Here is a 230,686-nt window from a genome sequence, read left to right as displayed (position 1 = left end):
CCTTGGCAAAGCTCAAATACATCTTCGAATCGCTCTGGATGTCGTGGAACAAGGATTAAAAGTGCATTTGGATGGGATTCTAAGATTTTTTTGTGAGCTTCTAATGCCTGCTCATCTTCGCCTTTATGAGTGCTGGCAGCTATCCAAATCGGGCGCTCTAATCCAAGGGCATCCCTTAGCGCTTTAGCTTTTTCTTTTACGTCGTCCGATATATGGATATCAAACTTTATTGAGCCAGTAACAAAAAGTTTGTTTTTCTCGATACCTAAACGTTCGAAACGCCCAGCATCTGACTCCGCCTGGCAAAGGACCTTATCTATGCATGGATGTAAGAGGTCAAACAGTGGCTGTACTTTTGCGTAGTTCCTACACGACTTCTCAGAGAGGCGAGCGTTGACCACTATGATAGGGATTCCGGCATTATGGACAGTATTAAGCGTGTTTGGCCAAAGCTCGGTTTCGATTATCAACATTTGCTTTGGCCGTATTGCCTTTAGAAAGCCTTTCACGGCAAAACCGAAATCGATAGGCATATAGCGGTGTTCAACTAAGTCGCCCAACTTAGCAATTTGTTCCGCACCAGTGCTGGTTGTGGTGGTGACTAAAATAGGTTGGGTTGGTTTTTGCTTTTTCAATTCTTTAATGAGTGGGATAGCAGCGATGCTTTCGCCTACCGAAACCGCATGAATCCAAATAGGGTGCTCAGTTGTCTCTAGCTTTGGGGTTATACCAAAATGCTCTTTCCATCGTTGGCCAAATTTGGGCTTGTTCGGTTTACTTTTGTATAAACCAAATAAGAGGAAAGGGGACGCAAGGGCAAGTAGCAATGTGTAAAAAATGCGGATTAGCATGAACTTACCGTTATCGCTTCAAGTTTTTGGATGCTATCTAGCACCTGTTTTGGTGATAATTCAGTTAAACACTTAAGGTGCTTAAACTCACACTCACGCTTAAAGCACGGACGGCAGTCAATGTCGGTGTGAACAATCTCTACCTTTTCCGCAAGCGGTGGAGTGTACTTTGGAGATGTTGAACCATAGACCGCAACGACGTTACAACCAACGGCAGCTGCCACGTGCATAAGACCTGAGTCATTTGCTACAACAGTCTGACATGCCGCCAGCAGATCAACTGCCTCAATCAGGCTAGTTTGTCCTGCCAAAACATGAATCTGGTGCTGATGTTCTTGAGGTGCTAATTGTTTGATTTTGTTACAGGTTTCTAGGTCTTTTTGAGAGCCAAATAGCCAGATTTGCTTTCCTGCATTTGCCATTGCTGATGCAACTTCTGCGTAATGTGTTTCGGGCCATTTTTTCGCAGGGCCAAACTCTGCTCCTGGGCACAGGCCAACAACAGGCGCTTCTTGATTGAGATTAAACTTAGCAATCGCTTCAGCTTGTTCTTTTTTATCAATAAACAGGCTAGGTCGAGGTAATGTTTCTAGACCACCTAGAGAAGAAGAGTCGATCATCTCCTCTTGTGGGTAAGCTAATGCCACATAGCGCTCAACCATGAATTGGAAAGACTTCATGTTTGGTCGCAAGTCATTAAGTAAACCGTAACGCATCTCGCCTTTCCAACCTGTTCGAAGCGGAATATTTGCAAACCAAGGGATAAGAGCTGATTTTGCAGACTTCGGCAGGATGTATGCATGGTCGTACTGTTTTTCTCGTAATGATTTACCGATTTCGCGACGACCAAGTAAGTTGAATTCACCATGACCAATAGGCATTTCAATTGCTTGGTGGATTTCTGGCATGCGCTCAAGGATTGGTTTACACCAACCTGGTGCAATCACATCAATTTGGCTTTCTGGATGAAGTTGCTTTAAGACAATGTAGAGAGACTGCGACATCACCATATCGCCAACCCAAGAAGGGCCAATAATTAAGATTTTTTTCATTTGCTTATTTGCCAGTCAGTGTTGTATCTCGGTTTGAATAGGTTGTAATAGTTATTGCCGTCTTCTTGAGAGTGCAGAAGTTGTAGCACCCACATGTATTGTTCTGGTTTATTTGCAACAAAGTACTCGATCGCTTGATTACAAGTGCGAGCGTCTTGTTCTTCGCCTTTATCTAGCTCAAACGCCGGTAAGATTTCGATATCAAACGTGCCATCTTCTGTGTTCATAGAAGCAAACATAGGTAACACTTTAGCGCGTGATAGTTTGGCAATTTTACCTAAGCCTGGAAGCGTTGCTTTTTTGGTCGCAAAGAAATCGACAAAAACGCTGTGTTCAGGACCATGATCCTGATCGGGTAAGTAATAACCAATGTAACCGTCGCGAACTGATTTCAAAAACGGCTTAACACCACCAGAGCGTTCATAAACGCGACCGCCATATTGCACACGTTGTTCGTGCATTAGCCAATCTGCCACTTCATTTTTCTGCTTTTTTGCCATCGCAGAGACGGGCATTCCCATCGAAGCAAGCAACACCGCGGGAATATCAATTGCCCATGAGTGTGGAACCATCAAAATGACTTTCTCATCATTGTCGATGTGTTTTTGAAGGATGTCTAAACCGCGGATCTGGCAACGCTGCTGTAACCATTTCGAAGAACGTAAGCTAAGTAAGCTGAAGCGGAAAAAGAACAATGCAGCGGTATAAAGCGTTTTTTTCAATCAGTGCTTCGCGCTCTTCAAATGATTTCTCTGGGAAGCACAGCTCAAAGTTGACCCGAGCTCGGTGAGCTGGACCTTTGTGCGATTTAGCCAGTTTCTTTGCGATAGTTTTTGCTAGCCATTTTTGAACCGCTAAAGGTAATAAAGCAAGCGGCAAAGAAAGGACAACGCCTATCCACGTACCCCAATACTTCGGCGCTAAAAAGTGGCGCTCAAATTCAGGGTTATAAGCTTTAGGATCGAAATCATCACGTTGATTAGTCATGAAGTTTTAAGTACCTATATTTTTGGAGAGAGGCGAGTGGAGGTATGTAGAAATGATACTAGTAATAATATCAGAGTAAAGGTGGTAGAGAGTTAACTACCACCTTTGTGGGGCATTAACGGTTTTGAATCGCTAGGTATTCAGCAACACCTTCTGCTACCGTTTTGAATTCTACATCACAGCCGGCAGCACGAAGCTTAGTTAGGTCCGCTTGCGTGAATTCTTGGTAAGCGCCTTTTAGGTGCTCAGGGAACGGAATATTCTCAACCTCACCTTTACCGTGGTGTTTGATAGCTGCCTGTGCGACTTCGTTGAAAGACTCCGCGCGGCCAGTACCACAGTTGAAGATGCCAGAAACACCATTTTCAAGGAACCAAAGGTTTACTTTGCATACATCGCCAACGTAAACGAAATCACGTTTAAAGTGACCACTACCTTCAAATAACTTAGGGTTTTCACCGGCGTTGATTTGGTTGTTTAGGTGGAAGGCTACCGATGCCATGCTGCCTTTGTGATCCTCACGTGGGCCATATACATTGAAGTAACGGAAACCAGTGATTTGAGAAAGCTGCTCACCATGATCCTCTGCGTCTTTCCACAGACGGCGTACATAGTTATCAAACTGTTGTTTTGAATAACCGTATACGTTAAGTGCACCTTCGTATTCACGCTCTTCAACAAACGTTTCTGTCTCGCCGTATGTCGCCGCTGATGATGCGTATAAGAACGGAATCTCACGATCTAAACAGTAATGTAGGAGTTCTTTTGAGTACTCATAGTTGTTTAGCATCATGTACTTGCCATCCCACTCAGTCGTAGCAGAACAAGCACCTTCATGGAAGACCGCTTCGATAGGGCCGAAGTCGTCGCCTGCCATGATTTGGGTAAGGAAGTCATCACGATCCATGTAATCTGTGATATCAAGATCAACTAAGTTTATAAACTTCTTGCCATTTTTTAGGTTGTCGACAACTAAAATATCGTTAATACCTGCTTCATTCAGTGCTTTAACAATGTTGCTGCCGATCATGCCAGCACCACCAGTTACGATGATCATAAGACTTCCACCATAGATTAAAATTTTCTCAGGAAGTTTAGCAGAGTTAAGCCTTTAGGTGCTAGTACTAGGGGGAGTCGTTGTCGTTAGACAAACAAAAAGGAAGCCGAAGCTTCCTTTGTATTAGATATATAACCTATTAATGGTTAGATCACTTTTCATCTGACGTGTTTGGACGTTGATACCAAGGGTTACGCTCATCCGTCAGCTCAATTAGGCTGTACTTACGACCGAGCTTCTGACCACCATCGCGAGTCAATGGCTGCCAGCTAAAGTTCGCACGGTTGTTACTTGGCTTCACCGTCATGATGTCGAATGGTATCGAAATATAGAAGCCTTTAGTAAAGCTACCTTCGCCAAATTCCTCAGACGATAAATCGGTAAATGATGCGAAAGCACCTGCGATCACGCCACTTTTGAACTGCTTAGATACATTCACTTGAGTACCCATATCACCCGCTAGGAACTGTCCCACATCGACTTGAATCATCAAATCTTGTAAGAAATCCCATTGTGGGTAGTAGTAGCCAGATACAAAGCCTGTAAAGCCTTTGTCAATCACTCGGAAAGGACGACCATATTCTGGAACGTTCTGCCATTCTTCATCATAAACACCAAAATAGCTTTGTGGGTCACGTTGCGTAATCAAGTTAACATCAGCCCCTACAGCCCAGTTAGCGCCATTAGGACGATACAGGAACTCAGTACCTACACCAGCAAACATACTCTCCAAGTAACCAGCATAGAACTGCTGATCCATGGTATCCGAGTACTCCTGGAACCAAGTTAACTGAAGGTTTGACATAGTTACCGCGTGTTCGTTTTGATACGCTCGGAACATTGTACGAACCCGAGGGACAGTCGTTGCATCAGGAGGCGTGACGTAAACAAACTTGTCGTAGTTGTTGTACCAATCCCAGTATAGCGAGCCACCAATTTCTAGGTTATCTGTTAGCCAGTAAGAGGCACTACCGCTCAGCCCTACGCTAAATAAGTAAAAGTCTTCCGCACTTCCCAAAGTTTGAGTCAGTTTAGGGGCAAAACCCCAATCAAAGCGTTCAAATCCATCATATGCTAGGTCACCTTGCGGCTTCATTCCTGACGTTGAAGTTGCATCTGAAATTACTGGATCTACATAGTTCACCTCAGCGAAATCACGGTACTTATCTTTAGAGATAACCGTTTGTTCACCAATCAACCCACGACTGCGCTCATTGATAGTAAAAGTATCAATGTTTTCTGGCATCTCGTTGTATAGAACTGCTGATGCTTTTTCATGAGCTTCGGTGCGATCACGATACTTCTTTTGCTCTCCGACTACTGAGACCGTGTTTTCACTAACATAGAGTTGGGCATTTTGGTAACCAGCAACTTTATCTAACTCTTTAGTTACTCGTTCCCAATCTACATCAGACAGTTGCTCCGGTTGCTCGTCATTCATTTCAGGAGTTGGCGTGTCTCGCCAGAAAGACGGCATTTCATTGAAGTTAGTGTAAAGGCTAACACCAGCAACGAGTGTATCACCACGCTCATAACTTAGGCGCAAATCAGCCATATGTCCTAAACGATAGAGAACACCAAAGTTCCAAGGAGTATGGGGCGTCATATCGACTTCTGATCTGACGACAGCATAATCTTCACTGTAGTCATTGCTATCATATTCGATTTTGAACCGCAGTGGTTCGTGTAGAGTCTGGAACTCAACACCACCAAACAGAGCTGCAGGGCCTTTAAATGCTCTTTCAAAGTTAGTTGTGCCGCCTGAATCAAGAAACTCGTCAGAACGCTCGCAGAACTTATCTCCTAACTTACAGAATGGGTTTGTTACATTATCTCGGGTACCTAAGTATCCCCAGCCCATACCAAGTGTAAAATCAAAAGTACCTAAGTTAGGGTTGGAGTAACGTTTTGTTGCAGCGATAAATTCAGCATCGAAAAGGCCTGTACCTGCGAAGTCTCGAATACCAACAGACAGTTCAGGTAGATACTGAGACTCTTGCATCAAGCGAATCTTAAAATCGATTCCTTTATCTGTGTAGTCGTTGTCTACTCCAGGAAAAGACGATGAGTATGGCAGATCCCTTACCTTTGTGTAGCGTATGGTGCTTTCTAACCAAGGTAGTACTTGTAGGGTGACGTTGTAAAACAAATACTCATCACTACCGGTAACTGAAAAATTAAATTCGCCTTCATCAGACATCCTTGCGGTGGGCATCTGCATTAAACCAACACCACCGAAATCCATCTGAGAGGGGGTTAAATCTGGTGCTTCAAAAGGCACTGATTGAGCCAACACTGCTACAGGGCTCATTAGTACAATGGGTAGAAAATTTGTAATGAGCTTCATAAGGCTGTATTCATGTTTATCAAAAGTTCAACGATGGCTTTATCTAAAGGTGACTTCTCAAATTTGTAAAATGGAATGTAGATAATAGTGCCAGGTGGAAGAGAGTAACTTTTTGTCTTCCAGTTTCCAATGTGAGATTGTGTTAGTTTGCCGTCAGGGTAAATAAGTACAGGAGCGTGTTCGAGATTTTTAAATAATGATGTTTCATCATTGAGTAAACTACTCAGGCTCATATTTTCTTCAGTAGGGATAGTTGCGACTTTAGGAGTGTTACCCAATACAAGTAAAGGTATTCCTCGTTCACCAACTGAGAGAATATACTTTCCTTTTAGAAGAGGATTGTTTTTTTTATTTAAACGAACAGTATCTAAATCAATATTTGAAATAACTCTTTTAGAAGTACCAGAACGTTGAATGAAATTAAAAAGTTCCGTCTTGTTGAGTTTATATTCTTTCATCAAATCAAGGACACGCTCTTTGCTGAGTCGAGCTTGCTCTACATCAGAAGGGTTCAGAGAGAAAAGCGTAGTTGATAAGGGGTAAGTTATATAGACATTATGCTTTTCGAGATCCGTTAAAGCTTGGTGCAGTCGTGTTGATGATGAAAACTTGAACTCTTGGCTTGAGTTGGAAAGTTTAAGAGTAAGATAATCGTCTTTTACTTGTTCTGAAGCATATAAAGGCAAGTTCACAAGTATAAAGAAAAATGCAATAGTAAGCCTAAACATTATTTGCTCTCCGCATACCTTTTAAGGAAAGTCATTTCAATTGGTTCCATATCAGGACCAATATATTGTCTTGTTTTTAGAACATTTCCTGAAGTATCAACCCAGTACTTATTCGTAATTTTAGAGTCTAAAGCTTTAAAATAAATGCTTTCTTCAAATATTTGTGTTGGAGAGCTATAGAGTGCGGTTTTTACCGTTGAAGTAATACTTTTAGATAATTGTGCTGTCGCAGAATAGTTGTAGTGATACTTAGGCATCCAATCATAAGTTAATGAATAATTATGAGTAGTATTTACATCATTAAATTCAGGATAAGTGCCAGATAGAGCAACTAGGTTGTTTTCTTGTAAACCTATTGTTTTAACAATACGTCCGTTCTCTGTCACAATCATAGACTTATCAGCGCTAACCCATTTTAGTTGTTTGGCTCCTGTGACTTTGTCTTCTTCAGCAAAAGCCAGCACAACGAAGACTTGCTTTTGGGAGCCTATTCTCAGGTATGCACTAGCATAAGGTACTTGTTTTATCTCGTCGGATGTTAACTCAACATCAATATAGTTTGAGTATGCTTCTTCTATGGTTGCGGAAACATCATTAAACTTTTGCGTACAGCCCGCCATCAATAAAATTGATGTAATGATCAAGAGTTTTGCTTGAGTTTTACCCTCATTACCTCTCATTTTACCCATGCCGTCCTCACCTTGGGTTGAATACAAATAAAATCGCCCTGAAAAGATCAGGGCGATTAACTTCTTTGTCAGACAGTTAAGATTAGTTAGAAACTGAAGCTGAAGTAGAAGTTGAAGTAGAAGTAGAAGAGCTGTCTGAGTCAGACGCTGCTACTGCAACTACAGTTACAGCTGCTGCTGCACCAACAGCTACAGCTGTTGTACCTGTTGCAGATGCAGATGCTGCGCCAGCGCTGCCTGCTTCTGTACCTGTTTCAGCGAAAGCAGAAGTAGAAGCACCTAGTGCCACTAACATTGCCAATGCGATATTTTTCATAATTATTCCTTGCAAGGTTCAATAACATCGATGTGAGGGGAAACCTCAAACTGCATTTTAGGATATATATGCATATGTTGTAAACAGTTGCTTTAAATCAGAACAAACAAAAAAAGCAGGCCGAAGCCTGCTTTTTAACGAGTTATACAAAAGTACTTAATTACTTTTTGTATTGGTCGTTGATAGATTGAACGCGAGAATCGCCTTGACGGTAGTAAGGTACGATGCTTACGTTTTCTTCATCAGCGTCAGAGATGAACGTGATGTTTAGTTTAGTCGCTTCAGTGATACCTAGAGCACCCATGATGTCATCTTCAGAGTACTTAGTTACAGTCTTAGGAGCTGCGTTAGCTAGAGAACCAGTGTACTCGTTGCCGTTGTTGTCGAAAGCAGAGATGCTTACTTCAGCAGCAGAAGAACCGTGGTTAGAGTATTCAACGTTTGAAGATAGGTTCTCGTAACCTACTGGTAGGTAAGGAACGTTAACTACAGACGCGTCTAGTTCCCACTGACCAAGATCAGCAGCTTGTGCTAGAGTCTTAGTACCAGTTGCAGAAGCACCATCGTTGTATTCCACAGCTGCGTCAATTGCGAAGTTTGTAAGCGCAATAGGAGTGTTAGCTGGGTTAGTAAACGTAATTACAGTTGCTTTAGTTGCATCTAGACCTGTTAGAGCAGAAGTAAAGCCAACTAGTTTACCAGCTTCTTCTACTTTAGTTACTGTACCTGTAGTACCAGTGATAGCAAATGCAGCTTCAGTAGCACCACCTAGGTGAAGATCTGCAGAAACTTTGATGTCTGAATCTACAGTAGTTGCAGCAACGTCAAACTCGCTTGCTTTATCAAGAATGTTTACGCGAGCGATATCAGTTAGATCTGATTCGTCAGATGCGAAAGTTGCAAATGTCTCTTGGTTAACACGCTCAACACGGTTGTTGTACTCAGTTTGAACTGAGAATGCGTACTGAGATGCTTCAGTTGCAATTACAGCTGAGCCAGTTTCGATTTCTACGCCACCAAGGTTTGATGCGTAATCGATGTTAGAAGCACCGCCAATGATTAGGTTGCTAACTGTTGTACGGAATGCAGAGTTCGCAACAAGAGGGTTACCTAGGTTAACGTTGAAGCTAATTGACTTAGCAACATCATCAACAGATACAGCGTCAAATGTAAAAGAACCAGTACCAACGTTGAAAGTTAGATCGCCACAGCTAAACGTACCAGTTGTTGGAGCACCACATGCGCCACCAGTTACTGTTGAAAGGTCAACTTTGTCGCTGAAAGAAAGAACAATTTCAGCACCAGCAGAGTGATCTTTAGAAACGATAGTATCGAAAACTAGATCACCTGTAGAATTTAGGCCAACTTCTACAGCTTCAGTAGAAAGTTTGATAACGTCCGCTTGACCTGTAGCAGCATCAACAGGTGTAAGAGTTGCAGCGTTAACGCTTAGTGAGCCAGCAACAGCTAGAGCAACTAGCGAAGCATTAAATAGCTTAGTCATTTTAAATATTTCTCCAATTTCATGAAATTGGTGTCATGAAACCCTAACCAAAAGTTATTGTTTTCCATAACTGCCAACTTAAAAAAGATTTTGCCATTACCGACGAGGCAGCATTGCCACCCGGGTTGGAATTAATGATGCCCCGTGACACCGATTAGGACAAAATCTAATCAATATTGTAGCCACCCCCTCCAAAGGTTTAGCTACAAGCGGAAATATAAAGGAATTAAATGTCAACATCAACTGGTGAGGAGTAGTTATTGTCAAAAAAAATCGCTCTAACTCACACTTATGTCAGCAAAGTGTCCAAAGATTGGTTTTAATTTATAGAACTGTCAGTAATGAGGTTAAATAATGCTCAAATATAACATTTTTATTACGCATTCTGTTGGTTTTGTAATTAAGGGCTTTATTATTGATGCTGTTAATAATATTTGGTTGGCAGATCTGTATATTACTTTGTTAACAGATTTGTGATGTTGTTTTGAGCAACTGATTCTATATGGAGAAGTGGTATGGATTTAAAAATGGCTATGATAGTATCGCCTTCCAATTGGTCTATCTGGGAGCAAAATTTTGGTTGTTAATTCTGTACGTTCTCGCACACGTGGCTTCACGTTAATGGAACTTTTAATTGTTATTGTCATCATGGGCTTATTGATGTCGCTCGTCGCTCCGACCATGTTTTCGAAGGTTGGTGCCTCTAAAGCTAAGACAGCAGAAGCACAAATGCAGATGATGGCGACAGCCTTAGACGTATATCGCTTAGACGTTGGTAACTATCCTTCAGCTCTGGAACAGCTTCGTCAAGATGATAAAGTTGGTTGGGATGGTCCTTATCTTCCAAAAGCGATTCCGTTAGACCCGTGGAACCGAGCATACATTTACAAAGTACCGGGTGAAAACAGCGCGCCATACAATCTAAAAAGTCTTGGCTCTGATGGTGTAGAAGGTGGAGAAGGTGAAGCGGCGGATGTGGTTTATCAATGAGTCAAATTGAAGCCATCTTCAGGTCGCACTTCGATGTCTCTAGTGAAGATTTAGTGAAAGCTCGTCATTTCCAATCGCGGAATGGCGGGCAACTAGAGCAGATTTTAGTCAATATAGGCGCGTTGACAGAAGAGAATCTTCCTGAATTTTACGCGACTTACTTAAAGCTACCGCTTATCACTGAATTCGAACTGCCACCAGGTTTGCTTTTTGAAAACGGTGAAAAGTATTCTGCTTTGCAGAACATGGGCTGGTTGGTTGCCAAGACCGGTGAAGGTGAAATCGTTGTTTTTGCACAAAACCCCCTTCACCCAGAAGCTATTGAGCTTTTATCAAGCTTGGTTCCAACCGAAAATGTCCAGTTTGTTGTTACAAGTGAGTCTCAGTTTGACGAGCTAATACAATCTCATGTTTCTGATGGCGAGGACTCTGATGAAAATGACTTCAACAACCTCAGTTCATTAGAAGAGGACAAGCTTAGAGAGCTTGCTTCTGAAGCTCCAGTAGTAAACCTTCTTAACGGCCTGATCACTAAAGGTTTAAAACTAGGTGCATCCGATATGCACTTAGAACCGAGTGAGAATACCTATCGAGTGCGAATGCGTGTTGACGGCGTACTTCATGAAGTGGAAAAAGTTCCAGCTCGCTTGAGTGTGCCGATAATCTCACGATTGAAAATTCTCTCTGGTATGGATATCGCGGAGAAACGACGACCTCAAGATGGCAAGATCGCAATTAAGATCGCGAATGAAAAACTAGACATCCGTGTCTCTGCCCTTCCTCTTGCAGATGGCGAAAGCATGGTTTTGCGTTTCTTACGACAACAGTCGATTCGTTACGATATTGGTAGTTTGGGTTTATCCAGTGATATTCAAAGCGCTATTCTAGGCGATATAAAAAAAAACAGCAGGCGTAGTATTGCTTACTGGTCCTACAGGCTCAGGTAAAACGACCAGCTTATATACCTTTCTGAGTTTATTGAACGACGAATCTCGTAAAATCATTACTTTGGAAGACCCTGTAGAATACCGTTTAGACGGTATTAACCAAGTACAAGTTCAATCGGATATTGGGTTTGGCTTTGCTGAGGGCTTGCGTTCTATTGTTCGACAGGACCCTGATGTCATTATGCTGGGTGAGATTCGTGATGCAGAAACGGCGCGTATTGCAATGCAATCTGCATTAACCGGACACTTGGTGTTTAGTACAGTACATACCAATGATGCTCCTTCAGCGTTTACTCGTTTACTCGACCTTGGGGCTGAAGAGTATTTGCTGAATGCGGCGTTGGTATCTATCGTAGCTCAGCGACTGGTTAGGAAGTTATGCATTCATTGTGCGGAGCCGAACGACCCTTCAGAAACATTGAAAAGGCACCCAACACTGGCAACCTTAGCCGAAAGAAGCGGACATACGCTCAACTTAAAGCAGGCAAGGGGATGCGAGCACTGCGGGAATACTGGTTATAAAGGTCGTATGGCGATAATTGAATACATGTCTATTGACGATGAGATTCGAGCCCTCAAGAAAGACCAACACTTTCTGCAAAAAGCTATCGCTTATCATAGAAGTATTGGTGGTCGTGGTTTGACTGATGATGGGTTATTAAAAGTATCTCAAGGACTCACAACCATCGAAGAAGTTATGAGGGTGGCTAACTAATGAAGTTTGACTATCAGGCGTATGATCGTCATGGAGCCAAACATAATGGTGCAATTGATGCGTCTTCATTAGAGGACGCAAAAAAGCAGCTTAAGCAACAAAATTTAACGGTCGTAAAGCTACAAGAGACACTAGCAAATAACCGTAGCAAGGCGAGCGGGCCAATTAAACCATTAACGTTAAAAGAGCTAGAAATCATGACATCTGAGCTTGCTCTTTTACTTGAGAGTGGTGTTCGGATTGATAGAGGTTTAGACATATTGGCAAAAGGCAGTGAGAGCAACTTAGGCCGCGTCATGTCTCAACTTGCCAGTGCTGTTCGAAAGGGGGACTCTTTATCTTCTGCAATGTCAAACCTTAAAGGTTTTGACCATGTCTATGTCAGCTTGGTTAAAATGGCGGAAGAGAGCGGTAACCTACCTCTAGTCTTTGGTCAGCTAGCAAAAGAACTTAAGTTTAAATGTGAGTTGAAAGCAAAAATCATTCAGTCACTTACCTATCCGGCAGTGATTTTGTTTGTTTGTGTAGCCTGTATTTTATTTGTCTTTAACTTCATAGTTCCGAGAATGAGTGGGTTATTTGAGCAAGCAGCGGAGTTACCTGTTTATACAGAGATGCTCCTGGGGTTAAGTGCTTGGATGCAAAGTTACCAAATTTACCTGCTGATTGGAGTCATCGGGTGTGTGTTTTTTACTCTTCACTTAGCTAATACGGGGCAGCTTAAGTCTTGGGTTTCGAGGGTTTTTAGCCAAACGCCAGGTCTAAAGAGCTCAATATTGCTTGTTAATCGAATTCAAGTCAGTAGTTCAATGGCAATGTTATTAACTAGTGGAGTGAAGTTAGATCAAGCTTTGAAGTTAGCTTGTGATGGAATCACTTGGATTGAATTACAAAATTCACTCAATGCGGCCCGTAGCAAAGTGAGTGGTGGCGAGAGCTTAACGTTAGCTCTGTCAAATACGGAGTTATATTCAGATCTTTCTCTCTCTTTAATTGAAGTTGGTGAAGAAAGTGGTGAGTTAGCTAGAGTGTTTGATGAGGTTGCACATCGAAGCCGAGCTGATTTTGAATCTTGGACGTCGAAATTAACTTCTATTCTTGAGCCATTGATGATCCTTGTTATGGGCGGGATTGTTGGTGGTGTTGTTGTGGTTATGCTTTTGAGCATAACTTCGTTGAATGATGTGGCGATTTAAATGCACCCACGTGGCTTTACTCTAATAGAGCTATTAATTGTTCTGGCTCTAATGGGACTTGCAGCCTCATTAGTTGGGCCGGCTACAATTGCTCAAGTTGAAAAAGCTGAAGCCAGAGCTGAACTACAAAAGCTAAAAAGTCTAGTTCGCAAGACAAGTAATCTTGCGTTTAACCGTGGTGGGGATATCGGGCTATATGTTCGAAATAATGAGCTAACGTTGTTGGATACCTCTCAACAACCCACAAGTGAAAAGCATATTACTTTTAAATTTCTAGGTTTTCCCGAAGAGCAAATGGTGGCCTTTAATCGCAATGGATATCCAGATCCTGAATATCTCATAGTTGTATTTAGAGGCGCTCGTCAGGAAATCAATTTATTCCGCCTCGTCGAAGCGACAGATTGATATAACGACTGAGGCAAACTCGTTTCATGGAATCAAAATGAATAAACAGTTCAAGTTAACAACGTCCGCACTGTTATGCAGTTCATTGTTGTCAGGGTGTGTGTTAACAGACGCTTCTGAGCGTCAATATCCGGTCAGCGGTTCATTTTTAGAGTCTGAGGCAACAAACAGTGTACCATCAAAAGATGAGGTCACTGAAAAGAAAGCTAGTTCAGACTTAGAGCCAAAAGTAGCAAAACCAGGGGCTGTGTATAAAACAGTACCTACTTTAAAGGTTAGTAATGATCGTTTTGAGGCGGGTCAGGCTCTCTCAACGAACTTCAGTGATGAAGCTAGCCTAAAGCTGGCTGCTGACGCTATGCCTTTGAATGATTTCTTGCATTATGTTTTTGGTCAGATATTGCAAGTTGACTACATTCTTGGGGACAACTTGCAAGGAGTGACAACTCCGGTCACTCTGAATGTTCAAAATGATATCAGCCCGAGACGTCTGTTTGATTTGACACAAGAGCTTTTGGTTCAGCGTGGTATTAGTGTACAGGCACGTGATGGCTTATATGTCATTATGAACTTGAAACAAGATGGTAAATCCAGTGCTGTTTTGGGCTACGGCTCTACACCTGATTCTGTGCCAGATGGTGCTATCGACGTAGTTCAAGTAGTTCCTCTGAAGTTTACTTTCAGTAACTCGACTATGGGTGTAATTAGAGAACTTACTTCAGTTAGAGTTTCTCCAGATTTAAGGCAGGGCGTACTCATTCTGAGCGGAAAGCACTCGGAGGTAGTTAGGGCCATTGAATTACTGAAAATCCTTGATGCTCCCTCAAATACTAGCAAGCATATCGGATTAGTGAAGCTAAGGTACATTACTACTGAGGACTTCATCGCTACCGTGACCGAGCTTTTACAAAATGAGGGAATTGTTGCTGATGGTGGAGTTAATGATAAGCGCTTATCAATGGTACAGATCCCTCAGCTAGGAGCCTTGGCTGTTTTTGCATCGGAAGACTCTTTTATAAAGAGAGTTCGATACTGGGCTGCGCAAATGGATCGACCAAGTCAGGGCGCAGATTTACGTTATTTCATCTATCAACCTAAGTATGCAAGGGCTGCGGATATAGGTGATAGCTTAAGTAAGCTAATAGGCGGTCGTTCGCTATCGGTTCAAAAGAGTGCAGACAAAGACTCTTCTAAAATAGAAGTAAATAGCCAAAGTAGTAACTCAGTATCGAATGACAAATTGAGTTTGGTGGTTGATGAAAGAGCGAATACATTGATATTCAGATCCAGCTCTACCGAATATCAGGCTTTACTGCCGTTGATTGCTCAATTAGATGTCATGCCTAAGCAAGTTATTTTGGAAATGACAATTGCAGAAGTAACGATGACTGACGAATTTAAGTTTGGCGTCGAGTGGGCTTTCTCTAACGGTAACTTCTCTGCAAGCACAAAAGACGCTTTCGGTTTGGATAAAGTCGGAGGTGGTTTTATAAAATGGATGAGCGGCGATGACTTTATCAACTTGCAAGCGTTCGAGAGCAATAACAACGTTAATATCATGTCGAAACCTAGCTTGTTGGTAAGAGATGGCGTTGAAGCAAATATTAATGTCGGTACCGATATTCCGGTAGTAGGACAGACAACGACAGACAGCAATAACGGCGTCACTCGTTCAGTTGAGTACCGAAAAACTGGTGTGAAAGTTGCGGTAACTCCAACGATTAACGCTCAAGGCATTGTCTCAATGGTTATTTCGCAGGAAAACAGTAACCAAGTTGACGGAGGTACCTCTGTAGAAGGCAACCCTTCAATTTTTGATCGTAGCATTACAACAGAAGTAGTCGCTGAGTCAGGTCAAACAGTAATTCTGGGTGGCTTGATCAGTGAGAATGTTACAAACAATGGTTCAGCAGTACCATTCTTAGGCTCTTTACCTGTTGTTGGTGGTTTGTTCGGAACTAAAACTGATAACAAGACCAAAACTGAGCTAGTGATTATGGTAACACCAAGAATTGTTGAAAGCAGCAGTCAATGGGATGATCTGAAAGCACGTTTTGCTCAAGGGCTTGAGCACGTCAAAATTTAAGACATAAAGAGCATAGGCTCATTAATTTGAGCCTATCGACCTCTTTTAATTTAGACGTCAGACGTTAATTTTTGCCTACTAATAAGCGAATTGGAATATGTATAAGCACAAAGGCTTTACGCTTATTGAAGCTCTGGTAGCAAGCATGATCCTTTTTGCTGTCATCACATCTATGTCGATGCTTTATCAAAGCACAATCAAAGCAGAGCTCAAAGCCAAGCAATCTATCGAATACTCAAGTGCAATCCCTTTTATTCTTGACCAGATCCGTTATCAAATCCGCTATGAGAGGATTGACAATGGAGAGGGGTACGCCCAAGGAACTTATTATCATTGGAATGCATCGGAAATAGATAGAAAGGCAGGATACGTGCCTGAGGGATTGGAAGATGAGTATGGTGCCCAGCAACGTCGTTTTGTTTTATGGTCCGTTACGCTGACGGTCGAAAATCGGGCTCCTATTGTTTATAAGGAGTTTAGCTGGTGAAGGGGCAAAAAGGTTTTACCCTAGTTGAAATGCTGGTGGCTAGTGTCATCATGATGGCTGTTTTGTTGATAGCTAGCACTAGCTATAGCTTCTTTCATGATAGATGGTTTAAAGACAAGGGGCAGTTTTATCAGTTGGTTGTTGAGAAAAAAAGCCAATTAATGATGCTCGATGTTCTAAACGGCACATTACCATATCTAGTTAGGGGGAAGGGTAAAGCTTCTTACTTTTTTGAAGGTGATGGGCAGCAGTTCGAGGCCGTGACTGAACTACCTATTTTTGGTACTGATCCAGCACTAGTTCAGATATCTGTTCAGGCTGTCGGAGATGGTACATTCCAAGTCATATACAAAGAGGCACCAATACTCAATTCATCTTTTGCACTTGATTCCTCCAAGCCTGACTTTAAGTATGAAAAGGTTCTATTTGAAGGGCTGGAAATAGCAGGTTTTCGATATTTGGGGTGGGAAAGCTTAGAGGATAAAAACCTATTTCTAGATGAATTTGAAGGGAAGCCTCAATGGAACGATGCCTATAGCGCACAGGCTGTAAAGACGATGCCCGTCGCTATCGCTCTTACAATAGGTGACGAAGTATTGCGATTTTTGCTTCCTGAAGATAACAGTTACATGCTCAATTTCTCAACTGACACATGGGATGAAGCGTAGTGAACTTTTTCTACACTAAGCAGTCCGGCGTTGCCTTACTGCAAGTTTTATTAATGAGTGCTGTGATTAGCGTACTCGCTTTGCAAATGAGTTATTCGGCAAAAGATAAAGTATCTATCGCTCAGGTCATACAAGATAAAGTTATGGCTGAGGTTGCGGTAAGAACCATGGAGTCTGAATTACTTTTTGCCTTGTCAACGGCTCGCTGGGCCAAAGACGAACAACACGAAAACAAATTGGCTCGGATATGGAATTTTTATGGTTCTCCTTTTGAGTATGAAGATATTGGAACAATCACAATCCAAGATAATTCAGGGCTAATCTCAGTGTTTAACGGAGGGGATCGCTCAACTGTGGAGAGAGCGTTTGAGCGCTTATTAGGCAGTAAGCATCACGCTAGAGTTGCACGTAATGCTCTGATTGATAGACAAGGTTTCCAGAGTTCGACGAATGGGGTTGGCATAAGTGGTCAGTTTTTTCAAAGCCGACAAGAAATGTTGCGAGCTTTGAAAGAGTTAGGAATACCTTCTTCAAAGGCGGAAGTGTTTACACGTATTCCTTATAGTGCCTATTTACCATTACAGGCCCCAGACGAATCTTTAAAATTATGGTTGCCTGAACGCCAGGCAAAGGCCGTGATCGAATCGAGACAAAATGGCGAACTTACACCTCAACTATTTACCCAGCTTACGGGGTTGCGGAAAAGTGATTATATGCTGTTTTACCCTAGTGGCCGTTTTATTATTACGTTGAAGAAACAAATTGGAGATGCTCGAGTGCAGAGGAAAATGTTCATCAATGTGTCTCCCACAAATAAATCCCAACCCATTTGGAGTTTTGGAGTCGAAGGGTAGTGAAAAAAGAAAAGTTTCAGTTGGATACTCTATTGGGTGTGTTGTTTAAATACGTCACGCCGGAGTCAGTCGGTGAACATCAAGAGCGTTCGGGGGCGAAAAGGCCTGTTTATGTACTTAATCGAGAGTTATACCGAGAGCAAACACTGACGTTGCCAGTGATGGAGCGCAAAGCCCTCAAGCAGGCTATTGAATTTGAGCTTCAAGGAAAAGAAGAGCATGGTTTATACGTTGTAAATCAGAATTCTAACAACTCGATTACTGTGGATATATATTGGATCGCCCCGTCCCTAAATGAGCTTACCGGTGTATTAATTCCCGAGAGCCTCATTATTGGTCGCTCGATAAAAGAAGGGGAGTTTGTTCGGTATCAAAATGGCAGTAATTTGGTTTACTTGGCAAAGAATAGTAAAGGGATATTTTCAAAGCTTTCGGCGGGTATGTTTGCTAATGCGGAGTATTTTTGTGCTGCGCATGGTATTGCTGCCTTAGAATCTCGACAGATAGAGGTCGTTGAGTTTAGAAAAACCCTAAACGAAAACTGGTTCCGCTTACCTTGGCATAAATGTATGGGCTTGTGGCATCAAGCTCCGGGAAGTGATGAGTCTCTTTTTGATAGATTGAGTAAAGCTGTCTTTCCATTTTCTCTTCTATTTACCGTTTACTTGTTACTCAGCTCGGCCTTTGTGAGTATGCAAATGAATTCTGCTTCTGATGAACTTAGCGATTTAAAGGCTAACGTTGGCAGTGCCTTAAAGGTTCGAAATGAAGTCAGAAATTTGGATGAACACTTGAATAAGCTCTCTGTTGTACAAAATGCAGTGCAAACAAGATGGGAGCTATGGCCGGTGTTAGTCCCTCTATACGAGATGGGGAGCCAAATTGAGCGAATTACGGTGGTAGATGATTTAGTCAATATTCGTGTTAGAGCTGACTCATCGAGCGCAGTTCTGCAAAACTTAATTAATAACGTGAACGTTTCATCTGCAAAGTTCAGCGGTCCTGCGAGAAAGGTGCGTGATAAAGAGGTTGTTAACGTTGAGGTTAAGCTGGCTCAGAAGGTAGAGAGATGAATACAGAACAGTATAAAAAATACTTGCCTTGGCTCAGCTTACTTGTGATCGCCAAATTTCTGTGGGTACCTGTACTTGAAAGCCGAAATGAGCATCGAGAAGAGCTAAGTGTACTTCAAAATCAGATTATCAAGACACAAGAAGTCATCAACAACAAAGATGCATTCGAACTACAGAAAACGTCTTTGGAGGGAACCATCGAGAAAGTTGAGCATAGGTTTTACCACTCAAATGATGAATCTGCTTTTCGACTTGAGTTTCAAAAACGGCTTGAAGTCGAGGCTCAGGCGCTTAATGTCAAAGTTCAGTCTATTACATGGTTGGAGCCAATTAGAGATGAAGTCGTGAGCTGGTACAACTTAGAGGTTGTACTTTCCGGTTCAGTTGATGACATCGCGGCATTCCATCGTTATTTAGCACAAAGCAAAGAGCAAGTCGCAATATCGAGTGTTAGCTGGAGAACTCCAAATACAAGAGGTCGTAATTGGCAATGGTCCATACAGAGTAACTACAAACTCGCGATACCAGTATTAGAAGGAAAGGAAGTATGAAAGCGATTTTGACGACGCAATCTCTGTCTTGGGCTATTCCTCTAGTTTTACTGGCCGTAATTATTGATATTACGATTTCTCCTAAGGCAGCTATTCAAAGCGATGGGACTCGTTCTCTAACACATAGAGATGTTTCGTATATAGATGAATCGACGCTAAAGAGTGAAGAGGTCAGTTCTTTGCTAGCTCACTTTGCATCGATTAACCCCTTAAAAGCTAAAGAAGCAGAAGAAGTTATTGATGGTAAAGTTGAGGTTGAAAGTACAGAGAAGGCTCTTGAAGCTGGTGAGAAAAAAATCATGTCCTCAGCTATTCGACTATCTGCCGTTTTTGAGCAAAAGAACTCAATGTTTGCTGTTATTCAACTTCGTAATTTAGAGACGGGAGAAGTGTCTAGAGAGGTACTAAAGGCTAACTCTGTTTTATCAAGCTACAAAGTGACTCATATAGGTAGAGATAGGATTGTCCTGGATAGTAACGATGCAGACTCGCTCGAGTTAATATTGTTCAAGCAAAAGTGAGTGGAAAATACTGTGAAAGTTGCGGGCGTTATCCGCAACTTTTGCTTTTTAGGGCTAGCAAAAACACATTTAGCGTTTGCTCGAATATTTAGTTCTAGCTCCGAGTTTCTGTTTGTTCTTTGACAGTTGTAACCTTGCCGTTTTACGTCATTACGTGCATAATTTGCCAGCTTTTGTGCTTACACCGAGTTTGATTGCCGTTGTTTTTCTTAAAGGAAATGGATGCAATTGATTCGGCGTATTTAACCTATTAGTGAGTTTTACTTTACTGCGAAACGGTGGCTAACTCGCTTGCCTCAGGGCGGTAGCGTAGGTAATGAACATAGCTCTAGGTAAGCTAAACGTACAAAGGTGGTACATTATAAGTCGCTGATTTTAAGGAAGTGTTCGTGATAAGTAAACGAGTTCTGTTGAATGTGATTGGTACGCTGGGCTTAAGCTTGTACTCTATCTCGGCCTCGGCAGATTTTTATGCAGGAGCGTTAGCAAGTTACTCTAACGCAGAATACAAGCAACCTGGGTCGGCCTCGACCATAGAAGCAAACCCTTACCTTCTGCAAGGGCAATTTGGTTATTTTTTCAATGACTATATAGCTTTGGAAGCGCGTTACGGTACGTCAATACAGCGAGACAATAATCTCAACATTGATAGCGTTGCTAGTGCGTTCGCTAAGTTCAATATGCCGGTGTCAAACCGCATAGCAGTTTACGGTTTGGCAGGCTATTCATCTTTAAAAGTGGATCAGCAAAATGTTGGCTCCAGTTCAGAGGATAGTTTCAGCTTTGGTTTGGGGATGCACTATGCCTTAGACACCGACAATGCTGTTACATTTGAATTTGTAGATGTGTCTTCTGAGAACACTGCTCGTCTCAGTACTATTAGCATCGGGTTTCAACACCGATTCTAAGTGGACAAAAAGCTTCCTAGCGACGAATGTCGTTAGTTCGCAAATGCTCTAATTTTCTTTTCATCTCATATAACTAAAGCGACCCATCATGCTTAAAGGATATATCTCTCTTGCTATAGCTCTGCTAGTAGGTCTATTTGCATCAGTCAGTTATGCAGCTACCCCAACGGCTGAGCAGATCCAAATGTTCCAAAGCTTACCAGCGGATCAGCAACAAGCTCTGGCAACGAAATACGGGTTTACCATCCCTTCAAGTTCTTCTCAACCAAGTTCATTTCAACAACCAAATGTAATGAACCCAAGAGCGGAAGAAAGTTCAGCATTCTCTGCTGCAATGGAAAAAGAGTTTGGTGAAAATCCAGATGACGCAGAGCTCAAACGTTTCGGGTTAGAATTATTCGCAGGTTCACCAACCACATTTGCACCAATTAGCGATGTTCCAGTACCAGCTGATTACACGATTGGAGCAGGTGATGAGATTGTTGTACAGCTATTCGGTAAAGAGAATATTACTCATCGTTTGAGAGTTAACCGAGCTGGCATCATTAACTTCCCATCTCTAGGGCCAGTGAACGTTGCAGGAATGAGTTTCTCTGAGATGCGTACGTCACTAAGCAAGAGAATCGAAGAACAAATCATCGGTGTACGTAGTGATATTTCCCTAGGGGAGATGAGAACTATGCAAGTGTTTGTTATGGGTGATGCATACAAGCCAGGTGCTTACACTGTAAGTGCTTTGACTACCATGTCACAAGCGATTTACTACAGTGGAGGTTTTGGTGAAAGTGGTGCTTTGCGAAATATTCAATTGAAGCGAGATGGTCGAGTTATCAGTCAGTTGGATATGTATGACTTACTTTTGAAAGGTGACTCGAGCCGAGATGTCCGCTTGATGCCTGGTGATGTCGTATTCATTGGTTCTGTCGGTAACACGATCAGTATTGATGGCGAAGTTAACCGACCTGCTATTTATGAGATCAAGCCTGGTGAATCTTACGAGCAAGCTATTAAATATGCGGGTGGTTTTACTGCAAATGCATACTCGGAGCAAGTAGAAGTAAGAAGATATGAATCAAAAGGGAACAGAGACGTTATTTCTCTCGATTTCTCGATTTCTTCTCAGCGTAAAGTCCAAGCAAAAGATGGTGATGAAGTTAATGTACATAAAAAGAGCGAAGAACTTACTCGTTATGTACAAATTGAAGGTGATGTAAAACACCCAGGCTTTGTTGAATGGAAATCAGGCTTGAAAGTTGCGGACCTTTTCCGTTCCGTTGATACCGCTTTTAACTCTACTGCAGATATTAATTACGCAGTTGTTGTAAGAGAGATAAACCCTCAACGAGATATCAAGGTTTTCCAATTAAACCTAGCAAACGCAATTTTGTCGCCAAGTAGTTCTGACAATATTGCCCTGAATTCTCGAGATCGAGTGTTAGTTTTCAACCGATTCAATAATGAAGACCTTGATGCAGTTGTAGAGAACGAAGTTGTAAATAAGGCTAAGACGTTAGAGCAAGCTCAACAACAGGCCGAACTTGAGCAACAAAAAGAACAAGAGCAAATGAGCTCTTCAGTTACGATTGATTCGGATCAAAACAACCTTCTTAACCAAGGCGGCACAAACAGTACGAGCAACAATGGGAATAGCATCCTTCCAGCAGGAGCGCAGTTACCGAAAATTATCTTTAGGGGTAAAGAAATTACCCAAGAAGATTTTGAAAAAATCAAAATGAATACGCGTCGAACACTGTTGGCTCCTATCTTGTTACAGCTTCAACAGCAGTCAAGGTTAGGGCTAGCTCCACAAATCGCTGAAGTGTTTGGTGAGGTAAAACACCCAGGACGCTACCCTATTACTCAGACAATGAAAGTATCAGATCTCGTTGCTGCAGCGGGTGGTTTAACCTATAACGCGTTCACTATCAACGCGGAACTTGCTCGAAGTGTTATCAATGATATCGATCAAAGCGCATCTATCTCGGTAGAAAGAATTGATCTTCGAAATGCTATTCAAGGTGATGTCGCTGACGATGTCAGAGTTGTTGGTAGAGACAGACTCAATGTCTTAGAAAAACCAAATGTCAAGTTGCAGAGCACAGTCGTTCTTCAAGGCGAGGTCCGATTCCCTGGCACTTACACTGTTAGCTTGGGCGAGACATTAGGTGATCTTTTAGAAAGGGCTGGTGGTCTAACTAAATATGCACACCCGCAAGGTGCCATTTTTACGAGAGAAGCACTGCGCTTACAAGAGCAGAAACTTCTCAACCAATATGCGGCAGATATCAGAGCTGAAACTGCGAAGAAAACTTTCCGTGCTGATAGTAACATTGGTTCAGTCATCTCTGACCCAGATAAAACATTGAAGTTCGTTGAGGAAGCAAGCAAGAGTAAAGCTCTGGGTCGAATGGTTGTTCAGTTGGATAGAATCATAGACAAAGACAAAGCTGCTGACTTCATGCTTGAAGATGGTGACTTTCTATTCATTCCTACTTTCCGTAATACCGTATCGATTATGGGTGAAGTACAGGTTTCCATTACCTACTTACTTGATAATCGTTTAGATGTAGACGATTACCTAAATAAAGCTGGTGGTGTTAAGAAACAAGCTGACGAAGACCGTATTTTCGTTGTGCGTGCAGATGGCTCCGTATATCAACCAAGTTCTGGTTACTGGTTTGGTAATGACAAACAAGAGCTGAAGCCTGGTGATACGATCGTCGTGCCAATCGACACCGATTACAGAGATGCTTTAAGCACTTGGACAGCCGCTACGCAGATCCTATATCAAACAGGTGTAGCGATTAACGCACTTAAGTAATAAGTAATTAGTTCAACGAATAAAATTGAGAGATAGGGGGGAGAAATCCCCCCTTAGGTATAATGGAAAAAAAATCAATTCGAAGTAGATATAAGTGAACTAGTTCGATTGCTCTGGAAACAAAAGTGGTTGATTATTTCAGTCACATTTACTTTTGCAGTTGCATCGGTGTTGTTTGCTATATCAAAACCAAACATCTATAAATCTGAAGCGGTATTGTTTCCTGTAGCTGACAACTCTGCAAGTTCTGCAATGGGGCAGCTAGGTGGTTTAGCGGCATTAGCGGGTTTCGGTGGGCAAGAAAGTTCAAAGCAAGCGATCGCTTTAGAGGCATTGCGATCCAGAGCTTTCTTAGGCTCTTTTATCGAGCGACGCGATATTTTAATTCCTTTAATGGCAATTGAGAGTTGGGATGCGTCAGCAAAGAAAATTGTTATCGACCCAGAAATATACGATGAGTCAACAAAGGTTTGGACACGCTCTGTTAGTGACGGAAAACAGCCGAAGCCAACTCAGCTTGAAGCAATTAAATTTTTCAACGAACTGTTAGCCATAGACTCAAATAAAGTAAGTGGTGCTACGATTATTTCATTGACAAACCAGTCTCCAGAGCTTGCTGAGCAATGGCTAACATGGTTGATCTCAGATCTAAATGAATGGATGAAAAATAAAGATGTTAACCAAGCTAAGAAAAATATTGAATATTTAGAGAAGCAGCTGAAGTTGACCAACCTTTCCGAAATGCAGAATGTTTTTTACCAGCTCATTGAGGAGCAAACTAAAAAACTAATGCTTGCGGAGGCTCAAGACCAGTACATATTCGAAATGATAGATCCGCCAGTAGTGCCAGAAGAAAAGGACAGTCCTAGTAGGGCAATCATTTGTGTTTTAGGTACATTGATTGGCGGAATTCTTTCTATATTCATTGCATTAATTCGAATCGCAGTAAAAAGAAAAAATGCATAGCATCGATCTAGCACCAAAAAAACTATTAGAGGCGCATATGTGCCTCTTTGCACTATTTGCGCCATTATCCGTAACGCAATGGAATAAAATCTTCTTAGTTATTTTATTTCTTTCCTCACTATTAGCATTTTCATACTATTTAATTACTTCAAGAAAATTTAGTTTTGAAAAGTACCCTGTATTCGTTTGCCTTTCATTTTCTTCCGTTTTCATTATCTCACTTTTCAGCATATTAATTAGTCGAGATTACTTGGTCGCGGAATATTTGAAATCTGTAATCATAGGCAGGATGTTTACATTTTTTGCTTTGATGCTGAATGTTTTTGTCTTTCTTCTTTGGGTTTCTAATGCGACCGAGTCTTCCTTGAAGAAATTTATGAAACTAGCGTTGCTCAGTACACTAGCCTTTATTGCTCTTGGTTACTGGCAAGTCATTGGTAAATTCTTAGGTATCCCATTCTTTATTGAAACACGAGACTGGATGCATGGTGTCCCTGCAGCGTTGAGGGCGGTGTTTCCTTCTCGCGTGACTTCGATCGCTGAAGAGCCAAACTATTTATCACCTATCCTAATGGAGTCATTGATTCTTATCGCCTTTTTGGTAAGACATAACTTCTCAAGATTAGTGTTGCTGTTGTTGTCATTTGGTATTGTAATACTCTCTTTCTCTGGTGGAGCCTATGTAAACTTTGTCCTATTACTAGGGTTTGTATTCGTATTTACTTTTCTTAAAACAGTTTTAACGGGTAAAACAAGGATAAGTCACTTTTTTATACTTGTTCTTGTCATGGTATTAGTGCTGTTTCTAATATATGTAGGTACTATTTTAATTGAATTTCTTTATTATAAGATGTCAACAGAAGCTTCTGGAGGGTCTTCTCGTAGCCAATTTATGATATCTTTTGTTCAATTAATAACCGAGTCAAACTACACACAACTGATCTTTGGACACGGCCTTGGCACAATGTCTGTTCTTGATGAGTTTGGTATGAAGAGTGAAGATTACTTATTTAGGATCACCAATAACTATATCTTAGACATGTTTTGGGAAAGTGGAGCGATAGGTGTCCTCATGATATTTACGTTCTTCATGTCATTGTTCTATCCTTGCTTCAAATATGGATTTATCTCTGCAAAGTATTTTCTTGGTGGCTTATTAACGTTTCACCTTCTAATTGCATCTACTTATCGCTCTGAGTACCTTAGTACTCACTTTGCCTGGGTCGTATTTTTAATACTATGTATTTATAAGTTGGCAGAGCTCGAAAGAGCAGAAAAACTAATTAGTAAAAAATAAATAATAGAGTTGAATATGAAATTAGTGACTATTTATATTGTTACTCATAATCGAAGTCAATTGCTCAAGCGAGCTATTGAATCGGCTTATAACCAAACTTACAAAAACATCGAGGTTATCGTAGTAGATGACGCGTCATCAGACGATACCCAAGATGTAATTAAACAGATGCAAGCGACTTATCCATTAAAATACTTCAGAAATGATGAAGGGAGAGGCGCTTGTTACTCTCGAAATGTTGCATTAAACGCTGCATCGGGTGAGTTGATTACAGGTATGGACGATGATGACTACTTTGGATCATCCCGTGTAGACGATTTAGTCGGTGCTTATGAGGACAAGTATTCTCTAGTTTGTGCAAACATTATAGAAGTTACCACCGACAAAGAAATTCATCGAAAATTTGGGTTCGAGCAAGGTGAGTTTGATCTGAATAACCTAATGTATCAAAACTTGGTTGGAAACCAGATGTTAACTAGCGTTGCTAAGCTCAAGGCTATTGGCGGTTTTGACGAAGCGATGCCAGCATTTCAAGATTACGACACTTGGGTAAGGCTTGTAGACCGATTTGGTAAAGGTTACAAAATTGATAAATACAACTACTACCTAAATACCGAGCATGCGGGAGAGAGAATCTCAAGTTCGAATGATCGTAAAACGAGAGGTTTTGAACTGTTTTTCGATAAGCATCAAAACAAAATGAATGCCGCTCATAAAAAATCAATGGAAATCATGAGATACAAGGTGACAGGAGAAATGCTCCCTCTTTTGACTATGGTTCGATTGATTTCTCGTGATAACTACAAGTCTGCACTTTCACTTTTCTTGAAGCAGCGAAATTTGAGAAAGTAAAAATGGAAAAGGTTACGTTTTTAGTTGCTGCTTATGGTGATCGATTGCTCAACGTTCCTGACATCTTTCTGAAGCAGAGGGAAGAAGTGTCTTACGTTGTCGTTTCCCAGTACACCTCAAAATCTACTCAAGATGAATTTCTCAAGAAAATCTCACACCGTAGCGATGTGTTTTCTGTATTTTCAGATGAAACTGGTGTGACAAAAAGTAGAAATCTAGCGATAAAGCACATTCCAAATGATGCAAGTTATGTTTTCTTCCTTGACGATGATGTCGAGTTAGAAGAACTTGCTTACGAGAGAGTTGTTCAGGCTTTTTCGAGAAATGACTACGAAGTTTTGACTTTCTCTGTGTCAGACCTAGCGGGGAGCAGGTTGATCAAAAACTATGCAGCCAAAGAATTTAAGCATAATAATATCTCCATCTTGAAAGTTGGAACGATTGAGATTGCAGTTAAAGCTTCTGTGTTAATAGACAAGCCCCATCTCACTTTTCCTGAAAATCTTGGGGCTGGCGCTAAATACCCTCTTTGTGATGAACCAGTATTCTTGAGTCGATTGAGTAAATCTGGATGTCAGTTGGGTTTTGTTCCTGAAGTGATTACTCGACATCCACTAGAGTCATCAGGTAAAGAAATAAAAAACAGAAATGAGATGATGGCTAGAGGTATCGCTTTTCGAGAAATCTTTGGTAGCTTGAGTTTAGTACTCAACTTTGCATTTTTTTTGAAATCTTTTAAAAAGATACGTTATAGCAAGCTGTTAGCGTTGCGCGATATATATAAAGGTTATTTTTTATAATGACCAAGTTTATTGAGTAGTTTGAAAAATGAACTCAACAAAAAAAGCACTGAGAAATACAGCTTGGTTATTTAGTGAAAAAATAATAACTTTAGCGATTACTTTTTTAATAAATATCTTCCTGGCTAGATATTTAGCGCCTGAACAGTTTGGTCAATATAACTTTATTGTTTCTTTTTTAGCTCTTTTAGCTCCTTTCACCTCTCTTGGTCTTAACGCCCTTGTTACGCGAGAAATCGTAAATGGACGCAGCCAGTACGAGGTACTGTGCTCATCATTTTTATTACGAGTGATCGGTGGGGTCGTTGGGGCAACGATCGCTGTTATTGGTATTTTGATTTGGCAGAGTTCTATAGAGCTCGTCGACCCGAAATGGTTGATTGTTGCTGCAGTTATAAATATTTCATCTGCCCTTTACGTTATTGAATTTTACTTTCAAGCTGAAGTAGCATCCAAATATCTCGTTTTTATTCGAGTAGCAACATTGACAATTTCTAGCGTTGCTAAATTGGTTGGTATTTTGTTCAAAGCCGAGCTTAGTTTCTTTATCTGGGTATTTTTTATTGAGCTTGTTATACGCGGCGTGCTGTATGTATCTAGTTATATTTACTACAATAAACGTTTTTCTGAAGCCGTAACGCTCAAACATTTTTCTTGGAACAAACCATACGCCCTGTCTCTACTGGATCAATCTAAATGGTTGGTGTTATCTGGTTTTATGTCTGTTGTTTATCTTAAAATAGACCAGTTAATGATTGGCCAAATGATAGGAGCGACAGAACTCGGGATCTACTCTGTTGCTGCTCGTTTGTCTGAAGTTTGGTATTTTTTCCCATTGGCTTTAACGACCTCTTTCTTCCCTAAATTGCTAAAAACTCGGGATGATAAAGAAAGATACAACTTCCAGCTCGAACAACTATGCGGTGTACTGCTTTGGATGGCGATAGTGATCGCTATCGCGGTGTCACTGTTGGGCGGATGGCTTGTGCCGCTAGCTTTTGGTGAGCCTTATGCCTCAGCTGCACCTATTCTAACCATTCATATTTGGGCTGGTTGTTTTATCTTTATGCGCGCATTATTGAGCAAATGGCTCATAGCCGAAGGATTGCTAAAGTTCTCTTTGTTTACTCATGGTATCGCAGCAATTGTTAACGTTGTGCTCAACTACTTCCTTATCCCTAAGTTTGGAGGAGAGGGTGCCGCAATTGCCACACTTATCTCATATGCTAGCGCGAGTTATTTCGTTCTTTGGTTCCATCCAAAGACACAAATTATGGCATTAATTATGACCAAATCTGTATTTATGCCTGCAACATACTGTATTAGGAAATTTAAATGAAAAGCCTGTTATTGAAGCTTCTAAGTAAAAATACAAAAAATCGTATTAAGACGTTCATTGAAAATACAAGAGCAGGCTTGATCCGTACAATGTCAAAAACCAGATTTACCTCTTCTCTTTACTACACGTTCTTCAGCACACAGTTCTACAGAGAGCACCAGTCGGTTCTGAAAGGTAGTTTGAAGTACCATGATGACAATGCCAAAGCGAGAGACAGTCGAGTTCTTTTAAGACGAAATGTACACCGTCTTGAAAAGGGCTTGATTATGCGTCCGAGAAGAGACGTATTTGCTACTCGTTACATCCAAGAAACCGTTGACGCTTTTGTTGTTGCTTGCAACAACCAACAACTTAATAAAGAAGAGTTGGATTGGTGTGTGAGCGTACTTAGCCATTTCTTTGAAATTGCGGGTAAAGACACTGATATTGATAAAGCAAAAGTTGGTTACTTCGCGTGTTTAGAGAAAGTTCAATCTCTAGATGAGCTAACGATGCGTTCAATTCCCTATGCGAAAAATGCGAGTGAAGTTTCAGAAATTACAACAGAGCAGTTAGAAAAACTGTTTAAACAACGCCGCTCGACCCGTTGGTACCTTGAGCAGCCAGTTGAAATGGAAAAGATCGAGCGCGCAATGACAATTGCAAAACAAGCGCCTTCTGCATGTAACCGTCAACCATTTAAGTTTCATGTTGTAACCGACAAAGACATGGTGAATAAAGTTGCCGATAGCGCTATGGGTACTGTTGGTTTTGGGCATAACTTCCCAATGATTATTGCTATCGTTGGAGACCTTTCTGCATACCCAGCAGAGCGAGATCGTCACGTTATTTACATTGATGGTTCATTGGTGGCAATGCAATTCGCTCTAGCACTGGAAACAATGGAGCTAAGCTCTTGTATGATTAACTGGCCAGATGTAGAAGACCGTGAAAAGAGACTTGAAAAACTGCTAGGCTTAGAGTCTCACGAACGTACGGTTATGCTGATGTCAGTAGGTTATGCAGACCCAGAAGGTTTTATCCCGTTCTCTCACAAAAAAGACAACTCAGATTTAATAAAGGTAGTGAAATAATGATCGTTGAAATTAAAGGTGTTCAATTTGTTAACAAAGGCGCGGAGCTTATGTTGCACGCTGTTATTCAAAAATTGAATGAGTTTGATCCGAGTGCAGAGATTGTTTTGGCACCTAATGGTAACTCGCCATATAAAGCGCGTGCTGAGGTCAACGCTTATCAGAAGCTGTCTTTGAAAAAGCGCTTTTTGGACTTAAACGAGTTGTCTTACCACCTACCGACAAAAGTTAGAAAGTGGCTAAAAACCAATTGGGGTATTGTGACAGAAGCAGACGTGGATGTAGTGTTAGACGCATCTGGTTTTGCTTATGGTGATCAATGGCCGACTAAACACTTAGAAGCGGTAGCTAAAGAAGTTAAGCGACTAGCAAAACACAACAAAACATTCATTTTCATGCCTCAAGCACTAGGCCCGTTTGCTGACCCAGAAAAACAAGCAGCAGTGAAAGATGGCTTTAGTAAAGCGGCATTGATTTTTGCTCGTGAGCAGAGCAGCTTTGATGGTATTCGACCTCACCTTGAGGATACATCAAAGTTAAAAATTGCGCCTGACTTTACGAACCTAGTGAAAGGTGAGCTCGAAGAAGATTACACGAAGTACAACAACACTGTGTTTATCATCCCTAACTACAATATGGTAAACGAGCGCAATACCAATACGACTTGGAAATCACGATACCTAGACTTCTTAGTAGAGTCTGTTGAAAACATTGTTGAGTTAGGTTACACGCCAGTACTGTTGAACCATGAAGGCAAACACGATGGCGAGCTTTGTGAAAAAGTGAAAGCGGCAACACCTCATCCGATTGAAATTATTCAAGAGACTAACCCTTTAAAAGTGAAAGGTTTGATTGGCTCAAGCCGAGGCATTATTTGTTCTCGCTTCCATGGCTGTGTAAGTGCATTAACTCAGGGTATCCCTTGTGTAGGTACGAGTTGGAGCCATAAGTACGAGAACCTTTTTGCTGAATACAACCGTGCCGAGTTCTTAGCAAAACCGGAATGGTCAAAAGAAGAGCTTAAAACAGCATTAAGCTCCTCTATCTCTACAGTAGAAGAAGATATCTACAACACTAAGATTGCTGAGTACAAAGCTCAGACAGAGCAAATGTGGGCAGAAATCTTCAAGCGTATTAAGTAAGCTCACCATATGGCCTCAGGTAACCATAGAGTTATCTGGGGTGTCTCAATAGAGTTTTTATCAACCTTCAAGCAAGTCGAATAGGTCCTTAAGTAGTCAGTATTATGCCAAAGACTCAACCTCTTGTTTCTGTCATTATGCCTTCATTCAATTCAGAAGGTACGATAGCAGAGAGTATCAACAGCGTTTTATCCCAAACTTATACCAATTGGGAAGTCATCGTTGTTGATGACAAATCTACAGACGGCACGTGGGCAATACTCAAGAGTTTGTCTGAGCAACATCCAAATATTCATATTTTTCAAAATGAAGTTAACCAAGGTGCTGGCGCGAGTCGAAACCTAGCGATAGAAAAAGCGCAAGGTCGATTTATCGCATTCTTGGATTCTGATGACTTATGGACAGAAGATAAACTATCCGAACAAATCGCGTTCATGTTAGAGAATGAATATTCCTTAACCTATACGCACTATAGCCGCTTTAACAGCAATGAAGAACTCAGCGTTGTCACCGCGCCAGACTACACGACTTACAAAAAATTAATGTACAGTAACGTGATTGGATGCTTGACCGCCGTTTATGATACTCAGACGCTAGGCAAACGCTATATGCCGCTGATCCGTAAGCGACAAGATATGGGACTATGGCTGGAGATTTTAAAAGATACACCTAAAGCTTACTGCCTACCCAAAACACTGGCTAAGTATAGAATGGATACAGGGATGACAGCCAACAAGTTCAGTGTGCTCTCTTATCAATGGCGTTTCTACAGAGATGTCGTAGGATTAAGCCTTCCAAGAAGTATGCTGACTTTCTCTGTGTATGCCGTGAAAGGCACTCTCAAGCATCGTTCCAAAAGGAAGTCTTAGTTGCTGTATTTATCAGTCAAATAAAAAAGGTTCATCGCGGATAAGCGGGAACTAAAAACAAAAACGGTAGTAAGTGATAGAGTTTTATCGCCAAACAAAACCTACACAAACTACCGTTTTCATGTCGAATCATACTTTCCTATCTTCATTATGGGAAGACATTCATATAGTAAAGTCTCATCAGACTGCGTCATTAATAAAGCTCACTCTCAAACCTAACTCTACCGCTAAGTGTCCTTGTGGGCTTATTAAAGCTCAAGCCATACATGAGTATCAATGGCGTAACGTAAAGGAAGCCACACTGTTAGGAGCTCCCGTTGAACTGTCCATTCAAACCCGACGCATCAAGTGCAGTCACTGCGGTATTAAAACATAATGGCTATCTTGGTTGGAACCTTATGCTCGTATCACTAACCGTCTGCGAAGCTATATAGAGCAGTTGTTGCCTCTGCTGCCTATTAAACATATAGCCCAAGTGACAGGCGTTCATTGGCACACAATCAAAGAGATAGATAAGCGTCGGCTTCAACAAGTAGTACCGCAAGTTAAATAGGGCGAATTAAGGCAACTCGTCATGGGCGAGTTCGCCATTTTTAAAGGGCAGCGTTACACGACGGTCATTGCAGATGCGAAAAGTCATCAGGTTATCTGGATAGGACTAGGTCGTAGCCGCAAGGTTATTCGCCCGTTCTTTGAGCAACTAGGTGAGCATGGTAAAAATATCAAAGCAGTAGCAATGGATATGAATACGGCTTTTGACCTTGAAGTCCAAGCGCATTGCCCAAATGCCCGTATCGTTTACGACTTGTTCCACGTTGTTGCTAAGTTCGGTCGTGAAGTGATGGATAGAGTCAGAGTCGACCAAGCCAATAAGCTAAAATAGGACAAAAAAGCAAGGCAGTGGGTCAAGCGTTCGCGCTGGGTGTTATTGAAAAATAAGAATAATTTAAATACACAACAGGAAAGCTACCTCACAGAAATATTGAATATGAATCAGGACTTGATGACAACCTACTTACTGGGTGCGCAATTAAAGGAACTGTGGCGTTGTGAGTCTGAACTTCAGGCTAAAAACCTATGGCAGGTATGGTTGGAGCAAGTGAATGAGAGTGGAATTAAGCCACTCAAAGAGTTCGCTCGAAAGCTCCGTCCATATCTTCATGGGATTACTGCTTCGGCAAGCTACCCGCTGAATACCTGTACGCTTGAAGAGATAAATAACAAGATAAAGTTAATCAAGCGGATGGGATATGGCTATCGAGACACCGATTACTTCTTCTTAAAAATAAAAGCGGCTTTCCCCGGAAAGCCGCGATGAACCATAAAAAAGAGCCATCGCTTTTCAGTGATGGCTCTTTTTTTGTTTGATATCTGGGGGTATTAACGACCCATTCCAAAAAGCACTGTCTTTACTGTAAGAAGCAGAATCTTGACTTCCATTTTCCAGTTTTGGTGTTTGATGTAGTAAATATCGTATTTGTGCTTCCAAATCGCATCTTCAACAGAAGCGCCATAAGGGTATTTAACTTGTGCTAATCCCGTTACCCCTGGTTTCACGGCGTGACGGAAGCGGTAGTAAGGGATTTCTTTTTCTAACTCAGCGATAAACACTTCACGTTCAGGGCGAGGGCCGACCATCGACATTTCGTTTTTCCAAACATTGATAAGTTGTGGTAGCTCATCAATACGAGTTTTACGGATAAACTTACCAACGCGAGTAACACGAGCATCGTTTTTGGTTGCCCATTTAGCTCCGTCTTTCTCTGCATCATTTCGCATCGAGCGGAACTTGATTACATCAAATTCTTCATTGTATTGGCCGGTTCTGCGTTGCTTAAAGAACACGGGGCCTGGGGATTCTAGCTTGATTAAGAGAGCAGTAATTAAACCTACAGGGATCGCAACCCAAGCCAACATGAAGACAAACAACAAATCAATCGCTCGTTTTTGCCAGCTGTTCTTACGGTTAGAAAGAATAGAAAATGCTTTCTGATGTAGAAAGTAGCCGCTGTGTAGCAACTCGGTCTCTGTATAGCCCAAACGTCTATCAAAGTAGCTTACCAGTGGCTCTACCCAAGCGCCTAGCTCTGTGGCCGCAACCAGGTATGCCTGCTGCTCACTGGTTAGGTGAGAGCTTCTAAAGTGGCAAAGTGTCTTATTTTTGAAGTCACGAATTGAATAGTTGTTAATTTGCGCAGTAATCTCTGGGTGTCTTTCTAACACCTTAGAGATTTTATCTTCATCCGAAGCAGGACAGTAAATGTAAACACAAGCATCCTGTGCGCTTGCATCTAACTCGTCCGATACGGTTGCAATACTGATTGAACTATTTTTAGATAATTCAGAAGCTTCTCGTTCTTGAAGCGTGTTGCTGATACTGTCTGTCATAGATGAAATGTTTTATGTGTGACTAGCCAATTACTAACAAGTAAGGAATTATAGTTTATTTCGTATTGAAATTATATCCCCATATCCACAACATGCTCGTCGGATTGTCAATTTTTTTGAATAAGATTTGAATCTAGGTCAAGCGATATGCATCAAATCTTTAGTTCAAGCAGTAGTCATAAGAATTGGTACGCATCAAGTTATGCACTTAAGGCCTGTCTAGCTGTACACAAAAATGAACCATAATTTTCTTTGAGGATTTGCAAGGTAAAAGTGCTATGTATCATTCTTATTCACAACGCTGTGTCAAGATTGAGATTGAGATTGGAGGCGATGATTACACAACATTTCAAACTTTTGTTACGAAAATAGTCATTTTAATCGTTAAAGGTATTTGTAGGATGAGTATTTCTAGTAGTCTAAGATGGAAATTTTAACTAAAGTTATTTTTTATTATGTTTCTGATAAGCAACTAATATTTTGGGTAGCTATTATTAGTAGGTGTGACTTTCAAGTATTTTTAGTTTTGTAAATATTAAATTATGCCAATGTTTAACTGGTTTTTAGGTTTCTGTGTTAGGTTTTATATTTCAAGGTTAGGTTTGAAGTTATTTTAAATAGTTTTAATAGAGGTGTGTTGTTTTAATTTGAATATGTTATGAGAGGTTTTTTGTTAATGTTAGAATATCAATAAATTATTAGTCAACTAGGTATTTTTTCAAATCCTTACGTTAGTGATGGGTTGCTTTCGGTTCTTAGCTAGATCTACATCTAGATTTTTTGGAGTGCCACGTTATGTGTCAACGCTTCAATGTTATTGTGCTAAGATGTAAAATTATGAGTACAAAACAAAACGATGAGTAACAGCATGCTAAGTGGTTATTGCAACTGTGGTCGGTAACGGTTTTGAATATTTTAAACAGAATGAGATTTGTGTACGTAATGCTGATCTATGAAATATCAATCACACAAATTAGTTAAATTAATGAATAAAAATAAAGGGTGAATGGTGCCATATTAAATATGCTTTCTATTGTGATCAGAAAGTTAATGATATAAAAACATGAGCGGATATTAATCTGCTTTACTCTTATACTACAGACATCAGTACCATATAGTATGGCCTCCAAAATATAAGTTAAAAATTGGAGGCAAGGGGCGTCATAAAAGCCTTTGTATCTATAGTAATATAGATAAATGTGAGATGGTAAAACTTAATCTTCAAGTAGGGTGTAGGCAATGTTCGCTTGGTTTACCGTTACCTATTTCTACATATATGGGGTTAGTCAAAGGCTGAGGCCGTCTATTGCTTTATTTACGTCAAAAGCTTTGGAAGCGTGGATACTTTGTTGGTTCAGTAGGAGTTAACGATGAAATTATTGGTAGATATATCAGGCATCAAGATTGTGTAGGAAAAGAAGAGGAACATCATATACTATTGGGGTTAGATAATTAACAGTGTTCCCCCGTTAATGCTATTTCCAGATACACAACCCCCTAAGCTTTCAGCTTGGGATTTTTTGAATACTTTCTTCTCGCGCGAGTGATCTGATCACTTAGAAATCCTTACCGAAACGCTAAGACGACACAAGCAGGAGATAAACTTTGGACATAAGAACAGTTTGGGTAAGCACAACGAGTTATCAGTTTAGTAACTTCCATTGCTAATCAACCTGGAGTCTTTGTGGTTAACCTTCCCTTTTCTTCCGCCGATATAGAAGACGCATATCGCTTTACTCGTAATGAAAACATCGATGCCCAAGATATCGCTGAAGCGGGATATCAGGCAACCGTTTCCCAAGCTAACGAGTATCAAGAGTTCTCGCATTTTAAGATAAAACAACGCTAAGGTTCCCTTATCGAAGTATAAAAGACGCTTACGGGCAAATGAATCAAGGTGATTGAACTTGAGCTCTCCATGTACATTCAACTCTACTTATAGCACCACAAAGTAAGACCATTGTTGGTCGGAGAAACTATCAAGCGAGGAAAAGCACCAACATACTCGTTCCTATACAGAAAAATAGATTAGCAAAGTGGGAGTGAGTTCCTCGCCATATCGTTGAGTGTCTAGAGGATATAATATTAGATGTTATATCGGTCTGTGGCCGAGAAACAGACTGACTCGAAACGTCAATATCAGCAACGTTTTGTTGTTCACTCAATCCAACGTCATTGTCTAGAAGCTCATCATAAAAAGCTGTACGTCGATGCATAAGCGTTACCAAATATAGAAACAAAGGCGTTTACCTTCACATAAAAAGGGGCTCAAAAGTGAGAAATATAAAGTTTGATATGAGGCATGATCAGGTCGCATTGAAGGCTCCTGCAAACACAAAAGAGCAGGCTGGAATCTCTTCGTTTGTTCTATTTGGTTGTCTTGAACAAGGAGCATCAAAAGACAAGTTAGCTTGATACCTCTTGAGGTTGGAACTAGTAAATAACTTTGAGGGTACCATGAGGATTAACCGCTATTACTAACGTTGATGGTTGATTGAAGACTTACATATGGTCTGGGAAAGTGAAGGTACAGATCTGGTGTCACCAAGACGATAAAGTAAAGACAACTCAGGGACGTTCAGTATCATCAATGCCTCTGTTGCTACTCGTTTGTTAGTGTTACGCTTCTTTAAAAATTGATGAGCTATCAACAGAAAGTTGCGAAAAGTTTTTAGTTACGAAAACTTGGAAGTTACTGTGGTCGAAACTGGAAAGATACCAAAAAGACGAGCGGTGCTTTAATAAGTGTACGTTTGGGAAGGGTAGCTTAAACTGAAACTATCCTTAAAGGCTATGAGCGCGCAATGTCTCTTATTTAGTTGACTTGTGATCAAGAACAGCCTTACAAAGTACCATTCAAAGCCATCAGCTTTTCTGGTGCAATTTTATTGCGTTCGTTATTTTGGTGTAAAAAATACACTAGATAGCACCTATTTCTATCGTAAAAAGCCAGGTTTTGGTATTCTTGAGCCAGTTTTACATATGGGATAAAAGAATGAAAATCGCAGTTGCAGGTACAGGATACGTAGGTTTGTCAAACGCCATGCTTTTGGCTCAGAATCATGAGGTCATTGCTATCGACATCATCCAAGAAAAGGTTGAAATGTTGAACAAAAAGCAATCTCCGATTGTCGATGCGGAGATTGAAAGCTTTTTGGCAACAAAAGAGTTGAACTTTGTTGCTACGCTAGATAAGGAACAAGCATACAGAGATGCCGAGTACGTTGTAATTGCTACCCCAACTGATTACGATCCACAAACCAACTACTTTAATACTTCTTCAGTTGAAGCTGTAATTAAAGAAGTGATGACAATTAACCCTGATGCAGTGATGGTTATCAAGTCTACCGTACCTGTTGGTTACACAACCCGTATTAAAGAAGAGCTAAGTTGTGAAAACTTAATATTTTCTCCTGAATTCCTTCGAGAAGGCAAAGCGCTTTACGATAACCTTCATCCATCTCGAATTATCGTAGGTGAGCGTAGCGAACGTGCTGAAATGTTTGCAGGCTTACTGGTCGAAGGGGCAGTAAAAGAAGACATTCAAGTGCTCTTTACTGACTCTACAGAGGCGGAAGCGGTTAAGCTGTTCTCTAATACTTATCTCGCAATGCGTGTTGCATACTTCAATGAACTAGATTCTTACGCAGAGGCACATGGCTTAGATGCTCGTCAAATCATTGAAGGCGTTGGTCTAGACCTTCGTATTGGTAATCACTACAACAACCCATCCTTTGGTTACGGCGGTTACTGCCTTCCAAAAGACACCAAGCAGTTGCTTGCGAACTACCAAGAAGTGCCAAACAACATTATCGGTGCGATTGTCGATGCGAACCGCACTCGCAAAGACTTCGTAGCGGAATCTATTCTTAAACGCGAACCAAAAGTTGTCGGTATTTACCGTTTAATTATGAAGGCGGGATCTGATAACTTCCGAGCTTCTTCTATTCAAGGCATCATGAAACGTATCAAGGCGAAAGGTGTTGAGGTCGTAGTTTACGAACCAGTACTCAAAGAAGAAGATTTCTTTAATTCTCGAGTAATTAAAGATTTGAATGAGTTCAAGCAAAGTGCGGATGTGATTGTTTCTAACCGTATGGTGGAAGAGTTAGCAGACGTAGCGGATAAAGTTTACACGCGTGACTTGTTTGGTAGTGACTAATCAATATCCGGTAAGGTCCTAGTTTGCTAGGGCCTTCTTTCTTTGCTCTTACCCCTAACCAGCTCCAATTAATTAACCACCTCAATCCCCTCTGCTTCCAACCTCTCTCCTAACTCTTTTTTTGCTTCTTTCTCTCCATGTATCAAATGCACGGCTTTTGGTTGTGTTGGAATCCCAGTAACAAACTTCAATAAATCGTTTTGGTCTGCATGTGCAGAATATCCAGAAATGGTATGGATCTGTGCGTTGGCTTCGATTGGCTGGGTATCGATATCCACCGTGTGGCTGCCTGATTGGATTTCTCGACCTAAGGTTCCTTGCGCTTGATAACCTGCGAACAACACATCATTTCTTTCGTCTGGCAAGAGTGCTTTTAAGTAATTGACGATTCTTCCTCCTTCGCACATACCGGATGCCGCGACGACAATCGCAGGCTCATCGGTGGAGGCTAGTCGATTCACTAATGCTTGATGTTCTCTATGGCTTTCCACAGTAATGCATTGTTCAAAGGCGAGGGGATGACGATGATTGCTGAGCTTTTGCTTTGCTTCTTTTCCCCACAGTTTTTTGAAACGGCGGTAGGTCTTTGAGACTCTTTTCGCAAGTGGTGAGTCTAGGATAATTGGCAAAGAAGACGACAAGTCGCGTTGGTGAATCAGCTGTTCAATATCGAATAACAGTTCCTGCGTACGTCCTACGCTGAAAGCTGGGATCAGAATTACACCACCGTCTTGCAGTGCGTGATCGATAATGGCGTTCAAGCGCTCAGTTCGAGTGGCAATGTCTTCATGCTCTTTGTTGCCGTATGTGGACTCGATGAACAAATAGTCGGCACGCTTTGGCGGTTTTGGATCGGGTAAGAGAGGGGTATTGGACGGGCCTAGATCGCCGGAAAACACGATGATTTCATGATTGGGGAGTTTGAATTCCACGTAAGCAGAACCAAGAATGTGCCCTGCAGGTTGAAAGCGCAGGTAACATTGCTTGCCAAGTGGCAGCCATTGTTGGTAGTCATGGGGTCTTAGCTGTTTTTTAATGACGTTGAGGACTTGCTGACGCTGATGGTAGTTCAAACCCAATTGCAGCTTTAATCCACCTTCTAACATGAGCGGTACCAGTTCGGCTGTTGCTTTGGTGCAGTATATAGGGCCTTTAAATCCAGCAGCCAGTAACCAAGGTAGGCGTCCAATATGGTCGATATGAGCATGGGTCAGGACTAATGCTTTGATGTGTTTAACCGGAAACTCAATATCCAGTGATGCCCTGCGGTTGCCAAAATGGATGTCTTTGCCTTGAAAGAGTCCGCAATCGATCAAAATGCTGCCGTGTGGCAGTTTCAATTCATGACAAGAGCCAGTGACGGTATGTTTTCCACCATGGTGAATCACATTGGCGATGTCTGATATCGGTGTTGTCATGTCGACTGCTCCACCTTGAACAAGTATCAGTAACTATAAATCCAGTGTGCAGGGTAAGTGAATAGAGTTCGTTGGTTGGATGGAATTGAGTGGGAATAATCGGAAGTGCGATTTAGTTCTTTGTTTTGATGTAAGTCGTTTTTCGTTACTTAACTTTGGGTTTGACACATGTGGAGAGTAGATTCCTGATGTTGCTTGGGTTCCTCGGAATAACGGGATTATTTGGGGTTATGTCTGTTGTTTGGTTGTGTTGAGTTGGATGTGCAGAGGGAGAAGGTTTCTAATGTCACTCAAGCTCTTTGGAATGAAAGAATTCATCGAGTAGATTGTGAGTAAACAAAAAGGGACGCGTAATGCATCCCTTTGTTATTTCTGCTTAGTAAAAAGCGAAATTAAGCTTTAGCTGCTGCCGCTGCTTTAGCGATAGCTACGAAGCTCTTAGCGTCTAGAGAAGCGCCGCCAACTAGAGCACCGTCGATGTCTGGTTGTGAGAAGTAAGCTTCAGCGTTTTCTGGCTTAACAGAACCGCCGTATTGGATGATTACTTGTGCTGCAACTGCTTCGTCTTTCGCTGCGATTAGTGCGCGGATAGAAGCGTGGATGCGTTGTGCATCTTCAGCTGTTGCTGCTTTACCAGTACCGATAGCCCAGATTGGTTCGTAAGCGATGATTGCGCCGTTTAGAGCTTCAACACCGTAAGTGTCGATAACTGCGTTGATTTGACGTGCACATACTGCTTCAGTTTCGCCAGCTTCGTTTTGAGCTTCAGATTCACCGATACAGAAAACAGGCGTTAGACCGTTTTCTTTCAGGAAGTTGAATTTCTTCGCGATGAACTCGTCAGATTCGTTGTGGTATTCACGACGCTCTGAGTGACCGATGATGATGTGAGAAGCACCGAAGTCTTTCAGCATTTCTGGAGACATGTCGCCAGTGAAAGCACCGCTGTTGTTTAGGTCAGTGTTTTGTGCGCCTAGGATAACTTTGTTATCACCTTCTGCTATTACACACTCAGCTAGACCGATGTAAAGAGCTGGTGGAGCTACTGCTACGTCAACACCTTCAACGCCTTCAAGTTCAGCGTTAATACCAGCTAGCAGCTCAGTTACCATTGCTTTGCTACCGTTTAGTTTCCAGTTACCCATCACTACAGGACGACGCATAGGAATATCTCCCTTATCTTTAATGTAAATAGTCTATTAATGTAAAAAATCTACGTAGGAATATAACAGAATAATGTGAACAGATCATGATTGGCGTCATGTCTTATTCGGCTTTCTTCATCTGGTCGGTGCTGCATTTGTTCTATACCCAAGTAACCTCGAGATGCTAGGTTCAGCGAGAATGACTTGGTTTGCAGGCGAGGCAACAATTTGAAGATCTAGTGGTTCTAAATTAAAAATTGTTAACAAAGTATGCAGACCAAGGCCGCTCGCCCTTCGGGAGCGTGTCATGGAACCGATGCTGCGTTGTTTTCCTAGCTTGCTTTTTCGGTAAACAGGGAATCAATGACAACGCTCTGGACCCTGTATCTTGAGGTCATTTGGGTCTATCAATTTTGTCAAAAGCAATCGATTGGTGATCGCGTAGACAGAATGATAGTCCATTCCTCGGAAATTGCCGTTTAGATTGGTATTACTACGGGTTAAAAGTTAGCCGTAATAAGAAAGGAATCAAAATGCCAAACTTAGTTTTAGAATATTCCAACTCGGTCGATGAGCGTGTGAATGTTCAAGGCCTATTAGAAGACCTACACAAAGTGACTTTAGACAGTGGTTTGTTCGAGTTGGCGTCCGTCAAATCTCGTGCGCTTCGTTGCCACAACTGGCTGGTAGGGGAAGAGGGCGATAGTGTTGATTTCATCCATATCAACTTTGATTTGCTCGCGGGAAGAAGCCCAGAACAGAAGCGGGAATTATCAAGAGCACTGATGGTAGTACTGCAAGAACAAGCGAGCCATGTTCGCAGTTTGACCGTGAATGTTCGAGATATGGATATTGATTGCTTCCAGAAGGTGGTAAATTAGACACACTAGATTTACGTAGTGCGGCCAAGGAGTTGTCGCACTTTCAATATGTTGAGTGTTTCGATGTCGATTAAAGAATTACTGTTTTCTTTCCAGGGCCGTATAGGCCGTAAAACTTACTGGGTGTGGAATATCATCTACTACATCATGATCTTGGGCTTCGGTGCTGGCATCAGTAAGTTATTCCCTGCGTTCTCTTATATTCTTTTGCCTATCTTCCTGCTAATTCTTCTTATCCCAGATTTGGCGATCACTACTAAGCGCTGGCATGACCGTAACAAGTCGATTTACTGGCTAGCGTTAAACATCCCGTTGATCATTGGCCGAGTTGCCACGCCAATGACGAATCCAGCAGCGCAAGACCCATCGACACCGCAAATGATGATCGCTTCTATTTCTCTGATTTGTGGTCTGTGGATTCTGGTGGAGTGTGGTTTCTTGAAAGGCACGGTAGGTCAGAACAACTACGGTCCCGAGCCGAAGTAAAGTCCTGGGTATCAAACTCGTTGGACGTAGATTCTTAGTCTCGCTGGAGCTCGCTAAAATGACGGATTTCTTTTATTTAATAGTAAGCTAAATTAACCGTCATTCTGAACAGCGAGGGACGAGCGTGATTCAGAATCTACTCACCGAGTGCTCCGAGTTTGAAGTAAGCTTATTGCTGGTGGATCACAATAGGAAACTAACAATAAGTCATTAAGGAGAGTGAACCATCGACAAAACACCTTGCGTTTACATCCTAACTTCAAAAAATAACTCTGTTCTCTACATTGGTGTTACCAGTCAACTGCCCCAAAGAATATGGCAGCATAAAAACGGAGTCGTTGAGGGTTTTACGAAGAAGTATAACGTTCATAAGCTCGTTTACTTTGAGCTGTTCGAAGGCATGGCTTCTGCCATAAACCGAGAAAAGCAGTTGAAACAATGGAAGCGAGAGTGGAAGTTAGATTTAGTGAGAAAAACGAATCCTGACTTTCTCGATTTATCCAATGAGTTTTAATAGAAATCATCCCTATCTCTAAACTTTCTCAACTCAACTACATCGGCTTTTTGAGTTGGTGCAGACTCCCCTTGTAATGCTTCTCTAAATTTCACGACCTGTTTCTGTAGTTCATTCATCAGCACGACATTGGCGTGGTTTGGGTTTTTGCAGTTGTGGATTACTCTATCTATGTGGCTTTGTTGCGCCCATAACCTTGATTGCATCTGCTCTGAGGCTCCTTCAATCATCTCTTTCGCCATATCATGACGGAATTGTTCAAAGGCTTCGGGATCGCGTTCCGCCATTTTTATCATTTCATCGAATGAGGGTAAAACTTGCGGTTTGTGGGTGTTTGGCATGGCTATCTCCAAATCCATTGGATGTTGCTCCTAGTTACTAAAAGCTTAATCCATGCAGAAACGGAGATAGAAAGAATTACAACATCGTCTCATTAATAAGAGCGTATGTTCATAATAAAGTGGAGGAGAGTCGAAATACTAGGCTTGAATGCGGTACACGCAGCGACGCTGGCCACTGATGATGTGCTCATCGCGCTTTATTTTTGTGTCACTGCCGAGAAGTGACTGGAAGACGTTAAGCTCAGATTGGCACAAGCTTGGGCAGCGAGTCGCGGCTTTGCAAATAGGGCAGTGGTTTTCGATGAGGATAAACCCATGTTCATCTTGTTCTAGTTCTGCCATGTAGCCTTCTTGTTCACGCAGAGTAACCAGTGTCTTTAGTTTGCTCTCTAGAGAGTCACACTGCTCAAGATGTTGTTGGTAGTTTTGTAAGGTGAGTTTCTCGCGCTCAGACGTGACTTTCTCCAATCCGTCTTTACCGAAGATGTGCTCTACGGCTTCGATAAATTGAATGGTCAGTTCACCATGACGATCGGCAAATTGCTCATGACCTTTTTGGGTCAGAGACCAATGGCGGGCAGGGCGACCCACTTTGACTTTTACATCATGAATCGACAGGATGCCGTCATCTTCCAAACCTTGCAGATGCTGACGCGCACCCATGGTTGTCATACCCAGTTCAGAAGAGAGTTGTTTCGCTGTGACAGAGCCATCACGCTTAACGATTTGCAAAATCCTATCTACGGTTTTCATATACCCACCATTTATACGTCAGTACATATTATGCGCGATAGGGTTAGTAAAGAAAAGTGTTGACTTAATTTGTGTGTGGATTTGTTGAATCACAAACAAAAGGGTTGGCACTTAGCCAACCCTTGGGAATCAATCTACGTCGAGATTAAAGAATAATATCGCGTACTTCTGGATCTTTACGCTCTAGGTAGTGCGTAGACTTGATGCGACGAATAGTACGACAACGGCCACGGATCAACAGAGTTTCTGTTGTTGCGATATTGCCTTGGCGAGAGATGCCTTCTAGCAGGTCGCCTTTCGTAATCCCCGTTGCAGAGAAGACTACGTTGTCGCTGCGCGCCATGTCTTCCATCTTCAATACTACGTTTGCTTTTACACCCATCTCTTCACAGCGTTGTAGTTCAGCTGAGCCATAGATGCGGTTTTCTTCCGTATCGCCTTTTACTTCATGACGAGGAAGAAGACGACCATGCATGTCACCGTCTAGTGCACGAATTACCGCTGCAGATACGACGCCTTCTGGTGCGCCGCCGATGCAGTACATCATGTCTACTTCGCTGTCTGGCATACAAGTTAGGATTGAAGCGGCTACGTCGCCGTCTGGCACTGCGAATACGCGAACGCCCATGGTTTGCATCTCTGCGATCACTTCATCGTGACGAGGCTTCGCAAGCGTAATAACGACTAGCGTATCAAGAGGTTTATTCAGTGCTTTTGCTACGTTTTCTAGGTTTTCTTTAAGTGGCTTACCTAGGTCGATAACACCTTTAGCGCCAGGACCGACAACCAGTTTTTCCATGTACATGTCTGGTGCTTTAAGGAAGCTGCCTTTCTCACCCGCTGCCAATACTGCTAGTGCGTTAGATTGACCCATTGCGGTCATGCGAGTACCTTCGATTGGGTCGACAGCGATATCGACTTCGTCGCCACCAATACCCACTTGTTCACCGATGTACAGCATTGGTGCATCATCGATCTCACCTTCACCAATAACGATTTCACCACTGATGTCTGTTTTGTTCAGCAGGGTGCGCATTACTTCAACAGCAGCACCATCCGCTGCGTTTTTGTCGCCACGGCCAAGCCATTTGTAACCAGCCAAAGCGGCACCTTCAGTAACACGGGAAAATGCCATTGCTAAATCGCGTTTCATGATGTCTCCAAGTAACAAGAGGGAAGAATAATTTGCGCGGCGATTTTATCACATCGTCAGTTAAACGTTTGCCTTTTTGCTGAGCTTTTACTTTAACTAAGTTGAATTTGATCAATACTTGGGTGAGTTTATGGGGTAGTGATGGGAAAATACATTGCTCAAAAATGCTTCTAGGATAAGAAAAGTCAGCGTTTAGTGAGATTGCGCCGATTTTTTAACCGAATGATGCAAAATATCGAATATAGTAAGTGTTTCTCATCGCTACGCTGAGTAGAATGAACCTCATAGGTAAGGTGCAAGCGAACGCTCGCCATCGTCCCACGGAATAACAATAGGTAGGCCAAGATGTCTTTTGAAGTACTAGAAAAACTAGAAGCGAAAATTCAAACTGCAGTTGACACAATCACTCTTCTTCAGATGGAAGTAGAAGAGCTGAAAGAAGACAAAGTGAAATTAGAAGCTGAAGCTAACGAAATGCGTTCTCAACGTGAAGAGCTTGAGCAAAAATCTCAGCAAGCTCAACAAGAGCACGCTCAGTGGCAAGAGCGCATTCGTGCACTACTTGGCAAGATGGACGAAGTGGAATAATCCACTTAAGTATCCAGAATCAAAAACACCCGCTTCGGCGGGTGTTTGCGTATTTGGCTAGTAGCCGTAAATGGCGTTAGGTTAGTTTAACCTTCCCTCATCTTCTTCCTCTTCATCGTCATCCAACTCGAGGTCGATATTGAGCGGTTCTGGAGAAAGAATAATGCCAGTGCTATCTGCATAGATGTAATCTTCCGGTAGGAAGCTAACACCACCAAAGTTTACTGGAACATCGATTTCACCAACGCCTTGGTTAGCAGCGCCAACAGGAATAGAAGCGAGCGCTTGAATGCCAAGGTTCATGTCTTCTAGTTCATCCACTTCACGGACACAACCGTAAACGACAATGCCTTCCCATTCATTTTCTTCTGCAAGGGTTGCGATTTCTGCATCGATTAAGGCTCTGCGTAGGGACCCTCCGCCGTCGATCAACAATACTCGCCCGATTCCGTCTTGTTCTAGCGTTTCGCGGATCAGTGCGTTGTCTTCAAAGCACTTAACCGTCGTCACTTGCCCGGCAAACGACGCGCGGCCGCCAAAGTTACTGAACATCGGTTCAACTACATCTACCTGATCAAGATAGATATCACAGAGTGCTGAGGTATTGTATTCCATAGCGTACCTTTCTAAACAGAAACTGTTGTCTTTGAGTATATCTAGGCATTAAGTCAATGCAATGACAATCCCTTTTTAACTCATCAGAGTTTGAGCTACCACAACTGTTGCAAATAAAACGTTAGTAACGAGCGAGCACTTCACAACAACGGGCATCATTGGGGCAATTTGTGCGGGTTTTTCGGTATCCCAAACTGCTTTGCCATGATTCGCTACCACGTAGATGCTTAGCAGGAAGGGTAAGCTGATCCAAACCGGCTTGTCTTGAATAAGTAAATAAGCCGCAAAGGCGAGTAGGGCGCCACCGAGTAAGATGAAGTGGTATTGCTTTGCTTTACGTTGACCAAGTCGAACTGCCATCGTGCGTTTACCACATTCGCTGTCGTTCTCAATGTCACGCATGTTGTTGATGTTCAGCACTGCTACGGCTAACAAACCGCAGCCTAATGCTGGTAAGAACAATGTCGCATCCACATGACCGGTATGCAGGAAGTAGGTACCGGATACGCCAAGTAAACCAAAGAAGATGAAGACAGACAGGTCGCCCAAGCCGACGTAGCCGTAAGGCTTACTACCCATTGTGTAAGCGATCGCCGCGATAATGGCAAGAATGCCTAGGCCGATAAAAGTAATGATGCTTTCAAAAGAACTCAGTGCGTAAAACACCAAAGTAAGGCCTGCAATCGCGGTCAGAACGATATTAAAGATGATCGCCATTTTCATCTGAGCGGCAGTTACGGCGCCAGACTGCATCGCGCGCTGAGGGCCCAAGCGGTTGTCATTATCTGTACCTTGGACTGCATCGCCATAATCATTGGCAAGGTTAGATAGTATTTGCAGTAACGTAGCTGTGACGAAAGCCATGATGGCAATGGTCAGAGAAAAGTGTCCCGCTGAATAGGCGAGTACGCTACCGGTCAAAATTGATACCAGTGCAAGCGGTAATGTTTTAGGACGCGCGGCTTCAAGCCAGATCTTTAGAGATTGTTTCATGGATATTTCGTGCTAGTAACCAATGTGCCCAGTATAAGCACAAAGCGACAGATACGCTATTGACCTAAAGCAAGTCAATTAAGAGTCAAAGGGTTACAAGTAAGGAACACAGTTTTCATATTTGAGGGAATAAAGCGGGGCTCTTTTAAAAACAGAATGGTGTAGTGCGCGCTGCTATTAGATCCTCAGTCTCGCCAAAGCTCGCAAGGATGACGAGCTTTTTTGGTTTAGAGCTTCTTAAAGTAAACCGCCATTTTGAACAACGAGGGACGAGGTGATTCAGAATCTATTGTTCGTTTGCGCTTTGATTTAAGGTCAATGCTGAAGAGTTGGAGTGCGTTGTTACTAGAACCTTAGTCTCGCTTGAGCTCGCTAGGATGACGAACTTTTTTGGTTTAGAGCTTGCTAAAGTAACCGTTATTCGAAACGAAAAAGCCCAGAAGCATAGTTCTGGGCTTTGGTCTCTATACTGGGCTTATTACAGAATGAAGCGGCTTAGATCTTCATCTTCAATCGTGTCACCTAGGCGGTTTTTCACGTAAGCCGCATCAATGACGAACTTCTCACCCGCTTTTTCAGTCGCGTCGTAAGAAATCTCATCCATCAAACGTTCCATCACGGTATGCAGACGACGCGCACCAATGTTCTCAGTAGTTTCGTTCACGGTCCATGCCGCTTCTGCGATTTGAGTGATGCCGTCTTCAGTGAATTCTACATCCACGCTTTCTGTTTTCATTAGCGCAACGTATTGTTCAGTCAGAGATGCTTTTGGCTCAGTAAGGATACGTTTGAAATCGTTACTGGTTAGTGCTTCTAGCTCTACACGAATAGGCAGGCGACCTTGCAGTTCTGGAATCAAGTCAGAAGGCTTCGCGACTTGGAATGCACCAGATGCCACAAATAGGATGTGGTCTGTTTTCACCATGCCGTGCTTAGTTGATACGGTGCTACCTTCGATTAACGGTAGTAGGTCACGCTGAACACCTTCACGAGATACGTCAGGGCCAGAGCTTTCGCCGCGCTTACAAATCTTGTCGATTTCGTCGATGAACACGATACCGTTGTTCTCGACGTTGAAAATCGCAGACTCTTTCAGCTCTTCTTGGTTTACCAGCTTCGCTGCTTCTTCTTCTGCCAACGCTTTCATCGCGTCTTTGATTTTCAGCTTGCGTTTCTTCTTCGTGTCGCCAGCAAGGTTTTGGAACATACCTTGTAGCTGGTTGGTCATTTCTTCCATACCAGGAGGCGCCATGATCTCCACACCCATTTGCGGTGCTGCTACGTCGATGTCGATTTCTTTGTCATCTAACTGGCCTTCACGCAGTTTTTTACGGAAGATTTGGCGGGTGTTCGATGTGTCTTCTTTTTGCTCAGATTGACCCCAAGCATCACGCGCTGGTGGCAATAGGGCATCTAAAACGCGCTCTTCTGCTTGCTCTTCAGCGCGGAATTTTACTTTTTCCATCGCTTGCTGGTGTGTCATCTTCACTGCAACATCGGTAAGATCGCGGATGATGGTTTCGACTTCTTTACCAACATAACCCACTTCGGTGAATTTGGTTGCTTCGACTTTGATGAATGGTGCATTAGCCAGTTTGGCAAGACGGCGAGCAATCTCCGTTTTACCTACACCAGTAGGACCAATCATTAGGATATTTTTGGGTGTCACTTCTACACGCAAGCTTTCTTCAAGCTGCATGCGACGCCAGCGGTTACGTAGGGCAATCGCAACCGAACGTTTTGCTTTCTCTTGACCAATGATGTGGCGGTTCAGTTCATGAACGATTTCGCGAGGAGTCATTTCAGACATATTCTTTCCTTACTTCGTTACGATTACGCTTAAGCCGTTGGCTTAGGAAGCTCTACTGTAGATTCTAGTTCTTCTACAGTGTGATTATGGTTGGTGAATACACAGATGTCGCCAGCGATGTTCAGTGCTTTCTCTGCAATTTCGCGTGCGTCTAGGTCTGTGTTTTCTAATAGTGCGGTTGCTGCTGCTTGTGCGTATGCGCCGCCAGAGCCAATGGCAATCAGGTCGTTCTCTGGCTGAACTACGTCACCGTTACCTGTGATGATAAGTGAAGCCGTTTCATCCGCTACGGCTAACAGCGCTTCTAGTTTGCGAAGTGCACGGTCGCTACGCCAGTCTTTTGCAAGTTCCACTGCTGCCTTAGTTAGGTGGCCTTGGTGCATTTGCAGTTTGCTTTCGAAGCGTTCGAATAGGGTGAAGGCATCCGCGGTACCGCCAGCAAAACCGGCAAGTACTTGGTTGTTGTATAGGCGGCGAACTTTACGCGCATTGCCTTTCATTACGGTATTGCCTAGCGACACTTGGCCATCACCCGCGATGACGACTTTATTGTTTCGACGTACAGATACAATGGTAGTCACAGTCGACCTCTTAATTATTTCTCTTTGGATTTAATTAAGTATATGGGGTAAGTGAGTGGGGGATTCAAGGGGGCGAAAAGAAAGGCCCTAGGATCTTAGCTCCTAGGGCCAGTGTTTAAAGATTCTCTTTCCAAATCGCACAAGGCTCGATCTTCGCGCGTTGCAATTTGTGGCGATCTTTCTCTGCTTCACGTTTGAACTTGTATGGGCCAAGTACAACACGATACCAAGAGCTGCCGTCTTTTTTGATTACTCGGCTTGTCATGCCTTGGAAGGCGATCGCTAACTTACGCTCTTCTGCTTGGCTTTGGTTCTTGTAAGCGCCGCATTGCATAACGTAAGGGACTTTGGATACCTGAATTTCTTTGGCGACGACTTCGACTTCACGTTTTGGAAGCGTATCGACGTATTCCCACTTCTCTTCCGGTGGAGGTGGAATGTCTTTCTTCGGCTTTGGCTTGCTGGTGGTATTTGTTGTTGGTGTTTCAACAACCACTGTTTTTTCCGGCTCAGGATCTGAACTTAATAAATACAGCCCATAGCCAAAACCGCCCACGAGCAAAATTGCCAGTAGACCACTACGCCAAGGTTTTTTTCTTGAAGGTTGTTTTTTTTGCAGACTTTTTCGGAGCGCCGCGTCCGCGTCTTACATAATCTCTATTTGCCACGGTTACTTCAGGTCATCAAGGATTCTGGCAAATATGTTAATCCAGATTGAAAAGATAAAACACCCTATTCGTGTAATCTTGTTAGTTACGTGCAGGAAAGTTGAGAATAAAAAGCGACGCTAAATGCGTCGCTTGGGGAGTCTTGCGTTGCTTATCGTAATGGTGGAGGCGCAGCACTACCTCGCACGACAAGCTTAGTGTCGAGCAGTCGAGAGCCAGCATGTACATCATGGCCTTTAAGTAGCTCTAGCATCATCAGCATCGCTTGGCGACCAATCTCGTAACGAGGTTGAGAAATGGTGGTCAGTGGTGGATCGCAGTATTGCGCGAACTGAATGTCATCAAAGCCGACAATAGACAAATCCTGTGGGATACGCAGACCAAGACGCTTTGCTTCTTGAATAGCTCCAATCGCCATGGTGTCACAGTGACAGAAGAGTGCCGTTGGAGGCTCTGGCAATTCAAGCAGTTTACGAACGGCTTGTACGCCACCTTCAAAGGAGAAATCTGCAATCACACTGTATTGTGGTTCTTTATTGATGCCTGCGCGACGCAACGCTTGTTGATAACCTTGCTGACGGAATTGGCAAAGTACTGCAGTGTCCGGGCCAGAGATTTGCGCGATGCGTTTATGACCAAGTTGCGTTAGGTAGTTCACCGCTTCAAACGCTGAAGTCAGGTTATCGATATGAACGGTTGGTAACTCCAACTCAGGGGCAAACTCACAGGCCATCACCATAGGTGGTAGGTTCTTTTGCTCAGGCTTGCTGACGTCAAAGGGTAAGTCTGTACCCAACAGCAACATACCGTCGGCTTGTTTGGTGAAGACCAAGTTTACAAATGAGCTCTCACGTTTCTTTTGTTGACCGCTATCGCCAAGCAGAACCAGATAGCCATGTTCCATCGCTGCATCTTCGATACCGCGAATGATCTCTGAGAAGTACGGATCGCAAATATCCGGAACGATAGTGACAATGGTTTTTGATTCATTTCTTCGTAAGTTACGAGCTAATGAATTTGGTGAATAACCAGCTTCTAGTACGGCATCTTCCACTCTCTTTCTTGTTGAAGAAGAGACTTTTTCTGGATTCATTAATGCTCGTGATACTGTCGCAGTAGATACCCCTGCAAGCTGGGCAACATCCTTCATTGTCGCCATAGTTTTTACCCTCTTAAAATATTCGCCAAGGTGACGTTTGTCATTGTTCTAATTGAAGCCTATGTGACTGATCCACTTTAGACTTTACTAATTTGAATAGTCTATTCATTTCTAAAGGTAAAGTTACGGTCTGTTTAACAAAAATTGCAATCCTATTGTGATTTTACTCACATTAAAAGGCAATTCATTACATGGTTAAACGTTTGCTAGCTGAGATCTTGTGGCTCTATGTCTAAATTCCAGCGAACTTTCTTGGCATTTGGCAACAACTCAATAGCAGGTTTGGCACTGGTTAATAACTTTTGCATCAATGAGCGATGCTGAGTTTGCAAAAGTAACTGCCAGCGATACTTACCTGCACGTTTAGCAAGTGGTGAAGGCGTTGGCCCCAGCACCATGCAGGAATCATCGAATAGCGGATGTGATTCAAGAGTAAAACGCACCTGACGAAGGAAATCCTCGACAATTTCACTTTGGTTCGCTTCGGCTTTAAACAGCGTTAAAAAGCTATATGGTGGCAGTTGAGCTAATTTGCGTTCTTCCAATGCCGTCATAGCAAAGTGTCGGTAGTCTTTATGTAGAAGGGCTTGCAACAAGCTGTGCTCGGGGTGGTGAGTTTGAAGTATCACTTCACCAGGCTTGCTAGCTCGGCCAGCTCGGCCTGCAACCTGAATAAATAGCTGGGCGAGCCTTTCGGAGGCGCGGAAGTCGCTACTATATAGAGAGCCATCGACATCCAATAGTGCAACAAGGGTGACGTTAGGGAAGTGGTGGCCTTTCGCCAACATCTGCGTTCCAATCAGAATTTGGTATTCGCCTTTACGAATTGATTCAAGCGCATCTTCTAAACTGCCTTTGCGGCGCGTGCTGTCTCTATCAATACGAATGGCTTTGTATTCAGGGAAAAGCTCGGCCAGTTGCAACTCAAGTTGTTCGGTTCCCACGCCAACCGTCACAAGCTGGGTCGAACCGCAGCCCTGACATTGATGAATTACAGGTTGTTGTGAGCCGCAATGATGGCAGCGAATCTCGTTACTGTATTGATGGAAGGTATAGTACGCATCGCAACGTTTACATTCCGCAATCCAACCACACTCATGACACATGAGTGCAGGCGAGAAGCCACGACGGTTCAAGAACAACATCACTTGGTTGCCTGCTTTTAGGTGCTTGCGCATTTCAGCAATTAGAGGAGCCGATAAGCCGCTGTCCAAATACAGCCCTTTGACATCGAGGACTTTATTCGTGGTCGGAACCGCTGAACCAGCACGTTGTGTCAGGGTCAGATGATGATATTTCCCCGTAAGTGCGTTGTGCAGCGTTTCCAAAGCAGGGGTTGCAGAACCAAGCACAATAGGTACTTGCTCTTTATGGGCGCGCATCACGGCGACATCACGAGCGTGGTAACGCAGACTGTCTTGTTGCTTGTAAGATGCATCGTGCTCTTCATCGACAATAATAATACCGAGATCGGCAAAAGGTGTGAGCAGGGCCGAGCGGGTTCCAATAATGATGCCGGCGGCTTTGTCTCTTGCAGAAAGCCACGCATTGAGCCGCTCGGTATCATTCAATCCAGAATGAATCACATCAACAGGAACATTAAAACGGTGTTTAAAGCGGTTAATGGTTTGTGGTGTTAGACCAATCTCAGGTACGAGAACGAGTGCCTGCTTGCCTTTCTCGAGTACAGGCTTTATCAGGTTCAGGTAAACTTCAGTCTTACCAGATCCCGTTACCCCTTCTAATAAATAGCAAGCAAACCCGGTTTGGCTATTCACACTGGCAATCGCAAGCGCCTGCTCATGATTAACCTTGGGCTTTTCAACATCGCGCTCAACGTGATTACCCCATTTGGTGATAGTCGGCTTTTTCTCTATGCGCTCAACCCAGCCCTTTTCTTCCAAGGTCTTTAGCACTGTTGAGGGAATTTCTTGGTCGATGAACTCTTGATGCGGAACTGCGCCATCAACTAACATCTGCAATGCGCGCTGCTGTTTAACCGCTCTTCCCAAGCCTTGCATTAATTTATTTTTACCTGATTCGGTGAGCTGCCATTCTTGCAGCGTTGCGAAGTCCGCTGGCTTCCCTTTACGTAGCGCCGCCGGCATTGCATTGTGTAAGGTATCGCCGAGAGGGTATTGATAAAAGTAACTGCACCATGTGAGCAAGGAATATAAATTCTCTGGCCATAGCGGTTGAGCATCTAATACGGCTTTGATTGGCTTAAGTTGCTCTTTAGGAAAGTCAGAATGGTTCACCATCGCTGTGACTACACCAACAAGGGTCTGTCGGCCAAAAGGAACAGATACTCTTCCCCCAATGAGCGGAAAGAGATGCCCAGGAATGACGTAATCGAACTGTTTGTCGAGTGGGACCGGCAGTGCCACTCTAGCGATGGATGGGCGCATAGAATCTTAACTATATAAAAGAGGGAAGAAGAGGGTATAGTCTATTAAAACCCTCGGCGAAATTCGAGTAAACCTCAAATAAGGCGGCAGAAAGCCTTCAGTACATACGTACTGGTGAAAAAAGTGGCGAAAAAGTTGCCAAATGTGTTGATCCCAGCAAAGTGATTCATTACTATACTGCGCCTTGAGATATGGCTTCGGCAATTGGCCGATGCGGTACTCATTTCTATTATTAATTACGTGTGGTGTGCGGCTTAGACTCGTATAGCGACACGGCCTACTATTGAGGTTATCCCATGAAAGCTGGTATCCACCCAGAATACAAAGCAGTAACTGCTACTTGTTCTTGCGGCAACTCTTTTGAGTTCAAATCTACTCTAGCGAAGGAATCTATCCACCTAGACGTATGTGACAAGTGTCACCCATTCTACACTGGTAAGCAACGTATCGTTGATACAGGCGGCCGTGTTGATCGCTTCAACAAGCGTTTCGGTGCACTATCAAGCAAGAAGTAATAGCCAGCGCTATTATCATTCCTGTTTAAAAAAGGACGCTACGGCGTCCTTTTTGTTTATGGCGAAAGCAAAAACTGAAGGATAAATCGAGCGGTTAAATTTTGTTCGATTATTTTTCACTCAGGTCTTGCATCCTAAAGTGTGATCTGTATAATGCGTCGCACTGGTTAAGCCAGTTGTGAACCAATGAGCAATGAGGAGCGAGTAAATCTTCGGATTTACGAGGTAATGTAGACTCAGCTTATGTTCGCGGTTAATACAATTAGCTATCTTTTCTTCGGAAAAACTATCCCCAGACGTGACTCTGGTATGTAGGGGTAGTTAATCGAAAATTAACTGACAATGTGTCCTAATCTTGGACGCTACGGTTTCACATAAATCAATCGGCATTCTCTCGTCTTAACGAGTTTGAGTGGCGATATTGTTTGTGTAATTTTTAATATTGGAGCTCTGTCTCATGCAGAACCAACGTATCCGTATCCGCCTAAAAGCATTCGATTACAAACTAATCGACGCTTCTACAGCGGAAATCGTTGAAACAGCTAAGCGCACTGGCGCACAGGTTCGTGGTCCAATCCCACTGCCAACTCGTAAAGAGCGTTTCACAGTTCTTATCTCTCCACACGTTAACAAGAAAGCACGTGACCAGTACGAAATTCGTACTCACAAGCGTCTAATCGACATCGTTGAGCCAACAGACAAAACTGTTGATGCTCTAATGCGTCTAGACCTTGCTGCGGGCGTTGACGTTCAAATTAGCCTAGGTTAAGGGAGATTAGAAGAATGATTGGTCTAATCGGTCGTAAAGTGGGCATGACCCGCGTATTTACTGAAGACGGCGTTTCTATCCCAGTAACAGTTGTTGAAGTTGAAGCAAACCGTGTTTCTCAAGTTAAAACTCTTGAGACAGACGGCTACGCAGCAATTCAGGTAACTGCTGGTTCTAAGAAAGCTAACCGTGTAAACAAAGCTGAAGCAGGTCACTTTGCTAAAGCTGGCGTTGAAGCTGGTCGCGGTCTTTGGGAATTCCGTTTGGAAAACGGTGAAGAGTTCGCAGTTGGCGCTGAGCTAACAGTTGAACTATTCAACGAAACTAAGAAAGTAGACGTTACTGGTACATCTAAAGGTAAGGGCTTCCAAGGCGCTGTTAAGCGTTGGAACTTCCGTACTCAAGATATGACTCACGGTAACTCATTGTCTCACCGTGCACCGGGTTCAATTGGCCAATGTCAAACTCCAGGTCGCGTATTTAAAGGCAAGAAAATGGCAGGTCACATGGGTGCTGAGCGTGTAACGACTCAAAACCTAGAGATCGTACGTGTTGACGCTGAGCGCAATCTGCTTCTTATTAAAGGTGCAGTACCAGGCTCAACAGGTGGCAACGTGATCGTTAAACCAGCTGTTAAAGCATAACGTCTCAGGAGTAAGTAATGGAACTAATGGTTAAAGGTGCTGATGCACTAACTGTTTCCGAAACTACTTTCGGACGTGAGTTTAACGAAGCTCTTGTACACCAAGTAGTTGTTGCGTTTGCAGCAGGTGCTCGTCAAGGTACTCGTGCTCAAAAAACACGTTCAGAAGTTTCTGGCGGTGGCGCTAAGCCATGGCGTCAAAAAGGTACTGGCCGTGCGCGTGCTGGTACAATCCGTAGCCCAATCTGGCGTACAGGTGGTGTTACTTTTGCTGCGAAACCACAAGATCACAGCCAAAAAGTAAACAAAAAAATGTACCGCGGTGCTATGAAGAGCATTCTTTCTGAGCTAGTTCGTCAAGAGCGTCTAATCGTTGTTGATAACTTCTCAGTTGAAGCGCCAAAGACTAAAGAGCTAGTTGCTAAGCTTAAAGAGCTTGAGCTAACTGACGCTCTAATCGTGACTAGCGAAGTAGATGAGAATCTATTCCTAGCGGCTCGTAACCTATACAAAGTTGACGCACGTGATGTTGCTGGTATCGATCCAGTTTCACTAATCGCGTTCGACAAAGTTGTAATGACTGCTGACGCAGTTAAACAAGTTGAGGAGATGCTAGCATGATCACTGAAGAGCGTATCCTAAAAGTTCTACGTGCTCCGCACATCTCTGAAAAAGCAACTATGGCAGCTGAGAAAGCGAACACTATCGTTTTCAAAGTAGCTAAAGATGCAACTAAAAAAGAGATCAAAGCAGCTGTAGAAAAGCTTTTTGAAGTTGAAGTTAAGTCTGTAAATACTCTTATCACTAAGGGTAAGACCAAACGTCAAGGTCTACGCCAAGGTCGCCGCAGCGACGTTAAGAAAGCGTACGTTACTTTGAAAGAAGGTCAAGATCTTGACTTTGTTGGCGGCGCGGAATAACAGGAGTAGTTAAGAATGGCTATTGTTAAATGTAAGCCGACTTCCCCTGGTCGTCGTCACGTTGTTAAAGTTGTTAACGCTGACCTACACAAGGGCAAGCCATACGCACCTCTTCTAGAGAAAAACTCTAAGAACGGTGGTCGTAACAACAACGGTCGTATCACAGTACGTCACATCGGCGGTGGTCACAAGCACCACTACCGTGTAGTTGACTTCAAACGTACTAAAGATGGCATCCCAGCGAAAGTTGAGCGTCTAGAATACGATCCAAACCGTAGCGCAAACATTGCTCTAGTTCTTTACAAAGACGGTGAGCGTCGCTACATCCTAGCACCTAAAGGTGTTAACGCGGGTGATGTTATCCAATCTGGTGTTGATGCACCGATTAAAGCTGGTAACACTCTTCCAATGCGTAACATCCCAGTAGGTTCAACTGTACACAACGTTGAACTAAAACCTGGTAAAGGTGGTCAGCTAGCTCGTTCGGCTGGTGCTTACGCTCAAATCGTTGCTCGCGACGGTGCGTACGTAACTATCCGTCTACGTTCTGGCGAAATGCGCAAAGTTCTTTCTGAAGGCCGTGCAACAATCGGTGAAGTTGGTAACTCTGAGCACATGCTACGTGAACTTGGTAAAGCTGGTGCTTCACGCTGGCGCGGCGTACGTCCAACCGTACGTGGTGTAGTAATGAACCCGGTTGATCACCCACACGGTGGTGGTGAAGGTCGTACTTCTGGTGGCCGTCATCCAGTATCTCCTTGGGGTATGCCAACTAAAGGCTTCAAGACTCGTAAGAACAAACGCACTGACAAGTACATCGTACGTCGTCGTAACAAGTAATCTATATAAAGAGGAATCGCCATGCCACGTTCTCTCAAGAAAGGTCCTTTTATTGACCTACACTTGCTGAAGAAGGTAGAGAAAGCGGTGGAAAGCGGAGACAAAAAGCCTATTAAGACTTGGTCCCGTCGTTCAATGATCATCCCTACGATGATCGGTTTGACCATCGCTGTCCATAATGGTCGTCAGCACGTACCAGTATTTGTAACTGAAGAAATGATCGGTCACAAACTGGGTGAATTCGCACCAACACGTACTTACCGCGGTCACGCTGCGGATAAGAAAGCTAAGAAGCGTTAAGGAGTAAATGATGGAAGCTATTGCTAAACATAACTTTGCTCGCATTTCGCCTCAGAAAGCTCGCTTAGTTGCGGATCTAATTCGTGGTAAATCTGTTGACCAAGCTCTAGAAATCCTAACTTTCAGCAACAAAAAAGCTGCTGTTCTAGTTAAGAAAGTTCTAGAGTCTGCTATCGCTAACGCGGAGCACAACGAAGGTGCAGATATTGACGATCTGAATGTCGCAAAAATCTTTGTAGATGAAGGCCCAACCATGAAGCGTATTATGCCTCGTGCTAAAGGTCGTGCGGATCGTATCTTGAAGCGTTCAAGCCACATCACTGTTGTTGTAGCAGATCGCTAGAGACTAGGAGAGTAAGCAATGGGTCAAAAAGTACATCCTAATGGTATTCGTCTTGGCATCGTTAAGCCTTGGAATGCTACATGGTTTGCTAACACCAAAGATTTCGCTGACAACCTAGACGGCGACTTCAAGGTACGTCAGTTCCTTACTAAGGAACTACAAAAAGCATCTCTTTCACGCATCGTTATCGAGCGTCCTGCTAAGAGCATCCGTGTGACTATTCACACTGCTCGTCCAGGCGTTGTAATCGGTAAGAAAGGTGAAGACGTTGAGAAACTACGCACAGCTGTAGCAAAAATTGCAGGTGTACCAGCGCAAATTAATATCGCTGAAGTACGTAAACCTGAACTTGATGCACAACTTGTTGGCGATAGCATCGCGTCTCAACTAGAGCGTCGTGTTATGTTCCGTCGTGCTATGAAGCGCGCGGTACAAAACGCAATGCGTCTAGGTGCTAAAGGCATCAAAGTGGAAGTAAGCGGTCGTCTAGGCGGCGCTGAAATCGCACGTTCTGAGTGGTACCGTGAAGGTCGTGTGCCTCTACACACTCTACGTGCAGACATTGATTACGCAACTTCTTCGGCTCACACTCAATACGGTGTGATCGGCATTAAAACTTGGATCTTCAAAGGTGAGATTCTAGGTGGTATGCCAGCAGCTAACGCTGTAGAGCCTAAAGGCGATAAGCCTAAGAAGCAGCGTAAAGGCCGTAAGTAAGGAGTCGACAGATGCTACAACCTAAACGTACTAAGTTCCGTAAGGTTCAGACAGGTCGTAACCGTGGTCTAGCTAAAGGTACTGATGTAAGCTTCGGCGAATTCGGTCTTAAAGCTGTTGGCCGTGGTCGTCTAACTGCTCGTCAAATCGAAGCGGCACGTCGTGCAATGACACGTCACGTTAAGCGTCAAGGTAAAATCTGGATCCGTGTGTTCCCAGACAAACCAATCACAGAAAAACCACTTGAAGTTCGTCAAGGTAAGGGTAAAGGTAACGTTGAGTACTGGGTAGCCCAAATCCAACCTGGTAAGGTTATGTACGAAATGGGTGGTGTACCTGAAGAATTGGCGCGTGAAGCGTTCCGCCTAGCGGCTCGTAAACTGCCATTCAAAACTACATTTGTAACTAAGCAGGTGATGTGATGAAAGCACAAGATCTACGCGAGAAAAGCGTTGAAGAGCTTAACGCTGAGCTATTGAATTTGCTACGCGAACAGTTCAACTTGCGCATGCAAGCTGCAACTGGTCAGCTACAGCAAACTCATACTCTGAAAGCTGTACGCCGTGATATCGCACGTGTGAAAACTGTTTTGACTGAGAAGGCAGGCGCATAATGAGCGAAGTAAAACGTACTCAACAAGGTCGTGTAGTTAGCGACAAGATGGACAAGTCTATCGTTGTTGCTATCGAACGCATGGTGAAACACCCAATTTACGGTAAATACGTAAAGCGTACGACTAAAGTACACGCACATGACGAAAACAACACTTGTGGCCTAGGCGACAAAGTTGAAATCGCAGAGTGTCGTCCACTGTCTAAGACTAAGTCTTGGACATTGGTAAAAGTCCTAGAAAAGGCGAAGATGTAATCTTCACTATTCTATAGGTAGGAAAGCGGCTCCAAAAAATTTTTGGGGCCGTTTATTTTTTGACTACCCAATCACAAAAAAGGGTGGTACAATCCGCGTCTCTTTTAAGAGGCAGCCCGACCCGTGATGGGTCTAGTTATTAATATTTAGCGGAGCACTAACATGATCCAAATGCAAAGTATGCTGGACGCAGCTGATAACTCAGGCGCACGCAGCGTAATGTGTATTAAGGTTCTGGGTGGCTCACACCGCCGTTATGCACATATCGGTGACGTCATCAAAGTTACTGTTAAGGAAGCAATTCCTCGCGGTAAAGTAAAGAAAGGTGACGTTATGAAGGCGGTTGTAGTGCGCACCCGTAAAGGCGTACGTCGTCCTGACGGTTCTGTCATTCGCTTCGACCGAAATGCTTGCGTACTGTTGAATAACACTACTGAGCAACCAATCGGTACACGTATCTTTGGTCCTGTGACACGCGAACTTCGTGGCGATAAGTTCATGAAGATCGTTTCACTGGCTCCAGAAGTTCTGTAAGGAGCACGTAGAAATGGCAGCTAAAATCCGTCGTAATGACGAAGTAATCGTTCTTGCTGGTAAAGACAAAGGCAAGAAAGGTAAAGTAACTAAGGTCCTAGCAACTGGTAAAGTTATCGTTGAAGGTATCAACCTTGTTAAGAAACACCAGAAACCTGTTCCTGCACTAGGTATCCAAGGCGGTATCGTAGAGCAAGAAGCAGCTATCGATGTTTCTAACGTGGCGATCTTTAACGCAGCTACTGGTAAAGCTGACCGTATCGGTTTCCGTTTTGAAGATGGTAAGAAAGTTCGTTTCTTTAAATCTAACAACGAAATCGTTTCTAACTAATAGAAGTAATTTGGAGTTCTACTATGGCGAAACTGCATGATTACTACAAGTCGTCTGTAGTCGCTGAACTGACCAAACAGTTTAGCTACACAAGCGTCATGCAAGTCCCTAGAATCGAGAAAATCACCCTAAACATGGGTGTTGGTGAAGCAATCAACGATAAGAAACTGCTAGAAAACGCAGCTGCTGATATGGCAACGATCTCTGGTCAAAAGCCACTTATCACTAAAGCTCGTAAATCTGTTGCAGGTTTCAAAATCCGTGAAGGCTACCCTATCGGTTGTAAAGTAACCTTGCGTGGCGAACGTATGTGGGAATTTTTAGAGCGTTTAATCTCTATCGCACTTCCACGTGTACGTGACTTCCGTGGTGTTAGCGCTAAGTCTTTTGACGGTCGCGGTAACTACAGCATGGGCGTTCGCGAGCAAATCATCTTCCCGGAAATCGACTTTGATAAAGTTGATCGAGTACGCGGTCTAGACATCACTATTACGACGTCTGCTGGTACTGATGAGGAAGGCCGTGCTCTGCTGGCTGCCTTTAACTTCCCATTCCGTAAGTAAGGTGAAGGGTTACTGTTATGGCTAAAAATTCAATGAAAGCACGTGAAGCAAAACGTGCGAAGCTAGTAGCTAAGTTCGCTGAAAAGCGTGCAGCGCTAAAAGCTATCATCAGCGATGTAAACGCATCTGAAGAAGATCGTTGGAATGCGGTTCTTACACTGCAATCTCTTCCACGTGATTCAAGTGCATCACGTCAGCGCAACCGTTGTAACCAAACTGGTCGTCCACACGGTTACCTACGTAAGTTCGGTCTAAGCCGTATTAAGGTTCGTGAAGCTTGCATGAAAGGCGAGATTCCGGGTCTTCGTAAGGCTAGCTGGTAATTGCCACTTAATCATTTGGAGTAAATCATATGAGCATGCAAGATCCGATTTCGGATATGCTGACCCGCGTTCGTAACGGTCAGGCAGCAAACAAAGTTGCTGTTAAAATGCCTTCTTCAAAGCTTAAAGTTGCAATTGCTGCACTACTAAAAGCTGAAGGTTACATCGTTGACTTCGCTGTTGAAGGCGAAGCAAAACCTGAGCTAGAAGTTACACTTAAGTACTTCCAAGCAAAACCAGTAATCGAGCAACTTAAACGTGTTTCTCGTCCAGGTCTACGTGTTTACAAGAAGAAAGATCAACTTCCTTCTGTAATGGGTGGTCTTGGTATTGCTATCGTTTCAACTTCCAAGGGTCTTATGTCAGACCGCGCTGCACGTAAAGCAGGTCTTGGTGGTGAAATCATCTGCTACGTAGCTTAATAGGAGTAGAATATGTCTCGTGTTGCTAAGGCACCTGTCGCTATTCCAGCTGGCGTAGAGGTGAAACTAAACGGCCAAGAAATCACTGTAAAAGGTGCGAAGGGCGAACTAACACGCGTTGTTAACAATGCAGTTGTTGTTGCTCAGGAAGAAAACAACCTAACTTTCGGTCCTAAAGAAGGTTTTGCTAACGCATGGGCACAAGCTGGTACAGCTCGCGCTCTAGTTAACAACATGGTTGTTGGTGTTACTGAAGGCTTTACTAAGAAGCTAACTCTTAAAGGTGTTGGTTACCGTGCTGCTATTAAAGGCAACGCTGTAGGTCTAACACTAGGCTTCTCTCACCCAGTTGAGCACGAGTTGCCAGCGGGTATTAAAGCTGAATGTCCAAGCCAAACTGAAATCATCATTACTGGTTGTGATAAGCAACTAGTTGGTCAAGTTGCGGCTGACATTCGTTCTTACCGTCAACCTGAGCCTTACAAAGGTAAAGGTGTTCGTTACGCAGATGAAAATGTGCGTACTAAAGAAGCTAAGAAGAAGTAAGGTAACACTATGGATAAGAAAGCATCTCGCATCCGTCGTGCTACACGCGCACGTCGTAAGATTGCAGAACTGGGTGCGACTCGCCTAGTTGTACACCGTACTCCTCGTCACGTGTACGCACAGGTTATCGCGGCTAATGGCTCTGAGGTTATCGCAGCAGCTTCTACTGTAGAAAAAGCGATCCGTGAGCAAGTGAAATACACTGGTAACGTTGATGCAGCTAAAGCAGTAGGTAAAGCTGTTGCTGAGCGCGCTCTTGAAAAAGGCGTAACTGCAGTTGCATTTGATCGTTCTGGTTTCCAATACCACGGTCGAGTAGCGGCGCTAGCAGAATCTGCTCGCGAAGCTGGTCTGAAATTCTAAGGTAGGGTTGGAAGATGGCTAAAGAACAACAAGTTCAAGCGAATGATTTGCAAGAAAAATTAATCGCAGTTAACCGTGTTTCTAAAACGGTTAAAGGCGGTCGAATCATGAGCTTCACTGCACTAACAGTAGTTGGTGACGGTAACGGTCGTGTAGGTTTCGGTTACGGCAAAGCTCGTGAAGTACCTGCAGCGATTCAAAAAGCAATGGAAAAAGCGCGTCGTAACATGACTACTATCGCGCTAAACGAAGGCACTCTTCACCACCCAGTGAAAGGTCGCCATTCGGGCTCTAAAGTTTACATGCAGCCTGCTGCTGAAGGTACTGGTGTTATCGCAGGTGGTGCGATGCGTGCAGTACTAGAAGTTGCTGGTGTACACAACGTACTATCTAAAGCATACGGTTCTACGAACCCTATCAACATCGTTCGTGCAACGATCGATGCACTAGGTAGCATGAAGTCGCCAGAAATGGTTGCTGCTAAACGTGGTCTAACTGTTGAAGCTATTTCGGAGTAAGAACACCATGGCAACTATTAAAGTAACTCAAACTAAAAGCTCAATTGGTCGCCTGCCAAAGCACAAAGCTACTTTGCGCGGTCTAGGCCTTCGTAAAATCAACCACACAGTAGAACTTGAAGATACTCCGTGCGTGCGCGGTATGATCAACAAGGTTTACTACATGGTTAAAGTTGAGGAGTAATCAGAAATGCGTTTGAATACTCTATCACCGGCTGCTGGCTCGAAAACTTCTCCGAAGCGTGTAGGTCGTGGTATCGGTTCTGGCCTAGGTAAAACTGGTGGCCGTGGTCACAAAGGTCAAAAGTCACGTTCTGGCGGCTCTGTTCGTCCAGGTTTTGAAGGCGGTCAAATGCCTCTAAAACAACGTCTACCTAAATTCGGTTTCACTTCTCGCAAGAGCCTAGTGTCTGCTGAAGTTCGTCTAGCTGAGCTAGCGAAAGTAACAGGTGACGTAGTTGATCTTAACAGCCTAAAAGCTGCTAACGTTATCACTAAGAACATCGAATTCGTTAAGATCGTTCTTTCTGGTGACCTAAGCAAAGCTGTGACTGTTAAAGGTCTACGCGTGACTAAAGGCGCTAAAGCTGCAATCGAAGCTGCAGGCGGTAAAATCGAGGAATAATCTCGAGGAACGAGGTACAGATGGCTAAGAAACCAGGACAAGATTTTCGTAGTGCTCAGAGCGGCTTAAGTGAACTAAAGTCGCGCTTGTTATTCGTAATTGGTGCACTTTTAGTATTCCGAGCCGGCTCATTTGTGCCGATTCCTGGTATTGACGCTGCTGTACTTGCCGATTTGTTCGAACAGCAAAAAGGTACCATCGTAGAAATGTTTAACATGTTCTCCGGTGGTGCACTTGAGCGTGCATCTATATTAGCATTGGGCATCATGCCGTATATTTCGGCATCTATTGTTGTCCAATTGCTAACTGTAGTTCATCCAGCGTTAGCGGAACTCAAGAAAGAGGGTGAAGCAGGCCGTCGTAAGATCAGCCAATATACACGCTACGGCACGCTTGTACTTGCAACATTCCAAGCTATTGGTATTGCAACTGGCTTACCAAACATGGTCGACAATCTGGTTGTAATGAACCAAACCATGTTTACGCTAATTGCTACCGTAAGTTTAGTAACCGGTACCATGTTCCTAATGTGGTTAGGTGAACAAATTACAGAGCGAGGAATCGGTAATGGTATTTCCATTCTGATTTTTGCAGGTATTGTTGCTGGATTGCCTTCTGCAATCGGTCAAACAATCGAGCAAGCGCGTCAAGGTGAATTGCATGTACTTCTTCTACTGTTAATCGCGGTATTAGCTTTCGCAGTAATTTACTTCGTTGTTTTCATGGAACGTGGTCAACGCCGAATCGTCGTTAACTACGCTAAGCGTCAACAAGGTCGTAAAGTATTTGCTGCACAGAGCTCGCATCTGCCACTTAAAATTAATATGGCAGGTGTTATTCCAGCGATTTTCGCATCAAGCATTATCCTGTTCCCAGGAACACTGGCTCAGTGGTTTGGTCAGAACGGTGAGAGCAGCGCGTTCGGTTGGTTAACTGACGTGTCTTTGGCTCTTAGCCCAGGTCAGCCTCTGTATGTAATGCTTTATGCAGCAGCGATTATCTTCTTCTGTTTCTTTTACACGGCGTTGGTTTTCAACCCGCGTGAAACAGCGGATAACTTGAAGAAGTCCGGTGCATTCGTACCCGGTATCCGCCCAGGTGAGCAGACAGCGAAGTACATCGATAAAGTAATGACACGTTTAACCCTAGCGGGCGCACTGTACATTACCTTTATCTGTCTGATTCCCGAGTTCATGATGGTCGCGTGGAACGTACGTTTCTACTTCGGCGGTACATCACTACTTATCGTAGTCGTTGTTATCATGGACTTTATGGCACAGGTACAGACTCATCTGATGTCTCAACAGTATGATTCTGTGTTGAAGAAAGCGAATCTGAAAGGCTACGGTCGTTAATAGCGACGGTAGACTCAGTTTCAATTACGGAGTTTAGCAATGAAAGTTCGTGCTTCCGTTAAAAAAATCTGCCGTAACTGTAAAGTAATCAAGCGTAACGGTGTCGTTCGCGTGATTTGCAGTGAGCCAAAGCACAAACAGCGCCAAGGCTAATTAGCAGAAATTTTTACTTGAAAACGAAGGTTAGGTCGAGTATATTCCTCGGCCTACCTTTTGCGTGCAAAAGAAGTAGTATCCCGCAGCGTATCCATAACGGGCTTTGCTGCGGCTAATTCTTTTATAGAACCACTTAGGAGTGAATAATGGCCCGTATAGCAGGCATTAACATTCCTGATCAGAAACACGCTGTAATCGCTCTAACAGCGATCTACGGCATCGGTAAAACTCGCTCTCAAGCTATCCTAGCTGAAGTGGGTATTGCTGAAGATGTTAAGATCAGTGAACTAACTGAAGATCAGATCGATCAACTGCGTGATGGTGTAGCTAAGTACACTGTAGAAGGTGATCTACGTCGTGAAGTATCTATGAACATCAAGCGTCTTATGGACCTTGGCTGTTACCGTGGTCTTCGTCATCGTCGCAGTCTACCACTACGTGGACAGCGTACTAAAACCAACGCTCGCACCCGTAAGGGTCCGCGTAAGCCGATCAAGAAATAATCGGGAAGGTAGAGTACAATGGCTAAACAACCAACTCGCGCTCGTAAGCGCGTACGCAAGCAAGTTGCAGATGGCGTTGCGCACATCCATGCTTCTTTCAATAACACAATCGTAACCATTACTGACCGTCAAGGTAACGCTCTAGCTTGGGCTACTGCAGGTGGTTCTGGTTTCCGCGGTTCTCGTAAGTCTACTCCGTTCGCTGCACAGGTTGCTGCTGAGCGTTGTGCTGAAATGGCTAAAGAATACGGTCTAAAGAACTTGGAAGTTATGGTTAAGGGTCCTGGTCCAGGTCGTGAATCTACTGTTCGCGCTCTGAACGCTGCTGGTTTCCGCATCACAAACATCGTTGATGCTACACCAATCCCTCATAACGGTTGTCGTCCACCTAAGAAACGTCGTGTATAACGTTTTTTAGATTACTGGAGAAAGATCATGGCAAGATATTTGGGTCCTAAGCTGAAGCTTAGCCGTCGTGAAGGCACTGACTTATTCCTTAAGTCTGGTGTTCGCGCGATCGATACCAAGTGTAAAATTGATAACGCACCAGGTGTACACGGCGCTCGTCGCGGTCGTCTATCTGAGTATGGCGTTCAGCTTCGTGAGAAGCAAAAAGTTCGTCGTATGTACGGCGTTCTAGAAAAACAATTCCGTAACTACTACAAAGAAGCTGCACGCCTTAAAGGCAACACAGGTGAGAACCTGCTTCAGCTTCTTGAAGGTCGTCTTGATAACGTAGTTTACCGCATGGGCTTTGGCGCAACTCGCGCAGAAGCACGTCAGCTAGTTAGCCACAAAGCTATCCTAGTTAACGGTAAAGTTGTAAACGTTCCTTCTTTCAAAGTAGCGGCTAATGACGTTGTTTCTATTCGCGAGAAAGCTAAACAGCAAGCTCGTATTAAAGCGGCTCTAGAAGTTGCTGAACAACGTGAAAAACCAACTTGGATTGAAGTAGATGGTGGCAAGATGGAAGGTACATTCAAGCGTATGCCTGAGCGTTCTGATCTATCAGCTGACATCAACGAACAATTGATCGTCGAGCTTTACTCTAAGTAAGGTTTAAACTAAAGAGAGGACACAATGCAGGGTTCTGTAACAGAATTTCTTAAGCCACGTCTAGTTGACATCGAACAAATCAGCTCGACTCACGCAAAAGTAACTCTTGAGCCATTAGAGCGTGGCTTTGGTCATACTCTGGGTAATGCACTTCGCCGTATCCTTCTATCTTCTATGCCAGGTTGTGCTGTGACAGAAGTAGAAATCGAAGGCGTACTTCATGAGTACAGCACTAAAGAAGGCGTACAAGAAGATATTCTTGAAATCCTTCTAAACCTTAAAGGTTTGGCTGTACGCGTTGCCGAAGGCAAAGATGAAGTGTTCATTACTTTGAACAAATCAGGCTCGGGCCCTGTGGTTGCAGGTGACATCACCCATGATGGTGATGTAGAGATCGCTAACCCTGAACACGTTATTTGTCACCTAACGGATGACAATGCTGAAATCGCAATGCGTATTAAAGTAGAACGTGGTCGTGGTTATGTTCCAGCTTCTGCGCGTATCCATAACGAAGAAGACGAGCGTCCAATCGGTCGCCTACTAGTAGATGCTACTTACAGCCCTGTAGACAAAATTGCCTACGCTGTAGAAGCAGCTCGTGTAGAACAGCGCACTGATTTAGACAAGCTAGTTATCGATATGGAAACAAACGGTACTCTAGAACCTGAGGAAGCAATCCGTCGTGCAGCTACTATCCTAGCTGAACAATTGGATGCGTTCGTAGATCTTCGTGATGTACGTGTACCTGAGGAGAAGGAAGAGAAGCCAGAATTCGATCCGATCCTACTGCGTCCTGTAGACGATCTTGAACTAACAGTTCGCTCTGCTAACTGTCTGAAAGCAGAAGCGATTCACTACATCGGTGATCTAGTACAACGTACTGAGGTTGAGCTACTTAAAACGCCTAACCTTGGTAAAAAATCTCTTACTGAGATTAAAGACGTACTTGCGTCACGTGGTCTGTCTCTGGGCATGCGCCTAGAAAACTGGCCACCTGCATCAATCGCTGAAGATTAATCGATACTAGTTAGAAGGATTAGGTCATGCGCCATCGTAAGAGTGGTCGTCAACTCAACCGCAACAGCTCACATCGTAAAGCGATGTTTAGCAACATGGCTAGCTCTCTAGTACGTCATGAAGTTATCAAGACTACTTTGCCAAAAGCAAAAGAGCTACGTCGCGTAGTTGAGCCTTTGATTACACTAGCTAAGACTGACAGTGTTGCTAACCGTCGTCTAGCATTTGCACGTACTCGTGATAACGAAGTAGTTGCAAAACTGTTTAACGAACTAGGTCCACGTTTTGCTGCTCGTCAGGGCGGTTACACTCGTATCCTAAAAGCTGGCTTCCGTGCTGGTGATAAAGCTCCAATGGCTTACATTGAGCTTGTAGATCGCCCAGCTGCTGAAGAAGCTGCTGAGTAATCTCAGTTCGTAAGAACAAAAAAAGCCGAGCAATAGCTCGGCTTTTTTGTGTCTGAAATTTGTTTCCTAGAGATAATCGAGTATCGAAATTTTCTCTTTACCTTTAGCGGACTCACTCCCTTATCTCACATTTAAAATCACTACTGTTGGTTTTAAGTTTTTGATTTTACGTTTTTAGCTTTCCGCTCCCCAAAGCCCACTAAGGGAATTTAGCAACCCTTCACTTGCACCTTGGTCGCCTAAGTATCCTAAAATGACTGGAGCAAACTGGCTGATCATCGATGGGTCTAAGCCTAGTTTGTCGAAAGTGCTTTGGACAGCGCCTAAGTTTTCAATGCTCCCAAGTAGACTTTGAGCCCCTTGTAAATTTTCCATTCCCGGAATGAGCGATTGAAGCTCACTGCTATTCTGATCCGATAATTGGCCTTGCGCTAGAGCTAACAGTGCACCTGTGCCGCCGGCAGCTTGCTCAGTCGAGACGGGAAGTTGGCTCGTCAATAAATCCGTCAGCGGTGAAGATTCCACACCCATTCCCTCACTGACCATATCCATCAAACCACTTTGGGTATCTTTATCGGTAACGGCATCGAGAAAAGCGTGGGCAGTACCAATGCTCATTGAGAGCAAGGTTAAGGTGAGAAGAGTTTTACGCATAATACCTCCGTGTGGCTTGCGATTATTATTGTTGTTCCTTAGCCCAAGCATTTAGAGGTTACTTGGGAGACTACTCAAGATCGTTGAGCTCAAGTCTGTTTATTCTAGACAAAAAAAGCGGCGCTAGTGAGCGCCGCTTCGAATTTGTTATTGAGAGAGGTCTCAATTATAGGATGTCTAGTAGTTCTACTTCGAATACTAGAGCTGCAAATGGAGGGATTGCAGCACCTGCGCCACGCTCACCATATGCAAGGTCTTGTGGGATGTATAGTTTCCACTTAGAACCAACAGGCATTAGTTGAAGTGCTTCAACCCAGCCTTTAATTACGCCAGTTACTGGGAACTCAGCTGGTTGACCACGAGAAACAGAGCTGTCGAATACAGTACCGTCAGTTAACTCACCGTGGTAGTGAACGCGAACTTGAGCTGCAGCTGTTGGGATTTCACCAGTGCCTTCAGTGATGATTTCGTACTGAAGACCAGAGTCAAGAACGTTTACTTCCGGACGTAGAGCGTTGTCTTTTAGGAAAGCTTCGCCGTCAGCTGCTGCTGCTTTTGCTGCTTCTTGACGAACGGCTTCTGCGCGAGTATGAAGCTCTTGCAGTGCGTTGTTGATTTCGTCAATTTCGATTGATGGCATGTCGCCAGTTAGTGCTGTAGCGATACCTGCTGCGATAGCGTCAACGCTTAGACCTTCTAGACCAGAACCAGCAAGTTGCTGACCCATTTGCAGACCAATACCGTAACTTGCTTTCTGCTCTGCAGTTTCAAATTTAATTTCAGACATGAATGTCGCTCTTATTAGGAGTGATAAAGGTAACAGGATAGCAGTTTCGCGCTTAGGTTTAAATGATTGCGCATCAATGTGTCGATGTGAGGTTTAGGGTGTGACTTATCTCTTACTCCAAGTGAAATTTCTGCTAATTTACGCCAAATTACATTTTACTTTGGCGAAAAACATATACTCTCCGCGCTGGTATTTTTATACTGACACTAGAAGTATTAAGGGACTCATCAGAATGAATCGTCGCAGAAAGAAAAAGCAGCAAGTCGACCAAGTCGAGTTGATGAAGCAGAAATTCGCTGCTATCGACTGGAAGCAGCCTTTCAATAAAGAAAAGTGGCAAGAGCGAATGCAACCTGTCACCGAATTTTGGCATCGTCTTCCAAAGCTACATCAGCGAGCTTTAATGGTATTGGTACCTGTGGTGCTGGTACTTCTGATTATTCCAGTACCTAAAGATACTGAGCAGCTGATCGAGCCCCAAGCTGAGAAAGAGACTCAACGTGTGGCGATTCAACTTAACGCGCAAAGCTTGAGTGAGCAACGCTCTGCACAAAACGCAGAGCAAAAATCGGAACAGTGGAAAGAATACACGGTGAAAAATGGTGATACTCTTGCTCAAGTGTTCCGTAGTAATCAGCTTTCGATGGGCGATTTGAATGCCTTGGTAAAAATTGAAGGCAGCGACAAGCCGCTAAGTCGAATCAAGCAAGGACAATTAGTCCGCTTTAAGCTCGCCGATGATGGTAAGCTAGACATGCTGCAACTAGAAAAAAGTGGTGAGTCGGTGATGTTTTTCCGTTTATCTGATGGCACATTCGGTCGCAATAAGTAACGTTAAAGAAGAACTCCTAGAAGGCGCGATGATTCGCGCCTTTTTTGTTTCTAACTACTCGTTGCTTGTTCTCTGCCATTTACTATCCTTTTGTCTTGTTCCTGTTAAGAGGTTAGTTTCTTTTTCTTATTCCAAGGAAGAAGAGGCAACACGATCATCAAAATTCCCACTGCAGTGAGCCAGTCTGGAATCTCATCAAACCACCATATTCCAAAGAGTGTCACGAATACGAGCCCTGAGTATTCCGCCAAGGCAACCTCTCCGGCGGGGGCTTTTTGATATGCCAATACTGCCAGACCGTTATAGCTCAAAATACAGATCGCACTCGCGATTACCAGCGTTAGTTCCTGCCAAGTCATAGGTTGCCAATAAACCCCAGCTAATAGCGTCGACACAGGCAGGGAGAATAAGGTTGTCCACCAAAGCGTCGTGACGACAGATTGTTCGCTAGGCAGTTTTCTTACCAATATATTGAACATCGCCAGCGTGGTTGCTGTACCGAGTGCAAACAACGCAGCCCAATGGAAGTGATTTGGTCGGAGTACCACTAAGACACCAAAGAAACCAAAACCAGTCAGTAATACTTTTCTTAATGGTGGATGTTCTTTGAGAAACAGTACTGACAGTGGCAACATTAGAATTGGTGCGGCGTAAAAGACGGCGTTGGCGGTTGCGAGTGGTAGGTAAGTGACTGCGACCATCATGCACCCGCTACCAATCAATATTAGGTGCGCTCGCAACAAAGTAATAGGAACTTGCTTGAGGCTGCGTTTACTTGGGTTTTGTTTGAGGTAAAAAGGTAAGAGGATCAACAGTGAAGCCAATTGGCGCACAAACATGTATTGGAAGGGGGAAATTCCGCCTTCGATCAGTTTAACGGCAACATCGGAAAGTGATGCTGCCAAGTTACCGATAACCAGTAAGAATAGCGCCAAATGATGAGGTGACATTTAGTTTACTCGGCGCATATCCAAATGAGGGATACCATCCTCAAGGTAGCTTTCAGAAATAACTTCAAAGCCATGAGTCGCATAGAAAGCCACCAGGTGTTCTTGTGCGCCGATATCTATCGTTTGACCTGCCCAAAGCAGTTGGCACCGTTGTAAGGCTTGCTCAAGTAGTTCATGTCCCAGACCTCCGCCTCGTGCACTTTGTTTCGTCACCACACGACCAATACTCACATTGTCGTAAGTGGTGCCTGCAGGCAATAAACGAGCACAAGCGACGAGTTCATCTCCGTTATAACCCAACAAGTGATAGACACCATCAAGCGTATCTTTGCCATCGAGCTCTGGGTAGGGACAAGTTTGTTCTACGACAAAGACATCCACACGCAAACGCAGCATTTCATACAGTTGAGTCGTAGTCAGTTGAGTAAAAGGGAGGGCTGTCCAGTTGATCATTTCCAGTATCCATTAATAAGCGAATGCAGCTGACTTTACGTCGTTTTCTGCTATTACTCATTAACAATGGTTAATTTTAACTGGTCTTCGTGACAAATCTGGCGATAATGTGCCCTCTTTTCCATCCCACCTGAGGATATTTCCCTGTGAGCAAACAAACTTTTGACCAAGTAGGGCTTAATCCAGCGCTACTAGAGACGCTTGAATCATTGAACTACACCCATATGACGCCAATTCAAGCGTTGAGCTTACCTGCGATTTTGAATCAGCGCGATGTGATTGGTCAGGGTAAAACAGGCTCAGGTAAAACAGCGGCATTTGGTCTCGGCGTATTATCAAACCTCAACGTAAAGCGTTTTCGCGTGCAGTCGTTGGTGCTATGCCCAACCCGTGAGTTGGCTGATCAGGTGGCGAAAGAGATCCGTACACTAGGTCGCGGTATTCACAACATTAAAGTTTTGACCTTGTGTGGCGGTATGCCAATGGGGCCTCAAATTGGTTCTCTAGAGCATGGTGCACACATCTTAGTAGGTACACCTGGACGTATCCTTGATCATCTAGATAAAGGCCGCATCAACCTTGAAGAGTTAAATACGCTCGTGTTGGATGAAGCGGATCGCATGCTCGATATGGGGTTCCAAGATGCGTTGGATGCGATCATTGATGCAGCGCCTAAACAGCGCCAAACTTTATTGTTTAGTGCGACATTCCCAGAAAAAATTGAGCAGATTGCTCAACGTATCATGCAATCGCCAGAAATGATTAAAGTGGAAGCGACACACGATACATCAAGTATCGCGCAATACTTTTACAAGGTAGAAGGCTCGGAAGCTCGCGATGAAGCGCTGGCTAACCTGTTACTGACTCACCAACCGGAATCAGCTGTTGTGTTCTGTAACACCAAAAAAGAAGTGCAGAACGTGACCGATGAGTTGCATCATAAAGGGTTCAGTGTAATTGACCTTCATGGTGACCTTGAACAGCGTGAGCGTGACCAAGCATTGGTTCAGTTTGCGAACAAGAGTGTTTCTATCCTGGTCGCAACCGATGTTGCCGCTCGTGGTCTTGATGTAGATAACCTTGATGCGGTATTTAACTTTGAATTGTCTCGTGATCCTGAGGTTCACGTGCACCGCATCGGGCGTACAGGTCGAGCGGGTAGTAAAGGCTTAGCATTTAGCTTCTTTGGTGAGAAAGATGGCTTACGCGTTGCTCGTATCGAAGAATACTTGGATATGGATGTGATGCCAGCGACATTGCCTGCAAAGTCAAACCAGCAACCATATCAGGCGAAAATGGTGACCATTAATATCGATGGTGGTAAGAAACAGAAAGTTCGTGCTGGCGATATTCTCGGTTGCTTAACGGGCAAAGGCGGCATTACTGGTGCGCAAGTAGGTAAAATTCAATTGATGGCGATGCGTTCTTATGTGGCTGTTGAGAAGTCTGCCGCGAAGAAAGCATTGCAAACCATCAGCAACGGCAAGATGAAAGGTCGTCAATTTAGAGCTCGAATTCTGAAGTAGAGCGTTATTTTTAAAATAAAAGCGGCTACTTAGGTAGCCGTTTTTATTCGTTCTTCTTCTATGCTACAGCTTTAATCCTTCCATTACGGCCGTTGGTAGCTGTTGCTTAAAGTCGGCGATGAGTTCGACTTTGTCTTCCGATAATTCAAGTAGTTCACTACGAAGGTGGAACATACAGATCCCAAATTTCTCATCAAAGTTAGGCACCATAGAGGTTACGCCGGACGATGCGGCCTGTAGAGCAACTAAAGTCGGTTCAATGACGTGGCTTTGATACGTGTCGTCTTCCATAATGATGGTCGGAGAGTACCCTTGAATTTCCTCCATAACGGGTTCTATATGTGCAGTGATCAATGTTGCTGCTTTATTGTTGGCGGCATCACCAGCTGCTGCTTTTAGTTTTCCAAACATAATCCTCTTCCTTTATTCGTATTGGTTCACTCGCGTATAAAATCGGCGAGTGAGGTAAAAATATGGTTAAGGAGGGTGTGGTATATTTGGGTGTATATCTAGGTGGTAAATTTAATTTTTGCTTATACTTCAAAGTAATAGCTTTGCTTAGTAATAAGACTATGACTATTTGTTTTGATTGTTTTCTGTCAATATTATTTTAGTTTTACTTTTCGTGATGTATTTTTAATCGAGATTTAATACGACTCAAACTGATGGCGGTAATTCCCAAATAAGCCGCGATTTGACTATCAGTAATGCGCTGTTCTAGATCTGGATAGTGCTGGCAAAATAATTGGTAGCGCTCTTCTGGAGAGTAGAGCAACATAAAGCGTTCTTTGTTTTCTTTATGCATTAATTGAGCTTCGAGCAGCTTGAGGTAAATAGGGTGCTTCTCTGCTCGCCATTGATGTAGTACCTCTATGGGCAAGCAAAATAAATCACAAGGCGTTAGCGTTTCTAATAAATAAGGGGAAGGCTGACTCTTAATGAGTCCCTCAAAACCAATCACCCAATCTTTTTCCCAGTAGAACTCTTTACTGAATTCCTTACCTTTGTCGGTCAGGTAACTCGCGTGGCATAACCCCGCTAAAACAAAGTAAATATGAGAGCTGAATTCACCTTGGTGGTTAAGAATATGACGTGTCGGAAGTTCGAGTTGCTGGCCGTGTTCAATAAGTTGGTTTGCTTCGCTTTCGAGGAAGCCGTGATTGATTAGGTCAGAAAAAAGATCGTTGTGCATGTGATGACTCAGAAGCGGTTTTCTATATTCTAGCGGAACAAAAAAGCGGCTCACAAGAGCCGCTTAACATCATTGCCAAATAAGACTTATTTTTGGTTTAAGTCGATTTGGTAAATCGCAAAACCTACCTCGTCAGTTGCTACACGTTTCATCGGGTATTGTCCTTTTTCTTTGATGAATTGCGCGGCTTTGTCACTTGGTGACGTTTCAAAGCGAACATCGAGTTTGTTGTTTGATTTAATTGGCGCGAAAGACCAGTTGTTGTCTGCACTCGGTGTTACTTCCCCTTGCTCTTTACTAATGCGAGAGATGTATGCGGCAACCACAGAACGGTTCTCGTCTGGAGAATCAAATGCGATGAAGTCCGGGCCAGTACCAGGGAAGGTTGCACTGTAAGCGCGGTAGTTGTTGGTTGCGATGATGAAGTCTTGCTTCGGATCAACCGGTTTACCGTTGTAAGTCAGGTTCAAGATACGCTGTGAGTCAGGGTTAATCACTTTACAATCGGCATCGTATTTTGGAGGTTGAGTCACGTCGATCTGGTAACTAACACCATCGATCACGTCGAAGTTATACGTACGGAAACTATCCCAGTTGATCAAAGACTGAGGTTTAGTGCTATTAACATCAATATGGTTGAACTGACCCGCACTACACTCTAGCCACTCGTGTACTTCTTTGCCTTTAACCTTCATTGCAACAAGCGTGTTCGGGTACAGATAAAGATCTGCGGCGTTACGGAAAGTCAGCTGACCAGACTCTACTTCAGTGAAACCGTTTGGATCGTCTTTGCGTCCACCTACTTTAAATGGTGCCGCTGCACTCAATACCGGAATGTCAGCAAGATCTGGGTCACCTTGGATAAAGCGTTCCACGTAATCTTTCTGCGCTAGGTTGACGATTTGAATCGTTGGGTCATCTTGCACAAGTGCCAGGAAGCTGTACATCACGTCATTTGCTTTACCAATTGGTTGGTTAACAAACTCGCGCGTGCCTTTGTGGTCCTCTACCAATGCATCCACAATGCCTTTATCCGCTTTAGCCAGAGACTTCTTGTTTGCTTTGTCAAAGATAGGACGAGCTTCTGATTGACCCTCTACGACCTGCCACTTGCCGTCTTTCTCTTTCAGCATCAAGTCCATTACACCAACGTGGCTACCCCAGCGACCCGGCATCACAGCCGTTACGCCATTGATAGTACCTTTTGCGTTGTCAACGCCTTGTAGGTTGGCAAAGTCTCTACCCGGGAATACCGCGTGAGAGTGACCAAACGCAATGGCATCAATGCCTTCTACTTCCGTTAAGTAGTAGACTGAGTTTTCTGCGCCTAACTTGTATGGGTCAGTGGAAATGCCAGAGTGAGGTATAGCAACAATCACGTCCGCGCCTGCTTTTTTCATCTCAGGGACCAGTTTTTTCGCTGTCTCTGTGATGTCTTTTGCAAAGACTTTGCCTTCTAGGTTGTTTTTGTCCCATACCATGATTTGTGGTGGTACGAAGCCAATGTAACCCACTTTGATTTCATGGCTTTGACCGTCGGTATCTTTGAACGTATGCGTTTTGATTAGATAAGGCTTGAAGTAGTGCTCGCCAGTCTTTTTGTCGAAAACATTCGCACTAATATAAGGGAAGTTCGCACCATCAATTGTTTTCTTCAGGAAGTCGAGACCGTAATTGAATTCATGGTTACCAATATTACCCACATCGTAGTTGAGTTGGTTCATTGCTTTGTAAACAGGGTGAACTTCGCCAGTCTTAATCCCTTTCGCTGCCATGTAATCGCCCATTGGGCTACCTTGAATCAAGTCTCCATTGTCGACTAAAACACTGTTCACTGCTTCTTCACGAGCTTGTTTAACCAGTGTTGCAGCGCGGCTTAAACCAATTTGTTGTGAAGGTTGGTCTTTGTAGTAATCATAATCCATCACATTGGTGTGAATATCGGTGGTTTCGATGATTCGAAGCTTGATGGTATCGGCCATTGCTGGGCCTGCAAGCGTCAACATACCGCTCAAAACTGCGACGGATACGGGATTAACTGCCATTTTCATGAGGTGCTCCAATTAAATGGGATAGAGGGGTCGTACAGCGTAATGTAACAAATATTAGTGCAAGCTCAGGCTAAGATGCAGAAAACTGTGAACATTAGGCAATTAAATGCGGAGGAATGTGTAAAATTGATGCCTTTTTCACCATTTTGAATGAGACCTAACAAAAGCTTCTTAGCAGTTTTTTGAATAAAAAATGAAATTTTAGAATTTCCGGTAATATAAACCCACCGCCATAATGCCTTGCATAACGATATCAATGGATGATGAGCAAGCACATGGCAGTTAAAGATTCAGTAACGACTTTCCCAATCAATAGGCCTCGGCTGGTTTCGGATAACCAAGCTGCCGATCTTCCGCGTTTCAGCAAACAATCTCTTCAATCTGGTGAAGTCGCCCTTGTAGGTGCAGGTCCGGGTGACCCTGAACTATTGACGTTAAAAGCACTTAACTGCCTGCAACAAGCTGAAGTCATACTTTACGATTATCTGGTTTCTGACGAGATCATGGCGCTAATTCCAAGCGAAACCATTTTGGTTTGCGTGGGTAAACGTGCAGGTCATCACAGCGTGCCGCAAGAGAAGACCAATCAACTGTTGGTGGATTTTGCTAAGCAAGGTTACAAAGTGGTGCGCATTAAAGGTGGCGATCCATTTGTGTTCGGGCGTGGTGGCGAAGAGTTAGAAGTCTTGGCTGATGCGGGCGTGCGTTTTCAAGTTGTGCCAGGTATTACAGCTGCTGCGGGTGCGACGGCTTATGCTGGGATTCCATTGACTCATCGTGATTACGCGCAATCGGCCTTATTTGTTACCGGCCATCTCAAAGAAGAAAGTGACGATATGGATTGGTCGACACTTGCACGCGGTAATCAAACTTTAGTGATCTACATGGGTTTGATGAAATCACACTATATTCAGAATCAGCTCATCAAACATGGTAGGGCGGCCTCAACACCTATCGCCATCATTGAACGTGGCACTCAAATTCAACAAAAAGTTTTCTCGGGAGACTTATCCCAACTATCTGAATTATCTAAAAAAGCTCAGGCTCCTTCTTTGATCGTTGTCGGTGAAGTTGTGCGTCTGTCTCAAAAATTGGACTGGTTTTTGTCTAGTACTGAAATCAACAAAAGTGCTATTGCCAGATCCATATAATTTCAGACCAAAGATTAGGGACGTAATGAGCCTTCAAGCTTAAAAAGGAAATACTAAACATGGACCAACAACGTTTAACTCACCTTAAACAACTCGAAGCGGAAAGTATTCATATTATCCGTGAAGTTGCTGCTGAGTTTGATAACCCAGTCATGATGTATTCGATTGGTAAAGACTCCTCAGTCATGCTGCATCTTGCACGCAAAGCCTTTTATCCGGGCAAAATTCCATTCCCTTTACTGCACGTAGACACGGATTGGAAGTTCCGCGAGATGATTGAGTTTCGTGATCGTACCGCAGAGAAATATGGCTTCGAGCTTTTGGTTCATAAGAACCCAGAAGGTCTTGCAATGGGGTGTAGCCCTTTTGTACACGGGTCTTCTAAGCATACAGATATCATGAAAACTCAAGGCCTTAAACAAGCTCTGAATAAGTACGGTTTTGATGCGGCATTCGGTGGAGCGCGTCGTGATGAAGAAAAATCTCGTGCTAAAGAGCGTGTTTATTCTTTCCGCGATAAGAACCATACCTGGGATCCTAAAAACCAGCGTCCTGAACTTTGGAAGACATACAACGGTCAGGTGAACAAAGGGGAAAGTATTCGCGTATTCCCGCTTTCAAACTGGACTGAGCTAGATATCTGGCAATACATCTATCTAGAGAACATTGAGATTGTCCCACTTTACCTTGCTGACAAGCGTCCAGTTGTTGAACGTGATGGCATGTTGATCATGGTGGACGATGAACGTATGGAGCTTCAACCTGGTGAAGTGATTGAAGAGAAGAGTGTTCGTTTCCGTACTCTTGGCTGTTACCCACTGACGGGGGCCATTGAATCAGAGGCAAATACGCTGACGGGCATTATTGAAGAAATGTTGGTGGCAACCTCAAGTGAACGTCAAGGGCGAGCGATCGACCACGATCAGTCTGGATCGATGGAGCTTAAGAAACGCCAGGGTTACTTCTAAAGGATCTAAGGAAAGATAATGAACAGTGCAGTTGAAGCTCAATTAGCCGAGCTTGGAATTGAAGGCTATTTAACACAACACCAGTACAAGTCTCTACTTAGATTCCTGACTTGTGGCTCGGTAGATGATGGTAAAAGTACGTTGATTGGACGTTTGCTCCATGACTCAAAACAAATTTATGAAGATCAATTAGCAGCGGTTCACTCAGACAGCCAACGAGTGGGTACGACAGGTGAGAAGCCTGATTTGGCATTACTAGTTGATGGACTGCAAGCTGAGCGTGAACAAGGCATCACCATTGATGTCGCTTACCGTTACTTCTCGACTCAGAAGCGTAAGTTCATCATTGCAGATACGCCGGGACACGAGCAGTACACGCGTAACATGGCAACTGGTGCGTCGACCTGTGATCTTGCCGTGATCTTGGTTGATGCGCGTAAAGGTGTATTAGATCAGACTCGTCGTCACTCATTCATTTCTAATCTATTGGGTTTGAAGCACTTTATTGTTGCGATCAACAAGATGGATTTGGTGGATTACTCACAAGAACGTTTTGAAGAAATTCGCGACGAGTATTTAGAGTTTTCTGAGAACCTTGAAGGTGAAACGGACATTCAAATCATTCCAATCTCCGCATTGGAAGGCGATAACGTGGTAGACAAGGGTCAGAACCTGAGTTGGTTTGAAGGCCCGTCGCTACTAGAGTTGCTTGAGAATGTGGATGTTGACCAAGAGAAAGGCGCAGGTGATTTCCGTTTTCCTGTCCAGTATGTGAATCGCCCTAATCTCGACTTCCGTGGCTTCGCTGGCACGATTTCATCGGGCTCGGTGAAAGTTGGTGATGCCATTAAAGCACTGCCGTCTGGGAAAACATCGACCGTTGAACGTATTGTGACTTTTGATGGTGACGTACAAGAGGCGCAGGCTGGTTTAGCGGTAACTCTGACGCTCAACGATGAGATTGATATCAGTCGTGGCGATTTGATTGTGCTGGAAAACGCGCAAGTGGAATCGACAAACCACTTACTTGCTGATGTGGTATGGATGACAGAGCAACCTCTGCAACCGGGTCGTGACTATGACATTAAGATTGCCGGTAAGAAGACCGTTGGTCACGTTGAGGCGATTCGCCACCAATACGATATTAACAACCTTTCAACTCATAGCGCACCAGAGTTACCTCTCAATGGTATTGGCTTGTGTGAGTGGTCACTCAACGAATCCGTTGCGATTGATAACTATCAAGAATGTGCTGATACCGGTGGTTTCATCATCATCGACCGTCTGACTAACGTTACCGTTGGTGCTGGTATGGTGAAAGAGAGTCTCGCGGCAGTTGAGCGAGACTTAACCGATGTCTCTGCGTTTGAACTTGAGCTAAATGCACTGGTTCGTAAGCACTTCCCACATTGGGAAGCCAAAGACCTGAGCCAGTTACTGAAGAAGTAATGAGTTCATTGAGCCTGACCGAATTGCGAATGCAGTCAGGCTGATTTCCCCCCGAACCCAGAATGCTAGGAAGCCCAAGAAACCAAGCATTCTGGCGTTCTTTTTCGCTTGCTTTGCTTTTTTATCTTGTGACTCATTTGTCACTCTGTGCAGCCAGTATGCACATGTCGTTGTTATGCCCGAATCGGGCTTGTTGGTAAGGAAAGGCTATGTGGGAACAAGGATTTGTATTAGCGATATTGCTTGGCATTATCACTTGTTTACTTGTAACCAAACTGAAGCCGAGTTATGTGTTTGCTGGCGCTGCCTTTATTGCGTTTATGGCGGGCATGTTAGAGCTCAATACCATTGCGGCTAACTTTACTAACTCTTCTCTTCTGACGCTGGTCTTGTTGATTCTCGCATCGAGCGCATTAGAAAAAACCTTATTGATCAGTTGGGTAAGTCGCAGTATTTCAGAGGGCAATCTTGGTAGCGTGATTGCCAAGTTAGGCTTTTCTACCGCGCTGCTTTCTTCTTTTACTAATAATACCGCGGTTGTGGTGTCGTTAATTGGTGCGATCAAACGTAATCAGCAGCACGCACCCTCTAAGCTATTGATCCCGCTTTCTTATGCCGCGATTTTTGGTGGCACACTGACACTTATTGGCACCTCTACCAACTTAATAATCAACAGCTTTGTTGAGGATGCGGGCTTACCAAGTCTCAGCTTTTTTACACCGACCATGATTGGTTTAGCCGTGCTGGTTGGGGGCGTGCTTATTTTGATCCCGTTGAGTTATTTGTTGCCTAATTATGATGATCAAAGCCAAGAAGATTTACCTTATTTCTTAGAGTCTCGAGTTGAGCCGGGCTCACCTTTGGTTGGGCGCACTATCACGGAAAATAATTTACGAGCATTAAGAAAGCTGTTCCTTGCCGAAGTCGTTCGTGATGGCGTGACCGTACCGTCAGTTGGGCCTGATTTTGTTCTCAACGCAAAAGACCGATTGTTGTTTTGTGGTGATGTTGAAAGCGTTGCTACGTTGCAAGAGATCCCTGGACTGACGCTCTTTGGTCATCAGCATCTCAATGGCCAAAACTTTATCGAGGTGGTAGTAAGCTCTTCAGCCACGTTCTGTCACAAAACATTGAAAGAGAGTCGATTTCGGGACCGATTCGATGCTGTAGTCGTGGCGATTCGCCGTGGTCATGAACGACTTGAAGGTGGTTTGGGTAACATTACCCTAGCGGCAGGAGATACGCTGGTTTTGGTACCCGGAAAGCGTTTTGAAACTGAACGTCGAGCCCATCGTAAAGAGTTTGTTCTGGTTAACGATTTGGATTCCAGCGCACGTTTGGATGCCAATAAATCGGCATTAGTGCTTATTGGCTTTTCCGCTGTGATTGCCTTTGCTCTATTGGAGTTGGTGCCAATTATTAAAGGTTTGGCGGTTTATCTTATTGCTCTGCTCGCGTTTGGTGTCATTCAGCTTTCTGAGCTGCGTCGTCGTTTCCCAATTGATATTGTGGTGATTGTTGGTTCTGCGTTATCTATCGCTCAACTGATGATTTCCTCTGGACTGTCCGTACGAATGGGCGACATGTTTATTGAAGCGTTCAATGGGTGGGGTGTGTTTGGTGCGCTGGTGGCAACCTACATCATGACCTTAGTATTGACTGAGCTTGTAACGAACAATGCGGCAGCGGCGCTGTCTTTCCCTATTGGCTATAGCATGGCGGTAGGTTATGGCGTTGACCCTATGCCTTTTATCATGGCGGTGTTATTTGGTGCTAGCGCAAGTTTTATTTCTCCTTACGGATACCAAACCAATTTGTTGGTGTACAGCGTAGGGAATTACAAATTGACCGATTATGTGCGAATTGGCGTGCCGATTTCCATCGTGTATTCAGTGTTAGTACTGACGCTGATTCCGGTCTTTTTTCCGTTTTAATCTGTAAATTTACAAGGATACGTTATGACTGCCGAAACTCCGGTAAAAGATGAAAACATCGTTTGGCATCAGCACTCGGTTGATAAACAGTTTCGTGCTGGATTAAAAAAACAGAAGCCAGCGGTACTTTGGTTTACCGGGCTATCTGGTGCGGGTAAATCAACGGTGGCAGGCGCCTTGGAAAATCGCTTAGCTGAACTGGGTTACCACACTTATTTGCTGGATGGCGACAATGTGCGCCACGGTTTATGTAGCGATTTAGGCTTTTCTGAACAAGACCGTAGAGAAAATATTCGTCGCATTGGTGAGCTCGCTAAGCTGATGGCAGACGCAGGGCTAATCGTATTGTCTGCGTTTATTTCTCCTCATCGTGCTGAGCGCCAATTAGTGCGTGATTTAGTTCCTGAGGGCGAGTTTATTGAGGTGTTTGTCAACGCCTCTCTTGATGTGTGTGAAAGTCGCGATCCTAAAGGTTTATACAAAAAAGCGCGTGCAGGTGAAATTCCTAACTTCACGGGAATTGATTCGGAATATCAAGCGCCAGCAAATCCAGAAATTGATTTGCCTGCGGGTGAGAAGAGCGTCGAAGAGCTTGTTGAGTTGTGCTTAATTGACCTCAAACAGCGCGGAGTGATCCGATAAAAAAGCATTTGGATCATCAGTGACCAAAAAGTCATTGTACTGCTCAGGGAGCTTTTGGACCATAGGTGGCCAAAAGCTCTTTTGACATCGTTTAGACGGTGTAATTAACATGACTTTTGGTGTCGCTATGTACACTAAATTTATGATTTAAAAGCGATAACATTTGGTCGTAATATTGATTGTTTGGTTTGTTTCCGAGTAATTTACACAACTCATTGCCCGTCGGTGTAAAACGGTAATACAAAAGTCGTACACCTTTAGTATTCACTTGCAGTGATAAATTCTTACCTTGATAGTTGAGCATCAATGGTGTCTCAATGCCAATCTCTCCAGACTCTAATTCAGTACTGTGAAGTAAGCCCAATTCAATCAACACTAATAAGCTGGAATAGGGAAGTTGGAAACTCCCCATATTGAGATTGCTGGTGGTGTCACGTTTACCAAAGCTGAACATTCCGCCATGTGCTTTGTAGCCAATCAGTAGCTTTCTACTGGTATCTCCCCCAAAGCTGCATGCTAACGTCGCGGCTCTTTGTAGGGTTTGGGCTTCCCGTGGTGACATGTCTTTCAGCACTTTTAACGCTTTCATGGAAGTCGAACCAGGGTTGGTAACTTCTCGCTTCATGACTTGCGCCCAAAGTTTTTGCATTGAGCTGTTGTGGATGTCTTGCGCCATATCGAAAAATCGATACAACCAATCTTGATCAGGCTCTCCGGCGGTTTCATCACGGCATGAGCTGTGCGCGAGTTTAAGGATTTGTTCGAGGTTTTTTTGTCTTTGTTCTTGGCGACGTTGTTCGCGTAAATGTGCCCGTTCTAATGCAGGTTTTGCTGGAGGTTCGTTTTGCAGCAAAGCATCGAGCCCATAGATCTGAGCAATGCTTTGAACACGACTTGCGCTGTCTTTGATATAACCAGACTTTTTCTCGTGATGTGTTTGTTTTTGTGTATTCGATTCGTGTTCGATGACAACGGGTTGCTTTGTCGGTTCTGCCATTTGTTTTCCTGCCAAGAGCTTGCGGTTAACGCTTGCTTAAATTTACACCTTTCTGCTTTTTGCGACTAGAGAGGCACGTCCGGATTTTGACAGAATAAAGGCTATTCAAAATGATAATGAGTTGTTAAAATTGTTATCGTTATTTTGGAGGAGCGATGAAATATTCAGACGCGAGTAAACTGAAAAAGCACCTGTCGATAGCGCTTCTTTTGGTTCTTTATGTTGGTGTATTAGCGTATTTATCTCGCTATATAGTCTAACTGACAGGCATAAAAAAGGCGCCAAATTGACGCCTTGGTGTGAAATCAAAACAAACTACATATCGTCGTAGGCTTCAATACTCGTGCCTTCGATCTCGTATGCGGTTTCTGCGAGCTCGTGGTTGATGGTCTCAGTCTTCAATTTGCCCACCACATAAATCACATCCCACAACTCTTGTACTGGCGCTCCCTTAGGAAACTTCACATAGATGATTTGGTTCGGTGGCGGTGGCGGCACGTGAATACAAGCACCAAAATAAGGCACTAACAAAAACTCCGTGACGGTATTTGCATCGCCTTCTAATGGGATGACAAAACCAGGAATCTTGACTGTGCTTCCGTTCAATTCAGGACGAACGTTACCGACCTTAGATTGCATTGCTGCACCACCGCTGTGGTCTGTGGCTGGCATTCCCATACTATCGAACATCTTGCGTTCGGCTTCTGGGACGAGATCTATCCAATCAAGCTTTAATGGTTCGTCACTGGCCATCACAGGCGCGGTAAACGAAATCATCAGCAAACAGCTAGCGAGTATTTTTTTCCACATTTTTACTAAATCCTTATTGTCATTCCATCACTTAGCGATTGTCGGTAAGCGCGAAATGCCGGGATGAAGCCAATCACAATGCCTGCACATTGTACAAAGCCAAGCAACATCCATTCATACGGCGACAGTGCCGTTAGTGTTAGGTGTATACCATAACTTTGTTGGATTATTGGTTGCAAGAGGGCAAGCATGGAATAAAGACCCACTAATCCCGTCACAATACCTGCGAAGGTCAATAAGCTGGCTTCACTTATCAGTAATGAGAATACGTGTTTTGGTCTTGCCCCCATGGCTCGCAGGATCGCCATTTCACGACGACGCTCTTGCAGACTGGTCAATAGGCTGCTTAGCATGCCTAATAACCCTGCCACAACCACAAAGCCTGATACAGCCATGAGTGCTTGCTCGGCAACGGACATCATGCCCCATAATTCATGCAAAGCGACGCCTGGCATGATGGCACTGAGAGGTTCTTTCGGATAGGTGTTGATCTGCCTCTGTAGGGCAAAGGTTTGAATTCGTGATTTTAACCCAACCAACATGGCAGTGATTTGTTTAGGTTGGAAGTCGCGTGATTTTAGCTCATTAGCACTTGGGGTCGGACCTAAACGGGCACCGCTTTCCCAACCTACGTGAATCGCTTCGATCGCCTCTAAAGAAACGTGTACGGTTTTATCGACAGGAGTGCCAGTAGGAGCAAGAATGCCAACCACCTTAAATGGTAAGTTGTCATGCCGGCTAAAACCAACGTCACTGATGCCGTGTGCAATGATGATTTCGCTACCGATTTTATATCCAAGCTGTTTTGCGACATCAGAGCCGAGCACAGTTTCAAACAGGCCATTGAACTCCCTGCCTTCGGACAATTTTAAAGGCTGTTTATTTCCGTATTTATAGTGTTCGAAATAGCTCTGGTTGGTGCCCATTACGCGAAACCCTTTGTGGGAATCTCCGAGTGAGATTGGAATTGCCCAATCGACGGCACTGTGGTTAGCAAACTCTTCGTAGCTTTTCCAATCTATGTTGTTGGTGGCATTGCCGATTCTGAATACTGAGTACAGCAGCAAGTTGACTTGTCCAGAACGGCCCCCGACGATTAAATCGGTACCAGAAATGGTGTTAGCGAAGCTGTCCTTAGCTTGGGTACGAATGCGTTCAACACCCAATAAAAGGACAACTGAAATCGCGACTGTCATGATGGTGAGAATAGCCGTCGCTTTGCGGTTCATCAGGCTTTTCCAAGCGAGCTTTACTACGGCACTCATGATGCGGTTCCTAGGGTTTGCGCTTGATTGATTTCAGGCAAGTTTAGTGTTCTGTGGAAGAGAGATTCCAACGTTGGATCATGGCTAACAAAAACCAATGTGGCGCTGGCAAGATTGGCTTGTTCCATCAATAACTCAATAAACGCTTTGCGGTTGTCATGGTCCAATGCTGAAGTTGGCTCGTCAGCAATCACCAGTTCAGGTTGGCCGATCAGTGCACGGGCGGCTGCAACGCGCTGTTGCTGGCCAATACTCAGCTCAGAGACAGGCTTATTGTGCAGTGCTTTCGGAAGATGCAAACGTTCTAGCAGTGATGTTGCTTGCTCTTCAAGCGTTGCATTCGAAGCGTTTGGTGCAACGCGATCTCGGCGAATTTTGCTGAATTGGCATGGAATTAGGACGTTTTCGATCACATTCAAGTAAGGCAACAAATTGAATTGTTGGAAGATATAACCAATGTGATCGGCACGAAATTTGTCTCTTTGGCTTGCTCTTAAGCTTGCAAGATCGGTATCAAGTACAGACAGAGAACCCGATGTAAGAGTATTGATTCCAGTAAGTAGGGCAAGCAGAGTCGATTTACCACAGCCGCTAGGGCCTTTGATAAAGACATGCTCACCTTGAGCGATGTGTAAGTGTGGAATATTAATGGTCGCGCTTTCTGAGCCGGGCCAGACAAACTGGGCATTATTCAGCTCAACAACGTTTGACGTGGTTTCAGTCATAATAAATTACCAAGGCAATAGCGTGTGAGCACTCACTCACACGCTATGTGATTTATTTAATTGCGATCTTAGTGTTGTTTTTGCTTAGGCTTGTCGCAGACTGAGTTGTGTCAGTAAATAAGTTGACGCTGATGGATTCTGTTGCTGGGAATTGCTTGAACCAAGTCGTATCAATGCTATTTAGATCGGCGACTGAATCACAGTGGAAACGGTACTCAACGGTGAACTCACCGTGACCGCCGTGCTCGTGATCGTGTCCTTCGTGGTCATGACCTTCGTGATCGTGGTGGTCATCATGAGCATGTTCGTTATGGTCGTGACCCTCATGGCTATCGTGGTCGTGCTTATCATGATCATGTCCTTCGTGGTTACCATGATCGTGGCCTTCATGAGAATCTTGGCCAAGCGTATGCGCGACTTGAACTTCTTCAATCACACACTTCGCTTGCTGGTTAATTGCAAACAGTTTGTTTGTGTCTTTTAGTGCGGCAACCGCTCGTTTTAAGGCTTGCTCTTGCTCTGCATTTTCAGGTGCGTGCTCAAAACCAACCACGTCAGCACCTGGAGAAGTGATTTCAATTAGTAAGTCTTTTCCGTCTTGAGCAATGTTGAATTCTACATGACCATGAACGTGCGCTTCATGTTGACGATATTCTTCTGCGTTAGCAGTAGCTGATAGAGAAAGTCCGATAACAAGAGCTAAAGCGTGTTTAGATGGCATTTTCTTATTCCTAATTTTGTTTAATTTTTTATGTGTTACTTGCTCAAATAGCAAAGTGAATAACAAGGTTTGTTCTTAGTATGAGTAGTGGTTTTTAGAACGCAAAATTAGGTGGTGCACGCGCGGTATACGTGACGTCCTCTAAATGAGAGGTGATTTCGGCTACATCTACGTGAGCGAGTCTAGAGAAGGTGGGCGCACTGAGTTCTGGCTGAGCCTTCGCAAGCCCTTGATGCGCTCCGGCAAACATTTGGCAATGATGTTCACTGTGGTGTTCGGGAATGAGGTCGAGTTGATGAGCAATAGTGGCAAAGTTCCAAGCGATCAACAACGCAACACTGAACAATACAACAGTGCGATGCCAATGATGTGTAATTGCTTGCCAACGACAGTGCATCTTAAAGCCCGAAACGATACCTAGTGTTATAATATAACACCCATTTTTATGAAAAGTTCACTCTTTTGTTCGTATAGAGCAAATTATCTATGCAGGAATAAGAACTTACGCAGAAAGAAAGGAATGACGCTCCCCGCTTGAGAGTAACAAGGAGCGAGTGAGTATTAGATGCTTTGTTTAATTAGGCCAAGTACTTGGTTGATTTCATCTGCTGTCAATGCGCCTTCTTTGATAAACAGGATCTTACCTTGCTTATCTTGCACTACGATTGCCGAGCTTTCTTCTTGTAGTGCCCAAGTGCTAGCCACAACACCGTTCTCATCTAAAACCATTGATGACCATGGGAATTCTTTTTTACTGTCTTGTGCTGATGATTTCACAAAAGAGCCAGTTCCCCAGATTGAGTCGTCTTGGTTGATGATGGTTGTAGTTTGGTAGGCATCTTCCGGGAACTTAGCGTCAGTTAGCGCTGTCATCAACGGCGCGTTCATTTCTTTCGAGCTGCTGCGTCCTGCAATGGCATGAATCACTCGTACTTTTCCTAGCATTTGTTGTGTCGCCCAAGGCTGGTACGCCACACCTTCACCTTGCAGTACGATTTCGCCGTACGCGTCTACTTTTGCTGCTGGAACTGCTTCACCCATTGAAAGGTTATGAGCAAGCGCAAGACCAGGTGCAAGAGCGAAGAAAATAGGAAGGAGAGTCTTAGTTTTCATATTGTTATGTTCCGTATGGGTTGTGAGACTTACCAAGTATATACTTACGATGCATAAAAATGTAGAACCGTTTATAACAATTATTTAACGTACAGAGTTAAGTAATGTTGCGTTTAGGTTGGAATTTGGTACAATGAACCTCGTCGCAAATAGCGCATAAAGATTGCCAAGGAAAGAGCAATCATGTTTTTCTCAAAAGGATATTGAGGTGGTTATGCTTCGTGAGTTTGCTGTTTACCGTCCACGTCAGGTGGCGCGTTTCGTTAAGACTTTATTCAAAGGTCAGTTCTCAATTGCTGGAGTTGGTCAGTTCCGTTTTGATAACGGTAAAGTGCTACTACCAGACATCAAAAACCCCCAACAATTGTCGGTATTCAAAGAAGTTAACAGGGCCATTTTATCTCTACCTGTTTAATTGTCAGAATTGTAAAAGAGCGACTTTCGTCGCTCTTTTTAGTTTGGGACTAACCTTGAAGGCTTGGTGGGAAGCAGACCCCCGTGCCGCCTAAACCACAGTAACCGTTTGGATTCTTTGCTAGGTATTGCTGGTGGTACGTTTCAGCGAAGTAATAAGGCCCAGCGGCTTGAATTTCTGTGGTGATGGCTGCGCGTTGATCTTCTTGTAATGCTTGTTGGTATTGTGTTTTCGATTTTTCTGCCACTTCTAACTGTTCTTGTGAGTAGGTATAAATCGCAGAACGGTATTGAGTGCCGAGATCATTACCTTGGCGCATGCCTTGAGTTGGATCGTGTTTCTCCCAAAATGCGGCAAGCAGTTGCACTAGAGAAATTACTCGTTCATCGAAGATGACTCTTACGACTTCTGTATGTCCTGTTTTTCCGCTACACACTTCATCGTATGTTGGATTCTGCGTATAGCCTCCGGCGTAGCCTACAGACGTCGACATCACACCTTCAAGTTGCCAGAAAAAACGTTCTGCTCCCCAAAAACATCCCATACCGAATAATATTTGTTGTTGGTGAGCTGGCGGTGATGCCGTTAAGCTTGATTGATTAACAAAATGGGTGTCATCAATCTGCATTGATGCCTCTCTACCTGGCAGTGCATCTTCTATACTGATCATTGTCTGTTTGTTGAGCATAGTATTCGTCCTTCAATACGTGTCTTAATTTTGCGAACTTTAATATTCAGTCTGAATCTGATGGTGTAATGACATAGACCGCGGTAAACCTATTAATATTACAGACTTAGCCTTTATTTGGCGTTATTATTGTTTACGTTTATTTAACCTCATCCAGCTAAAAAGCATGATAAAAAAAGCTATCCCAATTATTGCTAGCCTACTTGTTTTTTCTCATAGCGCTTATGCCGATGTATCCCTGACTGTAAAAGGGATCGATGGTGCGCTAGAAGACAATGTGAACGCTTACCTATCATCGATACCAGAAGATGATTATTCGACGTCTTTACGCTTTCAGGCGCGATTAAGTCAAAGTATCACCGAAGCGATGAATGCGCTTGGCTATTATCATGCGAAAATTTCATACTCTATTACGAAAGATAATGATGAATTGATCGTCAACGTTACACCGGGCGAGCCTGTAAGGGTAAAGGTCATGGATGTGGTGATCTCCGGTGAAGCAGAAAAAGATGAAGAGTTTACTAACCTCATCAACAAATCACGATTGAAAGAGGGCCGTATCCTCAATCAAGGGGAATACGATAGCCTCAAATCCAGCATTCGTAACTTAGCTTTGCAGCGTGGCTACTTTAATGGTGATTTTACGCTGAGTAAGTTGGAAGTGGTTCCAGAGTTGAATGAAGCCAATGTTCGCCTGCACTATGATAGTGGTATCCGATATCACTTTGGTACAGTGGAAATCTTGGGGAGTCAGATCTGGGAAGACCGCGTGGACTCTTTGCGCCCATTTAAAACCGGTGAACCCTACTTAGTGTCTGAAGTGGGTGAGTACAACCAAAACCTGTCGAATACCGATTGGTTCTCCTCCGTGTTTGTTGAACCAGACCTCAGTAAACTCGATGATGGTCGAGATCTACCGATTAAAGTCTCGTTAGCTCCCGCAGCAAAAAACCAACTCGAAACTGGTATTGGTTACTCTACCGATACCGGTGTGCGTGGTACGTTAAAGTGGAAAAAACCATGGGTAAGTGCGCGTGGTCACAGCTTTGATACGGCGCTATCTCTTTCTAAGCCTGAGCAGACGATTACCGCAGGCTACAAAATCCCTCTCGATGATGTACTGCATGAGTATTACCAATTGCAGTTTGGTTTGAAGCACCTCGATAATCGCGATACAGAGAGTTTGGAATCGAATCTTGCGGTAGAACGCCACTGGATCACCGATGGTGGTTGGCATAAGACGTTATACGTTCGTCACTTGTACGAAAACTTTTCACAAGGTTTGCAAGAAGACGGAGTGCAATTCGTTCTGCCTGGTGCTTCTTTCTCACGGACTCGAACTCGCGGTGGCAATATGCCAATGTGGGGAGACAAACAAAGTGTCACCGTTGAATACGGTGATCCCGCTTTGTTGTCTGAAACTCGCGTTCTTCGTTTGTTAGGTCGGACGTCGTGGATTCGTGGCATTGGTCAGAATCATCGTGGTTTATTCCGCTTAGAAGGTGGTGCCAACATCACCGAAGAATTTGAAAAACTATCACCATCGCTGCGTTTCTTTGCTGGTGGTGACAACAACATTCGTGGTTATGGATACGAATCTATCTCGCCAACAGATGCCAGTGGAGCATTGACTGGTGCGAAATACATGGTGACCAGTACCCTAGAGTATCAGTATCGCGTTTATGGCAACTGGTGGGGTGCAGCCTTTTATGACATCGGTGATGCGTTCAATGAAACTCCAGTGTGGAAATCGGGTGCAGGTGTTGGCATTCGCTGGGCATCCCCTGTTGGACCAGTGAGTTTTGACTTTGCTTGGGGCTTAGACGCTGAGCCTAAACCAGAATTTCGTATCCACTTCTCATTGGGGCCTGAACTATGATGAAAACAACGCTTAAGTGGACGAAGTGGTTCTCGATCAGTCTGCTGAGTTTGGTGCTCTTGCTGGTGATTTTCATCGGTACAGTCTTGTTCACCCATCCTGGTTTAAAGCTGGCTTTGTGGGGAGCAGAAAAGGCACTACCACAACTGAAGGTCGAAGAGATCAACGGATCTTTGTTCCCTCGCTTTGCTTTGCACAACGTCAGCTTTGTCGATGAATCGTTGAATGTCGACGCAAAGGTTGAACGCCTTACCCTTGCGATAAATTTCCGTTGTTTCTTCGATCCAAAAGTGTGCGTGGATGAACTTGCACTCCAAGGTGTGAATTTCCAAATGCCGGAGTTGCCGCCGAGTGAGGAACCAGTAGAAGAAACGCCGCCACTGCGTTCAATTAGCACACCAGTACCTATTTTCGTAAATAAAGTTAGCCTGAATAACATCAACTTGAATATTTTGGGTAACAAGATTGATTGGCAAGATTTTTCTACAGCGCTGTCGATGCAAGGCGACCGTTTGGTAATTGCTCCCACGGCATTGAAGGTGATCAATGTGGCATTGGCGTCAACAGACGAAACGCCAAAAGAAGATCAGTCATCGACAACGGCACAAGCGACAGCTGTTGATGAATCGGGCAGCGCTGCGAGTAATCAGGACGATGCTGCGAAGACATCAAAGCAGGCTGTGAAACAAAAAGAAAAACTAAAAACTCAAGATATTGCGGTAAAAAAAGAAGCGGAAAACAAAGCGGCGAAAGCTGAGTCTGAACCCAAGGGCATTGTTCTGCCTGAAGTGTGGATCCCCCTAACGATAGAAGCGCAGCGACTGGATATTCACGATTTCAAATTGGCTGGTGACACTCCGGTTATTGTTCATCACTTAGGGCTCGAAGCCAAAGCTGGTGGCGATAAAGTTGAGGTAAAAACGTTAGAACTCGACATGCCTGAAGTGGAAGGCAAGTTGAGTACGCAAGTGACGTTATCTGGCGACTATCCAATTCAAGCACAAATTGACGCGCTCGTTAAACAAGCTGATGTGAAAGGTCAGAAACTGTCTTTATCAGCTTCAGGGTCTGTCGGTGATTTGTCCTTGCAGGCAACGCTGTCTGATTTGGTTAAAGCGAAGATTGAAGGGCAAATCCAACCACTGAAAACGGAGCTGCCATTTGATATCAAGCTGAACAATGTTGAGGCGCAATGGCCATTGAGTGGTAAGAGTGACTACCAAGTTTCGGTGCCTAGCTTAGCGGCGAAAGGTTCACTAGAGGGCTACACCGTTGCATTAGAAACCAAAGCATCTGGTAAGGATATTCCTGCGTTAGATGTTGCTTTGAATGGTAAAGGCACTTTAGAACAGATTGACCTAGACAGTATTGTGGTGAAAACCTTAGGCGGTGAACTGGCTGGTAAAGTGATGGCGAATTGGGCTTCACCTATCAACTGGCAAGCGGACTTGAACCTGAAGCACATTCAACCGGGTTTGCAGTGGCAAGAAGCGGAAGGGGACATCAGCGGTAGTTTATCTACTTCAGGCTCTTTAACGGAGCAAGGCGGTTGGCAAGTGAGCCTTCCTAAGCTTGATATTGACGGTATTTTACGTGGTTATCCGGTGAATATAGAAGGTCAATTAGAGGCGTCTGACAAGAATGGTAAGGGCGAAGATATCCAGCTAAATACTCAAGGTTTAGCGTTATCGCATGGTCCTAACCAACTGCATGCCAAAGGTAAAATTGACAAGCAAATCTTGATGGATGTTGAGGTGAATTTCCCTGACTTTTCGAAAAGTGTGCCCGATCTTAGCGGCAAGATGAATGGTACGGTTGCGCTACGTGGCAGTTTGAAGCAACCAGACATCAACCTGGATCTTGCGCTGAACCAACTCGATTGGCAACAGCAAGCAAAGGTTGAAACTATTACCTTGAAAGGTGATGTGACTCCTCTACCTGCGCCAAAAGCGGACGTGAGCTTAATTGCCAAAAACATTACCTATGACGACATCAAAATTGATAGTGCAGATCTTGAAGTCACTGGTGACGAAAAGCTGCACCAACTGACATTGGATGTGGTGTCTGACATTGTTTCAAGTAGTTTAGAAATCGAAGGTACTTTTAAGCAAAAGCCCGAGATGATCTGGGATGGAGCGCTGCGCCGTTTAACGTTGAGTACACCACAAGGTCCATGGGCTCTGCAAAAATCGACGGCAGTTAAAATCAACATTGATAAACAGATTGCCGATGTCCAAGCACACTGTTGGTTACAGTCTGATTCAAGCGTATGTCTGAGTGAAGACATTAGTGTCGGCAAGAGCGGCGAGGCGAAGTTAGCCATTACTAACTTTGACTTCGACCAAATCAAACAATTCTTACCTGCAGAAACCAAGCTAAATGGTTCAGTGAACGCGAATGCGTTTGCGAAATGGGCACCAGACATGAAACCGGAAGTCACGGTGAATGTCGATATGCCAAAAGGTCAGGTAGAGCAAACGCTAGAGCAACCAGTGAAAGTCGGTTGGGAAAGTGTGAGTTTTAAAGCCAAATTGGCGCAAGATAAGCTTGATGCTGAGTGGTTACTTGATGTCACGGATAACGGGGATTTGTCTGGTAAGGTCGCTCTGAATGATGTGTCGTCCGAGAAGCCTACGATTAACGGTAAAGTGTCGCTATCGACGTTCCACTTGGACTTCTTGGCGCCACTTATCGGTGAGTACAGCTTGTTCAAGGCGAACATGAACACGGATCTCGCTTTATCTGGTGATGTGATGCATCCGAAGGTGAATGGCCAGTTTTTGATTGACCAAATGAAGCTGCAAGGTGAAGTAACACCAATTGACATCGACTCAGGACAAGTTGCGATTAACTTCAAAGGGCATCAAGCAGACTTAAATGCGGGCATCATCACGCCGGATGGCAAGCTGGAGTTCAATGGTGACGCGGATTGGCGTGATTTAGAAAATTGGCACACGAAGGCTCGCGTATTTGCGAAAGAGTTGAAAGTGGATATGCCGCCAATGGTAAGAATCAAAGTCGAGCCAGACATGACCATTGATGTGACCCCTAAGCTCGCTAAGGTTGAAGGTAACATCAATCTCCCATGGGGACGTATTTTGATTGATGAGTTGCCGCCAAGTGCCGTTGGTGTGTCGAGCGATACCGTTATATTAAATAAAGACATGCAGCCGGTAGATGGTGATGAGGCATTACCATTTAACGTAGAGACAGATATCAACATCAAAATTGGAGATGATTTCCAGTTGTCAGCATTTGGTTTGAAGGGCGATTTGCAAGGTAACCTAAACGTTACTCAGAAAGATAAAGGGCCATTCATCGTTGGTGAGGTGAACATCATTGATGGTTCATACCGTTCATTTGGTCAGGATTTGGTGATCGAAGAAGGTAAGATCATGATGAACGGTCCTGCGGATCAGCCTTATGTTTCTATCAAAGCGATTCGTAACCCAGATAACACGCAAGATGACGTGACGGCCGGTGTGCGTGTGACTGGCCCGGCAAGTGACCCTACGGTAGAAATTTTCTCCGACCCTGCGATGCCGCAAGCGAACGCGCTGTCTTATTTATTACGTGGTCAAGATATTGATGCTGAGTCTGGCGGTAATGCGATGACAACAACACTGATTGGTTTGAGTTTAGCGAAGAGCGGTAAAGTCGTCGGTGAGATTGGCGAAGCCTTTGGCGTACAAGATTTGCAGTTGGATACCGCAGGCTCTGGTGATGATTCTCAAGTGACGGTAAGTGGTTACATACTTCCTGGCCTACAAGTTAAATACGGTGTAGGTATCTTTACCTCATTAGGTGAGTTCACCGTGCGATACCGATTGATGAAAGATTTGTACTTAGAAGCGGTTTCTGGCGTGGATAGTGCTGTTGATTTGCTGTACCAATTTGAATTCGACTAAGCTTAGCTTTTTATCGTAACTAAGGAATGGTTATGCAGCATTTGATTTTTGTGTATGGCACTTTGCGCAAAGGAGAGGGAAACCATCACTTTTTGAATAGCGCCGAGTTTTTAGGTCACCATGAGACCGAGGCTCAATTCGCACTGTATGATTTAGGGCGATACCCTGCTTTATCGGTAGGACAGAAGGCGATACTGGGTGAAGTTTATCTGATTGATAATGAAACGCTGGTGGAGCTCGATAAACTTGAGGATGTACCTGTAGAGTATCGCAGAGAAAGCATCATCACGCCGTTTGGCCAAGCTTGGATCTATTTGTACCAAGATACCGAGCAATTGACTGAAGAGATTGCATCTGGTGATTGGTGTCAACGAGTGTGAACTATAACTAGAGCAGTAACGTATGCATTGACGATATATACAACAAAGACTTGGGAGGTCTGCGATGAAATATCTATCACCAATGATACTGCTGCTTTTAGTGGGGTGCTCAAGCACGACACCACCGAGTAGCAACGACAGTATGGAATGGAAGCAATATGGCATGCAGCAAGCTGAAGCCGGGGACACCAAACTGTCAATGCAAGAGTTCAACAATGGCGACGAACTCTACGTGGCATACAGCAATGGTTATGAAGCGGGGCGCTCAAACTACTGCGCACAAGATGCATTCTCGTTGGGAGAAAGTAGGCGCTACTATCGCGGGATATGTGATGATGTTGATGATCGCTTCCGCCGAGAATATGAATTAGGGCGAACTGCAAAGGGCAGTAAACGCTACTAGATTTTAAGGGGTGAACATGAGGTTATTTGCTATCGGTGCAGCGCTGGTCTTGCTCAGTGCTTGTGCGCAAACATCACTACCAACATCTGCCAACGTCACAGATTGGCAGGCTTTTGGTAAGCAATCTGCCCTTGATGGTCTAATCGAGCTATCGGAAGAGCGAATCGTCAAACTTGATGAAACGAATCGTGCTACACCCGAATTGGTTATGGCTTATCAATCCGGCTATCAGGAAGGTAAAAAAGAGTACTGCGAACAGAGTGCTTACATGCTAGGTGTGAGAGATATGCCGTACTTCGGTATTTGCGATGACATTGACCCATTCTTCCAACAAAACTATGAATCGGGCAGACACTCAACCGCAGGCGAGTACTGATCAAAGCCATAAAACTAAAAAGAGCTGCTAACGTGCAGCTCTTTCACTTTTAAGCGTTCGCAGTTATTTGTTTTGCGCGCGTTCGTAAGATTCTAGGATTTCTGCTTTTGCTGCGGCCACATCTGCCCAGCCATCAACTTTCACCCACTTACCAGCTTCCAGCTCTTTATAGCGCTCAAAGAATTGTGTTATTTGTGCCTTCAATAGTTCCGGGATGTCACCGACATCTTGAATGCCCTCGTACTCCTTTGAGATTTTAGAGTGCGGGACAGCGAAGACTTTTGCGTCTTCACCTGACTCATCCGTCATCTTCAATACGCCAACTGGGCGACAACGAATCACAGAACCAGGCATCAGTGGGTAAGGAGTCGGAACCAGTACGTCTACTGGGTCACCGTCTAGAGAAAGGGTGTCGTTCACGTAACCATAGTTGCAAGGGTAAAACATAGGTGCAGACATGAAACGATCAACGAATACAGCACCAGTGTCTTTATCTACTTCGTATTTGATTGGATCGGCGTTAGCAGGGATTTCGATCACGACATAGATATCGTCAGGTAATGATTTACCCGCTGGTACGTTGTTTAAGCTCATTTGAATAGTCCTTTTCAGTGAGGATGAGTCAGGCTCATCTTACGATTGATTCGTTACTCACTTTAGCGACAAAAACGCGGCAGGTAAACACCCGCCGCGTTGGACAAAGGTCTGAAATTATTCTTCGTCGCGATGCAGTTCAAGGAACGCTTCGACTTTGTTCACCATGTTTTTAGAACCGACAAAGAAAGGCACGCGTTGATGCAATTCTGTTGGTTTCAAATCCATGATGCGATTAACGCCGTCAGACGCTAAACCACCTGCTTGCTCAATCAAGAATGCCATTGGGTTGCACTCGTACAACAAGCGAAGTTTACCTTGAGGGTGGCTTTGCGTGCTTGGATACAAGTAGATGCCGCCTTTCAGCAAGTTGCGGTGGAAATCAGCAACCAGCGAACCGATGTAGCGAGAGGTGTATGGGCGACCATCTTCAGGTTCGTTTTCTTGGCAGTACTTAATGTACTTCTTAACGCCTTGTGGGAAGCGGATGTAGTTGCCTTCGTTGATCGAGTAAATCTTGCCATCTTCAGGGATCATCATGTTTTCATGAGAAAGACAGAAGCTGCCTATCGATGGGTCATAAGTGAAGCCGTTTACGCCATTACCTGTGGTGTAAACCAGCATGGTGGATGAACCGTAAATTACGTATCCAGCTGCCACTTGTTTGTGGCCTGGTTGTAGAAAGTCTTCTTCTGTTGGTGGGGTTCCAATAGGAGAAACTCGACGGTAAATAGAGAAGATGGTCCCGACTGATACGTTCACATCAATGTTTGATGAGCCATCGAGTGGGTCCATAAGTACAACGTACTTTGCGTTTTGATTGAGTTCTTTATTGAACGCAACCGCTTCATCTTCTTCTTCACTTGCAACGCCACATACTTGGTCGCGAGCTTCGAGGGCCGCTTTGAATTTATCATTCGCATACAGATCAAGTTTTTGTTGGTCTTCGCCCTGTACGTTTTCCGTACCTACAGCGCCAGTGATGTCACCAAGACCGGCCGCGTTGATTTCGCGGTTAACAATTTTTGCAGCTAAGCGAATAGAAGCTAAGAGAGATGAAAGATCACCGCTAGCGTGGGGGAAATCCGCTTGTTTCTCAACAATGAATTCGCCTAGGGTGCGCAGTCCTGACATGGTTTATCCTTACATTTTCATTTCGTTGGGGGTGTCGCGCAATAGAGGCATCTCTTTATGGATGTTAAACGATTGCGCTAGATGTAAGTTTATGACGCAGATCTTATTAATGGTAATGAAGTAACCGACTGAGATCGCAAATTATTTGTCTTATTGCATAAGAAGGGAATCTCTTGGTTAATGCTTGGTCAGTCAGTGCTAAGCCCTGTCAGATTTGTGAAAGAGACTGCACGAACAGGGCGAAAGGCACTCGCTTTTCTGGTAGTTATCACGATAATGAAAGGATTAAAGAACGCATTACAAGGTTAAGTTTATGCACATTCATATCTTGGGTATCTGCGGCACGTTTATGGGCGGTGCAGCAGTTTTGGCTCGTCAGTTAGGTCATAAAGTAACGGGTTCAGATGCCAATGTTTATCCACCAATGAGCACCCTGTTAGAGTCGCAAGGTATTGAAATAATTGAAGGCTTTGACCCTTCTCAGCTTGACCCTCAACCCGATCTTGTGGTGATTGGCAACGCGATGAGCCGTGGTAACCCATGTGTTGAGCATGTATTGAACACTAACATGCGTTATACCTCTGGCCCGCAATGGTTACAGGAGTTTTTACTCCACGATCGCTGGGTACTTGCGGTTTCAGGTACTCACGGCAAAACCACCACTTCAAGCATGCTGGCTTGGATTTTAGAAGACTGCGGTTACCAGCCTGGTTTCCTCGTTGGCGGCGTATTAGGTAACTTCGGAGTGTCGGCTCGCTTGGGTGAAAGCATGTTTTTTGTCGTAGAAGCCGACGAATATGACAGTGCTTTTTTCGATAAGCGATCTAAGTTTGTTCACTACCATCCACGTACACTGATCATGAACAACCTTGAGTTTGATCATGCGGACATCTTCGACGATCTAGAGGCGATTAAACGTCAATTCCACCACTTAGTGCGCACTGTTCCGGGCAACGGCTTGATCCTTGCACCTAAGCAAGATCAGTCGCTGCAAGACGTGATCGAGCGCGGTTGTTGGACTGAAAAGCAGTTCTCAGGTGTCGACGGTGATTGGCAAGCGCACAAATTGGTTATCGATGGCTCTAAATTTGAAGTTTCATTGCAAGGTGAGAAAGTTGGCGTCGTGGATTGGGATCTTGTCGGTGACCACAACGTGGATAACGCTTTGATGGCGATTGCTGCTGCTCGCCATGTGGGTGTTGCACCAGAACTTGCATGTCAGGCTCTCGGTCGTTTTATTAACACCAAACGTCGCTTGGAGCTGAAAGGTGAAGAGCATGGCGTGACGGTTTACGACGATTTTGCTCATCATCCAACGGCGATTGAACTGACATTGGGCGGTTTACGTAACAAGGTTGGCGAAAAACGTATTCTTGCCGTTTTGGAGCCACGCTCTGCGACGATGAAGCGCGGTGTTCATAAGAATACTTTGGCGGCTTCTCTGCACAGTGCTGATGAGGTGTTCCTCTTCCAACCAGACAACATTGATTGGTCGGTACAAGAGATTGCAGACCAGTGTAAACAACCTGCTTTTGTGGGTGCAGAGATGGACAGCTTTGTCGCTAAAATCGTAGAACGAGCACTGCCGGGTGACCAAATCCTCGTAATGAGTAATGGTGGCTTTGGTGGTATCCACGGCAAGCTTCTAGAACAACTGAAACAAAAAGCTTAATGACATTTATGCAACAAAAAGTAACCCCTAAAAAAGCCATCACATTAGCATTAACGGGCGCCTCTGGTGCCCCTTATGGTCTTCGCCTTCTTGAATGCCTAGTTGCTGCGGATTACCACGTTTACGTGTTGATCTCTTCGGCTGCTCGTGTCGTGATGGCGACCGAGCATGACCTGAAACTGCCAAGCGGCCCTGAAGCGGCGCAAAAGGCGTTAGTTGAGCATCTCAACTGCAATCCAGATAATATCACCGTTTGTGGCAAAGACGATTGGTTCTCGCCAGTGGCCTCTGGTTCGGCTGCGCCAAAGCAAATGGTGGTGTGTCCATGTTCCGCGGGCAGTGTCGCGGCCATTGCACACGGCATGTCAGATAACTTAATTGAACGTGCTGCAGACGTGGTGATGAAAGAGCGTGGGCAACTGTTACTTGTGGTGCGTGAAACGCCTTTCTCAACACTGCATCTTGAAAACATGCACAAACTTTCGCAAATGGGCGTCACCATTATGCCGGCAGCGCCGGGGTTTTATCATCAACCAAAGAGTATTGAAGACTTGGTGGATTTTATGGTGGCAAGAATTCTCGATCACCTTGGTATTGAGCAAGGCTTGGTGCCACGCTGGGGTTATGACCAACGTTGATTGTGTAATCAATAAAAGATCTTTACAATCCATCCAACTCATCGGGGAGCAAACCCATCAGGTATTGACCTTGTCAATGCCAAGGAGCGCTGAGACCTAATTGTTTAACATTGTTGAGCAGGCAGGGACCCGTATTACCTGAACCAGATAATGCTGGCGTAGGAATTGAGTCTGGATATTGGAAGTCCTAAATACCGCCTCAACCCTGTGCCGCTCAACTCATGTTAATAATGCAAATGGAGAGCGAGCAGTGAAAACCACTCTTAGTCTGATTGCCCTTGCAACCATCACTTCTACTTCGGCGTTTGCCGCTGAAAACACCCTAACTGTCTACACATACGATTCTTTTGCTGCCGATTGGGGACCGGGTCCTAAAGTCGAAAAAGCATTCGAAGCCAAATGCGGTTGCGACGTTAATTTTGTTGCGCTGGACGACGGTGTTTCAATCCTTAACCGCCTTCGTTTGGAAGGAAACAATAGCAAAGCGGATATCGTGTTAGGTTTGGATAATAACCTGATGGCGGAAGCGAAAAAGACCGGGCTTCTGGCTGAGCATAATGTTGATACCTCAAAGACTACGCTACCTAATGGTTGGGACGATAAGACCTTCGTACCGTACGATTACGGCTACTTTGCGTTTGTATACAACAAGGAGAAGTTGGTGAATCCTCCAAAAAGCATGAAAGAGCTGGTGGAAGAGCGTGATGATCTGAAAGTGATTTACCAAGACCCTCGCACTTCGACTCCGGGTCAAGGCTTGATGTTGTGGATGAAGTCCATCTATGGCGATGATGCGACTCAAGCGTGGAAGCAACTGGCAACGAAAACAGTTACGGTTACTAAAGGCTGGTCAGAAGCTTACTCGATGTTTTTGAACGGTGAGTCCGATCTCGTGCTGTCTTACACGACTTCTCCCGCGTACCATTTGATTGCAGAAGATGACGCGAAATACGCAAGCGCAAATTTTTCCGAAGGACACTACATGCAAGTGGAGGTGGCGGCTAAGGTCAAAGGCTCAAAAAATTCGAAGTTAGCAGATGAGTTCATGGACTTTATTTTGAGTGATGATTTCCAATCTGCGATGCCAACAGGTAACTGGATGTACCCAGTAACTAACGTTGAGTTACCAAAAGGCTTTGAAACTCTGAGCGTGCCAAGCAAACCATTGAGCTTTAGTGCAGACGAAGTAGCGAAAATGCGCAAGACTTGGATTCGCGAATGGCAAAGCGCATTGACGTTCTAACATAGGTTCTACTTTTGAATTCTGTTCCGAAAATAGGGTTAGGGGTCGCGATGATTATCGCGACCTTTGTTATTTCTGCCCTGGGTGCTTTGCTTGTCCAAGCGCCTTCACTTGATGTGTCTATGGTATGGGGAGACCCATACTATCAGCACGTCACCAAGTTCAGCTTCTACCAAGCTTTTCTCTCTACACTATTGAGTGTTGGCTTTGCTATTCCCGTTGCGCATGCGCTTTCTCGACGTGAGTTCTTTGGTAAGTCTCTACTATTAAAATTGTTTGCGTCCACTTTAGTTTTGCCTGTACTGGTTGGCGTATTCGGCTTATTGGCGATTTACGGTAATAGCGGTTTGTTAGCTCAATGGCTGAAAAGTATCGATGCGGAGCTGCCGTTTTCCATCTATGGTCTGAACGGCATTTTACTTGCGCATGTATTCTTCAATATGCCTTATGCAGCACGCCTACTTTTGCAGGCACTAGAGTCGATCCCCGCAGAGCAACATAAACTGTGTGCACACCTTGGAATGAGTCATTGGGATAAATTTCGCTGGGTGGAATGGCCACGCCTAAGGCAGCAATTACCACACGTAAGTGGCTTAGTGTTTATGCTTTGCTTTACCAGTTTTGCCACCGTGATGGCGTTAGGCGGCGGACCGAAATCGACCACTATTGAGCTTGCCATTTATCAGGCAATTAAGTTCGATTTTGATCTGCAAGCCGGGGCGCTTTTGGCACTGTGGCAAATGTTGTTGTGCGGCTTGTTAGCAATTGGCGTACAAAAGTTGACGAAGCCAGTCTCAGTAAGCACTGGCAGCACATCGGGACAGCAATATTTAACGAAGGATCATGGGTGGTCAAAAGCTTGGGATAGCTTTTGGATCATAGGTGCCTTTTTACTAGTAATACCGCCACTTTTGATGGTGGTCTTCAGTGGTATCAACCAACAAGTTTGGCCGGTATTGAGTGATGAGCGTTTTTGGTCTGCACTGTTCAATTCACTCAAAGTTGCGGTACTGGCGAGTTCTCTTGCCGTGGCCGCTGGCGTATCGATTTTGCTGACTAGCCGACGTTGGCGTTTGCAGTATAAAAATACTCGCGCTGATCAAATTGAGCTTATTGGTACCATCATTTTGGTGACGCCGGGCTTAGTGATCAGTACGGGATTGTTCCTATTGCTACGCTCATTTACCGATGTATTCAGCTTAGCGTTTTTTGTGGTTATTTTGGTTAATGGTTTGATGGCCTTGCCATATGTCATTAAGACTTTATCTCAACCTATGTTGCACATTGAGCAGCAATATCAGTATGTCTGTGCCAGTTTGGGTATGCGTGGTTGGCAACGTTTTAGAGTGGTGGAGTGGCAAGCACTGCGCAAGCCATTTGCACATGCTTTTGCTATCAGCTTTATGTTTGCGATTGGTGACTTGAGTGCGATTGCTTTGTTTGGTGGGCAAGAGTTTAGAACCTTGCCGTTGTACCTATTCCAATTGTTGGGAAGTTACCAGATGGATGCTGCGGCTGTTGTGTCGGTTACCTTGTTGTTACTCAGCGTCGGTTGTTTTGCTGTGATTGAAAAAGTATTGAAAACGAAGGAGAGAGCGTAATGTTAGTGTTGGATGATGTGCAGTACACCTATCAATGTGAACTGTTTCGTTTTAACTTAGACATTCAACGTGGGCAAATCGTATCACTGATGGGACCGAGCGGGGCTGGTAAATCAACCTTATTGGCGTTAGTTGCTGGTTTCATCAATCCAGACCAAGGCGATATTCTGGTTGATGGTGAATCTATCGTAAGTAATGAGCCGTATCAGCGTCCGTTCTCAATGTTGTTCCAAGAACATAACCTGTTTGCTCACCTGTCAGTAAGAGACAACATCGGTTTGGGCTTGCATCCGGGGTTAAAGCTTACGGCAGACCAAAAGCTTCTTGTCGAGCGAGCGGCAAGACAAGTGGGTGTAGCTGAGTATCTGGACCGCTTACCTGAACACCTTTCTGGTGGTCAGCGCCAGCGTGTGGCACTCGCACGTTGCTTTGTTCAGCCGCATCCGATGTGGCTACTCGATGAGCCTTTCTCAGCTCTCGATCCCGTGTTGCGTGAAGAGATGCTGATATTGGTTAAGTGGCTTGCTGCTGAGCGTGGCATTACCGTTTTGATGGTGACGCACCACTTAAGTGACGCCAGAGCGATTGCTAGTCATTTTGCATTTGTGGCAGGTGGTCAGGTAGAAGCGTCAGGTGAGATTGGTGAATTAACGTTATCGCACTCTAGCGATGTTTTAACCGTGTTTGTGCGAGCGGCAGGGTAGAGCGTTGTTTATATTGATGAATAAGGCGTAAGAAAAACAAAAGGTTGATGCGAGCATCAACCTTTTTCTATTTTGGGAGTTTGAATGAGTACGTTAGCCTTGTGGCTTCACTACCATCACATTGATTGGTGAGTTTTCAACAACTTTGCTTGCGACTGAGCCTAACATCACTTTATTGATCTTCGAACGTTTATGGCTTGGCATAATGATGAGGTCTGCGCCTAAGCGCTCAGCGTAATCAAGGATGGTTGCATACGCTTTGCCTTCTGCAACGTGGACTTTGTAAATCACTTCATCATCGATGTGTTGATCGGCAAATGTTTTTAGTTGCTGCTTCACATCTTGCTTCATCTTCGCCGCCGCATCTTTCGGGAAGTAAGTCGCGACCATCGACATGTGGATACCGGGCAGTACAGTCAGTAAGTGAACTTCCGCGTTGGCTTGTTTAGCTTGCCAAACAGCCAACTCAACAGCTCGGTCAGAGAAGCCTTGGTCATTTAGATCAACCGGCACAAGAATTTGTTTATACATTCAGTGTCTCTCATCATGGCCCCTTATCCTCGGGGCCTAATCGGTTATGCGCTCAACTGTTCCTTACGAGCACGACGTTTTTGGTTCATGGCAAGTACCAGCAAGATCATTAAGCAAGGCACAAATACCCATTCTTTCATTGGGCGCTCAGCGTCTTGAACGATCCATTTGATCTCCCAGTCGAAGTCGACGCCAGACGATTCTGCCGGACTACCAAACTCGACCATGTCTACGATCATTTTGCCGTCGTTCTCGGTTAGCATTAGACCCATAGAAGAGATGCGCTCTTCAGCGGTTTTTGCTTTATCTTCGAACGGAAGACGTACCGTTTTCTCTACGTAATCACCTTCTAGGTTTTCACCTGCGACTCGTAGCTCAATGGATTCTCCTACATTTAGCCCTTCCGTGATTTGAGCTATCTCAACCCCAGGGGAAAGAACTTTCGCTGGGTACAACATGTCCCACCAAAATCCAGGGCGGAAGAATGAGAAGGTCAATACCAATAGTAAGACGGTTTCCCACCACTTATTACGTGTGAACCACCAGCCTTGTGTTGCCGCTGAGAAGATTAACATCGCAATGATTGAAGAGATCACGGTCAATGCTAAATGCCACCATGAGTCGATACCCATCAACAATAGCTGAGTATTGAAGACAAACATGAAAGGCAGGATTGCGGTTCGAATATCATAGGTAAAGCCTTGAATACCAGTCCGAATTGGATCCGACTTTGCAATCGCTGCAGCCGCAAATGCCGCTAAGCCAACAGGTGGTGTATCATCGGCCAGAATACCGAAGTAGAACACAAACAAGTGGACCGCAATCAGTGGGATGATCAAACCGTGTGCCGCACCAAGCGTTACGATAACCGGTGCCATCAAGGTTGAAACCACAATGTAGTTGGCCGTCGTTGGTAGGCCCATACCCAGAATCAAACTAATGACCGCGGTAAACAGCAACATTAGGATAATGCTACCGCCCGAGATGAACTCGACAAAGTCGGTCATGACAAGGCCAATACCAGTCAGCGTTACCACACCAACAACCGTACCGGCAGCAGCGGTTGCGACACCGATACCGATCATGTTGCGCGCACCAGATACTAAGCTTTCTGCTAGGTCAACAAAGCCGTTTTTGGTTTGTTCGACAAGATCGCCTTCTTTAGATAGCAACGCAATCAAAGGGCGTTGTGTCAGCAAGATGAAGATCATAAACACCGTTGCCCAGAATGCAGATAGACCTGGAGAGAAACGTTCCACCGTCAAACACCAAACCAGTACCACGATAGGCAATAAAAAGTGCAAACCAGATTTAATCGTCGGACCAGGGTCTGGTACCTCAGTCAGTTCAGCATCGATTTCAATCGCTCCATCTTTTGCGTGGTTAGCGGAAATCTTTACAAGACCCACATAAGCAATTAGAAGTACGACGGTCACGATAGGGGTTGCTGCATCACCAAAGACATCTTTCGTCCAACCCACACCGTAGTAAACCAAAGCGCTGATAACACATAGGCCCAAAATCGTACCAGTGAAGGACAGCAAGCTCTGCACAAGCGTAGGGGTATGGCGACGAGGAAGCCCTGTCATGCCTGCTTTACACGCTTCAAGGTGAACGATGTAAATCAGTGCAATATAAGAGATAAGCGCAGGGAGTAGAGCTGCTTTGATAACTTCAACGTAGGAGATACCAACGTATTCCACCATTAAGAATGCGGCAGCACCCATGATAGGCGGTGTCAGTTGACCGTTGGTTGATGCTGCTACTTCTACCGCACCCGCTTTCGTTCCCGGGAAGCCAACACGCTTCATGAGTGGAATCGTAAATGTACCTGTCGTTACTACGTTAGCGATGGAAGAACCTGAAACCAGACCAGACAAGCCAGAAGCGACTACCGCAGCTTTCGCAGGGCCACCTTTCATATGACCAAGTAGCGAGAACGCGACTTTAATGAAGTACGCACCTGCGCCCGCACGCTCTAGCATGGCACCAAACAGTACAAACAAGAATACGAAAGAAGTTGATACACCCAGTGCAACACCAAATACGCCTTCAGTTGTTAGCCAAAGGTGCGACATGGCTTTGTTCAAGCTCGCGCCTTTATGAGCAATCACATCTGGCATGTATGGGCCAGCAAAGGTGTAAGTTAGGAACACCGCAGCAACCACCATAAGTGGTGGACCGAGAGCTCGGCGAGTTGCTTCAAGTAGTAACGCCATACCTGTGACGGATACCACGATATCAACCGTGGTTGGGGCGCCAGAACGGCCGGCGAGTTCGGTATAGAAGATGTAAATGTAAGCCGCTGCAAAACTGCCTGCGAGTGCCAATATCCAATCAATAAGAGGGATATGATCTCGTGGAGAGTTTTTCATGGCTGGATAAGCAGTGAAAGCGAGAAAAGTAGCAAAAGTTAAATGGATTGCTCGCGCTTCAGTGTCGTTGAGTACGCCAAAATTAAAAATAAATGGTAGCGGAGACGCGTACCATAATTGAAATAGCGACCAGCACAGTGGAACGAACCATAAGATTCGACCTTGCAAGCCCATTGGGCTACGCGCACCTGTGTCTGCCTGAGCCACCATTTCTTGCACATCTTGTGACGGAGTGTTGTTCGTCGCCATGTACTTTTTCCTTATTATTGATGGTCCTGTCTGTATTGTGTATCGAGAACCGCGCTTCGCTTTAACAGTGTAGTGAATAGGGCGAAGTTTGCTTTCGAGTGAATCGCTACAGTCCTTCAACTCATTGATTTATGAGAGGAGGGCATGTGCGTTTTCTTTTTTTAGGTGTGTGAGCGCGACTTCCGAAAAAGAAATCGGCAGATTGCATAAAGCAAATTGAACAAAGCATGCTGGAAGAAGGTGTTCGACCAGCATACTCAATCAGGCAGAAAACCATCCTTCTCTGCCTGAGCTTGGAGTCAGTAGCTGCTTACTTAAGCAGACCTACTTCTTTGTAGTACTTCTCTGCACCTGGATGAAGAGGGATTGAAAGACCAGCTTTCACCATGTCTTCTTTTTTCAGGTTTGCAAATGCAGGGTGTAGACGTTTGAATGTATCGAAGTTTTCGAACACAGCTTTAGCAACGTTGTAAGCCACGTCATCTGAAACATCAGAAGTCGTTACCATTGTTGCCGCAACACCAAAGCTGTTTACGTCTTTATCTGTACCACGGTACATACCAGCAGGCACTGTGCTGAATGCGTAGTATGGGTTGTTAGCAACGATTTTCTCGATTTCTGGACCAGTTGCAGGAACTAGCTTCGCATCACAAGAGGTTGTTGCTTCTTTGATTGAACCGTTCGGGTGACCAACCATGTAGATAAACGCGTCGATCTTGTTATCACACAGTGCTTGAGAACGTTCTGAGCCTTTTAGTTCTGATGCAAGTTTAAAGCTGTCGTTAGTCCAGCCCATTGCATCCATCACTACGCCCATTGTCGCGCGGTCACCAGAACCAGGGTTACCGATGTTTACACGTTTACCTTTTAGGTCTTGAACGTTTTCGATACCAGAATCTGCACGTGCGATGATGTTAAAAGGTTCTGTATGAAGAGAGAACATTGCACGCAGTTTTTTGTACGGGCCTTGTTCAGCAAACTTGCTCGTACCGTTGTAGCCATGGTATTGCCAGTCCGATTGCACGATACCAAAATCTAGCTCGCCAGCACGGATAGTGTTGACGTTGTAAATTGAGCCGCCAGTCGATTCTACTGAACAACGAATGTTGTGATCTTTACGACCTTTGTTTACCAATTTACAAATAGCACCACCAGTAGGGTAGTAAACACCTGTTACTGAGCCAGTACCGATAGTAATAAACTCTTGAGCGTTAACTGCGCCTGCGCCCATAACTGCTGCAGCGATTGCGCCTACTTTAAGAAGTTTGTTAAATGCCATGAATTTCCCTTCCTTATATTCATTATTAACCCAGAAATAACTGTAAATTACTTCAGGAGTTTCCTATTTGGAAACGGCATCTTTTCCAATCCAATCGTTTGAAAAAGCGAGCGAATCATAACAAAAAATTGGCAGAAAATTATCCGATTGTTAAAAGTTATAGCGAATAAGTCTAAAGCTTGCGACAGTAGGTGGGGATGAATTCGCAAGCTAATCTGTTTTATAACAGTTACTTATGCTGATTTTGTGTGAGGGTGTTAAAAAAATCAATAGCGTGATAATGATCACAAATAAGGCGGGTAAAAAATAGACGTTGGAATCATTTTGTTTACATAATTTATGGGCTACAAAATTCAACTAATTTCATAGCCCACAAACAGTTACTTAGCCTGTGTATTCGAAAAGCTCACACACTGATTTGAACAATTGTTCTGTTGAAACTGGCATTGTTGGGGTAATAAAGATGGTGTCATCACCTGCAACGACCCCCAGAATGCCTTCTGATTTGCCTAGTGAATCAAGTAGGCGAGCAATCAATTGTGCAGCACCTGGACCAGTATGGATAACGACTAACGCAGCGTTGTGGTCAATATCCAGTACAAGTTCACGTAAAGAGCTGCTTACCGTAGGAACTCCAAGCTCTGCTGGCAGACAGTAAACCATCTCCATTTTTGCGTTACGTGTACGTACCGCACCAAATTTGGTCAGCATACGGGAGACTTTAGATTGGTTGATGCTTTCGAAACCTTGTTGTTTTAATGCATCAACGATCTCACCCTGTGAGCCAAAGCTTTCTTCTTTTAATAAGGCTTTAAAAGCGCGAACTAAGTTATCTTGTTTTTCTGAATTGCGCATAGTCGTTATGATTCTCTTATTACAGGTCAGCAATTTTGCATATTCTCGCATAGATATTCATGCAGTGCCAAAAACTCACGGCATTATGTTAATTCCATCACTGTAAACCCTAAACAGGATAGGGTTCTTTAAGTATGAAATCGTTGACCTATTTATTGCATTGAATTTCTTGTCATTTCAACAGAATAAACCAATAATCAGACCTTTGTTTGTAGCACGATAACAGCGAGTTGCGCGAGGTCGCAAAGCTGGCGTTAATTGATTGTAATCAAGTTGTGATTCCGATAGCTTTATTTCAGTTGGTTACAAAATACCCTACGAATACGTTTATAAGAGAAATACTCTCAAGGAGAACTACATGAAAGTAGCCGTTATTGGTGCCGCTGGCGGCATCGGTCAAGCTCTGGCCCTTCTACTTAAGAACCGTCTTCCTGCAGGTTCAGATTTAGCCCTATATGATATTGCTCCAGTAACTCCTGGTGTGGCTGCAGATCTTAGCCATATCCCGACACCAGTATCTATTAAAGGTTACGCTGGTGAAGATCCAACGCCTGCACTAGAAGGTGCTGACGTGGTTCTTATCTCAGCTGGTGTCGCACGTAAGCCTGGTATGGATCGTGCTGATCTATTTAATGTAAATGCTGGTATTGTTAAGTCACTAGCAGAAAAGATTGCAGTAGTATGTCCAACGGCATGCGTGGGTATTATCACTAACCCAGTGAACACCACAGTGCCAATCGCCGCGGAAGTATTAAAGAAAGCCGGTGTGTACGATAAGCGCAAACTGTTTGGTGTTACAACGCTAGACGTTATCCGCTCAGAAACCTTCGTGGCTGAACTAAAAGATAAAGATCCAGGTGACGTTCGCGTTCCTGTTATCGGTGGCCACTCTGGTGTGACTATTCTTCCTCTTCTATCTCAAGTAGAAGGTGTTGAGTTCACCGCTGAAGAAGTAGAAGCGCTAACGAAACGTATCCAAAATGCGGGTACAGAAGTTGTTGAAGCAAAAGCGGGTGGCGGTAGCGCGACTCTGTCTATGGGTCAAGCAGCATGTCGCTTCGGTCTTGCTCTAGTACGAGCACTTCAAGGTGAAGAAGGCGTAGTAGAATGTGCATACGTGGAAGGTGGCAGTGAACATGCGACTTACTTTGCACAACCAGTTAAACTGGGTAAAGACGGCGTAGAAGAAGTACTAAGCTATGGCGCACTAAGTGACTACGAGAAGTCAGCACTTGATGGTATGTTGGAAACGCTAAATGGCGATATCAACATTGGTGTTGAATTCGCTAAATAAGCGTCTCTACAAAGAGAAAGCTATATAAAGAAGAAAGCCGATCTTAGATCGGCTTTTTTGATCCTTTCATTTTATCTCGCGTAACAGAGTCTGAATCAAACAACTTTGTGAGGGAGAAGATGATGGAAGCCAATCGAATCCGTAAAGGTATGGTGGTGGAATGCCAACAAGGCGTCGGAACAATCTTAGTGGTTGATCAAGAGGCGGAGACAGTGCTTCTTGCCAAACAAGGTTCGGAAGAGCAGTTGGCGGTCAGTTTCGACGAAATTGAAGATAACCCACAGCTTCACGATAGCTGCGATAGATACTATTAGATGGTAGCGGTGAGAAGAATTTGAGGTACACAAAAAGGAAGAGCCATGCTCTTCCTTTTTATTATGGGTCTATTTTGTGCCGTTAACTAGTGCGGTTCACTGACATATGAGCCAATGTAATAAGCGCTTGCTTGTACTCTGACTCTGGCAAGATTGCGAGTTCTGCAATCGCTTTGTCTGCTTCTTCTAGTGCTTTCTGCGTTGTGTACTCAAGTGAGCCGGCTACTTTCATTACAGCAAGAATGTCATCCAAGTGATCCATTCCGTTGGCTTTTTCGATAGCCTCACGGATCATCTGCGCATTCTCTGGGGTGGTATTGCGCATGGCATGAAGTAGAGGAAGCGTTGGTTTGCCTTCAGCTAAATCATCACCAACATTTTTACCCATATCCTCACCGTCAGACGTATAATCCATCACGTCATCGATCAGTTGGAATGCTGTACCCAAATATTTACCGTAGTTTTGGAAAGCGACTTCTACTTCTTCAGGAGCATCGTTAAGAATCGCACCGATTTGGGTTGCAGACTCAAACAAACGTGCGGTCTTAGAGTAGATGACCTGCATGTAGCTTTCTTCTGTCGTATCAGGATCATTGCAGTTCATTAACTGCTGAACCTCACCCTCTGCGATTACATTAACTGCGTCACTCATTAGTTTAAGGATCTTCATTGATCCTAGCTCAGTCATCATTTGGAATGAGCGAGTATAAATAAAGTCCCCAACTAACACGCTAGCGGCATTACCAAACGCAGCGTTTGCTGTCGCTTTACCACGGCGCATGTCTGATTCGTCTACCACATCATCGTGCAACAGTGTTGCTGTGTGGATGAACTCGATAAACGCCGCTGCCATTGTATGGCCGTTACCTTGGTAACCAAGAGCACGTGCTGACAATATCGCCAGAAGTGGCCTTAAGCGTTTGCCTCCACCACTCACGATATAGAAACCGAGCTGGTTGATTAAAGAGACATCAGAATTTAGTTGGGCTTGAATTGTTTCATTCACTTTTGCCATGTCATCGGCAGTAAGCGCTTGGATAGTTTTAAAATCCATCGTATATCCGGCTGAAGTTAGACCCTGCAAGGCTTATTCGATTTATATAATTGTCGAATAATACACTAAAAAACGTTGATTAATACATTACTAAAGGGCATGATTGCCGCACTTTTCTTTGGCGATTAGCTTTTCGCCAATTTTTTCAAAATATGGCTTGTCATAGGGGCATCTCTTCTGTAGAATCTGCGCCCTATTGATGATTAGTTTAGCGCACACCCTCATGAAAAGGCTGTGCGGAAAAAGCGGAGTAAAATATGTACGCTGTTTTCCAATCTGGTGGTAAACAACACCGTGTAAGCGAAGGTCAAACTCTTCGTTTAGAGAAATTAGACGTTGAAACTGGTGCAACTGTTGAATTTGATACAGTTCTTCTTGTTGCTAACGGCGAAGACATCAAAGTTGGCGCTCCTCTTGTAGAGGGCGGCAAAGTTGTTGCTGAAGTTGTACAACACGGTCGTGGCGATAAAGTTAAAATCGTTAAGTTCCGTCGTCGTAAGCACTCTCGTAAGCAACAGGGTCATCGTCAGTGGTTCACTGAAGTGAAGATCACTGGTATCAACGCTTAATCTATTAGGAGAGTTTAACAATGGCACACAAAAAAGCTGGTGGTTCTACTCGTAACGGCCGCGATTCAGAAAGCAAACGCCTTGGTGTTAAGCGTTTCGGTGGTGAGTCTGTTCTTGCAGGTAACATCATCGTACGTCAACGTGGTACTAAGTTCCACGCTGGTAACAACGTAGGTATCGGTAAAGACCACACTCTATTCGCTCTTACTGAAGGTAAAGTGAAGTTCGAGGTTAAAGGTCCTAAAAACCGTAAGTTTGTAAGCATCGAAGCTGAGTAATTTACCTTTTAGGTTAATTATTTAAGCTTTAAAGCTGAATTCAAAAGCCCTGCCGATTCGGCGGGGTTTTTTATTTGTAGCAGTCGACATATTCAAGTTTCTCGTTTTTACCTTGTTGGTAGGTTCAGGGTGCTTAGATCTGTCATCTGCTAAAATTGTTTGATGATAAGTCAGATTAAATCCACGCACGAAGTAGTCGGAGTAAAAGATGAAGTTCGTAGATGAAGCGGTAGTAAAAGTTCAGGCTGGTGACGGCGGTAGCGGCGTTGTAAGTTTCTGGCGTGAAAAATTCATCACTAAAGGCGGCCCTGATGGCGGCGATGGTGGTGATGGCGGTGATGTATACATCCAAGCCGATGAAAACCTAAATACCCTGATCGATTACCGTTTCCAACGCTTTTACGAAGCAGAACGCGGTGAAAATGGTCGTGGTGGTAACTGTACGGGTAAACGTGGTAAAGACATCACAATGCGTGTTCCTGTAGGTACGCGCGCAGTTGATATCCACACTAATGAAATCGTTGCAGAAGTTGCTGAACACGGCAAGAAAGTGATGGTCGCGAAAGGCGGCTGGCACGGTCTTGGTAACACGCGTTTTAAATCTTCAGTAAACCGCGCTCCTCGTCAGAGAACGCTAGGTACTAAAGGTGAAATTCGTGAAATCCGTCTAGAGCTATTGCTATTGGCTGATGTTGGTATGCTTGGTCTACCTAACGCAGGTAAATCAACCTTTATCCGCGCAGTATCAGCAGCAAAACCAAAAGTAGCAGATTACCCATTTACTACGCTAATCCCAAGCTTGGGTGTAGTGAGTGTCGTACCTGAGAAAAGCTTTGTAGTTGCTGATATTCCTGGTCTAATTGAAGGCGCAGCTGACGGTGCTGGTCTAGGTATTCGCTTCCTTAAGCACCTAGAGCGTTGTCGCGTATTACTGCACATGATTGATATCATGCCGATTGATCAGTCAGACCCAATTCAAAATGCCCTAACCATCATTGATGAGCTAGAGCAGTACAGTGAAAAACTTGCTGGTAAACCTCGTTGGTTAGTCTTCAACAAGACTGATCTTATGCCGGAAGAAGAAGCGAATGAAAAGATCCAAGAGATCTTGGATGCGCTTGGTTGGGAAGATGAGTTCTTTAAGATCTCTGCAATCAACCGTAACGGCACTAAAGAGCTTTGCTACAAGCTAGCTGACTTTATGGAAAACCTACCTCGTGAAGAGGAAGAAGTTGCTGAAGAAGATAAAGTGAACTTCATGTGGGATGATTACCATAAAGATGCCATCGCTGGTAAAGACGTGATCACTGAAGAAGATGACGACGATTGGGATGACTGGGACGATGAAGAAGACGACGGTCACGTTGTTTACGTCCGTGACTAATCGCTAGTTATTTCATTAAGCCGCAATGTATATTGCGGCTTTTTTTGTATCTAAATCATGTTTAGACGATGTGTTTTACGGCACAATAATAAAATATACCCAAGTGACTTCAAGATGTAGGATTCAGAGCGGGGTCAATGACACCCTCCCAAGGGTGAGGTTACTTGGGTATAAATGGACTTAGGAAGTATTTATGACATCGGAAGCTATGCCGCCTGAAGAAGCTATGGCGGCGTCCAATCAAAGAGCCATTTCTCGGCTCGTGGCTCAAGCCGGGCAAATGTTATTAGCCCACGGTGCAGAAAGTACGCTGGTGAGCGATATCATGCAGCGCATTGGGTTTGCGAGTGGCGTTAGCGATGTTGCTGTTGCACTGTCTGCCAATGCCTTGGTGGTCACAACGGTGATGGACGATCATTGCATTACTACCACAAGAAGCTGTGCCGATCGTGGAATTAACATGCGTGTCATTACGCAAATACAGCGTATCTGTATCATGATGGAGCGCGGTTTACTCGATGTGAAAATGGCACAGAAGAAACTCAATACCATCAGCCCAGAGCGCTATAACCGCTGGTTAGTCGTGTTTATGATAGGTCTTTCTTGTGCTGCCTTTAGTCATCTAGCTGGAGGAGATTGGGGAGTCTTCGGCATGACGTTCCTCGCTTCTGCTGGTGGTATGATCGTCAGACAAGAGATTGGGCATCGACATTTTAATCCTCTACTTAATTTCGCCGCCACAGCATTCGTCACAACGCTGATTTCCGCTCAAGCCGTGATCTTTGAAATTGGTAATTTACCTACGGTAGCAATGGCATCTTCGGTCCTGATGTTAGTACCGGGCTTCCCTCTGATTAACTCCGTTGCAGACATGCTTAAAGGCCACATCAATATGGGCATCGCGAGATTTACCATGGCAAGTCTACTGACATTAGCAACTTCACTTGGCATCGTAGCAGCGATGGAAGTCACCGGTATTTGGGGGTGGATGAGCTAATGAGTGTATTTGAACTCGCACTTGGCCTGCTGAATGATATGTTTTTTGCGGCGATTCCTGCAGTGGGTTTTGCCATGGTGTTTAACGTGCCACAGCGCGCTTTAGTTTATTGTGCCGTAGGTGGTGCGATTGGTCATGGCAGTCGCTATTTGATGATGCACTTTGGCTTGCCGATTGAGTGGGCGAGCTTTTTTGCTGCGACCCTTGTTGGCTTAATCGGCGTACATTGGTCGCATCGTTTTCTTGCTCATCCCAAAGTTTTTACTGTTGCAGCTTTGATCCCAATGGTGCCCGGTGTATTTGCCTTTAAAGCCATGATTGCCATGGTGGAGATAAACCACTTGGGTTATTCGCCAGAGTTAATTGCGACATGTATGGAGAACTTTCTTAAGGCGATGTTTATTATTGCAGGCTTAGCGGTTGGCTTGGCGGTTCCGGGGCTGTTATTCTATCGCCGCAGACCCATAGTATAAGGACCCAATATGATCATCAGCATGATTGCCGCGATGGCAGACAACCGTATCATCGGTAAAGACAACCAGATGCCTTGGCATCTTCCGGCAGACTTTGCATGGTTTAAGCGTTGTACAATGGGTAAGCCTGTTGTGATGGGACGTAAAACTTATGAATCAATCGGACGTCCTTTACCTGGCCGTTTGAATATTGTCATCAGCCGTGATACTTCACTTTCCATTGAAGGTGTCACGACCGTTACGTCGATTGAGCAGGCGCTTGAGGTTGCTGGTGACAGTGAAGAAGTGATGATCATTGGTGGTGGCGCAATTTACGCTGCATGCTTGGCAATAGCAAATAAGCTATATGTCACTCATATTGAAGCTGAAATCGAGGGTGATACTCAGTTCCCAGATTGGGGGAATGAGTTTAAAGAAACATACTCTGAAGCGTATCAAGCGGATGAAAAAAATGCGTATAACATGCGTTTCACCGTTCTAGAAAAGTAACCAGCTAGAATAAGAGAAGCACCGTCAATACGGTGCTTTTTGTTTTCTAGTCCGCTAATTCGAATTGTTAACTGAGTGCTTCTTGGGTGAAAACTTGCTTATCTTCCCAGCGAATCATAGTTAATGAGCCACCCCAAACACAGCCCGTATCAAGGCCAATAATGCTCTCTTCAATGTAGCCTTGCAGTGCTGCCCAGTGACCAAATAAGACCGCTTTTTCTAAAGGCACACGTTGTGGCAGTTTAAACCAAGGAACAAGCTCATCTTCTGAAACTTCTTGTGGTGGAAGTTTACAGTCCATATCCAAGCGGCCATCGGGAAAGCAAAAGCGCATACGGGTAAATGCATTGATGGTATAGCGATAGCGATCTAAGCCTGATAGAGATTCCTCCCAAAGATCAGGTTGGTTGCTGTACATATTTTCCAGTAACCAATGCAGTTGCTCACTCTGAATTATCGCCTCGACCTCACGTGCACATGCTCGAGCCGTCTGTAGATCCCATAAAGGTGAGATGCCCGCATGACACATCACGAACTCATCGTGTTCCGCCATGAGTGGTTGCTGTGCTAACCAAGTGAGTAGAGCATCTTTATCTGGTGCGGAAAAGATAGGTGCGGTTTTATCTTTGTCCTTCACCTTCTTTAAGCCTTTAGAAACCGCCATTAGGTGCAGATCGTGATTGCCGAGGACAACTTTAGCGCTGTCGCCAAGGGATTTAACAAAGCGCAGTGTTTCTAATGACTTCGGCCCTCTTGCCACCAGGTCACCAGCAAGCCAAAGTTGATCGTGTTGAGTTGAGAAATTAACGTGTTCTAGTAGCTGTTGCAGTTCATCGAAACAGCCTTGAATGTCACCAACGATGTAGGTAGCCACTGACTCTCCTGATTAATTAAGGACATTGGGAACAGCAAGTCGGAAAGGGTCTATTTCGGTGAGAAACTCTTGTCCCTTCTCATCCAACATCATGTAGTGTCCTTGCATGACACCTACTGGAGTTTCTAATGCAGTACCGCTACTGTAGGTGTATTCATCATTGCTAGGAATAAAGGGCTGTTGTCCGACAACACCTTCGCCTTCTACCGTCATTTGTTTGCCATTTGAATCCGTAATTAACCAGCGACGACTGAGTAATTGTACGGTTTGTTGGCTGAGGTTTTTGATGGTGATGACGTAGGCGAAAATAAAACGTTGCAGTTCTGGGTTGGACTGTTCTTCAATGTATTTGGTGTGAACTTGAATCTTGATGCAAGGTTGAATGACGTCCATGTGCACTCCTCGAAAAACGGATTATCTCAATAATAATAAGCCAAACCGCGAAGGGTTTGGCTCATCGTTTGAGTTATTGGTGCTGCGGGTTATCCGCAAGCCAGTTCGCCATGGCGACAAACTGTTGTAGCGTTAGGTTTTCTGGACGCATACTTGGGTTTACGCCCAACTCTTCCAATACTTCTGTACTCAATAGCGACTTGTAGCAGTTACGAACGGTCTTACGACGCTGGTTAAAGCCTTCGCGACATACGCGCTCCAACAAACGCAAATCTTTCGCAGGGTGCGGAAGGACTTCGTAAGGCACTAAGCGTACGACTGCTGAATCAACTTTCGGTGGCGGTACAAACGCTGTTGGTGGTACTTCTAGAACAGGTACAACTTTACAGTAGTACTGAGCCATTACCGTTAGGCGGCCGTAAGCCTTGCTGCCTGGGCCTGCGGCTAAACGGTTTACCACTTCTTTTTGAAGCATAAAGTGCATGTCTTGAATGTCTTTATGGAATTCAAATAGGTGGAACATCAATGGTGTCGAGATGTTGTATGGCAAGTTACCGAAGATACGTAGCTTGTTGTTTGGCTTCACTAACTGCGTGAAGTCAAAGCGCATAGCATCGCCTTCATGAATAGTCAGTTTGTCAGCTAATTCTGGATGGTTGCGTAGACGTTCTGCTAGATCTCGGTCGAGTTCAATAACCGTGAACTTGTCGACTTCGCGACCCACAGGTTCTGTAATTGCACCAAGGCCTGGACCGATCTCAACAAGGTTCTGGCCAGGTCTTGGGTTAATTGATGATACGATACCGTCAATAATGTATGGATCGTTCAGGAAGTTTTGACCAAAACGTTTACGCGCTTTGTGTCCTAAATGGACATCATTTCTCATTGTTTCTTCTCTACCAATTCTATCGCATGCGTGAGCGCTGTTCGGAAGCTCCCTGTATCCGCTTGACCTGTCCCTGCCAGTTCTAATGCAGTACCGTGATCCACCGAGGTTCTTATAAATGGTAGACCAAGTGTAATGTTTACTGAACGACCAAAGCCTTTGTATTTTAATACAGGCAACACTTGATCGTGGTACATACCTAAAACAGCATCAGCATCGTTTAAATACTTTTCATTGAAAATGGTATCTGCCGGCAAAGGGCCAATCAGATTGATTCCTTTTTCTTGTCGAATCTTTTCCAATGTCGGAGTGATGGTTTCGATCTCTTCGCGACCTAAACAGCCATCTTCTCCCGCATGTGGATTTAGCCCGCAAACATAGATGTTTGGTTGCGAGATGGCAAATTTTTCTACAAGATCTTTATGAAGAATATCGATGATTTTTTCTAATCGCTCTTCCGTAACGGCTTTTGATACGTAAGCCAGAGGAATATGCGTGGTGACGAGTGCCACTCGCAGTCCTTCAGTCGCTAACATCATCACGACCAATGGTGTATTGGACTTTTCAGCAAAGAATTCAGTGTGACCACTGAATGCAACACCTGAGCGATTTATCACCCCCTTATGTACAGGGCCGGTGACAATAGCATCAAATTCATCATTCATACAGCCCAAAGCGGCTCTTTCTAACGTTTTTAATACGTAGTGGCCGTTGGCTTCATTAAGTTGACCTGCAACCGCGGTTTCAGCGATTTCAATGTGGTCTACGATTAATGTGCCAGCTTGTTGCGCTTTTGGTGCTTCTTCTGGATTGTAATCAAACAGTTGAACGTCTATGCCGAGCTGTTTAGCTCTTTCTGCTAAGACATTCTTGTCTGCACAAACGACGATTTGGTGCGCCCAGTCTTCCTTTGATAAGGCCAGCACCAAATCAGGGCCGATCCCCGCAGGTTCCCCTGCGGTTACGACGATTCTTCGAATCGAATTAGTTGCCATCATTGTTATCCACGATTTCAACAAACGCGCTTGCTCGTAGTTCTTGCATCCATGCGCCTGCTTCTTCGTTAAACTTACGGTTGAAAAGAATGCGGTAGGCTTTGTTTTTCATTGCTGAGTCAGTGCGGTCAACTTGACGACGGTCTAAAACTTCAACAATGTGCCAGCCGTGTACAGTTTTGAATGGTTCACTGATTGAGCCTACAGGCAATGTTTCAACTTGGTGTTTAAATTCTGGTACGTATAGGTCTGGTGTTTGGTAGCCCAGTTCACCGTCTTGTGCTGCAGAACCTGGATCTTGGCTGTATTGTGTTGCCAATTGAGCAAAGGTTGCTTCACCCGCTTTAATGCGACGAATGAATTCATTTAGCTGCTTCTTCGCACCATCATCGCTTAGGATAACGGTCGGTTTGATCAGAATATGTCGAGCATTGACTTCTGTGACCGCGACTGTTTCTAGGCCTTTTACATCTTCTACTTTTAGGATGTGGAAGCCAATACCGCTGCGGAATGGACCAATGATGCTGCCTTTGTTTTGCATTTTGATTTGGTCTGCGAAGATAGTTGGCATTTCTTCTTTACGCATCCAACCCCAATCACCACCTTGCAAGGCTTTTGGACCTTTTGAGTAGGTGTAGGCCATTTGCGAGAAATCCGCACCATCTTTCAATTTTTTCACTAATGCATTCGCTTCTGCTTCGACTTCTGACTTGTCTTTATCGTCAGAGAAACGCAATTGGATATGACCGATTTTGTATTGAACGGTTGCATTGGTTTCTGTTGCAAGTTGTTCTGCTAGGCTATCGACTTCCGCTGGGAGAATGTTGATACGACGACGTACAAGCGCATTACGAGCTTCAGACGCGGCGATCTCTTTACGAATTTGTTCGCGGAATTCAGAGTAGCTTAACCCTTCAGCTTGGACAGAGGCGGCAAGTTGCTCAACGCTTTGGTTGTTGTTACGAGCGATTTCTGCAATCGCTTGATTCAAGCGGTTGTCATCAATTCGTACGCCGATACGTTCAGCCTCTTGACCTTGAAGCGTATCAATGATCAGTTTCTCAACCACTTGGTCTTTCAACACGCTTGCTGAAGGTAAGCTCTTACCGCTCTGACGAGCATTAGCTTGAAGTGTTTTCATTGCAGTGTTGATGTCGCTTTGTAAAATCACACCGTCGTTGACGATAACAGCAACCTGATCAAGCTCTACAGGTGCAGCATTAACACCTAAAGAGAATAGGGTTGTGAAGATGATTGATTTCCAAATTTTCATTTAAAATTCCGTCAGTATTATAGAGTTGAGCGTCTTACTAGTAGTTAAGACGCTCAATTCGATTAATTGTTCAAATAGAATGGACGACCGTATTTGATCGCGTTGTCCGAACCATCAAGTTCTTTTTCTGCGGTAATCGCACGTTGATTGGTGGCAAAGCCTTGAATACCGAAGTTAACGCTGATGTTGTTTTCGTATTCTGGAGAAGCACCGTCGCTTCCGATTGCTTTGTCATCCCAGCCCAATAATTGGTTTGAGTAAGTTAGACCGAAGTACCAACAGTCTGATTGGTAGCGGAGGCTGGCAAGCCATTCCATATCGATGTTTTCGTTTAAGTCGTAGTAGTACTGGCCGCTTGCCGACCAACTCGGGTTGAATTCATACGCGGCTACGATACCTGCTTGTGAAATACCTTTACGAGTGATTGTGTCGAGGTTTTCGAGAATGATCGTATCTTCAATGTATTCACGAGTAACGTAACGGTAGTTACCTTGAATGAAGCCACCGTTAAATTGGTATTCCAGAGTGCTGTTCGCCAACTGCATCGAGCTCAGGTCGATGTCATACTGGATACCACCGTGATAGAACAAGTAATCGTTGTAGTTGAAATCAGTTTCAACCGCCCATGATGAGTAGTTTGAGGTCTCATCCGGTAGGCTCGGATTATTGCTGATCTTGGTTTTCTTATCGAAGTAGTAGATCTGACCAAACGAAACGTTAAGACGTTCTTTGTAATCATCATCAAAGAAACGCGTACTTGCACCGTAGCTTAACTGGTTTGCTGACGCGATTTTATCGATACCACTGTATTTACGACTGCGGAATAGACCGTAGTAGTCAGTTTGCAGTAACGTCGTATCGTAGTTGTAGATGTTAGTTTGGTCTTCATCTGGTACATACAAATACTGAAGCTGTGGTTCCAATGTTTGTGTGTAGCCTTCTATCCAGCTGGTATCACGCTCCAAGTACATCTGAGCATGTGTGCGGAATTCTGGAATAACACGCGATACGGTCTCATCGAGTTGATTTCTTAGATCGGTGTCTGTTAAGCCACTCAGATCTTGGGAGTAGTAGGTCGATAATACGCGAGCTTCTGTGGTCCATGTCGCCCAAGAGTTTGATAGAGGAATCGTGAGGCCTGGCTCTACGTGCACACGAGTCGCGTCAGGCTTCGCTGTATCGTCAGTGTCAAAACGGCTGATCTGGCTCTTCACGTCAAAGTTGACGTAGTTACCCAAAAGTGGGGTGTAGTAGTTCAAGTCCAGCTGCGGCAATAGACGGTACGGTTGGTTTTCTTCTTTCAAAAGTATCTGGAAATCTCGGACAGACAAAGAGGCGTCCCAGAAGTCTGAACGGTACTGTACTTCGCCTTCTTGAAGCAATTGGCCGTCTTCTCGGTTACCAATGTCAGAATCCAGGTCACGGAAGTAGTCGATGTCACTCACTTTTGAGTAATCAACACTGACTACCCACTGTTTGTTGATGATGCCATCGTGTTTGAATTGGTAACCCCAACGAGATTCGTCCTCGTAGCGTTTGTCGCTGCTCATGTACTCGCCTTTGATTTCACCTTCACCCCAACCTTCGGTTAGGTAACGGAAATCAGAGTCAAGCTTGGTGCCACGTTTCTGCATGTAGAGCGGAGTAAGTGTCATGTCGTATTGCGGCGCGATATTCCAGTAGAAAGGAAGTTCAACTTCCATACCGTCGCTAGAGCCGTATGACATGGATGGGAATAGGAAGCCCGTTTTACGCGTGTCACCAATTGGCATCGTCATGTACGGCACGTAGAAAACAGGGACGTCCATGATCTCAAAACGTGGGTGATGTAACGTTGCCGTCTCTTCATCTTGATCAACATCGATGCCCGAAGCCACTAAGCGCCAAGAGTTGTCACCTTGAGGACAAGAGGTAATCGAACCATCTTCAAGTTCATACACTGACTGACCAGTACGGGCGATGTACGCAGCGGTGCCGCGACCTTGTTGGCACAAGAACTGGTAGTTGGTGTTTTCAAGCGAAAACGTATCTTGATTGATGTCGTTGGTAACACGATCTGAACGAGCTTTAACCTGACCGTCATTGAAGGTTACATTGCCTTCTGCCACGACCACGTTATCTTGTTGATGAAGCGTTACGCTATCGGCGGTGATTTTCTTTGGACCTTGCGTAACTTCTACGTTGCCAGAGTACTGAGCCTTATCGCCATTGATGGCTTGTAGACTATCAGCTTGAACAACCACTGGGGAATTAAGCGCGTCCTCCTCACCACTTGTCTCGACCAAACATTGATCTGTGGTGGGCATTTCCTGCACACTATCATGGATATTCGCTTCAGCTTGAGTGGTGGGTACAAACAAGGCGGTGCTGATAGAGGCCGCTAAACATGTGCGGGAGAAATGTTGCATTGAATTGAACTTTCCTGTGTCACTACTACTCGATGGCTATAGGGCTTGTTGTACCCTCGCTATATAGCCAAATGAATCAACTATAGTTTGCAATTATCCCAGAGCATGGATTCGCTGTGGCATAATGCCAATATAAAATAGCTGCAAAGATAAGCAGGCGAAATAGCCTGACCGTAATAAAACTAATTCCATTATCATAAAGGAAATCGTTGCGTCCGGCACTATAAGACCGCCGTCGTCGATAAAAATTCATTGATAGAGAACACATAATGCATATTTTTGGCAAAATCTTGGGTGCCTTTTTTGGCTTGTTACTCGGTGGCCCATTCGGTTTATTGTTTGGTCTATTTATCGGTCATCAATTCGATAAAGCACGTCGTTTAAGCCAAGCGGGTTTTTCGACGGGGGGCTTTGGTAAAGGTCCTAGCCAGGCACAACGTCAGGAAGAATTTTTTAAAGCTGCATTCGCAGTTATGGGACATGTGGCTAAAGCCAAAGGTCAAGTCACCAAAGAAGAGATTCAACTAGCGTCTGCGATGATGGACCGTATGAGTTTACATGGCGAGCAACGTCGTGCGGCACAAGAAGCGTTCCGTGATGGTAAAGAGAGTGATTTTCCGCTTGAAGATGTATTGGTTCGCGTGAAAATCTCTTCAGCAGGGCGTTTTGATTTATTGCAATTTTTCTTGGAGCTTCAGATCTCTGCTGCGTTTGCTGATGGCTCGATTCATCCGAGTGAACGTAATGTCCTGCATAAAATTGCCCGCGGTTTAGGTTTCTCTTCAGAGCAATTAGAGCGTCGCCTGCACATGCAAGAAGCCGCGTTTCGTTTTCAAAGCCAAGGTGGTTTCCATGGCCAGCAGCAGGGGCAATACCAATCAGCTGGTTGGCAACAAGCTTCACAAGCGGATCAGTTGGCTGATGCCTACAAGATTTTGGATGTTAACTCAGATGCGGACAGTAAAACGGTGAAGCGTGCTTACCGTAAGTTGATGAATGAGCATCACCCAGATAAGTTGATGGCGAAGGGCTTACCACCTGAGATGATGAACGTCGCAAAAGAAAAATCGCAAGAAATTCAAAATGCTTACGATCTGATAAAGAAAGTGAAAGGTTTTAAGTAGTCGGACGTTTTCTATCAAGCTTCAAAAACAAAAAGGGCACTCAGTGCCCTTTTCTCGTTCTTATACTCAGCGTTTGGTTTACTGGTGTCCTTTTGCTTTTCGGTTATGGGAAGGCCAAAGCGTATTAGCCTATCAGTAACTTCTTTAGTTAGCTTGATTTAAGGTCCAATCGTATTCGTATTTCACTTTGCCAGAGAAGTTTTTGTATTGCGGTGCGTACTTTGCAATGTGTTTGAAGATTTGTTTTTCTCCACCAAAGTCCGTTGCAAACCAATCATAAATAGAAGACAGCTGTGCCGTGTTACCTTGGATAGATACGCCTTTGCTGCTGTTGATAAATGTTTTAGCGGCACTATCCAGTAGAGCTTGCGTGTTGTCAGCAGTGAATGCTTGAGGCTGCAGGTTAGGGCATCCTAAGCTGGCACAGTTAACCGCGTAATGGGTTCTTGGGTCATTCCAAATCGGGCGCAAAATACGATGCTCAATATCGTTTAAAGTCAGATCCTTCCCATTGACCACGACCACATCATCCCCCCAAGGACCAAAGCTAAATAGCCCACCAAGTTTGGTAATCGACTCGACAGGATAGTTATCTAGGATTAAGTCGACAGTGATGGCGTTGTAAAGGTTTACCCAGTAGGCGTATTGCTCCGCTTGGTTGTACTGTAGAGGGTCGAGTTTTGCGAGCCTTTGGATGTACTGCTTTAACTTCGCTTTGTCGGAGGTCGTGACTTTGCTATAGCGAAACAAAGTATTCTCACCTTGCTTAACTAAATAACTATCAAGCAGTTGTTGCCACTCTTGATGAGAAATCTTGGTTTGGCTAGCTTGATTCGATTGTTTCCAATACGGCCACAAATCCGATTTAGGTGCGGAAAATGTTGAGAAAGAAACCAGAGCACACAATAGCAATAACAGACGCTTCATAGAGAGACCTTTGGGTTAAACCTTGTTGATAGTGTAGACCTGTCTACGATGGGATTTCTTTCTTGAGGCAATGAAAATAAAAGAAAAAAGGCTGGCATAAGCCAACCTTTTATTTGTTTAAATTGCGATTTTAATTAGCTTAAGAAGCTCGGGATCTTCGCTTCGTACTCGGCAATCTTATCTTCGTGTTGAAGGGTTAAACCAATGTTGTCCAAACCGTTTAGTAAGCAGTGACGACGGAACGAATCGATTTCAAAACCATATTCTTTGCCGTTGGCACGAACCACATTCGCTTCTAGGTCCACTTCCACTTCTGCGCCTTCGTTAGCCTCAACAAACTGGAAGATTTCATCCACTTCTTGCTCAGTCAAACGAACTGGCACCATTTGGTTGTTGATCGAGTTACCGTAAAAAATATCGGCAAAGTTTGGTGCGATCATCGCTTTGATGCCGTAATCCGCTAGTGCCCACGGTGCGTGTTCACGAGATGAACCACAGCCGAAGTTTTCACGCGCTAGCAGGATAGAAGCGCCTTTGTAGCGAGGAGCGTTCATCACGAACTCTGGGTTCGGTTGTTCGCCAGCATCATCTAGGAATCGCCAGTCATGGAATAGGTGCTTACCAAACCCTAGGCGAGAGACCTTTTGTAGGAACTGTTTTGGAATGATGGCATCAGTATCTACGTTCGCTGCATCTAGAGGAACAACTAAGCCTGTGTGTTGTTTAAAACCTGACATCTGTTCTCTCCTTAACCTAATCCAACTCACGAATATCAACAAAGTGACCAGCAATTGCCGCTGCCGCTGCCATCGCAGGGCTAACCAAGTGGGTACGGCCATCACGGCCTTGGCGACCTTCAAAGTTACGGTTTGAAGTAGACGCACAGCGCTCATGAGGCCCCAAACGGTCGTTGTTCATTGCTAGACACATCGAACAACCCGGTAGGCGCCACTCAAAGCCCGCTTCTTTAAAGATAACGTCCAAGCCTTCCGCTTCTGCTTGCGCTTTTACTTGCTCAGAGCCAGGAACGATTAGCGCTTGAACGTGAGACGCGACTTTGCGACCTTTCGCCACTTCTGCGGCTGCGCGCATGTCTTCAATGCGAGAGTTGGTGCAAGAGCCAACGAAGACTTTATCGACGTTGTAATCAGAAAGTGCTTTGCCTGCTTCTAGGCCCATGTAGGCCAATGCTTTTTCAGCTGAAGCTTTCTCTACTGGGTCGGTAAAGCTTTCTGGTGCTGGGATCGGTTGATCTACCGCGATCACTTGGCCTGGGTTCGTTCCCCAAGTGACTTGTGGCTTAATGTCTGCTGCGTTTAGCGTCACAACTGCATCAAACTGGGCATCATCGTCCGTTTTCAATGTCTTCCAGTATTCTACTGCTGCATCAAAATCGGCACCTTGAGGTGAGAATTTGCGGCCTTTGATGTACTCGAATGTGGTTTCATCTGGCGCAATTAGACCGGCTTTAGCACCTAGCTCAATCGCCATGTTACACACGGTCATACGGCCTTCCATTGAAAGGTCTGTGATCGCTTCACCGCAGAATTCAACCACGTAACCTGTTCCGCCAGCAGCTGTGGTTTCACCGATGATCGCAAGTACGATGTCTTTAGCGGTGATACCAGGAGTTACTTTGCCTCTCACTTCAATCTTCATCGTTTTAGCGCGGGCTTGTTTTAGCGTTTGAGTTGCTAATACGTGCTCAACTTCAGATGTACCAATACCAAAAGCGAGAGAGCCGAATGCACCGTGTGTAGCAGTGTGCGAGTCGCCACAAACAATGGTCATGCCCGGCAGGGTAATACCAAGCTCTGGGCCCATGACGTGCACAATGCCTTGGTATTTGTGGTTGATGTCGTAAAGCGTAACGCCAAACTCTTCACAGTTTTTCGATAGCGTTTCCATCTGGATACGAGCCATCTCACCGGATGCGTTGATGTCTTTGGTGGTTGTCGAAACGTTGTGGTCCATGGTGGCAAAAGTTTTGCTGACCTGACGCACTTTGCGACCTTTTTCACGCAAGCCGTCAAATGCTTGCGGAGACGTCACTTCATGTACCAAGTGACGGTCGATGTACAAGATTGGGTTTTCCCCTTCTGCTGCGACGGCAACGTGTGCGTCGTAGACTTTTTCGTATAATGTTTTGCCCATTGTTTGCTATCTCGTGTATAGCTCCCGACAACGGCTCATCAGGAGCAAATAATTATTATCAAATCGTGCTGTATTAAGAGTTTAAGATGTACTCAGCGATCTTATCGCCCATCTCAGACGTCGAAAGTGCTGGGTTGTCACCAGCAAGGTCACCGGTTAGCTCACCTGCTGATAGTGCTTTTGAAACTGCCGTTTCGATGTCTTGTGCCGCCGTTTCTTCACCTAGGCTGTAACGCAACATCAGTGCAGCAGATAGGATTTGTGCCACTGGGTTAGCGATGTTCTTACCTGCGATATCTGGTGCACTGCCGCCTGCTGGCTCGTACAGACCGAATTTGCTTTCGTTTAGGCTCGCTGAAGGCAACATACCCATAGAGCCAGTGATCATCGCGCACTCATCAGAAATGATGTCGCCGAAGATGTTTGAGCATAGCATCACGTCGAACTGTGCTGGGTCTTTGATAAGCTGCATGGTTGCGTTATCAATATACATGTGTGATAGCTCGACATCTGGGTAGTCTTTTGCGATTTCTTCGACCACTTCACGCCATAAGATAGAACTTTGTAGAACGTTCGCTTTGTCGATAGAGCACACTTTCTTGCGACGTAGACGAGCAGACTCAAAAGCGATTTTTGCAATACGTTCGATTTCGTAACGGTGGTACACCTCAGTGTCGAACGCTTTCTCTGTGGGACCTTCACCTTCACGACCTTTTGGTTGGCCGAAGTAGATGCCGCCCGTCAGTTCACGAACAACAACGATATCAAAACCACGACCGGAAATGTCCGCACGTAGTGGTGAGAAAGCTTCAAGACCTGAGTGGATTTGCGCTGGGCGTAGGTTACAGAATAATTGGAAGTGTTTACGTAGTGGCAGTAGGGCACCGCGTTCAGGTTGGTCGTTTGGTGGTAAGTGTTCCCACTTAGGGCCGCCAACTGAGCCGAATAGGACTGCATCAGACTCTTCACACGCTTTCACGGTGCTTTCTGGAAGTGGGCAACCGTGATTATCAATCGCAATTCCGCCCACATCATGCTCGTCACGCTCAAACGCAATGCCGTGTTTCTTCTCGATTGCATCTAGCACCTTGTGTGCTTGCGCCATTACTTCTGGGCCGATGCCGTCGCCTGGTAAAACGGCGATTTTGTATGATTTGTCTGTCATGGTAATCCTTTAAGTTTTCTAAATTTTTGAGCTTGTCTAAAACGAATTTTGTTGGAGCCTGAGTTGTGAGGCTCAAGCTCCAATGAATTAATCATTAAACCGTCGCAATTCTCTTTTGCTTCATCTCTTCAATCTTATCGGCACGATGAATGCTGTTGATGACGTGTAATAGCGCTTGGCCTGATGCTTCTACGATATCGGTAGAAACGCCTGTACCGTGGTACTTGCGGCCTTTGTAGTTAGCGATGATGTCTGCTTGACCAAGACCGTCTTCACCTTCGCCTTTTGCGGTTAGGTCAAACTTGTCTAGGACGATTTCGTAACCTGTCACGCGGTAGATACATTGGTATAGCGCATCAACAGGGCCATTGCCGACCGCAGCTTCACACATTTCTTCATCGCCACATTGCATTTTGACGCTGGTGGTCGCCATTACGCTGCCAGATTGAACGCTTAGATAGTTCAACTTGTAGAAGTCGTCTTCTTCGCGCAAGTTCGAGAAGTGCATTAGTGCTTCTAGATCGTAGTCGAACACCTGACCTTTGCGATCAGCAAGTTTCAAGAAGTCTTCGTACAACGCATCTAGGTTGTACTCTTCTTCTTTGTAGCCCATTGCGTCCATGTGACTCTTAACCGCAGCGCGGCCACTGCGACTGGTTAGGTTCAATGCTTGGTTCTTAAGGCCAATCGACTCAGGCGTCATGATCTCGTAAGTGTTCTTGTTCTTTAGCATGCCATCTTGGTGAATACCTGAAGAGTGGCTGAACGCGTTAGCACCAACGATTGCTTTGTTGCTCTGGATTGGCATGTTACATAGCTGACTCACCAACTTGCTGGTACGATGGATTTCGTCGTGTTTTAGACCCGTATGCACGCCCATGAACTCTTGGCGGGTTTTTAGGATCATCGCGATTTCTTCTAAAGAACAGTTACCTGCACGCTCACCGATACCGTTGATAGTCCCTTCTACCTGACGAGCACCCGCTTGAACCGCTGCGATAGAGTTCGCTACAGACATACCCAAATCATCGTGACAGTGAACAGAGATAATCGCTTTGTCGATGTTTGGTACACGGTTGAATAGGGTCTCAATGATGCCACCAAACTCGCTTGGTACGGTGTAGCCAACGGTGTCTGGAATATTGATGGTGCTTGCGCCAGCATCAATGGCCGCTTCAACCATACGACATAGGTTGTCGATTGGTGTGCGACCTGCATCTTCACAAGAAAACTCAACGTCGTCCGTGTAGTTACGTGCGTGTCTTACGGCCTTCACGCCCATTTCAACGACATCGTCGTAGCTACGGCGTAGTTTGTCTTGAACGTGAACAGTCGAAGTTGAGATGAAAGTGTGGATTCGAAATGCGTCCGCGACTTTTAGCGCTTCAGCGGCAGCATCGATGTCTTTCGCAACGGCACGCGAAAGGGCACAAACTCGGCTGTTTTTGATGTGTTTTGCAATGGTTTGTACGGATTCGAAATCACCTGGAGAAGAAACAGGAAAGCCCGCTTCGATAACATCAACGCCTAGCCTTTCCAGCGCATAGGCAATCTGCAGTTTTTCTTTAACCGTCAAGCTTGCTGACAACGCTTGTTCGCCATCACGCAATGTGGTGTCGAATATAATGACCTGATCGTTCATGTTTGCTTCCTTCATGATTTCTGCACTTTTCGTGCAATTTAATCGTTTACTTCCGGTATTTAGATATAAAAAAACCCGCATTTGCATGCGGGTTTCTCAGAAATTGGTGTGGTTATTTTTCTTCCACAGCCTACCCGCGCGAATTGGTCACGATCAGGAGGAGGCTAAGCAGGATAGAAAAACGTGCTGACATAGTTGTTAAGCATTCCACAAAATTAAGTTAACAAATTAGTACCGCACTCAATGGAACACGTCAACCCTAAAGTCGATTTTTTATTCATATCGGATGAGTGGATTTCAGTTAATGGCTTTTAGGAGGATTCAAGCGTTGGCGGCTATTCGCAGCGTGAATCGTTTTTATTTTGCTCAGAGGGTGCGACTTTTCAGTCTCATAACAGCTTTAAATGCAGGTGTTTATTGCGCTTTGATACTAAGTGTAACAGGTTGTTTTACTGAGTTTTAGTTACGTAATATTTCTTAGTTCTTTTCGATCGAGTTCTTGTTATTAGTTAGGTGAATGCATTACGACTGGCGGAGAGATATTTAAAATGGAGGGCAAATTAATCAAGGATGGTGAGTTATGTTTTATAAATCCCGAGTTGCATTGGCGATCAGTAGTGCTTTGGTTCTTTATCCACTATCCTTCCACTCAGTATGGCAGCGACAAATCGATAGTTATGATAGCAAAGGTATTGTCCAAAGAGAGAGAAGCAACAATACTTGGTCTACGGAGGTTTGGAATCGAACTTCAACCAACCATTAACGAGTCGAAAAGCGGTTACTTTGGTAGCCGCTTTTTTTGCACACTTAATTAGTGCGTGGAAAATTGTATTCGAGCAAGTCTTAATCATGAGAAGAGTAATAGAGAGAGAAGTTTTATACCGCACGCTTTGCGAGCTATCACACAAAGGGGTTAATTGATTAGCCTAATTCCATTAGAGCGTTTTATAGTAGAGCGGTTGCATGGATGGATTTTACAAGCAAATAGGTTGAGGATTGATGGATTTCGCGAAACAACTCGGACGTTCGACACTGGCGATAGCGGTACTTTCTCTGTCTGGCTGTCAGCTGCTTCAGTTTGGATCGGCTGAAGCAACGGCTTCTTCTGTGATGAGAAATGATCATGCCCAAAGTGTCATGGTGATTAACCATCAAATAGATCAGTATTTAAGTGAAGATGGACGCGAGTCCTTTTTAAATCAAATGCTGGTGGCATTGGAATCAGATAATCGCGATAAGTTTAAAGGTAAAGACCCGGACACTTACACATGGTGGAAGATTCGTGTTCAGCCAAATCAATGGAAAGAGGCTGAAGTCAGCCGTCCCGTCGTTGAGGGTGTGGACACATCAAAAACGTTAGAGTTTATGGATGTCTCTTATCGTTCGAAAACCACACTTAACTTGCGATCTAATCCTAGCTTAGATGGAGAGAAGTTGGGGGAGCTAACAAAAGGTGAAGTGTTTAACGCGATTGCCAAAGTGGAAGGAGAACCTTGGTTGTTGGTTGAACAAAAAGGCCTGATCAGAGGTTATGTCCATAAAGACTATGCTCGCAGCAATGTCGTGAATCGCGATATTCTTTCTATCAAACCTAACCCTCTGTTAAGTGAAGAAACTTCATCGGTAGATAAGCCAAAAGATAACGAGTTGTTCGGTAGTTACACCTGTCGTGATCTCAGTTACGAACTGACCAAAAATGGCAATATCACCACAGGCTCGCTTCGAGCCTGTCGCAAGCAGAGAAAAATCTGGTATATCGATGCGCCAGCTGAGAGCTCGGATCGATCGTAATTCGCAACGCCTACCATTTTGAATCTTCAGTGATACCAATATTGTGTCACTGAAGCCTATGCCTCTTCAGGCTTTTCCCCTCTCTCTCTGAAACATCATTTGTCATCAATTGTCCAAATTCTCGTCATGTAGCTGTCACTTTCAGCACCTACTTTTCATACAAAGGTATTGTCAAAGTAAAGGGAAGTAACATGCGAGCTTTAGAGACAATTTCACAGCCAATCGCCACTATCGCTAAGTTCGATTTGGCGTTTTCTAGTGTGTGCTTACAGCACCGTTTTAATCAACAGGTCGCCAACATCAGTAAAGGGGTCTCACACAGCGGAGATGGGCACCTTTATGTTGTGCTTGGCTTATTAGCCTGGTTTTTAGATCAACAGCAAGGGCAGTGGTTTTTACTCGCTGGTCTGATTGCATTTGCTATCGAGCTCCCGATTTATTGGACGTTAAAGAACAGCTTTAAACGACGTCGGCCCGAAGAACTGAGCGCAATGCTTCCTGCTTTTATTACCCCTTCAGATCGCTACAGCTTACCTTCTGGACACACGGCTGCTGGTTTTGTGATGGCGACCATCATCAATCATTTTTACCCAGAGCTTGGAACTTTCGCCTTTGTGTGGGCGAGCTTAATTGGCACGTCGCGCGTTTTGCTCGGGGTGCATTTTTTCACTGACATCATCATTGGCGCTTTGTTAGGCGGCCTTTGTGGTTCTATTGCTTTGGCCATAGTAGGAGGCTAATGAATGAAAATCCTGTACGGTGTTCAAGGAACGGGAAATGGTCACATTGCTCGAGCGAGAGCGATGAGTGAGGCATTTAAAGCGCATGAAGTTCAGGTTGATTTTCTATTTTCAGGTCGTGAGCCAGAGAAATATTTCTCGATGGAAGCGTTCGGTGATTATCAGACGTGTCGAGGTTTTACTTTTATCACAGAGAAAGGCTCGGTAAATTACGCCAAAACGGCATTGAGCAACAATCTGATTCAGTTTTTCAAAGAAGTTCAGCAACTGGATTTGTCTCGCTATGACTTGGTTATCAATGATTTTGAGCCCGTTTCAGCTTGGGCGGCTCGTAAGCAAAACAAACCATGCATTGGCATCAGTCACCAAAATGCGTTTCGTTATCCAGTCCCACTGAAAGGCGCGAGTTGGTTCGATAAGTCTGTCATTGAGCATTTCGCTCCTTCGCAGCATCATTTAGGGTTGCATTGGTATCATTTCGACCAACCGATATTACCTCCGATTGTGCATACGTTAGAAAACACCATGGATAACGACGACTTTGTTTTAGTGTATTTGCCATTCGAATCGATAGAAGACATCAGTGATTTGCTGTTTCATTTTAACCAACAGACGTTTGTTTGCTATCACCCTAACGTGATTGAGTGTGAGCGGATTGAGAATATCGAGCTGAGACCGCTGTGCCACACCAACTTCCAGCATCACCTTCAACGTTGCAGTGGTGTGATTGCCAATGGTGGGTTTGAATTGCCATCGGAGGCGTTGTCATTGGGCAAAAAACTTTTGCTCAAGCCACTCGCTGGACAATTTGAACAGCAGAGCAATGTTGCAACGTTAGAAGATCTTGGTCTAGCCACATCGATGGAGAGTCTGGATATTTCAATTGTTCGTCAGTGGTTGAAAGAGCAGCAAGCTGAAAGCGTCAAATACCCAGACGTAGCGAAAGCCATCGCATCATGGGTCTTGCAAGGTACGTGGGACACTCCAGAGAAGCTCTCTGAAGAGCTGTGGGAGCAAGTTGATTTTCCTAGCTACGTCTCCAATATATAACCCATTCATTTGTCTTTTCAATAACAGCAGTTTCCTTGCGAAGCTGCTGAATTTTTATGCCCTCAATATCATTTCTATTCACTGTGATTTTGCTGCCTCTTTAACTGATTTGTGCACTTTGTGAACCAAAGTATTGATGCTGGTTTTTGAAGTGAACCGCAAAGAATAAGCTGGGCAAATGAGTTGTGTGAGCCTTGTAGAATGTCATTAACGTGCTAAATAGGTTGTCAGAAATCTCTGATTTAGTCGTTTTATACTTTTTTATGTTTTTCTTAAGGTTATGATAATTAAAGGTTAAATACCTAATTGGCTAAAATTTAATGATTAAATATCAATCTAGTTGCGAAACCTTGATTGATTAGTTGATAGTACAGTTCAAGCCGGAAATATCCGGACGATAAATATAATACAAATTCGGTGTTCTATTCCTGAAAATGATCTGAATCCAGCCACGGTTGTTTGTGCGCACAGAGATTCTATTCGTTAAGAATTCATTGAACCAAATTGACGATTACAAAGAGGCGCACTCAATGTTAGATAAAAAAGACGCGATGAGCGCAATTGCTAGCTACCGTATGGAAAGCACATTGCGTGGTGTAGATTTAAACCTATTGACCGTATTTGATGCTGTGATGCAAGAGCAAAACATTACTCGTGCAGCGCACAACCTAGGCATGTCACAACCAGCAGTAAGTAATGCGGTTGCACGTCTAAAAGTGATGTTCAACGATGAGCTATTTATGCGTCAGGGTCGCGGTATTCAGCCGACTCAACGTGCTCGTCAACTGTTTGGTCCAATCCGCCAAGCACTGCAACTTATCCGTAATGAACTACCAAGCTCAGTATTCCAGCCAGAGTCTTCAACTCGTCTATTTAAGCTAGCGATTTGTAGCCCATGTGACATGCGTTTTGCACCTCGCATTATGGCGAACGTCAACGAGCAAGCGCCAAGCGTACAGCTTCACCTAGATGCGGAATTTGATCGTCTTCTATCTGAACGCATGCGCTACCAAGAAATCGACTTCGTAATCGACTACGCACGTTTCGATGACCAAGGTTTCTCAAGCACTGAAATCTTCAAAGATGAGTTAGTTGTGATTGCATCTAAGACGCACCCTCGTATTCAAGGTGGCGTATCCGCTGAGCAACTGATCAACGAAAAACACGCTAAACTTTCACGTGTACATGGTCAACGTAGTTTCTCTGAGCAAGCGTACCGTGAGCTTGACTGCCAAGCTGCGTACGAAGGTTCAAGCCTAAGCAACCTGCTATACGTAGTAAGCCAATCTGAACTTGTTACGATTGCACCACGTTGGATGGCTGAAAACGCAGTAAACAGCGATCAACTACAAATCCTAGATTTCCCGTTTGAAAACAAAGAAATCAGCGGTTACCTAAGCTGGCATGAATCAAGCGAGAAAGATAAAGGCCACATCTGGCTACGCGACCAGCTAATGATCACTTGTGGTGAAGTGGTTGCGCTTAAACAAGCTTAATTTATCGTCTGACTAACTGGTCAGACTGGATTTGTAATCATCAATTTTTACAATTCCTTGGCCCCGAGAGTACTCTGTCTCTCGGGGTCTTTTTATTTCTGCTAATTAATAACCGAAACAGCGACTTAAGTTGATTAAACCTTCAACAGTTAAAGACCTGCTATGCTCTCATTAGTGATAGTGCTCTCTTAATAATGATAAGTTTGATAATGGTCAGTTGCGTTTTTAGGCGTCGAGGTTACACTTGTGCGCTCAAATAGCTTACGCCTGTAAGCCAAAAGGTAATGTAGAGAATGGCCAAGTTAGATTTTCATATCGTTAAACGTATTCGTGAACAAATTGCGAAAGGTGGTACTCGTGTTGCACTCAAACATAAAGTGGGTGATGCATGGCAGGGTATTACTTGGGAGCAGTTTGGGCAGCAAGTAGATGCTTTGTCACTTGCACTTTTGGCTCAAGGATTGGGCGTTCAAGATAAGATCGGTATCTTCTCGAACAATATGCCGCAATGGACCATCGCTGATTTTGCAGCGCTGCAATTGCGTGGCGTAACCGTACCTATCTACCCAACCAACACAGCTGCGCAGTCTGCTTACATCATCGACAATGCAGACGTAAAAGTACTGTTTGTCGGTGAGCAGCCTCAATTTGACGCAGCCGTCAGCATCTTTGGCGAATGTCAGCAGCTAGAACTGATTGTTGCGATGTCGAATGACATTGAACTTGGCGAACACACGTTTGCAATGACGTGGGATGATTTCATCGCTAAAGGTGACGATAGTCATCAGAGCGAATTAACTTCTCGTTTAGAGCAGGCGCAAGAAGAAGATCTTCTTACATTGATTTATACCTCTGGTACCACGGGACAGCCAAAAGGCGTAATGTTGGATTACGCTAACATTTCAGCTCAGCTTGAAGGCCACGATGAACGTTTAAGTTTGACGGAAGATGATGTGTCTTTGTGTTTCCTTCCGCTATCACATGTATTTGAGCGAGCTTGGACGTTCTATGTGCTCTACAAAGGCGCGACTAACTGCTACCTACAAGACACCATGCAAGTGCGTGATGCACTAAGCGAACTGCGCCCTACCGTTATGAGTGCGGTACCTCGTTTCTATGAGAAAATTTTCTCTGCTATCCATGAGAAAGTATCCCGTGCTCCAATCCACCGTAAAGTGATGTTCACGTGGGCAGTTAACATGGGCGCGAAGATGGCGGCATGTCATCAAGAAAATCGCAAGCCATCGTTGATGCTGCGTAAGTCATACGCTCTGGCGGATAAACTGGTTCTGAGTAAGCTACGCGCATTGCTGGGTGGCCGCATCAACTTCATGCCATGTGGCGGTGCGAAGTTGGATGAGACGATTGGTCGCTTCTTTCACGCAATCGGTATCAACGTAAAGCTTGGCTACGGCATGACAGAAACAACAGCAACAGTTTCTTGTTGGGATGACCAATGCTTTAGTCCTGACTCTATCGGTATGGCAATGCCTGGCGCACAAGTTAAGATCGGTGAAAACAACGAGATCTTAGTGCGTGGTCCAATGGTGATGCGTGGTTACTACAAAATGCCAGAAGAAACCGAGAAGACTTTCGACGAACATGGTTTCTTGAAAACGGGCGATGCAGGTTACATTGATGAAAATGGCAACTTGTTCATTACTGACCGTATTAAAGAGCTGATGAAGACCTCAAATGGTAAGTACATTGCGCCTCAGGTTGTTGAAGGTGCGATCGGTAAAGACCACTTTATTGAGCAGATTGCTGTGATTGCCGATACACGTAAGTTTGTATCTGCGCTGATCGTACCGTGTTACGACTCGCTAGAAGAGTACGCAAAAGAACTGAACATCAAATATCACGACCGCGTTGAGTTGATCAAACACCACCAAGTGGTAGAAATGTTAGAGAAGCGCGTAAACGACCTACAAAAAGAGCTAGCGAAGTTTGAGCAAGTTAAGAAATTCAAACTGTTACCAAAAGCTTTCTCGATGGATGAAGGTGAATTAACACCGACTCAGAAATTGCGTCGTAAAGTGATTAACGATAAATACCAAGATGAAATTGAAGAAATGTACAACGAAAAGTCAGATAAAAAGTAACTTAAGCTGACTTAGATTTCAGATTGATGAAAAAATCCCCAGCTGGCTTGATTATGCCGTTGGGGATTTTTTTGTGCCCGTATTTCACACTTATTAATCCCCTTCTTGAAGGAGAAATTGTTCTTTTTGGTGATTTTTAGTGAAATTATTCACTTTATTTCCGCCTTGAGCATGGTCTTGATTCCAATTTGTGCTTATTGGTTAGTGCCTAATCCTAGTTTTGTTCTGATTTATAGCATCTTGTTTAAATTTTGACTCAACTCTCATTAGACCCGTTGATAATAAAACGTTACATTTGTTGTGTTACCTTGCGTTTTGTTATGACAAACGCAGGACATAGCTGAAAAAGTGGAAGTATTTCTATTAGGCTACGAATAAGACCTAGACTATGTAAAACCAGCCCAATCCGTTGGCCTTACGGAGAGGAAAACTGGTAAGGAGAGCAATTATGACAGCAATGTTGTCAGGCGCAGAGATGGTAGTGCAATCTCTGATCGAAGAGAGCGTAGAGCAAATCTTTGGTTACCCTGGTGGATCCGTTCTGGATATCTACGATGCACTGCACGCAAAAACCGACCAAATTAAACACGTATTAGTACGACACGAGCAAGCTGCGACTCACATGGCCGATGGTTATGCTCGCGCAACCGGTAAGCCGGGCGTAGTGCTAGTATGTTCGGGTCCTGGTGCAACCAATACCATCACGGGTATTGCTACAGCGTACATGGACTCGATCCCAATGATCGTTATTTCAGGTAACGTGCCGAATAATCTTATCGGTAACGACGCCTTCCAAGAGTGTGACATTGTGGGTGTATCTCGCCCTGTCGTAAAACACAGCTTCTTGGTAAAAAAGGCAGAAGACATTCCTGAGACGATCAAAAAAGCGTTTTATATCTCGACAACTGGCCGACCTGGTCCGGTTGTGATTGATTTGCCGAAGGATATTTTGAATCCGCAAATCAAGCTTCCTTACGAGTATCCTGAAAACATCTCGATGCGTTCGTACAAACCAACGACCTCAGGCCATAAGGGCCAGATCAAAAAAGCGCTTAAAGCTCTAGTAGAGGCGAAGAAACCGGTTCTTTATATTGGTGGCGGTGCGGTGATTTCCGGTGCGCATGAGCACATTCAAACCTTATCCGATGAATTGAATCTGCCCGTTGTTAGCACCCTGATGGGTTTAGGTGCCTTCCCAGGGACGCATAAGAACTCGTTGGGAATGTTAGGTATGCACGGTACTTATGAAGCCAATATGGCGATGCATGAAGCCGACTTAATCTTTGGTATTGGTGTGCGCTTCGATGATCGTACGACGAATAACTTAGAAAAGTACTGTCCTAACGCGAAGATCATGCACATCGATATTGACCCGTCTTCGATTTCGAAAAACGTCAAAGTGGATCTGCCTATCGTAGGTTCTGCCGATAAGGTGCTCGCGACCATGGTTGGCTTGCTGAATGAGCAAAACAGCAGTAATGATACGCAAGCCATCGCTAAGTGGTGGGAAGACATCCAAGTATGGCGTGAGCGTGATTGCCTAGCATATGAGACCTCTCCGGAACGCATTAAACCGCAACAAGTGATTGAAACGCTGCACAAGCTCACCAATGGTGATGCTTACGTGGCATCGGATGTAGGTCAGCACCAAATGTTTGCCGCGTTGTACTACCCATTTAATAAGCCGCGTCGTTGGATAAACTCTGGCGGCCTTGGCACTATGGGCTTCGGCTTGCCTGCTGGTATGGGTGTGAAATTCGCGATGCCAGAAGAAGAAGTGGTGGTTGTCACTGGTGATGGCAGTATCCAGATGAACATTCAAGAATTGTCGACGGCAATGCAATACGACATTCCAGTGAAGATCATCAACCTAAATAACCGATTCTTAGGCATGGTAAAACAATGGCAAGACATTATTTACCAAGGTCGTCACTCTAACTCGTACATGAGTTCTGTTCCTGATTTTGCTGCAATTGCAGAAGCTTATGGCCACGTCGGTATCCGTATTGAAACGCCAGATCAGCTCGAAGCGGGTCTACAAAAAGCGTTGGATATGAAAGATCGTTTGGTGTTTGTCGACATCAACGTAGATGAAACCGAGCACGTATACCCAATGCAGATTAAAGGCGAGGGTATGGACAAAATGTGGCTAAGCAAAACGGAGAGAACGTAATATGAGACACATTATTTCTTTGTTAATGGAAAACCAACCTGGTGCATTGTCTCGCGTTGTCGGTCTGTTTTCTCAGCGTGGTTACAACATTGAATCGTTGAACGTATCTCCAACCGATGATGAAACCTTGTCGCGTTTGAACATCACGACCAACTCTGATGAGATGCAATTAGAGCAGATTCAGAAACAACTGCATAAGCTTATTGATGTGCTTAAAGTTCAAGAGGTGACAGAGTTTGAACACATTGAGCGTGAGCTGATGATGGTGAAAGTGAAAGCGAGCGGCTTTGCGAGAGCAGAAGTGAAACGCACGGCTGACATCTTCCGTGGGCAGATTGTTGATGTGACCGCTTCTCAATACACCGTTCAGTTGGCGGGAACCAGTGAGAAGTTGGATGCGTTCATTCAAGCTATTTCAGAAGTGACTGAAGTGGTAGAGGTAGCACGAAGTGGTGTGGTTGGGGTTGCTCGCGGAGAGCGCTGTCTTAAGCCGTAATAACTGAAACCTTCTATCCAAGTCATTGGGTATTTGTGATAAGCCATCGTGAAATCGATGGCTTTTTGTTTAGAAAATAACAACTGATGATATAATTGATGGTTTCGTAAACAAAATGGGTAGTAATACGCGTGAAAGTCAGAAGGTTAGTCGGCTCTTTGTTGGCGACAACGCTATTTTTTAGCGCGTTAATCTCTACCTATTATTATCAAAAATATCAAAGCTTGTTGGCTAATAATGTAGAAAATACGGCCAAGGAAGCACTTCACCAATTGGCCTATTCTGAACGTGAATACAATAACGTTCAGGACCAAATATCCTCCATTAGCGACCTGCTCGGTCACAGTCAAAGTCTTTATGACTATTTACGACACCCTAATCCCAAAAATTTAGCGATTCTAGAAGAGGTGTGGAGTTCAGTTGCGGTGAACCAAAAGTGGTACACGCAGATCCGCTTTTTAAACCTTGCTGGTCGAGAGAATGTTCGTATTAATTACGACTTCAAAACTCGTATTGCGGCTCCTGCTCGTAAGCTTCAAGACAAGTCCGAACGAGAATATTTTCTTTATGCGCAAAACCTTAAAGACGATCAAATTGGGTCTTGGGGTATTGAATTAGAAAAAGAAAATGGTGACTTGATTCATCCATATCGACCATCAGTTCGAATCATGATGCCTGTCGCGATGAATGGGGTACGAGAAGGGTACTTGGTATTAAATATCGACGTTCAATACCTCTCCTCCCGATTGAACTATTCACCGGTTCGAGATTTCAACATCGAACTGATTAACCAGCCCGGTTTTTATGTCGCGAGCTTACACAGTGATAAATTGTATGGCGACATCATTCCAGATCGTGAACGCTTTAATTTTGGCCTAATGCACCCAGACATTTGGCAAAATATGGGCTCAGAAAAAATGGGTTTTGGGTATGACGGTAAACACCTCATTGCGTTCAACACCATTGAGTTTGTCCCTGGTGAGCCATTGCATCTGATCATCGATCTTTCTCAAGAACAACTGCTTGAACGAGCAGAAAGAGATATTGATGACTTAGCCCAAGAAGCCTTATTTGTCCTCAGTTTGATGCTGGTGTTCGCTTTGCCGATTACCACGTTGGCACTCCATTACCGCCGGCATAGTATCGAATCCAAGTTGGCACGTGCCGCGTTGGATGGCATGACCGCTGTGATGATTTCAGACACCTCACATCGCATCATGATGGTGAACCAAGAGTTTGAGAACATGATGGGCTACTCATCAAATCGATTGCGAGGTTGGAACGCTCATAATCTGATTTTCTTGCCGGAAGACATTGAAAACATCCTTTCGATTTGGAGTAAGTTGGGTGTGGAACATGTTTGGGAGGGGGAAGTTCGTTGTCGAACGAAGCTCAACCATGTATTTACTGCCATCATGCGTATCCAAGCTATCATGGCCAAATCAGGAAAAGTCAGTTACTACATTACGTCGTTGGTGGATATTTCTGAACGAAAATTGTTGGAAGAAAAATTACGTAACTTGAGTGAAAAAGACGGTTTAACCAGTCTTTGGAACCGTAGGAAGTTTGAAGAACAATTGACGCAGCATGCCAATATGTTTGAGCGTTATCCTGATACCCCCACAACTTGTTTGGCGTTGTTTGATATCGACCACTTTAAGCGCATCAATGATGAACTCGGTCATGATGAGGGTGACAAAGTGATTCTTAGTGTCGCGGAGACGTTACAAGAAGGCGTTAGAAATACCGATTTTGTCGCCCGTGTTGGTGGTGAAGAGTTTGCGGTGATCATGCCTCATACTTCGACACAAGAGGCGGAAGTGGTATTGAACCGATTGCGAGTTGCGGTAGAACAGAATTCAGAACAGTCGGTGACGGTGAGTGTCGGCTACAGTGATTTAACCGCGGATCGCACTCGCACTTATAAGTGTGCTGATATTGCGTTGTATGAATCGAAAAGTGCAGGGCGTAATCGAGTCTCGATTTGCCACAGCTTTGATGACATAGCGTAACCTACGTCGCTTTGAAGGCGAATACAAAAAAATCGGGTACTTCCCGATTTTTTTATGGCTAGACTTTGTGCGATTTAAGCGGTTTCAATCGCCAATTCAATACGCTCCATTGAGCTTAGCAAGTGCTTATCAAGTAAGTCCATAGCTTCTTCGCTGTTCTTCGCCAGTACCAACTTCATGATCATCTCATGCTCATCAATGTTGAACAGTACATCCTTTTCTGAGCTTAATGTTTGCATTGCGAAGTAACGGTAACGCTTGATCTGATTGATCAGGTCACTGAAGAAGTCAAACATGTTCTTAGAGTCTGCTCCTTCCAATAGAGAAATATGGAATTGATGGTGGCGTTCTTCCCACTCTTTCCAGCAGAAAGTTTCATCGAAGTTCAGGCGAGACAATTTGTGGTATGAGGTCAATACATCCAGTTCCCAGCTCTCATCACCCGCTAAAATCGCCTTCTTAAGCAGAACAGAAGAAACAACACGAAGGCTTTCGTAAAGGTCATTCAGCTCCTTTTTACAGACTGGGGCAACCCAACAGCCTTTTTGCGGTTCAAGCTTTACATACTTGCTCCAAGACAGTTGTACAAGTGCTTCGCGAATAGGTGATGCACCTACGTTGTACTTCACTTTCAGATCAGCAACTACAAGCTTTTGACTTGGTTTGAGTTCACCAGTCAGGATGTCCTGACAGATCATTTTTGCAACTTTATCGGTAAGGGTAGGACTGGACACAAGCAACCTCATGAAATTTTTATTATCGTAACGACAACTAAACAGTACGTAGTTCGGTTGTGATTGATAATACAGCGTACTGATTATGAGGGCAAGATTAAATATATAAAAAAAGAGGGCCGAAGCCCTCTTTTTTATTTAACTGATGATTGAATTCTTCAGTCTTATAGAACGTGTACAGAAGCTGTGTTCGTTGTGCCTGAAGCTACTAGAGCACCAGAAACCATAACAACGATGTCGCCTTTGCTGCCGAATTCAGCTTCAAGAGCGTATTCTTTACCCATTTTGTAGAAAGCATCTGTGCTGTCGATAGACTCAACAAGAACTGGACGAACACCTTTAGTAAGAACAAGCTGAGCAGCTGTCTTTTGGTTAGTTGTCAGTGCAATGATGTTTGCAGTTGGGAAGTATTTACGTACTGAACGTGCAGATTTACCGCCTTCAGTTGCAACGATGATTAGAGGAGCTGCTAGTTTTTCTGCTGTGTCTACTGCGCCTTTACATACTGCTTCAGTAATGCGAAGACGTGGGCTGTCTAGACGAGAACCTAGTTCAGCTTTAAGAGCAGAATCAGTACGGTTCGCGATTTGAGCCATGATAGTAACAGCTTCAACTGGGTACTTACCTTTAGCAGTTTCACCAGAAAGCATTACTGCGTCAGTACCGTCCATGATTGCGTTCGCAACGTCACCCGCTTCTGCACGAGTTGGACGTGGGTTGTTGATCATAGAATCAAGCATTTGAGTTGCAGTGATAACCATCTTACGTGCACGGTTACACTTCTCGATCATCATTTTCTGAGCGAAGATTACTTCTTCAGCTGGGATTTCAACACCTAGGTCACCACGAGCAACCATGATACCGTCAGAAAGCTCTAGGATTTCGTCGAAGTTATCTACACCTTCTTGGTTCTCGATCTTAGAGATGATGTGGATATCGTTGCCGCCGTTTGCGTCTAGGATCTCACGGATTTCTTTAACGTCAGATGCTTTACGGATGAAAGAAGCAGCTACGAAATCAACGCCTTGCTCACAACCAAATTTAAGGTCAGCTTTGTCTTTCTCAGAAAGAGCTGGAAGTTGAACAGAAACGCCAGGAAGGTTAACACCTTTGTTTTCGCCTAGTGCGCCGTTGTTAAGAACTTTACACTTAACTTCTGTTTCAGTCGTAGAGATAACTTCCATTTCAATTAGGCCGTCATCTACTAGGATTGTGTTACCAGCGTTTAGGTCTGCTGCGAAACCAGCGTAAGTTACCGCTACAGTCTCTTTGTTACCAACAACTGAAGTATCAGTTGTGAAAGTGAATTCTTGACCAGCTACTAGATCTACGTCGTTACCGCCTTCTAGCTTGATAGTGCGGATCTCTGGGCCTTTAGTATCAAGAAGGATAGCAAGTTGCTTACCTACTTTGTCCATTACTTCGCGGAAGTTCGCAATACGAGTGCCGTGCTCTGCGAAATCACCGTGAGAGAAGTTAAGACGCATAACGTTCATGCCTGCGTTTACTAGTTCAGTTAGCTTCTCTACAGATTCAGTTTTAGGGCCAATCGTACATACGATTTTGGTCTTTTTCATGGAAGATACTCTCCGGTAAGTATAGTTACAATTTGAAAGTCGGTTATTTAGTCTGAAGTTAGGCGCTTTTGATGGCATTTAGTGCCTGCCATTCACCGATTTTCCGCCTCATTATTAGAACTTCAGATTCTGAAAGTCTTTCACCAAGTTTAGTCATTTTATGACTAAAAGATCGGCGATTTTGGTTACCTTTTTGTGACTAATCCCACTTTATATGCAGAAAGTTGCAAAAAAATAACCGTCAATTCTGTAATTTTTTTTCTTTTCGGTGGCGAATTCTACCACCGAATGAATCCAATATCACTGTTTAAGAATTGTCTTAGGACAAGGTTTTAACGAGAAATATTAATTTTTTGGATCGAAATAAATGGACTTAAAAGTTTCGATTTGACTATAATAAGTTTCAAGTCGAAACTTAAAATCAAAACTTAAATGTCGAAACGAAACACTCAATTAAGAAGACACGCCATTTCTAACCTAGTAAATGAGCTTGGGGAAGTCAGCGTTGATGAGCTGGCACAAAAATTTGAAACCTCAGAGGTCACGATTAGAAAGGACTTAGCTTCTTTAGAGAAAAACGGACAACTTTTGCGCCGTTACGGTGGCGCCATTGCGATTCCAACGGAAGTTATCCATGAAGAAATGAGTCCAAATGTTTCGAGTCGAAAGTTAAGTCTGGCAAAAGCAGCGGCATCACTGATCCGAGAACATAACCGAATTGTGATCGACAGTGGCAGTACAACGGCTGCGCTGATTCAGCAATTAAATGATAAACGAGGCTTGGTTGTTATGACCAACTCGTTGCATGTCGCCAATGCACTTAACGAATTAGAGAGCGAACCAACCTTGTTAATGACAGGCGGAACTTGGGATACGCACTCAGAATCCTTCCAAGGCAAAGTAGCCGAATCTGTATTACGTGCTTACGACTTCGACCAGTTATTTATTGGTGCTGATGGTATCGATTTAGAGCGCGGAACTACCACGTTTAATGAGTTAATTGGCTTAAGTAAAGTCATGGCAGAAGTGTCTCGTGAAGTCATTGTCATGATTGAGTCTGAGAAAGTGGGACGTAAGATCCCGAACTTAGAACTCGCTTGGGACCAAATTAATGTGTTGGTTACCGATGCAGAGTTACAACCAGAACACAAAGTACAGATTGAACAACATGGCGTTAAGGTTATTTGCGCCTAATCTTATAATGTAATCAGTTTCATATTTCACTTCCCTCTGGATAAAGGCCTTTGCTTGCTGCCTCTATTTGAAATCATGGCCAGGGAAGAACAAAACTACAAACGGAGATAAACACATGTGTGGAATCGTAGGTGCAGTAGCACAACGAGATGTTGCAGAAATTTTAGTTGAAGGCCTACGCCGCTTGGAATACCGCGGTTACGACTCTGCGGGCGTTGCGATTGTTGATGGTGAGACAAATTTAACGCGTATTCGTCGTCTAGGTAAGGTACAAGAGTTGGCCGACGCAGTAGACGAAGCGAAAGTGATCGGTGGTACTGGTATTGCGCACACTCGTTGGGCAACACACGGTGAACCTTCAGAAGTGAACGCACACCCACACATGTCTGGTGACATCGCAGTGGTACACAATGGCATCATCGAAAACCATGAAGAGCTACGTGAACTGCTTCAATCTCGTGGTTACGTATTTGAATCTCAAACGGATACTGAAGTTATCGCTCACATGGTTGAGTGGGAGCTTCGCACTTCAGAAACGCTACTAGAAGCGGTACAGAAGACAGCAAAACAATTGGATGGCGCATACGGCACGGTAGCGTTGGATCGTAAAGACCCTTCACGCATCGTAGTGGCACGTTCAGGCAGTCCAATCGTCATTGGTTTTGGTGTGGGTGAAAACTTCCTTGCTTCTGACCAACTTGCGCTCCTTAACGTAACACGCCGTTTCATGTACCTAGAAGAAGGTGACGTAGCTGAGATCACTCGTCGTGACGTGACTGTATTTGATGCAACAGGTGAGCGTGTAGAACGCGAAATCACAGAATCAAACGCGGAACACGATGCGGGTGATAAAGGTCAATACCGTCACTTCATGCAGAAAGAAATTTACGAGCAACCAACTGCGCTGATCAACACAATGGAAGGTCGTATCACGGCTGATTCTGTTGTTACTGAGGCAATTGGTGTAAACGCGGCAGAAATCCTAAGCAAAGTGGAACACGTACAAATCGTGGCATGTGGTACGTCTTACAACGCAGGTATGACCGCGCGTTACTGGTTCGAAGACATTGCAGGTGTAAGCTGTGACGTAGAAATCGCTTCTGAATTCCGTTACCGCAAGTTTGTAACGCGTCCAAACAGCCTATTGATCACGCTTTCTCAATCTGGTGAAACCGCTGATACGCTAGCAGCTCTTCGCCTAGCAAAAGAGAAAGGTTACATGGCGGCAATGACCATCTGTAACGTAGCGGGTTCTTCTTTGGTTCGTGAATCTGACTTTGCATTTATGACCCGTGCAGGCGTGGAAATTGGTGTGGCATCAACTAAAGCGTTTACAACTCAGCTTTCAGCGCTACTGATGCTGGTAACTGCTCTTGGTAAGCAACAAAACCGCATCAGCAAAGAGAAAGAAAAGGAGATCGTAGAAGCACTTCATGCCCTTCCAAAGCAAATCAATGCAGCGCTGTCTTTCGAAAAAGAAATCGAAGCACTAGCACCTGATTTCGCAGATAAACACCACACACTGTTCCTAGGTCGTGGTGAGTTCTACCCAATCGCGATGGAAGCGTCTCTAAAACTGAAAGAGATCTCTTACATTCACGCAGAAGCGTACGCAGCAGGTGAACTGAAACACGGCCCTCTAGCGCTAATTGATGCTGACATGCCAGTTGTGGTTGTTGCACCAAGTAACGATCTTCTAGAGAAACTGAAATCAAACGTTGAAGAAGTGCGTGCTCGCGGTGGTTTGCTTTACGTATTTGCAGATGAAGACGCTGGCTTTGAAGGCGATGAGACGATGAAAATTATCAAGATGCCACACGTAAGCGAAATCACAGCAGCAATCTACTACACGATTCCAATGCAGTTGCTTTCTTACTACGTTGCACTGATCAAAGGCACGGACGTAGACCAACCTCGTAACTTAGCGAAGGCGGTAACGGTAGAGTAACTACTACAAGGTGTGATTAAGATTACACTTGCTTATGTTGTGCTATGTAAGTAGCCAGAACCTAAAGCGAAGTCACATGACTTCGCTTTTTTTATGTCTGTAGACACGGTTATGATGCGCAATACGTTGACATTCACTTGTTTACTTTCTGACACGTTGAGCGGTCTGCATCACTATCGTAATCCCACTGATGCGGTTTCAATTGAACTGAAAAGGTCATTATGAAAATCAAACTCTTGGCTTTATGTATCGCGTCCTCGCTTTACCATCAATCAGTGATGGCAGAGGAAGAAACACAAACAGAAGAGCGCAAAAGCCAAACCGTATTCATCGATGAAAGCGATGACTGGTTACAACTCAAATCTGGCGAAGTGATCAAAGGGGAACTGACTGGCACGATCAAGGAAGAAACCAATTCGTTCGATCAAGAGGTTGAATTCGATAGTGATGATCTTGGCGATCAAGAGATCGAACTGGAAGACATTGCGGTATTAGAGACGGCAAGTTTCTTTACCATCCGGACTTCTAGTGGCGACATCTACGATGGCTATTTGTCGATTCGTGAAGATGAATTATATTTGATTAATGATGGAGAAGAATTGTCGTTCCCTGTTTCCGACGTGGTTTCGATCTATCGAGGAGCTGAGAAAGATTCTGATCATTGGACTACCGAGATCTTTTTAGGGTTGGACATCAGCAAAGGCAACACGGATGAGTTCTCACTCCTTGGTGAAGTAGAAGCGGAAAGGAATACTGTCGGTTCGCGGACTAAACTGAAAGCCAAACACGAAAACTCCAAGACGAATGATGAGACCACAGCCAATAACAGTTCGTTTGATGGTTCCTACGACATTTACCTAAGCAACCGTCTATTTTTTAGGCCGCTTAAGCTCTCGCTGCTTAGTGATGAGTTCCAAAATATTGATTACCAAGTCAACGCCTCGATGCAGATGGGTTATTTCATCATTGCCAATTCGCAGACAGAATGGGATGTCTCTATCGGTCCGGGTTACCAGTACACCGACTTTAAAACGGTAGAAGAAGGGGAGTCAGGCGATGCGACCAGTAACACTTTAACCTTCGAATCCAATTTTGAGTATGAACTGACAGACGACATCGATTTCAATCATACCTACAACCTCAATTGGGCGAGCAATGATGCGGGTGGTGCTCGTCATACCAACGAGCTTGGTTTTGATATCGATCTGGTTGATGATCTTGAACTCAGCATTAAAGCCATTTGGGACCATATCTCCGATACCAAAGCCGATGCTGAAGGCGTAGTGCCAGAGAAAGACGACTATAAGTTCCATTTCGGTCTGACTTACGAGATCTGAGTAAGCTGATTATCAGTAATCAATCACTATTTTGGTTTATGACAAAAATGTCATCTTCACGATAGATTGATGTCAGGTGCGTTGTTGAATAATGAAGCCATTGAAAACAAACACACTCAAAGGTCATCAACATGAAAGCACTGAAAACCGCTCTCCTTGTAACAACAATGGCAATCACTAGCGCATCAGCATTTGCTCAACCGACTTTCACTGGTGGAAAATACATTAGCCGTGAAGAAATGAAGACCATTTCTGTTGATCCAACGGCAACCTCGGATGCGGCTTATCAACAAGCGTTAGCTGAACTAAACTCCTTAAAAGACATGTCGTCTCATGAGCTCAATAAAGAGTTGAACATCGTGACTTTCGATGTCGCAAGAAACAGCACGCACCTTCAAGACGGTGGTTTTGTTACGGTACAAGAGCGCATGAATGAGCAGGGACAATTGGAATATCAAGGTACTGTGAACGTAAAAGTGAACTACGCGCAGCGCGACAGTAATCGATAAAAATATGGAATGAAAAGAGTATGATGCAATTTGTGTCGTACTCTTTTTGTGATCGCGAATGCCGAGCGCACCCCGTTGAGATAGAGGGCTGAAATTGAAACTACTGATTGTCGAAGATGAAGTAAAAGCAGGGGAATACTTACAAAAAGGGCTGGTGGAATCGGGCTACGTTGTTGATTGGGTTCGCGACGGTGTCGATGGTTTGTATCACGCAACCAGTGAACCTTATGATCTTATTCTTCTCGACATCATGCTGCCCAAGCTCGATGGTTGGCAAGTGCTCAACACGCTGCGCAGTAGCGACATTCATACCCCAGTTATTATGCTTACTGCCAAAGAGCAGATAGAAGATCGCGTGCGTGGCTTTGAGTTAGGAGCAAACGACTACGTGGTAAAACCTTATGCGTTTGCTGAGCTGCTGGCACGTATTCAGAATGTCTTTCGTCATCATACTTCCTCTCGTGTACAGACCTCTTCTCAGACACTGCAAATTGCCGATTTAAAGCTCGATATGATGAAGCGAGTGGCAACGCGAGGCGGGCAAAGTATTACTTTAACGGCAAAGGAGTACGCGCTGCTTGAGCTTTTGATGCGTAAAGAAGGTCAGGTGTTATCACGAACCACCATTGCGTCATTGGTGTGGGACATGAACTTTGATAGTGATACAAACGTGATTGATGTCGCCATCAAACGACTGCGCAATAAAGTCGACAAGCCATTTGAAACGCCTCTGATTCATACCATCAGAGGGATGGGGTATAAGCTGGAAGCGCCAGATGTTTAAACGCCCTGCCAACCTGTCTATGCAAAACAAACTCGTGCTGATGTTTGTCGGCACGACGCTGGTGGTGTACCTCGCTTTAGCCTTTATTCTCTATTACACCATTGAGCGCCATTTCTTTACTCAAGACTATAACGAAATGGTCAGCAAATATAATGCGATAGAGAAGACCATGATGGTTTCTCCTGAGTCGGCTTATCTGCTTATCGACAACAGCTCTGCTTACATGTGGGCGTTTGAGGAGGGAGAGCAGACCTACAAAAACTCAACGCTTTCTATTCCTAACAAACTGTCTATCACCTTGAGTTCACCGCAGATTTTGAATCAAAACAATGCGATTGAATGGCATGAAGACTCTTTGGATATTCGAGCCTTCGCCTTTAAAGCTAAAGATGTCACTGTGGTGATAGGCACCAGCATTAACCACCATATACTGTTCCTCAATAAACTGGGGTGGATTCTATTCTGGTCGTTGGGCTTCGCGTTTTTAGCTTCTGCTCTGTATAGCCGAACCATTGTAAATCGAGGTTTGAGGCCGATTCTTACCTTAAACAAACACATCCAGCATATTACCCCTGAACAGTTAGATATTCGTATTGACCCTGAGGCGTTGCCGATCGAGTTAAGAGAGTTAGCGATAAAGCACAATGCGATGTTGGATCGATTACAAACCGGTTTTCATCGTTTGAGTGAGTTCTCCTCTGATATTGCTCATGAGCTTAAAACGCCGCTAACTAACATCACTACTCAAAACCAAGTCATACTGGGTGCTGCCCGCAGTTCTGAAGAGTATCAAGAAGCGATTGCTTCTACTTTGGAAGAGCTTGAACGGATAACTAAAACCATCAATGACTTACTGTATATCGCCAAAGCAGAAAACAAACTGATCCATCGACACAACGAGCACTTCGCGGCTCATGAACAAGTGGCTCATTTGATCGAGTATTTCGAAATACTGGCGGAAGATTCAGCGTTGGCCATTACCGCTTCAGGAGAGGCGATGTTGTATATGGACCGAAACATGTTTGAACGCGCTATCAGTAACTTATTATCCAACGCGATTCGTCATGCGTATGACGAGACGACGATTTCGGTTGATATTGAGCAGGTTGATGAACTTGTGAAGATAACCGTCAGCAACGTTGGTGAGGCAATTCCCAAGCAAAACCTACCGTATCTGTTTGACCGTTTTTATCGGGTCGACAAGTCTCGCCAACATTCAGGTAGCGTGGGAGCCGGGCTGGGTTTGTCGATCACTCAATCGATTGTTCACGCCTACGATGGAAGCCTCAGCGTCACTTCAGAAGATGGCCAAACCCAGTTTTGCTTGATACTGCCAGCAGCTAAAACTGACTCAGAAGGGGAGTCACTTCCTCAAGAGAGGCTTTAATGATGACTCTGTCTTTGAGCTCTGGCAGAGGTGGAAGTAAATCCGGAATCATTACAGCTTGGCATTCTGCAGCGAGTGCGGCTTTGATGCCGTTGTTCGAATCTTCCAATACTAAGCACTGCTTGGCGTCCACCCCCAAGTGGCGATAAGCCATTTGATAGCAATCAGGGTTTGGTTTACCGCGCTCCACATCTTCGGCGGTAATCACCAAATCGAACTGCGCAAGGTACTCGCTGCCCGCGAAATTGTGTTTTACCTCTGGAAGGTGAGAAGAGGTGACAATCGCGGTTAATAAGCCATGTTGTTTGATGGCAGAAAACAGTGCGTCGAATCCGGGTTTGAGCGCAATGCCTTGATTTCTTAGATTATGGAAGTGTTCATCTCGCACGGCTTTATAGCGCGGCATATCGATGGCGTCTTGAAAATGCTCAGAGAGTATTCTTTCACATTCAGGGTCTTGGACACCGATAAACTGTTGGTAGAAATCATCGGTGATGGTTAAGCCTTGCTTGGTAGCGGCGTATTGCCAACTTTGCTTGTAGATGGATTCGGTATCGAAAATCAGTCCATCCATATCAAAAAGTACAGCTTTTAACATTGGGTAGGGCTCCTACGTTTTTGGGTGTAGAGCGGCTGACATTGTTATCTTGTTATACCTAAGCAATCTCGAATCCTTTTGAAGGTAGCTTGGGTATAAAATGTACCCTTAGAATGGGCTCTCTTTGCCGAGTTCATTGCAGATCTCGACAATCGCAAGCGAGAGCCCTGACTTAATGATTTGTTGCTGACGTTGCAGTTGTAGCTGATAAAACTCAAGGTCGATGTCGTCATCTGGTTCGTTGACTTCCAGTTGCACCATGCCCATCTTCTTCACCAAATGCAGCTTTTTGATTGGATCTAGAATATTAGGGTCCGTGAACTCGTAGTCAGAAGCGTCGCTATTGAGATGGTTTTTGAGCTTAATGATGTCTTCGATGTCGTGGTAAATATCATCGGGAAGCACACCCAAGCCAAACAATAACTTCAAACGAACAGACAGATCGCCCAGCGGTCCCGAGTCTTGTAACAGCGGACCGACAACCGATTGAACAGCGAAGTTATCTTTACGAAAAATTCTTTGCACTAACCCGTCGATCGAATCGTTAAAAACGTCGACTGCTGCAATGAAAAAGCCTCGTACCGATGGTGCGCTGTTTAATCGCTCAATGATCTCGGTTTCGTTGATGTTATCTGCCATATACTGAATACATTTCTAATTATTAGCTATTCCAACTCTTCAATGGAGATGGATATAGAAGGGGAGCCAAGCTCCCCTAGGTAAATCAAAGTTGGTTGTAAAGTGTCTCGATTTGAGTCACTTCAGCACTGTTTTCTGCAAGACCTGTGTATGTCGCTAGCGTCTTCTTCACGCCCACTTCTTTTAATGAGTTTTGTAGCTCTACGGCTTGTGGGTCAGTGTCGTTAGTGTACTTCAACGCAGCGGCAATGCCTTTCAAAAGTGTTTTATTTTCAGTGCCATACTCAATTGTACCGAGTAAAGGCTTCACTAATCTATCGTTTGCACCTAATTTACGAATTGGTTGACGACCTACGCGATCAACCTCATCCACTAGGTATGGGTTGGCAAAGCGTCCTAGAATCTTCTCGATGTAAGCATTGTGCATGTCACGGTCGAAGCCGTAACGTTTGATCAGCACCTCACCACTCTCTTGCATCGCCTGTTTTACTTCAGCATGAATGCTTGGGTCTTCAATCGCTTCACGAATGGTGCGATGGCCTTTCAAGCAACCTAGGTAAGCGGTAATGCAGTGACCTGTATTGAGAGTGAACAGCTTGCGTTCTACGAATGCCATTAGGTTATTGGTTCTTTCCATGCCCGCGATGTCAGGGATTTCGCCCTTGAATTGCTGCTCATCCACAATCCATTCGCTAAAGCTTTCTACCGTCACTTCTAGTGGGTCATCGTTTGCCGCTTCTGCTGGTGGCACGATACGGTCTACTGCGGAATCGACAAAGCCAACCAACTCGTCTGCTTTTGCGTGCAATGATTCATCCAAGTGTTTGTACACTTCACCTTTTAGATGTGTGGTGCCACGAACCATGTTTTCACATGCGATGATGTTCAATGGTTTATCGTTACCTGCTGTAAAGCGTTTAGCAATGCCGGTAGCGATGGTTTTTGCAATGATGTCCAGTACGTTAGGGCCCACTGCTGTTGTTACCAAATCGGTTTTTACAATGCGGTCGATGACATCTTCACTGGCTGAGTTAACCGCGGTGACGTGAGTTACTGTGTCGATTTGGCACTCAGTACCGACCACTTTTACTTTGTATTCTTGCTTGTGACTCAGTTGGTCGACGAGTGGAGCGTCAACGTCTGCGAACGTCACCTCGACTTCTGCGTCTGCTAATAGTTTACCGATGAAGCCACGACCAATGTTACCTGCGCCAAAATGAACTGCGTTTTTCATAATTCTTACCTACCAATGTCTAAAATGTTGACTAAAACGAATCTAGGGTGAGGCCAACCGCATAGGGGGTGACAGCTGACCTCGGTTTGCTCAGGAGCAAATTAAAGGGAGTGATTAAGCCGCTTGCTGGCCGCCAAGGATGTTCAGAATCTCTTCCACATCGTTGGTGCTAGTTAGCTTCTCAATTGCTTCCGGCTCATCGAGCGCGTTCGTAATGGTGGTGATTACTTGGATGTGTTCATCGTTCTTAGCGGCAATACCGATAACCAGTTTCGCTACATCGTCGTCATCTTCAGTAAATTGGATACCCGATGGGTATTGGCAGATTACAATGCCGGTTTTCTTCACGCGGTCTTTCGCTTCAACGGTGCCGTGAGGTACTGCGATAGATTCGCCTAAGTAGGTTGAAACCAGTGCTTCACGTTCAAACATTGCGTCTACGTACTCTGGTTCTGCGTAGCCTAGTTCAACCAGCTTGTTACCTGCAAAGCGAATCGCTTCTTCTTTGTTGGTTGCTTTCAAACCTAGGTGAATGTTTTCGCGCTGAATTTGGAATACCGATGGTTGCTGTTGTTCAAAGCTGTCATCGTTCGCAGCCATGACCGATACTTTTACCATTTGTTCGTCGTTTGCTGCGGATTGTTTTTGAGCGGCTAGCAATTTAGTTACTAGCTGGTTGTACATTTCGCTGTCTAGGAAGTTCGTCAATGAAATGTGGTGTGCGTTTGGAGCATGCTTACGTGCACGATCCGTTAAGTCTTTATGAGTAATCACGATATCTGCACTCTCTGGTAAGCTATTGATAGCAAGGTTGGTTACGTGGACGTTCAGACCCGCGTCTTGAACTTTTTTGCGTAGCATGCTCGCGCCCATTGCACTCGAGCCCATGCCCGCATCACAAGCGACAATGATGCTTTGTACTGTCGCTAGGTCTACGTCACCTTTGCTTTGGCTGTTTACCACCGCATCGTTTTTAGATGCAGATTTCATGTCTTTCATTTGTGATGTCGCTTTTTCTAGGGCTGCTTCATCACCGTCTTCTTCTGTTGACGTTTGAGTCTTCATTAGCAGTGCCGCTACGGCGAATGACACGCCTGTTGCTGCTGCGATAGAAGCTAGTACACCAACGATTGAGCCTTTCTGAGTCATCAACAAGATTGCAAAGATTGAACCTGGTGATGCTGGAGAAACAATACCTGCGTTAAAGATAGTGAGAACGAATACGCCAGTCATACCACCTGCGATAGCCGCAAGGATTAGGCGAGGGTTCATTAGGATGTATGGGAAGTAAATCTCGTGGATACCGCCGAAGAAGTGGATGATTGATGCACCACCTGCCGTTTGACGAGCCGTACCTTTACCAAACACCATGTAAGCTAGCAGGATACCTAGACCAGGACCTGGGTTTGCTTCGATTAGGAAGAAGATCGATTGACCTGTCTCAGACGCTTGTTGGATACCTAGTGGAGAGAAGATACCGTGGTTGATCGCGTTGTTTAGGAACAGGATCTTCGCAGGTTCAACGAAGATTGAAGTCAGTGGTAGTAGGTGAGCAGAAACTAGGAAGTTAACGCCTGCCGCCAAGCCACCAGAAAGAATTTTTACGAATGGACCGATAAAGATGAAAGCAAGGATCGCACATAGCATGCCGATGATGCCCGCAGAGAAGTTGTTAACCAACATCTCGAAGCCACTTTTTACTTTACCATCGATGTAGTTATCGAATTTCTTGATAGCCCAGCCGCCCATTGGGCCGACCATCATTGCACCCATAAACATTGGGATGTCTGTGCCGACAATCACACCCATTGTTGTGATTGCACCGACTACCGCACCACGATCGCCACCAACTAATTTACCACCGGTGTAACCGATAAGTAGTGGCAGCAAGTAGGTAATCATTGGGCCAACCATAGAGGCTAACGTTTCGTTTGGTAGCCATCCAGTTGGGATAAATAGAGCAGTGATAAAGCCCCACGCGATAAACGCGCCGATGTTTGGCATTACCATGTTTGACAGAAAACGACCAAAATTTTGTATCTTGATCTTGGCATCTGGTGATATCATAACAATTCCCCGTTCGATGTTCTGATGAATCTTGTTGTAGTAAACGGTTCGCCAAAACCGTTTGTTTGATTGCTTAGTACCCAATCAATTTACCACACATTTTCCAATTGGAACTGACAACGGGTTTTTCGTGATCTACGCCCGCATTTCTTAGGCTGAGAAACGGTTTTTAAGTGACCAAGTTCAACTTATTAACTTGTAACTTAATAACAAAAAGCCACTTTCAAATCTGTCAATAAAAATCTTAGTGATCAATTCGATCTTCTGACAAATTTAAAATCAAAATACTTTGTGACTTTGATCACTTTTGATTTCTTTTGGAATTCAAATTAAATACCAGTAACGATCAATATCACATTTTGTGTTGATTTGTTCTAGGTATGAAATGTGATCTGAGTCACTTTTGGTATTTTGTGAAAGTTTGCGACGGGATTGGTGTGATCAATGTCATTGCGACTCTTCGATAGAATGTATTTATAAGAGTCTTTTCGGCATACTTCACGAAGTGTTCTTATCTAATTGATAGAAAAGTAAAAAAAAGAGTCGCTACACTGCTTTTTATTGACTCACAACTCTCTTCTTACTCACTGCTCTTACTTATGGTTGCTATTAGCATGGTAGGTGAGGTACTCATGAGTTTGCTCGCGTCCCATATACCTTGCCAACGTCTTTTCTTGAACATCGCGCAAATCTACCGTAATCAAACCATCTAGCGCATTATTGAACGCAGGGTCGACATTGAAGCACACCAGTTTGCCATTGAGGCTTAAGTACTGACGCAGTAACACGGGGACACCTTTTCCTTCATCGATTCTGGCAATAACGCGTGATAATAGCTGTAAGTCCCCCAGAGCGGTAAGCATGCTGGTGTTCCAGTCACGGTGGTGCTCAGGAAGTGGGTTAGAAGGTGTGACGTACTCTGCGCAATTGTTGTCGTAGTGGTGCAGTGTCATTGATTGAGCCAGCAATTGGCGTGCAGTATCGCTATAGTCGTTGCTAATGCTTACCGGACCAAATAGGTGAGTGTAATCAGGGTTTTGATGCACGAAGGTTGCGATGCCTTTCCAGAGCAGCAGTAGTGCGCTCATGCTCTTTTGATATTGCTGCGCAATCACTGAGCGCCCCATCTCGATGGATTTACCCATTTGGTCGATAAAGCGTTGGTCATAGTTAAACAACGTTCGTGAATACAGGCCTGCTACGCCGTGCTTTTCAATCAGTTGATCAACTAGACCTAAACGATACGCGCCCACCAAGCATTGGTTTTCTCTGTCCCACACAAACAGATGCAGGTAATCATGATCGAAATGGTCAATGTCTATTGCTAGTCCCGTCCCTTCACCAACCTGTCGAAAATTGAGCTCACGTAGGCGACCAATTTCATGCAGTAGGGAAGGGATATTCTGCGACTCCGTGCAGTAGACATCGAACTCACCACTTGTTAGCAGCTTGGACTCTTTTGGTAAGCTGTTCAGCTCTTCAAGCAATTCGCCTATGGGTAACCCTGCCGCTATTGGAGAGAGCTGTTCTGATGAAGACGAGGGCTTTACTGATAGGGTTTCACGATTGAGCAAGTAAGTGTTGAGTCATAAATAACTCACGACTTGATCATCGCTAAGTGTGTTGAGTTCTTTGAATTTGATTGCTTGGCCAAAGGATAAGTCGATGGTTTGCGCATGTTTGTTTAGCAGCTCTCTACCAAGCATTAGGGTGCGCAAAAGAGGATGGATTTTTTCCCGCCATATAGAAATGTTTCGAGTTCTGACCGCTGATGAATACTGGAACTGTCGTTGCTTTGTTTTTACGGATCAGGCTGCTTACGCTTCGGCTCCACGCTTTGTCTTCCAAGCGTTGTTGTTTGGCATCGACTAACTGGGACACTTCTCCGGCAGGAAAGACAAGCAATAAGCCGCCACTGGCGAGGTGTTTATTGGCAGCTCTCAGGGCTTTCATATTCGATTTAACGGCGTCTTTGCCTTCAAACACATCAACACCAATAAAGAGCTGATCTAACTCCGGCACGGTTTTAAGGTATTGATTGGCTAGGATTTGGATATCTGCTCTGACCATCAAGAGCAGTTCAGCCAAGATCACGCCTTCCACACAACCAAGCGGGTGGTTCGCCACAATGACGGTAGCTCCTTGTTTAGGAACTGAATCGAGTGAACCATGAGCAATGCGATAGTCGATACCTAAGATATCCAGCGTGAAGCGAAGAAAAGTTTTGGTATCGGCATTAACAGGCCGTTGAGCGTAGAACTTATCCAGCTGGTTTAAACCGGTTGCCCATTCAGCAACGTTTTCACCAATACCAAAAGGCGTTTTACGGGGGAGACGAAAAGGGGTTGAACTATCCATATTTACCTCAGCGTATAAGTTGCTGATTGGATAGTAGAAATTACAGATGACAGTTCAGAGGCAAAAACATGAGCCTTTGGTGACAAAGTGGTGACGCTTTGTTGACCAAAGGCGAAGCATAATGAAGGTGGTATTGGGAAATTTAAGCTTTATCACCAGCAAACATGAGGATACTAAGAGAGTTGAGTGTTTCACCCAGGCTTTCTAGCGAGCTCAGCACCTGCTTAGTGGGTTCGTTTTCTAGCAGTATGCGTCCATCAAAACCTTTGCCCGTGCACGATTCTTCTGAACAAGCCTGTGCATTTTCTTCAATCGTGTTTTCATTAGTAACCTGCTCTTCAGCTAATGATTCTTCAGCTGCAAACTCGTTGGCACTGACACAAAAGCTGGAGATCAGCAGTCCACAGAGCAATATTAATTTTGTTTTCAACATACTGATAAACTCAAAAATAAAACACTGTTCGATTTTATGTTATCGAGCTCATCATTTCGAGCGATATGACACAAATTTAGCTTTCGGTCGCTATTTTATTGCCATAACTAGACTATCTTATCGACATAACAAATTGATTGATTGAGCGAAATTAGGAGTATGAATGGAGCGAATTACCAATAAGTCGTCAGTATGGCTGGGGTTAAGCCTGATCATTGGTCTTGGTGTCCTGGGCTTTTTTATCCAACAGACGGCGATTAAGTACAAAGCTTACGAACGTGTGGTTACCGTGAAAGGGCTATCTGAACGTGAGTACCCCGCGGATACGGTGATTTGGCCGATTCAGTTTACCGTAGCGAGTAATGACATGCCGACGATGTTTGATGAGATTGATCAACAGACGAAGCTAGTACTCGATTTTCTCGCAGCAAAGGGACTGGATGAATCCAACTTCTCGTTATCCTCTCCAGCCGTAACAGACCGCAAAGCACAGCAATATGGCAACGAACAGGACATTGAGTATCGTTACTTAGCCAATCGAACGGTGACGGTCTACAGCCAGAACATTGATGTCGTTAGAGCGGCTATCAATGAAATCGGTGAGCTAGGCAAACAGGGTGTGTTGCTTAACCAAGATCCTTATGCAAATCGCATTGAATACAGTTTTACTAAGCTTAATGACATCAAGCCAGACATGATTGAAGAAGCGACTAAGAACGCTCGTGAAGTGGCAGAGAAGTTCGCGAAAGATTCACAAAGCTCGCTTGGTAAAATCAAGCGTGCAACGCAAGGTCAGTTTTCCATTTACGATCGTGATAGCAACACGCCTTATATTAAAAAAGTACGCGTTGTTTCAACCGTTCAATATTACTTGTCCGATTAACTCTACGTCTTACTATCCACTGAATAAAAAAGTAAAAGCCAGTCATTTGATTGGCTTTTTTAATGCTCAATCAATTGCATTCTAGTTGCCGCTATTTTTCTTATTTGTGCAAGTGATCTTTTATAAAACTAAGTTCTTATTTGTTCGGCCGTGAAGTTGATAAAAGTCAATTCAGATAGGGGTTTAGAGGCGTAATTTTGACCGCACTTATTCGCTAGAAGGAATTGCTAGAATGGCTTACAAACATTACCTCAGAGAATTGCTTGGTTTAGCAATTGTGGTTTCTGTGGTGTTCGGTGCATTGAGTGTGTTGTTGGATTTATGTGCCTTGGTGGCGTTTTGTGAACATCAAGAAGATACGGCTCAATTGTTTTTCCATGAATCGTTTTATTTTGTCGCGTTCTTGATCCCCCCTTATTTTCTGTGGAGAGCGATCAATCGCCCAGACTTAGTCTCTGCAACACAAGAGTATCAAGCCTCAAGGTGCGAGCTAGAACGTTCGTAAAACTAATAAGCTTAGTGGCTTAAATGAAGCGCGTTTCCAAAAACAAAAAAAGCTCGTAGATTTCTCTACGAGCTTTTCGAAATTTGGTGGCCCCTCCCAGACTTGAACTGGGGACCAATCGATTATGAGTCGACTGCTCTAACCACTGAGCTAAGGGGCCTTAATAGGTCAACGATTATAGGGGAAGCGTTGCAAGGTGTCTAGCCACTAGGTAGGGCAATTGCGCTTAGTTTTTATTCACTTAGCTTCACCGATAATAAAAAAGGTGACACTCGGTCACCTTTTTTGCATTTAATCGCTTCGATTACTCGTCTAGGAAGCTGCGCAGAGTTTCTGAGCGGCTTGGGTGACGCAGTTTACGTAGTGCTTTCGCTTCGATCTGACGGATACGTTCACGAGTAACGTCGAACTGCTTACCAACCTCTTCTAGAGTGTGGTCAGTGTTCATGTCGATACCAAAGCGCATACGAAGAACTTTTGCTTCACGTGGCGTTAGGCCTGCAAGTACGTCTTTTGTTGCCATTTTCAGGCTTGTCGCAGTTGCTGAATCTAACGGCAGTTCTAGCGTTGTATCTTCGATGAAATCACCTAGATGCGAATCTTCGTCGTCACCGATTGGTGTCTCCATAGAGATTGGCTCTTTAGCGATTTTCAGTACTTTACGAATCTTGTCTTCTGGCATTTGCATGCGCTCTGCCAGTTCTTCCGGTAGCGGTTCACGACCCATCTCTTGCAGCATTTGGCGAGAGATACGGTTTAGCTTGTTGATCGTTTCGATCATGTGTACCGGAATACGAATCGTACGTGCTTGGTCCGCGATTGAACGAGTGATTGCCTGACGGATCCACCACGTTGCGTAAGTCGAGAACTTGTAACCACGACGGTATTCAAACTTATCTACCGCTTTCATCAGACCGATGTTACCTTCTTGGATTAGATCCAAGAACTGTAGACCACGGTTGGTGTATTTCTTCGCGATAGAAATTACCAGACGTAAGTTCGCTTCAACCATCTCTTTCTTCGCACGGCGAGCTTTTGCTTCACCGATAGACATACGACGGCTGATGTCTTTAATGTTTTGAACGTTTAGAGAAGTCTCTTCTTCAATCATTTTTAGCTTCATGATTGAACGACGGATTTCTTCTTCGCTACGTTTGATTTTTTCAGCGTAAGGCTTATCAGATGAAAGAATCTCATCTAGCCAAGCTTCGCTTGATTCATTGCCTGTAAATAGCGCGATGAACGATTTCTTCGGCATTTTGCCGTATTCAACCGCTGACTTCATGATCAAACGTTCTTGAGTACGAACGCGATCCATCGCAGTACGAAGCTCGTTCACGAGGTGATCGAACTGTTTTGGTGTTAGACGGAATTCTCTGAATACGTCTAGCATCAATTCGTTTGCAACGGTTGCTTTCGGGCTTTCGTAGCCGTGTTCGTTGATCGCAAGCTGAAGGTTTTGGTACGTGCTGCGTAGCTGGTTGAATTTCTCAAGCGCTAGCTCTGGGTCAATACCTACATCTTCTTCAGAATCATCTGAATCGTCATCACTTTCTTCATCTTCTTCTGCGTCTTCTTCGTCTTCTTCTTCTAGTTGAGATTCAGACAATTCAGAACCGATGTGCGTTGCTGTTGGAGCAGCAGTGTCATCTGCGTCAGGGTCAACAAATCCAGAGATAAGGTCAGTTAGACGAAGTTCTTCTGCTTGAACTTTGTCAAACTGCTCAAGAATGTATGGGATAGTGCCAGGGTATTCAGCAACAGACGATTGAACTTGGTTAATACCTTCTTCAATACGTTTTGCGATGTCGATTTCGCCTTCGCGAGTCAGTAGCTCTACAGTACCCATTTCACGCATGTACATGCGCACTGGGTCTGTTGTACGACCAATTTCACTTTCTACGCTAGAAAGTGCAGCGGCTGCGGCTTCGGCAGCATCTTCATCGGTAATGTTTGTGTCATCGTTCAGTGCTAGATCATCGGCATCAGGAGCAGTTTCAACTACTTTGATACCCATATCGTTGATCATCTGAATGATGTCTTCTACCTGTTCTGAATCTACGATTTCAGCAGGTAGGTGGTCATTTACTTCGGCGTAGGTCAGATAGCCTTGTTCCTTGCCTTTAATAACAAGTAACTTTAGCTGTGACTGCGGATTTTGATCCATAGACGGTATCCAACTTCGTAATCTGGTGAAGGAATCAGTATGCGAAATGCAAACCACTTACTATAGCAAATTTAATTGTTGCTGACTAATTAATCAGGGTTACGCTTTTAAATCTAGCATTAAAGCTAGCAGCTCCCTTTTCTCTTCGGCTGATAAACCGACACTTCTTGCTTTGGCCTGCAGGTTTTCAATTTGCTTTTCTACGCACTGGGCAATTATTTTGTCCAGTGAGTCTAAAAATATTTCTTCAAGGTTGTCTTCTACGAGCGGAATATCCCAGCTCGCCAGACGAGACAGAAGGGTCTCATTTTGGCTATTTCGCCAATGCTCTAATAATTGGCCTGTGTTGATATGGGGATGTACCTGACATTTATCAAGTACATCAACAAATAAACTTAGGCCTGGTATGGATAAATCTCTCACTGAGGAAAGATCCGGTACCATTTGAGCATAGCTCGGATTTTGAATAAGTAGAGCGATAACCTCGCGCATCGGAGTTCGTTTGATCTCTTTGTGCGGCTGAGGTCGAGTTTCATTGCTCTTCTTACGTGGTTGACGTAAGCGGTTATCAAAACCAGTGCGTTCATCAAGCAGCTTTTCGAGTAATTCCTGAAAGTAGGGATCAGGTATCTTGTCGATAAGTGCACTTGCGTAGGCACGCAGCGCCGACTTACCTTCATTATTGCCCAAGTTGATTTGGTGCAATTCAATCAGGTTATCAAACAGATAGCTCGAAAGCGGTGTCGCTTGTTCGATTTGTTGTTCGAAGGCTTGTTTGCCGTATTTACGAACGTAGCTGTCCGGGTCTTCGCCATCAGGTAAGAACAAGAACTTCAATGTGTTACCTGTTTTCAGGTATTGAAGTGCGTTTTCCAGCGCGCGCCAAGCGGCCTCTTTACCTGCGCGGTCGCCATCGTAACAACACACAACGGTGTTGGTCTGACGGAACAGCATTTGAATGTGGTCGCCAGTCGTTGACGTGCCCAATGAAGCGACAGAGTAATCTACGCCATATTGCGCTAACGCGACAACATCCATATACCCTTCAACCACCAAAATTCGTGGTGGTTCACGATATGCCTGTAAGACTTCATAAAGGCCGTATAGCTCTTTACCTTTATGGAAGATTGGCGTTTCCGGTGAGTTGAGGTATTTCGGGGTGCCGTCGCCCAATACACGACCACCAAAACCAATCACTCGGCCTCGTCGATCTCGAATTGGGAACATAATACGGCCACGGAAGCGGTCGTAACGGTTACCTTTTTCGTTTTCAATCAACATGCCGCCTGTAACTAGCATGTCTTGGTTATCTTTGTTCTGGCCGAAGTTCTTACGGACTAAGTCCCATTCATCGGCCACATAGCCGATGCCAAACTTCTGGACGATTTCGCCAGATAATCCACGATCTTTTAGGTATTCAATGGCAACTTTGCTTGCTGGTAGCTTGAGTTGATTACGATAAAACTGAGAAATACTGCCCATTAAATCGTAAAGGCTACGTTTTTCGCTGCTGCTGGCTTGTGGTCCTGATTGAAACTGACCGCCACCACCGCTGCGTTGTTCGCGAGGAACATCTAACCCGAGGTAAGACGCCAGTTCTTCAATAGCTTCGACAAACTCTAAGCGCTCGAACTCCATAATGAAGTCGATGGCATTGCCATGCACGCCACAACCAAAACAGTGATAGAACTGCTTTTCTTGGCTGACACTGAATGAAGGGGTCTTTTCGTTATGGAAAGGGCAGCAAGCGCCGTAATTTTTACCTTTTTTCTTAAGTTTCACGCGCGCGTCAATGATGTCGACAATATCAAGTCGAGCTAGGAGGTCATCAATAAAACTGCGTGGGATGTGTCCAGCCATAAAACCTAACAAAAAAGAAAAATCATGATTGGTGTGAATGAGTTATGGAGAAAAGCATGCATACGACCGTGCGTTATTCCATTCATTCAGATACAAACAAGCCGTGCGTTCCAAAGGATAGCACGGCTTGCTGCAATTGGGTGGGGTGTTAAGCCAATTTAGCGCGAACTAAACCGCTCACTTTACCCATATCTGCACGCCCTTGAATTTGCGGCTTCAGAACGCCCATTACTTTGCCCATGTCTTGCATGCCAGCTGCACCAGATTCAGTAATCGCGTTCTCGATAAGAGCTGCTACTTCTTCATCTGTCAGTGGTTGAGGCATAAAATCCTCAAGAACCGTAATTTCTGCTCGTTCAGCATCAGCAAGATCTTGACGATTTGCTGCTTCAAACTGCGTGACAGAGTCGCGACGTTGTTTAACCATTTTGGTCAACACAGCAAGAATGTCGTCGTCGTTCAGAGTGATCTGCTCGTCAACTTCACGTTGCTTGATTGCTGCTAAGGCTAAACGAATAGTACCAAGGCGCAATTTGTCCTTGGCTTTCATCGCTAATTTTTGCTCTTCTTTGAGTTGTTCAATCAGAGCCATAACTAAATTCCTTTCCGGATCTCAGTTATTAGTACAGGCGAACGCGACGAGCGTTTTCGCGAGCTAGCTTCTTAGCGTGACGCTTTTGAGCTGCTGCTTTAGCGCGTTTGCGAACTGTAGTTGGTTTTTCGTAGTGCTCACGACGACGCACTTCAGAAAGGATACCTGCTTTTTCGCAAGAGCGCTTGAAACGACGTAGAGCAACGTCGAACGGTTCGTTTTCACGTACTTTAACTACTGGCATATGCCTTTCACCTCAGGGGTTATTCGTTAACGCTGGATTTCAGTAAACCAAATCACAATTATTTGGTCTATTACCAGCTTGATCAAAAATGGTGCGGAATTTTAATCCGATCACATAAGCTTTGTAAAGCCTTTTATCGCTTATTGTCTGTACAAAATTTGTTTGAAGCACCAAGGCAAGGTAATATGACGCCCAAATTTCCTCTATACAGAAAGCCCACTGAGAAAACCATGCGCATTATCGGTATTGAAACCTCATGTGACGAGACTGGCATCGCGATTTATGACGATGAAAAAGGTCTGTTATCACACCAGCTTTACAGCCAAGTAAAACTTCACGCGGATTACGGTGGCGTGGTGCCTGAGTTGGCTTCACGTGACCATGTTAAGAAAACTATTCCTCTTATTAAAGAGGCGCTAAAGGAAGCAAACCTGACACCTAAAGACATTGATGGCGTTGCGTACACCGCTGGGCCAGGTCTTGTTGGTGCCTTGCTCGTTGGTGCAACGATTGGTCGTAGTATTGCTTACGCTTGGGGTGTTCCTGCGGTGCCTGTTCACCATATGGAAGGTCACCTACTGGCACCTATGCTAGAAGACAATCCACCACCATTTCCGTTTGTTGCGGTATTGGTATCGGGCGGTCACTCAATGATGGTGGAAGTGAAAGGCATCGGCGAGTACAAAATCCTAGGCGAGTCGATTGATGATGCAGCGGGTGAAGCGTTTGATAAAACCGCGAAGTTAATGGGCTTGGATTACCCTGGTGGTCCACTACTGTCTAAACTGGCAGAGAAAGGCACTCCGGGTCGCTTTAAATTCCCACGCCCAATGACCAACGTGCCAGGTTTGGACATGAGCTTTTCTGGTCTCAAGACTTTTACTGCTAATACCATTGCGGCAAACGGTGATGACGAGCAAACACGTGCAGATATCGCTTTAGCATTTGAAGAAGCTGTGTGTGCGACACTGGTAATCAAATGTAAGCGTGCTCTAGAACAAACTGGCATGAAGCGTATTGTGATTGCGGGTGGTGTAAGTGCTAACCGTCGTCTGCGTGCTGAACTTGAGAAGCTGGCGAAGAAAGTCGGTGGTGAAGTTTACTACCCACGTACGGAATTCTGTACCGACAACGGTGCGATGATCGCCTACGCTGGTATGCAGCGCCTGAAGAATGGCGAAGTGTCGGACATGGCTGTGGAAGCGCGCCCACGTTGGCCAATCGACCAACTGACGCCAATCGCGTAAGCAAACTTCTACTGAAGGTTTGAAATAGATTCACCACAATAAAGGTCTCTGCTCATAAGAGGCCTTTATTTTTACCTATTGGATTGAAAGGCTTTACGTAATTAATGTTAAAGCCTGACTGATGCGAGCAGTTCCATATCGTTTCAGTGATAGGATGATGTGCAAGAATAATAAATGGATATAACAATGAATAATTTTGAAATTGAAGGTCAGAAACTTGCTTACTTAGATAAAGGGGAAGGCCCTGTGTTGCTATTTGGACACAGTTATTTGTGGGATTGCCAAATGTGGGCTCCGCAGATTGAGGTGCTAAGCCAGTCATACCGTTGTATTGTGCCAGATCTTTGGGCACACGGTGAGTCAGATGCTGCACCAGCTTCAACCCGTTCTTTGGTGGATTACGCTCAGCACATGCTGGCATTGATGGATCATTTGGAGATCGAACAGTTCTCTATTGTTGGTTTGTCTGTTGGTGGCATGTGGGGTGCAGAGCTGACAGCTCAAGCTCCGCAGCGTGTGAAGTCATTGGTGTTGATGGATACCTTCATTGGGCTTGAACCTGAAGTGACGCACAAGAAGTACTTTGCGATGTTAGATACGATTAGCCAAGTGCAAGCTGTACCTGCGCCAATTATTGAGGCTGTCACTCCGCTGTTTTTTGCCAATAATGCCGAGCAAGTAAACCCTGAGCTAGTCGCTTCATTCAAACAAAGTCTTGAAGATCTACAAGGTGAGCGTGCAGTCGAAGTCGCTCGTATTGGGCGTATGGTGTTTGGCCGCCGTGATGTGATTGAAGATTCAGAAATGTTCGCTTTGCCAACTTTGATTGCCGTCGGCCGTGAAGATAAGCCTCGCCCGGTGTTTGAATCTTACTTGATGAACGACTGTATTACGGGTAGCCAATTGATTGAGATCCCAGAAGCAGGGCACATTAGCTCATTGGAGCAACCTGAGTTCGTTAACCAGATGCTGTTAGACTTCTTAAATAAAGTGCACGCTTAGATTTTCAAGCCATATTTAGATAAAGAAAACTCGGTTTTAGGCCGAGTTTTTTTCTATCAGTTTCTTCTCACCAATCTTTGGTTCTTCGCCAGAGAGTAATCGGCGGATGTTTTGATGGTGTTTAAAGACGATTAAACAGCACAACATTGCTACAGGTAAGGTGTATTGAGGTTTGAACATCCAAGTGTAAAACGGTGTCACTAAAACGGTGACTAAGGCAGCTAAAGAAGAGTAGCGGAACAAGACGGCGATCCCCAGCCATGTCAGCATAACAAGACCGGTTAAATCCAGACCGATAGGGGCGATTGCACCAAGTGCTGTTGCGACGCCTTTCCCCCCTTTAAAGTGGAAGAATATTGGGTACATATGGCCGAGACAGGCTGCAATCGCGATGACACCAAGAATGATCGGATCGATACCGAGGAAGTACCCTCCCCAAACTGGTATGGTGCCTTTGAGCATGTCACAGAGTAAAACGGCTACGGCAGCTCCTTTGCCGCCAATGCGTAACACATTGGTTGCACCAGGGTTATTAGAGCCAACTTTACGAGGGTCTGGCAGCCTTAACAAACGACAAATGAGTACCGCACTGGAGATCGATCCCAGCAAATAGGCGGCCATTGTCATTATCAGTGCCAGTGCGTCCATAGAAGTCCTTGATGGATTGGAATTTAATGCTCAGTTCCTGAGTAATTGCTATCATACCGCGATTCGGCTTTGAGCAAAAATACTCTCTGCGATAGAGCTTGCATTATGGGATTTCTTGTATATAAAGAGTCTTCGCAGTTTATACCCAAGTGACTTTTGCCACCAATTGACGTGGTTAAAGGCCGCAGTAGGTTGCTTGGGTATAGAATAGTACGATCAAATTGCCCGTATCGGGTATCCGACCTCTGTAAAAGAAGGACATAAGATGGCTCTGGATAAAGTTTTTATTGAACAACTAGAAGTAATCACCACCATCGGCGTTTACGATTGGGAACAGCAAATTAAGCAAAAGCTGGTTCTGGATATCGAAATGGCGCACGACAATAAACCGGCGGGTAAAAGTGATGATGTTCAAGACGCATTGGACTACTCGCAGGTAAGTGAAGCGGTGCTTAATCACATCGAAAATGGTCGTTTCCTTCTGGTTGAACGAGTGGCAGAAGAAGTGGCTGACATCATCATGCAGCGCTTCTCTGTGCCTTGGGTAAAAATTCGTTTGGCAAAACCTGGTGCCGTTCCTCAAGCACGCGCGGTAGGCGTTGTGATTGAGCGAGGCCAGGCATGATAAAAGCTTATATCGGTGTCGGTACCAACATAGATAGGGAGCGGCATTCGTTGGCGGCTTTTCAAGAGTTGCAGCAACTTGGAACGGATCTCCACGTATCACCGATATATGAATGCGAGCCAATTGGCTTTAGCAGTCAGAACTTCTACAACTTCGTGATTAGTTTTTTTACGGAGTTGTCACTCGAAGAGTTGAGTCAGCATCTACGCGAGATTGAGTTTAAGTGGGGTCGTGAGGAAAATGCGCAAAAGTATCAGGATCGAACCTTAGATCTCGATATAGTCTTGTTCGGTGAGTGCATTTCGCAACAAAAACCTGAGTTACCTCGCAGTGATATCTACAAATATCCTTTTGTAACAAAGCCCCTGTATGATCTCGAACCTCATCTAGTGATCCCCGGCGATGGGCGTACTGTCGCTGATATTTGGCAGGCGATGCAGCCCGTTGATTCACTCAAACCCGTTTCTTTTTCACTTTAATTTTGAGTTGTTTACATGAGTTACTTTGAAGCCTTTATTTTGGCTCTGATTCAGGGTCTGACAGAGTTTTTACCAATTTCCAGCTCTGCTCATTTGATTTTACCTTCCGCTATATTTGGTTGGGAAGACCAAGGTTTAGCATTTGATGTTGCCGTTCACGTTGGTACGTTGATGGCTGTGGTGATTTATTTCCGCCAAGAAGTGATCACGCTATTCCAAGCGTTGTTTGCCTCGATCTTTAAAGGCGACCGCAGCAAAGAAGCCAAATTAGCTTGGATGATTGTATTGGCTACGATCCCGGCATGTGTCTTCGGTCTATTGATGAAAGACATCATTGAGATTTACCTACGCAGTGCTTATGTGATCGCGACGACGACGATCATCTTTGGTTTGTTGCTGTGGTGGGTGGATAAGAACGCAGAGCAAATCGCGGATGAATACCAAACGGGTTGGAAGAAAGCACTGTTTATTGGTATTGCTCAAGCACTTGCGATGATCCCTGGTACTTCACGCTCTGGTGCAACCATCACCGCGGCGCTTTACTTAGGCTTTACCCGTGAAGCGGCGGCTCGTTTCTCATTCTTAATGTCGATACCAATCATCACTTTGGCTGGTGGCTACTTAGGGATGAAGTTAGTAACCAGCGGCGAACCTGTGCATGTTGGCTTCTTACTTACGGGTATCGTGACTTCATTTATCAGTGCGTATATTTGTATCCACTTCTTCTTGAAGATGATTTCACGCATGGGCATGACACCATTCGTTATCTACCGTCTGATTCTAGGTTTTGGCTTGTTTGCTTTCTTGCTGACGGCTTAAACCCAATCCGAATGAAAACGCCCGCTTTCTATAGCGGGCGTTTTTGTTTGTTCGTTATGTACCTATCTGCTTATTTTCCAAGCGTAACTCTTACTGCTTCAACGCGGCGCTTCTCTTGTTCATCGCGAATAGTTGGGCCTTTGAAGCCGTCTTTAATGATAGCTTGTACATCGACAGATGCCGCAGCTTGGTAAGCTTGCATAAACAGCTCTGCTTGCGGGTAAGGTTGGTCTTCTAAGCCCTTTCGACCTGCATGATCGGCTTGGCAACAGATTAAAATATCTTGCAAACGTTCTGACTTACGCCACACATCAAACTTGTTGAGGATTTTGATGATGGTTTGTGGTTTAAGCTCGGCGGCTCGGTGGATGTTAGAGTGTTGCTCACAGACCATTAATGCTAAGTCACGAAATTCATTAGGAACGCGCACGCGAGCACACAGCTTTTTAATCAACTTTAAACCCGTGTGACAATGCATTTTGTGACTCGGCCATTCGCTTTCTGGCGTGACGCCTTTGCCTAAATCATGTACTTGTGCGGCAAATCGAACCGGCAATGAATCACTCAGCTTTGCTGCTTGCTCGGCCACCATAAGAGTGTGAATACCTGTATCGATTTCTGGATGCCACTTTTCTGGCTGAGGTACGCCAAACAGGACATCAATTTCTGGCAGGACGATGGCTAACGCACCGCACTCTCTTAAAACAGATAAGAATACGTCTGGGCGGGAAGTAGAAAGCGACTTATGCCATTCTTGCCAAACACGTTCTGGGGTAAGGGTGCTCAACTCGCCAGATTCTGCGATCTCGCGCATTAGTTGGATGGTTTCCTCTGCCACGCTAAAGTCCAAATGCGCCAACTTCGCCGCGAAACGAGCCACACGCAGAACACGTAGAGGGTCTTCAACAAAAGCTTCCGATACATGACGTAGCACTTTCGCCTGCAAATCTTGTTGACCACCATAAGGATCATATAGGTTGCCGTCATTATCCATCGCCATGGCGTTGATGGTGAGATCTCGTCGGATAAGGTCTTCTTCTAGCGTGACGCTTTGATCAAAGAAACATTCAAAGCCAGTGTAACCCGCGCCAGATTTTCTTTCGGTTCGTGCAAGGGCGTGCTCTTCTTTAGTCTTGGGATGAAGAAACACAGGAAAGTCTTTCCCGACAGCCGTGTAGCCTTGGCTTTGCATCATTTCTGGTGTCGAGCCGACAACCACCCAATCTTTGTCATAACTGTCGATTCCGAGCAAATGATCTCGAACTGCACCACCAACTAAATAAACTTGCACGGATTACCTCTTAATTTATGGATATGACGTTGGACATTGTAGCAAGCAATGGTACTTTTCTTCACATCTAAAAGAACTTAGCGCTTTGTTTAAGTCTAATAAGGAATATCCCGATTTGATTGCGGGAGGGTTTTAGCTGGAGATCCTAATGTATAAGGACTTTTTCGGGTTTGTTGAACTGCCATTTTCGATTGTTCCAAACTCGCGTTATCTGTATCTGAGCCAACGTCATAAAGAGGCGATCACGCATCTTCAGGCGGGGTTAGGCGATGGTGGTGGTTTTGCCATGCTGACAGGCGAAGTAGGGACAGGCAAAACCACCGTCGCGAAAGCTATGTTGGCGAATTTGGATGAGAACACCAAAGCAGGCTTGATTCTTAATCCCACCTTTTCTAGCCGAGACTTGCTTGAGGCTATTTGTGATGAGTTCAAAGTAACTTATCCGCAAGATGCGACGCTCAAGCAGCTTAACCAAGCGATTCATGAGTACTTGCTGCGTAACCATAAATTAGGTTGGACGACGTTATTAGTGATTGATGAGGCGCAGCACCTCGCCGCTGATGTTCTTGAGCAGTTGCGTCTACTTACCAACTTAGAAACGGACACCAGAAAGCTGCTGAAAGTGCTCTTGGTAGGCCAGCCAGAGCTACAACGCTTGCTGCAAACGACGCAGCTACGTCAGCTTGCACAGCGTATTACTGGTCGTTATCACTTATTGCCGTTGGATGAAAAGGAAACCGCTGACTACATTGCGTTTCGTTTGCATACCGCAGGTGGTGACCAGCAGTTGTTCGATCGCAGTTCGACTAAGCTGATCGCCAATTATAGCCACGGCATTCCACGCCTTATCAACCTTGTGTGTGATAAGTCACTGAACATGAGTTACTACAAGGGCAATGTAGTCGTTGATCGACAGACAGTACATCAAGCGTGTGAAGAGGTGATGCAGTTCCAAGCCGAGATTTATCAGCAGGATAAGCCAATTCGCCGTAGCTTTGAATGGCCTGCGTGGGGCTCGGTTGCCATTGGTGTGTTTGCGGCATTAGGTGTTGGTTGGGCAGTGACGCACAATATGCCTATGGAGGTGCCAACAAATACTGCACCTACGGTTGCTGCTCAAACGCCAATACAACCAGCGGTTGTTGCCCCAATTGTGAATGAGCAATTGACCAATGAACAGCGTGAACAACTGTTAGCACAAACCCAATCAAATTTAGCCGTTAACGATCTTTACAAACTATGGGGCTACCGCGCTTCAGTTCGCGACAATCTTTGTTTATCTGAGCCACAATCAACAATGCGTTGTGAGCGAAAGATGGCAACATGGCCGTTATTGGTCCAGCAGAATCGTCCAGTGATATTAGAACTGAATTATCAAGGGGAAGTGGGTTACGTCATTTTGTATGCGATTGGTGATGGTAAGGTGGAAGTGCTCAATGGTAAGGATCGCCTGCGCCTACCTATATCGTGGCTAAAACCACTGTGGCAAGGCAATATCATCGAGTTATGGCAAGCGCCTCTAAAAGATACTCTGCGTCTTGATATGGAAGGGCCTGCAATTGAAGTGTTGGACAAGTTGCTGGCTGAAGCGGTAAATGAACAACCACTAAGTACAGACATTTATGATGGTGCAATGAAAGAGCGTGTGGAACTCTTCCAGCGCTGGCAAGGCATTGGTGTGGATGGCATCGCAGGTCAACGTACATTAGAGCGCTTACAACAAAGCGCGCAACCTGATGCTCCAGCCTTAGCGCAAATCAATGAGGAGGAAGCATAATGCCGATGATGAAACACATTGGGCTTTTTCTACTGCCTGTAAGCCTAACCGCTGTTGGCGTCGCTTGGTATATGGACCTTTTGACGCCAGAAATGCAAGCCCCCAGAGTTGCCCAAGAGCCGATGACGGTTCAAGTGCCAGCTCCTGAGCCTGTTAAGTTAAGACCAAACTTTGAAACGCTTGACTACCCTGAGGTGACTCAGCTTGCTCAGTTGCAACGTGAGTGGCCAAGTGCAGAGTTATCGAGAAGTATGGGCACCTTTGTCGGGCAAGATTATGTGAGTAATGAATCAGTGCCGGGTGAGCAATCATTACTTTCTGTGCCAGAGAAAACAAAGCAGACTTCGCAAACGAAAGTTGGGCAGGATGATCTCGGACTGTCGTTAGATGATCTCGACTTGTCTTCGTTGTCCCCTGATTTAGCGATGAAAGTTGAAAATGCGATGGCGAACAATGATCAGCCTACGCGCTCAGAAGCTCAGATGAACGATCTTGAGCATGATGCACGCCAATGGCATGGCCGCTTGCCTGCATTGAATTTACAAACGCACATGTATTCAAGCGATACTAAGCGACGTTGGGTGAAGATCAATAACGTTGAATACCACCAAGGTGATGTGGTGGATGGTCAAATCACGTTAAAAGAGATCCAACCACAAGCAGTGATCGTCGAGTTCCAAGGGGAACAGATCCGAATTCCTGCATTATATGAATGGAAAGGGTAACGATCTAACCCGAATCTAATAGAAGCCAGTGAAGTTATTCGCTGGCTTTTTTTGTCTCTTCTACAAGCTTCTCCCTATTGGTTTGGTTAATGATTTCCAAACCGTCAAAGAAACAAAATATACCTTACACCAGTGCTTAAAAGGGCTTCGATATTGCTGATGGATTGATCATGCCTATCGGGTCAGGGTTGTGTAAAAAAACACCATATTGACGAACTTGGCAATAAGCATTTGGTCAACGTTAGACCTCTATAAAATTACAGGAGTCTATACGGAACGTATGCGTATTCTTACTTTTTCTTTGAGCTTGGTTGCCGCGGTGAGCTATGCCGCAAAGCCTGAACCTTTTCCGATTACGCCAGATAATACTGGTGAGCATTTTATGGTAAGCGCAACCAATCCTTATGTGAGCAGTGCTGGTTACACGATATTGAAGCAAGGCGGTAACGCGGTTGATGCCATGGTGGCGATGCAGATGGTGATGTCGGTCGTTGAACCGGATATGACAGGTATCGGTGGCGGTACATTTGCTTTGTTTTACCAGCACGATAAGCAACAGTTTCTTGCGCTTGATGGTCGAGATGAAGCGCCTTCTAGTGCGAACCCGAATATGTTTGTAGAAAACGGAGAAGTACTCAGCCGCAATGACATTCTTGGCCCTCGTTCTATTGCTGTTCCGGGAACCTTACGATTGCTCTATTCCACACATGAGCAATACGGCAAGCTTGCGTGGTCTGAATTGATGAAGCCTGCAATTGAATTGGCAAGCGAAGGTTATGCGATGAACAGCTACACCTACGATATTGTCGTACGCGAGCAAGCGCGGTTGAAACAAGACCCAGAGATAAAAGCACTGTATTGGCAAGGCGATGAGATTAAGCCGACAGGCACGTTGATGAAGAACCCTAAGATGGCCGAAACGCTAAAACAGATCGCTCGGCAAGGTGATGAATACCTCTATGGCGGTGAGTTTGGTAAGCACATCGTTGAGACAGTCAACAGCCGTATTGGAGACCAACATGAGAAGCTGTCTTTGTCGGACTTCAAAAACTACCAAGTTAAGCAACGTGACATCATTGAGACCGACTATCGAGGCAATAAGGTTGTGTCATTTGGTTATCCGGCTTCTGGTGGAGTGATGGTCGCACAAAGCCTTAAGTTGCTTGAACCTTATGGTCTCTCTCAAATGGCGAAAACAGATGTTGAACCTTGGCGTTTGATGACGGAGGCAATGCGTGTTGCAAAAGCCGATCGCATCGCTTACGCCGGTGACCCTGATTATATAGAGACTCCGATTGAGCAACTGTTGGATAACGATTATCTCGATGAAAGACGAGAATTGATTCCAGATTATGGTGTGGCAAAAGATAGCCCGAAAGCTGGGCAGGTAACGCCAATGCAGTATGCGCAATACCAAGGCTTTGAGAGCAAAGATACCGGGCATATTTCCATCATTGATAAAGAGGGCAATGCCATTGCGATGACCAGTACCGTAGGGACTGGAATGGGAGCGGGTGTGATGGTCGATGGCGTGATTTTGAATGCGCAAATGGCAAACTTCTCTCCCATGCCAACAGTCGATGGTAAACCGACGCAAAATGCCATTGAGGCAGGTAAACGTCCGCGATCAGCCATCACGCCTTTAATGGTCATGGACAGCAGCAATGACTTACGTTTGGTTGTGGGCTCTCCTGGCAGTTCGCAAATCCCAGGTTATGTTTTAAAGACCCTTGTAGGGGTTCTCGACTGGAACTTGTCTGCGCAGGAGGCGATTGATCTACCGAATATTCAATACGGCACCAAGATTGACCGAACTAAGCCCTACGATCCGACTGGCTTGTTGGTGGAGAAGAAGACCTTTGCAGAAATGCTCGTTCCGGAGTTCATGGAATTAGGTTACCCAGTCCACGTAATACCTGTGGTGAGTGGGTTGAACGCGATTGAAGTTAAGGATGGCAAGATTTACGGTGCAACGGACAGACGACGAGCATCCAGTTCAATGGGTGAGTAACAAGGTATCTCGTTAAACGAAGCCAACAAAAAAGCCAGTCGAGTACGACTGGCTTTTCTTTATCCGTTTAGCTGAAAGCGATTATGCCCAGCCTGCTGGTGATTTCTTTCTGCGTGGCATGATATGCGGAAGAATCAAACCAAACAGCAAACCAAGACCTGCAACACCACCACCGTAAGTGAAGTACTTAAGTAGCATGTCGTCTTTTTGGGTGTCTAGCTTAGCGCGAAGCTCACGGTTCTCTGTTTCTACAGAAGTCAGTTGGTCACTGATCTCTGAGTATTTCTTCTCAAGGTCAGAGATTTGCTGGTTACGCGTTTCTAGTGACGTCACTAGGCCCGCTTTCTCTGTGTCTGAGTTTTGACGAGCGTTCGCAAGTTGAGACTTCACTTCTTTCAGTTCTTTCTCAATGCGAGGCATACGAATTGCCATGCTCTCTTGGTTTGTGACGAACTTGCTTTGCACCCAACCAGTGCGGCCGCGGTCGTCTCGAATCTGTGTGTAACCTGTGTCTTTATTTGCTTGCAGCAGTTGTACTTTAGAGCCTGCGTTAACACTACCCATAATGCGATAAGTGTTGTTTGGACCAGAGTGCATAAAAGTGAATAGGTCATCAGAAATATAACGGTCTGCCGCTAGTGCCGCTGGCGCTGCTAGCAAAGTAAACAAAACCGTGATGAATAGTTTTTTCACAATAAATCCCTTAACGATTTTCTTGGATACAGCTTTGGCACCGAATGATTGGAGCCGGAAATAGACGAATATTATGCAGTTTCAAACTTCGGTGCAACAAAGAAGGGAGGCAAAGCCTCCCTTTCTGTGCGTTTGAGTCAATAATGACAAAGCGCTTACAATCTATTGACGGTCTGTCTTACGAGAACATCGCTTGGATGCCGTAGAAGAATACGACTGCCAATAGTGCGCCTGCTGGTAGGGTAACAATCCATGAAGCTACGATGTTACGTACTACGCCTAGGTTTAGTGCTGCGATACCGCGAGCGAAACCAACACCTAGAACCGCACCAACCAGTGTCTGAGTCGTTGAAATAGGTAAACCAGTACCTGACGCTAGAACAACCGTACATGCTGTAGCAAGCTGCGCTGCAAAACCACGGCTTGGTGTTAGTTCAGTGATGCCTGTACCAACGGTTGCCATTACTTTGTGACCAAGTGTCGCAAGACCAACGACGATACCAAAACCACCTAGAGGAAGAATCCACCATGCGATGGTGCTCTTACCTGTGATTTCACCCATGTGCTCAACCGTTGAAACAACCGCAGACAGTGGACCGATCGCGTTCGCTACGTCGTTAGAACCGTGTGCAAATGCCATCGCACACGCAGTGATAACCATCAGTACAGAGAAGATACCTTCAACACCTGCGAAGCCGTGGTCTTCTTCACGGTTAGCGAATTTCTTCTGAATGTAGAAGTAACCGCCAGCCATTACTGCTGCTGAGATTACCGCTGCCCACATCCATGCTTCACCGTTACTTAGGTGAAGGCCAACGTGTTTCAGGCCTTTTTTGATGGTTACAAGTGCAATCACCATTGTCGTGATGAACATGTAAACTGGAACGAAACGTTTTGCGTTGAATAGTGGGTTCTCAGTATCAAAAATCAGGCGTTGGGCACTGACAAAGATAACGTAAGCAAAGAAACCTGAGATAACCGGCGTAATAATCCAGCTGCCAACAATGCCTTGAACACTTGCCCAGTCAACCGCTTCAGTACCTACAGACACACATGCGAAACCGATGATTGCACCGATGATCGAGTGGGTCGTAGAAACAGGCCAGCCCATGTATGACGCAAGTAGTAGCCATGTACCAGCCGCTAGAAGCGCAGACATCATGCCAAATACAAGAACATCAGGTTGATGTGCGAATAGAGAGGTTTCGATAACACCTTTACGGATCGTATCGGTAACTTCACCACCTGCAAGGTATGCACCCGCAAATTCAAAGATCATTGCGATAATGATCGCTTGTTTAACGGTTAGTGCTTTCGAGCCGACTGAGGTGCCCATTGCGTTCGCAACGTCATTCGCACCAATACCAATAGCCATCAAGAAACCGAAAGCTGCTGCAACAATAATCAGGACAGTGCCGTAGTTAGCGAGGATATCCATCGTAATACCTAGTTGTTTTATAACAAGCGGAGCAAAATTTAGCGCGCATCAGCCCATAAGACGGTGAATCTCGTCATCGTCCATCTGACTTGCATTCGTAATGCTCTTCGTTATGTCGTTAACTTATGATTTAAGATCGAGATAGCATGACTTCCAAACGAGCACCTACGCGCTGCGCTTGGTCGGCAATACCACCTACCCATTCAAGAATCTTGTACAAGAACATGACGTCGATAGGGTTCATGTCAGGTTCAATCGCCATCAATTGTTGGCGTAATTCAATCTGCATGGCATCGGTGTCATCTTCGATAACATCTAGTTGATTAATCATTTCAGCAACTAGCGTTACTTCACGGCCTTTAAAGCCAGTTTCAAGAAGTTCATCAAGTTCATTGATCACTTTTTGCGCCTGGTCAGCCGCATCAAGACATCGTTGAACGTAAGCGAGGAAATTTGATTGGAGAGCCTCTGGAATGACAAGTTGACGGCCATATACACGGCCAGCAATGTCTTTTGCCAGGTTAGCAAGTTTGTCCTGTTGAGTCAGAAGCTCAAGCATGTCAGTACGATCGACTGGCATGAACAAACCGCGAGGCAGTTTTAGACGGATTTCACGTTTCAGAACGTCTGCTTCTTTCTCTAGGTGAGAAATTTGAGCGCGAATTTCTGCTGCTTTTTCCCAGTCACCCTTTGAAGACACTTCAAAGAACTTAACCAAGTGTGAACAACATTCGTTGACACAGACAACGTGGCGTTGCAAAGGCTTAATTGGGGACTTTGCAAATAACCCCATAATTGTATTTACTGGCATGGTCATTCAACCTAATAGCTATAACCTTAAAAAAACATACACCATTTCTTGGCGAAATGTTGAACGATGGCTATAAAGGCGCGCATGGTAACGCATTAAATCACTCTTTAAAACTGTTTTAGATCATCATTCCGGTGATATTTCTTTCTTGCCGTGTGAGAAATTAGGCAATATCCTGTTTCTATCTGCTTTGAAAGGTATAGCTATGGAAACCGAGATAGAACTGAAGTTTTTTGTTTCTCCTGAATTTTCAGAAACTTTAAGAGCAAAAATTTCTGAAACAAAAGTACTTCAGCACAGTTGTCGTGACTTGGGTAACACCTATTTTGATACCGCTGATAAATGGTTAAGACTGCACGACATTGGTTTAAGAATTCGCCGTTTTGATGACGTTTTTGTCCAAACTGTAAAAACAGCAGGACGCGTTGTAGCGGGCCTTCATCAAAGACCAGAATACAATGCTGAGCACACCAGTAATGAGCCAGAACTCACGCTTCACCCTTCTGACATTTGGCCAGTAGGTAAAGACGTTGCGACGCTGCAATCAGAATTGACCCCTCTATTCTCTACCAACTTCACTCGTGAGCAGTGGCTGATTGGTATGCCTGATGGCAGTCAAATCGAAGTGGCTTTTGACCAAGGTGCTGTAATTGCTGTTGATGCCGAAGGGGAAGAGAAACAAGATCCTATTTGCGAAGTTGAACTGGAACTGAAATCAGGTCAAACCGATGCACTGTTTACTCTTGCTCGTAGTCTATGTGAAGCCGGCGGTATGCGCTTGGGTAACCTGAGCAAAGCCGCAAAAGGTTACCGCTTGGCGAGTGGCTATGCAGGGGATGAAGTGAAGCCTTTGTCTTTAGTCGATAGTAGTAAGACAGATACCGTAGAGTACTGCTTTATTAACTCGTTAGAGCATGCGCTTTCTCATTGGCATTACCATGAGCAAATTTTTACTGAAAGAGACAGTGTTGAGGCTCTGCGCGAAATTGGTAATTCAATTCGTTTTATTCGTCAGACTCTGACTATCTTTGGTGGTATGGTGCCGCGTCGCGCCAGTGCGATTTTACGCCAAGAACTAAAATGGTTGGAAGAAGAGTTAGAGTGGCTAGACGAGCACGCGCATTTAGAAGAGCTGTTAGATGATAAAGGCAATGTGTTACGTAAACTGGATGCTCGTAAGTTCTTAGTTTCTGAGTTGACGCAGCAACTAGAAGAGCTGCCTGGTCGTGAAGAGACCCTTCAACTCCTCAGTTCGGCACGTTACACCGGTCTGCTATTGGATTTGAGCCGTTGGATTCTCACTCGTGGTTGGCAACCTTTCTTAGACGACAAAGCTCGTGAAAAAATGTCTGCGAATATCCAGCCGTTTTCTGTCACGCAATTGGATCGCACTTGGGCGGAGCTGATGGAAGCATTCCCAGCGGAGCGTCAGCTGTCAGGACAAGAATACGTTGATCAACGTTACCGTCTATTACGAAATCTCTATACGGGTATCGGCTTTGCGAGTTTGTACGATTCGGAAGAACGTAATAGTTTCCGACTGCCATGGGCTGATTTAGTGCATGGTATTGATGACTTGTTGATGTTGAACCATCTACTGCCATTGGTTGGTATGTTAGAAGGGGAAGAGCAAGAGCAACTGGAACGTTGGTTACATCGTCAAGAGCGTTCTATTTTGCACGCGATGGATCAGACGCGAGCCATCAGCGTGGAAGTTGAGCCCTACTGGCAAGAGTAAGATCAAACAATAAAAAATAGGACCTTAGGGTCCTATTTTTTTGTCTGCTGCTTTTGTTCTTGAAGCTCTTCTTCAATCACTTGTAGCCGGTTCAAAATCTGTTCTTGTCTGTCTAGCACCTGCTCTAACAGCTTTTCTTTATTTTTGGAGCGATGATCTTGCTGTCTGGTTGGCGCAGTCAGAATCGATGTAATCAAGCCAGAAATCATACCGAAGATACCGACACCACAGATGATGACCAGTACAGCCAGTAGTTTACCGCCTGTCGTCACCGGATAATGGTCACCATAACCAACTGTTGAGATGGTCACAAATGCCCACCACAATGCATCTGTTCCCGTTTGGATGTTTGCCTCAGGACTTTGTCCTTCAATAAACAACATGGCACTGGAACCAAGAGTTATCAGAACCACCATTAGCAATAAGATAGAGGCTAGAGTGGTTTCTCGACGGTTTTGCTTGAGCTGTAAAAGAATGAACTTTGAAGAGCGTAAGACCAAAATGACACGCAAGATGTGAAACAGTCGAGCGAAGCGTAAAGGCTCAACCATTGGGATACTCGCCACAAAATCGATCCAGTGATGCTTAAGAAATGACCTGCGATCTGTGGCCCGGATCAAATCTATGGTGAGCTGTAATAGAAAAATACTACAGATTATAAAATCCAGACCGATAAGAACTTGACGGGTTTCGTTATCAAGCGGGAAAAACAACAGGCCAGAGATCACAAATAGTGCCATAAAGGACAATATTAGTGATAGCAGCCCCATCGGTTTGGTGCTGTCTTTGATATCATGGTTTTTCATACGAAGCTCGAAATAAATCGCGCAGGCAACGTTAAGTGCGCGCATAAGTATAAGTAAGACTATATAAGACTCGGTGGAGAACTGACAATGGAAAAGCTGGCATTTAAGCCGTGGGAAAGGGTGATATCCGACATCAAGCTCGTTCCGAAAATGGTCATGTTGATGGTATTTAGCACCATCCTAATTGTGGCGAAGCAACTGTGGGATGCGAGCACATTCTACGATTCATTACTAGCGGCAACTCAGAACGAACAAGTTGCCCAGCAGCATTATGAAGCGTATCTCACTCAAGTTGCTTGGCAAACAGCGATCTTAATTGTGGTGTTTGTGGTACTACTGCTGGCCGCTGCGCGCGTGATGTTGCGTCAGACGCAATACCTTAATGAAGCCATAAAATTAATGGCAAGTAAGAACCTTTCTGTTCCTTTTGGAATGGATTGTAAAGACGAATACGGCGATGTGGCTCGTGAACTTGAGACCACTCGTCGCCAACTGCATGATGTCATTCAAATGCAAATCAACTCTTCGGAAGAGCTTTCTACTCTCACAGAGGTGATGACATTGAGCATGTCCGAGACGAAAGAGTCAGCACAAGAAGAGTTTAATGAAATCGACCAGCTTGCGACGGCCATGAGCGAGATGTCTTCAACCGTACAAACTGTAGCTGAACATGCGCAAACAGCGTCAACTTTAACCGAGCAAGCTTCAACTCAAGCGGTGACTGGCCAGCAGTTCTTGCAAAAAACCGTGTCTAAAATGAGTGAACTCTCTTCTGATATCGCGTCTTCGGCAAGTGCCGTTAACCAAGTAGAAGAGCGCGTAGAAGCGATTGGTAGTGTAGTAGGGACCATTCAAGGTATCTCAGAGCAAACTAACCTACTTGCGTTGAACGCAGCGATTGAAGCGGCACGTGCAGGTGAAGCAGGTCGAGGTTTTGCCGTGGTTGCGGATGAGGTTCGTAACCTTGCCCAGCGTACACAACAAGCGACCGTTGAAATTCAAGAAATGATCACACAGCTTCAATCGAGTGCTGAATCTGCCGTCGAATTGATGGAAAAGAGCGTGGTGGAAGCAGCTGAAGGAGTTGAGTTGGTGTCCAATGCAGGCTCTGAACTGGATGGCATCGTTGGTCAAGTGACACAAATCAACGACATGAACTTCCAGATTGCGACGGCTTCAGGCCAACAAAGTAGCGTCGCAGAAGAAATGAGCCAAAACCTCACTAACGTTCGTGAGTTGGTGGAAGCATCTGTTGTTGTTGTGACGGAGTTGCTTGAAACGTCTGAAATGATGCAAAGTAATGCCGAAGAGTTAGATGAGAAGATTAAATCCTTCCAAGTCTAAGTCTAACAAGCTTTGATAAAACGCCCACAAACCTTTTGTGGGCGTTTTTATTTGTGCTAACTCTGGTATAAATAAGTGATAACACCTAATCACAGTGCTTTTCAAACAAGGAAGAAAAATGCAGCTGCCTTCGTCACTGATTTCTGTCGCGGATTCTGCGGTACAAAATGCGGAACAAGCGGGATACGTTCAACAATGGCCAACCGAGATTACCGAGCAGTTCCGTTTCGTTTCAGGTCTCAGTAAGTTCATTACCGAAGCAATTCATCGTGATGAGACACTCGCACAAGATTTACCTAGCATGTTGGCAGAAAGGAGTCGACAACAAGCCTATCGTGCGCGTCTCGCAGAGCTTTTGGCGGAATGCCAAGATGAAATGGCTGGACACCGTGTGCTACGCCAATTTCGCAACCGTGAAATGGTCTACATTGCGTGGAAAGACTTCACCCACACTTGGACGCTAGAAGAGTCACTTAGTCACTTATCACAATTGGCAGAAGCGATGATCTTCGAGACCTACCAATGGCAATATAAGATTTGTTGCAATGAGTGGGGAACCCCAACCAATGCCGAAGGCGAAGCGCAACCTATGCTGATCATTGGTATGGGTAAGTTGGGTGGTGGCGAGCTGAACTTTTCTTCCGATATCGACTTGATCTTCACCTATCCAGAAAATGGTGAGACGCAAGGTGCACGTCGTAGTATTGCCAATGCACAGTTCTTTACCCGTTTGGGTCAACGCATCATTAAAGCGCTCGACCAACAAACCTTTGATGGTTTCTGTTACCGCGTTGACATGCGTCTACGTCCGTTTGGTGAAAGTGGCCCCTTGGTCATGAGCTACGCAGCTCTCGAAGATTATTATCAAGAGCAAGGGCGCGACTGGGAACGTTACGCGATGATCAAAGCACGCGTCATGGGCAGCGAAATGTATCCGCAATACCAAGAATTGCGCCAGATGCTGCGCCCATTTGTGTTCCGCCGTTATATCGACTTCAGTGCGATTCAATCTCTGCGTCGAATGAAATCGATGATCAGCAGTGAAGTACGTCGCCGTGGTTTGAGTAACAATATTAAATTAGGCGCTGGTGGCATTCGTGAAATTGAGTTTATTGCTCAAGTATTCCAGTTAATTCGTGGTGGTCGAGAGCCTTCTTTGCGAGGTCGTGGTTTACTAGAAACCTTGAATGCCATTGGTGAATTAGGCCAGTTAACCCCATCAGAAGTCGAGAATTTAGAAACGGCCTATAAATACTTACGTAAGCTGGAAAACTTGCTGCAAGCGATGGCCGATAAACAAACCCAAACCTTGCCTGATTGCGATGATGAACGCCTAAAACTGGCCATTGCGATGCGATTTGATGCTTGGGATGATTTGATTGCTCAAACTCAACAGCATATGGCTAACGTACATAAGGTGTTTGAGAACTTAATTGGTGATGACGAAGAGGACGAGACGGAAACCATCGCACGTCATTTCCATGAACTTTGGGACATGGCGACCAAGCAAGATGTGCTTGAACATGTGTTGCAAGAAGACATCAAAACGGAGAACTCGGAAGCGCTTGCTAAAACCATCATGCAGTTTAAGGCAGACTTAGCGAAAAAAACGCTTGGCCCACGTGGGCGTGAAGTCTTAACTAAGTTAATGCCGAAAGTCTTCGATGCGGTGTTCGCCCATCCTGATGCACAGTTTGGTCTGCCACGAGTTCTGCATTTGCTGCATAACATTTGCACGCGCACTACGTATTTAGAATTGCTGGATGAGCACCCAGCCGCATTGGTACAATTGGTGCGTCTGTGCACTGCAAGTCCGATGATTTCCGAGCAGCTATCGCGTTACCCAATACTGCTTGATGAGCTGATCGACCCTCAGCACCTTTATAACCCAATCCCACTCGACAGCTACCGAACGGAGCTGCGCGACTTCCTTGCTCGTATTCCAGAGGATGATATGGAACAGCAAATGGAGGCGTTGCGTCAGTTCAAGCAGATTTGCATCCTCCGCATTGCTGCAGCAGACATTGCTGGAGTGTTACCAGTGATGAAAGTAAGTGACCACTTAACTTACTTAGCTGAAGCCATCGTAGAAGCGGTAGTGAACCAAGCTTGGCTACAAGTGTCGGAAAAGTATGGTGAACCAACACATGTAAAAGATCGTGAAGGTAAAGGTTTTGCTGTGATTGGTTATGGGAAAGTCGGTGGTTGGGAATTGGGCTACAACTCAGATCTCGACATTGTGTTTATGCACGATTGTCCGGTGAATGTGTATACCGATGGTAAGAAAGAAATCGACGGTCGTCAGTTTTACCTTCGTTTGGCACAGCGCATCATTCATATTTTCTCGACCCGCACTGCATCAGGCATTCTGTACGAAGTGGATACTCGCTTACGTCCTTCTGGCGCATCAGGATTACTGGTAAGCCCGACCGATGCATTTGACGATTATCAACATCAAGATGCGTGGACTTGGGAACATCAGGCGTTAGTACGTGCTCGCATGATTTATGGTGACGAACCATTAGCGATAGCTTTCCATAACACGCGCCATGATGTGCTGTGTAAATCGCGTGACCAAGATACGCTGAAGAAGCAGGTGGTCGATATGCGGGAAAAAATGCGTGATCACCTTGGCGGGAAAAAGTCTGAGCGCTTTATGCTTAAGCAGGATAAGGGCGGTATTACCGACGTTGAATTTCTCGCTCAATACCTTGTGCTCAACTACAGTCACAGTAAGCCTAAACTAATACGTTGGTGCGATAACGTAAGAATTTTTGAAACCTTGATTGCTCAAGGTGTTATGGAAGAAAATCAAGCGATGCAGTTAACTCGCGCATACACATCGATGCGTGATGAGATTCATCGCCGTAACTTACTTAATTTGGATGCTGATGTGGCGGAAGATAAGTTTGTTGCGGAGCGCGAGTGGGTGAAGCAAGCATGGAATCAATGGTTTGCCTAAGCAGAAGTCATGTGCAAGGTTCAGCCTAGAAAAAGGCTGTGTTAAACTCATCACGATTTAATTTTTGGAGACCAATAATGAAACCAATTCTACCTGATTACAACAGCGCTGGTGTGCTTATCATCGGCGATGTCATGCTAGATCGTTACTGGTATGGCCCGACTGGACGTATTTCTCCTGAAGCGCCAGTACCTGTTGTGAAAGTAGAAAACAATGAAGAGCGTCCAGGTGGTGCTGCGAACGTCGCAATGAATATTGCTTCACTTGGCGGTCACGCTCACATTGTTGGTCTAACGGGTATGGATGAGCCAGCGAAAGTGCTGACTGAAACCCTGAACTCGCTAAAAGTAAAATGCGACTTTGTGGCGCTTCCTGAATACCCAACGATTACTAAACTGCGAGTCATGAGCCGTGGTCAACAGTTGATTCGTTTGGATTTTGAAGACAAGTTCGAGAACACAGATGCAGAGCCTGTATTGTCTCGCATGGAAGCCGCGCTACCAAGCGTGAAAGCGGTCATCATGTCTGACTACGCAAAAGGTTCGCTTGAGCATGTACAGGCGTACATCCAAAAAGCACGCGCAGCAAACATTCCTGTATTTATTGACCCTAAAGGGGCGGATTTCGAACGCTACCGTGGCGCAACCCTTCTGACTCCAAACATGAAAGAGTTTGAAGACGTTGTGGGCAAAGTGAAATCTGACCAAGAGTTAGTAGAAAAAGCGCTAGCTTTAGTTGAAGAGTTCGAATTTGAAGCTCTGTTGGTGACACGCAGCGAAAACGGCATGACATTGATTCGCCGTGGTGCAGAGCCATTCCACCTACCGACACAAGCGAAAGAAGTGTATGACGTAACAGGTGCGGGTGATACGGTTATTTCTGTATTAGCAGCATCGGTAGCCGCTGGTAAATCGTTTGAAGAAGCTTGTGCACTAGCAAACGCAGCAGCAGGTGTTGTGGTTGGTAAATTAGGTACATCAACACTATCTGAGATTGAATTGGCTGAAGCTATTCACGGCAGTCAAGATACAGACTACGGCGTGATTTCAGAGCAAGCGCTGATTGAAGCCGTGAAGAAAGCACGTGCAAAAGGCGAGAAGGTGGTGATGACCAATGGTTGTTTCGATATTCTACACGCAGGTCATGTTTCTTACCTAAATCATGCTGCTGAGTTAGGTGACCGCCTAATCGTTGCAGTGAATACTGATGACTCAGTGAAACGCTTGAAAGGCCCAGGTCGTCCAGTGAACCCAACAGATCGTCGTATGGCAGTCTTGGCGGGTCTTGGCGCGGTTGATTGGGTTGTACCGTTCAGTGAAGACACACCACAGCGTTTGATCTCAGAAGTGCTGCCTAGCTTATTGGTGAAAGGTGGTGATTACAAACCAGAAGAGATCGCGGGTGGTAAAGAAGTGATTGCTGCAGGCGGTGAAGTTCGTGTACTGAACTTTGAAGATGGTTGTTCAACCAGCGAGATCATCAACGCTATCAAAGGTGGTAAGGGTTAATACCTTGCTCGCCAAACTGATTACTACAAATTGATTATTAAAGGTCGCTTTCGAGCGGCCTTTGTTGTTTTTGGAGGAGTGCATCTAACCACAAACGTATTCCAGACCTCCCTCTTTTCAAGGGGGAGTTAGAGGGGGGGGGAATACTCGGTCTGATTGAAAACCAGTGTCGTCAATTAGATCGAGAAGCAATCCCTTCCTAATCCTCCCCTTAGAAGGGGAAGGGGCCTAGAGCGCACTTGGCTTGGTTACTTAGCCCAAAAAAAAACGCCAGTTGAAATCAACTGGCGTTTTTTGTGTTACTTAGACGTTTATTTTGCTGGCTTAAGGCCCGCGTCTACATCTAGGATGTCTTGCTCACTTAGCGTACCAACTGCTTGGCGTAGCTGAAGACCTGCAAGAATGTAGTTGTAACGTGCATCTGAAAGGTTTTTGTTTGCATCGTAAAGACGACGAGTTGCGTCTAGCACGTCAACGATAGTACGAGTACCAACATCGAAACCAGCTTCTGTTGCTTCAAGTGCAGACTGTGCAGAAACCACAGATTGTTCGTACGCTTTTAGTGCGCCAATAGAGGCGTTAATGTTGTTGTTTTGTGCTCGCACTTCTTTCACAACACTACGGTATTCAGCTTCTAGGTTTTCACTAGCAGCAACGTAGCTGTATTCCGCTTGTTTCACTTCAGATGTTGTACGACCACCTGTGTAAAGTGGCACGGCTAGGTTTACACCAACATTGAAGCCATCAGCTGTATTATCGTTAATGCTTTCCGCAGTATCAGCGTAGTTGTAACCACCGTCCAGAGATAGCGTTGGTAGGTGACCAGAACTTGCTAGCGAAATATTGTCACGCGCAATGTCTTGTGAAATACGTGCTGATAAAAGGCTTAGGTTGGTTGTTTTTGCTTCTTCTACTAGTGTTTCAGCTGGTGTGCTTGGACGACTTGCAGAGAAACGAGCAGTATCAAGAACATTTAGGTTTTTGTGTTCTTGGCCTGTAATTTCGCGTAGTGACTCGTAGCTGTTGATAAGATCGTTTTCTGCTAGAACTTCATCAGCCAATACTGCATCAAATTGTGCTTGTGCATCATGTACGTCAGTAATTGCCGATAGGCCAACTTCAAAACGTTGTTTAGTTTGCTCTAGTTGGCGACCAACCGCGGCTTTCTCTGCACGGACAAACACTAGGTTGTCTTGTGCACGCAGTACTTCAAAGTAAGCTTGAGAAACGCGAAGGATCAAACCTTGTTGCGTTGCTGCATAAGTTGCATCTGATTGACGTGCCGTTTTCTCTGCAGTGTCTAGGGTAATCCAAGACGCGCGGTTGTACAGCTCTTGTGTAAAGCCAACGCCAGCAGATAAGACGTTTTGGTCCGTCGATACTTTACTACCTAAGTCTTGATCTCTGTCGCCACGTGTAATGTCATAACCCGCGGTTAAGTTGATTTGTGGTAGTAGGGCACTGCGGCTAGAGTTGATTGCTTCAAAAGCTTGATCACGCTGCGCTGCTACGCTGAGCAATTGTGGGTCATTTTGTTTTGCTAAGTCATAAATTTCAGCAAGGGAGTCTGCCCATGCTGCTGTGCTCATACTGCCTAGCGCTGCACTGATAAATAGTGGAAGCAGTTTTTTCATTTTCCATTCCCGCGGTCAATAGATTGGTTAATTCTCAGTAGTTTAACTCAATTTGGACGATATTTACTCTAAACTTTGCACTTTTTTACACGTAATTATCCACCTGTGCAATAAATTTTTGAGAAAGGCTTAAAATAATTTATAACTATTGTACAAAAAGTTGAGCCAAGTCCTTTGAGCAAGCGAATAACAATGAGTAAACTACAAGATTCACTCAGAGAGGTGTTGAATGCAACAGTGTGACAAGCAACAAAATGATTTTACTCCCCAAGATGTGGAAATAATCTCAAAGGAAACCGTGTTTAAAGGTTTCTTTAAAATGGTGAAATACCGTTTTAAGCATAGGTTATTTGCTGGTGGTTGGAGTGGGATTGTCGAACGAGAAATGTTCGAACGTGGTCATGCTGCGGCCATGCTCCCGTATGATCCTGTGACTGATCAAGTTGTGATCATTGAACAGATCCGAGTTGGGGCATTGGAACATTCATCTCCTTGGCAATTCGAAATTGTTGCAGGAATGATAGACCGTGATGAGTCCGCTGAAGAAGTGATTCGTCGAGAAGCAGAAGAGGAAGCAGGGATCCAAGTGGGACGCGTCACCTCGGTTACTTCTTATTACCCTTCTTCTGGTGGTTGCTCGGAAAAATTAGATGTGTTCATTGGAGAAGTGGATGCAACTAAAGCGCATGGCATTCATGGTTTAGACTATGAGAATGAAGATATTCGTGTTCATGTACTGAGCCGCGAAACGGCGTATCAATGGGTGAAGGATGGAAAATTCGAAAATGGTGCTTCTATCATTGCATTGCAATGGTTACAACTTAACCATCAAGAATTGAAATCACAATGGGGAGTTTCCCCAATCGGTGGAGAATAAGTAATGGCACAAGTAGCGGTAAAACAGCGATACCATGTTGACTTAGCGGGTCTGATGAGAACTTATGAGACCAACTACGCTAAGCTCAATGCTTTGCTGCCTGCTTCTGCCGAAGTTGGTGATATTCGTTGTTATCAAGCAGCGAGCATGGTTTACCAACTGACCGTGAATGAAATCACAAAATACACCACAGTTGTTGAGATATGTCAGAGTGATGAGATGCCGGTGTTTCCTTTACCGACGATGTCTGTCAGGCTTTATCACGATGCAAGAGTTGCTGAAGTATGCTCAAGCGGAGAGTTCTCTCGCATCAAAGCTAAATATGATTATCCCAACGACCAGTTGATGCAGAAAGATGAAAAACATCAACTTAATACGTTCCTTGGTGAATGGCTGACGTTCTGTTTACGAAGTGGCATTAGTCGATCGCCACTTGCCTTCAATTGATTGTCACGTCACTAAGGGAAAATAACAAAAAATTAAATAGTGGACGAATCAGGTTTTCATTTTGCAATCATCTAGTGACAGCATAAAGCTTATACAAATCACGGATACTCATCTGTTTGCCGCAGATGAGGGCAGTTTGCTGAGCGTAAGAACCGCCGACAGCTTTGAAGCCGTGGTGAAAGAAGTTCTTCATCGTCAAGTGCAGTTTGAATACATCTTGGCGACGGGTGATATTTCACAAGATCACAGTGCCGAGTCTTACCAGCGTTTTGCCGAGGGTATTGCGCCGCTGGAGAAAGCGTGTTTTTGGTTGCCTGGCAATCACGACTTCAAACCAAACATGGGGACGGTTCTACCATCACCTCAAATTCAATCTGTTGAGCACCTTTTGCTAGGTGAACATTGGCAGTTGATCTTGCTAGATTCACAAGTTGTGGGCGTGCCTCATGGGCGTTTAAGTGATCAGCAACTTTCCCTATTAGAAGAAAAGTTGTCTGACTACCCAGACCGACACACACTTGTGTTATTGCACCATCACCCGTTGTTAGTTGGTAGTGCTTGGCTTGACCAGCATACACTGAAGGATGCTGAGGCATTTTGGCAAGTTGTAGACCGTTTTGAGAACGTAAAGGGCATTTTATGTGGTCATGTGCACCAAGACATGAATGTTCTTTATAATGGTATTCGAGTGATGGCAACGCCTTCAACCTGTGTGCAGTTTAAGCCGAACTCCGATGACTTTGCGTTAGACACAGAGTGCCCAGGGTGGCGAGAATTAGAACTTCACCCAAGTGGTGACATTTCTACTGAGGTTAATCGCCTGACGGATGGGCAGTTTCAGCCAGACTTTACCTCAAACGGCTACTAACCAAATATCACGCCCGAACTTTATGTTCGGGCTTACTTTTTCTTCTGTGAGGCTTTTATGAGCAAACCGGCGCTACTACTGTATATCCATGGTTTTAACAGTTCGCCACTTTCAATGAAGGCGAATTTGATGAAAGAGTACTGTGAACAGCAGCGCCCAGACATTAAAGTTGTTGTGCCTCAATTGCCATGCTTTCCACAACTTGCCGCTCAATGTCTATTAGACATTGTTGAGCAATATAAAGGTGACTATAACATTGGTTTAGTGGGCAGCTCTCTGGGTGGCTACATGTCTACGTGGTTGAACGCGCAATTTGGTTTTCGTGCGGTCGTGGTTAACCCCGCGGTGAAGCCTTATGAGCTGTTGGTTGACTATTTGGGGGAGCAAACTAACCCATACACGCACGAAACCTATACACTTGAAGCTTGTCATATTGACGAGCTGAAAGCTCTTGATGTAAAAAGCATCGCGTCGCCTCAATCCTTCTGGCTGTTACAGCAAACAGAAGATGAGGTTCTGGATTATCGCCAAGCGGTAGAGAAATTTACCGATGCTAAGAAAACCGTAGAAGAAGGCGGTGATCACAGTTTTATTGGCTTTGAGCGTTATCCTGCTCAAATCATTAAATTCTTAAATTTGTGATTTCTAGAGCGATTGGAATAGGCTCATAGTTTTTATTGATATATCCAACCGTTTCTTGACATAGCGGGTATGCTTTCCGACTATGTTTTGCCGAAAAGATCTTAGGGGTGTAAAGCCCTGACTACTTTGTTATGCATGACCGATCAATGAGAAGGGTGCTGACGGGGTAGCTTTTTCGTTTCTCGAGTATCGCTCACCCATCGGTGAGGCTCGGGTTACAAGTAAACTTTGAGAACAATTCCGTATTATGACTGAACAATATAATGCTGGTGCCATTGAAGTACTGAATGGCTTAGAGCCAGTACGTCGCCGACCAGGGATGTATACGGATACAGCGCGCCCAAACCACTTGGGCCAAGAAGTTATCGATAACAGTGTCGATGAAGCGCTAGCCGGACATGCCTCAAAAGTACAAGTCATCCTACATGCTGACCAATCACTAGAAGTGATCGATGATGGTCGAGGCATGCCTGTTGATATCCACCCAGAAGAGAAGGTTTCAGGTGTTGAACTGATCCTATGTAAGCTTCACGCAGGTGGTAAATTCTCTAACAAGAACTATCAATTCTCTGGTGGTTTGCACGGTGTAGGTATCTCTGTTGTAAACGCGCTGTCTAAGCGTGTGGAAGTGACCGTACGTCGTGACGGTCAAGTGTATGAGATTGCTTTTGAACACGGTGATAAAGTTTCTGACCTGACGGTTGTCGGCACATGTGGTCGTCGTAACCGTGGTACCAGTGTGCACTTCTGGCCAGATGCTAAGTACTTTGATTCTGCAAACTTCTCAGTAACTCGTCTGGTGAATAACCTGCGTGCGAAAGCAGTACTTTGCCCTGGCCTAGAAATTACTTTCACAGATAAAGTAAACAACAAAGACTACAAATGGTTCTACGAAGATGGTTTGAAAGACTATCTAGCGGAAGGTGTGAAAGGTTATACCGTTCTGCCAGAAGAACCATTTACTGGTGAATTCTCAGCCGAAACAGAAGCAGCAAATTGGGCCGTGATCTGGCAGCCAGAAGGCGGCGAGATGATCACCGAGAGTTACGTGAACCTTATCCCGACGGCACAAGGTGGTACACACGTAAACGGCCTTCGCCAAGGTTTGCTTGATGCAATGCGTGAGTTCTGTGAATTCCGTAACTTGTTGCCTCGTGGCGTAAAACTAACTGGCGATGATGTCTTCGACCGTTGTTCATACGTCCTGTCGGTTAAGATTCAAGATCCACAGTTTGCCGGTCAGACTAAAGAGCGTTTGTCTTCTCGTCAAACCGCTGCGTTTGTATCCGGTGTAGTGAAAGATTCATTCAGCCTTTGGTTGAACGAAAAACCACAACTTGCAGAGCAACTTGCTGAAGTTTGTATCGCGAACGCGCATCGTCGTATGCGTGCGAGCAAAAAGGTTGTACGTAAGAAGGTAGCATCTGGTCCTGCACTGCCTGGTAAGCTAACGGATTGTTCAGTACAAGACTTAAACCGCACAGAAATCTTCTTTGTAGAGGGTGACTCGGCGGGCGGTTCTGCCAAACAAGCTCGTGATCGTGAGTTCCAAGCGGTGATGCCACTGCGTGGTAAGATCCTAAACACTTGGGAAGTCTCTGCAGACCAAGTTTTGGCTTCTCAAGAAGTTCATGACATCTCGGTAGCTTTGGGTATCGACCCAGACAGCGACAACCTAGACAGCCTTCGCTACGGTAAGATCTGTATCCTTGCCGATGCGGACTCGGATGGTCTTCACATTGCAACCCTTCTATGTGCTCTGTTTACTCGTCACTTCCGTGCTCTGGTTGAAGCTGGTCACATCTACGTTGCGATGCCGCCTCTGTATCGTATCGACTGCGGCAAAGAAGTTTTCTATGCCCTCGATGATGACGAAAAAGATGGCGTATTAGAGCGCTTGTCGAAGAAGAAAGCCAAAATCAACGTGCAACGATTCAAAGGTCTGGGTGAGATGAACCCACTTCAGTTGCGCGAAACAACCATGGATCCAAATACGCGACGTCTGGTTCAGTTAACCATCGATGATTCTGCGGCGACCATGGAAATGATGGACATGTTGCTTGGTAAAAAACGAGCAGATGACCGTCGCACTTGGCTACAAAGCAATGGCGATATGGCAGAGGTTTAACGGATGTCTACAGAAATTACTTATGATGGCGTTGAACAGTTGCCAATGCGCAAGTTCACTGAAGACGCTTATCTGAACTACTCGATGTACGTAATCATGGATCGCGCATTGCCATACATTGGCGATGGTCTAAAACCGGTTCAACGACGCATCATTTACGCAATGTCAGAGCTTGGTCTTTCGGCATCAGCGAAATACAAAAAATCAGCACGTACCGTTGGTGACGTACTGGGTAAATACCATCCGCACGGTGACTCTGCATGTTACGAAGCGATGGTACTCATGGCACAGCCGTTCTCTTACCGTTACCCATTGGTAGATGGTCAGGGTAACTGGGGTGCGCCAGATGACCCGAAATCATTCGCTGCAATGCGTTATACCGAAGCAAAACTGTCCAAGTTTGCTGAAGTTCTACTAGGCGAGTTAGGTCAAGGCACGGTTGAATGGCAACCAAACTTTGATGGCACGATGAAAGAGCCACAAATGTTGCCTGCGCGTCTGCCTCATATCCTGCTAAACGGTGTAACTGGTATCGCGGTTGGTATGGCGACGGATATTCCGCCTCACAATGTTCGTGAAGTAGCAGATGCAACCATCCACTTAATCGACAACCCGAAAGCTGAACTGCCTGATGTGATGCAGTTTGTGAAAGGTCCAGATTACCCAACGGAAGCAGAAATTACTTCACCACAAGCAGATATCGAGAAGATTTACCGTAACGGCCGCGGTAGTATCAAGATGCGTGCGGTATGGCACAAAGAAGGTTCTGATATCGTCATTACTTCTCTGCCACACCAAGTATCGGGTGCGAAGTTACTAGAACAAATCGCGAACCAAATGCGTGCGAAGAAGCTACCAATGGTAGATGACCTTCGTGACGAATCGGATCACGAGAACCCAACGCGAATCGTCGTTGTGCCTAAGTCAAACCGCGTTGACTGTGATTTGTTGATGAATCACTTATTCGCTTCAACGGATCTTGAGCGCAGCTTCCGCGTTAACTTGAACATGATCGGTCTCGATAACCGTCCTCAAGTGAAAGGTCTGGTACAAATTCTGTCTGAGTGGATTGAGTTCCGTCGTACTACTGTTCGTCGTCGTCTACAATATCGCCTAGACAAAGTGATGGCTCGTTTACACATCTTGGAAGGTTTGTTGGTTGCTTACCTAAATCTAGATGAAGTGATTGAGATCATTCGTACTGAAGACGACCCAAAAGCGGTCTTGATGGAACGCTTTGGTATTACTGATATCCAAGCGGATGCGATTCTAGATACTAAACTTCGTCATCTAGCAAAACTAGAAGAGATGAAGATTCGTGGTGAACAAGACGAGCTAGAAAAAGAACGCGAGAAGCTAGAACAGCTGCTTGGTTCTGAGCGTCGTCTGAACACACTACTGAAGAAAGAGATTAAAGCGGACGCAGAGAAATACGGTGATGACCGTCGCTCTCCATTGGTTGAGCGTGCAGAAGCAAAAGCGTTGACTGAGCGTGACCTAGTACCAAGTGAGCCAATCACAGTGGTGCTTTCAGAGAAAGGCTGGATTCGCCATGCGAAAGGCCACGATGTTGATGCAGAAGGCTTAAGCTATAAATCTGGTGATAACTACCTTGCGCATGCTCGCGGTAAGAGCAACCAACAAGCGGTGTTCTTCGGTAGCGATGGCCGAAGCTACTCATTAGAGTCACACTCACTACCATCAGCGCGAAGCCAAGGTGAGCCGATTACTGGCCGCCTGAACATCACGGCTGGTAGCAGTATTCGCCAAGTGATCATGGGTGAAGATGAGCAGCTATGGCTGGTGGGCTCTGACGCGGGTTACGGCTTTGTATGTAAAGGCTCTGAGCTACTGTCTAAGAACCGCAGTGGTAAGGCACTCGTGACACTTCCTGCTAACTCTGAAGTGATGACACCGAAGACGATTGCGGATCTGGATTCGGATGAGATCTTAGCAATCACCAACCAAGGTCGTATGCTGTTGTTCCCGATTAAAGACCTGCCGCAACTGGCGAAAGGTAAAGGCAACAAGATCATCAATATTCCAGCGGCGAAAGCTAAAGAGCGCGAAGAGGTTCTGTCTCACTTGATGGCATTGCCACAAGGTGCTTCTCTGACGTTGTATGCCGGTAAGCGCAAGTTGGGATTGAAACCAGCGGACTTAGAAAACTTCCGTGGTGAACGTGGCCGCCGAGGTAGCTTATTGCCGAGAGGCTTGCAGCGCGTAACGCGTATTGAAGTGGATATGGGGGGAGCCTCAGACACTTCAGAAGAGCCAAGTGATAGCGAGTAACACACAAACAAAAATCCCAGCCAATGGCTGGGATTTTTTTATGCTTCTTGTTTGTCTTCGGCGATGGTGACTTTTACGTTCATCTCTTTACCCTTGCGGATAATCCCAACGTCGACTGACGTTCCTGGTCGCAAGTCAGTGACAATGTCCATAACGCTTTGTCGCCCTTGAACTTTGGTGCCATTGATACTGATGATGATGTCTTGTTTCTCAAAGCCAGCAGCACTTGCAGGGCCATTTGGATCAATGCCAAGTACGACAATGCCACCAATGTGTTCATTGCCCAATAGACGAGCGGTCACGGCGTTAATATCTTGGCCATCAATACCGATATAGCCACGGATTACTCGGCCATCTGCGATGATCTTCTGCATGATCTTGTTGGCGAGCGGTGCCGGAATGGCAAACGAGATACCGTAGGTTTCAAGGTCTGTCGCTTGTTGGAATGACGCGGTATTGATACCGACCAGTTCACCTTGGGTGTTCACCAATGCACCTCCGGAGTTACCCTCGTTGATTGCTGCATCGGTCTGAATAAAGGCTTGTCGACCATCACTGATTGATGAACGACCTGTCGCAGAGATAATGCCGAATGTTGTGGTTTGTCCCAAGTTGTAAGGGTTACCAATAGCCAGTACAACATCGCCCACCTGAGGCTTATATTCAGAGTTCAGAGGGATAACCGGTAGGTTAGAGCCTTCGACACGCAAAATCGCGATATCTGTGCGTTTGTCAGTCCCCACCAACTGTGCGGCTGCCACTCGGCCATCTTGAAGTGCGACAACAATTTGGTCTGCTTGCGCCACTACATGATAGTTCGTGATGATGTAGCCTTTCTCACTTACGATCACGCCGGAACCCAAGCCTTGTGTAGAAAGCTTGCTGCGGTCATTTTCAACGTATTTGCGGCTGTAGATATTTACTACGGCAGGTGCGGCTTTTCTCACGGCTTGATTAAAAGACACTTCAAGTGAGGCGATATTACTCGGTTGTGTATCAACGAGGGCGTCAGGAATGACATTGCTACGCAAAGAAGGGACTGCGAGCAACACTATGACGGCAGTTGCTAAGCCTAAAAAGACAGAACGTAACAAAAAGCTAAGCATAACCTCTCCATGATTGGGCGCCCGATTGGGATAGAAAAGAGAAGGATAGCACTACATTGAAAAATAACAAAAGGGCAAGACGTGATCGCCTTGCCCTTTTAAAAAACCATGACATACAAGGTAAAGTATAGGAGTGTTCCCGAATAAAACGGAGAAGCACTCATCGCTCTTGTTGATGGATTATCGAATAACTAAGTAAACCGTGCGGTCTCCACGTTGAACATTGATTGCTAACACGCCTTTGTGCTTCTCAACGATGGCGCGTAGCTCCGCTAAGTTCTTCACGCGTTTGCGATTCACACCAATGATGATATCGTCTTGCTCAAGTTGGTACTGTGCTGCAGGTGAGTTCTCGACCACGCTGGTCACCTTGACCCCTTGAATCTTATCGTTTGGTGTCGTGTTACTTAACTCGGCACCTTTTAAGCCCTCATGCAACGTTTCAGCCTTCGCTTTGATATTGGTAGACTCGCCTAAAGTGACATCAAAACTCTTGCTCTTACCGTCACGAATCACACCAAGTTCAATTTTTTTGCCAGCACCTAGTGTTGCAACTTTGGCGCGAAGTTCAGAGAAGGTATCAATCGATTTACCATTGACGGAAACAATCACGTCTCCGGCTTTCAAGCCTGCTTTATCAGCGGCACTGTCTGGGACCACTTGACTAACAAAAGCGCCTTTGCTTGACTCGTAACCTAGTGCTTCTGCCAATTCTGAAGTGACTTCACCACCCTGAACGCCCAACATACCGCGTTTCACTTCACCAAACTCTAGAATTTGATCCGTTAGGTTTTGCATCATGTTGGATGGAATGGCAAAGCCGATACCAACATTACCGCCATTTGGGCCTAAGATTGCGGTATTAATACCAATCAGTTCGCCATTGAGGTTCACTAATGCGCCGCCAGAGTTACCGCTATTGATAGCCGCATCGGTTTGAATGAAGTTCTCAAAGTTCTCCACGTTTAAGCCGCTTCGGCCAAGTGCAGAAACAATACCAGAAGTGACCGTTTGTCCTAGACCAAATGGGTTACCAATTGCCACGGTAAAATCACCCACACGCAATGCGTCTGAATCTGCCACTTTAATTTGAGTTAGGTCTTTCGCCTTTTCTAATTTAAGCAAGGCAATGTCCGACATTTCGTCACCGCCAACCAATTCTGCGTCGTACTCTCTACCATCGTAAAGGCGAACTCTAATATCATCTGCGCCTTTGATTACGTGGTAGTTTGTTACTATCTGACCTTTCTTCGCGTCAATGATCACGCCTGAGCCCAACCCTCGGAATGGACGTTCTCGAGTTTGTTCTGTTGGAAATTCAGGGCCAAAGAAAAACTGAAACTGTTCTGGAATACGGCTGGTTTGCACCTGTTTGCCCTCTACCGCAATGCTGACGACCGCAGGGGTCACTTTTTCTAGCATAGGTGCAAGGCTTGGTAATTGCTCACCATCAACACTTAAAGGAAGTGCTGCCGTAGCTGAGATTGGGGTGATGATTGAACTTAAGCTTAAAGATAGAACGGTTAACGCAAGCAACGGTTTTTTCATCCAATAACTCCTCTTGAAACCAGTCTGCCAAAAAGAAATATCCTAACCATTATGTGTTTAAGTATTGGTCTGGATAATCGAAACGGGGTGGCAGGTCACTGCAAGTTAGAGATGAGTTGCTTAAGAAAAGTTCAAAAAGGGTCAACACAAATTGATAAGAAATGAATATGTATTGACCCAATAGGAAGAAGAGAGAAGGTTAAGAGGCTTTCGCTGTGACGGCTTCAGGTGCGTCGATGATCTCTTTTTCTTTATCTTTCAAAAGGCCGGTTGCGCCGTTGGCATAGTCTTTTGGTTGTTCATTGACTTCAGATGGTTGCTCTTCAATTTGCTCTGAAGACATCGCCGTTTTCTTGTCGAATGGGTTGTCTTGCTCAGGCAAGTTTGGCAAGAGTTCTGATGAAGTCTTTGCCATATGTTGGTACAGCTTAGTGTAATCTTTACCTAGCGTATCCAACATTTCTGCGGTTTGTGCAAAGTGATCGACCAGCTCTTGACGTTGTTGCTCTAGTTCAAATTTGGCTGCTTCTAGCTCTTTTTGCACAGACTTTTGTTTTTTGTATTCGGGGGTGGTTAGTCTACTAATGACTACGCCTACGATTGTACCGACCAGCAAACCCACAATGGCATAAATCCAAGGCATAACTGCTCCTTATAGTTGTTTTAACAAGTCTTTTACTACTTAGTTACACGCGGTGCTTGTCCATGTTACTATGGCTTGAACAGCCGATAAAGAAAAATAGCGGTATGTCTTCGGGGACTGATATCCACATCTCTCTATTCCTAATACTGACCCCGAGGTGACAAAATTTCTCTGTACCTCTGATACGACCCAGTGCCATGACACCATTAAAACGATACCAACAAGACATAGCCAAGCATGGATTCCAACGTGATGAAGCGCAATATAGCGCGGTCGTCGCTTTAGATGAACTTTACCATGCCATCGCCGACTTTCAGTCAGCACCTATTCCTCAGCTTAGCACTTGGCAAAAGTTACTAGGTAAAAAAGTCGAAATGCCAGAACCTCCTAAAGGACTGTACTTTTGGGGAGGTGTAGGGCGCGGTAAAACTTACCTTATGGATGCCTTTTTTGACGCCTTACCAACAGAAAGGAAAATGAGGGTGCATTTTCATCGCTTTATGTACCGAGTACATGATGAATTAAGGCGTTTAGGTGATGTAGAAAATCCGCTTTCTAAAGTGGCAGACTTGTTTAAGAAAGAATCAGATATTGTTTGTTTTGATGAGTTTTTCGTTTCAGACATTACCGATGCAATGATCTTAGCGACGTTGCTTCAAGAGATGTTTAAACGTCAAATGATTTTGGTCGCGACCTCGAATATTGAACCTCAAAATCTATATCGCAATGGTTTGCAACGCGCACGTTTCATGCCTGCAATTGCCATGATCTTAGAGCGTTGTGATGTGCTCAATGTCGATAGTGGTGTGGACTACCGTTTAAGAACCCTAGAGCAAGCTGAGATTTACCATTACCCACTTGATGAGCAAGCGTCCGTTAACCTTAATCAATACTACCAACAGCTGATTGGGGAAAGAAAAGCCGCAACGAATACGATTGAAGTGAATCATCGCGAGGTTGCAGTGATTGAGGCCAGTGATGGTGTGTTGCATGCTTCTTTTGCTCAGTTGTGCCAAACTCCGCGTAGCCAAAATGATTACATTGAGCTGTCTCGAATCTACCACACCGTATTGCTTGCGGACGTGATGCAGATGGACCGTAAAGTCGATGATGCAGCAAGGCGCTTTATTGCGTTAGTCGATGAGTTTTACGAGAGAAACGTGAAATTAATCATTTCCGCCGAAGTGGCGATGGAGGCGCTTTATAGCGATGGGCTACTGGAATTTGAGTTTAAGCGTTGTTTGTCTCGATTAACTGAGATGCAGAGTCGCGAATACCTAGCGAGAGAGCATCTGGCGTAAAAAACAGCAACTCATCTTAAAAAAGTGAAGAAAAAATTAGTGATTTGGCGCAAAAAAAGGTGATTTTTTCTTCGCTCTTCTCTATAATCCTGCGACCCACCGTTACTGCAGACCTGAATATCGAAGTTATTTCGGCATAGAAGGTCGAGAGAACCAACGACTCGAAGGGGTGATGACTGGGCTCTTAGACAGTGTGGGAACACAATACTGTGTTCCTTTAAAGTTTAAAATTTAATTAACGGGTTATTATTAGCATGAAAACTTTCGTTGCTAAACCAGAAACTGTAAAACGCGACTGGTATGTTGTAGACGCAGAGGGTAAAACTCTTGGCCGTCTAGCAAGTGAAATTGCATCTCGCCTACGTGGCAAACATAAAGCTGAGTACACTCCTCACGTTGACACTGGTGATTACATCATCGTTATCAACGCTGAGAAAGTTGCTGTAACTGGCAACAAAGCTAAAGGCAAAGTGTACTACCGTCACTCTGAATTCCCAGGTGGTCTAAAATCTATCACTTTTGAAAAGTTGATCGATCGTAAACCTGAGATGGTTCTTGAGCTAGCAGTTAAAGGCATGCTTCCACGTGGTCCTCTAGGCCGTGCTATGTACCGTAAGCTTAAAGTTTACGCGGGCGCTGAGCACAACCATGTTGCTCAACAACCACAAGTACTAGACATCTAATTGGGGATTTCGAAAATGGCAGAGAATCAATACTACGGCACTGGCCGTCGCAAAAGCTCAGCTGCGCGTGTTTTCATCAAACCAGGCAGCGGCAACATCGTAATCAACAAGCGTAGCCTTGATGAGTACTTCGGTCGTCCAACTTCTCGCATGGTTGTTAAACAACCTCTTGAGCTAGTTGAACTAACTGAGAAGCTAGACCTATACGTTACTGTTAAAGGTGGCGGTATTTCTGGTCAAGCTGGTGCTATCCGTCACGGTATCACTCGCGCTCTTATGGAGTACGATGAGTCTTTCCGTCCTGCTCTACGTGCAGCTGGTTACGTTACTCGTGACGCTCGTTGCGTTGAACGTAAGAAAGTTGGTCTACGTAAAGCACGTCGTCGTCCACAGTTCTCTAAGCGTTAATTTCCTCTTACTGGAAATTATGCTTTTCCAGAGTTTCTCTGGATACTGTGTACCAAAGCTCGGCTATATGCCGAGCTTTTTGTTTTTATAACCTTCTGTTTTTATAACCTCAGTTAAACGTCTGTTTTTTGTTTCCCGTCGCTTCAGCATCTCTCCTTAATATCCTGGCAACATTTGTTTGTCTTATGTACTGCTTTATGTAATTTATTCGTGCTACAAATCGCACATGATAAAAGTGGAGAGTACCTTCACATTCTTGAAATATCTTTCTGCTTAATCCGCTGAAAACAACCGAAATAAAAGGCGTTAGCTCTTGTTTTTAGTCGTTATTCGTTTCGCTTTCTTGTTACAAATCACATCTATTTTTTTATAATTTTGCCGCTTTTGTGACGGCGTGGGCGATTTGCCTCACAAATGTTACAAAAAGGTAGCTTTATCTTGTCAAAAAGTAGGGTTTTCTTTATCATTTCCCCCCAATAAATAGAACTAAATTCATAATTTGTTAGCCATGCTCTTATAAGCGGAATAATAACGATCCAAAGGGAGCAAATGGGAGAATGTTTGGATGAGCAACGCGCCTTTAAATAACGGTCGCAGGCGTTTTCTAACCGCTACAACGGCAGTTGTTGGTGGCTTAGGGGCAGCTGCCGTCGCCGTTCCTTTTATCAAATCATGGAACCCGAGTGCCAAAGCGAAAGCTGCTGGCGCGCCGGTGGAAGTGGATATCAGTAAAATTGAACCAGGCCAAATGGTCCGTGTTGAGTGGCAGGGTAAGCCTGTATGGGTAGTACGCCGAACTCAAGAAGTGGTCGATAATCTTAAGAGTATTGATGGTCAGCTTCGTGACCCGCAATCAGAAATGGAACAACAACCAGTTTATGCTCAGAACGAGTACCGCTCGATCAAACCTGAGTATTTTGTGGCGGTTGGTTTCTGTACTCACTTGGGCTGTTCACCTACTTACCTACCAGATACGTTCTCAGAACAAGTACAAGGCGTTAAGTCGGGCTTCTTCTGTCCTTGTCATGGTTCTAAGTTTGATATGGCTGGTCGAGTGTTCCAGGGTGTTCCAGCGCCACTGAACTTAGTCGTTCCTAAGCACATGTACTTGAGCGACACCAAGCTCATGATCGGTGTTGATGAGGGAGATGCATAATGCAAGCGATATTAGACTGGGTAGAAAAACGTATTCCAGCGATGAATGCTTATAAAAAGCACTTGTCTGAATACCCAATGCCAAAGAACTTCAACTTTTGGTACCTTTTCGGTTCCTTGGCAATGTTGGTACTTGTTAACCAGATTCTTACCGGTATTTGGCTAACGATGAACTACGTTCCGTCTGGCGATGGCGCGTTTGCTTCTATTGAATACATCATGCGTGATGTTGAGTACGGTTGGCTATTGCGTTACATGCACTCAACTGGCGCTTCGGCGTTCTTTGTCGTTGTGTACCTACACATGTTCCGTGGTCTGATCTACGGTTCTTACCAAAAGCCTCGTGAGCTACTGTGGATCTTCGGTATGTTGATCTTCTTGGTTCTAATGGCAGAGGCATTCATGGGTTATCTACTACCATGGGGTCAGATGTCATATTGGGGTGCCCAAGTAATCATTTCTCTATTTGGTGCGATTCCTGTTATTGGCGACGACCTAACGCTTTGGATCCGTGGTGACTACATCATCTCAGGTGCAACACTAAACCGTTTCTTCGCACTACACGTAATTGCACTACCTATCGTTCTGCTTCTTCTTGTTGTGCTACACGTACTGGCCCTGCACGAAGTCGGCTCTAACAACCCTGATGGTATCGAAACGAAGCTACCAAAAGGCTCTATGGGTGACGATTACAATACGCAATTTAAGTTCCACGAATACTACACGAAGAAATACGACATCATCGACTCAATTCCTTTCCATCCATACGGTACGGTTAAGGACCTTGTTGGTGTTGCTGGCTTCTTGTTCTTCTTCTGTTATGTATTGTTCTTCAACCCAGAAATGGGTGGGTACTTCCTTGAGCCGCCTAACTTTGAGGCAGCAAACCCATTGAAGACACCTGAGCACATCGCTCCGGTATGGTACTTCACTCCGTTTTACGCAATCTTGCGTGCGGTTCCAGACAAACTATTGGGTGTAATCCTAATGGGCGCGTCTATTGTGGTGCTGTTTGTTCTTCCTTGGCTGGATCGCTGTAAAGTACGTTCGTACCGTTACCGTAGTAAGATCCATCTATTTAATATTATTCAATTCACTATCGCCTTTATTGCTCTGGGTATTTTGGGTGCATTGCCGGCAACGCCGTTGTACACGATTCTGTCTCAGATCTTTAGCTTGTGTTACTTCATGTTCTTTGTATTGCTGTTCTTCTACAGCAAAAATGAAGCAACCAAACCATTACCAGAGAGGGTGACATTCAAATGAAGAAGTGGATTGTAATTCTATTTGCTATGCTGCCGTCTCTTGTTATGGCAGCGGGTGCCAACGTTCCGTTAGATAAGGCGAACGTGGACTTAACGGATAAGACTTCGCTGCAAAATGGCGCGAAACTATTCATGAACTACTGTTTTGCTTGTCACTCAACGCAATACCAGCGTTACGAGCGTGTTGCGACAGACTTGGATATTCCGATTGATCTAATGAAAGAAAACCTGATCTTCGATCCAGAAGCAAAGGTTGGTGATCTAATGGTAAATGCAATGCCTGCGAAGCAAGCGGCTGACTGGTTTGGTGCTCCGCCACCAGACTTAACTTTGGTTGCTCGAGTTCGTGGTGCAGATTGGCTATACACTTACCTGCGTTCTTTCTATGTTGACCCATCTCGTCCATTTGGGGTGAACAACATTGTATTCCCAAGTGTTGGTATGCCGCATGTGCTTGAAGAGCTTCAAGGTATTCCTATGCCAGTTTACGGCACTAAAATCGTAGATGGTGAAGAAGTACAAGTCGTTGTTGGCACACAAACCAGCGGTACTGGTGAGCTAAGTTCTGGCGAATACGACAAAGCAGTCGGCGACCTCGTGAACTTCTTGGTGTACTCCGGTGACCCTGTTCAACTAGAACGTCATGCAATTGGCTGGTGGGTAATGGGCTTCCTAGTTCTATTAACTATCGTTGTCGTGTTGCTCAAGAAAGAGTATTGGCGTGATGTGCATTAATTGTGCTATCATACCGTGCTAATTCCCAATTTTAATTGACGAATAATGGAGGCTAGCGCCTCCATTATTTTTATTTGTAAGTGTACTGGAGGGCTCCATGGCTGTAGCTGCCAATAAACGTTCTGTGATGACTCTTTTCTCGAGTGCATCAGATTTGTATAGCCATCAGGTTCGCATCGTACTAGCTGAAAAAGGCGTAAGCGTTGAAGTTGAGCTTGTAGATGAAGCAAACCTTCCTGCTGAGCTTGTAGAGTTAAACCCATACAAATCAGTGCCAACTCTTGTTGACCGTGAGCTAGCTCTTTACGATTCAAAAATCATCATGGAGTACCTGGACGAGCGTTTCCCTCATCCACCTCTAATGCCTGTTTACCCAGTAGCTCGTGGTAACAGCCGTTTGATGATGTACCGTATCGAACGTAACTGGTACTCACTCGCTGAAAAAGTGGTTAAGGGTAACGCGGAAGAATCAGAAAAAGCGCGTACTAAACTACGTAATGATCTTCTGACTCTAGCGCCTATCTTTGCTGAGTACGAATACTTCATGAGTGAAGAGTTCAGCCTAATCGATTGTTACCTAGCACCACTATTGTGGCGTCTACCTCAACTAGGTATTGATCTTGTTGGCCCTGGCTCAAAAGAAATCAAGGTTTACATGAACCGCGTGTTTGAACGTGATTCATTCCTAGCTTCTCTAACAGAAGCTGAACGTGAAATGCGCCTAGTTCGCTAATTAACGGTTCAGTTTACTTGTTATGGATATTGCTAAAATGACTGCTCGCCGTCCGTATATGCTTCGTGCATTTTACGATTGGCTAGTAGACAACGACTTAACTCCGCACTTGGTTGTAGATGCAACTATGCCAGGTGTGCGTGTACCCGTTGAGTTTATTCAAGATGGTCAAATCATCTTGAATATTGCTCCACGTGCTGTTGGTCATCTAGAGTTGGGTAATGATGCGATTACCTTTCAAGCCCGCTTTAGTGGTCGCCCGCATTCCGTTATCGTGCCAGTGTATGCTGTTCAAGCTATCTATGCTCGCGAGAACGGCGCTGGGACTATGTTTGAGCCTGAAGAAGCTTACACTCACATCGAAGAAGAAGGTATTGTTGAGGAAGATGTATCTCCAACGTTCTCTACCGTAAGCGATGAGCCTTCTGAGGCTGCGGAAACCGAATCGGAAGAGGAAGAAACGCCTCGCCCGAAAGGCAGACCAAGCTTAAGAGTTATCAAATAAAAAAAGCAGCGTTTACGCTGCTTTTTTCTTTTCATTTATCTACGCTGCAACACTAATTCACGTCAGTTTCTTCTATCGGCGTTGCTTTTGTTGTGGTATTCAAGTCACTGACTTCAGCTTCTTGGCTTTTCACCACTTCGGACTCTTCTACTTCGAGTGGTTTTTCATCGCCGTATTGGAACCCTTTAATGACTTGTTTTACTCCAGAAATGTTTCGTGCGATATCAGTTGCTTTCTGACTTTGCTCAGGTGTCACGTAACCAAATAAGAATACGTCGCTGTCTTCGGTAATGACTTTTACTTTCACACCGTTTAGATCGCTGTCAGTCAACAAGGCGGATTTTACTTTTGTGGTAATCCAACTGTCGTTGCTGATTTGAGTTACGCTCAGTGGCTCTTTCTGTTTAATTTGATTATGGATGTTCTCAACGCCATCAACTTCACGTGCTCGATTTTCAAACTCATTGATGAGCTCTTGAGTCGGTGCTTGTCCCATTAGAACAACCGTTCCGTTGTATGCGCTAGCGACGATACGAGCCTTGCCTTTGAAGGGGGCTTTGTTACCGATGGCCGCAACTTCGAATTCGATGTTGTTGTCTTGCCAAATCTCTTTGGTGGTTCGCGTATCAGTGACGATATTGGCAGTTGTCGCTGCCCCAGCAATAAATAAACCTGCACAACCACTCATACTGAGTGCTGCACATAAAATGACAAGACTACGTATCATAATTCTAAACTCTCAATCTGGATTATTCTTCGTGAGCTGGGAAAAGCACTTGGTCGATTAGATCGCACAGGCAGTGAAGTGTCACCATATGAACTTCATGAATGCGCGCTGTACGGTGGGATGGAATACGAATTTCAACGTCGTGCTCACCCAGTAGACCAGCCATCTCACCACCATCTTTACCCGTAAAAGCAATGATCGTCATGTCGCGAGTTACTGCGGCTTCCATTGCTTTAATGACGTTTTTGCTGTTGCCACTGGTTGAGATCGCCAACAAGATATCGCCCGGTTGACCAAATGCGCGTACTTGCTTAGAGAAGATCTCTTGGTAGTGGTAATCGTTCGCTACAGCAGTCAATGTTGTGTTGTCTGCTGTTAAAGCCATTGCTGGAAGGCTAGGGCGTTCAGTTTCGAATCGGTTCAAAAGGCAAGAGACAAACTGTTGCGAGTTCGAAGCACTGCCACCGTTGCCACAGCATAGGATTTTGTTGCCATTGAGCAGGCTCGACACCATTGCTTGAGCGGCGTGAGTGATGGCATCTGGCAGCGCTTCTGCTGCCGCAATTTGAATTTGAATACTTTCTGTAAAACTGTCTTTAATGCTGTCTAGCATCGTTTATCCTTCAGAGATTGCATTTTGTATCCAGTTAATGTCTCTGCCACTGTCGTGAATGGCGACCACATCAAACCGATAATCTATATTTTGTGCCATACGATTTTGCTGGCTTAGCCAAATTTGGGCTGTTTTGACTAGTTTACGCATTTTTGCGCGGGTGACCATCTCTGCCGCTGAGCCAAAGCGATCATTATTACGATATTTGACCTCAACAAAGACGATAGTTTCACCTTGTTGGAAGATTAAATCAATTTCGCCGACTTTGGTCAGAAAGTTTTGAGCTATAAAGCGTAAACCCTGACGCTGCAAATATTGCTTCGCCAGGGTTTCGTATTGATCACCGATTTGTCGCTTGCTAAAGAGCCCCACGCTCGGCCCAGTCTAGCTCGCGTTGCACAACACAGTTGTTGTCAATGCTAAGTACACCTGTTTGGCCGCTTACTGAGTAACCCGGCAGAAGCTTCATCTGTGGTAACTCACCAATGAGCTTATAGGCGTCCATACCAAGTGCTTCTAAACGTTTTTCCATGTTGGATTGATCTGACCATAACTCGTTCATTTCTGCCATAACGGTAGGGTCAGGGTTGATCAACATTGGAATGTCACTGTAAGCCACACCAGATAGATCTTCATACGTTGCACCACCACTGTTACTGCGTGAATTTGAGAACAGTTTTGGCGGCTTCGCATCTGGGTTAATCGCTACTTCAATAAAGGGCTTAATCAGTGTTAGCTCAGAGCTTCGTGCGACAATGTAAACCGCATCGACATCACGACGACTGCGTGGTGGGCTCTCTAAAGAAATACGCATCAGTGACTGCATTTGGGCTATACGCTGCTGGCTCTCTTGTAGACCGAATACATTGTTAATGTTCTTCTGTAACTGACGTTTATCGCCAAAGTAGCTCGAAGCCACTTTATTTGAGCTGTACTTGCGCCACTCTTCATTGAAGGCTTCAACCACACGCTGACCGTAGGCGCCATTCGGAGCCAAGATCATTGGGAATTGGTAGCCCTGATTGAAAAGGTACTTCGCCGCTTGTGCGACTTCTTGCTCTGGAGACAGTGCTAGGTAACACATGTCTGTTCCTGGTTGAACTTCCTCTGGGATGTTCAATGCCAGTGCTGGGATCTTCACACCAGTTTCTGAGCCATCTAGTGTTGCTTGCAGTTTCTCAACGTTTTCTTTCTGTAGTGGTCCCACAACAAAGTCGATATTCTCATTGATTAAGCGCTGTTTGATTTGGTCTGCACTGTACGCGTGAGTATCAATTACGGTTAACGTTGCACTTGGGTCGCGTACATCATCATTCATCATTGCGAAGATGAAACCATCACGGATCAACTGAGCTTGCGGTGCAAATTTACCGGTTAGTGGTAACAACAGCGCTGTATTGTTTGGTTTCACAATATCCAGCGACAAGATATTTTGGATTTCTGCTGGCGTATAAACCGCAGCTGGGTGTGATGGATTTTCGTCTAACCAGCGCTCTAAGGTGTTTTGTAATTGAGGTAAGTTACTTGAAAGTGTTTTGGCGTAGGTAGCTAATTGCAGCCACCCGTCCAGCACATCTTCATTTGGCGCAGTTTGCAATGACGTTAATTCGTTTTCAGAATAGCTGCCAAAATTCATCCAAATTCGGCTAGAGATCTCACGTTGTTCTGCGGATGAAGCATATTGACCTTGAGCTACGAGCTGACGGTTTGCTTCGAACGGTTGGTTCAGACTTTGATAAGCGTCAGCACGCAATTGGTAGTAGTCTTTCCACTGCTCACTTGGCAGCTTCCACCATGATTGGAAGTTCAACGTTTGCAGCAATTGAGAGTAATTGCCTTGCTTTTGTTGTATGGTCGCTCGAGCCAGTTGCCATTCAGCTTGTTGAACTTCGGTCAATTGCTGGCGGCCAAGTCGCTTGATAAGCAACTCTGCTTGATCCAATTCGTTGGCTTGAATCGCCGCTTTTGCAGCCATGATCAACCAGTCGTTTTGTAGGCTACCTTCCGTGCTATCAGCTTGAATCATGTAGTTCTGAGCAGACTGTGTAGGCTCTAGTGTAATGTCTACGCTATCTGGTTGGCGCGGGCCTGAAGAACAGGCGGCGAGCGTAATTGCCAGTGCAACAGGAGTGAGTAAGCGTGGTACACTGAGTCTCTTATGGTTCATCATTGCCGTGAGTTCTCTATAATTTTGTACAAAATTGTCTCTATATTAATCGTTGAAGTGATCGTAAACAAATGACAGATAAAAATAAGTTGCCGAATGAGGGGCCAACTCTCTACATCGTACCGACTCCAATCGGAAATTTAGCGGATATCACTCAACGTGCTATCGAAGTTCTGTCGAATGTGGACATCATTGCCGCTGAGGATACTCGACATACGGGCAAATTACTGTCTCACTTCAATATCCAAACCAAAACTTTCGCGCTACACGATCATAACGAGCAGCAAAAAGCGCAAGTTTTGGTTGAAAAGCTACTATCAGGTCAGTCAATCGCTTTGGTGTCTGACGCTGGTACGCCGCTAATAAGCGATCCAGGATACCACTTGGTAACAAAATGTCGTCAAGCGGGCGTTAGAGTTGTGCCTCTTCCTGGTGCGTGTGCGGTCATCACTGCGTTAAGTGCGTCTGGTTTGCCATCGGATCGTTTTAGCTTTGAAGGCTTTCTACCACCGAAAAGCAAAGGCCGTAAAGACAAGTTCTTAGAAATTGCGTCAGTGGAACGCACTTGTATCTTTTATGAATCACCGCATCGCATTTTAGACTCTCTACAAGACATGTTAGACGTTCTTGGCCCAGAACGAGAAGTCGTGTTAGCTCGTGAGTTAACGAAAACCTTTGAAACTATTCAGGGAATGCCACTTGGCGAACTAATTGAATGGGTGAAAAGTGACGGAAACCAACAACGTGGTGAGATGGTACTCCTTATTCACGGTCACCGTGATTCAAGCGAAGAATCGCTACCAGACGAAGCGACCCGCACTTTGGCTATTCTGACGAAAGAACTGCCGTTAAAGAAAGCTGCAGCATTAGCCGCAGAAATCTACAGCCTGAAAAAGAACGCACTTTATAAGTGGGGCTTAGAGAATCTCAACTAGAAGTCCGTAGAGCGTTGGCGCTTCGGTAGTTTCCTTTAAGCGCCGTTAGTTTTCAGAGTTATCTAGATAAGATTAAGAAGGGGAGTCGTTAACGCGACTCTCCTTTTGTTGTTTATGAGTGCAGGAGATTTTTAATCTTACATAGACAGGGATAAGAAGTGCGTTGTTAATGTAACTGTGCATTTATTTTCCCACTTTAACTTTCAAGGCCATCTTTCGGAGCATCATGATCTCGAGTTCCAAACCTTAGTGCTCCATTTTTCTTTCTCTCGGAGCGAAGCGTTTTCATTCGCTGTTGTCTTTTTGAGCACTTAACCCGCCGTTTTCAGCAATTCTGTGATCTCACTAGACTCTGAGTAGATAACTCTATACAATCCGCCCTCGGAGCTGACTGGGTAGTCGCTGCTTTGTTGATGTCCTTCGGGAGACTGACGTTGAGGTCCCTTTGGGAGACTGACGTTGACGTCCTTCGGGAGACTGACAAAGGGGAGGAAAGTCCGGGCTTCATAGAGCAAGGTGCCAGGTAACGCCTGGGGGGCGCAAGCCTACGACAAGTGCAGCAGAGAGAAGACCGCCGATGGCCTTAGGGCACAGGTAAGGGTGAAAGGGTGCGGTAAGAGCGCACCGGACGACTAGTAATAGTTCGTAGCAGGGTAAACTCCACCTGAAGCAAGACCAAATAGGCCTCCACATTGCGTTGCTCGCGTAAGGAGGCGGGTAGGTTGCTCGAGCCAGTGAGTGATTGCTGGCCTAGACGAATGGCTACCGCCGCGCAAGCGGAACAGAACCCGGCTTATGTGTCGGCTCCACCTATTCGAGACCCATCACTACTTCGGTAGTGATGGGTTTTTTGCATTTTATTGACGCAAACTATGTCATTACCAATAAACTTGGTGCTGAATCACGTCTAACTTTAGACTTGAGGTGGCGATGATGTGGGAAATCAGTACACTAAAGAATCGCTTCAAGATCATTCAACGAGAAAGCTATGACCGAAACATTTCAACATATCTCAGTGTTATTAAATGAATCCATTGATGGCTTGGCTATCAAACCCGATGGTATCTATATCGATGGAACATTTGGCCGTGGCGGTCACAGCCGAACTATCTTGTCGAAATTAGGCGAAAACGGCCGCTTGTACAGCATCGATCGCGACCCTCAAGCAATTGCTGAAGCAGGCAAAATTGACGATCCTCGTTTTACTATCATCCATGGCCCATTTTCAGGCATGGCACAGTATGCAGAAGAGTACGATCTTGTGGGTAAAGTCGATGGTGTATTACTAGACCTTGGCGTTTCTTCTCCACAGCTTGATGATGCTGAACGTGGCTTTAGCTTTATGAAAGATGGCCCGTTAGATATGCGTATGGACCCGACTTCTGGCGTTCCAGTTTCACAATGGTTGATGGAAGCTGATCTTGATGATATCACTTGGGTGATTCGTGAGTTTGGTGAAGACAAACATGCACGTCGCATTGCCAAAGCTATCGTGGCATACCGCGAAGACGAAGAAAACGAGCCGATGGTTCGCACTGGTCAGCTAGCGAAGCTGATTTCGGACGCCGCACCAAAGAGCTTTAAAGAGAAAAAAACACCCAGCAACCCGTGCTTTTCAGGCTTTTCGCATTTACATCAACAGTGAATTAGAAGAAATTGATACAGCACTAAAAGGCGCGGCAAGCATTTTGGCTCCAGAAGGTCGCCTATCGGTCATCAGCTTCCATTCGTTGGAAGACCGCATGGTGAAACGCTTTATCCGTAAAGAGAGCAAAGGCCCAGAAGTGCCACATGGCATCCCAATGACGGAAGAACAAATCCGAGCATTGGGCAGTGCAAACATGAAAGCGGTGAGCAAGGCGATTAAGCCAACGAAGCAAGAAATCGAACTCAACCCTCGCTCTCGTAGTTCAGTACTAAGAATTGCAGAAAAGCTTTAATTATTATGACGAAAACCACTCCTAATCTTGCTAAGTTGATTGCGACGGATTTAATTTCCGTTGGTCGCTGGTCGTTATTGTTGATGATTTTAATATTCTCATCGGCAATGGGAGTGGTCTTTGCCACCCATCATGCGCGTCAAGCGATCACTGAAAAAGATCATACGTTGGTTGAGCGAGAGCGATTGGATAGCGAATGGCGCAACCTAATGTTGGAAGAAACAGCCCTCGCGGAACACAGTCGCGTTCAAGACTTGGCAAAGAAGGATCTTGAAATGAAACGACCAGATGGCGATAAAGAAGTGGTTATCACGCTAAAATGATTGGAAAGAAAGCCAAATCGAAACAAGGAAATTCGCGCAAGCCAGCAGCCAAAGAAAAGAAAGTGGTTGCTGCAAAGCCGCAACCCACCGAAGAAGCAAAAGAACCCCAAGAAACAGACGTTGTTGAACCCGAATCCTTTTTGATTCGCTGGCGCTTTCAGTTACTGCTGTTTTTCGTCTTTTGTGCATTTGCCCTACTCGTTGGGCGCGTTGCCTACATTCAAATCATCGAGCCTGATAACCTTATCAAGCAAGGTGACCTTCGTTCAGTCCGTGTTAAAGCCATTCCTTCTGCGCGCGGTATCATCTCTGATCGTAATGGCGAACCTCTTGCCGTTAGTGTTCCTGTTGAGGCTGTATGGGCCGATCCAAAAACCATCTTCAAAGAGGGCGCGCTACAGCAAACCAAAAGTTGGTATGCATTAGCTGACGTTCTTGGTTTGGACCGACAAGGTCTGATCAATAAGATCAAGAAAAATGAAAAGCGTCGCTTTATCTACCTTCAGCGTCAGGTAAGCCCTGCGATGGCTAACTACATTCGTGAACTCAAACTACCTGGTGTAGGCTTGAAATCTGAATCTCGTCGTTACTATCCTGCAGGTGAGGTTAGTGCTCACTTAGTCGGTGTTACGGGGATTGATGGTCATGGTCTAGAAGGTGTAGAGCGAAGCTATGATGAATGGTTAACTGGTGCTGCAGGCAAGAAAACCATTCGTAAAGACCGCTATGGCCGTGTTGTTGAGAATATTGCTCTTGAAGAGAAACAAGAAGGTAAACCGCTACAACTGACTATTGATCAGCGAATTCAAGCTGTTGCTTATCGCGCAATTAAACAAGCGGTTGCTGACCATCGCGCAACATCTGGTTCTGTAGTGGTGCTTGATGTAAAAACGGGCGCTGTGTTGGCGATGGTGAACGCGCCATCTTATAACCCAAATAATCGTAGCGATTGGCAAAGTTACAAAATGCGTAACCGAGTAATCACCGACTCTTTAGAGCCGGGCTCTACAATTAAGCCATTCGTTGTTTTAGCCGCCTTAGAAAATGAGGTCGCAGATAAAGACACCATCGTCGATACTGGAAACGGTATTCTTCAATTGGGTGGCAGCCGTGTTCGTGATGCACCAAAGGTAGGAAAAGCGAGCTTAACGACCATCTTGAAGAAATCGAGTAATATCGGTGTGACCAAGTTAGCTATGCGTATGCCAGTAGAAGCATTGCTTGGTTTATACAGTTCTGTTGGTTTGGGAGAACTTTCTGGCTTGAACTTAGTCGGTGAAGTTGTGGGTATTTTTCCGAGTCGCTCGCGTTGGTCGCCAATTGAACGTGCCACCATCGCCTTTGGTTACGGTTTATCGGTGACCCCAATTCAGTTAGCGCATGCTTACGCAACCTTGGGTAACTTAGGTAAATATGAGCCGATTCATATTATCGAAAGTAACGACAACGATATGGCTCGCCAAGTTGTTAGTCAAAAAAATGCACGCCTTGTACTCGATATGCTGGAAACGGTAACGCAAAAAGGCGGTTCAGCCCGTCGTGCTGCGGTTCCGGGCTATCGAGTTGGTGCCAAAACGGGTACGGCTCGAAAAGCAACCGCTGGTGGCTATAGTGATGAGTACATCAACTACACGGCCGGTGTTGCTCCTGTGAGCGATCCAAGACTTGCATTGGTTGTTGTAGTTAATGAACCGCAAGGTGATGACTACTATGGCGGTTCAGTTGCTTCGCCAGTCTTTTCTGAAATCATGAAAGGCGCGCTGCAAATTCTGAATGTTGCCCCTGACGAAAACAAATTCCAACAGTAGGCTTCGATGTTTACTGAGAAACAAAATCTAGAAAGCTGAGCTAAAGCTCGGAGAACAAATATGACCAAAGCCATCAGTATGGACGCGCTGCTTTCCAATTGGGTTGATTGCCCAAGTTTGTCGTCCGTTCTTGTCTCTGAACTGGAACTCGATAGTAGGCGAGTTCAGTCCGGCACTACTTTTGTTGCCATCATTGGCCATGCTGTCGATGGACGTGATTTTATCGCGAAGGCCATCCAGCAAGGTGCTAACGCGGCGATCGCTCAAGCCTGTGAGCGAAAAGCGCACGGTACGATTGAGATTGTTGATAATGTTCCAGTGATTTACCTCGATGCACTGGATAAGTGCCTTTCTCAAATCGCAGGTCAGTTCTACCATTATCCCAATATGGAGCTGATTGGTGTCACTGGCACCAACGGCAAAACCACCATCACTCAGCTTATTGCCCAATGGATTGATTTGGTCGGTTCCAAAGCGGCGGTAATGGGGACAACAGGGAATGGCTTTCTAGATGATCTGCAAGAAGCCGCAAACACCACAGGCAACGCAGTTGAAATCCAAAAGACCCTATCCTCGCTCGCCGAGCAAAAAGCACAATACACTGCGCTTGAAGTTTCCTCTCATGGTCTGATTCAAGGTCGTGTTAAAGCATTGTCTTTTACCGCTGGTGTGTTCACCAATCTGAGCCGTGATCACTTGGATTATCATGGCACGATGGAAGAATATGCAAAGGCGAAGCTGATGCTGTTTACCACTCACCAATGCGAGCATGCGATCATCAATGTCGATGATACAGTGGGAGCTGCGTGGGCGAAGCAATTATCGAATGCCATAGCTGTTTCACTCAAGCCGAATTCAGAATTCCTACAATCCGTATTTGCTACTGACATTGTTTACGCAGAGTCAGGCATTACGATTGAGTTTGATGGCAAGTTTGGTGAAGGAATACTTCATGCGCCGCTGATTGGCGAGTTCAATGCAGCGAACCTGATGTTGGCATTCACAACGTTACTTAGTCTCGGTTTTAGCAAGCAAGATTTGCTGGCAACGGCAGGCCAATTACAGCCTGTTCTTGGACGTATGGAACTCTTCCAAGCTGACGACAAGGCAAAAGTCGTGGTGGATTACGCCCACACGCCTGACGCGCTAGAAAAAGCGCTGCAAGCATTGCGTGTGCATTGCCAGGGTGAGCTTTGGGCTATTTTCGGCTGTGGTGGTGACCGTGATGCTGGTAAGCGCCCAATGATGGCGGAAATCGCTGAGCGTTTGGGTGACAAGATAGTGCTTACCGATGATAACCCTCGCAGTGAAGACCCTGTGCTGATCATGAAAGACATGCTGGCCGGCCTAACAAAACCTGCTGAGGCGATTGTGCAGCATGACCGTTTTAAAGCGCTGTCTTACGCACTGGAACATGCTTCTCCGCAAGACATTATCCTTCTGGCAGGTAAAGGTCATGAGGACTACCAAATTCTAAACTCTGGAACCATCCATTACTCTGACCGCGAGTCAGCCATGACGCTATTGGGGCTTTCATCATGATCACAGTAACGCTTTCTCAAGTCGCGGATATGACTGGCGGTGAGCTGGTTGGCAATGACCTATCTATTGAATCTGTTTCTACCGACACTCGAGCGATCGAACAGGGGGCTCTTTTTGTTGCTTTGGTTGGAGAGCGTTTTGATGCTCACGATTTCTGCCAACAAGCGGTGGAGTCAGGGGCGGGTGCACTGTTAGTGCAAAAGCAACTTAATGTGAATGTCCCTCAAGTTGTTGTTACCGATACTAAGATAGCGTTAGGTGAAGTCGCATCTTGGGTACACAATTCGTGTCAAACACCGACAGTGGCGATTACAGGCAGTTGTGGCAAAACTACAGTAAAAGAGATGGTTGCAAGTATCCTGCAGTTGAAAGGCAAAGTGCTGTTTACCGCGGGCAACTTCAACAATGACATTGGTGTTCCGCTTACGTTATTGAGATCGCAACAAGACGATGATTACGCTGTGATTGAGCTTGGGGCCAACCATATTGGTGAGATCGAATACACGACTCAACTGGTTCATCCTAACATTGCGTTAGTCAACAATGTAGCCGCCGCTCACTTAGAGGGATTTGGTTCGATTGATGGCGTAAAACAGGCTAAAGGCGAGATTTATCAGGGATTGCCTGCTGGCGGTGTTGCGATTGTGAACCTCGATAGCAATGGTGGTGAGAAGTGGAACCATGTTCTTGCCGATAAGCAAGTCATCACATTTTCTCAAACGAACACAGATGCTGACTTTTATGCAACAAATGTTGTAATGAGCGCCGCCGGCGAAGCAAGCTTTAACCTACATCTCGCAATAGACTCACAAGAAATTGAACTGTCTCTGGGTATTATAGGTCAACACAACGTTGCGAACGCGATTGCGGCTTCTATCATTGCGTTACAAATGGGCGCGACGTTAGAAGAAGTTCGTGATGGCCTTAAACATTTAAACAAAGTGAAAGGTCGAGTCGAAGTTGAGGAACTCAGCGATAAAATCAAGCTAATTGATGACAGCTATAACGCGAGTGTTCCAGCGATGAAGGCCGCGGTGGACTTGCTTAGTGCATTCCAAGGTGAGCGTTGGTTGATTTTAGGCAATATGGCGGAGTTGGGTGAGGAAAGTCTTGCACTTCATCGTCAAGTCGGGGAACATGCTGCCCCACAAAAATTTGAACACGTTCTCACGTATGGTGCAGACACGAAGGTCATTAGCGAACTTTGTGATGGCATCCATTTCGAGACACATCCAGAGATGATTGACTACATCAAGCAGCATCTAGACCAAACCGCACCTCAACACCATACAATGTTGGTGAAAGGAGCGAACGGTGCTCGTATGTTTGAAGTCGCTGCTGCTTTGAAGGAGTATTATTAATGATTATTTGGCTTGCCGAGCTGCTACAGCCATACCTGTCTTTTTTCCGATTGTTTGAATACCTGTCGTTTCGAGCAATCCTTAGTGTACTTACTGCTTTAGGTCTGTCTTTATGGATGGGGCCTATCATGATCAAGCGTCTACAGATGCTACAAATTGGTCAGGTTGTCCGTAACGAAGGTCCAGAGTCTCACTTTAGCAAGCGTGGTACCCCTACAATGGGGGGGATCATGATTTTGGCTGCTATTTCAATCACTATTCTTTTATGGACTGATTTATCGAACCCATACGTGTGGGCGGTGCTGACGGTACTGCTTGGTTATGGGGCGATTGGTTTTGTTGATGACTATCGTAAAGTCGTTCGTAAGAATACCGACGGCCTGATTGCTCGTTGGAAGTACTTTTGGCAGTCGCTGATTGCATTTGTTGTGGCGTTTGCGCTGTACGCTTACGGCAAAGATACCGCAGCTACTCAACTTGTTGTGCCATTCTTTAAAGACATCATGCCGCAACTTGGCTTGATGTACATTATCCTCACTTACTTCGTTATTGTGGGTACTAGTAATGCGGTAAACCTAACCGATGGCCTAGACGGCTTGGCTATCATGCCTACGGTTCTGGTTGCGGCTGGCTTTGCTGTGATTGCTTGGGCAACAGGTAACATTAACTTCTCTGAATACCTTCATATTCCATACCTCCCACACGCTTCTGAGCTGGTTGTCGTTTGTACTGCAATCGTTGGTGCGGGCCTTGGTTTCTTGTGGTTCAACACTTACCCAGCACAAGTATTCATGGGCGATGTTGGTTCACTTGCTCTAGGTGGCGCGCTTGGTACTATCGCTGTACTGGTTCGTCAAGAGTTGGTACTGGTGATCATGGGTGGTGTGTTTGTAATGGAAACGCTATCGGTAATTCTACAGGTAGGTTCTTATAAACTACGTGGTCAGCGTATTTTCCGTATGGCACCGATTCACCATCACTACGAATTAAAAGGTTGGCCAGAGCCTCGCGTAATCGTGCGCTTCTGGATTATTTCTATGGTTCTTGTTCTGATTGGTCTAGCGACTCTGAAAGTGCGTTAATCGCACTTTCCAAGAACAAGACAAATTGCGTGATCAAATATGGAACGTTGGCAAAACATACATAAGGTCGTCGTCGTAGGGCTCGGTATTACCGGGCTCTCTGTCGTTAAACACCTCACAAAAACTCAACCGCAACTGACGATCAAAGTCATTGATACGCGCACTAACCCTCCGGGGGCTGAGCGTTTGTCAGAGCAGGTAGAACTCCAAAGCGGTGGTTGGAATACCGAATGGCTTGCAGAAGCTGACTTAGTCGTGACTAACCCAGGCATCGCCTTAGCGACACCAGAAATACAATCGGTTCTTGCGAAAGGAAAGCCAGTTGTTGGTGATATCGAGCTCTTCGCGTGGGCAGTCGATAAACCTGTTATTGCGATTACCGGTTCTAATGGTAAAAGCACGGTAACAGACCTAACAGGCGTGTTAGCAAAAGCTGCCGGGTTAACGGTCGGTGTTGGTGGCAATATCGGGGTTCCTGCTCTCGATTTGCTAGAGCAAGACGCAGATTTGTATGTACTTGAACTATCTAGCTTCCAACTAGAAACCACATCAAGCTTGAAGCTTAAAGCGGCTGCGTTTCTAAACCTTTCGGAAGATCACATGGATCGTTATGACGGCATGGCGGACTACCGACAAGCTAAGCTGCGCATTTTTAATAACGCAGAACTGGCAGTGGTTAACCGTGATGATCGAGAAACCTTCCCTGAGACTGAAATACCGTTGGTGACGTTTGGTAGTGATGAACAAGCATACGGCCTTGAAGTTGACGGTAACCGTACTTGGCTGCTTGATCATGGTCAGCGCGTGATTGCCAGTGATGAATTGAAGTTGGTTGGTAAGCACAATCTGGCTAACGCTCTCGTCGTACTTGCTCTGCTTAAAGCGGCGGATGTGGATTATCACAAATCCTTGAATGCACTGAAAACTTACACTGGTTTGACACATCGATGCCAAGTGGTTGCGGATAATCATGGTGTAAAATGGGTGAATGACTCCAAAGCAACTAATATTGCGAGCACTATGGCTGCGCTTTCTGGCTTAGAATCAATGGGTAAATTGTATTTGTTGGTTGGTGGTGTTGGTAAAGGCGCAGATTTCACACCATTAAAGCCGATCTTAGCGACGCTTAACTTGCAACTTTGCTGCTTTGGCAAAGATGGCGATGATTTTATGCCACTGCATGAATCCGCAACTCGTTTCGACACCATGGAAGATGTGATTCAACAGATATCTTCGCAGTTAAATACGGGCGATATGGTGATGCTATCTCCGGCATGTGCTAGCTTTGATCAATTCGACAACTTTATGGCAAGGGGTGACGCATTTGCGGCTCTTGCTGAGAAATATGCATAATTAAAGGTCACACACTTCGTGGGTTTAGGTAACGTTAAACGCAGCATTGGCACTTGGCTTAAGCATCCTGCTCCAGAGGCGCTCTTTGACCGTCAACTCGTATGGATTGCACTGGGTTTGATGTTAACCGGTTTGGTGATGGTGACATCAGCATCATTTCCAATCAGCTCACGTCTGACGGATCAGCCATTTCACTTTATGTTCCGTCATGCCACTTTCTTGGTGCTGGCGATTGGTGTGTCTGCCGTCATTCTTCAAATCCCACTAGAACAATGGTTTAAGCGAAGCCATTACTTATTGTGGATCTCGTTTGGTTTACTCATCATCGTATTATTGGCTGGTAAGTCGGTAAATGGTGCATCGCGTTGGATCCCGCTGGGACTGTTTAACTTGCAACCGGCCGAAGTCGCGAAGCTCTCGCTATTTGTCTTCATGTCCGGTTATCTGGTGCGTAAGCAAGACGAAGTTCGCCAAACCTTCTTTGGCGGTTTCATGAAGCCCATCATGGTGTTTGCCTTCTTCGCCGTGTTGCTTCTAGGGCAGCCCGATCTAGGTACCGTGGTTGTAATGCTGGTGACACTGTTTGGCATGCTGTTCATTGCTGGAGCCAAGCTGACTCAGTTTTTAGCGCTCATGATTGCTGGTATTGCTGCCGTGGTTGGCTTGATTTTGGTCGAGCCATACCGTATTCGCCGTGTTACCTCGTTTCTCGACCCTTGGGAAGACCCATTTGGTAGCGGCTATCAGTTGACTCAATCTCTCATGGCGTTTGGTCGTGGTGAATGGTTTGGGCAAGGCTTAGGCAACTCGATTCAAAAACTGGAATATCTTCCAGAAGCGCACACCGACTTCGTGTTTGCGGTACTGGCTGAAGAGCTGGGTTTTGTTGGCGTCGTGTTAGTGCTAATGCTGATTTTCAGTTTGGTGCTAAAAGCGGTTTATATCGGCAAACGTGCTTTTGAAGAAGGCGAAATGTTTGGCGGTTACCTCGCATTTGGTATTGGTATTTGGTTTGCTTTCCAGACGCTGGTTAATGTTGGCGCAGCGGCCGGTATTGTTCCAACCAAAGGTCTTACTCTGCCGCTGATCAGTTATGGTGGTTCGAGTTTAATCATTATGTCTGTAGCGGTGTCTATATTGCTGCGTATCGATCATGAATGCCGTTTGAAGCACGGCCAGAAAGAACTAGAAAAACAAATTGATGAAGAAAAATAAACGTTTGATGGTGATGGCTGGTGGTACTGGCGGTCACGTGTTCCCAGGTTTAGCGGTTGCAAAACAACTGCAGGAGCAAGGCTGGGAGATCCGCTGGTTAGGTACTGCGGATAGAATGGAGGCGGATTTAGTGCCGAAACATGGCATTGAAATCGACTTTATCAAAGTAAAAGGTCTACGAGGTCAAGGCGTTAAGCGTCTTCTTGTGGCACCATTTCAGATTATTAATGCCATCAAGCAGGCTCGTGCTCACATGAAACGCTGGCAGCCAGATGCCGTGCTTGGTATGGGTGGTTACGTGAGTGGTCCTGGTGGTATTGCTGCTTGGATGAGTGGTATTCCTGTTGTCCTGCATGAACAAAATGCTGTCGCGGGTTTAACTAACCAATGGCTGTCGAAAATTGCCAAAAAGGTATTTCAAGCCTTTCCTGGTGCTTTTCCAAAAGCAGAAGTCGTTGGCAACCCAGTTCGTGAAGACGTGACTCAATTAGAAACGCCAACTGAGCGGATGCAAGAGCGACAAGGTCCGATTCGGATTTTGGTGATGGGGGGAAGCCAAGGCGCACGTATTCTTAACCAAACTCTGCCAGAAGTGATGGCTAAATTGGGCGAAGATTACTGTATTCGTCATCAAGCGGGTAAAGGTGCTGCTGAAGAAGTGAATACAGCGTACCAAGCCAATGGTGTTGTGAATGCAGAAGTAACCGAATTCATCGACGATGTAGCAAATGCTTATGCATGGGCTGACCTTTTGGTTTGTCGTTCAGGTGCACTCACTGTTTCTGAAGTTTCAGCTGCCGGTGTTGGTGCCATTTTTGTGCCGTTTATGCATAAAGACCGCCAGCAAGCATTGAATGCAGACCACTTGGTGGATTGCGGTGCGGCTAAGATGATTGAACAACCAGATTTAACCGTTGAGTCATTGACTCAACAGATCCAACAATTGGATCGACAAGCTTTACTTACAATGGCTGAGCAAGCACGCAGTGCAGCAAAGTTAGATGCGGATAAAACAGTCGCACAAGCCATTGTCGCTTTGACCGAAAAGCGTTAACGAATTATTGAGAATAGAATTGATGACAATCCAACATACACAAGACTTAGCTCAGATTCGCGCAATGGTGCCAGAGATGCGCCGCGTGAAATCCATCCACTTCATCGGTATTGGTGGTGCGGGCATGAGCGGCATTGCAGAAGTGCTGTTGAACGAAGGCTACCAAATCACGGGTTCTGATTTATCAGAGAACCCAGTGACGGAGCGTTTAGTATCAAAAGGTGCAACCGTGTTTATCGGTCACCAAGCCAGCAATGTGGAAAAAGCCAGTGTGGTTGTGGTTTCAACAGCAATCAACGAAGAAAACCCAGAAGTCATCGCGGCTCGCGAATTACGTATTCCAATTGTACGCCGTGCAGAGATGCTTGCTGAGCTAATGCGATTCCGTCATGGTATTGCCGTTGCTGGCACGCACGGTAAAACGACGACGACTGCGTTAGTGACACAAATCTATTCTGAAGCAGGTTTAGATCCAACGTTTGTTAACGGTGGTCTAGTTAAGAGTGCTGGCACTAACGCGCGTCTAGGTTCTAGCCGAATTTTGATTGCAGAAGCGGACGAGAGTGATGCGTCATTTCTGCATCTACAACCTATGGTGAGCATCGTCACGAACATCGAAGCAGACCATATGGATACGTACGGCGGCGATTTTGAAACTTTGAAGCAAACCTTCATCGACTTCCTTCATAATTTACCGTTTTACGGTCAAGCGATCGTGTGTATAGATGATCCTGTGATTCGCGAGCTGATTCCACGTATTAGCCGCCAAGTGATCACTTACGGTTTTTCTGAAGATGCCGATGTACGTATCGAGAACTACCACCAAGAAGGCCAGCAAGGCAAGTTCACCGTGGTTCGTGAAGGGCGTGCGAATCTGGATATCACACTAAATATCCCAGGTCGCCACAATGCACTCAATGCGTCAGCCGCGATTGCCGTAGCGACAGAAGACGACATCACTGATGAAGCTATCTTAAAAGCAATGGCGGGAACCCAAGGTACAGGTCGTCGTTTTGATCATTTAGGCGAGTTTGATACTGGAAACGGCCATGCAATGCTTGTTGATGACTACGGTCACCACCCAACAGAAGTGGATGTGACGATCAATGCAGCGCGCGCCGGTTGGCAAGACAAGCGTCTTGTTATGATCTTCCAGCCACATCGTTACAGTCGAACTCGTGACCTTTACGATGATTTTGCTAACGTGCTGGAGCAAGTTGATGTACTGATCATGCTCGATGTCTATGCGGCGGGTGAAAAACCTATCGCTGGCGCTGATGGTCGTGCTTTATGCCGAACGATTCGTAGTCGTGGGAAGGTAGATCCAATTTTTGTGCCTGAAATAGAGCAATTACCGTCAGTTTTAGCTAACGTTATACAAGATGGCGACCTGATCTTAACTCAAGGTGCCGGTGATGTTGGTAAAGTCGCTAAGCAATTGGCAACGCTTGAGTTGAACATAAATAATATGCTCGGGTAATCACGAAAATTGACGCAAAGCACAGAGAAAGACATAGATCTCGATTTTGCGTCAAGATCGTTGTGATTTATCGCTATCAGTGTTTGATAGTTTACAAGAGCTCAGTATAATCCCAAGGTTAAAGTCAATACTTTTGCCGATGTGTACTCACACGGTGAAAAGTACAAGACAAAAGTCAGGAAACAAAGACGTTGTTGAATATTGCACTGAATGAAGAGCGACTTAACACGGAGACTAACCGTGGTCGCCAAGAGAAAATCTTGGGTGTGCTATTTTTCGTTGTCGTCGTGACCTTAATCAGTTCTGTTTTGTACTCAGCGATCAGTTGGATGTGGGATGACCAAAGGTTACCTCTCTCCAAAATCGTGCTTCAAGGAAAACTGGAGTACGTCACCGCAGACGATGTTCAAGCAGCGTTTAGCAAGATTGATCATATCGGCACGTTTATGTCGCAAGACATCGATGTGTTGCAGCAAAGTGTTGAAGCCTTACCTTGGGTCGCGCATGCCGCGATCCGTAAGCAATGGCCAGACACGGTAAAAGTATTTTTGACAGAACATCGCCCTGTCGCCATCTGGAATGGCATCGAGCTGTTAGATAATAACGGTTTGGTATTTGAAGGCGATGTCGGCCTGCTAAAGGAAGAGAAAGTTAAGTTATATGGACCCAATGCAACTGGGCCGGAAGTCTTGCAAACCTACCGCGAACTCCGACCTAAGTTCCAACAATTGGGTTTGGCTATATCGTCTCTGGTTTTAAATGAGCGACGAGCTTGGCAAATCATCCTTGATAACGGTATTCGACTAGAGCTTGGTAAAGAGTCTCTGGATGAGCGAATAGAGCGCTTTTTCTCGCTTTATAACAAGCTTGGCAGTGACACTCAAAGAATCAGTTATATCGATCTTCGATACGATACGGGAGCCGCGGTTGGTTGGTTTCCTGAACATGAGTTAGAACAAGAGAGTACAGATGACTAAGGCCGCTGATGACAACATTATTGTTGGTCTGGATATAGGCACTGCAACCGTATCAGCTCTAGTGGGCGAGATTCTACCTGATGGCCAAATAAATATTATTGGTGCTGGTAGCAGCCCCTCACGTGGCATGGATAAAGGCGGCGTGAATGATTTGGAGTCGGTTGTAAAATCAGTACAACGCGCAATTGATCAAGCTGAGCTAATGGCGGAATGCCAAATCAGCCGAGTATTCATTTCGTTGTCTGGTAAACATATCGCAAGCCGAATTGAAAAAGGCATGGGCACAATTTCTGATGAAGAAGTGTCTCAAGAAGATATGGATCGTGCTATCCATACAGCCAAATCGATTAAAATCGGTGATGAACAACGAATCCTTCATGTGATTCCACAAGAGTTCACCATCGACTACCAAGAGGGCATCAAAAACCCACTTGGTTTATCTGGAGTGAGAATGGAAGTAAGCGTCCATTTGATCTCATGCCATAATGATATGGCACGCAATATTATTAAGGCCGTAGAACGTTGTGGTCTTAAAGTAGAGCAACTTGTGTTTTCTGGGCTTGCTGCGAGTAATGCAGTAATTACCGAGGACGAAAGAGAGCTTGGGGTTTGTGTGGTGGATATCGGTGCCGGCACGATGGATGTTTCTATCTGGACCGGTGGTGCGTTGCGTCACACAGAAGTATTTTCTTACGCAGGAAATGCGGTAACTAGCGATATTGCTTTTGCTTTTGGTACGCCAGTGAGCGATGCTGAAGAAATCAAAGTCAAATATGGCTGCGCCTTGAGTGAACTGGTCAGTAAGGATGACACGGTTAACGTCCCAAGCGTAGGTGGTCGACCTTCACGTAGTCTGCAACGTCAGACTTTGTCAGAAGTCATTGAACCACGCTACTCTGAGCTGATGGGATTAGTTAACCAAACTATCGACTCTGTACAAGCGAAATTGCGCGAAGAAGGCATTAAACACCATCTTGCTGCGGGTGTAGTTCTCACCGGCGGTGCTGCGCAAATCGAAGGAGTGGTAGAATGTGCGGAACGCGTATTCCGCAACCAAGTAAGGGTCGGCAAACCGCTCGAAGTCAGCGGATTAACTGACTATGTAAAAGAGCCGTACCATTCTACGGCAGTTGGATTACTTCATTACGCGAGAGACATGCAGTCTAGCGACGATAGCGATTATAATGAACCTAAGCGCTCATCTGTTACTGGCTTCTTCGGTAAATTGCGTAATTGGATACAAAAAGAGTTTTAACCTGAGTTGCAGGATAAACGGAGACAACACATGTTTGAACCGATGATGGAAATGTCTGACGATGCAGTAATCAAGGTCGTTGGAGTTGGTGGCGGCGGTGGTAACGCTGTTGAACACATGGTGCGTGAATCCATCGAAGGTGTGGAATTCATCAGCGTCAACACTGATGCGCAAGCACTTCGTAAGACAAGCGTTGGCAATGTTATTCAGATCGGTGGTGATATCACTAAAGGTCTGGGGGCAGGTGCGAATCCACAGGTTGGCCGTGAGGCAGCTCTCGAAGACAGAGATAGACTTAAAGATTCCCTAACTGGTGCCGATATGGTGTTTATCGCAGCAGGTATGGGTGGTGGTACAGGTACTGGTGCAGCTCCTGTTATCGCAGAAGTCGCTAAAGAGCTTGGCATTCTGACTGTTGCGGTAGTAACAAAACCGTTCAGCTTTGAAGGCAAAAAGCGTTTGGCATTTGCAGAGCAAGGTATCGATGAGCTTTCTAAGCATGTTGATTCTTTGATTACGATTCCAAACGAAAAGCTACTTAAAGTACTTGGTCGTGGTGTTACGCTACTTGAAGCATTTGCGAGTGCGAACGACGTTCTTAAAAACGCTGTTCAAGGTATCGCAGAGCTAATCACTCGTCCTGGCATGATCAACGTCGACTTTGCAGACGTACGTACTGTGATGTCGGAAATGGGTCACGCAATGATGGGTAGCGGCATCGCGAAAGGCGAAGACCGTGCTGAAGAAGCGGCAGAGATGGCAATTTCTAGCCCACTTCTAGAAGATATCGATCTAGCGGGTGCTCGTGGTGTTCTTGTTAACATTACGGCTGGTTTGGACATGCGTCTTGACGAGTTTGAGACCGTAGGTAACACAGTGAAAGCATTTGCTTCTGACAATGCAACAGTGGTTATCGGTACATCTCTAGACCCTGATATGACGGACGAAATCCGCGTAACTGTTGTTGCAACAGGTATTGGTAATGAGAAGAAACCAGATATCACGCTAGTTGCGGGTGGCAAAGCGAAAGTGGCTCCGACTCAGGCAGCTCCTCAAGCTCAACCACAGCAGCAAACTGCGGCACCGCAAGCTGAAGAGAAACCGGCACAAACTTTGCAAACTTCACCAGTGCAAGAGAAGCCACAGGTAACTCCTCAGCCGACAAATACCGTTTCTTCTCCAGCTTCTTCTGCAAGCCAAAGTTCGGCGGCACCGAAGCAAGAGAAAGAAAGTGGTTACTTAGATATTCCGGCATTTTTGCGTCGTCAGGCTGATTAATCTTTAACCCGTAAATTTGACATAGCTCAAAATTATGGTAGCATTCACGGTCGACGTTACAGACGGCCGTGTTTTGTAGCACATTTTAGAGAGGCAAGCAGATGATCAGACAACGTACTCTGAAAGAAATAGTGAAAACAACTGGTGTGGGTCTCCACTCTGGTCGTAAAGTCACGCTTACTCTGCGCCCAGCTGCTGCTAATACAGGTATCATTTACCGTCGTACAGATGTAAACCCACCTGTAGATTTTCCAGCTGATCCTGCGTCTGTTCGTGACACTATGCTATGTACAGCACTAGTGAACGACGAAGGCGTGCGTATTTCAACTGTTGAACACTTGAACGCGGCACTTGCTGGTATGGGCATCGACAACATTATTGTTGAAGTTGACGCACCTGAAATTCCAATCATGGATGGTAGCGCTAGCCCATTCGTATACTTGCTACAACAAGCAGGTATCGAAACGCAAAATGCACCTAAGCGTTTTATCCGTATTAAGAAACCAGTTCGTTTTGAAGATGGCGATAAGTGGGCAGAGTTTGTTCCATTTAACGGCTTCCGTATGGACTTCGAAATTGAATTCAACCACCCTGCGATCGAATCAGACGAGCAACGTCTTCTGTTTGATTTCTCATCTCAAGGTTTCGTTCGCGAGATCTCTCGTGCACGTACGTTTGGTTTTATGCGTGATATCGAATATCTACAATCTCAGAACCTTGTTCTAGGTGGTAGCTTTGATAATGCGATTGTTTTGGATGACTACCGTATTCTTAATGAAGAAGGTCTTCGTTTTGAAAACGAGTTTGTGACTCACAAAGTGTTGGATGCCATTGGTGACCTTTACATGTGTGGTCATGCAATTATTGGTGAATTCCGCGCTTATAAATCAGGTCACGGTCTGAATAACCAACTTCTGCGTGCTGTTCTTGCTGATCAAGAAGCATGGGAATGGACAACATTCGAAGAAGAAGTCGGTTCACCAGTTGCATTTGCAGAACCAAACATGGTGCTTGCGTAATCAACGCTGACGCAAAATAGATTAAAAAAACCAGGCCGCCGCCTGGTTTTTTACTATCTGAGCTTTGAACAGTGAGGTCACTGTTCTTTCTTCGCTCTACCTATCACTTGTCTTTCTTCTTTTCTGCCATTTCCGCAAGACGTTTCAAACGCTCTTGAATCTTTGGTGGCGCCATATCTGCGATGATCATTAATGAATTTGCTGCAGCTTCAGTAAGAGGCGGACGCTTTGGTCTGTCATCGTGCTCGAAACGATTCCGGTATAGTGATGGGTTGATTCGAACTTCCACACTCATCAGCTTTGCATAGCCTTGAGTTCGAAGCTTATTTAGGATCATTAAACGATCGTAATCGATCTTCATCTTTAGTGAAGCGCTGGCCACATCAATGAGCAAATGACCGTTACGGACGTTAGCCACTCGGCAATGATCTGCCGTACCCTTAGGTAGGATCTCTTGCAGCGCCTGATTAAGTTGCAGGATGTCTCCCGCATGTTCTTGTATCTTTTTGAACTGGGATTCGGCAATAAGATCGTCTGTTGAGGTAGGGCGATGATCACGCATAGGTAAAATCTAATTTTGTTGAGATATGGGTATTCTAGAGCAGCTTTCTGCTTAGGTATAGTTTACATTATGGCCTTTATCTTCAGCTCGCCCATAAATATTTGATATAGCATGGCGAGACGGATTGTTTTGATAATGCCGATTGAGCAGCGATATGTATGTGTAATACTGGCGAATCCGTCATCAGTTTGGTTAAAAACTTACGAGTGCTTCAAACAAATACGTCTATTTATGGTTGTATCGATGAAAAATCCTTACACTAAGCCACATTGATTCAAAATTAAGCCTTGAAATATGGACGTTTGAACTCAATATCTTTGATAAATGATTTATCTCAGTATTCTTAGTTCTAAACTGGCAGAGACTGAAGGCATTACGAGTAGATCGGGAACGGTCTGATAAAAGAGAGATTCACGAAAAATGATAGCTAAGCTACTGACAAAAGTTATTGGCAGTCGCAACGACCGAACACTGCGCCGCCTTAGAAAAATTGTAAAAGAGATCAATAACTACGAACCAACGTTCGAAGCACTGTCTGATGAAGAGCTAAAAGCAAAGACTGTTGAGTTCCGTGAGCGCCTAGAGCAAGGCGAAACTCTTGATAAGCTACTTCCAGAAGCATTTGCTACGGTTCGTGAAGCATCTAAGCGTGTTTACGGTATGCGCCACTTCGACGTGCAGCTTATTGGTGGTATGGTCCTTAACGGTGGCCAAATTGCTGAAATGCGTACTGGTGAAGGTAAAACTTTAACGGCGACTCTTCCTGCTTACCTAAACGCACTTCCTGGTAAAGGTGTCCATGTTGTAACGGTGAACGATTACCTAGCAACACGTGACGCGGAAACAAACCGTCCACTATTCGAGTTCCTTGGTATGACTGTTGGCATCAACGTGCCAAACATGCCTCCTCAAGCTAAGAAAGAAGCTTACGAAGCCGATATCCTTTACGGCACAAACAACGAGTTTGGTTTTGACTACCTTCGTGACAACATGGCTTTCCGCAATGAAGACCGTGTTCAACGTGAACGCTTCTTCGCTGTTGTCGATGAGGTGGATTCAATCCTAATCGATGAAGCTCGTACTCCTTTGATCATTTCTGGTCCAGCAGAAGACAGCTCGGATCTATACACTCGCATCAACTTGCTTATCCCACAGCTTCAGAAACAAGATAAAGAAGATTCTGAAGAGTACCGCGGTGACGGCCACTACACTGTGGATGAGAAGTCTAAACAAGTTCACTTAACCGAAACGGGCCAAGAGTTCGTTGAAGAGCTGATGGTTAAGAACGGTTTGATGGAAGAGGGTGACACGCTTTACTCTCCAACCAACATTAGTTTATTGCACCACGTAAATGCGGCACTTCGTGCGCACGTATTGTTTGAACTGAACGTAGACTACATTGTAAACGATGACGGTGAAGTGGTTATCGTTGATGAACACACTGGCCGTACAATGCCAGGTCGTCGTTGGTCTGAAGGTCTTCACCAAGCGGTTGAAGCGAAAGAAGGCGTTAAGATTCAAAACGAAAACCAAACGCTGGCTTCTATTACTTTCCAGAACTACTTCC

The 230,686-nt window shown here is 44.9% G+C and carries 219 protein-coding genes, 1 tRNA gene, 1 other RNA gene and 7 pseudogenes (2 of these 228 only partly in view); 145 read left to right on the top strand and 83 right to left on the bottom strand.

What is annotated here, in order from left to right; translation table 11 throughout:
* From waaA to C1S73_RS09470, 9 genes and pseudogenes are all read right to left on the bottom strand, one after another.
* On the bottom strand, positions 1-851 hold the 5' portion of the coding sequence (gene waaA, locus C1S73_RS09510; protein WP_038864842.1) for a lipid IV(A) 3-deoxy-D-manno-octulosonic acid transferase. 421 nt of this gene lie to the left of the window's left edge; 851 of the gene's 1,272 nt are visible here — the first part of the coding sequence; its start codon is at positions 849-851; its stop codon lies beyond the left edge, outside the window.
* The gene (waaF, locus tag C1S73_RS09505) at positions 845-1,903 is read right to left on the bottom strand and encodes a lipopolysaccharide heptosyltransferase II (RefSeq protein WP_038864844.1); all 1,059 of its coding nucleotides are present in this window, start codon (positions 1,901-1,903) and stop codon (positions 845-847) included. Before waaF ends, waaA begins: the two co-directional genes overlap by 7 nt.
* Positions 1,900-2,890: pseudogene (gene lpxM / locus C1S73_RS09500) on the bottom strand (lauroyl-Kdo(2)-lipid IV(A) myristoyltransferase). Before lpxM ends, waaF begins: the two are co-directional and overlap by 4 nt.
* A 115-nt stretch (positions 2,891-3,005) precedes the next feature.
* Positions 3,006-3,947, bottom strand: coding sequence for an ADP-glyceromanno-heptose 6-epimerase (gene rfaD, locus C1S73_RS09495; RefSeq protein WP_038864848.1), 942 nt, complete (start codon positions 3,945-3,947; stop codon positions 3,006-3,008).
* Positions 3,948-4,098: 151 nt separating this feature from the next.
* Entirely contained in the window at positions 4,099-6,294 is a 2,196-nt protein-coding gene (locus tag C1S73_RS09490; protein WP_038864850.1) for a YjbH domain-containing protein, read from the bottom strand.
* On the bottom strand, positions 6,291-7,022 hold the full coding sequence (locus C1S73_RS09485) for a capsule biosynthesis GfcC D2 domain-containing protein (RefSeq protein ID WP_038864852.1): 732 nt from the start codon (positions 7,020-7,022) through the stop codon (positions 6,291-6,293). Before C1S73_RS09485 ends, C1S73_RS09490 begins: the two co-directional genes overlap by 4 nt.
* Positions 7,022-7,711, bottom strand: coding sequence for a YjbF family lipoprotein (locus C1S73_RS09480; RefSeq protein WP_050566664.1), 690 nt, complete (start codon positions 7,709-7,711; stop codon positions 7,022-7,024). The genes C1S73_RS09485 and C1S73_RS09480 overlap by 1 nt, the downstream gene beginning before the upstream one ends.
* Before the next feature lie 82 nt (positions 7,712-7,793).
* Complete coding sequence (locus tag C1S73_RS09475; RefSeq protein WP_005434364.1) at positions 7,794-8,027, bottom strand: hypothetical protein; 234 nt, start codon at positions 8,025-8,027, stop codon at positions 7,794-7,796.
* A 160-nt stretch (positions 8,028-8,187) separates the two neighbouring features.
* Positions 8,188-9,531 carry a hypothetical protein gene (locus C1S73_RS09470; RefSeq protein WP_038864853.1) on the bottom strand — a complete coding sequence of 448 codons (1,344 nt, stop codon included), beginning with the start codon at positions 9,529-9,531 and terminating at the stop codon, positions 8,188-8,190.
* Positions 9,532-10,152: 621 nt separating this feature from the next.
* Here C1S73_RS09470 and gspG point away from each other — a divergent pair.
* The 24 genes and pseudogenes from gspG (at position 10,153) to C1S73_RS09360 (ending at position 33,409) form a co-directional block, all read left to right on the top strand.
* Positions 10,153-10,521: a type II secretion system major pseudopilin GspG gene (gene gspG, locus C1S73_RS09465; protein WP_038864944.1), complete on the top strand. Its 369-nt coding sequence runs from the start codon at positions 10,153-10,155 to the stop codon at positions 10,519-10,521.
* Entirely contained in the window at positions 10,518-11,468 is a 951-nt protein-coding gene (locus C1S73_RS28200) for a GspE/PulE family protein (protein ID WP_279627852.1), read from the top strand. The genes gspG and C1S73_RS28200 overlap by 4 nt, the downstream gene beginning before the upstream one ends.
* Complete coding sequence (locus C1S73_RS28195; protein ID WP_279627851.1) at positions 11,440-12,183, top strand: GspE/PulE family protein; 744 nt, start codon at positions 11,440-11,442, stop codon at positions 12,181-12,183. The genes C1S73_RS28200 and C1S73_RS28195 overlap by 29 nt, the downstream gene beginning before the upstream one ends.
* The gene (locus C1S73_RS09455; RefSeq protein ID WP_038864854.1) at positions 12,183-13,379 is read left to right on the top strand and encodes a type II secretion system F family protein; all 1,197 of its coding nucleotides are present in this window, start codon (positions 12,183-12,185) and stop codon (positions 13,377-13,379) included. The genes C1S73_RS28195 and C1S73_RS09455 overlap by 1 nt, the downstream gene beginning before the upstream one ends.
* Positions 13,380-13,784, top strand: coding sequence for a pilus assembly FimT family protein (locus tag C1S73_RS09450; RefSeq protein ID WP_033004862.1), 405 nt, complete (start codon positions 13,380-13,382; stop codon positions 13,782-13,784).
* A gap of 37 nt (positions 13,785-13,821) precedes the next feature.
* Entirely contained in the window at positions 13,822-15,870 is a 2,049-nt protein-coding gene (locus C1S73_RS09445) for a secretin N-terminal domain-containing protein (RefSeq protein ID WP_050566665.1), read from the top strand.
* Positions 15,871-15,967: 97 nt separating this feature from the next.
* Positions 15,968-16,357, top strand: a complete 390-nt coding sequence (locus C1S73_RS09440) for a PilW family protein (protein WP_038864855.1) — start codon at positions 15,968-15,970, stop codon at positions 16,355-16,357.
* Positions 16,354-17,025: a prepilin-type N-terminal cleavage/methylation domain-containing protein gene (locus C1S73_RS09435; RefSeq protein ID WP_038864857.1), complete on the top strand. Its 672-nt coding sequence runs from the start codon at positions 16,354-16,356 to the stop codon at positions 17,023-17,025. The genes C1S73_RS09440 and C1S73_RS09435 overlap by 4 nt, the downstream gene beginning before the upstream one ends.
* Complete coding sequence (locus tag C1S73_RS09430; protein WP_038864859.1) at positions 17,025-17,879, top strand: hypothetical protein; 855 nt, start codon at positions 17,025-17,027, stop codon at positions 17,877-17,879. Before C1S73_RS09435 ends, C1S73_RS09430 begins: the two co-directional genes overlap by 1 nt.
* Positions 17,879-18,952, top strand: coding sequence for a hypothetical protein (locus C1S73_RS09425; RefSeq protein ID WP_038864861.1), 1,074 nt, complete (start codon positions 17,879-17,881; stop codon positions 18,950-18,952). Before C1S73_RS09430 ends, C1S73_RS09425 begins: the two co-directional genes overlap by 1 nt.
* Positions 18,949-19,503: a hypothetical protein gene (locus tag C1S73_RS09420; protein ID WP_038864863.1), complete on the top strand. Its 555-nt coding sequence runs from the start codon at positions 18,949-18,951 to the stop codon at positions 19,501-19,503. The genes C1S73_RS09425 and C1S73_RS09420 overlap by 4 nt, the downstream gene beginning before the upstream one ends.
* On the top strand, positions 19,500-20,024 hold the full coding sequence (locus C1S73_RS09415; protein WP_038864864.1) for a hypothetical protein: 525 nt from the start codon (positions 19,500-19,502) through the stop codon (positions 20,022-20,024). The genes C1S73_RS09420 and C1S73_RS09415 overlap by 4 nt, the downstream gene beginning before the upstream one ends.
* A 389-nt stretch (positions 20,025-20,413) precedes the next feature.
* The gene (locus C1S73_RS09410; protein ID WP_038864866.1) at positions 20,414-20,932 is read left to right on the top strand and encodes an outer membrane beta-barrel protein; all 519 of its coding nucleotides are present in this window, start codon (positions 20,414-20,416) and stop codon (positions 20,930-20,932) included.
* A gap of 88 nt (positions 20,933-21,020) precedes the next feature.
* Positions 21,021-22,518 (top strand): annotated as a pseudogene (locus C1S73_RS28295) (SLBB domain-containing protein); the annotation flags it as partial.
* Positions 22,519-22,604: 86 nt separating this feature from the next.
* Positions 22,605-23,753, top strand: a pseudogene (locus C1S73_RS28290) (SLBB domain-containing protein); the annotation flags it as partial.
* A 129-nt stretch (positions 23,754-23,882) separates the two neighbouring features.
* Complete coding sequence (locus tag C1S73_RS09400; protein WP_244179731.1) at positions 23,883-24,719, top strand: GNVR domain-containing protein; 837 nt, start codon at positions 23,883-23,885, stop codon at positions 24,717-24,719.
* Positions 24,712-26,016 (top strand): hypothetical protein, encoded by a 1,305-nt coding sequence (locus C1S73_RS09395; protein WP_038864869.1) that lies wholly within the window; start codon positions 24,712-24,714, stop codon positions 26,014-26,016. The genes C1S73_RS09400 and C1S73_RS09395 overlap by 8 nt, the downstream gene beginning before the upstream one ends.
* A 15-nt stretch (positions 26,017-26,031) precedes the next feature.
* Positions 26,032-26,868, top strand: a complete 837-nt coding sequence (locus C1S73_RS09390; protein WP_050566666.1) for a glycosyltransferase — start codon at positions 26,032-26,034, stop codon at positions 26,866-26,868.
* A gap of 2 nt (positions 26,869-26,870) precedes the next feature.
* Positions 26,871-27,668, top strand: a complete 798-nt coding sequence (locus C1S73_RS09385; RefSeq protein ID WP_050566667.1) for a glycosyltransferase — start codon at positions 26,871-26,873, stop codon at positions 27,666-27,668.
* Positions 27,669-27,696: 28 nt separating this feature from the next.
* Positions 27,697-29,007: a flippase gene (locus tag C1S73_RS09380; RefSeq protein WP_038864870.1), complete on the top strand. Its 1,311-nt coding sequence runs from the start codon at positions 27,697-27,699 to the stop codon at positions 29,005-29,007.
* Positions 29,004-30,080, top strand: coding sequence for a nitroreductase family protein (locus tag C1S73_RS09375; RefSeq protein WP_038864872.1), 1,077 nt, complete (start codon positions 29,004-29,006; stop codon positions 30,078-30,080). Before C1S73_RS09380 ends, C1S73_RS09375 begins: the two co-directional genes overlap by 4 nt.
* Complete coding sequence (locus C1S73_RS09370; protein ID WP_038864873.1) at positions 30,080-31,222, top strand: polysaccharide pyruvyl transferase family protein; 1,143 nt, start codon at positions 30,080-30,082, stop codon at positions 31,220-31,222. The genes C1S73_RS09375 and C1S73_RS09370 overlap by 1 nt, the downstream gene beginning before the upstream one ends.
* A gap of 104 nt (positions 31,223-31,326) precedes the next feature.
* Entirely contained in the window at positions 31,327-32,091 is a 765-nt protein-coding gene (locus tag C1S73_RS09365; protein ID WP_038864874.1) for a glycosyltransferase family 2 protein, read from the top strand.
* Between the two features lie 121 nt (positions 32,092-32,212).
* Positions 32,213-33,409 (top strand): annotated as a pseudogene (locus tag C1S73_RS09360) (ISL3 family transposase).
* Positions 33,410-33,471: 62 nt separating this feature from the next.
* On the opposite strand, the gene C1S73_RS09355 reads toward C1S73_RS09360, so the two are convergent.
* The gene (locus C1S73_RS09355) at positions 33,472-34,479 is read right to left on the bottom strand and encodes a sugar transferase (protein WP_038864876.1); all 1,008 of its coding nucleotides are present in this window, start codon (positions 34,477-34,479) and stop codon (positions 33,472-33,474) included.
* Between the two features lie 1,684 nt (positions 34,480-36,163).
* On the opposite strand from C1S73_RS09355, the gene C1S73_RS27760 reads away from it, so the two are divergent.
* Together C1S73_RS27760 and C1S73_RS09345 are read left to right on the top strand one after the other, a co-directional pair.
* Complete coding sequence (locus C1S73_RS27760) at positions 36,164-36,328, top strand: hypothetical protein (protein WP_158654982.1); 165 nt, start codon at positions 36,164-36,166, stop codon at positions 36,326-36,328.
* Between the two features lie 1,146 nt (positions 36,329-37,474).
* Positions 37,475-38,641 carry a nucleotide sugar dehydrogenase gene (locus C1S73_RS09345; protein WP_038864877.1) on the top strand — a complete coding sequence of 389 codons (1,167 nt, stop codon included), beginning with the start codon at positions 37,475-37,477 and terminating at the stop codon, positions 38,639-38,641.
* Positions 38,642-38,709: 68 nt separating this feature from the next.
* Here C1S73_RS09345 and C1S73_RS09340 read toward each other — a convergent pair whose 3' ends face one another.
* Both C1S73_RS09340 and tpiA read right to left on the bottom strand, forming a co-directional pair.
* Positions 38,710-40,059 (bottom strand): MBL fold metallo-hydrolase RNA specificity domain-containing protein, encoded by a 1,350-nt coding sequence (locus C1S73_RS09340; protein WP_038864879.1) that lies wholly within the window; start codon positions 40,057-40,059, stop codon positions 38,710-38,712.
* 392 nt (positions 40,060-40,451) lie between these two features.
* Positions 40,452-41,222 carry a triose-phosphate isomerase gene (gene tpiA, locus C1S73_RS09335; RefSeq protein ID WP_038864880.1) on the bottom strand — a complete coding sequence of 257 codons (771 nt, stop codon included), beginning with the start codon at positions 41,220-41,222 and terminating at the stop codon, positions 40,452-40,454.
* Positions 41,223-41,737: 515 nt separating this feature from the next.
* Between tpiA and C1S73_RS09330 the strand changes: the two genes are divergently transcribed.
* From C1S73_RS09330 to C1S73_RS09320, 3 genes are all read left to right on the top strand, one after another.
* Positions 41,738-42,085, top strand: coding sequence for a 5-carboxymethyl-2-hydroxymuconate Delta-isomerase (locus C1S73_RS09330; protein ID WP_005428160.1), 348 nt, complete (start codon positions 41,738-41,740; stop codon positions 42,083-42,085).
* Positions 42,086-42,148: 63 nt separating this feature from the next.
* Positions 42,149-42,571: a DUF805 domain-containing protein gene (locus tag C1S73_RS09325; RefSeq protein WP_038864882.1), complete on the top strand. Its 423-nt coding sequence runs from the start codon at positions 42,149-42,151 to the stop codon at positions 42,569-42,571.
* A gap of 226 nt (positions 42,572-42,797) precedes the next feature.
* Positions 42,798-43,085 carry a GIY-YIG nuclease family protein gene (locus tag C1S73_RS09320; RefSeq protein WP_081634733.1) on the top strand — a complete coding sequence of 96 codons (288 nt, stop codon included), beginning with the start codon at positions 42,798-42,800 and terminating at the stop codon, positions 43,083-43,085.
* On the opposite strand, the gene C1S73_RS09315 is transcribed toward C1S73_RS09320, so the two are convergent.
* The 3 genes from C1S73_RS09315 to glpX form a co-directional block, all read right to left on the bottom strand.
* Positions 43,082-43,444: a DUF3135 domain-containing protein gene (locus tag C1S73_RS09315; RefSeq protein WP_095760138.1), complete on the bottom strand. Its 363-nt coding sequence runs from the start codon at positions 43,442-43,444 to the stop codon at positions 43,082-43,084. The genes C1S73_RS09320 and C1S73_RS09315 overlap by 4 nt on opposite strands.
* A 120-nt stretch (positions 43,445-43,564) precedes the next feature.
* The gene (locus C1S73_RS09310) at positions 43,565-44,179 is read right to left on the bottom strand and encodes a helix-turn-helix transcriptional regulator (protein ID WP_038864883.1); all 615 of its coding nucleotides are present in this window, start codon (positions 44,177-44,179) and stop codon (positions 43,565-43,567) included.
* A gap of 145 nt (positions 44,180-44,324) precedes the next feature.
* The gene (gene glpX, locus C1S73_RS09305) at positions 44,325-45,332 is read right to left on the bottom strand and encodes a class II fructose-bisphosphatase (RefSeq protein ID WP_038864885.1); all 1,008 of its coding nucleotides are present in this window, start codon (positions 45,330-45,332) and stop codon (positions 44,325-44,327) included.
* A gap of 345 nt (positions 45,333-45,677) precedes the next feature.
* Between glpX and zapB the strand changes: the two genes are divergently transcribed.
* Positions 45,678-45,920, top strand: a complete 243-nt coding sequence (gene zapB / locus C1S73_RS09295; protein ID WP_038864886.1) for a cell division protein ZapB — start codon at positions 45,678-45,680, stop codon at positions 45,918-45,920.
* An 81-nt stretch (positions 45,921-46,001) separates the two neighbouring features.
* Here zapB and rraA read toward each other — a convergent pair whose 3' ends face one another.
* The 7 genes and pseudogenes from rraA to priA all read right to left on the bottom strand — a co-directional run bounded on the left by rraA (position 46,002) and on the right by priA (position 54,154).
* The gene (rraA, locus tag C1S73_RS09290; protein ID WP_038864888.1) at positions 46,002-46,535 is read right to left on the bottom strand and encodes a ribonuclease E activity regulator RraA; all 534 of its coding nucleotides are present in this window, start codon (positions 46,533-46,535) and stop codon (positions 46,002-46,004) included.
* Positions 46,536-46,610: 75 nt separating this feature from the next.
* Positions 46,611-47,528, bottom strand: coding sequence for a 1,4-dihydroxy-2-naphthoate polyprenyltransferase (locus C1S73_RS09285; protein ID WP_038864890.1), 918 nt, complete (start codon positions 47,526-47,528; stop codon positions 46,611-46,613).
* A 478-nt stretch (positions 47,529-48,006) separates the two neighbouring features.
* Entirely contained in the window at positions 48,007-49,338 is a 1,332-nt protein-coding gene (gene hslU, locus C1S73_RS09280; protein ID WP_038864892.1) for an HslU--HslV peptidase ATPase subunit, read from the bottom strand.
* A 29-nt stretch (positions 49,339-49,367) separates the two neighbouring features.
* A complete protein-coding gene (hslV, locus tag C1S73_RS09275; protein ID WP_038864894.1) occupies positions 49,368-49,919 on the bottom strand; it encodes an ATP-dependent protease subunit HslV in 552 nt (183 codons plus the stop codon).
* A 115-nt stretch (positions 49,920-50,034) separates the two neighbouring features.
* Positions 50,035-50,587 (bottom strand): annotated as a pseudogene (locus C1S73_RS09270) (SPOR domain-containing protein).
* Positions 50,588-50,738: 151 nt separating this feature from the next.
* Positions 50,739-51,746 carry a DNA-binding transcriptional regulator CytR gene (gene cytR / locus C1S73_RS09265; protein WP_038864897.1) on the bottom strand — a complete coding sequence of 336 codons (1,008 nt, stop codon included), beginning with the start codon at positions 51,744-51,746 and terminating at the stop codon, positions 50,739-50,741.
* 206 nt (positions 51,747-51,952) lie between these two features.
* Complete coding sequence (gene priA, locus C1S73_RS09260) at positions 51,953-54,154, bottom strand: primosomal protein N' (protein WP_038864898.1); 2,202 nt, start codon at positions 54,152-54,154, stop codon at positions 51,953-51,955.
* Between the two features lie 296 nt (positions 54,155-54,450).
* Here priA and rpmE point away from each other — a divergent pair, with 296 nt between their 5' ends.
* The 29 genes from rpmE (at position 54,451) to rplQ (ending at position 68,787) form a co-directional block, all read left to right on the top strand.
* Complete coding sequence (gene rpmE / locus C1S73_RS09255) at positions 54,451-54,669, top strand: 50S ribosomal protein L31 (RefSeq protein WP_010445294.1); 219 nt, start codon at positions 54,451-54,453, stop codon at positions 54,667-54,669.
* 457 nt (positions 54,670-55,126) lie between these two features.
* Positions 55,127-55,438: a 30S ribosomal protein S10 gene (gene rpsJ, locus C1S73_RS09250; protein ID WP_004410492.1), complete on the top strand. Its 312-nt coding sequence runs from the start codon at positions 55,127-55,129 to the stop codon at positions 55,436-55,438.
* 14 nt (positions 55,439-55,452) lie between these two features.
* The gene (gene rplC / locus C1S73_RS09245) at positions 55,453-56,082 is read left to right on the top strand and encodes a 50S ribosomal protein L3 (protein WP_005435072.1); all 630 of its coding nucleotides are present in this window, start codon (positions 55,453-55,455) and stop codon (positions 56,080-56,082) included.
* Positions 56,083-56,099: 17 nt separating this feature from the next.
* Positions 56,100-56,702, top strand: coding sequence for a 50S ribosomal protein L4 (gene rplD / locus C1S73_RS09240; RefSeq protein ID WP_006878388.1), 603 nt, complete (start codon positions 56,100-56,102; stop codon positions 56,700-56,702).
* Complete coding sequence (gene rplW / locus C1S73_RS09235; protein ID WP_004398471.1) at positions 56,699-57,001, top strand: 50S ribosomal protein L23; 303 nt, start codon at positions 56,699-56,701, stop codon at positions 56,999-57,001. Before rplD ends, rplW begins: the two co-directional genes overlap by 4 nt.
* A 15-nt stretch (positions 57,002-57,016) precedes the next feature.
* Entirely contained in the window at positions 57,017-57,841 is an 825-nt protein-coding gene (gene rplB / locus C1S73_RS09230) for a 50S ribosomal protein L2 (RefSeq protein WP_005435076.1), read from the top strand.
* A 21-nt stretch (positions 57,842-57,862) separates the two neighbouring features.
* A complete protein-coding gene (gene rpsS, locus C1S73_RS09225) occupies positions 57,863-58,141 on the top strand; it encodes a 30S ribosomal protein S19 (RefSeq protein ID WP_005435078.1) in 279 nt (92 codons plus the stop codon).
* Between the two features lie 10 nt (positions 58,142-58,151).
* Positions 58,152-58,484: a 50S ribosomal protein L22 gene (gene rplV, locus C1S73_RS09220; RefSeq protein ID WP_005528535.1), complete on the top strand. Its 333-nt coding sequence runs from the start codon at positions 58,152-58,154 to the stop codon at positions 58,482-58,484.
* A gap of 18 nt (positions 58,485-58,502) precedes the next feature.
* Positions 58,503-59,201 (top strand): 30S ribosomal protein S3, encoded by a 699-nt coding sequence (gene rpsC, locus C1S73_RS09215; RefSeq protein ID WP_038864899.1) that lies wholly within the window; start codon positions 58,503-58,505, stop codon positions 59,199-59,201.
* 11 nt (positions 59,202-59,212) lie between these two features.
* The gene (gene rplP / locus C1S73_RS09210) at positions 59,213-59,623 is read left to right on the top strand and encodes a 50S ribosomal protein L16 (protein ID WP_005379577.1); all 411 of its coding nucleotides are present in this window, start codon (positions 59,213-59,215) and stop codon (positions 59,621-59,623) included.
* Entirely contained in the window at positions 59,623-59,814 is a 192-nt protein-coding gene (rpmC, locus tag C1S73_RS09205) for a 50S ribosomal protein L29 (protein ID WP_004410456.1), read from the top strand. Before rplP ends, rpmC begins: the two co-directional genes overlap by 1 nt.
* Entirely contained in the window at positions 59,814-60,068 is a 255-nt protein-coding gene (gene rpsQ / locus C1S73_RS09200; RefSeq protein WP_038864900.1) for a 30S ribosomal protein S17, read from the top strand. Before rpmC ends, rpsQ begins: the two co-directional genes overlap by 1 nt.
* A 162-nt stretch (positions 60,069-60,230) precedes the next feature.
* Complete coding sequence (gene rplN / locus C1S73_RS09195) at positions 60,231-60,602, top strand: 50S ribosomal protein L14 (protein ID WP_005489425.1); 372 nt, start codon at positions 60,231-60,233, stop codon at positions 60,600-60,602.
* Between the two features lie 13 nt (positions 60,603-60,615).
* Entirely contained in the window at positions 60,616-60,933 is a 318-nt protein-coding gene (rplX, locus tag C1S73_RS09190) for a 50S ribosomal protein L24 (RefSeq protein WP_005435084.1), read from the top strand.
* A 23-nt stretch (positions 60,934-60,956) separates the two neighbouring features.
* Positions 60,957-61,496, top strand: a complete 540-nt coding sequence (gene rplE, locus C1S73_RS09185; protein ID WP_005528536.1) for a 50S ribosomal protein L5 — start codon at positions 60,957-60,959, stop codon at positions 61,494-61,496.
* A gap of 17 nt (positions 61,497-61,513) precedes the next feature.
* Positions 61,514-61,819 (top strand): 30S ribosomal protein S14, encoded by a 306-nt coding sequence (gene rpsN / locus C1S73_RS09180; RefSeq protein ID WP_004410442.1) that lies wholly within the window; start codon positions 61,514-61,516, stop codon positions 61,817-61,819.
* A 29-nt stretch (positions 61,820-61,848) separates the two neighbouring features.
* Positions 61,849-62,241 (top strand): 30S ribosomal protein S8, encoded by a 393-nt coding sequence (rpsH, locus tag C1S73_RS09175; protein ID WP_005450567.1) that lies wholly within the window; start codon positions 61,849-61,851, stop codon positions 62,239-62,241.
* Between the two features lie 12 nt (positions 62,242-62,253).
* Entirely contained in the window at positions 62,254-62,787 is a 534-nt protein-coding gene (gene rplF, locus C1S73_RS09170) for a 50S ribosomal protein L6 (protein WP_038864901.1), read from the top strand.
* Between the two features lie 9 nt (positions 62,788-62,796).
* Complete coding sequence (gene rplR, locus C1S73_RS09165) at positions 62,797-63,150, top strand: 50S ribosomal protein L18 (RefSeq protein ID WP_005435088.1); 354 nt, start codon at positions 62,797-62,799, stop codon at positions 63,148-63,150.
* Positions 63,151-63,164: 14 nt separating this feature from the next.
* Positions 63,165-63,668 carry a 30S ribosomal protein S5 gene (rpsE, locus tag C1S73_RS09160; RefSeq protein WP_005435090.1) on the top strand — a complete coding sequence of 168 codons (504 nt, stop codon included), beginning with the start codon at positions 63,165-63,167 and terminating at the stop codon, positions 63,666-63,668.
* 7 nt (positions 63,669-63,675) lie between these two features.
* Positions 63,676-63,852: a 50S ribosomal protein L30 gene (gene rpmD, locus C1S73_RS09155; protein WP_000201159.1), complete on the top strand. Its 177-nt coding sequence runs from the start codon at positions 63,676-63,678 to the stop codon at positions 63,850-63,852.
* A 6-nt stretch (positions 63,853-63,858) separates the two neighbouring features.
* Positions 63,859-64,293, top strand: a complete 435-nt coding sequence (gene rplO, locus C1S73_RS09150; protein ID WP_038864902.1) for a 50S ribosomal protein L15 — start codon at positions 63,859-63,861, stop codon at positions 64,291-64,293.
* 20 nt (positions 64,294-64,313) lie between these two features.
* On the top strand, positions 64,314-65,648 hold the full coding sequence (gene secY, locus C1S73_RS09145) for a preprotein translocase subunit SecY (protein ID WP_005435093.1): 1,335 nt from the start codon (positions 64,314-64,316) through the stop codon (positions 65,646-65,648).
* A 39-nt stretch (positions 65,649-65,687) separates the two neighbouring features.
* Positions 65,688-65,801: a 50S ribosomal protein L36 gene (gene rpmJ / locus C1S73_RS09140; RefSeq protein WP_000868186.1), complete on the top strand. Its 114-nt coding sequence runs from the start codon at positions 65,688-65,690 to the stop codon at positions 65,799-65,801.
* 149 nt (positions 65,802-65,950) lie between these two features.
* Positions 65,951-66,307: a 30S ribosomal protein S13 gene (gene rpsM, locus C1S73_RS09135; RefSeq protein WP_038864904.1), complete on the top strand. Its 357-nt coding sequence runs from the start codon at positions 65,951-65,953 to the stop codon at positions 66,305-66,307.
* 18 nt (positions 66,308-66,325) lie between these two features.
* On the top strand, positions 66,326-66,715 hold the full coding sequence (rpsK, locus tag C1S73_RS09130; protein ID WP_001118870.1) for a 30S ribosomal protein S11: 390 nt from the start codon (positions 66,326-66,328) through the stop codon (positions 66,713-66,715).
* Positions 66,716-66,742: 27 nt separating this feature from the next.
* Positions 66,743-67,363 (top strand): 30S ribosomal protein S4, encoded by a 621-nt coding sequence (gene rpsD, locus C1S73_RS09125; protein WP_005383146.1) that lies wholly within the window; start codon positions 66,743-66,745, stop codon positions 67,361-67,363.
* Between the two features lie 24 nt (positions 67,364-67,387).
* The gene (locus C1S73_RS09120) at positions 67,388-68,380 is read left to right on the top strand and encodes a DNA-directed RNA polymerase subunit alpha (protein WP_005383143.1); all 993 of its coding nucleotides are present in this window, start codon (positions 67,388-67,390) and stop codon (positions 68,378-68,380) included.
* A gap of 26 nt (positions 68,381-68,406) precedes the next feature.
* Positions 68,407-68,787, top strand: coding sequence for a 50S ribosomal protein L17 (gene rplQ, locus C1S73_RS09115; protein ID WP_005383141.1), 381 nt, complete (start codon positions 68,407-68,409; stop codon positions 68,785-68,787).
* Positions 68,788-68,961: 174 nt separating this feature from the next.
* Here the strand turns inward: rplQ and C1S73_RS09110 are convergent, their stop codons facing one another.
* Together C1S73_RS09110 and bamJ are read right to left on the bottom strand one after the other, a co-directional pair.
* Positions 68,962-69,441: a DUF2780 domain-containing protein gene (locus C1S73_RS09110; protein WP_038864906.1), complete on the bottom strand. Its 480-nt coding sequence runs from the start codon at positions 69,439-69,441 to the stop codon at positions 68,962-68,964.
* A 166-nt stretch (positions 69,442-69,607) separates the two neighbouring features.
* Positions 69,608-70,228, bottom strand: a complete 621-nt coding sequence (gene bamJ, locus C1S73_RS09105) for a BamJ family beta-barrel-assembly machinery protein (RefSeq protein ID WP_038864908.1) — start codon at positions 70,226-70,228, stop codon at positions 69,608-69,610.
* Positions 70,229-70,460: 232 nt separating this feature from the next.
* Between bamJ and C1S73_RS09100 the strand changes: the two genes are divergently transcribed.
* Positions 70,461-71,060, top strand: a complete 600-nt coding sequence (locus tag C1S73_RS09100; protein WP_038864910.1) for a LysM-like peptidoglycan-binding domain-containing protein — start codon at positions 70,461-70,463, stop codon at positions 71,058-71,060.
* Positions 71,061-71,164: 104 nt separating this feature from the next.
* On the opposite strand, the gene C1S73_RS09095 is transcribed toward C1S73_RS09100, so the two are convergent.
* Positions 71,165-72,010, bottom strand: a complete 846-nt coding sequence (locus C1S73_RS09095; RefSeq protein ID WP_038864912.1) for a DMT family transporter — start codon at positions 72,008-72,010, stop codon at positions 71,165-71,167.
* Positions 72,011-72,463: a GNAT family N-acetyltransferase gene (locus tag C1S73_RS09090; RefSeq protein ID WP_038864914.1), complete on the bottom strand. Its 453-nt coding sequence runs from the start codon at positions 72,461-72,463 to the stop codon at positions 72,011-72,013. It abuts the gene before it with no gap.
* A gap of 146 nt (positions 72,464-72,609) precedes the next feature.
* Between C1S73_RS09090 and dbpA the strand changes: the two genes are divergently transcribed.
* Entirely contained in the window at positions 72,610-73,989 is a 1,380-nt protein-coding gene (dbpA, locus tag C1S73_RS09085; RefSeq protein ID WP_038864916.1) for an ATP-dependent RNA helicase DbpA, read from the top strand.
* A 63-nt stretch (positions 73,990-74,052) separates the two neighbouring features.
* Here dbpA and C1S73_RS09080 read toward each other — a convergent pair whose 3' ends face one another.
* From C1S73_RS09080 to cpdB, 3 genes are all read right to left on the bottom strand, one after another.
* A complete protein-coding gene (locus C1S73_RS09080; protein WP_038864918.1) occupies positions 74,053-74,400 on the bottom strand; it encodes a hypothetical protein in 348 nt (115 codons plus the stop codon).
* Between the two features lie 205 nt (positions 74,401-74,605).
* Complete coding sequence (locus tag C1S73_RS09075; RefSeq protein WP_038864920.1) at positions 74,606-75,181, bottom strand: Crp/Fnr family transcriptional regulator; 576 nt, start codon at positions 75,179-75,181, stop codon at positions 74,606-74,608.
* A gap of 86 nt (positions 75,182-75,267) precedes the next feature.
* Positions 75,268-77,232, bottom strand: coding sequence for a 2',3'-cyclic-nucleotide 2'-phosphodiesterase (gene cpdB / locus C1S73_RS09070; RefSeq protein ID WP_038864921.1), 1,965 nt, complete (start codon positions 77,230-77,232; stop codon positions 75,268-75,270).
* A gap of 275 nt (positions 77,233-77,507) precedes the next feature.
* Between cpdB and cobA the strand changes: the two genes are divergently transcribed.
* The 5 genes from cobA (at position 77,508) to cysC (ending at position 83,376) form a co-directional block, all read left to right on the top strand.
* Positions 77,508-78,383: a uroporphyrinogen-III C-methyltransferase gene (gene cobA / locus C1S73_RS09065; RefSeq protein WP_045422181.1), complete on the top strand. Its 876-nt coding sequence runs from the start codon at positions 77,508-77,510 to the stop codon at positions 78,381-78,383.
* A gap of 59 nt (positions 78,384-78,442) precedes the next feature.
* Entirely contained in the window at positions 78,443-79,351 is a 909-nt protein-coding gene (gene cysD, locus C1S73_RS09060) for a sulfate adenylyltransferase subunit CysD (protein ID WP_038864925.1), read from the top strand.
* A gap of 18 nt (positions 79,352-79,369) precedes the next feature.
* A complete protein-coding gene (cysN, locus tag C1S73_RS09055) occupies positions 79,370-80,800 on the top strand; it encodes a sulfate adenylyltransferase subunit CysN (RefSeq protein WP_038864927.1) in 1,431 nt (476 codons plus the stop codon).
* A gap of 209 nt (positions 80,801-81,009) precedes the next feature.
* Entirely contained in the window at positions 81,010-82,734 is a 1,725-nt protein-coding gene (locus C1S73_RS09050; protein WP_038864929.1) for an SLC13 family permease, read from the top strand.
* Between the two features lie 24 nt (positions 82,735-82,758).
* Positions 82,759-83,376, top strand: coding sequence for an adenylyl-sulfate kinase (gene cysC, locus C1S73_RS09045; RefSeq protein WP_038864931.1), 618 nt, complete (start codon positions 82,759-82,761; stop codon positions 83,374-83,376).
* Positions 83,377-83,467: 91 nt separating this feature from the next.
* On the opposite strand, the gene C1S73_RS09040 is transcribed toward cysC, so the two are convergent.
* The 7 genes from C1S73_RS09040 to C1S73_RS09010 all read right to left on the bottom strand — a co-directional run bounded on the left by C1S73_RS09040 (position 83,468) and on the right by C1S73_RS09010 (position 89,007).
* Complete coding sequence (locus C1S73_RS09040; RefSeq protein ID WP_038864933.1) at positions 83,468-84,373, bottom strand: TIGR03899 family protein; 906 nt, start codon at positions 84,371-84,373, stop codon at positions 83,468-83,470.
* A 315-nt stretch (positions 84,374-84,688) separates the two neighbouring features.
* Positions 84,689-85,183 (bottom strand): DUF3299 domain-containing protein, encoded by a 495-nt coding sequence (locus tag C1S73_RS09035; RefSeq protein WP_039974669.1) that lies wholly within the window; start codon positions 85,181-85,183, stop codon positions 84,689-84,691.
* A 5-nt stretch (positions 85,184-85,188) separates the two neighbouring features.
* Positions 85,189-86,448, bottom strand: a complete 1,260-nt coding sequence (locus tag C1S73_RS09030; protein ID WP_038866072.1) for an ABC transporter permease — start codon at positions 86,446-86,448, stop codon at positions 85,189-85,191.
* Entirely contained in the window at positions 86,445-87,173 is a 729-nt protein-coding gene (locus C1S73_RS09025; protein ID WP_038866075.1) for an ABC transporter ATP-binding protein, read from the bottom strand. Before C1S73_RS09025 ends, C1S73_RS09030 begins: the two co-directional genes overlap by 4 nt.
* A 52-nt stretch (positions 87,174-87,225) precedes the next feature.
* A complete protein-coding gene (gene zrgA, locus C1S73_RS09020; RefSeq protein ID WP_038866076.1) occupies positions 87,226-87,894 on the bottom strand; it encodes a zinc uptake protein ZrgA in 669 nt (222 codons plus the stop codon).
* A 94-nt stretch (positions 87,895-87,988) separates the two neighbouring features.
* Complete coding sequence (locus C1S73_RS09015; RefSeq protein WP_080774269.1) at positions 87,989-88,291, bottom strand: DUF2607 family protein; 303 nt, start codon at positions 88,289-88,291, stop codon at positions 87,989-87,991.
* A gap of 164 nt (positions 88,292-88,455) precedes the next feature.
* Positions 88,456-89,007, bottom strand: coding sequence for a YtfJ family protein (locus C1S73_RS09010; protein WP_038866079.1), 552 nt, complete (start codon positions 89,005-89,007; stop codon positions 88,456-88,458).
* Positions 89,008-89,221: 214 nt separating this feature from the next.
* Here C1S73_RS09010 and C1S73_RS09005 point away from each other — a divergent pair, with 214 nt between their 5' ends.
* On the top strand, positions 89,222-89,422 hold the full coding sequence (locus C1S73_RS09005; RefSeq protein ID WP_038866081.1) for a DUF1107 domain-containing protein: 201 nt from the start codon (positions 89,222-89,224) through the stop codon (positions 89,420-89,422).
* Positions 89,423-89,471: 49 nt separating this feature from the next.
* Here C1S73_RS09005 and msrA read toward each other — a convergent pair whose 3' ends face one another.
* Positions 89,472-90,110, bottom strand: a complete 639-nt coding sequence (gene msrA / locus C1S73_RS09000; RefSeq protein ID WP_038866084.1) for a peptide-methionine (S)-S-oxide reductase MsrA — start codon at positions 90,108-90,110, stop codon at positions 89,472-89,474.
* Positions 90,111-90,276: 166 nt separating this feature from the next.
* Between msrA and tamA the strand changes: the two genes are divergently transcribed.
* The 5 genes from tamA to C1S73_RS08975 all read left to right on the top strand — a co-directional run bounded on the left by tamA (position 90,277) and on the right by C1S73_RS08975 (position 97,056).
* Entirely contained in the window at positions 90,277-91,989 is a 1,713-nt protein-coding gene (gene tamA / locus C1S73_RS08995; protein WP_038866086.1) for an autotransporter assembly complex protein TamA, read from the top strand.
* Entirely contained in the window at positions 91,986-95,897 is a 3,912-nt protein-coding gene (tamB, locus tag C1S73_RS08990; RefSeq protein WP_038866087.1) for an autotransporter assembly complex protein TamB, read from the top strand. Before tamA ends, tamB begins: the two co-directional genes overlap by 4 nt.
* 32 nt (positions 95,898-95,929) lie before the next feature.
* A complete protein-coding gene (locus tag C1S73_RS08985) occupies positions 95,930-96,277 on the top strand; it encodes a gamma-glutamylcyclotransferase family protein (protein WP_038866089.1) in 348 nt (115 codons plus the stop codon).
* A 64-nt stretch (positions 96,278-96,341) separates the two neighbouring features.
* Complete coding sequence (locus tag C1S73_RS08980; protein ID WP_038866091.1) at positions 96,342-96,680, top strand: DUF2799 domain-containing protein; 339 nt, start codon at positions 96,342-96,344, stop codon at positions 96,678-96,680.
* A 16-nt stretch (positions 96,681-96,696) separates the two neighbouring features.
* Positions 96,697-97,056, top strand: a complete 360-nt coding sequence (locus tag C1S73_RS08975; protein WP_038866094.1) for a DUF2799 domain-containing protein — start codon at positions 96,697-96,699, stop codon at positions 97,054-97,056.
* A 63-nt stretch (positions 97,057-97,119) separates the two neighbouring features.
* Here C1S73_RS08975 and ppa read toward each other — a convergent pair whose 3' ends face one another.
* Positions 97,120-97,650, bottom strand: a complete 531-nt coding sequence (ppa, locus tag C1S73_RS08970) for an inorganic diphosphatase (protein ID WP_038866096.1) — start codon at positions 97,648-97,650, stop codon at positions 97,120-97,122.
* Positions 97,651-97,767: 117 nt separating this feature from the next.
* The gene (gene fbp / locus C1S73_RS08965) at positions 97,768-98,784 is read right to left on the bottom strand and encodes a class 1 fructose-bisphosphatase (protein WP_038866098.1); all 1,017 of its coding nucleotides are present in this window, start codon (positions 98,782-98,784) and stop codon (positions 97,768-97,770) included.
* Positions 98,785-99,097: 313 nt separating this feature from the next.
* Here fbp and mpl point away from each other — a divergent pair, with 313 nt between their 5' ends.
* The 5 genes from mpl to thiQ all read left to right on the top strand — a co-directional run bounded on the left by mpl (position 99,098) and on the right by thiQ (position 104,642).
* Positions 99,098-100,456 carry a UDP-N-acetylmuramate:L-alanyl-gamma-D-glutamyl-meso-diaminopimelate ligase gene (gene mpl, locus C1S73_RS08960; RefSeq protein WP_038866100.1) on the top strand — a complete coding sequence of 453 codons (1,359 nt, stop codon included), beginning with the start codon at positions 99,098-99,100 and terminating at the stop codon, positions 100,454-100,456.
* Positions 100,456-101,094, top strand: coding sequence for a flavin prenyltransferase UbiX (locus C1S73_RS08955; RefSeq protein ID WP_038866102.1), 639 nt, complete (start codon positions 100,456-100,458; stop codon positions 101,092-101,094). Before mpl ends, C1S73_RS08955 begins: the two co-directional genes overlap by 1 nt.
* A gap of 250 nt (positions 101,095-101,344) precedes the next feature.
* Positions 101,345-102,337, top strand: a complete 993-nt coding sequence (thiB, locus tag C1S73_RS08950) for a thiamine ABC transporter substrate binding subunit (protein WP_038866104.1) — start codon at positions 101,345-101,347, stop codon at positions 102,335-102,337.
* A 14-nt stretch (positions 102,338-102,351) separates the two neighbouring features.
* Entirely contained in the window at positions 102,352-103,938 is a 1,587-nt protein-coding gene (gene thiP / locus C1S73_RS08945) for a thiamine/thiamine pyrophosphate ABC transporter permease ThiP (protein WP_081634744.1), read from the top strand.
* Entirely contained in the window at positions 103,938-104,642 is a 705-nt protein-coding gene (thiQ, locus tag C1S73_RS08940) for a thiamine ABC transporter ATP-binding protein (RefSeq protein ID WP_038866107.1), read from the top strand. Before thiP ends, thiQ begins: the two co-directional genes overlap by 1 nt.
* Before the next feature lie 93 nt (positions 104,643-104,735).
* Here thiQ and C1S73_RS08935 read toward each other — a convergent pair whose 3' ends face one another.
* The 4 genes from C1S73_RS08935 to argR form a co-directional block, all read right to left on the bottom strand.
* A complete protein-coding gene (locus C1S73_RS08935) occupies positions 104,736-105,173 on the bottom strand; it encodes a universal stress protein (protein WP_005437370.1) in 438 nt (145 codons plus the stop codon).
* A 44-nt stretch (positions 105,174-105,217) separates the two neighbouring features.
* Positions 105,218-107,797: a TRAP transporter permease gene (locus C1S73_RS08930; protein ID WP_038866109.1), complete on the bottom strand. Its 2,580-nt coding sequence runs from the start codon at positions 107,795-107,797 to the stop codon at positions 105,218-105,220.
* Between the two features lie 310 nt (positions 107,798-108,107).
* Complete coding sequence (locus C1S73_RS08925) at positions 108,108-109,076, bottom strand: TAXI family TRAP transporter solute-binding subunit (protein ID WP_009707802.1); 969 nt, start codon at positions 109,074-109,076, stop codon at positions 108,108-108,110.
* 384 nt (positions 109,077-109,460) lie between these two features.
* Positions 109,461-109,931, bottom strand: a complete 471-nt coding sequence (gene argR / locus C1S73_RS08915) for a transcriptional regulator ArgR (protein WP_005430583.1) — start codon at positions 109,929-109,931, stop codon at positions 109,461-109,463.
* Between the two features lie 358 nt (positions 109,932-110,289).
* Here argR and mdh point away from each other — a divergent pair, with 358 nt between their 5' ends.
* Together mdh and C1S73_RS08905 are read left to right on the top strand one after the other, a co-directional pair.
* A complete protein-coding gene (gene mdh / locus C1S73_RS08910; protein ID WP_038866113.1) occupies positions 110,290-111,225 on the top strand; it encodes a malate dehydrogenase in 936 nt (311 codons plus the stop codon).
* A gap of 122 nt (positions 111,226-111,347) precedes the next feature.
* On the top strand, positions 111,348-111,539 hold the full coding sequence (locus tag C1S73_RS08905; RefSeq protein ID WP_038866116.1) for a hypothetical protein: 192 nt from the start codon (positions 111,348-111,350) through the stop codon (positions 111,537-111,539).
* An 82-nt stretch (positions 111,540-111,621) separates the two neighbouring features.
* Here C1S73_RS08905 and ispB read toward each other — a convergent pair whose 3' ends face one another.
* Positions 111,622-112,593 carry an octaprenyl diphosphate synthase gene (gene ispB / locus C1S73_RS08900; protein ID WP_038866118.1) on the bottom strand — a complete coding sequence of 324 codons (972 nt, stop codon included), beginning with the start codon at positions 112,591-112,593 and terminating at the stop codon, positions 111,622-111,624.
* A gap of 257 nt (positions 112,594-112,850) precedes the next feature.
* Between ispB and rplU the strand changes: the two genes are divergently transcribed.
* The 6 genes from rplU to folA all read left to right on the top strand — a co-directional run bounded on the left by rplU (position 112,851) and on the right by folA (position 116,783).
* On the top strand, positions 112,851-113,162 hold the full coding sequence (gene rplU / locus C1S73_RS08895) for a 50S ribosomal protein L21 (protein WP_038866119.1): 312 nt from the start codon (positions 112,851-112,853) through the stop codon (positions 113,160-113,162).
* 20 nt (positions 113,163-113,182) lie between these two features.
* On the top strand, positions 113,183-113,440 hold the full coding sequence (rpmA, locus tag C1S73_RS08890) for a 50S ribosomal protein L27 (RefSeq protein ID WP_005383095.1): 258 nt from the start codon (positions 113,183-113,185) through the stop codon (positions 113,438-113,440).
* A gap of 208 nt (positions 113,441-113,648) precedes the next feature.
* Complete coding sequence (cgtA, locus tag C1S73_RS08885) at positions 113,649-114,824, top strand: Obg family GTPase CgtA (protein ID WP_038866120.1); 1,176 nt, start codon at positions 113,649-113,651, stop codon at positions 114,822-114,824.
* A gap of 193 nt (positions 114,825-115,017) precedes the next feature.
* Positions 115,018-115,821 (top strand): threonine/serine exporter family protein, encoded by an 804-nt coding sequence (locus C1S73_RS08880; protein WP_042599784.1) that lies wholly within the window; start codon positions 115,018-115,020, stop codon positions 115,819-115,821.
* Entirely contained in the window at positions 115,821-116,294 is a 474-nt protein-coding gene (locus tag C1S73_RS08875; RefSeq protein ID WP_038866121.1) for a threonine/serine exporter family protein, read from the top strand. Before C1S73_RS08880 ends, C1S73_RS08875 begins: the two co-directional genes overlap by 1 nt.
* A 9-nt stretch (positions 116,295-116,303) precedes the next feature.
* The gene (gene folA, locus C1S73_RS08870) at positions 116,304-116,783 is read left to right on the top strand and encodes a type 3 dihydrofolate reductase (protein ID WP_038866123.1); all 480 of its coding nucleotides are present in this window, start codon (positions 116,304-116,306) and stop codon (positions 116,781-116,783) included.
* A gap of 67 nt (positions 116,784-116,850) precedes the next feature.
* Here folA and apaH read toward each other — a convergent pair whose 3' ends face one another.
* From apaH to lptD, 6 genes are all read right to left on the bottom strand, one after another.
* Complete coding sequence (gene apaH / locus C1S73_RS08865; protein ID WP_038866125.1) at positions 116,851-117,657, bottom strand: bis(5'-nucleosyl)-tetraphosphatase (symmetrical) ApaH; 807 nt, start codon at positions 117,655-117,657, stop codon at positions 116,851-116,853.
* A gap of 12 nt (positions 117,658-117,669) precedes the next feature.
* Entirely contained in the window at positions 117,670-118,050 is a 381-nt protein-coding gene (gene apaG / locus C1S73_RS08860; RefSeq protein WP_038866126.1) for a Co2+/Mg2+ efflux protein ApaG, read from the bottom strand.
* A gap of 73 nt (positions 118,051-118,123) precedes the next feature.
* Positions 118,124-118,936, bottom strand: coding sequence for a 16S rRNA (adenine(1518)-N(6)/adenine(1519)-N(6))-dimethyltransferase RsmA (gene rsmA, locus C1S73_RS08855; protein WP_038866127.1), 813 nt, complete (start codon positions 118,934-118,936; stop codon positions 118,124-118,126).
* Positions 118,933-119,931 (bottom strand): 4-hydroxythreonine-4-phosphate dehydrogenase PdxA, encoded by a 999-nt coding sequence (pdxA, locus tag C1S73_RS08850; protein ID WP_038866128.1) that lies wholly within the window; start codon positions 119,929-119,931, stop codon positions 118,933-118,935. Before pdxA ends, rsmA begins: the two co-directional genes overlap by 4 nt.
* A complete protein-coding gene (gene surA, locus C1S73_RS08845; protein ID WP_038866129.1) occupies positions 119,921-121,204 on the bottom strand; it encodes a peptidylprolyl isomerase SurA in 1,284 nt (427 codons plus the stop codon). Before surA ends, pdxA begins: the two co-directional genes overlap by 11 nt.
* A 62-nt stretch (positions 121,205-121,266) precedes the next feature.
* Positions 121,267-123,612, bottom strand: a complete 2,346-nt coding sequence (gene lptD, locus C1S73_RS08840) for an LPS assembly protein LptD (protein WP_038866130.1) — start codon at positions 123,610-123,612, stop codon at positions 121,267-121,269.
* 269 nt (positions 123,613-123,881) lie between these two features.
* On the opposite strand from lptD, the gene djlA reads away from it, so the two are divergent.
* Positions 123,882-124,736, top strand: a complete 855-nt coding sequence (djlA, locus tag C1S73_RS08835; protein ID WP_038866131.1) for a co-chaperone DjlA — start codon at positions 123,882-123,884, stop codon at positions 124,734-124,736.
* 144 nt (positions 124,737-124,880) lie between these two features.
* Here djlA and C1S73_RS08830 read toward each other — a convergent pair whose 3' ends face one another.
* The 5 genes from C1S73_RS08830 to leuA all read right to left on the bottom strand — a co-directional run bounded on the left by C1S73_RS08830 (position 124,881) and on the right by leuA (position 130,624).
* Complete coding sequence (locus tag C1S73_RS08830) at positions 124,881-125,663, bottom strand: DUF547 domain-containing protein (RefSeq protein WP_038866132.1); 783 nt, start codon at positions 125,661-125,663, stop codon at positions 124,881-124,883.
* A gap of 134 nt (positions 125,664-125,797) precedes the next feature.
* Entirely contained in the window at positions 125,798-126,400 is a 603-nt protein-coding gene (gene leuD, locus C1S73_RS08825) for a 3-isopropylmalate dehydratase small subunit (protein ID WP_038866133.1), read from the bottom strand.
* Between the two features lie 16 nt (positions 126,401-126,416).
* A complete protein-coding gene (leuC, locus tag C1S73_RS08820; protein ID WP_038866134.1) occupies positions 126,417-127,817 on the bottom strand; it encodes a 3-isopropylmalate dehydratase large subunit in 1,401 nt (466 codons plus the stop codon).
* Positions 127,818-127,890: 73 nt separating this feature from the next.
* Positions 127,891-128,982, bottom strand: a complete 1,092-nt coding sequence (gene leuB, locus C1S73_RS08815; RefSeq protein WP_005430431.1) for a 3-isopropylmalate dehydrogenase — start codon at positions 128,980-128,982, stop codon at positions 127,891-127,893.
* A 94-nt stretch (positions 128,983-129,076) separates the two neighbouring features.
* Positions 129,077-130,624: a 2-isopropylmalate synthase gene (leuA, locus tag C1S73_RS08810; RefSeq protein WP_005437391.1), complete on the bottom strand. Its 1,548-nt coding sequence runs from the start codon at positions 130,622-130,624 to the stop codon at positions 129,077-129,079.
* 999 nt (positions 130,625-131,623) lie between these two features.
* On the opposite strand from leuA, the gene C1S73_RS08795 reads away from it, so the two are divergent.
* The 8 genes from C1S73_RS08795 to C1S73_RS08760 all read left to right on the top strand — a co-directional run bounded on the left by C1S73_RS08795 (position 131,624) and on the right by C1S73_RS08760 (position 142,484).
* A complete protein-coding gene (locus C1S73_RS08795; protein WP_038866138.1) occupies positions 131,624-132,415 on the top strand; it encodes an SH3 domain-containing protein in 792 nt (263 codons plus the stop codon).
* Positions 132,416-132,606: 191 nt separating this feature from the next.
* Positions 132,607-133,155: a phosphatase PAP2 family protein gene (locus C1S73_RS08790; RefSeq protein ID WP_038866139.1), complete on the top strand. Its 549-nt coding sequence runs from the start codon at positions 132,607-132,609 to the stop codon at positions 133,153-133,155.
* Positions 133,156-133,158: 3 nt separating this feature from the next.
* Positions 133,159-134,205 carry an MJ1255/VC2487 family glycosyltransferase gene (locus tag C1S73_RS08785; RefSeq protein ID WP_038866141.1) on the top strand — a complete coding sequence of 349 codons (1,047 nt, stop codon included), beginning with the start codon at positions 133,159-133,161 and terminating at the stop codon, positions 134,203-134,205.
* A 530-nt stretch (positions 134,206-134,735) separates the two neighbouring features.
* Entirely contained in the window at positions 134,736-135,701 is a 966-nt protein-coding gene (calR, locus tag C1S73_RS08780) for a LysR family transcriptional regulator CalR (protein WP_038866143.1), read from the top strand.
* 293 nt (positions 135,702-135,994) lie between these two features.
* Positions 135,995-137,803: an AMP-dependent synthetase/ligase gene (locus tag C1S73_RS08775; protein ID WP_038866145.1), complete on the top strand. Its 1,809-nt coding sequence runs from the start codon at positions 135,995-135,997 to the stop codon at positions 137,801-137,803.
* A gap of 448 nt (positions 137,804-138,251) precedes the next feature.
* On the top strand, positions 138,252-139,976 hold the full coding sequence (locus tag C1S73_RS08770; RefSeq protein ID WP_038866146.1) for an acetolactate synthase 3 large subunit: 1,725 nt from the start codon (positions 138,252-138,254) through the stop codon (positions 139,974-139,976).
* Between the two features lies 1 nt (position 139,977).
* Positions 139,978-140,472 (top strand): acetolactate synthase small subunit, encoded by a 495-nt coding sequence (ilvN, locus tag C1S73_RS08765; protein ID WP_009843336.1) that lies wholly within the window; start codon positions 139,978-139,980, stop codon positions 140,470-140,472.
* A 131-nt stretch (positions 140,473-140,603) separates the two neighbouring features.
* Positions 140,604-142,484, top strand: coding sequence for a sensor domain-containing diguanylate cyclase (locus C1S73_RS08760; RefSeq protein WP_038866148.1), 1,881 nt, complete (start codon positions 140,604-140,606; stop codon positions 142,482-142,484).
* A gap of 74 nt (positions 142,485-142,558) precedes the next feature.
* Here C1S73_RS08760 and C1S73_RS08755 read toward each other — a convergent pair whose 3' ends face one another.
* Together C1S73_RS08755 and pykF are read right to left on the bottom strand one after the other, a co-directional pair.
* Positions 142,559-143,230 carry a GntR family transcriptional regulator gene (locus tag C1S73_RS08755; RefSeq protein ID WP_081094899.1) on the bottom strand — a complete coding sequence of 224 codons (672 nt, stop codon included), beginning with the start codon at positions 143,228-143,230 and terminating at the stop codon, positions 142,559-142,561.
* A 152-nt stretch (positions 143,231-143,382) separates the two neighbouring features.
* A complete protein-coding gene (pykF, locus tag C1S73_RS08750; RefSeq protein WP_038866152.1) occupies positions 143,383-144,795 on the bottom strand; it encodes a pyruvate kinase PykF in 1,413 nt (470 codons plus the stop codon).
* Positions 144,796-145,227: 432 nt separating this feature from the next.
* On the opposite strand from pykF, the gene C1S73_RS08745 reads away from it, so the two are divergent.
* The 6 genes from C1S73_RS08745 to C1S73_RS08720 all read left to right on the top strand — a co-directional run bounded on the left by C1S73_RS08745 (position 145,228) and on the right by C1S73_RS08720 (position 151,954).
* Positions 145,228-145,989 (top strand): DeoR/GlpR family DNA-binding transcription regulator, encoded by a 762-nt coding sequence (locus C1S73_RS08745; protein ID WP_038866154.1) that lies wholly within the window; start codon positions 145,228-145,230, stop codon positions 145,987-145,989.
* A gap of 115 nt (positions 145,990-146,104) precedes the next feature.
* Positions 146,105-147,937, top strand: a complete 1,833-nt coding sequence (gene glmS, locus C1S73_RS08740; protein WP_038866157.1) for a glutamine--fructose-6-phosphate transaminase (isomerizing) — start codon at positions 146,105-146,107, stop codon at positions 147,935-147,937.
* 221 nt (positions 147,938-148,158) lie between these two features.
* Entirely contained in the window at positions 148,159-149,274 is a 1,116-nt protein-coding gene (locus C1S73_RS08735; RefSeq protein WP_038866159.1) for a DUF481 domain-containing protein, read from the top strand.
* Between the two features lie 131 nt (positions 149,275-149,405).
* Positions 149,406-149,783 carry a DUF3316 domain-containing protein gene (locus C1S73_RS08730; RefSeq protein WP_038866161.1) on the top strand — a complete coding sequence of 126 codons (378 nt, stop codon included), beginning with the start codon at positions 149,406-149,408 and terminating at the stop codon, positions 149,781-149,783.
* 94 nt (positions 149,784-149,877) lie between these two features.
* Complete coding sequence (locus C1S73_RS08725) at positions 149,878-150,567, top strand: heavy metal response regulator transcription factor (protein ID WP_038866163.1); 690 nt, start codon at positions 149,878-149,880, stop codon at positions 150,565-150,567.
* Positions 150,560-151,954, top strand: a complete 1,395-nt coding sequence (locus C1S73_RS08720) for a heavy metal sensor histidine kinase (RefSeq protein ID WP_038866165.1) — start codon at positions 150,560-150,562, stop codon at positions 151,952-151,954. Before C1S73_RS08725 ends, C1S73_RS08720 begins: the two co-directional genes overlap by 8 nt.
* Here C1S73_RS08720 and C1S73_RS08715 read toward each other — a convergent pair.
* The 6 genes and pseudogenes from C1S73_RS08715 to C1S73_RS08690 form a co-directional block, all read right to left on the bottom strand.
* A complete protein-coding gene (locus tag C1S73_RS08715; RefSeq protein WP_038866167.1) occupies positions 151,908-152,552 on the bottom strand; it encodes an HAD family hydrolase in 645 nt (214 codons plus the stop codon). The genes C1S73_RS08720 and C1S73_RS08715 overlap by 47 nt on opposite strands.
* A gap of 108 nt (positions 152,553-152,660) precedes the next feature.
* On the bottom strand, positions 152,661-153,191 hold the full coding sequence (locus tag C1S73_RS08710; RefSeq protein WP_005437418.1) for an MltR family transcriptional regulator: 531 nt from the start codon (positions 153,189-153,191) through the stop codon (positions 152,661-152,663).
* 85 nt (positions 153,192-153,276) lie between these two features.
* Positions 153,277-154,425 carry a mannitol-1-phosphate 5-dehydrogenase gene (locus C1S73_RS08705; protein WP_038866168.1) on the bottom strand — a complete coding sequence of 383 codons (1,149 nt, stop codon included), beginning with the start codon at positions 154,423-154,425 and terminating at the stop codon, positions 153,277-153,279.
* Positions 154,426-154,539: 114 nt separating this feature from the next.
* Positions 154,540-156,492 (bottom strand): PTS mannitol transporter subunit IICBA, encoded by a 1,953-nt coding sequence (locus C1S73_RS08700; protein WP_038866170.1) that lies wholly within the window; start codon positions 156,490-156,492, stop codon positions 154,540-154,542.
* 593 nt (positions 156,493-157,085) lie between these two features.
* A pseudogene (locus tag C1S73_RS08695) lies at positions 157,086-158,850 on the bottom strand (lysophospholipid acyltransferase family protein).
* Positions 158,851-158,992: 142 nt separating this feature from the next.
* Positions 158,993-159,283, bottom strand: coding sequence for a hypothetical protein (locus C1S73_RS08690; protein WP_038866171.1), 291 nt, complete (start codon positions 159,281-159,283; stop codon positions 158,993-158,995).
* 163 nt (positions 159,284-159,446) lie between these two features.
* On the opposite strand from C1S73_RS08690, the gene C1S73_RS08685 reads away from it, so the two are divergent.
* Positions 159,447-160,166 carry an SIMPL domain-containing protein gene (locus C1S73_RS08685; RefSeq protein ID WP_038866172.1) on the top strand — a complete coding sequence of 240 codons (720 nt, stop codon included), beginning with the start codon at positions 159,447-159,449 and terminating at the stop codon, positions 160,164-160,166.
* Positions 160,167-160,398: 232 nt separating this feature from the next.
* Positions 160,399-160,671: a hypothetical protein gene (locus C1S73_RS08680; RefSeq protein WP_038866173.1), complete on the top strand. Its 273-nt coding sequence runs from the start codon at positions 160,399-160,401 to the stop codon at positions 160,669-160,671.
* Positions 160,672-160,755: 84 nt separating this feature from the next.
* Here C1S73_RS08680 and C1S73_RS08675 read toward each other — a convergent pair.
* The 5 genes from C1S73_RS08675 to rpsU form a co-directional block, all read right to left on the bottom strand.
* Positions 160,756-160,831 (bottom strand) — tRNA-Ile (locus C1S73_RS08675).
* Between the two features lie 144 nt (positions 160,832-160,975).
* Entirely contained in the window at positions 160,976-162,838 is a 1,863-nt protein-coding gene (gene rpoD / locus C1S73_RS08670; RefSeq protein WP_038866174.1) for an RNA polymerase sigma factor RpoD, read from the bottom strand.
* 99 nt (positions 162,839-162,937) lie between these two features.
* Positions 162,938-164,698, bottom strand: coding sequence for a DNA primase (dnaG, locus tag C1S73_RS08665; RefSeq protein ID WP_038866175.1), 1,761 nt, complete (start codon positions 164,696-164,698; stop codon positions 162,938-162,940).
* Positions 164,699-164,846: 148 nt separating this feature from the next.
* Positions 164,847-165,290, bottom strand: a complete 444-nt coding sequence (locus C1S73_RS08660; protein ID WP_038866176.1) for a GatB/YqeY domain-containing protein — start codon at positions 165,288-165,290, stop codon at positions 164,847-164,849.
* 28 nt (positions 165,291-165,318) lie between these two features.
* Positions 165,319-165,534, bottom strand: coding sequence for a 30S ribosomal protein S21 (gene rpsU / locus C1S73_RS08655; RefSeq protein ID WP_001145625.1), 216 nt, complete (start codon positions 165,532-165,534; stop codon positions 165,319-165,321).
* 230 nt (positions 165,535-165,764) lie between these two features.
* Between rpsU and tsaD the strand changes: the two genes are divergently transcribed.
* On the top strand, positions 165,765-166,781 hold the full coding sequence (tsaD, locus tag C1S73_RS08650) for a tRNA (adenosine(37)-N6)-threonylcarbamoyltransferase complex transferase subunit TsaD (RefSeq protein ID WP_038866177.1): 1,017 nt from the start codon (positions 165,765-165,767) through the stop codon (positions 166,779-166,781).
* A 186-nt stretch (positions 166,782-166,967) separates the two neighbouring features.
* Positions 166,968-167,783: an alpha/beta fold hydrolase gene (locus tag C1S73_RS08645; RefSeq protein ID WP_038866179.1), complete on the top strand. Its 816-nt coding sequence runs from the start codon at positions 166,968-166,970 to the stop codon at positions 167,781-167,783.
* A gap of 36 nt (positions 167,784-167,819) precedes the next feature.
* Here the strand turns inward: C1S73_RS08645 and plsY are convergent, their stop codons facing one another.
* Complete coding sequence (gene plsY / locus C1S73_RS08640; protein ID WP_038866181.1) at positions 167,820-168,431, bottom strand: glycerol-3-phosphate 1-O-acyltransferase PlsY; 612 nt, start codon at positions 168,429-168,431, stop codon at positions 167,820-167,822.
* Between the two features lie 265 nt (positions 168,432-168,696).
* Here plsY and folB point away from each other — a divergent pair, with 265 nt between their 5' ends.
* From folB to C1S73_RS08625, 3 genes are read left to right on the top strand one after another with little or no spacing between them, the layout of a single operon-like run.
* Positions 168,697-169,056, top strand: coding sequence for a bifunctional dihydroneopterin aldolase/7,8-dihydroneopterin epimerase (gene folB, locus C1S73_RS08635; RefSeq protein WP_038866183.1), 360 nt, complete (start codon positions 168,697-168,699; stop codon positions 169,054-169,056).
* Complete coding sequence (folK, locus tag C1S73_RS08630) at positions 169,053-169,535, top strand: 2-amino-4-hydroxy-6-hydroxymethyldihydropteridine diphosphokinase (RefSeq protein WP_038866185.1); 483 nt, start codon at positions 169,053-169,055, stop codon at positions 169,533-169,535. The genes folB and folK overlap by 4 nt, the downstream gene beginning before the upstream one ends.
* Positions 169,536-169,550: 15 nt before the next feature.
* Complete coding sequence (locus tag C1S73_RS08625) at positions 169,551-170,354, top strand: undecaprenyl-diphosphate phosphatase (protein ID WP_038866187.1); 804 nt, start codon at positions 169,551-169,553, stop codon at positions 170,352-170,354.
* 70 nt (positions 170,355-170,424) lie between these two features.
* On the opposite strand, the gene C1S73_RS08620 is transcribed toward C1S73_RS08625, so the two are convergent.
* The gene (locus tag C1S73_RS08620; RefSeq protein WP_038866189.1) at positions 170,425-171,645 is read right to left on the bottom strand and encodes a multifunctional CCA addition/repair protein; all 1,221 of its coding nucleotides are present in this window, start codon (positions 171,643-171,645) and stop codon (positions 170,425-170,427) included.
* Between the two features lie 148 nt (positions 171,646-171,793).
* Between C1S73_RS08620 and C1S73_RS08615 the strand changes: the two genes are divergently transcribed.
* From C1S73_RS08615 to ggt, 3 genes are all read left to right on the top strand, one after another.
* Entirely contained in the window at positions 171,794-173,422 is a 1,629-nt protein-coding gene (locus tag C1S73_RS08615) for an ExeA family protein (RefSeq protein ID WP_038866191.1), read from the top strand.
* On the top strand, positions 173,422-174,147 hold the full coding sequence (locus tag C1S73_RS08610) for a general secretion pathway protein GspB (protein WP_038866193.1): 726 nt from the start codon (positions 173,422-173,424) through the stop codon (positions 174,145-174,147). Before C1S73_RS08615 ends, C1S73_RS08610 begins: the two co-directional genes overlap by 1 nt.
* Before the next feature lie 280 nt (positions 174,148-174,427).
* Positions 174,428-176,158 carry a gamma-glutamyltransferase gene (gene ggt / locus C1S73_RS08605; protein WP_038866194.1) on the top strand — a complete coding sequence of 577 codons (1,731 nt, stop codon included), beginning with the start codon at positions 174,428-174,430 and terminating at the stop codon, positions 176,156-176,158.
* 81 nt (positions 176,159-176,239) lie between these two features.
* Here ggt and C1S73_RS08600 read toward each other — a convergent pair whose 3' ends face one another.
* The 3 genes from C1S73_RS08600 to C1S73_RS08590 all read right to left on the bottom strand — a co-directional run bounded on the left by C1S73_RS08600 (position 176,240) and on the right by C1S73_RS08590 (position 179,100).
* Complete coding sequence (locus tag C1S73_RS08600) at positions 176,240-176,851, bottom strand: TIGR04211 family SH3 domain-containing protein (RefSeq protein WP_038866196.1); 612 nt, start codon at positions 176,849-176,851, stop codon at positions 176,240-176,242.
* Between the two features lie 178 nt (positions 176,852-177,029).
* Positions 177,030-178,289 carry an inorganic phosphate transporter gene (locus C1S73_RS08595; RefSeq protein WP_038866198.1) on the bottom strand — a complete coding sequence of 420 codons (1,260 nt, stop codon included), beginning with the start codon at positions 178,287-178,289 and terminating at the stop codon, positions 177,030-177,032.
* Positions 178,290-178,419: 130 nt separating this feature from the next.
* Positions 178,420-179,100, bottom strand: a complete 681-nt coding sequence (locus C1S73_RS08590) for a TIGR00153 family protein (RefSeq protein WP_038866436.1) — start codon at positions 179,098-179,100, stop codon at positions 178,420-178,422.
* Between the two features lie 205 nt (positions 179,101-179,305).
* Here C1S73_RS08590 and C1S73_RS08585 point away from each other — a divergent pair, with 205 nt between their 5' ends.
* Positions 179,306-180,838: a CYTH and CHAD domain-containing protein gene (locus C1S73_RS08585; protein WP_038866200.1), complete on the top strand. Its 1,533-nt coding sequence runs from the start codon at positions 179,306-179,308 to the stop codon at positions 180,836-180,838.
* A gap of 32 nt (positions 180,839-180,870) precedes the next feature.
* Here C1S73_RS08585 and C1S73_RS08580 read toward each other — a convergent pair whose 3' ends face one another.
* A complete protein-coding gene (locus C1S73_RS08580) occupies positions 180,871-181,689 on the bottom strand; it encodes a potassium channel family protein (protein WP_038866202.1) in 819 nt (272 codons plus the stop codon).
* 42 nt (positions 181,690-181,731) lie between these two features.
* Here C1S73_RS08580 and C1S73_RS08575 point away from each other — a divergent pair, with 42 nt between their 5' ends.
* From C1S73_RS08575 to hldE, 3 genes are all read left to right on the top strand, one after another.
* Entirely contained in the window at positions 181,732-182,988 is a 1,257-nt protein-coding gene (locus tag C1S73_RS08575; protein ID WP_038866204.1) for a methyl-accepting chemotaxis protein, read from the top strand.
* Positions 182,989-183,106: 118 nt separating this feature from the next.
* Positions 183,107-185,950, top strand: a complete 2,844-nt coding sequence (gene glnE / locus C1S73_RS08570; protein WP_038866206.1) for a bifunctional [glutamate--ammonia ligase]-adenylyl-L-tyrosine phosphorylase/[glutamate--ammonia-ligase] adenylyltransferase — start codon at positions 183,107-183,109, stop codon at positions 185,948-185,950.
* 77 nt (positions 185,951-186,027) lie between these two features.
* Positions 186,028-187,458, top strand: coding sequence for a bifunctional D-glycero-beta-D-manno-heptose-7-phosphate kinase/D-glycero-beta-D-manno-heptose 1-phosphate adenylyltransferase HldE (gene hldE / locus C1S73_RS08565; RefSeq protein ID WP_038866208.1), 1,431 nt, complete (start codon positions 186,028-186,030; stop codon positions 187,456-187,458).
* 311 nt (positions 187,459-187,769) lie between these two features.
* On the opposite strand, the gene tolC is transcribed toward hldE, so the two are convergent.
* Complete coding sequence (gene tolC / locus C1S73_RS08560; protein WP_038866209.1) at positions 187,770-189,092, bottom strand: outer membrane channel protein TolC; 1,323 nt, start codon at positions 189,090-189,092, stop codon at positions 187,770-187,772.
* Positions 189,093-189,321: 229 nt separating this feature from the next.
* Between tolC and nudF the strand changes: the two genes are divergently transcribed.
* The 6 genes from nudF to parC all read left to right on the top strand — a co-directional run bounded on the left by nudF (position 189,322) and on the right by parC (position 196,346).
* A complete protein-coding gene (gene nudF, locus C1S73_RS08555; RefSeq protein ID WP_038866210.1) occupies positions 189,322-189,969 on the top strand; it encodes an ADP-ribose diphosphatase in 648 nt (215 codons plus the stop codon).
* Between the two features lie 3 nt (positions 189,970-189,972).
* Positions 189,973-190,416, top strand: coding sequence for a DUF1249 family protein (locus C1S73_RS08550; protein WP_038866212.1), 444 nt, complete (start codon positions 189,973-189,975; stop codon positions 190,414-190,416).
* A gap of 61 nt (positions 190,417-190,477) precedes the next feature.
* On the top strand, positions 190,478-191,284 hold the full coding sequence (gene cpdA / locus C1S73_RS08545; protein ID WP_038866216.1) for a 3',5'-cyclic-AMP phosphodiesterase: 807 nt from the start codon (positions 190,478-190,480) through the stop codon (positions 191,282-191,284).
* A gap of 57 nt (positions 191,285-191,341) precedes the next feature.
* Positions 191,342-191,926: an esterase YqiA gene (gene yqiA / locus C1S73_RS08540; RefSeq protein ID WP_038866218.1), complete on the top strand. Its 585-nt coding sequence runs from the start codon at positions 191,342-191,344 to the stop codon at positions 191,924-191,926.
* Positions 191,927-192,173: 247 nt separating this feature from the next.
* The gene (gene parE, locus C1S73_RS08535) at positions 192,174-194,054 is read left to right on the top strand and encodes a DNA topoisomerase IV subunit B (RefSeq protein WP_038866219.1); all 1,881 of its coding nucleotides are present in this window, start codon (positions 192,174-192,176) and stop codon (positions 194,052-194,054) included.
* A 3-nt stretch (positions 194,055-194,057) separates the two neighbouring features.
* On the top strand, positions 194,058-196,346 hold the full coding sequence (parC, locus tag C1S73_RS08530) for a DNA topoisomerase IV subunit A (RefSeq protein ID WP_038866220.1): 2,289 nt from the start codon (positions 194,058-194,060) through the stop codon (positions 196,344-196,346).
* A gap of 38 nt (positions 196,347-196,384) precedes the next feature.
* On the opposite strand, the gene degS is transcribed toward parC, so the two are convergent.
* The 3 genes from degS to zapG form a co-directional block, all read right to left on the bottom strand.
* Positions 196,385-197,452 carry an outer membrane-stress sensor serine endopeptidase DegS gene (gene degS / locus C1S73_RS08525; protein ID WP_038866223.1) on the bottom strand — a complete coding sequence of 356 codons (1,068 nt, stop codon included), beginning with the start codon at positions 197,450-197,452 and terminating at the stop codon, positions 196,385-196,387.
* Positions 197,453-197,632: 180 nt separating this feature from the next.
* Positions 197,633-199,000 (bottom strand): Do family serine endopeptidase, encoded by a 1,368-nt coding sequence (locus tag C1S73_RS08520; RefSeq protein ID WP_038866225.1) that lies wholly within the window; start codon positions 198,998-199,000, stop codon positions 197,633-197,635.
* Between the two features lie 199 nt (positions 199,001-199,199).
* Positions 199,200-199,643 carry a Z-ring associated protein ZapG gene (zapG, locus tag C1S73_RS08515; protein ID WP_038866227.1) on the bottom strand — a complete coding sequence of 148 codons (444 nt, stop codon included), beginning with the start codon at positions 199,641-199,643 and terminating at the stop codon, positions 199,200-199,202.
* Positions 199,644-199,840: 197 nt separating this feature from the next.
* Between zapG and zapE the strand changes: the two genes are divergently transcribed.
* From zapE to sspB, 8 genes are all read left to right on the top strand, one after another.
* On the top strand, positions 199,841-200,944 hold the full coding sequence (zapE, locus tag C1S73_RS08505; RefSeq protein WP_038866229.1) for a cell division protein ZapE: 1,104 nt from the start codon (positions 199,841-199,843) through the stop codon (positions 200,942-200,944).
* Between the two features lie 254 nt (positions 200,945-201,198).
* Positions 201,199-201,627: a 50S ribosomal protein L13 gene (gene rplM / locus C1S73_RS08495; protein WP_005436093.1), complete on the top strand. Its 429-nt coding sequence runs from the start codon at positions 201,199-201,201 to the stop codon at positions 201,625-201,627.
* A 15-nt stretch (positions 201,628-201,642) separates the two neighbouring features.
* Positions 201,643-202,035: a 30S ribosomal protein S9 gene (rpsI, locus tag C1S73_RS08490; protein WP_038866232.1), complete on the top strand. Its 393-nt coding sequence runs from the start codon at positions 201,643-201,645 to the stop codon at positions 202,033-202,035.
* 565 nt (positions 202,036-202,600) lie between these two features.
* On the top strand, positions 202,601-203,191 hold the full coding sequence (gene petA, locus C1S73_RS08485) for a ubiquinol-cytochrome c reductase iron-sulfur subunit (protein WP_038866234.1): 591 nt from the start codon (positions 202,601-202,603) through the stop codon (positions 203,189-203,191).
* Complete coding sequence (locus tag C1S73_RS08480) at positions 203,191-204,456, top strand: cytochrome b (RefSeq protein WP_038866236.1); 1,266 nt, start codon at positions 203,191-203,193, stop codon at positions 204,454-204,456. The genes petA and C1S73_RS08480 overlap by 1 nt, the downstream gene beginning before the upstream one ends.
* The gene (locus C1S73_RS08475) at positions 204,453-205,190 is read left to right on the top strand and encodes a cytochrome c1 (protein ID WP_038866238.1); all 738 of its coding nucleotides are present in this window, start codon (positions 204,453-204,455) and stop codon (positions 205,188-205,190) included. Before C1S73_RS08480 ends, C1S73_RS08475 begins: the two co-directional genes overlap by 4 nt.
* Before the next feature lie 97 nt (positions 205,191-205,287).
* The gene (gene sspA, locus C1S73_RS08470) at positions 205,288-205,923 is read left to right on the top strand and encodes a stringent starvation protein SspA (RefSeq protein ID WP_005436105.1); all 636 of its coding nucleotides are present in this window, start codon (positions 205,288-205,290) and stop codon (positions 205,921-205,923) included.
* A gap of 22 nt (positions 205,924-205,945) precedes the next feature.
* Entirely contained in the window at positions 205,946-206,428 is a 483-nt protein-coding gene (gene sspB / locus C1S73_RS08465; RefSeq protein ID WP_038866241.1) for a ClpXP protease specificity-enhancing factor, read from the top strand.
* A 52-nt stretch (positions 206,429-206,480) separates the two neighbouring features.
* Here sspB and C1S73_RS08460 read toward each other — a convergent pair whose 3' ends face one another.
* The 4 genes from C1S73_RS08460 to C1S73_RS08445 are packed head-to-tail and all read right to left on the bottom strand — an operon-like array spanning position 206,481 to position 209,938.
* On the bottom strand, positions 206,481-207,155 hold the full coding sequence (locus C1S73_RS08460) for a BON domain-containing protein (protein WP_038866243.1): 675 nt from the start codon (positions 207,153-207,155) through the stop codon (positions 206,481-206,483).
* Positions 207,156-207,177: 22 nt separating this feature from the next.
* Entirely contained in the window at positions 207,178-207,768 is a 591-nt protein-coding gene (locus tag C1S73_RS08455) for a phosphoheptose isomerase (protein WP_038866245.1), read from the bottom strand.
* A 3-nt stretch (positions 207,769-207,771) separates the two neighbouring features.
* Positions 207,772-208,140, bottom strand: coding sequence for a YraN family protein (locus tag C1S73_RS08450; protein ID WP_038866248.1), 369 nt, complete (start codon positions 208,138-208,140; stop codon positions 207,772-207,774).
* Entirely contained in the window at positions 208,127-209,938 is a 1,812-nt protein-coding gene (locus C1S73_RS08445; protein ID WP_038866250.1) for a penicillin-binding protein activator, read from the bottom strand. The genes C1S73_RS08450 and C1S73_RS08445 overlap by 14 nt, the downstream gene beginning before the upstream one ends.
* Positions 209,939-210,006: 68 nt before the next feature.
* Between C1S73_RS08445 and rsmI the strand changes: the two genes are divergently transcribed.
* The 16 genes and pseudogenes from rsmI (at position 210,007) to lpxC (ending at position 228,557) form a co-directional block, all read left to right on the top strand.
* Entirely contained in the window at positions 210,007-210,870 is an 864-nt protein-coding gene (gene rsmI, locus C1S73_RS08440; protein WP_038866251.1) for a 16S rRNA (cytidine(1402)-2'-O)-methyltransferase, read from the top strand.
* Positions 210,871-211,253: 383 nt separating this feature from the next.
* An RNA gene (gene rnpB, locus C1S73_RS08435) (RNase P RNA component class A) lies at positions 211,254-211,682 on the top strand.
* 176 nt (positions 211,683-211,858) lie between these two features.
* Positions 211,859-212,810 (top strand): annotated as a pseudogene (rsmH, locus tag C1S73_RS08425) (16S rRNA (cytosine(1402)-N(4))-methyltransferase RsmH).
* 5 nt (positions 212,811-212,815) lie between these two features.
* Positions 212,816-213,133, top strand: a complete 318-nt coding sequence (gene ftsL, locus C1S73_RS08420; protein WP_038866253.1) for a cell division protein FtsL — start codon at positions 212,816-212,818, stop codon at positions 213,131-213,133.
* Complete coding sequence (locus tag C1S73_RS08415; RefSeq protein WP_095760118.1) at positions 213,130-214,941, top strand: penicillin-binding transpeptidase domain-containing protein; 1,812 nt, start codon at positions 213,130-213,132, stop codon at positions 214,939-214,941. Before ftsL ends, C1S73_RS08415 begins: the two co-directional genes overlap by 4 nt.
* A 60-nt stretch (positions 214,942-215,001) precedes the next feature.
* A complete protein-coding gene (gene murE, locus C1S73_RS08410; protein WP_038866254.1) occupies positions 215,002-216,483 on the top strand; it encodes a UDP-N-acetylmuramoyl-L-alanyl-D-glutamate--2,6-diaminopimelate ligase in 1,482 nt (493 codons plus the stop codon).
* A complete protein-coding gene (locus tag C1S73_RS08405; RefSeq protein ID WP_038866255.1) occupies positions 216,480-217,844 on the top strand; it encodes a UDP-N-acetylmuramoyl-tripeptide--D-alanyl-D-alanine ligase in 1,365 nt (454 codons plus the stop codon). Before murE ends, C1S73_RS08405 begins: the two co-directional genes overlap by 4 nt.
* Positions 217,844-218,926 (top strand): phospho-N-acetylmuramoyl-pentapeptide-transferase, encoded by a 1,083-nt coding sequence (mraY, locus tag C1S73_RS08400; protein ID WP_038866256.1) that lies wholly within the window; start codon positions 217,844-217,846, stop codon positions 218,924-218,926. Before C1S73_RS08405 ends, mraY begins: the two co-directional genes overlap by 1 nt.
* Before the next feature lie 39 nt (positions 218,927-218,965).
* Complete coding sequence (gene murD, locus C1S73_RS08395) at positions 218,966-220,279, top strand: UDP-N-acetylmuramoyl-L-alanine--D-glutamate ligase (protein ID WP_038866259.1); 1,314 nt, start codon at positions 218,966-218,968, stop codon at positions 220,277-220,279.
* Between the two features lie 18 nt (positions 220,280-220,297).
* Positions 220,298-221,494, top strand: coding sequence for a cell division protein FtsW (gene ftsW / locus C1S73_RS08390; protein ID WP_038866261.1), 1,197 nt, complete (start codon positions 220,298-220,300; stop codon positions 221,492-221,494).
* Complete coding sequence (gene murG, locus C1S73_RS08385; protein WP_038866263.1) at positions 221,481-222,548, top strand: undecaprenyldiphospho-muramoylpentapeptide beta-N-acetylglucosaminyltransferase; 1,068 nt, start codon at positions 221,481-221,483, stop codon at positions 222,546-222,548. The genes ftsW and murG overlap by 14 nt, the downstream gene beginning before the upstream one ends.
* A gap of 22 nt (positions 222,549-222,570) precedes the next feature.
* On the top strand, positions 222,571-224,028 hold the full coding sequence (gene murC, locus C1S73_RS08380) for a UDP-N-acetylmuramate--L-alanine ligase (protein WP_038866265.1): 1,458 nt from the start codon (positions 222,571-222,573) through the stop codon (positions 224,026-224,028).
* Positions 224,029-224,219: 191 nt separating this feature from the next.
* Positions 224,220-225,005 (top strand): cell division protein FtsQ/DivIB, encoded by a 786-nt coding sequence (locus C1S73_RS08375; protein WP_038866267.1) that lies wholly within the window; start codon positions 224,220-224,222, stop codon positions 225,003-225,005.
* Positions 224,998-226,260 carry a cell division protein FtsA gene (gene ftsA, locus C1S73_RS08370; RefSeq protein WP_038866269.1) on the top strand — a complete coding sequence of 421 codons (1,263 nt, stop codon included), beginning with the start codon at positions 224,998-225,000 and terminating at the stop codon, positions 226,258-226,260. Before C1S73_RS08375 ends, ftsA begins: the two co-directional genes overlap by 8 nt.
* Positions 226,261-226,290: 30 nt before the next feature.
* Positions 226,291-227,538: a cell division protein FtsZ gene (ftsZ, locus tag C1S73_RS08365; protein ID WP_038866270.1), complete on the top strand. Its 1,248-nt coding sequence runs from the start codon at positions 226,291-226,293 to the stop codon at positions 227,536-227,538.
* A 101-nt stretch (positions 227,539-227,639) separates the two neighbouring features.
* Positions 227,640-228,557, top strand: coding sequence for a UDP-3-O-acyl-N-acetylglucosamine deacetylase (gene lpxC, locus C1S73_RS08360; protein WP_038866272.1), 918 nt, complete (start codon positions 227,640-227,642; stop codon positions 228,555-228,557).
* A gap of 103 nt (positions 228,558-228,660) precedes the next feature.
* Here lpxC and C1S73_RS08355 read toward each other — a convergent pair whose 3' ends face one another.
* The gene (locus tag C1S73_RS08355; protein ID WP_038866275.1) at positions 228,661-229,119 is read right to left on the bottom strand and encodes a DUF721 domain-containing protein; all 459 of its coding nucleotides are present in this window, start codon (positions 229,117-229,119) and stop codon (positions 228,661-228,663) included.
* A gap of 420 nt (positions 229,120-229,539) precedes the next feature.
* Here C1S73_RS08355 and secA point away from each other — a divergent pair, with 420 nt between their 5' ends.
* A protein-coding gene (gene secA, locus C1S73_RS08350; RefSeq protein WP_038866278.1) for a preprotein translocase subunit SecA crosses the window boundary here: on the top strand, positions 229,540-230,686 show its start. Its footprint extends 1,583 nt past the window's final position; only the first 1,147 of its 2,730 coding nucleotides appear in the window; it begins with the start codon at positions 229,540-229,542; its stop codon lies off the right edge, out of view.

Origin of the sequence: Vibrio jasicida 090810c, assembly GCF_002887615.1 — a bacterium.
Classification (GTDB): Bacteria; Pseudomonadota; Gammaproteobacteria; order Enterobacterales; family Vibrionaceae; genus Vibrio; species Vibrio jasicida.
This window is presented reverse-complemented; position numbering and strand designations above follow the sequence as displayed.

What these genes read in the sequence shown, in the direction of transcription:
- waaF (WP_038864844.1), bottom strand. Translation starts at nt 1,903, where the DNA reads ATGAAAAAAATCTTAATTATTGGCCCTTCTTGGGTTGGCGATATGGTG.
- rfaD (WP_038864848.1), bottom strand. Translation starts at nt 3,947, where the DNA reads ATGATCATCGTAACTGGTGGTGCTGGCATGATCGGCAGCAACATTGTT.
- C1S73_RS09490 (WP_038864850.1), bottom strand. Translation starts at nt 6,294, where the DNA reads ATGAAGCTCATTACAAATTTTCTACCCATTGTACTAATGAGCCCTGTA.
- C1S73_RS09485 (WP_038864852.1), bottom strand. Translation starts at nt 7,022, where the DNA reads ATGTTTAGGCTTACTATTGCATTTTTCTTTATACTTGTGAACTTGCCT.
- C1S73_RS09480 (WP_050566664.1), bottom strand. Translation starts at nt 7,711, where the DNA reads ATGGGTAAAATGAGAGGTAATGAGGGTAAAACTCAAGCAAAACTCTTG.
- C1S73_RS09475 (WP_005434364.1), bottom strand. Translation starts at nt 8,027, where the DNA reads ATGAAAAATATCGCATTGGCAATGTTAGTGGCACTAGGTGCTTCTACT.
- C1S73_RS09470 (WP_038864853.1), bottom strand. Translation starts at nt 9,531, where the DNA reads ATGACTAAGCTATTTAATGCTTCGCTAGTTGCTCTAGCTGTTGCTGGC.
- gspG (WP_038864944.1), top strand. Translation starts at nt 10,153, where the DNA reads ATGGAACTTTTAATTGTTATTGTCATCATGGGCTTATTGATGTCGCTC.
- C1S73_RS28200 (WP_279627852.1), top strand. Translation starts at nt 10,518, where the DNA reads ATGAGTCAAATTGAAGCCATCTTCAGGTCGCACTTCGATGTCTCTAGT.
- C1S73_RS09455 (WP_038864854.1), top strand. Translation starts at nt 12,183, where the DNA reads ATGAAGTTTGACTATCAGGCGTATGATCGTCATGGAGCCAAACATAAT.
- C1S73_RS09450 (WP_033004862.1), top strand. Translation starts at nt 13,380, where the DNA reads ATGCACCCACGTGGCTTTACTCTAATAGAGCTATTAATTGTTCTGGCT.
- C1S73_RS09445 (WP_050566665.1), top strand. Translation starts at nt 13,822, where the DNA reads ATGAATAAACAGTTCAAGTTAACAACGTCCGCACTGTTATGCAGTTCA.
- C1S73_RS09440 (WP_038864855.1), top strand. Translation starts at nt 15,968, where the DNA reads ATGTATAAGCACAAAGGCTTTACGCTTATTGAAGCTCTGGTAGCAAGC.
- C1S73_RS09420 (WP_038864863.1), top strand. Translation starts at nt 18,949, where the DNA reads ATGAATACAGAACAGTATAAAAAATACTTGCCTTGGCTCAGCTTACTT.
- C1S73_RS09415 (WP_038864864.1), top strand. Translation starts at nt 19,500, where the DNA reads ATGAAAGCGATTTTGACGACGCAATCTCTGTCTTGGGCTATTCCTCTA.
- C1S73_RS09395 (WP_038864869.1), top strand. Translation starts at nt 24,712, where the DNA reads ATGCATAGCATCGATCTAGCACCAAAAAAACTATTAGAGGCGCATATG.
- C1S73_RS09390 (WP_050566666.1), top strand. Translation starts at nt 26,032, where the DNA reads ATGAAATTAGTGACTATTTATATTGTTACTCATAATCGAAGTCAATTG.
- C1S73_RS09385 (WP_050566667.1), top strand. Translation starts at nt 26,871, where the DNA reads ATGGAAAAGGTTACGTTTTTAGTTGCTGCTTATGGTGATCGATTGCTC.
- C1S73_RS09380 (WP_038864870.1), top strand. Translation starts at nt 27,697, where the DNA reads ATGAACTCAACAAAAAAAGCACTGAGAAATACAGCTTGGTTATTTAGT.
- C1S73_RS09375 (WP_038864872.1), top strand. Translation starts at nt 29,004, where the DNA reads ATGAAAAGCCTGTTATTGAAGCTTCTAAGTAAAAATACAAAAAATCGT.
- C1S73_RS09370 (WP_038864873.1), top strand. Translation starts at nt 30,080, where the DNA reads ATGATCGTTGAAATTAAAGGTGTTCAATTTGTTAACAAAGGCGCGGAG.
- C1S73_RS09365 (WP_038864874.1), top strand. Translation starts at nt 31,327, where the DNA reads ATGCCAAAGACTCAACCTCTTGTTTCTGTCATTATGCCTTCATTCAAT.
- C1S73_RS09355 (WP_038864876.1), bottom strand. Translation starts at nt 34,479, where the DNA reads ATGACAGACAGTATCAGCAACACGCTTCAAGAACGAGAAGCTTCTGAA.
- C1S73_RS09345 (WP_038864877.1), top strand. Translation starts at nt 37,475, where the DNA reads ATGAAAATCGCAGTTGCAGGTACAGGATACGTAGGTTTGTCAAACGCC.
- C1S73_RS09340 (WP_038864879.1), bottom strand. Translation starts at nt 40,059, where the DNA reads ATGACAACACCGATATCAGACATCGCCAATGTGATTCACCATGGTGGA.
- tpiA (WP_038864880.1), bottom strand. Translation starts at nt 41,222, where the DNA reads ATGCGTCGTCCTGTAGTGATGGGTAACTGGAAACTAAACGGTAGCAAA.
- C1S73_RS09330 (WP_005428160.1), top strand. Translation starts at nt 41,738, where the DNA reads ATGCCAAACTTAGTTTTAGAATATTCCAACTCGGTCGATGAGCGTGTG.
- C1S73_RS09325 (WP_038864882.1), top strand. Translation starts at nt 42,149, where the DNA reads ATGTCGATTAAAGAATTACTGTTTTCTTTCCAGGGCCGTATAGGCCGT.
- C1S73_RS09315 (WP_095760138.1), bottom strand. Translation starts at nt 43,444, where the DNA reads ATGGATTTGGAGATAGCCATGCCAAACACCCACAAACCGCAAGTTTTA.
- C1S73_RS09310 (WP_038864883.1), bottom strand. Translation starts at nt 44,179, where the DNA reads ATGAAAACCGTAGATAGGATTTTGCAAATCGTTAAGCGTGATGGCTCT.
- glpX (WP_038864885.1), bottom strand. Translation starts at nt 45,332, where the DNA reads ATGAAACGCGATTTAGCAATGGCATTTTCCCGTGTTACTGAAGGTGCC.
- zapB (WP_038864886.1), top strand. Translation starts at nt 45,678, where the DNA reads ATGTCTTTTGAAGTACTAGAAAAACTAGAAGCGAAAATTCAAACTGCA.
- rraA (WP_038864888.1), bottom strand. Translation starts at nt 46,535, where the DNA reads ATGGAATACAATACCTCAGCACTCTGTGATATCTATCTTGATCAGGTA.
- C1S73_RS09285 (WP_038864890.1), bottom strand. Translation starts at nt 47,528, where the DNA reads ATGAAACAATCTCTAAAGATCTGGCTTGAAGCCGCGCGTCCTAAAACA.
- hslU (WP_038864892.1), bottom strand. Translation starts at nt 49,338, where the DNA reads ATGTCTGAAATGACTCCTCGCGAAATCGTTCATGAACTGAACCGCCAC.
- cytR (WP_038864897.1), bottom strand. Translation starts at nt 51,746, where the DNA reads ATGGCGACAATGAAGGATGTTGCCCAGCTTGCAGGGGTATCTACTGCG.
- priA (WP_038864898.1), bottom strand. Translation starts at nt 54,154, where the DNA reads ATGCGCCCATCCATCGCTAGAGTGGCACTGCCGGTCCCACTCGACAAA.
- rpmE (WP_010445294.1), top strand. Translation starts at nt 54,451, where the DNA reads ATGAAAGCTGGTATCCACCCAGAATACAAAGCAGTAACTGCTACTTGT.
- rpsJ (WP_004410492.1), top strand. Translation starts at nt 55,127, where the DNA reads ATGCAGAACCAACGTATCCGTATCCGCCTAAAAGCATTCGATTACAAA.
- rplC (WP_005435072.1), top strand. Translation starts at nt 55,453, where the DNA reads ATGATTGGTCTAATCGGTCGTAAAGTGGGCATGACCCGCGTATTTACT.
- rplD (WP_006878388.1), top strand. Translation starts at nt 56,100, where the DNA reads ATGGAACTAATGGTTAAAGGTGCTGATGCACTAACTGTTTCCGAAACT.
- rplW (WP_004398471.1), top strand. Translation starts at nt 56,699, where the DNA reads ATGATCACTGAAGAGCGTATCCTAAAAGTTCTACGTGCTCCGCACATC.
- rplB (WP_005435076.1), top strand. Translation starts at nt 57,017, where the DNA reads ATGGCTATTGTTAAATGTAAGCCGACTTCCCCTGGTCGTCGTCACGTT.
- rpsS (WP_005435078.1), top strand. Translation starts at nt 57,863, where the DNA reads ATGCCACGTTCTCTCAAGAAAGGTCCTTTTATTGACCTACACTTGCTG.
- rplV (WP_005528535.1), top strand. Translation starts at nt 58,152, where the DNA reads ATGGAAGCTATTGCTAAACATAACTTTGCTCGCATTTCGCCTCAGAAA.
- rpsC (WP_038864899.1), top strand. Translation starts at nt 58,503, where the DNA reads ATGGGTCAAAAAGTACATCCTAATGGTATTCGTCTTGGCATCGTTAAG.
- rplP (WP_005379577.1), top strand. Translation starts at nt 59,213, where the DNA reads ATGCTACAACCTAAACGTACTAAGTTCCGTAAGGTTCAGACAGGTCGT.
- rpmC (WP_004410456.1), top strand. Translation starts at nt 59,623, where the DNA reads ATGAAAGCACAAGATCTACGCGAGAAAAGCGTTGAAGAGCTTAACGCT.
- rpsQ (WP_038864900.1), top strand. Translation starts at nt 59,814, where the DNA reads ATGAGCGAAGTAAAACGTACTCAACAAGGTCGTGTAGTTAGCGACAAG.
- rplN (WP_005489425.1), top strand. Translation starts at nt 60,231, where the DNA reads ATGATCCAAATGCAAAGTATGCTGGACGCAGCTGATAACTCAGGCGCA.
- rplX (WP_005435084.1), top strand. Translation starts at nt 60,616, where the DNA reads ATGGCAGCTAAAATCCGTCGTAATGACGAAGTAATCGTTCTTGCTGGT.
- rplE (WP_005528536.1), top strand. Translation starts at nt 60,957, where the DNA reads ATGGCGAAACTGCATGATTACTACAAGTCGTCTGTAGTCGCTGAACTG.
- rpsN (WP_004410442.1), top strand. Translation starts at nt 61,514, where the DNA reads ATGGCTAAAAATTCAATGAAAGCACGTGAAGCAAAACGTGCGAAGCTA.
- rpsH (WP_005450567.1), top strand. Translation starts at nt 61,849, where the DNA reads ATGAGCATGCAAGATCCGATTTCGGATATGCTGACCCGCGTTCGTAAC.
- rplF (WP_038864901.1), top strand. Translation starts at nt 62,254, where the DNA reads ATGTCTCGTGTTGCTAAGGCACCTGTCGCTATTCCAGCTGGCGTAGAG.
- rplR (WP_005435088.1), top strand. Translation starts at nt 62,797, where the DNA reads ATGGATAAGAAAGCATCTCGCATCCGTCGTGCTACACGCGCACGTCGT.
- rpsE (WP_005435090.1), top strand. Translation starts at nt 63,165, where the DNA reads ATGGCTAAAGAACAACAAGTTCAAGCGAATGATTTGCAAGAAAAATTA.
- rpmD (WP_000201159.1), top strand. Translation starts at nt 63,676, where the DNA reads ATGGCAACTATTAAAGTAACTCAAACTAAAAGCTCAATTGGTCGCCTG.
- rplO (WP_038864902.1), top strand. Translation starts at nt 63,859, where the DNA reads ATGCGTTTGAATACTCTATCACCGGCTGCTGGCTCGAAAACTTCTCCG.
- secY (WP_005435093.1), top strand. Translation starts at nt 64,314, where the DNA reads ATGGCTAAGAAACCAGGACAAGATTTTCGTAGTGCTCAGAGCGGCTTA.
- rpmJ (WP_000868186.1), top strand. Translation starts at nt 65,688, where the DNA reads ATGAAAGTTCGTGCTTCCGTTAAAAAAATCTGCCGTAACTGTAAAGTA.
- rpsM (WP_038864904.1), top strand. Translation starts at nt 65,951, where the DNA reads ATGGCCCGTATAGCAGGCATTAACATTCCTGATCAGAAACACGCTGTA.
- rpsK (WP_001118870.1), top strand. Translation starts at nt 66,326, where the DNA reads ATGGCTAAACAACCAACTCGCGCTCGTAAGCGCGTACGCAAGCAAGTT.
- rpsD (WP_005383146.1), top strand. Translation starts at nt 66,743, where the DNA reads ATGGCAAGATATTTGGGTCCTAAGCTGAAGCTTAGCCGTCGTGAAGGC.
- C1S73_RS09120 (WP_005383143.1), top strand. Translation starts at nt 67,388, where the DNA reads ATGCAGGGTTCTGTAACAGAATTTCTTAAGCCACGTCTAGTTGACATC.
- rplQ (WP_005383141.1), top strand. Translation starts at nt 68,407, where the DNA reads ATGCGCCATCGTAAGAGTGGTCGTCAACTCAACCGCAACAGCTCACAT.
- C1S73_RS09110 (WP_038864906.1), bottom strand. Translation starts at nt 69,441, where the DNA reads ATGCGTAAAACTCTTCTCACCTTAACCTTGCTCTCAATGAGCATTGGT.
- bamJ (WP_038864908.1), bottom strand. Translation starts at nt 70,228, where the DNA reads ATGTCTGAAATTAAATTTGAAACTGCAGAGCAGAAAGCAAGTTACGGT.
- C1S73_RS09100 (WP_038864910.1), top strand. Translation starts at nt 70,461, where the DNA reads ATGAATCGTCGCAGAAAGAAAAAGCAGCAAGTCGACCAAGTCGAGTTG.
- C1S73_RS09095 (WP_038864912.1), bottom strand. Translation starts at nt 72,010, where the DNA reads ATGTCACCTCATCATTTGGCGCTATTCTTACTGGTTATCGGTAACTTG.
- C1S73_RS09090 (WP_038864914.1), bottom strand. Translation starts at nt 72,463, where the DNA reads ATGATCAACTGGACAGCCCTCCCTTTTACTCAACTGACTACGACTCAA.
- C1S73_RS09080 (WP_038864918.1), bottom strand. Translation starts at nt 74,400, where the DNA reads ATGTTTGGAAAACTAAAAGCAGCAGCTGGTGATGCCGCCAACAATAAA.
- C1S73_RS09075 (WP_038864920.1), bottom strand. Translation starts at nt 75,181, where the DNA reads ATGCACAACGATCTTTTTTCTGACCTAATCAATCACGGCTTCCTCGAA.
- cpdB (WP_038864921.1), bottom strand. Translation starts at nt 77,232, where the DNA reads ATGAAAATGGCAGTTAATCCCGTATCCGTCGCAGTTTTGAGCGGTATG.
- cobA (WP_045422181.1), top strand. Translation starts at nt 77,508, where the DNA reads ATGGCAGTTAAAGATTCAGTAACGACTTTCCCAATCAATAGGCCTCGG.
- cysD (WP_038864925.1), top strand. Translation starts at nt 78,443, where the DNA reads ATGGACCAACAACGTTTAACTCACCTTAAACAACTCGAAGCGGAAAGT.
- cysN (WP_038864927.1), top strand. Translation starts at nt 79,370, where the DNA reads ATGAACAGTGCAGTTGAAGCTCAATTAGCCGAGCTTGGAATTGAAGGC.
- C1S73_RS09050 (WP_038864929.1), top strand. Translation starts at nt 81,010, where the DNA reads ATGTGGGAACAAGGATTTGTATTAGCGATATTGCTTGGCATTATCACT.
- cysC (WP_038864931.1), top strand. Translation starts at nt 82,759, where the DNA reads ATGACTGCCGAAACTCCGGTAAAAGATGAAAACATCGTTTGGCATCAG.
- C1S73_RS09040 (WP_038864933.1), bottom strand. Translation starts at nt 84,373, where the DNA reads ATGGCAGAACCGACAAAGCAACCCGTTGTCATCGAACACGAATCGAAT.
- C1S73_RS09035 (WP_039974669.1), bottom strand. Translation starts at nt 85,183, where the DNA reads ATGTGGAAAAAAATACTCGCTAGCTGTTTGCTGATGATTTCGTTTACC.
- C1S73_RS09030 (WP_038866072.1), bottom strand. Translation starts at nt 86,448, where the DNA reads ATGAGTGCCGTAGTAAAGCTCGCTTGGAAAAGCCTGATGAACCGCAAA.
- C1S73_RS09025 (WP_038866075.1), bottom strand. Translation starts at nt 87,173, where the DNA reads ATGACTGAAACCACGTCAAACGTTGTTGAGCTGAATAATGCCCAGTTT.
- zrgA (WP_038866076.1), bottom strand. Translation starts at nt 87,894, where the DNA reads ATGCCATCTAAACACGCTTTAGCTCTTGTTATCGGACTTTCTCTATCA.
- C1S73_RS09015 (WP_080774269.1), bottom strand. Translation starts at nt 88,291, where the DNA reads ATGCACTGTCGTTGGCAAGCAATTACACATCATTGGCATCGCACTGTT.
- C1S73_RS09010 (WP_038866079.1), bottom strand. Translation starts at nt 89,007, where the DNA reads ATGAAAACTAAGACTCTCCTTCCTATTTTCTTCGCTCTTGCACCTGGT.
- C1S73_RS09005 (WP_038866081.1), top strand. Translation starts at nt 89,222, where the DNA reads ATGCTTCGTGAGTTTGCTGTTTACCGTCCACGTCAGGTGGCGCGTTTC.
- msrA (WP_038866084.1), bottom strand. Translation starts at nt 90,110, where the DNA reads ATGCTCAACAAACAGACAATGATCAGTATAGAAGATGCACTGCCAGGT.
- tamA (WP_038866086.1), top strand. Translation starts at nt 90,277, where the DNA reads ATGATAAAAAAAGCTATCCCAATTATTGCTAGCCTACTTGTTTTTTCT.
- tamB (WP_038866087.1), top strand. Translation starts at nt 91,986, where the DNA reads ATGATGAAAACAACGCTTAAGTGGACGAAGTGGTTCTCGATCAGTCTG.
- C1S73_RS08985 (WP_038866089.1), top strand. Translation starts at nt 95,930, where the DNA reads ATGCAGCATTTGATTTTTGTGTATGGCACTTTGCGCAAAGGAGAGGGA.
- C1S73_RS08980 (WP_038866091.1), top strand. Translation starts at nt 96,342, where the DNA reads ATGAAATATCTATCACCAATGATACTGCTGCTTTTAGTGGGGTGCTCA.
- C1S73_RS08975 (WP_038866094.1), top strand. Translation starts at nt 96,697, where the DNA reads ATGAGGTTATTTGCTATCGGTGCAGCGCTGGTCTTGCTCAGTGCTTGT.
- ppa (WP_038866096.1), bottom strand. Translation starts at nt 97,650, where the DNA reads ATGAGCTTAAACAACGTACCAGCGGGTAAATCATTACCTGACGATATC.
- fbp (WP_038866098.1), bottom strand. Translation starts at nt 98,784, where the DNA reads ATGTCAGGACTGCGCACCCTAGGCGAATTCATTGTTGAGAAACAAGCG.
- mpl (WP_038866100.1), top strand. Translation starts at nt 99,098, where the DNA reads ATGCACATTCATATCTTGGGTATCTGCGGCACGTTTATGGGCGGTGCA.
- C1S73_RS08955 (WP_038866102.1), top strand. Translation starts at nt 100,456, where the DNA reads ATGACATTTATGCAACAAAAAGTAACCCCTAAAAAAGCCATCACATTA.
- thiQ (WP_038866107.1), top strand. Translation starts at nt 103,938, where the DNA reads ATGTTAGTGTTGGATGATGTGCAGTACACCTATCAATGTGAACTGTTT.
- C1S73_RS08935 (WP_005437370.1), bottom strand. Translation starts at nt 105,173, where the DNA reads ATGTATAAACAAATTCTTGTGCCGGTTGATCTAAATGACCAAGGCTTC.
- C1S73_RS08930 (WP_038866109.1), bottom strand. Translation starts at nt 107,797, where the DNA reads ATGGCGACGAACAACACTCCGTCACAAGATGTGCAAGAAATGGTGGCT.
- C1S73_RS08925 (WP_009707802.1), bottom strand. Translation starts at nt 109,076, where the DNA reads ATGGCATTTAACAAACTTCTTAAAGTAGGCGCAATCGCTGCAGCAGTT.
- argR (WP_005430583.1), bottom strand. Translation starts at nt 109,931, where the DNA reads ATGCGCAATTCAGAAAAACAAGATAACTTAGTTCGCGCTTTTAAAGCC.
- mdh (WP_038866113.1), top strand. Translation starts at nt 110,290, where the DNA reads ATGAAAGTAGCCGTTATTGGTGCCGCTGGCGGCATCGGTCAAGCTCTG.
- C1S73_RS08905 (WP_038866116.1), top strand. Translation starts at nt 111,348, where the DNA reads ATGGAAGCCAATCGAATCCGTAAAGGTATGGTGGTGGAATGCCAACAA.
- ispB (WP_038866118.1), bottom strand. Translation starts at nt 112,593, where the DNA reads ATGGATTTTAAAACTATCCAAGCGCTTACTGCCGATGACATGGCAAAA.
- rplU (WP_038866119.1), top strand. Translation starts at nt 112,851, where the DNA reads ATGTACGCTGTTTTCCAATCTGGTGGTAAACAACACCGTGTAAGCGAA.
- rpmA (WP_005383095.1), top strand. Translation starts at nt 113,183, where the DNA reads ATGGCACACAAAAAAGCTGGTGGTTCTACTCGTAACGGCCGCGATTCA.
- cgtA (WP_038866120.1), top strand. Translation starts at nt 113,649, where the DNA reads ATGAAGTTCGTAGATGAAGCGGTAGTAAAAGTTCAGGCTGGTGACGGC.
- C1S73_RS08880 (WP_042599784.1), top strand. Translation starts at nt 115,018, where the DNA reads ATGACATCGGAAGCTATGCCGCCTGAAGAAGCTATGGCGGCGTCCAAT.
- C1S73_RS08875 (WP_038866121.1), top strand. Translation starts at nt 115,821, where the DNA reads ATGAGTGTATTTGAACTCGCACTTGGCCTGCTGAATGATATGTTTTTT.
- folA (WP_038866123.1), top strand. Translation starts at nt 116,304, where the DNA reads ATGATCATCAGCATGATTGCCGCGATGGCAGACAACCGTATCATCGGT.
- apaG (WP_038866126.1), bottom strand. Translation starts at nt 118,050, where the DNA reads ATGGACGTCATTCAACCTTGCATCAAGATTCAAGTTCACACCAAATAC.
- rsmA (WP_038866127.1), bottom strand. Translation starts at nt 118,936, where the DNA reads ATGAGAAATGATGTCCATTTAGGACACAAAGCGCGTAAACGTTTTGGT.
- pdxA (WP_038866128.1), bottom strand. Translation starts at nt 119,931, where the DNA reads ATGGCAACTAATTCGATTCGAAGAATCGTCGTAACCGCAGGGGAACCT.
- surA (WP_038866129.1), bottom strand. Translation starts at nt 121,204, where the DNA reads ATGAAAATTTGGAAATCAATCATCTTCACAACCCTATTCTCTTTAGGT.
- lptD (WP_038866130.1), bottom strand. Translation starts at nt 123,612, where the DNA reads ATGCAACATTTCTCCCGCACATGTTTAGCGGCCTCTATCAGCACCGCC.
- djlA (WP_038866131.1), top strand. Translation starts at nt 123,882, where the DNA reads ATGCATATTTTTGGCAAAATCTTGGGTGCCTTTTTTGGCTTGTTACTC.
- C1S73_RS08830 (WP_038866132.1), bottom strand. Translation starts at nt 125,663, where the DNA reads ATGAAGCGTCTGTTATTGCTATTGTGTGCTCTGGTTTCTTTCTCAACA.
- leuD (WP_038866133.1), bottom strand. Translation starts at nt 126,400, where the DNA reads ATGTCAGGTTTTAAACAACACACAGGCTTAGTTGTTCCTCTAGATGCA.
- leuC (WP_038866134.1), bottom strand. Translation starts at nt 127,817, where the DNA reads ATGGGCAAAACATTATACGAAAAAGTCTACGACGCACACGTTGCCGTC.
- leuB (WP_005430431.1), bottom strand. Translation starts at nt 128,982, where the DNA reads ATGACAGACAAATCATACAAAATCGCCGTTTTACCAGGCGACGGCATC.
- leuA (WP_005437391.1), bottom strand. Translation starts at nt 130,624, where the DNA reads ATGAACGATCAGGTCATTATATTCGACACCACATTGCGTGATGGCGAA.
- C1S73_RS08795 (WP_038866138.1), top strand. Translation starts at nt 131,624, where the DNA reads ATGGATTTCGCGAAACAACTCGGACGTTCGACACTGGCGATAGCGGTA.
- C1S73_RS08790 (WP_038866139.1), top strand. Translation starts at nt 132,607, where the DNA reads ATGCGAGCTTTAGAGACAATTTCACAGCCAATCGCCACTATCGCTAAG.
- C1S73_RS08785 (WP_038866141.1), top strand. Translation starts at nt 133,159, where the DNA reads ATGAAAATCCTGTACGGTGTTCAAGGAACGGGAAATGGTCACATTGCT.
- calR (WP_038866143.1), top strand. Translation starts at nt 134,736, where the DNA reads ATGTTAGATAAAAAAGACGCGATGAGCGCAATTGCTAGCTACCGTATG.
- C1S73_RS08775 (WP_038866145.1), top strand. Translation starts at nt 135,995, where the DNA reads ATGGCCAAGTTAGATTTTCATATCGTTAAACGTATTCGTGAACAAATT.
- C1S73_RS08770 (WP_038866146.1), top strand. Translation starts at nt 138,252, where the DNA reads ATGACAGCAATGTTGTCAGGCGCAGAGATGGTAGTGCAATCTCTGATC.
- ilvN (WP_009843336.1), top strand. Translation starts at nt 139,978, where the DNA reads ATGAGACACATTATTTCTTTGTTAATGGAAAACCAACCTGGTGCATTG.
- C1S73_RS08755 (WP_081094899.1), bottom strand. Translation starts at nt 143,230, where the DNA reads ATGAGGTTGCTTGTGTCCAGTCCTACCCTTACCGATAAAGTTGCAAAA.
- pykF (WP_038866152.1), bottom strand. Translation starts at nt 144,795, where the DNA reads ATGAAAAAGACCAAAATCGTATGTACGATTGGCCCTAAAACTGAATCT.
- C1S73_RS08745 (WP_038866154.1), top strand. Translation starts at nt 145,228, where the DNA reads ATGTCGAAACGAAACACTCAATTAAGAAGACACGCCATTTCTAACCTA.
- glmS (WP_038866157.1), top strand. Translation starts at nt 146,105, where the DNA reads ATGTGTGGAATCGTAGGTGCAGTAGCACAACGAGATGTTGCAGAAATT.
- C1S73_RS08735 (WP_038866159.1), top strand. Translation starts at nt 148,159, where the DNA reads ATGAAAATCAAACTCTTGGCTTTATGTATCGCGTCCTCGCTTTACCAT.
- C1S73_RS08730 (WP_038866161.1), top strand. Translation starts at nt 149,406, where the DNA reads ATGAAAGCACTGAAAACCGCTCTCCTTGTAACAACAATGGCAATCACT.
- C1S73_RS08720 (WP_038866165.1), top strand. Translation starts at nt 150,560, where the DNA reads ATGTTTAAACGCCCTGCCAACCTGTCTATGCAAAACAAACTCGTGCTG.
- C1S73_RS08715 (WP_038866167.1), bottom strand. Translation starts at nt 152,552, where the DNA reads ATGTTAAAAGCTGTACTTTTTGATATGGATGGACTGATTTTCGATACC.
- C1S73_RS08710 (WP_005437418.1), bottom strand. Translation starts at nt 153,191, where the DNA reads ATGGCAGATAACATCAACGAAACCGAGATCATTGAGCGATTAAACAGC.
- C1S73_RS08705 (WP_038866168.1), bottom strand. Translation starts at nt 154,425, where the DNA reads ATGAAAAACGCAGTTCATTTTGGCGCAGGTAACATTGGTCGTGGCTTC.
- C1S73_RS08700 (WP_038866170.1), bottom strand. Translation starts at nt 156,492, where the DNA reads ATGATATCACCAGATGCCAAGATCAAGATACAAAATTTTGGTCGTTTT.
- C1S73_RS08690 (WP_038866171.1), bottom strand. Translation starts at nt 159,283, where the DNA reads ATGTTGAAAACAAAATTAATATTGCTCTGTGGACTGCTGATCTCCAGC.
- C1S73_RS08685 (WP_038866172.1), top strand. Translation starts at nt 159,447, where the DNA reads ATGGAGCGAATTACCAATAAGTCGTCAGTATGGCTGGGGTTAAGCCTG.
- C1S73_RS08680 (WP_038866173.1), top strand. Translation starts at nt 160,399, where the DNA reads ATGGCTTACAAACATTACCTCAGAGAATTGCTTGGTTTAGCAATTGTG.
- rpoD (WP_038866174.1), bottom strand. Translation starts at nt 162,838, where the DNA reads ATGGATCAAAATCCGCAGTCACAGCTAAAGTTACTTGTTATTAAAGGC.
- dnaG (WP_038866175.1), bottom strand. Translation starts at nt 164,698, where the DNA reads ATGGCTGGACACATCCCACGCAGTTTTATTGATGACCTCCTAGCTCGA.
- C1S73_RS08660 (WP_038866176.1), bottom strand. Translation starts at nt 165,290, where the DNA reads ATGGCTCTGATTGAACAACTCAAAGAAGAGCAAAAATTAGCGATGAAA.
- rpsU (WP_001145625.1), bottom strand. Translation starts at nt 165,534, where the DNA reads ATGCCAGTAGTTAAAGTACGTGAAAACGAACCGTTCGACGTTGCTCTA.
- tsaD (WP_038866177.1), top strand. Translation starts at nt 165,765, where the DNA reads ATGCGCATTATCGGTATTGAAACCTCATGTGACGAGACTGGCATCGCG.
- C1S73_RS08645 (WP_038866179.1), top strand. Translation starts at nt 166,968, where the DNA reads ATGAATAATTTTGAAATTGAAGGTCAGAAACTTGCTTACTTAGATAAA.
- plsY (WP_038866181.1), bottom strand. Translation starts at nt 168,431, where the DNA reads ATGGACGCACTGGCACTGATAATGACAATGGCCGCCTATTTGCTGGGA.
- folB (WP_038866183.1), top strand. Translation starts at nt 168,697, where the DNA reads ATGGCTCTGGATAAAGTTTTTATTGAACAACTAGAAGTAATCACCACC.
- folK (WP_038866185.1), top strand. Translation starts at nt 169,053, where the DNA reads ATGATAAAAGCTTATATCGGTGTCGGTACCAACATAGATAGGGAGCGG.
- C1S73_RS08625 (WP_038866187.1), top strand. Translation starts at nt 169,551, where the DNA reads ATGAGTTACTTTGAAGCCTTTATTTTGGCTCTGATTCAGGGTCTGACA.
- C1S73_RS08615 (WP_038866191.1), top strand. Translation starts at nt 171,794, where the DNA reads ATGTATAAGGACTTTTTCGGGTTTGTTGAACTGCCATTTTCGATTGTT.
- C1S73_RS08610 (WP_038866193.1), top strand. Translation starts at nt 173,422, where the DNA reads ATGCCGATGATGAAACACATTGGGCTTTTTCTACTGCCTGTAAGCCTA.
- ggt (WP_038866194.1), top strand. Translation starts at nt 174,428, where the DNA reads ATGCGTATTCTTACTTTTTCTTTGAGCTTGGTTGCCGCGGTGAGCTAT.
- C1S73_RS08595 (WP_038866198.1), bottom strand. Translation starts at nt 178,289, where the DNA reads ATGGATATCCTCGCTAACTACGGCACTGTCCTGATTATTGTTGCAGCA.
- C1S73_RS08590 (WP_038866436.1), bottom strand. Translation starts at nt 179,100, where the DNA reads ATGCCAGTAAATACAATTATGGGGTTATTTGCAAAGTCCCCAATTAAG.
- C1S73_RS08585 (WP_038866200.1), top strand. Translation starts at nt 179,306, where the DNA reads ATGGAAACCGAGATAGAACTGAAGTTTTTTGTTTCTCCTGAATTTTCA.
- C1S73_RS08580 (WP_038866202.1), bottom strand. Translation starts at nt 181,689, where the DNA reads ATGCGCGCACTTAACGTTGCCTGCGCGATTTATTTCGAGCTTCGTATG.
- C1S73_RS08575 (WP_038866204.1), top strand. Translation starts at nt 181,732, where the DNA reads ATGGAAAAGCTGGCATTTAAGCCGTGGGAAAGGGTGATATCCGACATC.
- glnE (WP_038866206.1), top strand. Translation starts at nt 183,107, where the DNA reads ATGCAGCTGCCTTCGTCACTGATTTCTGTCGCGGATTCTGCGGTACAA.
- hldE (WP_038866208.1), top strand. Translation starts at nt 186,028, where the DNA reads ATGAAACCAATTCTACCTGATTACAACAGCGCTGGTGTGCTTATCATC.
- tolC (WP_038866209.1), bottom strand. Translation starts at nt 189,092, where the DNA reads ATGAAAAAACTGCTTCCACTATTTATCAGTGCAGCGCTAGGCAGTATG.
- nudF (WP_038866210.1), top strand. Translation starts at nt 189,322, where the DNA reads ATGCAACAGTGTGACAAGCAACAAAATGATTTTACTCCCCAAGATGTG.
- C1S73_RS08550 (WP_038866212.1), top strand. Translation starts at nt 189,973, where the DNA reads ATGGCACAAGTAGCGGTAAAACAGCGATACCATGTTGACTTAGCGGGT.
- yqiA (WP_038866218.1), top strand. Translation starts at nt 191,342, where the DNA reads ATGAGCAAACCGGCGCTACTACTGTATATCCATGGTTTTAACAGTTCG.
- parE (WP_038866219.1), top strand. Translation starts at nt 192,174, where the DNA reads ATGACTGAACAATATAATGCTGGTGCCATTGAAGTACTGAATGGCTTA.
- parC (WP_038866220.1), top strand. Translation starts at nt 194,058, where the DNA reads ATGTCTACAGAAATTACTTATGATGGCGTTGAACAGTTGCCAATGCGC.
- degS (WP_038866223.1), bottom strand. Translation starts at nt 197,452, where the DNA reads ATGCTTAGCTTTTTGTTACGTTCTGTCTTTTTAGGCTTAGCAACTGCC.
- C1S73_RS08520 (WP_038866225.1), bottom strand. Translation starts at nt 199,000, where the DNA reads ATGAAAAAACCGTTGCTTGCGTTAACCGTTCTATCTTTAAGCTTAAGT.
- zapG (WP_038866227.1), bottom strand. Translation starts at nt 199,643, where the DNA reads ATGCCTTGGATTTATGCCATTGTGGGTTTGCTGGTCGGTACAATCGTA.
- zapE (WP_038866229.1), top strand. Translation starts at nt 199,841, where the DNA reads ATGACACCATTAAAACGATACCAACAAGACATAGCCAAGCATGGATTC.
- rplM (WP_005436093.1), top strand. Translation starts at nt 201,199, where the DNA reads ATGAAAACTTTCGTTGCTAAACCAGAAACTGTAAAACGCGACTGGTAT.
- rpsI (WP_038866232.1), top strand. Translation starts at nt 201,643, where the DNA reads ATGGCAGAGAATCAATACTACGGCACTGGCCGTCGCAAAAGCTCAGCT.
- petA (WP_038866234.1), top strand. Translation starts at nt 202,601, where the DNA reads ATGAGCAACGCGCCTTTAAATAACGGTCGCAGGCGTTTTCTAACCGCT.
- C1S73_RS08480 (WP_038866236.1), top strand. Translation starts at nt 203,191, where the DNA reads ATGCAAGCGATATTAGACTGGGTAGAAAAACGTATTCCAGCGATGAAT.
- C1S73_RS08475 (WP_038866238.1), top strand. Translation starts at nt 204,453, where the DNA reads ATGAAGAAGTGGATTGTAATTCTATTTGCTATGCTGCCGTCTCTTGTT.
- sspA (WP_005436105.1), top strand. Translation starts at nt 205,288, where the DNA reads ATGGCTGTAGCTGCCAATAAACGTTCTGTGATGACTCTTTTCTCGAGT.
- sspB (WP_038866241.1), top strand. Translation starts at nt 205,946, where the DNA reads ATGGATATTGCTAAAATGACTGCTCGCCGTCCGTATATGCTTCGTGCA.
- C1S73_RS08460 (WP_038866243.1), bottom strand. Translation starts at nt 207,155, where the DNA reads ATGATACGTAGTCTTGTCATTTTATGTGCAGCACTCAGTATGAGTGGT.
- C1S73_RS08455 (WP_038866245.1), bottom strand. Translation starts at nt 207,768, where the DNA reads ATGCTAGACAGCATTAAAGACAGTTTTACAGAAAGTATTCAAATTCAA.
- C1S73_RS08445 (WP_038866250.1), bottom strand. Translation starts at nt 209,938, where the DNA reads ATGATGAACCATAAGAGACTCAGTGTACCACGCTTACTCACTCCTGTT.
- rsmI (WP_038866251.1), top strand. Translation starts at nt 210,007, where the DNA reads ATGACAGATAAAAATAAGTTGCCGAATGAGGGGCCAACTCTCTACATC.
- ftsL (WP_038866253.1), top strand. Translation starts at nt 212,816, where the DNA reads ATGACGAAAACCACTCCTAATCTTGCTAAGTTGATTGCGACGGATTTA.
- C1S73_RS08415 (WP_095760118.1), top strand. Translation starts at nt 213,130, where the DNA reads ATGATTGGAAAGAAAGCCAAATCGAAACAAGGAAATTCGCGCAAGCCA.
- murE (WP_038866254.1), top strand. Translation starts at nt 215,002, where the DNA reads ATGACCAAAGCCATCAGTATGGACGCGCTGCTTTCCAATTGGGTTGAT.
- C1S73_RS08405 (WP_038866255.1), top strand. Translation starts at nt 216,480, where the DNA reads ATGATCACAGTAACGCTTTCTCAAGTCGCGGATATGACTGGCGGTGAG.
- mraY (WP_038866256.1), top strand. Translation starts at nt 217,844, where the DNA reads ATGATTATTTGGCTTGCCGAGCTGCTACAGCCATACCTGTCTTTTTTC.
- murD (WP_038866259.1), top strand. Translation starts at nt 218,966, where the DNA reads ATGGAACGTTGGCAAAACATACATAAGGTCGTCGTCGTAGGGCTCGGT.
- murG (WP_038866263.1), top strand. Translation starts at nt 221,481, where the DNA reads ATGAAGAAAAATAAACGTTTGATGGTGATGGCTGGTGGTACTGGCGGT.
- murC (WP_038866265.1), top strand. Translation starts at nt 222,571, where the DNA reads ATGACAATCCAACATACACAAGACTTAGCTCAGATTCGCGCAATGGTG.
- ftsA (WP_038866269.1), top strand. Translation starts at nt 224,998, where the DNA reads ATGACTAAGGCCGCTGATGACAACATTATTGTTGGTCTGGATATAGGC.
- ftsZ (WP_038866270.1), top strand. Translation starts at nt 226,291, where the DNA reads ATGTTTGAACCGATGATGGAAATGTCTGACGATGCAGTAATCAAGGTC.
- lpxC (WP_038866272.1), top strand. Translation starts at nt 227,640, where the DNA reads ATGATCAGACAACGTACTCTGAAAGAAATAGTGAAAACAACTGGTGTG.
- C1S73_RS08355 (WP_038866275.1), bottom strand. Translation starts at nt 229,119, where the DNA reads ATGCGTGATCATCGCCCTACCTCAACAGACGATCTTATTGCCGAATCC.